Annotated in this window: 220 protein-coding genes, 2 tRNA genes and 1 pseudogene (2 of these 223 only partly in view); 147 read left to right on the forward strand and 76 right to left on the reverse strand. The window is 62.2% G+C overall.

What is annotated here, in order from left to right; translation table 11 throughout:
* Positions 1–768, reverse strand: partial view of a glycosyltransferase gene (locus GWQ44_RS00490; protein ID WP_047302032.1) — the 5' portion only. 1824 nt of this gene lie to the left of the window's left edge; 768 of the gene's 2592 nt are visible here — the first part of the coding sequence; its start codon is at positions 766–768; the stop codon falls past the left edge of the window.
* Positions 769–979: 211 nt separating this feature from the next.
* Between GWQ44_RS00490 and tcdA the strand changes: the two genes are divergently transcribed.
* Positions 980–1798: a tRNA cyclic N6-threonylcarbamoyladenosine(37) synthase TcdA gene (gene tcdA / locus GWQ44_RS00495; protein ID WP_253127303.1), complete on the forward strand. Its 819-nt coding sequence runs from the start codon at positions 980–982 to the stop codon at positions 1796–1798.
* A 130-nt stretch (positions 1799–1928) separates the two neighbouring features.
* Here tcdA and GWQ44_RS00500 read toward each other — a convergent pair whose 3' ends face one another.
* The 4 genes from GWQ44_RS00500 to GWQ44_RS00515 all read right to left on the reverse strand — a co-directional run bounded on the left by GWQ44_RS00500 (position 1929) and on the right by GWQ44_RS00515 (position 5206).
* Positions 1929–2333 carry a SufE family protein gene (locus GWQ44_RS00500; RefSeq protein ID WP_047302034.1) on the reverse strand — a complete coding sequence of 135 codons (405 nt, stop codon included), beginning with the start codon at positions 2331–2333 and terminating at the stop codon, positions 1929–1931.
* On the reverse strand, positions 2330–3535 hold the full coding sequence (locus GWQ44_RS00505) for an aminotransferase class V-fold PLP-dependent enzyme (protein ID WP_275926426.1): 1206 nt from the start codon (positions 3533–3535) through the stop codon (positions 2330–2332). The genes GWQ44_RS00500 and GWQ44_RS00505 overlap by 4 nt, the downstream gene beginning before the upstream one ends.
* Before the next feature lie 240 nt (positions 3536–3775).
* On the reverse strand, positions 3776–4810 hold the full coding sequence (dapD, locus tag GWQ44_RS00510; RefSeq protein WP_015634328.1) for a 2,3,4,5-tetrahydropyridine-2,6-dicarboxylate N-succinyltransferase: 1035 nt from the start codon (positions 4808–4810) through the stop codon (positions 3776–3778).
* Positions 4811–4843: 33 nt separating this feature from the next.
* Positions 4844–5206, reverse strand: a complete 363-nt coding sequence (locus tag GWQ44_RS00515) for an ArsC family reductase (RefSeq protein WP_011059519.1) — start codon at positions 5204–5206, stop codon at positions 4844–4846.
* A gap of 237 nt (positions 5207–5443) precedes the next feature.
* Between GWQ44_RS00515 and GWQ44_RS00520 the strand changes: the two genes are divergently transcribed.
* Positions 5444–7090, forward strand: a complete 1647-nt coding sequence (locus GWQ44_RS00520; protein WP_275926427.1) for a Na+/H+ antiporter — start codon at positions 5444–5446, stop codon at positions 7088–7090.
* A gap of 72 nt (positions 7091–7162) precedes the next feature.
* On the opposite strand, the gene dapC is transcribed toward GWQ44_RS00520, so the two are convergent.
* From dapC to map, 3 genes are read right to left on the reverse strand one after another with little or no spacing between them, the layout of a single operon-like run.
* The gene (gene dapC / locus GWQ44_RS00525) at positions 7163–8362 is read right to left on the reverse strand and encodes a succinyldiaminopimelate transaminase (protein ID WP_047302037.1); all 1200 of its coding nucleotides are present in this window, start codon (positions 8360–8362) and stop codon (positions 7163–7165) included.
* A gap of 38 nt (positions 8363–8400) precedes the next feature.
* A complete protein-coding gene (locus tag GWQ44_RS00530) occupies positions 8401–11103 on the reverse strand; it encodes a [protein-PII] uridylyltransferase (RefSeq protein WP_016962577.1) in 2703 nt (900 codons plus the stop codon).
* Between the two features lie 48 nt (positions 11104–11151).
* Complete coding sequence (gene map / locus GWQ44_RS00535; RefSeq protein WP_016962578.1) at positions 11152–11934, reverse strand: type I methionyl aminopeptidase; 783 nt, start codon at positions 11932–11934, stop codon at positions 11152–11154.
* Positions 11935–12341: 407 nt separating this feature from the next.
* Here map and rpsB point away from each other — a divergent pair, with 407 nt between their 5' ends.
* The 23 genes from rpsB to ispD all read left to right on the forward strand — a co-directional run bounded on the left by rpsB (position 12342) and on the right by ispD (position 38477).
* Positions 12342–13079: a 30S ribosomal protein S2 gene (gene rpsB / locus GWQ44_RS00540; RefSeq protein WP_011059524.1), complete on the forward strand. Its 738-nt coding sequence runs from the start codon at positions 12342–12344 to the stop codon at positions 13077–13079.
* A gap of 203 nt (positions 13080–13282) precedes the next feature.
* On the forward strand, positions 13283–14149 hold the full coding sequence (gene tsf, locus GWQ44_RS00545; RefSeq protein ID WP_016962579.1) for a translation elongation factor Ts: 867 nt from the start codon (positions 13283–13285) through the stop codon (positions 14147–14149).
* A 207-nt stretch (positions 14150–14356) separates the two neighbouring features.
* On the forward strand, positions 14357–15100 hold the full coding sequence (gene pyrH / locus GWQ44_RS00550; protein ID WP_011059526.1) for a UMP kinase: 744 nt from the start codon (positions 14357–14359) through the stop codon (positions 15098–15100).
* Positions 15097–15654, forward strand: coding sequence for a ribosome recycling factor (gene frr / locus GWQ44_RS00555; protein WP_011059527.1), 558 nt, complete (start codon positions 15097–15099; stop codon positions 15652–15654). Before pyrH ends, frr begins: the two co-directional genes overlap by 4 nt.
* A 15-nt stretch (positions 15655–15669) precedes the next feature.
* Positions 15670–16425 (forward strand): polyprenyl diphosphate synthase, encoded by a 756-nt coding sequence (uppS, locus tag GWQ44_RS00560; protein ID WP_047302041.1) that lies wholly within the window; start codon positions 15670–15672, stop codon positions 16423–16425.
* A complete protein-coding gene (locus GWQ44_RS00565) occupies positions 16425–17231 on the forward strand; it encodes a phosphatidate cytidylyltransferase (RefSeq protein WP_047302043.1) in 807 nt (268 codons plus the stop codon). The genes uppS and GWQ44_RS00565 overlap by 1 nt, the downstream gene beginning before the upstream one ends.
* Positions 17228–18418: a 1-deoxy-D-xylulose-5-phosphate reductoisomerase gene (gene ispC, locus GWQ44_RS00570; protein WP_016962582.1), complete on the forward strand. Its 1191-nt coding sequence runs from the start codon at positions 17228–17230 to the stop codon at positions 18416–18418. The genes GWQ44_RS00565 and ispC overlap by 4 nt, the downstream gene beginning before the upstream one ends.
* A gap of 48 nt (positions 18419–18466) precedes the next feature.
* The gene (gene rseP, locus GWQ44_RS00575) at positions 18467–19819 is read left to right on the forward strand and encodes a sigma E protease regulator RseP (protein WP_275926428.1); all 1353 of its coding nucleotides are present in this window, start codon (positions 18467–18469) and stop codon (positions 19817–19819) included.
* 74 nt (positions 19820–19893) lie between these two features.
* Entirely contained in the window at positions 19894–22281 is a 2388-nt protein-coding gene (bamA, locus tag GWQ44_RS00580; protein WP_016964696.1) for an outer membrane protein assembly factor BamA, read from the forward strand.
* A 45-nt stretch (positions 22282–22326) separates the two neighbouring features.
* Complete coding sequence (locus GWQ44_RS00585; protein WP_016964695.1) at positions 22327–22830, forward strand: OmpH family outer membrane protein; 504 nt, start codon at positions 22327–22329, stop codon at positions 22828–22830.
* A 3-nt stretch (positions 22831–22833) separates the two neighbouring features.
* On the forward strand, positions 22834–23889 hold the full coding sequence (gene lpxD / locus GWQ44_RS00590; protein WP_275926429.1) for a UDP-3-O-(3-hydroxymyristoyl)glucosamine N-acyltransferase: 1056 nt from the start codon (positions 22834–22836) through the stop codon (positions 23887–23889).
* Positions 23890–23998: 109 nt separating this feature from the next.
* Complete coding sequence (gene fabZ / locus GWQ44_RS00595; protein ID WP_007924058.1) at positions 23999–24439, forward strand: 3-hydroxyacyl-ACP dehydratase FabZ; 441 nt, start codon at positions 23999–24001, stop codon at positions 24437–24439.
* Complete coding sequence (gene lpxA / locus GWQ44_RS00600; RefSeq protein ID WP_047302052.1) at positions 24436–25212, forward strand: acyl-ACP--UDP-N-acetylglucosamine O-acyltransferase; 777 nt, start codon at positions 24436–24438, stop codon at positions 25210–25212. Before fabZ ends, lpxA begins: the two co-directional genes overlap by 4 nt.
* Positions 25212–26345: a lipid-A-disaccharide synthase gene (gene lpxB / locus GWQ44_RS00605; RefSeq protein WP_253165187.1), complete on the forward strand. Its 1134-nt coding sequence runs from the start codon at positions 25212–25214 to the stop codon at positions 26343–26345. Before lpxA ends, lpxB begins: the two co-directional genes overlap by 1 nt.
* An 11-nt stretch (positions 26346–26356) precedes the next feature.
* Positions 26357–26989, forward strand: a complete 633-nt coding sequence (rnhB, locus tag GWQ44_RS00610) for a ribonuclease HII (RefSeq protein WP_016964691.1) — start codon at positions 26357–26359, stop codon at positions 26987–26989.
* Between the two features lie 69 nt (positions 26990–27058).
* Positions 27059–30580 (forward strand): DNA polymerase III subunit alpha, encoded by a 3522-nt coding sequence (gene dnaE / locus GWQ44_RS00615; protein ID WP_047302054.1) that lies wholly within the window; start codon positions 27059–27061, stop codon positions 30578–30580.
* A gap of 139 nt (positions 30581–30719) precedes the next feature.
* The gene (locus GWQ44_RS00620; RefSeq protein WP_016964689.1) at positions 30720–31667 is read left to right on the forward strand and encodes an acetyl-CoA carboxylase carboxyltransferase subunit alpha; all 948 of its coding nucleotides are present in this window, start codon (positions 30720–30722) and stop codon (positions 31665–31667) included.
* Between the two features lie 135 nt (positions 31668–31802).
* The gene (tilS, locus tag GWQ44_RS00625) at positions 31803–33119 is read left to right on the forward strand and encodes a tRNA lysidine(34) synthetase TilS (protein WP_275926430.1); all 1317 of its coding nucleotides are present in this window, start codon (positions 31803–31805) and stop codon (positions 33117–33119) included.
* Positions 33120–33393: 274 nt separating this feature from the next.
* Positions 33394–35025, forward strand: coding sequence for a CTP synthase (locus GWQ44_RS00630; protein ID WP_016964687.1), 1632 nt, complete (start codon positions 33394–33396; stop codon positions 35023–35025).
* Positions 35026–35030: 5 nt separating this feature from the next.
* Positions 35031–35876: a 3-deoxy-8-phosphooctulonate synthase gene (gene kdsA / locus GWQ44_RS00635; protein WP_042940934.1), complete on the forward strand. Its 846-nt coding sequence runs from the start codon at positions 35031–35033 to the stop codon at positions 35874–35876.
* A 156-nt stretch (positions 35877–36032) separates the two neighbouring features.
* Complete coding sequence (gene eno / locus GWQ44_RS00640; protein ID WP_060837772.1) at positions 36033–37322, forward strand: phosphopyruvate hydratase; 1290 nt, start codon at positions 36033–36035, stop codon at positions 37320–37322.
* A 172-nt stretch (positions 37323–37494) separates the two neighbouring features.
* Positions 37495–37773: a cell division protein FtsB gene (ftsB, locus tag GWQ44_RS00645; RefSeq protein ID WP_011059544.1), complete on the forward strand. Its 279-nt coding sequence runs from the start codon at positions 37495–37497 to the stop codon at positions 37771–37773.
* Entirely contained in the window at positions 37770–38477 is a 708-nt protein-coding gene (gene ispD / locus GWQ44_RS00650; RefSeq protein ID WP_275926431.1) for a 2-C-methyl-D-erythritol 4-phosphate cytidylyltransferase, read from the forward strand. The genes ftsB and ispD overlap by 4 nt, the downstream gene beginning before the upstream one ends.
* 13 nt (positions 38478–38490) lie before the next feature.
* Here the strand turns inward: ispD and GWQ44_RS00655 are convergent, their stop codons facing one another.
* The gene (locus GWQ44_RS00655) at positions 38491–39390 is read right to left on the reverse strand and encodes a LysR substrate-binding domain-containing protein (RefSeq protein ID WP_016964683.1); all 900 of its coding nucleotides are present in this window, start codon (positions 39388–39390) and stop codon (positions 38491–38493) included.
* Positions 39391–39494: 104 nt separating this feature from the next.
* Between GWQ44_RS00655 and GWQ44_RS00660 the strand changes: the two genes are divergently transcribed.
* The 8 genes from GWQ44_RS00660 (at position 39495) to rpoS (ending at position 46733) form a co-directional block, all read left to right on the forward strand.
* Positions 39495–40607, forward strand: a complete 1113-nt coding sequence (locus GWQ44_RS00660; RefSeq protein WP_011059547.1) for an S-(hydroxymethyl)glutathione dehydrogenase/class III alcohol dehydrogenase — start codon at positions 39495–39497, stop codon at positions 40605–40607.
* A gap of 87 nt (positions 40608–40694) precedes the next feature.
* Complete coding sequence (gene fghA / locus GWQ44_RS00665) at positions 40695–41540, forward strand: S-formylglutathione hydrolase (RefSeq protein WP_047302061.1); 846 nt, start codon at positions 40695–40697, stop codon at positions 41538–41540.
* A 52-nt stretch (positions 41541–41592) separates the two neighbouring features.
* Positions 41593–42066, forward strand: a complete 474-nt coding sequence (gene ispF, locus GWQ44_RS00670; RefSeq protein WP_103741064.1) for a 2-C-methyl-D-erythritol 2,4-cyclodiphosphate synthase — start codon at positions 41593–41595, stop codon at positions 42064–42066.
* Positions 42063–43121 (forward strand): tRNA pseudouridine(13) synthase TruD, encoded by a 1059-nt coding sequence (gene truD / locus GWQ44_RS00675; protein ID WP_016964679.1) that lies wholly within the window; start codon positions 42063–42065, stop codon positions 43119–43121. Before ispF ends, truD begins: the two co-directional genes overlap by 4 nt.
* Positions 43109–43858 (forward strand): 5'/3'-nucleotidase SurE, encoded by a 750-nt coding sequence (gene surE, locus GWQ44_RS00680; RefSeq protein WP_047302063.1) that lies wholly within the window; start codon positions 43109–43111, stop codon positions 43856–43858. Before truD ends, surE begins: the two co-directional genes overlap by 13 nt.
* 41 nt (positions 43859–43899) lie before the next feature.
* The gene (locus GWQ44_RS00685) at positions 43900–44535 is read left to right on the forward strand and encodes a protein-L-isoaspartate(D-aspartate) O-methyltransferase (RefSeq protein ID WP_173655928.1); all 636 of its coding nucleotides are present in this window, start codon (positions 43900–43902) and stop codon (positions 44533–44535) included.
* A gap of 211 nt (positions 44536–44746) precedes the next feature.
* On the forward strand, positions 44747–45619 hold the full coding sequence (locus tag GWQ44_RS00690; RefSeq protein WP_016964676.1) for a peptidoglycan DD-metalloendopeptidase family protein: 873 nt from the start codon (positions 44747–44749) through the stop codon (positions 45617–45619).
* Between the two features lie 106 nt (positions 45620–45725).
* Positions 45726–46733, forward strand: a complete 1008-nt coding sequence (rpoS, locus tag GWQ44_RS00695; protein WP_016964675.1) for an RNA polymerase sigma factor RpoS — start codon at positions 45726–45728, stop codon at positions 46731–46733.
* 515 nt (positions 46734–47248) lie between these two features.
* Here rpoS and fdxA read toward each other — a convergent pair.
* Together fdxA and mutS are read right to left on the reverse strand one after the other, a co-directional pair.
* Positions 47249–47572, reverse strand: coding sequence for a ferredoxin FdxA (gene fdxA, locus GWQ44_RS00700; RefSeq protein ID WP_016964674.1), 324 nt, complete (start codon positions 47570–47572; stop codon positions 47249–47251).
* 142 nt (positions 47573–47714) lie between these two features.
* Complete coding sequence (gene mutS / locus GWQ44_RS00705; protein WP_253127322.1) at positions 47715–50294, reverse strand: DNA mismatch repair protein MutS; 2580 nt, start codon at positions 50292–50294, stop codon at positions 47715–47717.
* A 23-nt stretch (positions 50295–50317) separates the two neighbouring features.
* On the opposite strand from mutS, the gene GWQ44_RS00710 reads away from it, so the two are divergent.
* The 32 genes from GWQ44_RS00710 to GWQ44_RS00865 all read left to right on the forward strand — a co-directional run bounded on the left by GWQ44_RS00710 (position 50318) and on the right by GWQ44_RS00865 (position 79249).
* A complete protein-coding gene (locus GWQ44_RS00710) occupies positions 50318–50467 on the forward strand; it encodes a hypothetical protein (protein ID WP_275926432.1) in 150 nt (49 codons plus the stop codon).
* 13 nt (positions 50468–50480) lie between these two features.
* A complete protein-coding gene (locus GWQ44_RS00715; protein ID WP_016964672.1) occupies positions 50481–51227 on the forward strand; it encodes an XRE family transcriptional regulator in 747 nt (248 codons plus the stop codon).
* A gap of 520 nt (positions 51228–51747) precedes the next feature.
* The gene (locus GWQ44_RS00720; RefSeq protein WP_016967167.1) at positions 51748–52098 is read left to right on the forward strand and encodes a phage holin family protein; all 351 of its coding nucleotides are present in this window, start codon (positions 51748–51750) and stop codon (positions 52096–52098) included.
* Between the two features lie 80 nt (positions 52099–52178).
* On the forward strand, positions 52179–52700 hold the full coding sequence (locus GWQ44_RS00725; RefSeq protein ID WP_179597885.1) for a hypothetical protein: 522 nt from the start codon (positions 52179–52181) through the stop codon (positions 52698–52700).
* Entirely contained in the window at positions 52697–53287 is a 591-nt protein-coding gene (locus GWQ44_RS00730) for a phage baseplate assembly protein V (RefSeq protein ID WP_253162841.1), read from the forward strand. Before GWQ44_RS00725 ends, GWQ44_RS00730 begins: the two co-directional genes overlap by 4 nt.
* 89 nt (positions 53288–53376) lie before the next feature.
* Complete coding sequence (locus tag GWQ44_RS00735; protein WP_016965341.1) at positions 53377–53580, forward strand: hypothetical protein; 204 nt, start codon at positions 53377–53379, stop codon at positions 53578–53580.
* 4 nt (positions 53581–53584) lie between these two features.
* Complete coding sequence (locus GWQ44_RS00740) at positions 53585–53911, forward strand: GPW/gp25 family protein (protein WP_275926433.1); 327 nt, start codon at positions 53585–53587, stop codon at positions 53909–53911.
* Entirely contained in the window at positions 53908–54789 is an 882-nt protein-coding gene (locus GWQ44_RS00745; RefSeq protein WP_275926434.1) for a baseplate J/gp47 family protein, read from the forward strand. Before GWQ44_RS00740 ends, GWQ44_RS00745 begins: the two co-directional genes overlap by 4 nt.
* A gap of 1 nt (position 54790) precedes the next feature.
* Positions 54791–55396 (forward strand): phage tail protein I, encoded by a 606-nt coding sequence (locus GWQ44_RS00750; RefSeq protein ID WP_275926435.1) that lies wholly within the window; start codon positions 54791–54793, stop codon positions 55394–55396.
* The gene (locus GWQ44_RS00755; RefSeq protein WP_275926436.1) at positions 55393–57354 is read left to right on the forward strand and encodes a phage tail protein; all 1962 of its coding nucleotides are present in this window, start codon (positions 55393–55395) and stop codon (positions 57352–57354) included. The genes GWQ44_RS00750 and GWQ44_RS00755 overlap by 4 nt, the downstream gene beginning before the upstream one ends.
* Positions 57355–57363: 9 nt before the next feature.
* Positions 57364–57798, forward strand: a complete 435-nt coding sequence (locus GWQ44_RS00760; RefSeq protein WP_275926437.1) for a phage tail protein — start codon at positions 57364–57366, stop codon at positions 57796–57798.
* A gap of 101 nt (positions 57799–57899) precedes the next feature.
* Positions 57900–59066: a phage tail sheath family protein gene (locus GWQ44_RS00765; protein WP_275926438.1), complete on the forward strand. Its 1167-nt coding sequence runs from the start codon at positions 57900–57902 to the stop codon at positions 59064–59066.
* A 12-nt stretch (positions 59067–59078) separates the two neighbouring features.
* Positions 59079–59588 (forward strand): phage major tail tube protein, encoded by a 510-nt coding sequence (locus GWQ44_RS00770; RefSeq protein ID WP_016965333.1) that lies wholly within the window; start codon positions 59079–59081, stop codon positions 59586–59588.
* A 12-nt stretch (positions 59589–59600) separates the two neighbouring features.
* Positions 59601–59906 (forward strand): phage tail assembly protein, encoded by a 306-nt coding sequence (locus GWQ44_RS00775; RefSeq protein ID WP_103741617.1) that lies wholly within the window; start codon positions 59601–59603, stop codon positions 59904–59906.
* A 141-nt stretch (positions 59907–60047) separates the two neighbouring features.
* A complete protein-coding gene (locus GWQ44_RS00780) occupies positions 60048–62603 on the forward strand; it encodes a phage tail tape measure protein (RefSeq protein ID WP_275926439.1) in 2556 nt (851 codons plus the stop codon).
* A 9-nt stretch (positions 62604–62612) separates the two neighbouring features.
* On the forward strand, positions 62613–63458 hold the full coding sequence (locus tag GWQ44_RS00785; RefSeq protein WP_103741615.1) for a phage tail protein: 846 nt from the start codon (positions 62613–62615) through the stop codon (positions 63456–63458).
* Positions 63433–63639, forward strand: coding sequence for a tail protein X (locus tag GWQ44_RS00790; RefSeq protein ID WP_275926440.1), 207 nt, complete (start codon positions 63433–63435; stop codon positions 63637–63639). Before GWQ44_RS00785 ends, GWQ44_RS00790 begins: the two co-directional genes overlap by 26 nt.
* 61 nt (positions 63640–63700) lie before the next feature.
* Positions 63701–64744, forward strand: a complete 1044-nt coding sequence (locus tag GWQ44_RS00795) for a contractile injection system protein, VgrG/Pvc8 family (RefSeq protein WP_047302089.1) — start codon at positions 63701–63703, stop codon at positions 64742–64744.
* A gap of 105 nt (positions 64745–64849) precedes the next feature.
* Positions 64850–66001 carry a glycosyl hydrolase family 18 protein gene (locus GWQ44_RS00800; RefSeq protein ID WP_275926441.1) on the forward strand — a complete coding sequence of 384 codons (1152 nt, stop codon included), beginning with the start codon at positions 64850–64852 and terminating at the stop codon, positions 65999–66001.
* A 66-nt stretch (positions 66002–66067) separates the two neighbouring features.
* Entirely contained in the window at positions 66068–66259 is a 192-nt protein-coding gene (locus tag GWQ44_RS00805) for a hypothetical protein (protein WP_019093183.1), read from the forward strand.
* Between the two features lie 90 nt (positions 66260–66349).
* Positions 66350–66841 carry a phage tail tube protein gene (locus GWQ44_RS00810; RefSeq protein ID WP_047302094.1) on the forward strand — a complete coding sequence of 164 codons (492 nt, stop codon included), beginning with the start codon at positions 66350–66352 and terminating at the stop codon, positions 66839–66841.
* 8 nt (positions 66842–66849) lie between these two features.
* Positions 66850–67200: a phage tail assembly chaperone family protein, TAC gene (locus GWQ44_RS00815; RefSeq protein WP_016964891.1), complete on the forward strand. Its 351-nt coding sequence runs from the start codon at positions 66850–66852 to the stop codon at positions 67198–67200.
* 29 nt (positions 67201–67229) lie between these two features.
* Positions 67230–67484 (forward strand): hypothetical protein, encoded by a 255-nt coding sequence (locus tag GWQ44_RS00820; protein WP_019093181.1) that lies wholly within the window; start codon positions 67230–67232, stop codon positions 67482–67484.
* 59 nt (positions 67485–67543) lie between these two features.
* Complete coding sequence (locus GWQ44_RS00825) at positions 67544–68959, forward strand: phage tail tape measure protein (protein ID WP_047302097.1); 1416 nt, start codon at positions 67544–67546, stop codon at positions 68957–68959.
* Between the two features lie 38 nt (positions 68960–68997).
* Positions 68998–69336, forward strand: coding sequence for a phage tail protein (locus GWQ44_RS00830; RefSeq protein ID WP_047302098.1), 339 nt, complete (start codon positions 68998–69000; stop codon positions 69334–69336).
* Positions 69333–72200, forward strand: a complete 2868-nt coding sequence (locus GWQ44_RS00835; protein WP_275926442.1) for a hypothetical protein — start codon at positions 69333–69335, stop codon at positions 72198–72200. The genes GWQ44_RS00830 and GWQ44_RS00835 overlap by 4 nt, the downstream gene beginning before the upstream one ends.
* Before the next feature lie 67 nt (positions 72201–72267).
* Positions 72268–72951, forward strand: a complete 684-nt coding sequence (locus GWQ44_RS00840; RefSeq protein WP_019093175.1) for a phage minor tail protein L — start codon at positions 72268–72270, stop codon at positions 72949–72951.
* Between the two features lie 2 nt (positions 72952–72953).
* Positions 72954–73730, forward strand: a complete 777-nt coding sequence (locus GWQ44_RS00845; protein WP_275926443.1) for a Mov34/MPN/PAD-1 family protein — start codon at positions 72954–72956, stop codon at positions 73728–73730.
* A gap of 55 nt (positions 73731–73785) precedes the next feature.
* Positions 73786–74418: a tail assembly protein gene (locus tag GWQ44_RS00850; protein WP_047302100.1), complete on the forward strand. Its 633-nt coding sequence runs from the start codon at positions 73786–73788 to the stop codon at positions 74416–74418.
* Between the two features lie 66 nt (positions 74419–74484).
* Positions 74485–75093 carry a tail assembly protein gene (locus tag GWQ44_RS00855; RefSeq protein WP_016965343.1) on the forward strand — a complete coding sequence of 203 codons (609 nt, stop codon included), beginning with the start codon at positions 74485–74487 and terminating at the stop codon, positions 75091–75093.
* Positions 75094–75153: 60 nt separating this feature from the next.
* Positions 75154–78237, forward strand: a complete 3084-nt coding sequence (locus tag GWQ44_RS00860; RefSeq protein ID WP_275926444.1) for a host specificity protein J — start codon at positions 75154–75156, stop codon at positions 78235–78237.
* A gap of 295 nt (positions 78238–78532) precedes the next feature.
* Positions 78533–79249 (forward strand): hypothetical protein, encoded by a 717-nt coding sequence (locus GWQ44_RS00865; RefSeq protein WP_275926445.1) that lies wholly within the window; start codon positions 78533–78535, stop codon positions 79247–79249.
* Here GWQ44_RS00865 and GWQ44_RS00870 read toward each other — a convergent pair.
* On the reverse strand, positions 79227–79805 hold the full coding sequence (locus GWQ44_RS00870) for an IS3 family transposase (protein WP_275926446.1): 579 nt from the start codon (positions 79803–79805) through the stop codon (positions 79227–79229). The two genes, GWQ44_RS00865 and GWQ44_RS00870, sit on opposite strands and share 23 nt — an antisense overlap.
* The gene (locus GWQ44_RS00875; RefSeq protein WP_092308884.1) at positions 79802–80098 is read right to left on the reverse strand and encodes a transposase; all 297 of its coding nucleotides are present in this window, start codon (positions 80096–80098) and stop codon (positions 79802–79804) included. The genes GWQ44_RS00870 and GWQ44_RS00875 overlap by 4 nt, the downstream gene beginning before the upstream one ends.
* Positions 80099–80222: 124 nt before the next feature.
* On the opposite strand from GWQ44_RS00875, the gene GWQ44_RS00880 reads away from it, so the two are divergent.
* The 23 genes from GWQ44_RS00880 to recX all read left to right on the forward strand — a co-directional run bounded on the left by GWQ44_RS00880 (position 80223) and on the right by recX (position 98032).
* Positions 80223–80807: a hypothetical protein gene (locus GWQ44_RS00880; RefSeq protein WP_275926447.1), complete on the forward strand. Its 585-nt coding sequence runs from the start codon at positions 80223–80225 to the stop codon at positions 80805–80807.
* A complete protein-coding gene (locus GWQ44_RS00885; RefSeq protein WP_275926448.1) occupies positions 80804–80986 on the forward strand; it encodes a DUF2635 domain-containing protein in 183 nt (60 codons plus the stop codon). Before GWQ44_RS00880 ends, GWQ44_RS00885 begins: the two co-directional genes overlap by 4 nt.
* Positions 80986–82482 carry a phage tail sheath subtilisin-like domain-containing protein gene (locus GWQ44_RS00890; RefSeq protein ID WP_275926449.1) on the forward strand — a complete coding sequence of 499 codons (1497 nt, stop codon included), beginning with the start codon at positions 80986–80988 and terminating at the stop codon, positions 82480–82482. Before GWQ44_RS00885 ends, GWQ44_RS00890 begins: the two co-directional genes overlap by 1 nt.
* A gap of 66 nt (positions 82483–82548) precedes the next feature.
* Positions 82549–82896 carry a phage tail tube protein gene (locus GWQ44_RS00895; RefSeq protein WP_011059564.1) on the forward strand — a complete coding sequence of 116 codons (348 nt, stop codon included), beginning with the start codon at positions 82549–82551 and terminating at the stop codon, positions 82894–82896.
* The gene (locus tag GWQ44_RS00900; protein ID WP_275926450.1) at positions 82893–83189 is read left to right on the forward strand and encodes a phage tail assembly protein; all 297 of its coding nucleotides are present in this window, start codon (positions 82893–82895) and stop codon (positions 83187–83189) included. Before GWQ44_RS00895 ends, GWQ44_RS00900 begins: the two co-directional genes overlap by 4 nt.
* 130 nt (positions 83190–83319) lie before the next feature.
* Positions 83320–84855, forward strand: coding sequence for a hypothetical protein (locus GWQ44_RS00905; RefSeq protein ID WP_275926451.1), 1536 nt, complete (start codon positions 83320–83322; stop codon positions 84853–84855).
* Complete coding sequence (locus GWQ44_RS00910) at positions 84845–86089, forward strand: DNA circularization N-terminal domain-containing protein (protein WP_199009600.1); 1245 nt, start codon at positions 84845–84847, stop codon at positions 86087–86089. The genes GWQ44_RS00905 and GWQ44_RS00910 overlap by 11 nt, the downstream gene beginning before the upstream one ends.
* A 3-nt stretch (positions 86090–86092) precedes the next feature.
* Positions 86093–87133 carry a phage baseplate assembly protein gene (locus GWQ44_RS00915; protein WP_275926452.1) on the forward strand — a complete coding sequence of 347 codons (1041 nt, stop codon included), beginning with the start codon at positions 86093–86095 and terminating at the stop codon, positions 87131–87133.
* Positions 87134–87241: 108 nt separating this feature from the next.
* Positions 87242–87748: a phage baseplate assembly protein gene (locus GWQ44_RS00920; RefSeq protein ID WP_047302115.1), complete on the forward strand. Its 507-nt coding sequence runs from the start codon at positions 87242–87244 to the stop codon at positions 87746–87748.
* A 2-nt stretch (positions 87749–87750) separates the two neighbouring features.
* Positions 87751–88149, forward strand: coding sequence for a phage GP46 family protein (locus tag GWQ44_RS00925; protein WP_275926453.1), 399 nt, complete (start codon positions 87751–87753; stop codon positions 88147–88149).
* On the forward strand, positions 88139–89179 hold the full coding sequence (locus GWQ44_RS00930; protein ID WP_179597850.1) for a baseplate J/gp47 family protein: 1041 nt from the start codon (positions 88139–88141) through the stop codon (positions 89177–89179). Before GWQ44_RS00925 ends, GWQ44_RS00930 begins: the two co-directional genes overlap by 11 nt.
* Positions 89167–89766, forward strand: coding sequence for a putative phage tail protein (locus GWQ44_RS00935; RefSeq protein ID WP_275926454.1), 600 nt, complete (start codon positions 89167–89169; stop codon positions 89764–89766). The genes GWQ44_RS00930 and GWQ44_RS00935 overlap by 13 nt, the downstream gene beginning before the upstream one ends.
* Positions 89767–89781: 15 nt before the next feature.
* Positions 89782–91587 carry a phage tail protein gene (locus tag GWQ44_RS00940; RefSeq protein ID WP_275926455.1) on the forward strand — a complete coding sequence of 602 codons (1806 nt, stop codon included), beginning with the start codon at positions 89782–89784 and terminating at the stop codon, positions 91585–91587.
* Positions 91584–91946 (forward strand): tail fiber assembly protein, encoded by a 363-nt coding sequence (locus GWQ44_RS00945; RefSeq protein WP_275926456.1) that lies wholly within the window; start codon positions 91584–91586, stop codon positions 91944–91946. Before GWQ44_RS00940 ends, GWQ44_RS00945 begins: the two co-directional genes overlap by 4 nt.
* Before the next feature lie 98 nt (positions 91947–92044).
* Positions 92045–93361 carry a tail fiber protein gene (locus tag GWQ44_RS00950; RefSeq protein WP_345894532.1) on the forward strand — a complete coding sequence of 439 codons (1317 nt, stop codon included), beginning with the start codon at positions 92045–92047 and terminating at the stop codon, positions 93359–93361.
* An 8-nt stretch (positions 93362–93369) separates the two neighbouring features.
* Positions 93370–93798 carry a phage tail assembly chaperone gene (locus GWQ44_RS00955; RefSeq protein WP_275926457.1) on the forward strand — a complete coding sequence of 143 codons (429 nt, stop codon included), beginning with the start codon at positions 93370–93372 and terminating at the stop codon, positions 93796–93798.
* 50 nt (positions 93799–93848) lie between these two features.
* Positions 93849–94412, forward strand: a complete 564-nt coding sequence (locus GWQ44_RS00960; RefSeq protein WP_016966077.1) for a glycoside hydrolase family 19 protein — start codon at positions 93849–93851, stop codon at positions 94410–94412.
* A gap of 156 nt (positions 94413–94568) precedes the next feature.
* Positions 94569–95075 carry a hypothetical protein gene (locus GWQ44_RS00965; protein ID WP_275926458.1) on the forward strand — a complete coding sequence of 169 codons (507 nt, stop codon included), beginning with the start codon at positions 94569–94571 and terminating at the stop codon, positions 95073–95075.
* Between the two features lie 71 nt (positions 95076–95146).
* Positions 95147–95335, forward strand: a complete 189-nt coding sequence (locus tag GWQ44_RS00970) for a Com family DNA-binding transcriptional regulator (RefSeq protein ID WP_085057493.1) — start codon at positions 95147–95149, stop codon at positions 95333–95335.
* A 5-nt stretch (positions 95336–95340) separates the two neighbouring features.
* A complete protein-coding gene (locus GWQ44_RS00975; RefSeq protein WP_020372545.1) occupies positions 95341–95673 on the forward strand; it encodes a hypothetical protein in 333 nt (110 codons plus the stop codon).
* Between the two features lie 246 nt (positions 95674–95919).
* Positions 95920–96420 carry a CinA family protein gene (locus GWQ44_RS00980; protein WP_016966073.1) on the forward strand — a complete coding sequence of 167 codons (501 nt, stop codon included), beginning with the start codon at positions 95920–95922 and terminating at the stop codon, positions 96418–96420.
* Between the two features lie 83 nt (positions 96421–96503).
* Positions 96504–97556: a recombinase RecA gene (recA, locus tag GWQ44_RS00985; protein WP_011059579.1), complete on the forward strand. Its 1053-nt coding sequence runs from the start codon at positions 96504–96506 to the stop codon at positions 97554–97556.
* A gap of 8 nt (positions 97557–97564) precedes the next feature.
* The gene (gene recX / locus GWQ44_RS00990; RefSeq protein WP_275926459.1) at positions 97565–98032 is read left to right on the forward strand and encodes a recombination regulator RecX; all 468 of its coding nucleotides are present in this window, start codon (positions 97565–97567) and stop codon (positions 98030–98032) included.
* Positions 98033–98072: 40 nt separating this feature from the next.
* On the opposite strand, the gene GWQ44_RS00995 is transcribed toward recX, so the two are convergent.
* Positions 98073–99191, reverse strand: coding sequence for a TIGR00730 family Rossman fold protein (locus GWQ44_RS00995; RefSeq protein WP_016966071.1), 1119 nt, complete (start codon positions 99189–99191; stop codon positions 98073–98075).
* A 441-nt stretch (positions 99192–99632) separates the two neighbouring features.
* On the opposite strand from GWQ44_RS00995, the gene GWQ44_RS01000 reads away from it, so the two are divergent.
* A complete protein-coding gene (locus GWQ44_RS01000; RefSeq protein WP_016966070.1) occupies positions 99633–99827 on the forward strand; it encodes a hypothetical protein in 195 nt (64 codons plus the stop codon).
* Here the strand turns inward: GWQ44_RS01000 and GWQ44_RS01005 are convergent, their stop codons facing one another.
* Positions 99828–100253: a quorum-sensing-regulated virulence factor family protein gene (locus GWQ44_RS01005; protein ID WP_016966069.1), complete on the reverse strand. Its 426-nt coding sequence runs from the start codon at positions 100251–100253 to the stop codon at positions 99828–99830. It abuts the gene before it with no gap.
* Between the two features lie 191 nt (positions 100254–100444).
* Here GWQ44_RS01005 and GWQ44_RS01010 point away from each other — a divergent pair, with 191 nt between their 5' ends.
* Positions 100445–101155 carry a tRNA-uridine aminocarboxypropyltransferase gene (locus GWQ44_RS01010; RefSeq protein ID WP_103741516.1) on the forward strand — a complete coding sequence of 237 codons (711 nt, stop codon included), beginning with the start codon at positions 100445–100447 and terminating at the stop codon, positions 101153–101155.
* Here the strand turns inward: GWQ44_RS01010 and GWQ44_RS01015 are convergent.
* Positions 101139–102047, reverse strand: coding sequence for a DMT family transporter (locus GWQ44_RS01015; RefSeq protein WP_275926460.1), 909 nt, complete (start codon positions 102045–102047; stop codon positions 101139–101141). The two genes, GWQ44_RS01010 and GWQ44_RS01015, sit on opposite strands and share 17 nt — an antisense overlap.
* A gap of 238 nt (positions 102048–102285) precedes the next feature.
* On the opposite strand from GWQ44_RS01015, the gene erdR reads away from it, so the two are divergent.
* On the forward strand, positions 102286–102936 hold the full coding sequence (erdR, locus tag GWQ44_RS01020) for a response regulator transcription factor ErdR (protein WP_016966065.1): 651 nt from the start codon (positions 102286–102288) through the stop codon (positions 102934–102936).
* A gap of 70 nt (positions 102937–103006) precedes the next feature.
* Positions 103007–103375, forward strand: coding sequence for a diacylglycerol kinase (locus GWQ44_RS01025; protein WP_177431284.1), 369 nt, complete (start codon positions 103007–103009; stop codon positions 103373–103375).
* Here GWQ44_RS01025 and GWQ44_RS01030 read toward each other — a convergent pair.
* On the reverse strand, positions 103372–104298 hold the full coding sequence (locus GWQ44_RS01030) for a LysR family transcriptional regulator (protein WP_016966063.1): 927 nt from the start codon (positions 104296–104298) through the stop codon (positions 103372–103374). The two genes, GWQ44_RS01025 and GWQ44_RS01030, sit on opposite strands and share 4 nt — an antisense overlap.
* A gap of 119 nt (positions 104299–104417) precedes the next feature.
* On the opposite strand from GWQ44_RS01030, the gene fpr reads away from it, so the two are divergent.
* Positions 104418–105197 carry a ferredoxin-NADP reductase gene (fpr, locus tag GWQ44_RS01035; protein ID WP_016966062.1) on the forward strand — a complete coding sequence of 260 codons (780 nt, stop codon included), beginning with the start codon at positions 104418–104420 and terminating at the stop codon, positions 105195–105197.
* A gap of 122 nt (positions 105198–105319) precedes the next feature.
* Here the strand turns inward: fpr and tsaA are convergent, their stop codons facing one another.
* The 5 genes from tsaA to rimO all read right to left on the reverse strand — a co-directional run bounded on the left by tsaA (position 105320) and on the right by rimO (position 109314).
* A complete protein-coding gene (tsaA, locus tag GWQ44_RS01040; protein WP_047302132.1) occupies positions 105320–106015 on the reverse strand; it encodes a tRNA (N6-threonylcarbamoyladenosine(37)-N6)-methyltransferase TrmO in 696 nt (231 codons plus the stop codon).
* A gap of 69 nt (positions 106016–106084) precedes the next feature.
* Positions 106085–106546 carry a DUF1456 family protein gene (locus GWQ44_RS01045; RefSeq protein WP_275926461.1) on the reverse strand — a complete coding sequence of 154 codons (462 nt, stop codon included), beginning with the start codon at positions 106544–106546 and terminating at the stop codon, positions 106085–106087.
* 66 nt (positions 106547–106612) lie between these two features.
* Positions 106613–107323, reverse strand: a complete 711-nt coding sequence (locus GWQ44_RS01050) for an rRNA pseudouridine synthase (RefSeq protein ID WP_275926462.1) — start codon at positions 107321–107323, stop codon at positions 106613–106615.
* An 82-nt stretch (positions 107324–107405) separates the two neighbouring features.
* Entirely contained in the window at positions 107406–107879 is a 474-nt protein-coding gene (locus GWQ44_RS01055; protein WP_047302135.1) for a GNAT family N-acetyltransferase, read from the reverse strand.
* 97 nt (positions 107880–107976) lie between these two features.
* On the reverse strand, positions 107977–109314 hold the full coding sequence (gene rimO, locus GWQ44_RS01060; RefSeq protein ID WP_275926463.1) for a 30S ribosomal protein S12 methylthiotransferase RimO: 1338 nt from the start codon (positions 109312–109314) through the stop codon (positions 107977–107979).
* Between the two features lie 320 nt (positions 109315–109634).
* Between rimO and GWQ44_RS01065 the strand changes: the two genes are divergently transcribed.
* On the forward strand, positions 109635–111536 hold the full coding sequence (locus GWQ44_RS01065; RefSeq protein ID WP_047302137.1) for a potassium transporter Kup: 1902 nt from the start codon (positions 109635–109637) through the stop codon (positions 111534–111536).
* 151 nt (positions 111537–111687) lie between these two features.
* Here GWQ44_RS01065 and GWQ44_RS01070 read toward each other — a convergent pair whose 3' ends face one another.
* The 5 genes from GWQ44_RS01070 to GWQ44_RS01090 all read right to left on the reverse strand — a co-directional run bounded on the left by GWQ44_RS01070 (position 111688) and on the right by GWQ44_RS01090 (position 116963).
* Positions 111688–111963, reverse strand: a complete 276-nt coding sequence (locus GWQ44_RS01070) for a DUF3077 domain-containing protein (protein ID WP_275926464.1) — start codon at positions 111961–111963, stop codon at positions 111688–111690.
* 425 nt (positions 111964–112388) lie between these two features.
* Complete coding sequence (locus tag GWQ44_RS01075) at positions 112389–113687, reverse strand: AcvB/VirJ family lysyl-phosphatidylglycerol hydrolase (RefSeq protein WP_103741509.1); 1299 nt, start codon at positions 113685–113687, stop codon at positions 112389–112391.
* On the reverse strand, positions 113687–116326 hold the full coding sequence (gene mprF, locus GWQ44_RS01080; RefSeq protein ID WP_235436945.1) for a bifunctional lysylphosphatidylglycerol flippase/synthetase MprF: 2640 nt from the start codon (positions 116324–116326) through the stop codon (positions 113687–113689). Before mprF ends, GWQ44_RS01075 begins: the two co-directional genes overlap by 1 nt.
* Positions 116327–116615: 289 nt before the next feature.
* Positions 116616–116692, reverse strand: a tRNA-Met gene (locus GWQ44_RS01085).
* 194 nt (positions 116693–116886) lie between these two features.
* Positions 116887–116963: transfer RNA gene (locus GWQ44_RS01090), tRNA-Met, on the reverse strand.
* Positions 116964–117259: 296 nt separating this feature from the next.
* Between GWQ44_RS01090 and dinB the strand changes: the two genes are divergently transcribed.
* Positions 117260–118327, forward strand: a complete 1068-nt coding sequence (gene dinB / locus GWQ44_RS01095) for a DNA polymerase IV (RefSeq protein WP_016965536.1) — start codon at positions 117260–117262, stop codon at positions 118325–118327.
* Positions 118328–118392: 65 nt separating this feature from the next.
* Here dinB and GWQ44_RS01100 read toward each other — a convergent pair whose 3' ends face one another.
* From GWQ44_RS01100 to GWQ44_RS01115, 4 genes are all read right to left on the reverse strand, one after another.
* Complete coding sequence (locus tag GWQ44_RS01100; RefSeq protein ID WP_275926465.1) at positions 118393–119346, reverse strand: hypothetical protein; 954 nt, start codon at positions 119344–119346, stop codon at positions 118393–118395.
* Between the two features lie 17 nt (positions 119347–119363).
* The gene (locus GWQ44_RS01105; protein ID WP_016965534.1) at positions 119364–121079 is read right to left on the reverse strand and encodes a proline--tRNA ligase; all 1716 of its coding nucleotides are present in this window, start codon (positions 121077–121079) and stop codon (positions 119364–119366) included.
* Between the two features lie 129 nt (positions 121080–121208).
* Positions 121209–122774: an AmpG family muropeptide MFS transporter gene (locus GWQ44_RS01110; RefSeq protein ID WP_016965533.1), complete on the reverse strand. Its 1566-nt coding sequence runs from the start codon at positions 122772–122774 to the stop codon at positions 121209–121211.
* A 42-nt stretch (positions 122775–122816) separates the two neighbouring features.
* Positions 122817–123170: an MGMT family protein gene (locus tag GWQ44_RS01115; RefSeq protein WP_016965532.1), complete on the reverse strand. Its 354-nt coding sequence runs from the start codon at positions 123168–123170 to the stop codon at positions 122817–122819.
* 159 nt (positions 123171–123329) lie between these two features.
* Between GWQ44_RS01115 and GWQ44_RS01120 the strand changes: the two genes are divergently transcribed.
* Positions 123330–124337: a DUF481 domain-containing protein gene (locus GWQ44_RS01120; protein WP_275926466.1), complete on the forward strand. Its 1008-nt coding sequence runs from the start codon at positions 123330–123332 to the stop codon at positions 124335–124337.
* A gap of 106 nt (positions 124338–124443) precedes the next feature.
* On the opposite strand, the gene GWQ44_RS01125 is transcribed toward GWQ44_RS01120, so the two are convergent.
* Positions 124444–124653: a cold-shock protein gene (locus GWQ44_RS01125; protein ID WP_002554837.1), complete on the reverse strand. Its 210-nt coding sequence runs from the start codon at positions 124651–124653 to the stop codon at positions 124444–124446.
* Between the two features lie 352 nt (positions 124654–125005).
* Between GWQ44_RS01125 and dcd the strand changes: the two genes are divergently transcribed.
* Together dcd and GWQ44_RS01135 are read left to right on the forward strand one after the other, a co-directional pair.
* A complete protein-coding gene (dcd, locus tag GWQ44_RS01130; RefSeq protein ID WP_016965530.1) occupies positions 125006–125572 on the forward strand; it encodes a dCTP deaminase in 567 nt (188 codons plus the stop codon).
* Between the two features lie 105 nt (positions 125573–125677).
* On the forward strand, positions 125678–125890 hold the full coding sequence (locus tag GWQ44_RS01135; RefSeq protein WP_103739560.1) for a hypothetical protein: 213 nt from the start codon (positions 125678–125680) through the stop codon (positions 125888–125890).
* Between the two features lie 69 nt (positions 125891–125959).
* Here the strand turns inward: GWQ44_RS01135 and GWQ44_RS01140 are convergent, their stop codons facing one another.
* From GWQ44_RS01140 to GWQ44_RS01165, 6 genes are all read right to left on the reverse strand, one after another.
* Complete coding sequence (locus tag GWQ44_RS01140) at positions 125960–126724, reverse strand: ATP-binding cassette domain-containing protein (protein ID WP_275926467.1); 765 nt, start codon at positions 126722–126724, stop codon at positions 125960–125962.
* Positions 126725–126738: 14 nt separating this feature from the next.
* Positions 126739–127857: a succinylglutamate desuccinylase/aspartoacylase family protein gene (locus GWQ44_RS01145; RefSeq protein WP_275926468.1), complete on the reverse strand. Its 1119-nt coding sequence runs from the start codon at positions 127855–127857 to the stop codon at positions 126739–126741.
* Between the two features lie 24 nt (positions 127858–127881).
* Positions 127882–128592, reverse strand: a complete 711-nt coding sequence (locus tag GWQ44_RS01150) for an ABC transporter permease (protein WP_016965526.1) — start codon at positions 128590–128592, stop codon at positions 127882–127884.
* The gene (locus tag GWQ44_RS01155; protein ID WP_016965525.1) at positions 128589–129317 is read right to left on the reverse strand and encodes an ABC transporter permease; all 729 of its coding nucleotides are present in this window, start codon (positions 129315–129317) and stop codon (positions 128589–128591) included. The genes GWQ44_RS01150 and GWQ44_RS01155 overlap by 4 nt, the downstream gene beginning before the upstream one ends.
* Positions 129318–129373: 56 nt before the next feature.
* Positions 129374–130156, reverse strand: a complete 783-nt coding sequence (locus GWQ44_RS01160) for a transporter substrate-binding domain-containing protein (RefSeq protein ID WP_016965524.1) — start codon at positions 130154–130156, stop codon at positions 129374–129376.
* A 331-nt stretch (positions 130157–130487) separates the two neighbouring features.
* On the reverse strand, positions 130488–132917 hold the full coding sequence (locus tag GWQ44_RS01165; protein WP_275926469.1) for a penicillin acylase family protein: 2430 nt from the start codon (positions 132915–132917) through the stop codon (positions 130488–130490).
* A 293-nt stretch (positions 132918–133210) separates the two neighbouring features.
* Between GWQ44_RS01165 and GWQ44_RS01170 the strand changes: the two are divergent.
* Positions 133211–133324 (forward strand): annotated as a pseudogene (locus tag GWQ44_RS01170) (cysteine hydrolase); the annotation flags it as partial.
* A 36-nt stretch (positions 133325–133360) separates the two neighbouring features.
* Here GWQ44_RS01170 and GWQ44_RS01175 read toward each other — a convergent pair.
* The 4 genes from GWQ44_RS01175 to GWQ44_RS01190 are packed head-to-tail and all read right to left on the reverse strand — an operon-like array spanning position 133361 to position 135088.
* Positions 133361–133561: an SEC-C metal-binding domain-containing protein gene (locus GWQ44_RS01175; protein ID WP_007923047.1), complete on the reverse strand. Its 201-nt coding sequence runs from the start codon at positions 133559–133561 to the stop codon at positions 133361–133363.
* A 6-nt stretch (positions 133562–133567) separates the two neighbouring features.
* Positions 133568–134053, reverse strand: a complete 486-nt coding sequence (locus GWQ44_RS01180) for an LEA type 2 family protein (protein ID WP_016965284.1) — start codon at positions 134051–134053, stop codon at positions 133568–133570.
* A 56-nt stretch (positions 134054–134109) separates the two neighbouring features.
* Positions 134110–134586 carry a YchJ family protein gene (locus GWQ44_RS01185; protein ID WP_047302164.1) on the reverse strand — a complete coding sequence of 159 codons (477 nt, stop codon included), beginning with the start codon at positions 134584–134586 and terminating at the stop codon, positions 134110–134112.
* 4 nt (positions 134587–134590) lie between these two features.
* Positions 134591–135088 carry a DUF6231 family protein gene (locus GWQ44_RS01190; RefSeq protein ID WP_275926470.1) on the reverse strand — a complete coding sequence of 166 codons (498 nt, stop codon included), beginning with the start codon at positions 135086–135088 and terminating at the stop codon, positions 134591–134593.
* A gap of 190 nt (positions 135089–135278) precedes the next feature.
* Here GWQ44_RS01190 and GWQ44_RS01195 point away from each other — a divergent pair, with 190 nt between their 5' ends.
* The 3 genes from GWQ44_RS01195 (at position 135279) to GWQ44_RS01205 (ending at position 137249) form a co-directional block, all read left to right on the forward strand.
* Complete coding sequence (locus GWQ44_RS01195) at positions 135279–135968, forward strand: OmpA family protein (RefSeq protein WP_016965281.1); 690 nt, start codon at positions 135279–135281, stop codon at positions 135966–135968.
* A 248-nt stretch (positions 135969–136216) separates the two neighbouring features.
* Positions 136217–136498, forward strand: a complete 282-nt coding sequence (locus GWQ44_RS01200) for a DUF1145 domain-containing protein (protein ID WP_016965280.1) — start codon at positions 136217–136219, stop codon at positions 136496–136498.
* The gene (locus GWQ44_RS01205; RefSeq protein ID WP_275926471.1) at positions 136491–137249 is read left to right on the forward strand and encodes a collagen-like protein; all 759 of its coding nucleotides are present in this window, start codon (positions 136491–136493) and stop codon (positions 137247–137249) included. Before GWQ44_RS01200 ends, GWQ44_RS01205 begins: the two co-directional genes overlap by 8 nt.
* 57 nt (positions 137250–137306) lie before the next feature.
* Here the strand turns inward: GWQ44_RS01205 and GWQ44_RS01210 are convergent, their stop codons facing one another.
* The gene (locus GWQ44_RS01210) at positions 137307–137771 is read right to left on the reverse strand and encodes a CopD family protein (protein ID WP_047302168.1); all 465 of its coding nucleotides are present in this window, start codon (positions 137769–137771) and stop codon (positions 137307–137309) included.
* Between the two features lie 99 nt (positions 137772–137870).
* Here GWQ44_RS01210 and dinG point away from each other — a divergent pair, with 99 nt between their 5' ends.
* The 5 genes from dinG to pdxH all read left to right on the forward strand — a co-directional run bounded on the left by dinG (position 137871) and on the right by pdxH (position 145810).
* Positions 137871–140015: an ATP-dependent DNA helicase DinG gene (gene dinG, locus GWQ44_RS01215; RefSeq protein ID WP_016965278.1), complete on the forward strand. Its 2145-nt coding sequence runs from the start codon at positions 137871–137873 to the stop codon at positions 140013–140015.
* Positions 140016–140108: 93 nt separating this feature from the next.
* Positions 140109–142505: a beta-galactosidase gene (locus tag GWQ44_RS01220; RefSeq protein WP_275926472.1), complete on the forward strand. Its 2397-nt coding sequence runs from the start codon at positions 140109–140111 to the stop codon at positions 142503–142505.
* 112 nt (positions 142506–142617) lie between these two features.
* Positions 142618–143763 (forward strand): serine hydrolase domain-containing protein, encoded by a 1146-nt coding sequence (locus tag GWQ44_RS01225; RefSeq protein WP_275926473.1) that lies wholly within the window; start codon positions 142618–142620, stop codon positions 143761–143763.
* A 140-nt stretch (positions 143764–143903) separates the two neighbouring features.
* Complete coding sequence (locus GWQ44_RS01230; RefSeq protein ID WP_199009583.1) at positions 143904–145139, forward strand: OmpA family protein; 1236 nt, start codon at positions 143904–143906, stop codon at positions 145137–145139.
* A gap of 23 nt (positions 145140–145162) precedes the next feature.
* Positions 145163–145810, forward strand: a complete 648-nt coding sequence (gene pdxH, locus GWQ44_RS01235; RefSeq protein WP_103739566.1) for a pyridoxamine 5'-phosphate oxidase — start codon at positions 145163–145165, stop codon at positions 145808–145810.
* Between the two features lie 10 nt (positions 145811–145820).
* Here pdxH and GWQ44_RS01240 read toward each other — a convergent pair whose 3' ends face one another.
* Positions 145821–146057 (reverse strand): hypothetical protein, encoded by a 237-nt coding sequence (locus tag GWQ44_RS01240; RefSeq protein WP_016965080.1) that lies wholly within the window; start codon positions 146055–146057, stop codon positions 145821–145823.
* A 174-nt stretch (positions 146058–146231) separates the two neighbouring features.
* On the opposite strand from GWQ44_RS01240, the gene GWQ44_RS01245 reads away from it, so the two are divergent.
* Positions 146232–146696: a glycine zipper 2TM domain-containing protein gene (locus GWQ44_RS01245; protein ID WP_016965081.1), complete on the forward strand. Its 465-nt coding sequence runs from the start codon at positions 146232–146234 to the stop codon at positions 146694–146696.
* Positions 146697–146774: 78 nt separating this feature from the next.
* Here the strand turns inward: GWQ44_RS01245 and nhaA are convergent, their stop codons facing one another.
* Entirely contained in the window at positions 146775–147962 is a 1188-nt protein-coding gene (gene nhaA / locus GWQ44_RS01250; RefSeq protein WP_103739567.1) for a Na+/H+ antiporter NhaA, read from the reverse strand.
* A gap of 323 nt (positions 147963–148285) precedes the next feature.
* On the opposite strand from nhaA, the gene GWQ44_RS01255 reads away from it, so the two are divergent.
* Positions 148286–149380 (forward strand): PLP-dependent cysteine synthase family protein, encoded by a 1095-nt coding sequence (locus GWQ44_RS01255; RefSeq protein ID WP_103739568.1) that lies wholly within the window; start codon positions 148286–148288, stop codon positions 149378–149380.
* 132 nt (positions 149381–149512) lie between these two features.
* On the opposite strand, the gene GWQ44_RS01260 is transcribed toward GWQ44_RS01255, so the two are convergent.
* From GWQ44_RS01260 to GWQ44_RS01270, 3 genes are all read right to left on the reverse strand, one after another.
* On the reverse strand, positions 149513–151126 hold the full coding sequence (locus GWQ44_RS01260; protein ID WP_275926474.1) for an NAD(P)/FAD-dependent oxidoreductase: 1614 nt from the start codon (positions 151124–151126) through the stop codon (positions 149513–149515).
* A 112-nt stretch (positions 151127–151238) separates the two neighbouring features.
* Complete coding sequence (locus tag GWQ44_RS01265; protein WP_253127375.1) at positions 151239–151916, reverse strand: hypothetical protein; 678 nt, start codon at positions 151914–151916, stop codon at positions 151239–151241.
* Positions 151917–152094: 178 nt separating this feature from the next.
* A complete protein-coding gene (locus GWQ44_RS01270) occupies positions 152095–152694 on the reverse strand; it encodes a short chain dehydrogenase (RefSeq protein ID WP_016965683.1) in 600 nt (199 codons plus the stop codon).
* A gap of 104 nt (positions 152695–152798) precedes the next feature.
* Between GWQ44_RS01270 and GWQ44_RS01275 the strand changes: the two genes are divergently transcribed.
* Positions 152799–153707 (forward strand): LysR family transcriptional regulator, encoded by a 909-nt coding sequence (locus tag GWQ44_RS01275; RefSeq protein WP_275926475.1) that lies wholly within the window; start codon positions 152799–152801, stop codon positions 153705–153707.
* A gap of 71 nt (positions 153708–153778) precedes the next feature.
* On the opposite strand, the gene GWQ44_RS01280 is transcribed toward GWQ44_RS01275, so the two are convergent.
* From GWQ44_RS01280 to GWQ44_RS01320, 9 genes are all read right to left on the reverse strand, one after another.
* Positions 153779–154288, reverse strand: coding sequence for a DoxX family protein (locus GWQ44_RS01280; RefSeq protein WP_016967593.1), 510 nt, complete (start codon positions 154286–154288; stop codon positions 153779–153781).
* Between the two features lie 2 nt (positions 154289–154290).
* Positions 154291–155061 (reverse strand): DNA-binding domain-containing protein, encoded by a 771-nt coding sequence (locus GWQ44_RS01285; RefSeq protein ID WP_016967592.1) that lies wholly within the window; start codon positions 155059–155061, stop codon positions 154291–154293.
* A complete protein-coding gene (locus GWQ44_RS01290; RefSeq protein WP_047302205.1) occupies positions 155058–155948 on the reverse strand; it encodes a DUF692 domain-containing protein in 891 nt (296 codons plus the stop codon). The genes GWQ44_RS01285 and GWQ44_RS01290 overlap by 4 nt, the downstream gene beginning before the upstream one ends.
* A gap of 25 nt (positions 155949–155973) precedes the next feature.
* Complete coding sequence (locus GWQ44_RS01295) at positions 155974–156276, reverse strand: DUF2282 domain-containing protein (protein WP_016967590.1); 303 nt, start codon at positions 156274–156276, stop codon at positions 155974–155976.
* A 155-nt stretch (positions 156277–156431) separates the two neighbouring features.
* A complete protein-coding gene (locus tag GWQ44_RS01300) occupies positions 156432–157133 on the reverse strand; it encodes an ABC transporter ATP-binding protein (protein ID WP_016967589.1) in 702 nt (233 codons plus the stop codon).
* Positions 157134–157901 carry a high-affinity branched-chain amino acid ABC transporter ATP-binding protein LivG gene (gene livG / locus GWQ44_RS01305; protein ID WP_016967588.1) on the reverse strand — a complete coding sequence of 256 codons (768 nt, stop codon included), beginning with the start codon at positions 157899–157901 and terminating at the stop codon, positions 157134–157136. It lies immediately after the preceding gene.
* Positions 157898–159154 carry a high-affinity branched-chain amino acid ABC transporter permease LivM gene (locus GWQ44_RS01310; RefSeq protein WP_016967587.1) on the reverse strand — a complete coding sequence of 419 codons (1257 nt, stop codon included), beginning with the start codon at positions 159152–159154 and terminating at the stop codon, positions 157898–157900. The genes livG and GWQ44_RS01310 overlap by 4 nt, the downstream gene beginning before the upstream one ends.
* Positions 159151–160074 (reverse strand): high-affinity branched-chain amino acid ABC transporter permease LivH, encoded by a 924-nt coding sequence (gene livH / locus GWQ44_RS01315; protein WP_011059641.1) that lies wholly within the window; start codon positions 160072–160074, stop codon positions 159151–159153. The genes GWQ44_RS01310 and livH overlap by 4 nt, the downstream gene beginning before the upstream one ends.
* Positions 160075–160304: 230 nt before the next feature.
* Positions 160305–161432 (reverse strand): branched-chain amino acid ABC transporter substrate-binding protein, encoded by a 1128-nt coding sequence (locus tag GWQ44_RS01320; protein ID WP_103739570.1) that lies wholly within the window; start codon positions 161430–161432, stop codon positions 160305–160307.
* 340 nt (positions 161433–161772) lie between these two features.
* Between GWQ44_RS01320 and GWQ44_RS01325 the strand changes: the two genes are divergently transcribed.
* Positions 161773–162078: a DUF2288 domain-containing protein gene (locus GWQ44_RS01325; protein ID WP_042941964.1), complete on the forward strand. Its 306-nt coding sequence runs from the start codon at positions 161773–161775 to the stop codon at positions 162076–162078.
* 252 nt (positions 162079–162330) lie between these two features.
* Here the strand turns inward: GWQ44_RS01325 and GWQ44_RS01330 are convergent, their stop codons facing one another.
* Positions 162331–164511, reverse strand: coding sequence for a hypothetical protein (locus tag GWQ44_RS01330; protein WP_047302211.1), 2181 nt, complete (start codon positions 164509–164511; stop codon positions 162331–162333).
* A 198-nt stretch (positions 164512–164709) separates the two neighbouring features.
* Here GWQ44_RS01330 and GWQ44_RS01335 point away from each other — a divergent pair, with 198 nt between their 5' ends.
* Entirely contained in the window at positions 164710–165606 is an 897-nt protein-coding gene (locus GWQ44_RS01335; RefSeq protein WP_275926476.1) for an NAD(P)-dependent oxidoreductase, read from the forward strand.
* Here the strand turns inward: GWQ44_RS01335 and GWQ44_RS01340 are convergent.
* Both GWQ44_RS01340 and GWQ44_RS01345 read right to left on the reverse strand, forming a co-directional pair.
* Positions 165497–167761, reverse strand: a complete 2265-nt coding sequence (locus GWQ44_RS01340; protein WP_275926477.1) for an EAL domain-containing protein — start codon at positions 167759–167761, stop codon at positions 165497–165499. The genes GWQ44_RS01335 and GWQ44_RS01340 overlap by 110 nt on opposite strands.
* A gap of 142 nt (positions 167762–167903) precedes the next feature.
* A complete protein-coding gene (locus GWQ44_RS01345) occupies positions 167904–168272 on the reverse strand; it encodes a YkgJ family cysteine cluster protein (RefSeq protein ID WP_047302217.1) in 369 nt (122 codons plus the stop codon).
* 325 nt (positions 168273–168597) lie between these two features.
* Here GWQ44_RS01345 and GWQ44_RS01350 point away from each other — a divergent pair, with 325 nt between their 5' ends.
* On the forward strand, positions 168598–169944 hold the full coding sequence (locus tag GWQ44_RS01350) for an MFS transporter (protein ID WP_275926478.1): 1347 nt from the start codon (positions 168598–168600) through the stop codon (positions 169942–169944).
* A gap of 175 nt (positions 169945–170119) precedes the next feature.
* On the opposite strand, the gene rapA is transcribed toward GWQ44_RS01350, so the two are convergent.
* A complete protein-coding gene (gene rapA, locus GWQ44_RS01355; RefSeq protein ID WP_103739576.1) occupies positions 170120–172969 on the reverse strand; it encodes an RNA polymerase-associated protein RapA in 2850 nt (949 codons plus the stop codon).
* 219 nt (positions 172970–173188) lie between these two features.
* Here rapA and GWQ44_RS01360 point away from each other — a divergent pair, with 219 nt between their 5' ends.
* A complete protein-coding gene (locus tag GWQ44_RS01360) occupies positions 173189–173530 on the forward strand; it encodes a hypothetical protein (RefSeq protein WP_016962557.1) in 342 nt (113 codons plus the stop codon).
* Here the strand turns inward: GWQ44_RS01360 and GWQ44_RS01365 are convergent.
* From GWQ44_RS01365 to GWQ44_RS01375, 3 genes are all read right to left on the reverse strand, one after another.
* On the reverse strand, positions 173527–174735 hold the full coding sequence (locus tag GWQ44_RS01365; RefSeq protein ID WP_275926479.1) for an aminotransferase class V-fold PLP-dependent enzyme: 1209 nt from the start codon (positions 174733–174735) through the stop codon (positions 173527–173529). The two genes, GWQ44_RS01360 and GWQ44_RS01365, sit on opposite strands and share 4 nt — an antisense overlap.
* Entirely contained in the window at positions 174732–175202 is a 471-nt protein-coding gene (locus GWQ44_RS01370; RefSeq protein ID WP_275926480.1) for a RidA family protein, read from the reverse strand. The genes GWQ44_RS01365 and GWQ44_RS01370 overlap by 4 nt, the downstream gene beginning before the upstream one ends.
* 88 nt (positions 175203–175290) lie before the next feature.
* Entirely contained in the window at positions 175291–176163 is an 873-nt protein-coding gene (locus GWQ44_RS01375) for a LysR substrate-binding domain-containing protein (protein WP_275926481.1), read from the reverse strand.
* A 198-nt stretch (positions 176164–176361) separates the two neighbouring features.
* Here GWQ44_RS01375 and GWQ44_RS01380 point away from each other — a divergent pair, with 198 nt between their 5' ends.
* On the forward strand, positions 176362–176523 hold the full coding sequence (locus GWQ44_RS01380; RefSeq protein WP_162884110.1) for a hypothetical protein: 162 nt from the start codon (positions 176362–176364) through the stop codon (positions 176521–176523).
* A 145-nt stretch (positions 176524–176668) separates the two neighbouring features.
* Positions 176669–176785 carry a cytochrome c oxidase subunit CcoM gene (gene ccoM / locus GWQ44_RS30815; RefSeq protein ID WP_015634423.1) on the forward strand — a complete coding sequence of 39 codons (117 nt, stop codon included), beginning with the start codon at positions 176669–176671 and terminating at the stop codon, positions 176783–176785.
* Between the two features lie 134 nt (positions 176786–176919).
* Here ccoM and GWQ44_RS01385 read toward each other — a convergent pair whose 3' ends face one another.
* Entirely contained in the window at positions 176920–178395 is a 1476-nt protein-coding gene (locus tag GWQ44_RS01385) for an inorganic phosphate transporter (RefSeq protein ID WP_047302230.1), read from the reverse strand.
* A gap of 375 nt (positions 178396–178770) precedes the next feature.
* Positions 178771–178971, reverse strand: coding sequence for a hypothetical protein (locus GWQ44_RS01390; protein WP_016962562.1), 201 nt, complete (start codon positions 178969–178971; stop codon positions 178771–178773).
* A 686-nt stretch (positions 178972–179657) separates the two neighbouring features.
* Here GWQ44_RS01390 and pcaR point away from each other — a divergent pair.
* The 11 genes from pcaR to pcaC all read left to right on the forward strand — a co-directional run bounded on the left by pcaR (position 179658) and on the right by pcaC (position 190780).
* On the forward strand, positions 179658–180500 hold the full coding sequence (pcaR, locus tag GWQ44_RS01395) for a pca regulon transcriptional regulator PcaR (protein WP_016962563.1): 843 nt from the start codon (positions 179658–179660) through the stop codon (positions 180498–180500).
* Positions 180501–180790: 290 nt separating this feature from the next.
* Positions 180791–182137 carry an MFS transporter gene (locus GWQ44_RS01400; RefSeq protein ID WP_103739581.1) on the forward strand — a complete coding sequence of 449 codons (1347 nt, stop codon included), beginning with the start codon at positions 180791–180793 and terminating at the stop codon, positions 182135–182137.
* A gap of 309 nt (positions 182138–182446) precedes the next feature.
* On the forward strand, positions 182447–183304 hold the full coding sequence (locus GWQ44_RS01405) for a CoA transferase subunit A (RefSeq protein ID WP_047284229.1): 858 nt from the start codon (positions 182447–182449) through the stop codon (positions 183302–183304).
* The gene (locus GWQ44_RS01410) at positions 183304–184083 is read left to right on the forward strand and encodes a CoA-transferase subunit beta (protein WP_275926482.1); all 780 of its coding nucleotides are present in this window, start codon (positions 183304–183306) and stop codon (positions 184081–184083) included. The genes GWQ44_RS01405 and GWQ44_RS01410 overlap by 1 nt, the downstream gene beginning before the upstream one ends.
* Positions 184080–185285 (forward strand): 3-oxoadipyl-CoA thiolase, encoded by a 1206-nt coding sequence (gene pcaF / locus GWQ44_RS01415; protein ID WP_177435106.1) that lies wholly within the window; start codon positions 184080–184082, stop codon positions 185283–185285. Before GWQ44_RS01410 ends, pcaF begins: the two co-directional genes overlap by 4 nt.
* 37 nt (positions 185286–185322) lie before the next feature.
* A complete protein-coding gene (gene pcaH, locus GWQ44_RS01420) occupies positions 185323–186027 on the forward strand; it encodes a protocatechuate 3,4-dioxygenase subunit beta (protein ID WP_016965117.1) in 705 nt (234 codons plus the stop codon).
* A 1-nt stretch (position 186028) separates the two neighbouring features.
* Entirely contained in the window at positions 186029–186595 is a 567-nt protein-coding gene (pcaG, locus tag GWQ44_RS01425) for a protocatechuate 3,4-dioxygenase subunit alpha (protein ID WP_275926483.1), read from the forward strand.
* A 261-nt stretch (positions 186596–186856) separates the two neighbouring features.
* On the forward strand, positions 186857–188152 hold the full coding sequence (locus tag GWQ44_RS01430) for an MFS family transporter (RefSeq protein WP_016965119.1): 1296 nt from the start codon (positions 186857–186859) through the stop codon (positions 188150–188152).
* Positions 188153–188200: 48 nt separating this feature from the next.
* Positions 188201–189565, forward strand: a complete 1365-nt coding sequence (locus GWQ44_RS01435; RefSeq protein ID WP_179597798.1) for a 3-carboxy-cis,cis-muconate cycloisomerase — start codon at positions 188201–188203, stop codon at positions 189563–189565.
* Positions 189566–189576: 11 nt separating this feature from the next.
* On the forward strand, positions 189577–190365 hold the full coding sequence (pcaD, locus tag GWQ44_RS01440; protein ID WP_016965121.1) for a 3-oxoadipate enol-lactonase: 789 nt from the start codon (positions 189577–189579) through the stop codon (positions 190363–190365).
* 22 nt (positions 190366–190387) lie between these two features.
* A complete protein-coding gene (gene pcaC, locus GWQ44_RS01445) occupies positions 190388–190780 on the forward strand; it encodes a 4-carboxymuconolactone decarboxylase (RefSeq protein WP_016965122.1) in 393 nt (130 codons plus the stop codon).
* 68 nt (positions 190781–190848) lie between these two features.
* Here pcaC and GWQ44_RS01450 read toward each other — a convergent pair whose 3' ends face one another.
* Positions 190849–192111, reverse strand: coding sequence for an OprD family porin (locus GWQ44_RS01450; protein ID WP_047302252.1), 1263 nt, complete (start codon positions 192109–192111; stop codon positions 190849–190851).
* 609 nt (positions 192112–192720) lie between these two features.
* Between GWQ44_RS01450 and GWQ44_RS01455 the strand changes: the two genes are divergently transcribed.
* The 4 genes from GWQ44_RS01455 to GWQ44_RS01470 all read left to right on the forward strand — a co-directional run bounded on the left by GWQ44_RS01455 (position 192721) and on the right by GWQ44_RS01470 (position 196691).
* The gene (locus GWQ44_RS01455) at positions 192721–192978 is read left to right on the forward strand and encodes an Os1348 family RiPP precursor (protein WP_016965124.1); all 258 of its coding nucleotides are present in this window, start codon (positions 192721–192723) and stop codon (positions 192976–192978) included.
* Between the two features lie 93 nt (positions 192979–193071).
* Positions 193072–193542 (forward strand): GNAT family N-acetyltransferase, encoded by a 471-nt coding sequence (locus tag GWQ44_RS01460; RefSeq protein WP_016965125.1) that lies wholly within the window; start codon positions 193072–193074, stop codon positions 193540–193542.
* Positions 193543–193562: 20 nt separating this feature from the next.
* Positions 193563–194723, forward strand: a complete 1161-nt coding sequence (locus GWQ44_RS01465; RefSeq protein ID WP_275926484.1) for an HEXXH motif-containing putative peptide modification protein — start codon at positions 193563–193565, stop codon at positions 194721–194723.
* A 15-nt stretch (positions 194724–194738) separates the two neighbouring features.
* Complete coding sequence (locus GWQ44_RS01470; protein WP_275926485.1) at positions 194739–196691, forward strand: DUF692 family multinuclear iron-containing protein; 1953 nt, start codon at positions 194739–194741, stop codon at positions 196689–196691.
* A 60-nt stretch (positions 196692–196751) separates the two neighbouring features.
* On the opposite strand, the gene adeC is transcribed toward GWQ44_RS01470, so the two are convergent.
* The 3 genes from adeC to emhA are packed head-to-tail and all read right to left on the reverse strand — an operon-like array spanning position 196752 to position 202516.
* The gene (gene adeC / locus GWQ44_RS01475) at positions 196752–198212 is read right to left on the reverse strand and encodes an AdeC/AdeK/OprM family multidrug efflux complex outer membrane factor (RefSeq protein ID WP_047302256.1); all 1461 of its coding nucleotides are present in this window, start codon (positions 198210–198212) and stop codon (positions 196752–196754) included.
* Positions 198209–201355 (reverse strand): efflux RND transporter permease subunit, encoded by a 3147-nt coding sequence (locus GWQ44_RS01480; protein WP_275926486.1) that lies wholly within the window; start codon positions 201353–201355, stop codon positions 198209–198211. The genes adeC and GWQ44_RS01480 overlap by 4 nt, the downstream gene beginning before the upstream one ends.
* A gap of 3 nt (positions 201356–201358) precedes the next feature.
* Positions 201359–202516 (reverse strand): efflux RND transporter periplasmic adaptor subunit EmhA, encoded by a 1158-nt coding sequence (emhA, locus tag GWQ44_RS01485; RefSeq protein WP_016965055.1) that lies wholly within the window; start codon positions 202514–202516, stop codon positions 201359–201361.
* 265 nt (positions 202517–202781) lie between these two features.
* On the opposite strand from emhA, the gene emhR reads away from it, so the two are divergent.
* Positions 202782–203414, forward strand: coding sequence for an efflux system transcriptional repressor EmhR (gene emhR, locus GWQ44_RS01490; protein ID WP_016965054.1), 633 nt, complete (start codon positions 202782–202784; stop codon positions 203412–203414).
* 160 nt (positions 203415–203574) lie between these two features.
* On the forward strand, positions 203575–204459 hold the full coding sequence (locus GWQ44_RS01495; RefSeq protein ID WP_016965053.1) for a DMT family transporter: 885 nt from the start codon (positions 203575–203577) through the stop codon (positions 204457–204459).
* Positions 204460–204524: 65 nt separating this feature from the next.
* On the opposite strand, the gene GWQ44_RS01500 is transcribed toward GWQ44_RS01495, so the two are convergent.
* Genes GWQ44_RS01500 through GWQ44_RS01510 form a run of 3 tightly spaced genes read right to left on the reverse strand, consistent with a single transcriptional unit; the run spans position 204525 to position 207094 of the window.
* Complete coding sequence (locus GWQ44_RS01500) at positions 204525–205574, reverse strand: alkene reductase (RefSeq protein ID WP_275926487.1); 1050 nt, start codon at positions 205572–205574, stop codon at positions 204525–204527.
* A 32-nt stretch (positions 205575–205606) separates the two neighbouring features.
* Entirely contained in the window at positions 205607–206773 is a 1167-nt protein-coding gene (locus tag GWQ44_RS01505; RefSeq protein WP_275926488.1) for an MFS transporter, read from the reverse strand.
* Between the two features lie 18 nt (positions 206774–206791).
* A complete protein-coding gene (locus GWQ44_RS01510; RefSeq protein WP_016965050.1) occupies positions 206792–207094 on the reverse strand; it encodes a metalloregulator ArsR/SmtB family transcription factor in 303 nt (100 codons plus the stop codon).
* Between the two features lie 153 nt (positions 207095–207247).
* Here GWQ44_RS01510 and GWQ44_RS01515 point away from each other — a divergent pair, with 153 nt between their 5' ends.
* The gene (locus GWQ44_RS01515; protein WP_016965049.1) at positions 207248–207829 is read left to right on the forward strand and encodes an ACP phosphodiesterase; all 582 of its coding nucleotides are present in this window, start codon (positions 207248–207250) and stop codon (positions 207827–207829) included.
* Positions 207830–207912: 83 nt separating this feature from the next.
* Here the strand turns inward: GWQ44_RS01515 and GWQ44_RS01520 are convergent, their stop codons facing one another.
* A complete protein-coding gene (locus GWQ44_RS01520; protein WP_016965048.1) occupies positions 207913–208707 on the reverse strand; it encodes a lysophospholipid acyltransferase family protein in 795 nt (264 codons plus the stop codon).
* Positions 208707–209462, reverse strand: a complete 756-nt coding sequence (gene olsB, locus GWQ44_RS01525) for an L-ornithine N(alpha)-acyltransferase (RefSeq protein WP_016965047.1) — start codon at positions 209460–209462, stop codon at positions 208707–208709. Before olsB ends, GWQ44_RS01520 begins: the two co-directional genes overlap by 1 nt.
* Positions 209463–209602: 140 nt before the next feature.
* On the opposite strand from olsB, the gene GWQ44_RS01530 reads away from it, so the two are divergent.
* The 9 genes from GWQ44_RS01530 to GWQ44_RS01570 all read left to right on the forward strand — a co-directional run bounded on the left by GWQ44_RS01530 (position 209603) and on the right by GWQ44_RS01570 (position 219016).
* Complete coding sequence (locus GWQ44_RS01530; protein ID WP_275926489.1) at positions 209603–210484, forward strand: acyl-CoA dehydrogenase; 882 nt, start codon at positions 209603–209605, stop codon at positions 210482–210484.
* A gap of 154 nt (positions 210485–210638) precedes the next feature.
* Positions 210639–211736, forward strand: a complete 1098-nt coding sequence (locus GWQ44_RS01535; RefSeq protein ID WP_275926490.1) for a serine hydrolase — start codon at positions 210639–210641, stop codon at positions 211734–211736.
* Positions 211733–212062 carry a hypothetical protein gene (locus tag GWQ44_RS01540; protein WP_016965046.1) on the forward strand — a complete coding sequence of 110 codons (330 nt, stop codon included), beginning with the start codon at positions 211733–211735 and terminating at the stop codon, positions 212060–212062. Before GWQ44_RS01535 ends, GWQ44_RS01540 begins: the two co-directional genes overlap by 4 nt.
* Before the next feature lie 171 nt (positions 212063–212233).
* On the forward strand, positions 212234–213409 hold the full coding sequence (locus tag GWQ44_RS01545) for a M20 aminoacylase family protein (RefSeq protein WP_275926491.1): 1176 nt from the start codon (positions 212234–212236) through the stop codon (positions 213407–213409).
* A gap of 99 nt (positions 213410–213508) precedes the next feature.
* Positions 213509–214819, forward strand: a complete 1311-nt coding sequence (locus tag GWQ44_RS01550; RefSeq protein WP_275926492.1) for an MFS transporter — start codon at positions 213509–213511, stop codon at positions 214817–214819.
* Positions 214816–216279 (forward strand): amidase, encoded by a 1464-nt coding sequence (locus tag GWQ44_RS01555; RefSeq protein ID WP_275926493.1) that lies wholly within the window; start codon positions 214816–214818, stop codon positions 216277–216279. The genes GWQ44_RS01550 and GWQ44_RS01555 overlap by 4 nt, the downstream gene beginning before the upstream one ends.
* An 86-nt stretch (positions 216280–216365) precedes the next feature.
* Complete coding sequence (locus GWQ44_RS01560; protein WP_047302277.1) at positions 216366–217136, forward strand: IclR family transcriptional regulator; 771 nt, start codon at positions 216366–216368, stop codon at positions 217134–217136.
* 139 nt (positions 217137–217275) lie between these two features.
* Positions 217276–217857, forward strand: coding sequence for a YceI family protein (locus GWQ44_RS01565; RefSeq protein ID WP_275926494.1), 582 nt, complete (start codon positions 217276–217278; stop codon positions 217855–217857).
* Between the two features lies 1 nt (position 217858).
* A complete protein-coding gene (locus GWQ44_RS01570; RefSeq protein WP_016965468.1) occupies positions 217859–219016 on the forward strand; it encodes a phosphatidylserine/phosphatidylglycerophosphate/cardiolipin synthase family protein in 1158 nt (385 codons plus the stop codon).
* Positions 219017–219223: 207 nt separating this feature from the next.
* On the opposite strand, the gene bglX is transcribed toward GWQ44_RS01570, so the two are convergent.
* Complete coding sequence (gene bglX / locus GWQ44_RS01575; protein ID WP_047302283.1) at positions 219224–221515, reverse strand: beta-glucosidase BglX; 2292 nt, start codon at positions 221513–221515, stop codon at positions 219224–219226.
* Between the two features lie 239 nt (positions 221516–221754).
* Between bglX and GWQ44_RS01580 the strand changes: the two genes are divergently transcribed.
* The 4 genes in view from GWQ44_RS01580 to GWQ44_RS01595 are tightly spaced (at most 33 nt apart) and all read left to right on the forward strand, a layout consistent with a single transcriptional unit that may run on beyond the window.
* Complete coding sequence (locus tag GWQ44_RS01580) at positions 221755–222363, forward strand: LemA family protein (RefSeq protein ID WP_179597776.1); 609 nt, start codon at positions 221755–221757, stop codon at positions 222361–222363.
* The gene (locus GWQ44_RS01585) at positions 222363–223283 is read left to right on the forward strand and encodes a TPM domain-containing protein (protein WP_275926495.1); all 921 of its coding nucleotides are present in this window, start codon (positions 222363–222365) and stop codon (positions 223281–223283) included. Before GWQ44_RS01580 ends, GWQ44_RS01585 begins: the two co-directional genes overlap by 1 nt.
* A 33-nt stretch (positions 223284–223316) precedes the next feature.
* Positions 223317–224081, forward strand: coding sequence for a TPM domain-containing protein (locus GWQ44_RS01590; RefSeq protein ID WP_275926496.1), 765 nt, complete (start codon positions 223317–223319; stop codon positions 224079–224081).
* A 29-nt stretch (positions 224082–224110) separates the two neighbouring features.
* On the forward strand, positions 224111–224514 hold the 5' portion of the coding sequence (locus tag GWQ44_RS01595; protein ID WP_016965472.1) for a TPM domain-containing protein. It continues 214 nt past the right edge of the window; only the first 404 of its 618 coding nucleotides appear in the window; the start codon lies at positions 224111–224113; the stop codon falls past the right edge of the window.

The following is a 224514-nucleotide window of genomic DNA, read 5'->3' on the forward strand; positions in this document are numbered from 1 at the left end:
CAGGGTCCGCAGGTAGATCGCCTGGTCCGCCGGACTGGCGTCGGCGCCACCGCGCATACGGCCGTTGCTCGGCCAGCCCACTTCGGACAGCAGCAGCGGTTTTTTCGGGAACATCTTCTTCAGGTCCCGGGCGCGGTCGAGGACGAACTGCCCGGCCTTGTCCATCGGGATGAACTCCCAGTAGGGCAGGATGTGCGCGGCGATCAGGTCGACGTGCTTGGCCAGCTCCGGGTGCTCTTCCCAGACGTGCCACTGTTCCGAGGTGGTGACCGGGACTTTCACCGCGGCGCGGACCCGGTCGAGAAGCACCGACAACTGGTCGGCGGTGATTTCCTTGCGGAAGATCGCTTCGTTACCCACCACCACCCGCACCACGCTGCGCGAGCTGTTGGCCAGTTCGATGGCGCGCATGATTTCCCGCTCGTTGCGCTCCAGGTCCGGGCTGATCCAGATGCCCAGGGTCACGCGCAGGCCGAACTCTTCCGCCAGCTTGGGAATATCCTGCAGGCTGCCGTCCACCGAATAGGTACGGATGTTGTCCGTCAGTTTGCTCATGATCTCCAGGTCGCGACGCATTTCATCGTCGGACGGGTACTGGTCCTTCTGCGGGAACTGGCCCTGCTGGAAAGGCGAGTAGGAAAAACCGGAGATCTGTTCCGGCCAGTCGGGGGCCGAGACCGGGCGATTGATCAACGCCCAGAAGCCGGTAAAGAGCGCGGCAATGGCCAGCACTATCACCAGGTTGAGTCCAAATTTACGCGATGACATAGCTATTTCGGGTTCCAAAAGGTGTGGAACGAGGGAAGGGTTGGCAGGCGCCAAACGGCGGGCATCCTACACCGGCCCTCAACTGAGCGTACAGCGCACAGAGGAAAGCCAGACCTTGGGCACTGGAATTGCGTTTAAGTTCTTTACTTGTAGCTGGCGGCTTAAAACTTGTCGCTTCCGCACCCTATAATGCGCGCCGGTTTTTTAGGTGATGGTCATGAGTACAGAAGATCCACGGTTTGCCGGCGTCGCCCGTTTGTATGGCATTGAAGGCCTGGAGCGGTTGCGGGCGGCCCATGTGGCGATCGTCGGTGTCGGCGGGGTCGGCTCCTGGGCGGCGGAAGCCATCGCCCGTTGCGGGGTAGGCGAGATCTCGCTGTTCGACCTCGACGATGTCTGCGTCAGCAACAGCAACCGTCAGTTGCACGCCCTGGACAGCACCGTGGGCAAGCCCAAGGTCGAGGTCATGGCCGAGCGCTTGCGCGGCATCAACCCGGATTGCCGCGTGCACGCGGTGGCGGACTTCGTCACCCGCGAAACCATGGCTGAATACATCACCCCGAACATCGACTGTGTGATCGACTGCATCGACAGCGTCAATGCCAAGGCGGCGCTGATCGCCTGGTGCAAGCGGCGCAAGATCCAGATCATCACCACCGGCGGCGCCGGCGGGCAGATCGATCCGACGCTGATCCAGGTCTGCGACCTGAACCGCACCTTCAATGACCCGCTGGCCTCCAAGGTGCGTTCCACGTTGCGCCGCGATTATGGCTTCTCGCGCACCGTGACCCGGCATTACAGCGTGCCCTGCGTGTTTTCCACCGAGCAGCTGCGCTACCCGAAGCCGGACGGCAGCATCTGCCTGCAGAAGAGCTTTGTCGGCGATGGTGTCAAGCTCGACTGCGCCGGCGGTTTTGGCGCGGTGATGATGGTCACCGCGACCTTTGGCATGGTGGCGGCGACCAAGGCGGTGGACAAGATTGTTGCCGGCGTGCGCCGCCCGTCCGAACGCAGCAAGCCCAGCGCATAAGGCCGGCTTGCACGGACGCTGGCTGTTGTAGGAGCTGGCTTGCCAGCGAAAGGGACCCAGAGGGCGATGCTCGGCTTGAGGCCCTGTTCGCCGGCAAGCCGGCTCCTACGGTAGGGCGCAGAGGGTGCTCCTATAGAGCCAGTTCGCCCATGCGCTGCAGCACCGCGTTCAGGCCATTGCTGCGCGACGGCGAAAGCTGGCGCGACAGGCCCAACTGGTTGAACCAGTCCGCCAGGTCCACTTCCCGCAACTGCTGCGCCGTCAGGCCGTTGACCCGGGCCAGCAGCAAGGCCACCAGGCCGCGAATCAGCCGTGCGTCGCTGGCGGCGGCAAACTGCCAATGACCATTTTCCAGGGCCGCCACCAGCCAGACCTGGCTTTCACAGCCATGGACTCGATTGGCGTCGACCTTGTCGTCCTCGCTCAGGGCCGGCAGGCGCTCGCCCCATTGCATCAGCAGGCGCGCCCGCTGTTCCCAGCCGGCAGCGCCCTGGAACACTTCCAGGGCGGCGACAGCATCCGCCGGCAGGCTCATCGCAGCAACTCCAGGGCCTGATCCAGGGCCTCGAAGAAGCGCTCCAGATCCTCGGAGTCGTTGTACAGCGCCAGGGACACGCGGATCGCTCCGGCCAGCCCCAGGCTCTGCATCAGCGGCATGGCGCAGTGATGCCCGGCGCGCACGGCAATGCCTTGTTCGGTCAGCAGGTGGGCCAGATCGGCGTTGTGCACGCCGTCGACGACGAAGCTGGCCAGGGCCACTTGCGGCGCGCCCAACAGGCGGATGCCCTTGCGCGCTTGCAGGCCGTGCAGCAGGTAGGCGTGCAGCGCCGCTTCATGGGCGCTCACGGCCTGTTGATCCAGGCCGGCGAGGTAATCCAGGGTCGCGCCCAGGCCGATGACCCCGGCAATCGGCGGGGTGCCGGCCTCGAAGCCCAGGGGGGCGGGGCGGAAGCTGGCGTGATGGTAGTCGGCGTTCTGGACCATTTCGCCGCCGAACTGCCAGTGGCGCAGCCCCTTGAGTGCCTCGTGGCGGCCAAATAGCACGCCGACCCCGTCCGGGCCGTAGAGCTTGTGGCTGGAGAACACATAGAAGTCGCAGCCCAGGGCCTGCACGTCATGACGGCCATGGACCACACCCTGGGCGCCGTCGATCACGGTCGGTGCACCCTGGGCCTTGGCCATGGCCAGCAGTGGGCTCAAGGGCTGCCAGGCACCGAGCACGTTGGACAGCTGGCTCAGCGCCAGCAGCCGGGTTCTCGGGCCGATCAGCTGGCTGGCCGCTTCGATATCGAGCAAGCCGTCGGCATCCAGCGGCAGGACGATCAGCTTGAGTTGACGCCGGGCGGCCAGTTGCTGCCAGGGCAGCAGGTTGGCGTGGTGCTCCAGGGCGCTGATGACGATTTCATCGCCCGGGGAAAATTGGTGCTCCAGGCCATAGGCCAGGAGATTCAGCGCGGAGGTCGCGCCGTGGGTGAAGACGATCTGCCCGCTGTCACCGGCATTCAGCCACTGGCCGACCTTGCTGCGGCTGTCCTCGAAGGCCTGGGTGGCGTGGGCGCCGGGCAGGTGTTGCGCGCGATGCACATTGGCCGCGCCATTGGCGTAGTAGTGGGCCAGGGCGTCCAGCAGGGCTTGGGGCTTTTGCGTGGTGGCGGCGTTGTCCAGGTAGGTCTGGTCCTGGCGTTGCAGGGCGGCGATGGCCGGGAAGTCGGCGCGCCAGGGGGAGGGTACAAGCATGGTGGCAGAACTCGTTTGAACAGGCCGGGCGCCGATGATAAGCGCCCGGCCTGTTCCAGTGAAACCGAATCGCTGCTTCGGCTCTGCAGGAAAACTGCCTGCGCTTCGACCATGCGGCGCGCTGGGCGCCTTCGGCGTTACGCAGAAGCAGGCTCGGAATGCTCATGTAGGTCCCTACACTGCGCTTCCTCGCCTGCTTTTGCCTTGCCTGATCTTTGCTCGGCGAGTTTTCCTACAGGCCTAGTTGTGAGCGTGTAGCGCTTCGTTGAGCTCGATGGCCGACTTGTGGGTCTTGCACTCCACGGCGCCGGTTTCCGAGTTGCGACGGAACAGCAGGTCCGGCTGGCCGGCCAGTTCACGGGCCTTGAGCACCTTGACCAGCTGGTTGTTCTCGTCCAGCAGCGCCACCTTGGTGCCGGCGGTCACGTACAGGCCCGATTCCACGGTGTTGCGGTCACCCAATGGGATACCGATACCGGCGTTGGCGCCGATCAGGCAGCCTTCGCCGACCTTGATTACGATGTTGCCGCCACCCGACAGGGTGCCCATGGTGGAGCAGCCGCCGCCCAGGTCCGAACCCTTGCCGACGAACACGCCCGCCGATACACGGCCTTCGATCATGCCCGGGCCTTCGGTGCCAGCGTTGAAGTTGACGAAACCTTCGTGCATCACGGTGGTGCCTTCGCCGATGTAGGCGCCCAGGCGGATCCGCGCGCTGTCGGCGATACGCACGCCGCTCGGCACCACGTAGTCGGTCATCTTCGGGAACTTGTCCACCGAGAACACTTCCAGCAGTTCGCCGCGCAGGCGGGCTTCCAGTTGACGCTCGGCCAGCTCGCCCAGATCGATCGCGCCCTGGCTGGTCCAGGCCACGTTCGGCAGCAGCGGGAACACCCCGGCCAGGCTCAGGCCGTGCGGCTTGACCAGGCGGTGGGACAGCAGGTGCAGCTTGAGGTAGGCCTCAGGCGTGGAGGTCAGTTGAGCGTCTTCGGCCAGCAGGGTGGCGACCAGCGGCTTGTGGCTTTCGGCCAGGCGGGTCAGCAGGGCGGCCTGGGTGGCGTCGATGCTCTTCAGTGCGTCGGCCATTTGCGCGGCCTGGGCGGTGGTGAAGGTGATGGCCTGGTTGCCTTCGCTGTAGCCGAGGATCGGTGCGACAGCGGCAACGATTTCGGCGGCAGGATTGAGCAATGGCGATGCGTAGAACACTTCCAGCCAGGCGCCTTGACGATTTTGGGTGCCGACACCGAATGCCAGGCTGAACAGGGTAGTGGACATGCAGTTACCTCTTGCGAAATAGAGTGAGCAGGCTTACTTGAGCGCCGCTGCGTAAAGGTCTGGCTTGAAGCCAATCAGGGTCTTGTCTCCGAGATCGAGCACCGGGCGCTTGATCATCGAGGGTTGCGCGAGCATCAGTTCAACGGCTTTCGCCTGGTCGAGATCGGCTTTGCTTTCGTCATCGAGTTTGCGAAAGGTCGTGCCTGCGCGGTTCAACACCACCTGCCAACCGTGCTCGTCGCACCATTGGTTCAGGTGCTCACGGTCAATGCCGGAGGTTTTGTAATCGTGGAAGTCATAGCTGACAGCGTGTTCATCGAGCCAGGTGCGCGCCTTTTTCATGGTGTCACAGGCTTTGATGCCGAAAAGGTGCAAGGTTTTGCTTGAAGCGGTCAAGGAATTGCCCCCTTTGGATATGCTGGAGATCAAAGGTCACGGATTATGCCACGACCGCAGCGCTTCGGCGTCGGCCTGAAATCGGCTTTGTCGCAGGTTGTTGCGTGGCAGGGCGTGGGGCTTGCGACTTATGTGCAGCGGTCAGCAGCAAGTTTAAGCGGCTAATATGGCACTTCGTCGGCGATTCTCGGCAGAGGTCGGTACGATTTTTCTTGTTGAGTCATGGATTTTCGCTTTATGCAGACTGCCTATACCGTCCTCATCCTGCTGATGCTGGTGAGCCTGTCGCGGCTGGTGGGCCGGGTGATTCCATTGCCCTTGCCCCTGGTACAGATTATCGCCGGGGCCTTGCTGGCCTGGCCGACCCTGGGTTTGCACGTGGCCCTGGACCCTGAGCTGTTCCTCTTCCTGTTCCTGCCACCGCTGCTGTTTTCCGATGGCTGGCGCATGCCCAAGCGTGAATTCTGGCGTTTGCGGGGGCCGATCCTGACCCTGGCGGTGGGTTTGGTGCTGTTTACCGTGGTCGGGGCCGGGTACTTCATTCACTGGCTGCTGCCGACCATTCCTCTGCCGGTGGCTTTTGCCCTGGCCGCGGTGCTGTCGCCCACCGACGCCGTGGCGGTGTCGGCGATTTCCCAGAACCGTCTGCCGACCCCGCTGATGCACATGCTCCAGGGCGAGGCCTTGATGAACGACGCCTCGGGCCTGGTGACCTTCAAGTTCGCCCTGGTGGCGGCCGTGACCGGGGTGTTTTCCCTGGCCAATGCCAGCCTGACCTTTGTCCTGGTGGCGGTGGGTGGGCTGGCAGTCGGCGTGGCCCTGAGCTGGTTGGTCGGGCGCCTGCGGGCCTGGATGATCGCCCGCGGCTGGGACGACCCGGCGACCCATGTGGTGTTAATGCTGCTGTTGCCGTTCGCCGCTTATGTGCTGGCCGAGCGCCTGGGGGCCTCGGGCATCCTTTCCGCCGTGGCGGCGGGGATGATGCAGAGCTGGCTCGACCTGCTGCCGCGCCAGACCAGCACCCGACTGCTCAATCGCAGTGTCTGGTCGCTGCTGGAGTTTGCCTTCAACGGGTTGATTTTCCTGCTCTTGGGACTGCAACTGCCGGACATCATCAAGGCCGTGGTCAGTCATGAAACCTCACTCTGGCCGACCCTGTTCTATCGCTGCCTGGATGTGCTGGCGATTTTCCTGGTGCTGTTGGTATTGCGCTTTATCTGGGTGCAGAGCATCTGGCGCCTGTCCGGGCTGCTGCGGCGCTGGCGTGGCAAGGGCGAACTGACCCTGGTGCCCACCGCGCGTTCCTGCTGGCTGCTTACCGTGGGCGGGGTGCGCGGGGCGGTGACCCTGGCGGGCGTGATGTCGGTGCCGCTATTGCTCGGTGCTGGCGAAGCCTTTCCCGAGCGCGACCTGCTGATCTTCATTGCCGCCGGGGTGATCCTGCTGTCCCTGGTGGCGGCCTGCATCGCCTTGCCGCTGCTGTTGCGCGGCATTGTCAAAAGCCCTGACGACAAACGCCGCGGCGAAGTTCGCGATGCCTGGCGCAAGACCGCCGAGGCGGCCATCCATGCCCTGGAAGCCGAGGAAGTGGCCGAAACCAGTGAGGTTCCGGATGCGGCCCAAGCGGCGCTGGCCACCGAGCTCAAGGGGCGCTTGATGGCCGAGTACCGGCATCAGTTGGAGGTCTACAACGACTCCGCCGAGGCCCAGGCCCTGGCGTTGCAGATGGACTTGCTGGAGCGCCGCCTGCGGCTCAAGGCCCTGCGCGCGCAACGCCTGGAGCTGTACCGCCTGAGTCGGCATCACCAGATTGGTGACGACGTACTGCGTGAGGTGTTGGCGGACCTGGATTTGAGCGAGGCGAATCTGGGGGTGGTGAAGTGAACGAATGAAGCTTTCGTCGGCAAGCCGACTCCTACAGAGAGGGTGTAGGAGCCGGCTTGCCGACGAAGGGCCTCACGCGCGACGCAACACGAAATCGCGAATCCGTTCCGCGGCTTCCACACACTCCGCCAGCGGCGCGACCAGCGCCATGCGCACACGTCCGGCACCGGGGTTGGTGCCGTCCACATCCCGCGACAGATAAGAGCCCGGAACCACGGTCACGTGCTCCTGCTCGAACAGGTCGCGGCAGAAGGCGGCGTCATCCCCGGCCACGTTGGGCCACAGGTAGAAGCTGCCATCCGGGCGCTGCACGTCCATTACCGGCGCGAGGATCGCCAGCACCGCGTCGAACTTCTCGCGGTACAGGGCGCGGTTGGCGCGCACGTGCACTTCGTCGTTCCAGGCGGCGACGCTGGCCAGTTGGGTCTGCACCGGCATGGCGCAGCCGTGGTAGGTGCGGTACAGCAGGAAGCCCTTGAGGATCTCGGCGTCGCCGGCCACGAAGCCGGAGCGCAGGCCCGGCAGGTTGGAGCGCTTGGACAGGCTGTGGAACACCACGCAACGCTTGAAGTCCTTGCGGCCCAGTTCGACGCAGGCGCTGAGCAGGCCCGGCGGCGGGGTCTGTTCGTCGAAGTACAGCTCGCTGTAGCACTCGTCGGCGGCGATCACGAAGTCGTGTTCGTCGGCCAGGGCGATCAGCTTTTTCAGGGTGTCCAGCGGAATCAGTGCGCCGGTGGGGTTGCCCGGGGAGCACAGGAAGAGGATCTGGCAGCGCTGCCAGATCTCGGCCGGTACGGCGTCGAAATCCGGGTTGAAGCCGTTTTCGTCCAGGCACGGCAGGTAGTGCGGCTTGGCTCCGGCGAGGAAGGCTGCGCCTTCGTAGATCTGATAGAACGGGTTGGGGCTGACCACCAGGGCGTCGTCGCCGCGGTTGACCACGGTCTGGGTGAAGGCGAACAGGGCTTCGCGGGTGCCGTTGACCGGCAACACGTTGCGCGCCGGGTCGATCCAGCCGCTTGGCACGCCAAAGCGTCGCTCGCACCAGCCGCCGATGGCTTCACGCAGGGCCGGGATGCCCAGGGTCGTGGGGTAGACCGCCATCTGATCGAGGTTGCTGGCCAGGGCTTCGGCGACAAAACTCGGCGAGCGGTGCTTGGGCTCGCCGATGGACAGGGCGATGGGGCGCTTGTCCGGGTTGGGCGTCACGGTGCCGAGCAGGGCCCGCAGCTTTTCGAACGGGTAGGGCTGCAACTGGTTCAGAGCGTTGTTCATCGGTGCGTTTTCTCACTCAAAGCGGCGGTTCGGACCCTTCAGATGCTCAAGCGGGTCGTTTCGAGAGTCGGTTCGTGGCTGACACTCAACTGTTCGACGATCGCATCCTGCAAGCGGCTGCACAGCTGGGGGTCGGAAAGGGGCTGGTTGTGCGCATCGGTAATGAAGAACACGTCTTCCACGCGCTCGCCCAGGGTGGCGATCTTGGCATTCTGCAGCGACAGGTCGAACTCCAGGAAGATCTTGCCGATCCGCGCCAGCAGGCCCGGACGATCCGGGGCACTGAGCTCGAGCACGGTCACCGGGCGCTGGGCGTCGTTGTGGATGGTCACCTCGGGCTCGAAGGCAAAGTGCTTGAGCTGTCGCGGCACCCGGCGCTGGATGATGGTCGGGTAGTCGTCGGGGTTGCGCAGGGCGTCGGTCAGGCCTTTGCGGATCTGCTCGACCCGTTGCGGGTTGTTGCCGATGGACTCGCCGTCGTTGTCCAGGACGATGTAGGTGTCGAGGGTGAACTGGCTGCTGGAGGTGATGATGCGCGCGTCATGGATGTTCAGGTTGAGCTGGTCCATGGCGGCCACGGTCACCGCGAAGAAGTCATGCTGGTCCGGGGCGTAGATGAAGATCTGGGTGCCGCCTTCGAACTCGCGCTGGGTGATTTCCTTGATCAGCACCAGTGGCCCGCCGTCGGCCGGCTGCTGGAGGATTGCATCGCTGTGCCAGGCCACATCGCCGGCGGTGTGGCGCAGGAAGTAGTCGTCTCCCAGTTGCGACCAGAGTTGCTCGACTTCGTCCGGGTCGGTGCCGTTGCGCACCAGGATGTCCAGGGCGGCGCTCTGGGTCTGGCGGATCTGCTCTTCGCGGTCCACCGGGTTTTCCAGGCCGCGGCGCAGGGCACGCTTGGTTTCGGTGTAGAGCTGGCGCAACAGGCTGGCGCGCCAGGAGTTCCACAGGGTCGGGTTGGTGGCGTAGATGTCGGCGACCGTCAGCACGTAGAGGTAGTCGAGGCGGGTTTGGTCGACCACGGTCTGGGCGAAGTCGTGGATCACCTGCGGGTCGGACAGGTCCTTGCGCTGGGCGGTGGTGGACATCACCAGGTGGTTCTGCACCAGCCAGACGATCAGCCGGGTGTCCCACAGAGGCAGTTGATGGCGCACGCAGAAGGCCTCGGCATCCACCGCGCCGATCTCCGAGTGGTCGCCGTGGCGGCCCTTGCCGATGTCGTGGTAGAGGCCGGCCAGGTAGATCAGCTCGGGCTTGGGCAGCTTGCCCATGAGCTTGCTGGCCAGGGGGAATTTCTCGGAGATCGGCGTGTACTGCATTTTGCGCAGGTGCTTGATCAGATTCAGCGTGTGAGCGTCTACGGTATAGATGTGGAACAGGTCGTGCTGCATCTGTCCGACGATGAAGCCGAACTCCGGCAGGTAGCGCCCGAGGATGCCGTAGCGGTTCATCCGCCGCAGGTTCCTATGAATCCCGATCTCGCACTTGAACAGCTCGATAAACAGGCTGGTGTTGCGGATGTCGTGACGGAAGTCGTCGTCGATCAGGTGCCGGTGCTCACGCAGCAGACGGATGGTGTCGGCGCGCACGCCCTTGATCTCCGGGTGCTGGGCCATCAGCACGAAGATTTCCAGCATGGCGAACGGCGTGCGTTTGAACACGTTGTCGTTGATCGCCTCGATGTAGCCGTCGTGCAGTTGGAAGCGCGCGTTGATCGGCTGTGGCGGGGCTTCGTCCTCGGGGGCGAGGATCACCTCTTCGAAGTGCTGGATGATCAGGTCGCTCAACTGGGCGATGCTCATCACCACCCGGTAGTACTGCTGCATGAAGCTTTCAATCGACTGCTTGACGTCTTCACCGCTGAAACCCAGCAGCTCGGCGATGGAGCGTTGGTGATCCAGCAGCAGACGGTCTTCGGCGCGACCGGCGAGCATGTGCAGGGCGTAGCGGACCTTCCACAGGAACTCCTGGGAGGAGGCCAGCAGGGCGTTTTCGCTTTCCACCAGGAAGCCTTCGCCGGCCAGGGCTCGCAGGTTCAGGGTGCCGTACTGGCGGCGGGCGACCCAGAGAATGGTCTGGATATCCCGCAGGCCGCCGGGGGAGCCTTTGACGTTGGGCTCCAGGTTGTATTCGGTGTCGTTGTACTTGTGGTGGCGGGCCTTCTGTTCGGCGCGCTTGGCCAGGAAGAAGTCCTTGCTCGGCCACATGTGCGCGGTGCTGGTGACGTCCAGCATGCGCTGGCGCAGGTGCTCGGGGCCAGCGATGGTGCGGCTTTCCATTAGGTTGGTGATCACCGTCAGGTCGGCCCGGGCCTCCTCGGCGCACTCGTCCACCGAACGCACGCTTTGCCCGACTTCCAGGCCGATGTCCCAGAGCAGGGTGAGGAAACGTTCGATGGAGTCGCGAAAGATCTCGTGATCGGCGCTGTCCAGGAGGATCAGCAGATCAATGTCGGAATAGGGGTGAAGCTCGCCGCGGCCGTAGCCGCCGACCGCCACCAGGGCGATGTCGGCCTCTTTACTCCAGGTGAACTGGTCCCAGGCCTTTTGCAGGATGTTATCGATGAACCAGGCGCGATCCTCGATCAGCCGGCGGATTTCCCGTCCGCTGCGAAAGCGGTTGTCGAGCACTTCCCGTGCCTGGCGGATGGCTTTCTTGAAGGCGGCGATGGGGCTGGCCTTCAGTGCCAGTTCCGCCTGGAACTGGCCACGGTCGAAGAGTTCGGGATCCACCTGCGGCATCGATTGGCTTTCCTTTCTATCTATTAGGTCGGGACGCGGCGTTGTGGGTCAGGCAGATACCCGGGGGATGGTGTCATCGCTGCGCAGGGTGAAGATCTCGTAGCCGGTCTCGGTGACCAGCAGGGTGTGTTCCCACTGTGCCGAGAGCTTGCGGTCCTTGGTGATGGCGGTCCAGCCATCGCCCAGTACCTTGGTGTCGGCCTTGCCCTGGTTGATCATCGGCTCGATGGTGAAGGTCATGCCGGCCTTGAGTTCCATGCCGGTGCCGGCGCGGCCGTAGTGCAGGATCTGCGGCTCTTCGTGGAACACCTTGCCGATGCCGTGGCCGCAGAATTCGCGGACGACCGAGAAGCCGTTCTTTTCCGCGTGCTTCTGGATCACTTCGCCGATGTCGCCCAGGCGGCAGCCCGGCTTCACCAGTTCGATGGCCTTGTACATGCACTCCTGGGTCACCTGCGACAGGCGCTCGGCCCAGACCGGCACGTTGCCGACGTGGAACATGCGGCTGGTGTCGCCGTGGTAGCCGTCCTTGATGACGGTGACGTCGATGTTCAGGGTGTCGCCATCCTTCAGCGGCTTCTCATTGGGGATGCCGTGGCACACCACGTGGTTGATCGAGGTGCAGATCGACTTGGGGAAGCCCTTGTAGTTCAGCGGTGCCGGGATGGCGCCCTGCACATTGACGATGTAGTCGTGGCAGATGCGATCCAGTTCTTCGGTGGTGACACCGGGTTTGACATGCTCGGCAATCATTTCCAGCACTTCGGCGGCCAGTTTGCCGGCGACACGCATTTTTGCGATGTCCTCGGGGGTTTTGAGGGTGACGGTCATACAGGCTCTCTTGGCGCTCAGTGGCGCGATATACACGGAATGGCTTGAAAACCTGCCCCGGCAAGGCTGGCGCCGGGATGGAATCAGTGAGGTTTTCGGAAGCCGCAAAGGTGCGATTCTAACAGACGCTCAGTGTAAATCTGAGGTTCTGCTGGCGCTTGTCTGCATACAATGGCGCATTCTGGGCTGATTCCAACAACTGGGCAAAAACTCCAGGGATCGGCGGATGTGAATCCGGGTTCCGTTTTGGCCCTTGCTGTGGTATAAAATGCGCCGCTTTCCGGGGATGCCCCGAAAAGCCCAAACCCACACACGTGTCGACACGATGACCTGGGTGCCCTCAGCACATGCTGTTGGTTGGTCATTGGGATACGTGGAGGCCTAACCCGACTTATTAAGGAACTATCATGTCCCAAGTCAACATGCGCGATATGCTGAAGGCCGGTGTGCACTTCGGTCACCAAACTCGTTACTGGAACCCGAAAATGGGTAAGTACATTTTCGGTGCGCGCAACAAGATTCACATCATCAACCTTGAAAAAACCCTGCCAATGTTCAACGAAGCTCTGACTTTCGTAGAGCGTCTGGCCCAGGGCAAAAACAAGATTCTGTTCGTCGGCACCAAGCGTTCCGCTGGCAAGATCGTTGCTGAAGAAGCAGCACGTTGCGGTTCGCCGTACGTCGATCACCGCTGGTTGGGCGGCATGCTGACCAACTACAAAACCATCCGTGCTTCCATCAAGCGTCTGCGTGACCTTGAAGTGCAGGCAGAAGACGGCACTTTCGCCAAGCTGACCAAGAAAGAGGCGCTGATGCGCACTCGCGATCTGGAAAAGCTGGATCGTTCCCTGGGTGGTATCAAGGACATGGGCGGCCTGCCTGACGCACTGTTCGTGATCGACGTTGATCACGAGCGCATCGCGATCACCGAAGCCAACAAGCTGGGCATCCCGGTCATCGGCGTTGTCGATACCAACAGCAGCCCGGAAGGCGTTGACTACATCATCCCAGGCAACGATGACGCCATTCGCGCCATCCAGCTGTACATGGGTTCGATGGCTGACGCTGTGATCCGTGGTCGCAACAACGTTGCTGGCGGCACCGAAGTGTTCGAAGAAGCTGCAGCACCGGCGGCTGAAGCCTGAGTAACTGACGCTTAGCGTTTACTCAGCACGCAAAAAGGGGGCTTGGCCCCCTTTTTGCCAACTCGAAAATCATTTCGTCGTCGCGCCCCGACAGATTCTGTCATCCGGGGCTGTTATGAAATGAATTCGGGGCAGCGCCCAAGAATTGAACGCCCGTTCGATCGGGTGGAATGGTTGAAAACCTATCCAAGAGGATTTTGAAAATGGCAGAGATTACTGCAGCGTTGGTCAAAGAACTGCGCGAGCGTACCGGCGAAGGCATGATGGATTGCAAAAAGGCCTTGACCAAGGCCGGCGGCGACATCGAGAAAGCCATTGATGACATGCGTGCTTCCGGCGCCATCAAGGCTGCCAAGAAAGCAGGCAACGTGGCTGCTGAAGGCGCAATCGCCATCAAGGACGACGGTAAAGCCGCCGTCCTGCTGGAAGTGAACTCGCAGACCGACTTCCTGGCTCTGCAGGACGACTTCAAGGCATTCGTTGCTGCCAGCGTTGAAAAAGCGTTCGCTGACAAGCTGACCGACGCCGCTCCGCTGATCGAAGCTCAAGAAGCTGATCGTCTGATCCTGGTCGGCAAGACCGGCGAGAACGTCAACATCCGTCGTCTGGCTCGCGTTGAAGGTGACGTGGTCGGTACTTACCTGCACGGTAACAAGATCGGTGTTGCGGTCGTTCTGAAGGGCGGCTCCGTTGAGCTGGCCAAAGACATCGCCATGCACGTAGCGGCAAGCAACCCTGAGTTCCTGCTGCCTTCGCAGGTTTCTGCCGAAGCCATCGAGCGCGAAAAAGCTGTGTTCCTGCAGCTGAACGAAGACAAGATGAAAGGCAAGCCAGCCGAAATCGTCGAGAAAATGATCGCTGGCCGTATCAGCAAGTTCCTGGCTGAAGCCAGCCTGGTTGAGCAAGCGTTCGTCAAGGATCCAGAAGTCACCGTAGGTGCTCTGGCCAAGAAAGGCGGCGCTGAAATCGTTTCCTTCACTCGTTTCGCCGTAGGTGAAGGCATCGAGAAGAAAGAAGACAACTTCGCTGAAGAAGTCGCTGCACAGCTGGCTGCTGCCAAGCAACAGTAAGACGGTTTTTCAACTGTCGCCCAGAAGAGGCTGCCCGCTCACGCGCGCAGCCTCTTTTCAAATGGGCAGGGCAATTTTGTTGTTTTACCTCGGAACCGGTTTACAAAGTCGTGTTCTGATGGCGCTGTGACAGCGTCACGCTAGAGTGAACGCAGGCTGAAAACAGCCCGCAAAGAATTTTTAAATACGCCGCAGGAGAGATTCGCAATGGCTCAGCAGGGCAGTGGTTATCAAGCTCGCTATAAACGCATTCTACTCAAGCTTAGCGGCGAGGCCCTGATGGGCTCGGAAGAGTTCGGGATCGACCCCAAGGTGCTCGATCGCATGGCGCTGGAAGTCGGCCAACTGGTTGGCATCGGTGTCCAGGTAGGTTTGGTGATCGGTGGTGGCAACCTGTTCCGTGGCGCCGCATTGAGCGCAGCCGGGATGGATCGGGTCACGGGCGACCACATGGGCATGCTGGCCACTGTGATGAACGCCCTGGCCATGCGCGATGCGCTGGAACGTGCGAATATCTCGGCCATCGTGATGTCCGCTATTTCGATGGTGGGTGTGACCGATCACTATGACCGTCGCAAGGCCATGCGCCACCTGAACTCCAAAGAAGTGGTGATTTTCGCGGCCGGTACCGGTAACCCGTTCTTCACTACCGACTCCGCAGCCTGCCTGCGCGCCATCGAGATCGATGCCGATGTCGTGCTCAAGGCAACCAAGGTCGACGGTGTTTACACTGCAGACCCGTTCAAGGACCCGCATGCCGAGAAGTTCGATCATCTGACTTACGATGAAGTGCTGGATCGCAAGCTGGGAGTGATGGACCTGACGGCTATCTGCCTGTGCCGCGACCACAAGATGCCGCTGCGGGTATTCAACATGAACAAGCCCGGCGCCCTGCTGAATATCGTGCACGGTGGCGCTGAAGGAACCCTGATCGAGGAAGGCGAACAATGATCAACGAAATCAAGAAAGACGCCCAGGAACGCATGAAGAAGTCCCTGGAATCGCTGGCCCATGCATTCGGCCAGATCCGCACCGGCAAGGCGCACCCCAGTATCCTGGGCAGTGTGATGGTGCCTTACTACGGTACCGACACGCCGTTGAGCGGTGTTGCCAACGTGACCGTGAAAGACTCCCAGACCCTGCAGGTCGTGCCGTTCGAGCGCAACATGCTCGGTGCTATCGACAAGGCCATTGGCAGTGCCGGTCTTAACCTCAACCCGACCAACCTGGGCGAGCTGCTGCTGATCAAGATGGCGCCGCTGACCGAGGAAACCCGCAAGGGCTTCACCAAGCAGGCGCGTGCCGCCGCCGAGGATGCACGGGTTGCTGTGCGCAACATTCGTCGCGATGCCCTGGGCGAGTTGAAGAAGCTGACCAAGGACAAGGAAATCAGCGAAGACGAAGAGCGCCGTGGCAGCGCCGAAATCGACAAGCTGATCAAGGACTTTGAAGCTCAGATCGCCAAGGCGACTGAGGAAAAAGAAAAGGACTTGATGGCCGTTTAAGGGTCAGGCGTTTTCATGGAAAAGACCAAGCAGTCCGTGTTGTCCTCGGTGCCGCGCCATGTCGCGATCATCATGGACGGAAATAACCGCTGGGCCAAAAAACGCTTCATGCCGGGTGTTGCCGGGCATAAGGCGGGTGTCGATGCGGTACGTGCAGTGATCGAAGTGTGCGCTGAGGCCAAGGTCGAGGTGCTGACCCTGTTTGCCTTTTCCAGTGAAAACTGGCAGCGCCCGGCTGATGAAGTCAGCGCCTTGATGGACCTGTTCTTCAAGGCGTTGCGTCGTGAGGCCAAGCGCCTCAACGAGAACAACATCAGCTTGCGGATCATTGGCGATCGTTCGCGCTTTCATCCCGAACTGCAGGCGGCGATGCGCGAGGCGGAAGCCATTACCGCCGGTCCTGATCGTTTCATCCTGCAGATTGCCGCCAACTATGGCGGGCAGTGGGATATCGCCCAGGCAGCCCAGCGCCTGGCGCGCGAGGTCCAGGCCGGTCATCTGCGGCCCGAGGACATCACTCCGGGCCTGTTGCAGACCTGCCTGGCAACCGGCGATCTGCCATTGCCGGACTTGTGCATCCGTACCGGTGGCGAACATCGCATCAGTAACTTCCTGCTGTGGCAACTGGCCTATGCCGAGTTGTATTTCTCCGACCTGTTCTGGCCGGACTTCAAACACGAAGCCATGCGCAATGCGCTGGCCGATTACGCATCTCGCCAGCGGCGCTTCGGTAAGACGAGCGAGCAGGTCGAGGCTGGAGCCCGGGTTTAATGCTTAAACAACGAATCATTACGGCACTGATCCTGCTGCCGATCGCTCTGTGCGGGTTTTTCCTGCTGGAAGGGTCGGGGTTTGCCTTGTTCATCGGTCTGGTGGTGAGCCTGGGAGCCTGGGAGTGGGCGCGCCTGGCCGGTTTCGAAGCGCAGCCGGCTCGGGTCGCCTTTGCCCTGGTGGTGGCGGCGATGCTGTTGGTGATGCACCTGGCTCCGGGCGTTGCGCCTTGGGTGCTGGGCGCCGCGGTGCTGTGGTGGGCGGTGGCGACGTTCCTGGTGCTGACTTATCCGCGCACCAGCGAGCACTGGTCGGGAGTCGCGCCCAAGCTGGTGATTGGTCTGTTGATCCTGTTGCCGGCCTGGCAGGGCCTGGTGTTCATCAAGCAGCTGCCACTGGGTAACTGGTTGATCATGTCGGTCATGGTGCTGGTGTGGGGCGCGGACATTGGTGCCTATTTTTCCGGCAAGGCTTTCGGCAAGCGCAAGCTGGCGCCCCAGGTCAGTCCTGGCAAGAGCTGGGAAGGCGTCTACGGCGGCCTGGCCTTGAGCCTGGTGATCACTGCCGTGGTCGGGTTGGTGCGTGACTGGAGTGTCGGGCAGATCCTGCTGGGGCTGCTGGGAGCAGCCATCGTGGTGTTTATTTCCGTGGTCGGTGATCTGACCGAGAGCATGTTCAAGCGTCAGTCGGGCATCAAGGACAGCAGTAACCTGTTGCCGGGTCATGGTGGCGTGCTCGATCGGATCGACAGCCTGACGGCGGCTATCCCGGTGTTTGCGGTGCTGCTGTGGATGGCCGGACTGTGAGTGCTGTCCAGCAGGTAACGGTTCTGGGGGCTACGGGTTCCATAGGTCTGAGCACCTTGGACGTGATTGCCCGTCATCCGGAGCGCTATCAGGTGTTTGCCCTCACCGGGTTCAGTCGTCTGGCGGAGTTGCTGGCATTGTGCATTCGCCACGTGCCGCGCTTTGCGGTGGTGCCGGAGGTGGCCGCCGCCAGCCGCTTGCAGGAAGAGCTGCGGGCTGCCGGTCTGTCGACCCAGGTTCTGGTGGGTGAGCAAGGTTTGTGTGACGTCGCGTCGGCGCCTGAGGTCGATGCGGTGATGGCGGCGATTGTCGGGGCGGCGGGTTTGCGTCCGACCCTGGCCGCTGTCGAGGCTGGCAAGAAGATTCTGCTGGCCAACAAGGAAGCATTGGTGATGTCCGGCGCGCTGTTCATGCAGGCGGTGGGCAAGAGTGGTTCGGTGCTGCTGCCCATCGACAGCGAGCACAATGCGATCTTCCAGTGCATGCCCGCCGACTTCTCTCGGGGATTGGGGGCAATCGGGGTGCGACGGATTCTGCTGACGGCCTCGGGCGGTCCATTCCGTCAGACGCCGCTGGCCGAGCTTGAGCGTGTCTCGCCCGAGCAGGCGTGTGCCCATCCGAACTGGTCCATGGGGCGCAAGATTTCCGTGGATTCGGCGAGCATGATGAACAAGGGCCTGGAGCTGATCGAGGCCTGCTGGTTGTTCGATGCCAGGCCTTCACAGGTTGAAGTGGTGGTGCATCCCCAGAGCGTGATTCACTCCCTGGTGGATTATGTCGACGGTTCGGTGCTGGCGCAGTTGGGTAATCCTGATATGCGCACGCCGATCGCCAATGCCCTGGCCTGGCCGGAGCGTATTGACTCCGGTGTTGCGCCGCTGGATCTGTTTGCGATTGCCCGTCTGGACTTCGAAGCGCCCGACGAGCAGCGGTTTCCTTGCCTGCGGCTGGCGCGTCAGGCTGCCGAGGCGGGAGGTAGTGCACCGGCGATGCTCAATGCGGCCAACGAAGTGGCGGTTTCGGCGTTTCTCGAACGGCGCATCCGTTATCCGGAAATCGCGAGTATCATCGACGAAGTTTTGGTCCGTGAGCCTGTAGTCGCAGTCAATGAACTCGATGCGGTGTTTGCGGCGGACGCCAAGGCCCGGAGCCTGGCGGAACAATGGTTGCAGCGTAACGGGCGATAGGATGCGCGACCGCGCGAGTGGCGGCGAACCGGATTGCGGAGAAAGTAGATGAGCGCGCTCTATATGATTGTCGGCACCCTGGTAGCCCTGGGCGTGCTGGTCACCTTCCACGAATTCGGCCACTTCTGGGTCGCCCGCCGCTGTGGCGTCAAGGTGCTGCGCTTCTCCGTGGGCTTCGGCATGCCGCTGCTGCGCTGGCACGATCGTCGTGGCACTGAGTTCGTGATCGCCGCCATTCCGCTGGGCGGTTACGTGAAAATGCTCGATGAGCGTGAAGGCGATGTGGCGGTCGAGGAGCTGGATCAATCCTTCAATCGCAAATCGGTTCGCCAGCGTATCGCCATTGTCGCCGCAGGTCCGATTGCCAATTTCCTCCTGGCGCTGGTGTTCTTCTGGGGCCTGGCGATGCTGGGCAGCCAGCAGGTGCGGCCGGTTATCGGTGATGTCGAGGCGGGCAGTATCGCCGCGCAGGCCGGTCTTGCCGCCGGTCAGGAAATCATCGCCATCGATGGTGAGCCGACCTCCGGCTGGGCTGCGGTCAATCTGCAGTTGGTGCGTCGTTTGGGTGAAAGTGGCGCTCTGCAGGTGTTGGTGCGCGAGCAGGGCGCGACTGCGGAGTCGCCCCGTCAGCTGGTGTTGGACAAGTGGCTCAAGGGGGCTGATGAGCCGGACCCTATCCGTTCCCTGGGGATTCGCCCATGGCGGCCGGCGTTGCCGCCGGTGCTGGCTGAGCTGGACCCGAAAGGCCCGGCCCAGGCCGCGGGCCTGAAAAGTGGTGATCGTCTGCTGGCCCTTGATGGGCAGTCGCTCAATGACTGGCAGCAAGTGGTCGATTGGGTGCGGACGCATCCTGGCAGCAAGATTGTGCTGCAAGTGGAGCGTGATGGTGCTCAGGTCGAGATCCCGGTAACTTTGGCCAGTCGCGGCGAAAGCAAGGCGCCCAGCGGTTACCTTGGGGCCGGGGTGAAGGCGGTAGACTGGCCGCCGGAGATGCTCCGCGAGGTCAGTTACGGTCCGCTTGAGGCCATTGGCGAAGGGGCCCGGCGGACCTGGATCATGAGCGTCCTGACCCTGGAATCACTGAAGAAAATGTTGTTCGGCGAGCTCTCGGTAAAAAACTTGAGTGGACCGATAACCATTGCTAAAGTGGCGGGCGCTTCTGCCCAGTCGGGCATTGCTGATTTCTTGAATTTCCTTGCTTATCTGAGTATTAGCCTGGGTGTTCTGAATTTGTTGCCCATCCCGGTACTGGATGGGGGGCATTTGTTGTTTTATCTGATCGAGTGGGCGCGTGGTCGTCCCTTGTCGGATCGGGTGCAAGGTTGGGGGATACAGATCGGTATCAGCTTGGTGGTCGGAGTCATGCTGCTTGCTCTGGTCAACGATCTGGGTCGTCTGTAACGCTTCGCTGAATTGCGAATCTGCCGCATTTTGCGGCAGTTTGTTTATTGCCAGTTGGAATAAGAAAGGACTTCATGAAACGTCTGCTGCTAACTGCGGTTCTCACCGTATTGATGATCGCCGAAGTTCACGCCGAGTCCTTCACTATCTCCGATATCCGCGTCAACGGCCTTCAGCGCGTTTCCGCGGGTAGCGTCTTTGGTGCCTTGCCGTTGAACGTCGGCGAGCAGGCGGACGACCGTCGCCTGGTGGAATCCACTCGTGCGCTGTTCAAAACCGGTTTCTTTCAAGACATCCAGCTGGGCCGCGATGGCAACGTCCTGGTCATCACGGTAGTCGAACGGCCGTCGGTTGCCAGTATCGAGATCGAAGGCAACAAGGCGATCTCTACCGAAGACCTGATGAAGGGCCTGAAGCAGTCCGGCCTGGCCGAAGGCGAGATCTTCCAGCGTGCGACTCTCGAAGGCGTGCGTAACGAACTGCAGCGTCAATATGTCGCCCAGGGTCGTTACTCGGCTACCGTTGAAACCGAAGTGGTGCCGCAACCACGCAACCGGGTTGGCCTGAAGGTCAAGATCAACGAAGGTACGGTCGCCGCCATCCAGCACATCAACGTGGTGGGCAACACGGTTTTCCCTGACGAAGACCTGATCGGCCTGTTCGAGCTCAAGACCACCAACTGGCTGTCGTTCTTCAAGAACGACGACAAATACGCCCGTGAAAAACTGTCCGGTGACCTGGAGCGTCTGCGTTCCTATTACCTCGATCGCGGCTATATCAACATGGATATCGCTTCGACCCAGGTGTCCATCACCCCGGACAAGAAGCACGTCTACATCACTGTCAACGTCAACGAAGGCGAGAAGTACAGCGTTCGCGACGTCAAGCTCAGCGGCGACCTGAAAGTCCCTGAAGACCAGGTCAAGGCCCTGTTGCTGGTGGAGAAGGGGCAAGTCTTCTCGCGCAAGCTGATGACCACCACTTCCGAACTGATCACTCGTCGTCTCGGTAACGAGGGCTACACCTTCGCCAACGTCAACGGCGTGCCGCAGCCCCACGATGAAGATCACACAGTGGACATCACCTTCGTGGTGGATCCGGGCAAGCGTGCCTACGTCAACCGTATCAACTTCCGTGGCAACACCAAGTCCGAGGATGAAGTGCTGCGTCGTGAAATGCGTCAGATGGAAGGTGGCTGGGCTTCGACCTACCTGATCGACCAGTCCAAGACTCGTCTGGAGCGCCTGGGCTTCTTCAAGGAGGTCAACGTCGAGACTCCGGCCGTCCCGGGTGTCGATGACCAGGTTGACGTGAACTACGCGGTAGAAGAGCAAGCCTCCGGTTCGATCACCGCCAGCGTCGGTTTCGCCCAGAGTGCCGGTCTGATCCTCGGTGGTTCGATCACTCAGAACAACTTCCTGGGTACCGGTAACAAGGTCAGCATCGGCCTGACCCGCAGCGAGTACCAGAGCCGCTACAACTTCGGCTACGTTGACCCCTACTGGACTGCCGACGGCGTGAGCCTGGGCTACAACGCCTTCTATCGCACCACTGACTACAAAGACCTCGACGTCAACGTGGCCAGCTATGCGGTGGACAGCCTGGGTGCCGGTGTCAGCGTGGGTTACCCGATCAGTGAGACTTCGCGTCTGACCTTCGGCCTGACTGCGCAGCAAGACAAGATCAAGACTGGTCAATACACCGTCGACGAGATTTTCGACTTCGTGAATCAACAGGGCAGCAACTACCTGAACTTCAAGGCGTCCGCCGGCTGGTCCGAATCGACCTTGAATAAAGGTGTGCTGGCCACCCGAGGCCACTCTCAGAGTTTGGTCTTGGAAGCCACTACCCCGGGTAGCGATCTTTCGTTCTTCAAGCTTGATTACCGTGGCCAGATGTTCCAGCCGCTGACTGAAAACTACACCATGCGCTTCCATACCGAGCTTGGCTACGGTGATGGTTATGGTTCAACCAATGGTTTGCCGTTCTACGAGAACTACTATGCTGGTGGTTTCAACTCGGTGCGCGGTTTCAAGGACAGCACTTTGGGTCCGCGTAGTACCCCAAGTCGTGGTGCTGCTGTAACTGGTAATGCTGGAACGATTTATGACACTGATCAGGACCCGCTGCCGTTCGGTGGTAACGTCTTGATCCAAGGTGGTGCCGAGCTGTTGTTCCCACTGCCATTCGTCAAGGATCAGCGTTCCCTGCGGACGTCGGTGTTCTGGGATGTGGGTAACGTGTTCGATTCCAAATGTTCGAACGTGAAAAATACCAACGGCGTTTCCTCCAACACGCAGTGCAATGACATCAGCCTCAGCAATCTGGCCAGCTCCGTGGGCGTCGGTGTGACTTGGGTTACGGCCTTGGGTCCACTGAGCTTCGCCCTGGCAATGCCAGTGAAGAAACCGAATAACGCTGAGACCCAGGTGTTCCAATTCTCCCTCGGTCAGACTTTCTAATAGCCTGACCCAAGATAACGACAATGGATTTTGTAGGAGTGCATCGTGCGTAAGTTGACTCAATTGGTTCTCCTGGCCTCCGTTCTGGTCGCGAGCCCGGCGTTTGCCGAAATGAAAATCGCCGTTCTGAACTATCAGATGGCACTGCTGGAATCCGATGCGGCGAAGAAGTACGCAGTGGACGCCGAGAAAAAGTTCGGTCCGCAACTGACCAAGCTGAAAACCCTGGAAAGCAGCGCCAAGGGCATCCAGGATCGTCTGGTGGCCGGTGGCGACAAGATGCAGCAGGGCGAACGTGAACGTCTGGAGCTTGAGTTCAAGCAAAAGGCACGTGACTTCCAGTTCCAGTCCAAGGAACTGAACGAAGCCAAGGCTGTTGCTGACCGCGAGATGCTCAAGCAACTGAAGCCGAAGCTGGACAGCGCAGTTGAAGAAGTCATCAAGAAAGGCGGTTTCGATCTGGTCTTCGAGCGTGGCGCAGTGATCGATGTCAAACCTCAGTACGACATCACTCGCCAAGTCATCGAGCGCATGAATCAGCTGAAGTAAGCCATGACCGCGATTATAAAGCTCGGCCAGCTGGCCGAGTTCCTCGGCGCCACCTTGCGTGGCGACGCGGAGAAGGAAATCACTGGGCTAGCCACCTTGCAGGAGGCTGGCCCAGCTCAGTTGAGCTTTTTGGCAAACCCGCAATATCGCAAGTACCTGGTGGACTGCCAGGCCGGCGCGGTGTTGTTGAAAGCCGCTGATGCCGAAGCCTATGCCGGCGACGCCTTGGTGGTGGCCGATCCTTACCTGTCCTACGCCCGTATTTCCCATCTGTTCGACCCCAAGCCCAAAGCAGCGACCGGTATTCACCCGTCTGCGGTGATTGCCGCTGATGCTCAGGTGGATCCAACAGCCAGCATCGGCCCGTTTGCGGTGATCGAAGGTGGTGCCCGCATCGGCGCCGGAGTGACCATCGGCGCTCATTGCTTTATCGGCGCCCGCTGCGAGATCGGCGAGGGCGGGTGGCTGGCTCCAAGGGTCACCCTGTACCACGACGTGCGCATCGGTGAACGAGTGGTTATCCAGTCGGGCGCGGTGCTGGGGGGCGAAGGTTTTGGTTTTGCCAACGAGAAAGGCGTCTGGCAGAAGATCGCGCAGATTGGCGGCGTGACCATCGGTGACGATGTCGAGATCGGCGTCAACACCGCCATCGACCGTGGTGCCCTGGCCGACACCGTCATCGGCAATGGCGTGAAACTCGATAACCAGATTCAGATCGCCCACAACGTTCAGGTCGGTGATCACACCGCCATGGCCGCTTGTGTGGGGATTTCCGGCAGCACCAAGATCGGCAAGCACTGTATGCTCGCCGGCGGTGTGGGCCTGGTCGGGCACATCGATATTTGTGACAACGTATTCCTCACTGGAATGACCATGGTGACTCACTCGATTACCGAGCCGGGTGCCTACTCTTCCGGTACAGCCATGCAACCTGCTGCCGAGTGGCGCAAGAGCGCTGCACGCATCCGTCAGCTCGATGATCTTGCGCGACGCCTGCGTCAGTTGGAAAAGCGCGTTGGGGGCGTGACCCCTGACGGCAATGCTTCATCAGATGGCTGATACCATTTCCATATCAAGTGTGCACAGCCGCTAGACGGCCTCCTTGATTTGCTAGAGGGGCGTGCGCTAGTCGCGCGCTCCCACTCTTTACTACAGGCTTCCCCCCGAAATGATGGACATCAACGAGATTCGCGAATACCTGCCTCACCGTTACCCTTTCCTGTTGGTGGATCGGGTAGTGGACCTGGATGTTGAGGGCAAGTGCATTCGTGCCTACAAGAATGTCAGCATCAACGAACCGTTCTTCAATGGTCACTTTCCTGCGCATCCGATCATGCCGGGCGTACTGATCATCGAAGCCATGGCTCAGGCTGCGGGCATTCTCGGTTTCAAGATGCTCGACGTGAAGCCAGCCGATGGCACCCTGTATTACTTCGTCGGCTCCGACAAGCTGCGCTTCCGCCAGCCAGTGCTGCCGGGCGACCAGCTGATTCTTGAAGCCAAGTTCATCAGCTGCAAGCGCCAGATCTGGAAGTTCGAGTGCCAGGCCTCGGTCGACGGCAAGCCGGTGTGCTCTGCTGAAATCATCTGTGCGGAACGCAAACTATGAGTTTGATTGACCCTCGCGCAATCATCGATCCGACGGCCGTCCTGGCCGACGACGTTGAGGTTGGCCCGTGGTCGATCATCGGCGCTGGTGTGGAAATCGGCGAGGGTACAGTGATCGGGCCCCATGTCATTCTCAAGGGCCCCACCCGGATCGGTAAGCACAACCGCATCTACCAGTTTTCTTCGGTAGGTGAGGACACCCCTGATCTGAAGTACAAAGGCGAGGAAACCCGCCTGGTCATCGGTGACCACAACGTGATCCGCGAAGGCGTGACCATTCACCGTGGCACCGTCCAGGACCGTTCCGAAACCACCCTGGGCGATCACAACCTGATCATGGCCTACGCCCACATCGGTCATGACAGCGTCATTGGCAACCACTGCATCCTGGTCAACAACACAGCGCTGGCCGGCCATGTACATGTCGACGACTGGGCGATTCTTTCCGGTTTTACCCTGGTGCATCAGTACTGCCATATCGGCGCCCACAGCTTCTCTGGCATGGGCACCGCCATTGGCAAGGATGTACCGGCGTTCGTCACGGTGTTCGGCAACCCGGCCGAAGCCCGCAGCATGAATTTCGAAGGCATGCGCCGTCGCGGCTTCAGCGAGGACGCGATCCACGCACTGCGGCGTGCCTACAAGGTGGTTTACCGCCAGGGGCTGACCGTGGATCAAGCCTTGGCCGAACTGGCCGAAGCGGCTGTGGAGTTCCCGGAAGTCGCGGTGTTTCGTGACTCGATCCAGTCTTCGACTCGCGGCATCACCCGTTAATCATGAACACTCTGCGTATTGCGCTGGTGGCTGGCGAAGCCTCCGGCGACATTCTCGGCGCCGGTCTGATGCGAGCCCTCAAGGCTCAGCACCCGGCTGTCGAATTCATTGGTGTCGGCGGTCCGTTGATGCAGGCCGAAGGTCTGACCTCGTACTTCCCCATGGAGCGCCTGGCGGTCATGGGGTTGGTCGAGGTGCTTGGGCGACTGCGCGAGCTGCTGGCGCGACGCAAGAAGCTGATCCAGACCCTGATTGCCGAAAAGCCGGATGTATTCATCGGTATCGATGCGCCGGATTTCACCCTGAATATCGAACTCAAGCTGCGTCAGGCCGGAATCAAGACCGTGCACTACGTCAGCCCGTCGGTCTGGGCCTGGCGCCAGAAGCGGGTGCTGAAGATTCGCGAAGGCTGCGACCTGATGCTCACGCTGTTTCCCTTCGAGGCTAGGTTCTACGAAGAGAAAGGCGTACCGGTGAAGTTCGTCGGCCACTCTCTGGCCGATGCCATTCCGCTGCAGGCGGACCGGGCGGCGGCGCGTGCCGAATTGGCCCTGCCGGACGGGCCTTTGGTGGCGCTGATGCCCGGCAGTCGTGGCGGTGAAGTGGGGCGCCTGGGTGCGTTGTTCCTGGATGCCGCACAGCGCTTGCGTGCCCTGCGCCCCGGTGTGCGCTTCATCATGCCGTGCGCCAGCCCGGAGCGTCGGGTCCAGCTTGAAGAGCTGCTGGCCAGTCGCGACCTGCCGCTGACCTTGCTCGATGGCCAGTCCCACAAGGCCCTGGCCGCCTGCGACGCTGTGCTGATCGCTTCGGGCACCGCGACCCTCGAAGCCTTGCTCTACAAGCGTCCAATGGTGGTGGCCTACCGTTTGGCGCCGCTGACCTTCTGGATTCTCAAGCGCATGGTCAAGAGCCCCTACATTTCCCTGCCGAATCTGCTGGCCCAGCGCCTGCTCGTGCCGGAGCTGCTGCAGGATGACGCCACCGCCGAAGCCCTCGCGCAAACCTTGTCGCCGCTGATCGAAGGCGGGCAAGAGCAGACCCGCGGTTTTGACGAGATCCACCGAACCTTGCGCCGCGATGCGTCCAACCAGGCCGCGCAAGCGGTGCTTGAGCTGATCGGCAAATCACAATGAGTAACGCGAAGATGCAGATGGGCCTGGACTTCACCCTGGTGGCGGATGCCGAGGATCTGGTGGCCGGTGTCGATGAAGTCGGCCGTGGCCCCTTGTGCGGAGCCGTTGTCACCGCCGCGGTGATTCTCGACCCGAAACGGCCGATTCTTGGTCTCAATGATTCGAAGAAGCTCACCGAGGCCCGTCGCGAGAAGCTGTTCGACGAAATCTGCGAAAAAGCCCTGAGCTGGTGCATTGCCCGGGCTGAAGTCGAGGAAATCGACGAATTGAATATCCTCCACGCCACCATGTTGGCCATGCAGCGGGCGGTGGAGGGGCTGAGCGTGACCCCGAAGCTGGCGATGATCGACGGCAACCGCTGCCCTAAGCTGGCCATGCCGGCCGAGGCGGTGGTCAAGGGCGATAGCAAGGTTCCAGCGATTGCCGCGGCATCGATTCTGGCCAAGGTCAGCCGCGATCGGGAAATGGCCGCATTCGAACTGATCTACCCGGGCTACGGTATCGGTGGCCACAAGGGCTATCCGACGCCGGTGCACCTGGAAGCCCTGGCCCGCCTGGGGCCGACGCCGATTCACCGGCGTTCCTTCGCCCCGGTGCGACAAGCCTATGAGGCCCTTGAGGCACGGAGCGAGATGCCGTCCTGAGGCTGATGTTTTAGTCGAGGCCCGGTACAATCCGGGCCTTGTTGTTTTCGCGCTTATTACAGGATCACTATGCCGGCTTCATTCGTTCACCTGCGCCTGCACACTGAGTACTCCCTGGTCGACGGCCTGGTGCGGATCAAACCGCTGGTCAAAGCCCTGACCGGCATGGGCATGCCTGCGGTAGCGGTTACCGACCAGAACAACATGTGTTCCCTGGTCAAGTTCTACAAGGCCAGCATGGGCGCCGGGATCAAGCCGATCTGTGGTGCCGACCTGTGGCTGTCGAACAAGGATCCGGACAACGCCCTGAGCCGAATCAGCCTGTTGGTGATGAACGCCGTGGGCTATCGCAATCTGACCGAGCTGATTTCCCGGGGCTTTATCGATGGCCAGCGCAACGGCCAGATCATCATCGAGCGCGAATGGGTCGCGGAGGCCGCGGAAGGCCTGATCATGCTCTCGGCGGCCAAGGAGGGGGAGATCGGCATGGCGCTGATCGCCGGTGACCTGGAAGTCGCCGAGACCCTGGCCCGGGAGTGGATGGCGGTGTTCCCGGACCGTTTCTACTTGGAGGTGCAGCGCACCAACCGACCCAATGACGAAGAGCAACTGCACGCCGCTGTAGCCCTGGCCGACAAGATCGGCGCGCCGCTGGTGGCCACCAACGATGTGCGCTTCATCAAGCAGGAAGACTTCGAAGCCCACGAAACCCGGGTGTGCATCGGTGAAGGCCGGGCCCTGGACGATCCGCGCCGTTCGAAGAACTACAGCGACCAGCAGTACCTGAAAAGCGCCGAGGAGATGGCCGAGCTGTTCAGCGACCTGCCCGAGGCCTTGGAAAACACTGTCGAGATCGCCAAGCGTTGCAATATCGAGGTCAAGCTGGGCAAGCACTTCTTGCCCGACTACCCGATTCCCGATGGCATGACCATCGATGAGTACTTCCGCAAGGTTTCCTTCGACGGCCTGGAAGAGCGCCTCAGCGTGCTGCTGCCCAGGGACACCACCGAGGACTACGAGGCCAAGCGCCAGGTCTATGTCGATCGGCTGAATTTCGAGCTGGATATCATCATCCAGATGGGCTTCCCCGGTTACTTCCTGATCGTGATGGACTTTATCCAGTGGGCCAAGAGCAACGGTGTGCCGGTAGGTCCGGGCCGGGGGTCGGGTGCCGGTTCCCTGGTGGCCTATGTGCAGAAGATCACCGACCTCGACCCGCTGGAATATGACCTGCTGTTCGAACGTTTCCTTAACCCGGAACGGGTCTCCATGCCCGACTTCGACGTCGACTTCTGCATGGACGGTCGTGACCGGGTGATCGACTACGTGGCCGAGAAGTACGGCCGCAACGCGGTGAGCCAGATCATCACCTTCGGTTCCATGGCAGCCAAGGCGGTGGTGCGTGACGTGGCGCGGGTCCAGGGCAAATCCTACGGCCTGGCCGACCGTCTGTCGAAGATGATCCCCTTCGAAGTCGGCATGACCCTGGAAAAAGCCTACGAGCAGGAAGAGATCCTGCGGGACTTCATCAAGGTCGATGAAGAGGCGGCGGAAATCTGGGAGATGGCGCGCAAGCTCGAGGGCGTGGTGCGTAACGTCGGTAAACACGCCGGGGGCGTGGTGATCGCGCCGACCAAGCTCACTGACTTCTCGCCGATCTACTGCGACGAAGAAGGCGGCGGCCTGGTGACCCAGTTCGACAAGGATGACGTCGAGGCAGCCGGTCTGGTGAAGTTCGACTTCCTCGGTCTGCGGACCCTGACCATCATCGACTGGGCACTGAAAACCATTAACCGCGACCGCGCCAAGGTCGGCGAGGAACCGCTGGATATCGCCTTTATCCCGCTGGACGACAAGCCGACCTACAGCCTGTTGCAGAAAGCTGAAACCACCGCGGTGTTCCAGCTTGAATCCCGGGGCATGAAGGAGCTGATCAAGAAGCTCAAGCCCGACTGCCTGGAAGACCTGATCGCACTGGTGGCCCTGTTCCGTCCGGGGCCGCTGCAATCGGGCATGGTGGATGACTTCATCAACCGTAAGCACGGGCGCGCCGAACTGGCCTACCCGCACCCCGATTATCAGTACGATGGCCTGCGCCCGGTACTGGCGCCGACCTACGGCATCATCCTGTATCAGGAACAGGTGATGCAGATCGCTCAGGTCATGGCCGGTTACACCCTCGGTGGTGCAGACATGCTGCGTCGGGCCATGGGTAAGAAAAAGCCCGAGGAAATGGCCAAGCAGCGTGGCGGTTTCATTGAGGGTTGCGCCAGCAACAACATCGACGCGGACCTCGCGGGCAACATCTTCGACCTGGTGGAAAAGTTCGCCGGTTACGGCTTCAACAAATCCCACTCCGCCGCCTACGGCCTGGTGTCCTACCAGACTGCCTGGCTCAAGGCGCACTACCCGGCGCCGTTCATGGCGGCGGTACTGTCTGCGGATATGCACAACACCGACAAGGTCGTGACCTTGATCGAGGAAGTGCGGACCATGAAGCTGCGCCTCGACGCACCGGATGTGAACACCTCCGAGTTCAAGTTCACGGTGAACGACGAAGGTCGCATCGTCTACGGCCTGGGGGCGATCAAGGGCGTCGGCGAGGGGCCGGTGGAAGCCATCACCGAGGCCCGTGAGGCAGGCCCTTTCAAGGATCTGTTCGATTTCTGCGCCAGGGTCGACCTCAAACGCATCAACAAGCGGACCCTGGACGGCCTGATTCGCAGTGGCGCCCTGGACCGTCTCGGCCCGCACTTCTTTGACGAGCCCAAGGCCTACCAGGCCAACATCGACCAGAACCGCGCGGTGTTGCTGGCGGCCATGGAAGAGGCGATCAAGGCGGCAGAACAGACCGCCCGGACCCACGACAGTGGTCACGCCGACCTGTTCGGCGGAGTGTTTGTCGAGGAAGACGCGGACGTCTATGCCAACCACCGCAAGGCCAAGGAACTGACCCTCAAGGAGCGCCTGAAGGGCGAGAAAGATACCCTCGGGCTGTACCTGACCGGGCACCCGATCGATGAGTATGAAGGCGAGATCCGTCGCTTCGCCCGTCAGCGCATCATCGATCTGAAGCCGGCCCGGGATACCCAGACGGTGGCGGGCATGATCATTGCCCTGCGGGTGATGAAGAACAAGAAGGGCGACAAGATGGGCTTCATCACCCTCGATGACCGCTCAGGAAGGATCGAAGCCTCGCTGTTCGCCGATGCCTTCCACTCGGCGCAGTCGCTGTTGCAGACCGACGCCATGGTGGTGGTGGAAGGCGAGGTCAGCAACGACGACTTCTCCGGCGGCCTGCGCTTGCGGGTCAAGCGGGTGATGAGCATGGAAGATGCGCGGACCAACCTGGCGGAAAGCCTGCGCCTGAAAGTCCATAGCGATGCACTCAAGGGTGATCAGCTACGCTGGCTGGGCGAGCTGTTCAAGCGCCATCGCGGCGCGTGCCCGATCACCATGGAGTACAGCCGTCATGACGCCAAGGCCTTGCTGCAGTTTGGCGAGAACTGGCGGATCGACCCGGCGGACAGCTTGATTCAAGCCCTGCGTGACCAGTTCGGGCGAGACAACGTCTTCCTCCAATACCGTTGACGGTAAGGCGCCAGCATTGCGCCTTGTCGCCACTTGAATTTTTAATCTCGACCTCAACGCGCCCGTCCCTTAAGGTAGGGCGCGAATAGACAACCGGCCGGCCCAAGCCCCCTTGGACGTCGAGCCCAGACGGACGCCTATGAACCCGAATTTTCTTGATTTCGAACAGCCGATCGCCGACCTGCAAGCCAAGATCGAAGAGTTGCGCTTGGTCGGTAATGACAATTCGCTGAATATCGGCGATGAGATTTCCCGCCTGCAGGACAAGAGCAACACCCTGACCGAGGACATCTTCGGCAAGCTCACCAGCTGGCAGATCGCACGTCTGGCACGGCACCCGCGTCGTCCATACACCCTGGACTACATCCAGCACATCTTCACCGAGTTCGACGAGCTGCATGGCGATCGCCACTTCTCCGACGACGCAGCGATTGTCGGTGGGGTTGCCCGCCTGGACGAGCAGCCGGTGATGATCATCGGTCATCAGAAGGGCCGTGAAGTACGCGAGAAGGTCCGCCGCAACTTCGGCATGCCGCGTCCGGAAGGCTACCGCAAGGCCTGCCGCCTGATGGAAATGGCCGAGCGCTTCAAGATGCCGATCCTGACCTTCATCGACACCCCGGGCGCCTATCCGGGCATCGACGCTGAAGAGCGCAACCAGAGCGAGGCCATTGCCTGGAACCTGCGGGTCATGGCACGCCTGAAAACCCCGATCATCGCCACCGTGATCGGTGAGGGCGGTTCCGGCGGCGCATTGGCCATCGGCGTCTGCGACCAGTTGAACATGCTGCAATATTCCACTTATGCGGTGATCTCGCCGGAAGGCTGCGCCTCGATTCTGTGGAAAACCTCGGAAAAGGCTGCCGATGCGGCCGAGGCCATGGGCATCACCGCCGAGCGTCTCAAAGGCCTGGGCATTGTCGACAAAGTCATCAGCGAGCCGTTGGGTGGCGCCCATCGTGATCCGGCGGCGGCTGCCGCTTCGATCCGCGCCGAGCTCAGCTCGCAGTTGGCGATGCTCAAGGAAATGGATAACGACACCTTGCTGGCCCGTCGTTATGACCGCCTCATGAGCTACGGTCTCTGATCGAGCAGCGCTTTCCCCGGTAGGGGCACGCTCGTTCGCGACCCAGGCGCCGCCATCGATTCGATGGCGGCGTCGTTGCTTATAGCGGGCAAGTGACTGCGCCACCCGGCCGCGCCTACAGGTCTTGATCGCTTCATGAACGCTCTCAGCGCCAAATTGCTGCACAGTCTGAGGCCCTGGCTCGATGCCAAGGTCTGGCGTGTCGCCTTCTCCGGTGGTCTTGATTCCACTGTCCTGCTGCACTTGCTTGCCCATCTGGCGCAACAGCAACCCTTGCCGAAACTGATGGCGGTGCATGTCCACCATGGGCTGCAAGAAGCGGCGGATGCCTGGCCGGATCATTGCCAGGCGATCTGTGATGCTCTGGGTGTGCCCCTGCAAGTGATCCGGCTGCAGGTACGGGCCGGTCCCAGTCTTGAACAGGCTGCCCGCGAGGCTCGATACGGCGCATTTGCCGCGCTCACCGCGGCCCATGAACTGCTGCTGACGGCGCAGCATCGTGAGGATCAGGCCGAAACCCTGCTGTTTCGTCTGTTGCGCGGAGCTGGGGTCCGTGGCTTGTCGGCAATGCCGGCGTGCCGGCCTCTGGGGGGCGGGCAGTTATTGCGGCCTTTGCTTGGCGTGTCGCGCCAGGCGCTTGAGCGCTATGCCGCCGAGCAGGGCCTGAGTTGGGTCGAGGACCCTTCGAATGCCGATCGCCAGTATTCGCGCAACTACCTGCGGCATCAGGTCATGCCCTTGTTGCAGGCGCGCTGGCCTCAGGCGGCGACCAGCATGAGTCGCAGCGCCGAGCACCTGAGGGAAGCCCAGGGCCTGCTCGACGAGCTGGCAGTGCAGGACCTGGCGGCGGCCGAGGGCGGCGACTGTTTTCCCTGGCTTGGCCTGCCGTCGCTGGCCCTTGCGCCGTTGCAGGCCTTGTCCCCGGCTCGTCAGCGCAACGCCCTGAGTCATTGGCTGGGTGGGTTTGGCCGCTTGCCCGATACCGATCATTGGCACGGGTGGGAGAACCTGCGCGATGCCGGCGCCGATGGGCGACCATTGTGGCGCCTGGCCGATGGTGAGCTGCATCGTGCGTGTGGGCGAATCTGGTGGCTGTCCGGTGCCTGGCTGCAGCCGGTGCAGGGGCCGGTTGAATGGCTGGATCCGACGCGCCCATTGCGCTTGCCGGGCAATGGCGAGGTGTTTTTCGGCGCAAGGGCACCCCTGGGGCCGTTGCACATAGGCTACCGACAGGGAGGGGAGATCATGCAGGTGGCAGGACGCGGCCATCGTGACCTCAAGCGTCTGCTCAACGAAGCCGGGCTCCCGGGGTTTGTCCGTGGCAGATTGCCGCTGTTGTATCAGGGGCAGCGGCTGCTGGCGCTGGCGAACCTGCCTGGGCCCGGCGCGGAACCTCCGACAGGCTGGCAATTGCATTGGCGACCACTGACCAGCGATCAAGGTTTGAGCTGAAAGGGGCTTTCCGGTAGACTACGCTCCCTTCTTGATACAACTTCTGTGGATTCGCCTGAATTGCAGGAGTTGCCGATTACCAAGCAGTCTTTGCTGGGCGATTCCAAAAAATGTGTAGCGAGCAACCTACCGGTGTTTTTGCATCCGGTCTGTCACCACGCGGCGGTTTTTTTGAAAGGTGCACTGTGATTAATGCAGGTGATCGGGGGCTTCGGCCTTCCTTCGCTTTCCCCGGCGGCACTGACCGCTTTAACGCAGACTTCTAGGGTTTTTCATGACGCGCTACATATTCGTCACGGGCGGTGTTGTTTCTTCATTGGGGAAAGGCATTGCCTCGGCTTCATTGGCGGCCATCCTGGAGGCGCGGGGGCTTAAGGTCACCATGCTCAAGCTGGACCCGTACATCAACGTCGACCCGGGCACCATGAGCCCGTTCCAGCACGGTGAAGTGTTCGTCACCCACGACGGCGCCGAGACTGACCTGGACCTGGGCCACTACGAGCGGTTCATCCGCACGACCATGACCCAGAACAACAACTTCACCACCGGCCGCGTGTACGAGCACGTACTGCGCAAGGAGCGCCGTGGTGATTACCTAGGCGCCACCATCCAGGTGATTCCGCACATCACCGACGAGATCAAGCGTCGCATCATCAAGGGCGCCGGCGATGCCGACGTGGCCCTGGTGGAAATCGGCGGTACCGTGGGCGACATCGAGTCGCAACCGTTCCTCGAAGCCATCCGCCAGCTGCGGGTCGAAGTCGGCTCCAAGCGCGCAATGCTGATGCACCTGACCCTGGTTCCGTACATCGCCACCGCTGGCGAAACCAAGACCAAGCCGACCCAGCACTCGGTAAAAGAGCTGCGTTCGATCGGCTTGCAGCCTGACGTGCTGATCTGCCGCTCCGACCATCCGGTGGATGTGTCCTCGCGTCGCAAGATCGCCCTGTTCACCAACGTTGAAGAGCGTGCGGTGATCTCCCTGGAAGACGTCGACACCATCTACAAGATCCCGGCCGTGCTGCACGCCCAGGGCCTGGACGATTTCGTCGTCGAGCGTTTCGGCCTGCAATGCAACGGCGCCGACTTGTCCGAGTGGGAAAAGGTGGTGGACGCCAAGCTCAACCCTGAGCACGAAGTCACCATCGCCATGGTCGGCAAATACATGGAGCTGCTGGACGCCTACAAGTCGCTGATCGAAGCGATGAGTCACGCCGGCATCACCAACCGCACCAAGGTCAACCTGCGCTACATCGATTCCGAAGACATCGAAAACCAAGGCACCGCGCTGCTGGAAGGCGTTGACGCGATCCTGGTTCCAGGCGGTTTCGGCCTGCGTGGCGTGGAAGGCAAGATCACCGCGGTGCAATACGCTCGCGAGAACAAGGTGCCGTACCTGGGTATCTGCCTGGGCATGCAAGTGGCGGTCATCGAGTTCGCCCGTAACGTCATGGGCTGGAAAGATGCCAACTCCACCGAGTTCGATCGCGCCAGCGGCCACCCGGTCGTCGGCCTGATCACCGAGTGGGAAGACGCGACCGGCGCTGTCGAAGTGCGTAACGAAGCGTCCGACCTGGGCGGCACCATGCGCCTGGGCGCTCAGGAATGCTTGCTGGAAGCGGGCTCCAAGGTCCACGACTGCTACGCCAAGGACGTGATCGTCGAGCGTCACCGTCACCGTTACGAAGTGAACAACAAGCTGCTGCCACAGCTGATCGAGGCCGGTCTGAAGATCTCCGGTCGCTCGGGCGACGGCGCGCTGGTCGAAGTGGTCGAGGCTGCGGATCATCCATGGTTCGTCGCTTGCCAGTTCCACCCGGAGTTCACCTCGACGCCACGTGACGGTCACCCACTGTTCAGCGGTTTCGTCAAAGCAGCATTGGCTCAACACCAGAAGAAGGCGTGAACCTGATGGCGCAGAAGATCATCCGCGTAGGCAACATCGAGATCGCCAACGACAAGCCGATGGTGCTGTTCGGCGGCATGAACGTGCTGGAAAGCCGCGACATGGCGATGCAGGTCTGTGAAGAGTACGTGCGGGTCACCGAGAAGCTCGGTATCCCCTACGTGTTCAAGGCCAGCTTCGACAAGGCCAATCGTTCGTCGGTAACCTCCTACCGTGGCCCGGGCCTGGAAGAGGGCATGCGGATTTTCGAAGACGTGAAGCAGGCCTTCGGCGTGCCGATCATCACCGACGTCCACGAGCCGGCCCAGGCCGCCGTGGTCGCCGAAGTCTGCGACATCATCCAGCTGCCGGCGTTTCTCTCGCGGCAGACCGACCTGGTGGTGGCCATGGCCAAGACCGGCGCGGTGATCAACATCAAGAAGGCCCAGTTCCTCGCGCCCCAGGAAATGAAACACATCCTGAGCAAGTGCGAAGAGGCGGGCAACGATCAGTTGATCCTCTGCGAACGCGGTTCCAGCTTCGGCTACAACAACCTGGTAGTGGACATGCTCGGCTTCGGCATCATGAAACAGTTCGAATACCCGGTGTTCTTCGACGTGACCCATGCCCTGCAGATGCCGGGCGGCCGCGCCGACTCCGCTGGTGGTCGCCGGGCCCAGGTCACCGACCTGGCCAAGGCTGGCATGAGCCAGTCCCTGGCCGGGCTGTTCCTGGAAGCCCATCCGGATCCCGACCACGCCAAGTGCGACGGCCCTTGCGCCCTGCGTCTGGACAAGCTTGAGCCGTTCCTGGCTCAGCTCAAGGCTCTGGACGAACTGGTCAAGAGTTTTCCGACGGTAGAAACCGCGTAAAACCGATTTCTCCGGTAAAGTACCGCACGATTATTGCTCAGGCCCCCGGGCCTGAGCCTTATCGTCTGCAAGACTGCCCGCTTCCCCCCGCCTTGCCGACGGTAAAAGATTTCCTACAGCTGCGTCGTTTTCGTCAACTTTGGAGTGTTTACAACAATGGCAAAAATCGTCGACATCAAAGGTCGTGAAGTTCTCGACTCCCGTGGCAACCCCACTGTCGAAGCGGACGTGCTTCTCGACAACGGCATCATCGGCAGTGCTTGCGCGCCGTCCGGTGCCTCCACCGGCTCGCGCGAAGCGCTGGAGCTGCGTGATGGCGACAAGAGCCGTTACCTGGGCAAGGGCGTGCTCAAGGCGGTAGCCAACATCAACGGTCCGATCCGCGACCTGTTGCTGGGTAAAGACCCGATCGACCAGAAAGCGCTGGATCACGCGATGATCGCCCTGGACGGTACCGAGAACAAAGCGTCCCTGGGCGCCAACGCCATCCTCGCCGTGTCCCTGGCCGCGGCCAAGGCTGCCGCCCAGGACCAGGACCTGCCGCTGTACGCCCACATCGCCAACCTCAACGGCACCCCAGGCGTCTACTCGATGCCGGTGCCGATGATGAACATCATCAACGGTGGCGAGCACGCTGATAACAACGTCGATATCCAGGAATTCATGGTGCAGCCGGTTGGCGCCAAGTCCTTCTCGGAAGGTCTGCGCATGGGCACCGAGATTTTCCATCACCTCAAAGCCGTGCTGAAGGCCCGTGGCCTGAACACTGCTGTGGGCGACGAAGGCGGTTTCGCACCGAACCTGGCTTCCAACGAAGACGCGCTGAAAGTCATCTCCGAAGCGGTGGCCAACGCCGGTTACACCCTGGGCACCGACGTGACCCTGGCTCTGGACTGCGCTGCCAGTGAATTCTACGAAGACGGTAAGTACAATCTGTCCGGCGAAGGCCAGGTGTTCACCGCCGAAGGTTTCGCCGAGTACCTCAAAGGCCTGACTCAGCGCTACCCGATCATCTCCATCGAAGACGGCCTGGACGAGTCCGACTGGGCGGGCTGGAAGATCCTCACCGACAAGATCGGCGACAAGGTGCAACTGGTGGGTGACGACCTGTTCGTGACCAATACCAAGATCCTGAAAGAAGGCATCGACAAGAAGATCGCCAACTCGATCCTGATCAAGTTCAACCAGATCGGCACCCTGACCGAAACCCTGGAAGCCATTCAGATGGCCAAGGCTGCCGGTTACACCGCGGTGATTTCGCACCGTTCCGGCGAAACCGAAGATTCGACCATCGCCGACCTGGCCGTGGGTACCTCGGCTGGCCAGATCAAGACCGGCTCCCTGTGCCGTTCCGATCGCGTATCCAAGTACAACCAATTGCTGCGTATCGAAGAGCAATTGAACGGCAAGGCCAAGTACAACGGTCGCGGCGAGTTTCGCGGCTAAGCCGTAGATGGTAAAAAGACACCGGATTGTGTCGGGAAAATCGCTACAGCGAGTTTTTTGCCACTAATCTGATGCCTTAAGAGCACAAGCCTGGTTCTTCCAGGCTTCGTGCTATCAGTAGGTCCGAAGTTGTTGGCATGGCTGTCTTTTTTCACTGGATACCCGATATTCGATGCGCAGTCCCAATTGGTTGTTCCTGGTCTTGCTCTTGCTGCTGGCCGGCTTGCAGTACCGCCTGTGGGTGGGGAACGGCAGCTTGGCCCAGGTAGCTGACCTGACTCAGCAGATTGCCGACCAGCACGCTGAAAACGAGCGTTTGCTGGAGCGAAATCGCGTACTCGATGCGGAAGTCATGGAGTTGAAGAAGGGCATGGAGACCGTTGAAGAGCGGGCTCGCCATGAGCTGGGCATGGTCAAGGAGGGTGAAACCCTCTACCAGTTGGCCCAATGAGCATTAGGCTGCCGGCCTTCTGGGCCGTGATTCCTGCCGCGGGCGTCGGTGCCCGCATGGCCGCGGACCGTCCCAAGCAGTACCTGCAACTGGGCGGACGCACAATTCTCGAACACAGCCTCGGCTGTTTTCTCGACCATCCAGGCCTCAAGGGGCTGGTGGTCAGTCTGGCGCTGGCCGATCCTTACTGGCCGACCCTGGCCTGCGCCCATGATTCGCGAATTCAGCGGGTCGAAGGTGGCGCCGAGCGCTCCGGTTCGGTGCTCAATGCCCTGCTTCATCTGCATGCCCAAGGCGCGGCCGATGAGGACTGGGTGTTGGTTCACGATGCCGCGCGCCCCAATCTTTCCCGAGATGACCTGGACAAGCTGCTGAGTGAATTGGCACACGACCCGGTGGGCGGGCTGCTGGCGGTGCCGGCCCGGGACACCCTGAAGCGGATCGACAAGCACGGAAGGGTTCTGGAAACCGTGGATCGCAGCCTGATCTGGCAGGCCTACACGCCGCAGATGTTCCGGCTTGGCGCGCTGCATCGCGCCCTGGCCGACAGTCTGGTGGCTGATGTGGCAATCACCGATGAGGCTTCGGCAATGGAATGGGCCGGGCAGGCGCCACGCCTGATCGAAGGCCGTTCCGACAACCTCAAGGTCACTCGTCCCGAGGATCTTGAGTGGCTGCGCCAGCGTTGGTCCAACCGGCGCTGATCGCGGGTAGCGGCTACATATCGCGGTATTCCGGGCGTTCGGCCAAGCCGTGCTTGAGATAATCCACCAGCTTGCGCACTTTCGGCGACAGATGCCGTTGCTGGGGATAGAGCGCCCAGACTGCGGTGTTGGGCGGCTGGTGAGCTTCCAGCAAGGAAACCAGCGTACCGTCCTGCAGGTGCTCCAGAACGTAGTAGTCCGGCAGTTGGCAGAGTCCGACGCCTTGTAACGCCGCGTCCAGCACTGCCTGTCCGCTATTGCAGCGCCAGTTGCCCTGCACCCTTTGCGAAAATTCGCGCCCATCGACTTCCAGCTGCCAGATATCCGAGCTGCCGATCAGGCAATTGTGCCGGCTCAATTCCGACAGGCTGTGAGGGCGGCCATAGCGTTCCAGATAGGACGGCGAAGCGCACAGGTACATGCGCCGTGGCGCCAGGCGAGTGGCAACCAGGCGTGAGTCCTGCAGGCGCCCCAGGCGAATGGCCAGGTCGAGCCCCTCGTGCACCAGGTCCAGGGGACGGTTGCTCAGTTCGATGTCCACCCGCAACTGCGGGTAGAGGCCCATGAAACGCGTGACCAGTGGCACGATAAAACGCTCGCCATAGGCCACTGCGCAAGTCATGCGCAGCATGCCCTTGGGCTCGCTGGTCAGGTCCCCCACGGCCCGCAGCGCTTCCTCGCGCCCGTCCTGCAAGCGTTGGCAATGCTGGAGAAAGGTCTGCCCGGCCTCGGTCAGGGTCACCCGTCGGGTACTGCGATACAGCAGGCGGGTCTGCAAGCGCTCTTCGAGGCGCACCACCTGGCGGCTGATATGAGAAGAGGACACCCCCAGGCGTTCGGCAGCGGCAGTGAACTGGCTGCATTCGGCGACCGCGACGAATTCGTCGATGCCTTCCCAACGGTTTTCGCTCATTGATTATCCCTGTATGGCAATAATGTTTTGCTTTTGCCTGGATTATTCATCGCCTTGCGCTGTTTTACACTCACGGCCTCGTTTTTATTCGCTGGAGAGTCAGGATGATCAAGTCACGTGCTGCCGTAGCCTTCGAGGCCAAGAAGCCCCTGGAAATCGTCGAAGTGGATGTCGCCATGCCCAAGGCCGGCGAAGTACTGCTGCGGGTTGTCGCTTCCGGCGTCTGCCACACCGACGCCTACACCCTGTCCGGCGCCGACCCGGAAGGCATCTTTCCGGCGATCCTCGGCCACGAAGGTGGTGCAGTTGTAGAAGCAGTGGGCGAGGGCGTGACCTCTGTAGCGGTGGGTGATCATGTGATCCCGCTGTACACCCCGGAATGCGGCAAGTGCAAATTCTGCTTGTCGGGCAAGACCAACCTCTGTCAGGCCATTCGCGCAACCCAGGGCAAAGGCTTGATGCCGGATGGCACCACGCGCTTTTCCTACAAGGGCCAGCCCATTTTCCACTACATGGGCACCTCGACATTCTCCGAGTACACCGTGCTGCCGGAAATCTCCGTGGCCAAGATCCCCAAGGAGGCGCCTCTGGAGAAGGTCTGCCTGCTGGGTTGCGGTGTGACCACGGGCATTGGCGCGGTGATCAACACCGCCAAGGTCAAGGCCGGTGACACCGTGGCCATCTTCGGCCTGGGCGGTATTGGCCTGTCGGCGGTAATCGGTGCGGTCAAGGCCAAGGCCGGGCGCATCATCGCCATTGATATCAACCCGGCCAAGTTCGAGATCGCCAAGCAACTGGGCGCCACCGATTGCGTCAACCCCAAGGATTTCGATCGTCCGATCCAGGAGGTCATTGTCGACATGACCGACGGCGGCGTGGATTTCTCCTTCGAATGCATCGGCAACGTGCAACTGATGCGCGCCGCGCTGGAGTGCTGCCACAAGGGCTGGGGCGAGTCGGTGATCATCGGTGTGGCCGGTGCCGGCCAGGAAATTTCGACCCGTCCCTTCCAGTTGGTGACTGGCCGGGTATGGCGTGGTTCGGCTTTCGGTGGCGTGCGCGGCCGCAGCGAACTGCCAAGCTACGTGGAAATGTCCCAGACCGGCGAAATCCCGCTGGATACCTTCATTACCCACACCATGGGCCTGGAAGACATCAACAAGGCATTCGACCTGATGCACGAAGGCAAGAGCATTCGTTCGGTCATTCATTTCTAAGAGCAGCGGCAAGCGGCAAGTTGCCAGCTCCAAGGGGGAATGCCCACTTGCGGCGGGTAGCTTGCGGCTTGTGGCTGGAGGTCTGCCATGAGTCTGGAAAACCTTTCCTGCCAGAAAAGCTTCGGCGGCTGGCATAAACGCTACAAACATCATTCCCAGGTGTTGGGCTGCGACATGGTGTTCGCGGTGTATTTGCCGCCCCAGGCGGAACAGGGCGGCAAGTTGCCGGTGCTTTACTGGTTGTCCGGCCTGACCTGCACCGACGAGAACTTCATGCAAAAGGCTGGCGCCCAACGCCTGGCGGCGGAGCTGGGCCTGATCATCGTCGCTCCGGATACCAGCCCTCGCGGCGCAGGCGTGCCCGGTGATCCGGAGGGCGCCTGGGACTTTGGCCTGGGCGCGGGGTTCTATCTGAACGCGACACAGGAGCCCTGGGCCCAGCATTATCGGATGCATGACTATGTGGTGAACGAGCTGCCGGAGCTGGTGGAGGCGCACTTTCCCGCGTCGGACAAGCGTGGGATCAGCGGGCATTCCATGGGCGGGCACGGGGCATTGGTCTGCGCGTTGCGTAATCCCGGTCGCTATCAGTCGGTTTCGGCGTTCGCGCCTATCAGTAATCCCATGGATTGTCCTTGGGGGCAGAAGGCATTTTCCCGGTATCTGGGGGAAGAGCGCTCACGCTGGCGCGAGTGGGATGCCAGCGTATTGATCGCCGAGGCCACCGAGAAGCTGCCGTTGCTGGTGGATCAGGGCGATCGTGACGATTTCCTCGCCGGCCAGCTCAAGCCTGAAGTGCTGCAGCAAGCGGCAAAGAATGCCGGGCATGAGCTGACGTTGCGCATGCAGCCCGGCTATGACCACAGCTACTTCTTTATCGCCAGCTTTATAGACGATCACTTGCGGCACCACGCACGTGCTCTTAACGCCTAATACCTGCCAAAGCAGGTAGAATCACGCCCTGACTTTTTCGGGGCGTTTTTTTATGCGTATTGGCCACGGCTACGATGTGCACCGTTTCGCTGAGGGCGACTTCATTACTTTGGGCGGTGTGCGCATTGCCCATCATTCTGGGTTGCTCGCCCACTCCGACGGGGACGTGTTGTTGCACGCGCTCAGTGATGCCCTGCTGGGCGCCGCGGCGCTGGGGGATATCGGCAAGCATTTTCCGGACACCGATCCGCAGTTCAAAGGTGCCGACAGCCGCGTCCTGCTGCGTCATGTTGTCGCGCTGATCCACGCCCAAGGCTGGAAGGTCGGCAACGTCGACAACACCATCGTCGCCCAGGCCCCGAAAATGGCGCCTCATATTGAAACCATGCGGGCCTTGATCGCCGAGGACCTGCAAGTCGAACTGGATCACGTGAACGTGAAGGCCACCACCACCGAAAAGCTCGGTTTCGTCGGTCGCGAGGAAGGTATCGCGGTGCACTCCGTGGCCTTGTTGCTACGCTCATGAATGAATCGCAACTGCTGGGCCCGCGGGCCTATGGCGATGCCCTGGGCCGTGCGGTGCTCAAGGCCACAGCCGAAGATTTCCAAGTCGATGAAGTGCTCGATATCCCGCTGAGCGGTGAAGGCGAGCACCTGTGGCTGTGGGTGGAAAAGCGTGGCCTGAATACCGAAGAGGCGGCGCGGCGGATTGCCAAGGCCGCCGGAGTGTCGTTGCGCACCGTGAGCTACGCCGGGCTCAAGGATCGCCAGGCGCTGACTCGCCAGTGGTTCAGCGTGCAACTGCCGGGCAAGGCTGATCCGGACCTTGGCGCGGCGGAAAACCACACCCTGAAAATCCTCAAGGCCACCCGCCACAAGCGCAAGCTACAGCGTGGAGCCCATGCGGCCAACGGTTTTACCCTGCGTCTGACAGAGCTTACGGCGGATCATGCGGCCATCGATGAGCGTTTGCGGCAGATCGCCCAGCAGGGGATTCCCAACTATTTCGGCGCCCAGCGTTTTGGTCACGACGGCGGCAACTTGGTGGACGCCCGCGGCTGGGCCGAGCGCCAGGCTCTGCCAGAGCAGCGCAATGTGCGTTCGCGCCTGCTTTCCACGGCTCGCAGCTATCTGTTCAATCAGGTGCTGGCGGCCCGGGTGGCGGACGGCAGCTGGCAGCAGGCGCAGGTAGGTGACCTGTTGGCGTTTACCGACAGTCGCAGCTTTTTCATGGCCGGGCCCGACGAGTGCTCGGATCCGCGCCTGGCGATTCTCGACCTGCATCCCACCGGTCCGTTGTGGGGCGAGGGCGCCTCTCCGGCGGGCGGTGTGTCCCACGAGCTTGAGCAACAGATTGCCGGCCGTGAGGCGGCACTGTGTGATTGGTTGATAAAAGCCGGCATGAGCCACGAACGACGCATCCTGCGGCTGCCCATTGGCGGTTTGACGTGGCATTATCCCGAGCCTGACATTCTGCAACTGGAATTCGTCCTGCCGGCCGGGTGTTTCGCCACCGCATTGGTGCGTGAACTCGTCGATCTGGTGCCGGTGGGGCAGACGGACAGCTCATGCGTATTCTGATTTCTAACGATGATGGGGTAACCGCACCCGGTATCGCCGCGCTGCATGCTGCGCTGGCGGATTACGCCGACTGTGTGGTGATCGCACCGGACCAGGACAAAAGCGGCGCCAGCAGCTCGCTGACGCTCGACCGTCCGTTGCACCCGCATACCCTCGGCAATGGCTTCATCAGCATCAACGGCACGCCGACCGACTGTGTTCATCTGGGGCTCAACGGCCTGCTGGAACACGAGCCGGACATGGTGGTGTCGGGGATCAACCTGGGGGCCAACCTCGGGGATGACGTGCTGTACTCCGGAACGGTCGCTGCGGCCCTGGAAGGGCGCTTCCTGCAGCGTCCGGCGATTGCCTTTTCGCTGGTGTCGCGGCAGGTGGAAAACCTTGCCACGGCGGCCCATTTCGCGCGCAAGCTGGTGCAAGCCCAGGGCTTGCTGGATTTGCCACCACGGACGGTGTTGAACGTGAATATTCCCAACCTGCCACTGGATCATATTCGTGGCATACAGCTGACCCGCCTGGGTCACCGCGCGCGGGCGGCGGCGCCGATGAAGGTCGTCGATCCCCGTGGCAAGTCGGGTTACTGGATTGCCGCCGCCGGGGATGCCGAAGATGGCGGTCCGGGCACCGATTTTCATGCGGTGATGCAAGGTTACGTCTCCATCACCCCGTTGCAGCTGGATCGCACGTTCAATGACGCGTTCCGGAGCCTGGATGGCTGGTTGGAGGGGCTGCGCTGATGGCTCGTGAGCAAGACGATTTGCTGCGACGGGGAATCGGCATGACTTCCCAGCGTACCCGCGAACGCCTGATTCAACGGCTCTACGATGAAGGGCTGTCCAATCCCCAGGTGTTGGAGGTCATTCGTCGCACGCCGCGGCACCTGTTCGTAGATGAAGCGCTGGCCCATCGGGCCTACGAAGACACCGCCCTGCCGATCGGCCATAACCAGACCATCTCCCAGCCTTATATGGTGGCGCGCATGAGCGAGCTGCTGCTGGAGGCCGGTCCCCTGGACAAGGTCTTGGAGATAGGCACTGGATCCGGTTATCAGACGGCGGTGCTGTCGCAGTTGGTGGAGCGGGTGTTTTCGGTGGAGCGGATCAAGGTCCTGCAGGACCGGGCCAAGGAGCGGTTGCAGGAGTTGAACCTGCGCAATGTGGTGTTTCGCTGGGGTGACGGTTGGGAAGGCTGGCCGGCCTTGGCGCCTTACAACGGCATCATCGTTACCGCTGTGGCCACTGATGTTCCCCAAGCGCTGCTCGACCAGCTGGCCCCGGGCGGACGCCTGGTGATTCCGGTGGGAGCAGGCGAAGTGCAGCAGTTGATGCTGATCATTCGAGAAGAACATGGTTTTGCCCGACATGTCCTGGGAGCGGTGCGCTTTGTGCCTCTGCTCAATGGGCCGCTGGCCTGAGTATTTGTTGGGGCTGGGTGAATTCTGTTTGATGGGCTGTGTCTTAGTGCCGTGTCGATCGTCAATGAGTCGGGTGGCCACCAATGGTCATTGCTGGCGACTGTGTAGTGCGCTGTGCCAGCGGTAAAGCGCGGTCGTCCAGTTATACTTGCGTCATTTCATGCCTGAGCAAGGCAATCTATATCGTCAACCACCATAAAGGGAGCGGCGGGTGAGTCTCACAGTCATTGCGCAGCGAATAGGTATATCAAGCTTTCAGCGACTGATGATTGGCCTTGTCTTGAGTTCCTTGTTGGTCGGTTGTTCCAGCACCAAGTCCAGCAGCGTGGGGGTGGTTGAGCGCAGCAATACCGCCGCGCCTCAACGCCCGACAGTCACTACCGGGCAATATGTGGTGCGTCGTGGCGATACCTTGTTCTCCATTGCCTTCCGCTATGGCTGGGACTACAAGGCATTGGCCGCTCGTAACAATATTGCCGAGCCCTATACCATCCATCCTGGGCAAACCATTCGCTTCGATGGCCGCACTGGCGCAGCGCCGGCAACGGTGGTCACCAGTACCCAGTCCGGTGCTTCGTCGTCGAGCAAGACCACGGTTATTCGTCGTCCTGTTGGTACTGCAACGGCCCCCGCCACGGCTCCAGCATCGGGCACCGCAGCCCCCTCTGCCAGCAAGCCAACGCCTGCCCCGGTTACGCCTGCGGGCCCCGCACCGACAGGCTGGGGCTGGCCTTCAAACGGCGTTCTGATTGGAAAGTTTTCTTCAAACGGTAGTTTGAATAAAGGCATTGATATCGCCGGGGATTTGGGACAGCCTGTTTTAGCTGCGTCTGATGGGACGGTGGTTTACGCCGGGAGTGGCTTAAGGGGCTACGGCGAATTAGTCATCATCAAACACAACGAAACCTACGTCAGTGCTTACGGCCACAACCGCAAGCTATTGGTTCGGGAGGGACAGCAGGTCAAAGTCGGACAGACAATTGCCGAGATGGGATCAACTGGTACAGACCGGGTGAAACTGCACTTTGAGATTCGCCGACAAGGTAAACCTGTAGATCCGCTGCAATTCCTGCCACGACGTTGATCGGTTACCAGCCTGTTCCACTCACGTAGAGGGAACAGGCTCCAGCGTTGCCAAGGATTAAGGCGTCGCTTGAGCCTGAGGTCGAACTCACCAAAGGACTATAACAATGGCTCTCAGTAAAGAAGTGCCGGAGTTTGACATCGACGATGAGGTTCTCCTTATGGAGAGCAGCATCGATATGGATTCGATGTCGAATAATGAGGGGGCAACTCCACCTTCCGTTCGCGCCAAATCCAAAAGCTCCGCATCACTTAAGCAACACAAGTACATTGATTACACACGCGCCCTTGATGCGACGCAGTTGTATCTCAATGAAATCGGTTTTTCTCCGTTGCTCTCTCCCGAAGAGGAAGTGCACTTTGCGCGTTTGTCGCAGAGTGGTGACCCGGCCGGGCGCAAACGCATGATTGAAAGTAACTTGCGACTGGTGGTGAAAATCGCCCGGCGCTATGTCAATCGTGGCTTGTCGCTGCTGGATCTGATCGAAGAGGGCAACCTCGGCCTGATCCGGGCAGTGGAGAAGTTCGACCCGGAACGCGGCTTCCGCTTTTCGACCTACGCCACCTGGTGGATTCGTCAGACCATCGAACGGGCGATCATGAATCAGACCCGCACCATTCGGCTGCCGATTCATGTGGTCAAAGAGCTCAACGTCTACCTGCGCGCCGCCCGTGAGTTGACGCAAAAACTCGATCATGAACCCTCTCCCGAAGAAATCGCCAACCTGCTGGAGAAGCCGGTGGCCGAAGTCAAACGCATGCTTGGTCTGAATGAGCGGGTTTCTTCGGTTGACGTCTCGCTGGGACCGGATTCGGATAAAACCCTGCTGGACACCCTGACGGATGACCGTCCGACGGATCCTTGTGAGCTGTTGCAGGACGACGATCTGTCACAAAGCATCGATCAATGGCTTTCCGAGCTGACTGAAAAGCAGCGTGAAGTGGTGGTTCGCCGCTTTGGCCTGCGAGGTCACGAGAGCAGCACGCTCGAAGACGTAGGCCTGGAGATCGGCCTGACCCGTGAGCGGGTTCGGCAGATTCAGGTCGAAGGGCTCAAGCGTCTGCGGGAGATCCTTGAGAAGAATGGCCTGTCCAGTGAGTCGCTGTTCCAGTAGCTTCCGGAGTTGATCCACAAGAGCCCCGATTCGTTCGGGGCTTTTTATTGGCTGAGTGTTTTGGCCCTGAGTTCTCGGATTCTGATCAAGGATGGGATTACTCTTAACTCGCGTGTAAGCAATAGATTACTTTTTCGTAGGTGTTCGGTTCTCTAGTGCTTCAGGCTTGCCTAAAATGCTTTAGGCTATTTTTTATCTATTTGATTTATAAAGATATTTTTTAATTCCTCTACTGTCATTCGACACTATTTCCCGGGACAGGTGCGATTGCTCTTATCTGGGAACTCTCTAATATCAGCCCTGTGTCGACGGATAGACACAGCCATCAAGGACGATGGTCAGGACATCGCAGGAAGTGATTCATCAGGACGATGAAAAGGAACACAGGGACTAGGGAAAAATGTGGGCGGGTCATACCGCCCCTTTTTTTGCCTGGCGAAAAGTCCAACTGCAAGAACGCCGTTCCCAGAAACGCAAAAAGGCCCGCAAGGGGCCTTTTCAGGAACGCGAGGCAATTAGCGCTCGAGGTCTTTGATCTTGCCTTTGACGCCATCCCACTCTTCGGCATCCGGCAACGGTTCTTTCTTTTCAGTGATGTTCGGCCAGATCTCTGCCAGCTCGACGTTCAGCTGAATGAATTCCTGCATTTCTTCCGGGACTTCATCCTCGGAGAAAATAGCTACAGCGGGGCACTCAGGCTCGCACAGCGCGCAGTCAATGCACTCATCCGGGTGAATCACCAGGAAGTTCGGGCCTTCGTAAAAGCAGTCCACCGGACAGACTTCTACGCAGTCGGTGTACTTGCACTTGATGCAGTTGTCGGTGACGACGAAGGTCATTTCTAATTCTCTCCTCAGGCGGCGGCAGCGGAGCCCCAACATGACGGGGTCGCCAGGTTTGGGAGCGATAGTCTGCGAACCAGGCTAATAGTCCGCAGCATCCCAAACCGCGCGAGATTCTAACAGCTTGAAGGCGTTCGCGTTAGATGCGCGTCTTCAATGTATAGAGCATTTCCAGGGCCCGGCGTGGCGTCAGATCATCCAGATCCAGTTTGGCCAGTTCGTCCAGCACCGGATGCGGCAGGCTGGCGAACATGTCGCTTTGTTGGGGAACCGAGGTTTTACCCGGTGCTGGAGGCGCCACTTCATGGGGCAAACTGGTGGTTTCCAGACGGCTCAAGTGCTCCCTGGCGCGGCTGATGACAGCGCTGGGAACCCCGGCCAGCTGGGCTACCGCCAGGCCATAGCTCTGGCTGGCAGGCCCCGGCAGCACATGGTGCAGGAAGACGATGCGCTCGTTGTGCTCTGTGGCATTGAGGTGCACGTTGGCCACCAGCGGCTCGCTTTCCGGCAGCACCGTCAGCTCGAAGTAGTGGGTGGCGAACAGGGTGTAGGCCCTTAGCTGGGCGAGACGTTCTGCCGCAGCCCAGGCCAGGGAAAGTCCGTCGAAAGTACTGGTGCCGCGGCCCACTTCGTCCATCAGCACCAGGCTGCGCTCAGTGGCGTTGTGCAGGATGTTCGCCGTTTCGCTCATTTCCACCATGAAGGTCGAACGGCCACCGGCCAGGTCGTCGCTGGAGCCGATCCGGGTGAAGATCCGGTCCACCAGGGACAGCTCGCAGCTGGCCGCCGGGACGAAGCTGCCGATATGGGCCAGCAGCACGATCAGCGCGGTCTGGCGCATATAGGTGGATTTACCGCCCATGTTCGGACCGGTGATCACCAGCATCCGCGTGTTGTCGTCCAGATTCAGGTCGTTGGCCACAAAAGGTGTGGTCAAGACTTGTTCCACCACCGGGTGACGACCCTGGGTGATACGCATGCACGGCTCGCTGACAAAGCGCGGGCAGTTGAGATCCAGGTTCAAGGCGCGCTCGGCCAGGTTGCTCAGCACATCCAGCTCCGCCAGCGCGCCAGCAGTGTCCTGCAGCGGTGGCAGATGGCTGATCAGGGTTTCCAGCAGCGCGTCGTAGAGCATCTTTTCCCGGGCCAGGGCACGGCTCTTGGCCGACAGCGCCTTGTCTTCAAACTCCTTGAGTTCCGGTGTGATGAAGCGCTCGGCGCCTTTGAGGGTCTGTCGGCGAATGTAGTCCGCCGGAGCCTGCTCGGCCTGCTTGCTGGGCAGCTCGATGAAATAGCCATGAATGCGGTTGTAGCCGACCTTGAGATTGGCCAGGCCGGTACGGGCTTTCTCGCGGGCTTCCAGGTCGATCAGGAACTGCCCGGCGTTCTCGCTCAAGGATTGCAGCTCGTCGAGCTCGGCGTCGTAGCCGGTCTTGAGCACGCCGCCGTCACGGATCACCGCCGGCGGGTTGTCGATGATCGCCTTGGCCAGCAGCGCTGCCAGCTCCGGATAGGTGCTGGTGGTGATCGCCAGTTGCTTGAGGTGGTCGGCTTCCAGCTCGCTCATCGCTTGTTGCAGTTCCGGCAACGCCGCCAGGGCGTCGCGCAGACGGGCCAGGTCCCGCGGACGGGCATTACGCAAGCCGATGCGCGCGAGAATCCGCTCGATATCGCCGATTTCCTTCAACTGCGGTTGCAGCCGTTCGAAGCGGTAACCGTCCAGCAAACAGGTAATGGAGGACTGACGCGCCTGCAGGACCTTGAGGTCGCGCAGCGGACGGTTCAGCCAGCGGGTCAGCAGGCGGCTGCCCATGGCGGTCTGGCAGCGATCGACCACCGATTGCAGGGTGTTGTCGCGTCCACCGGCCAGATTGGTGTCCAGCTCCAGGTTGCGGCGGCTGGCGCCGTCCAGCACCACGGTATCGTCCAGGCGTTCATGCCGCAGGCTGCGCAGGTGGGGCAGGGCGGTACGCTGGGTTTCCTTGGCGTAGCTGAGCAGGCAACCCGCGGCGCCGATGGCCAGGGTCAGGGTTTCGCAACCAAAGCCCTTGAGGTCCTGGGTGGAGAACTGCTGGCAGAGGCTCTTGTGAGCCGAATCGCGCTCGAAATCCCAGGGCGCACGGCGCCGTACACCGCGGCGTTTTTCCGCTGGCAGGCCCTGCGGCCAGTCATCGGGGATCAGCAGTTCGACCGGATTGATCCGCTCCAGCTCGGCCAGCAGGTTTTCCCAGCCCTTGATTTCCAGGACGCTGAAGTTGCCGCTGGTGATGTCCAGCACCGCCAGGCCGAACAGGCGCTCATCGCCCAGAACGGCGGCGATCAGGTTGTCGCGGCGCTCGTCCAGCAGGGCTTCGTCGCTGACGGTGCCCGGGGTGATGATGCGCACCACCTGGCGCTCCACCGGGCCTTTGCTGGTCGCGGGGTCGCCGACCTGCTCGCAGATCACCACCGACTCGCCGAGCTTCACCAGTTTGGCCAGGTAGCCTTCAACCGAGTGGTAGGGAATGCCGCACATGGGAATCGCTTGGCCCGCCGACTGTCCGCGCGCCGTCAGGGTGATGTCCAGCAGCTTGGCGGCCTTCTTCGCGTCTTCATAGAAGATCTCGTAGAAGTCGCCCATGCGGTAGAACATCAACTGATCAGGGTGCTGGTTCTTGAGGCGCCAGTACTGCTGCATCATCGGCGTGTGGGAAGACAGATCGGAGGTATTTTTACTCATTGGTATTTAGGCGGATTCGTTGAATGGGTGAAGCAAAGGAGCGCTGGGCCCGGCTTTTTGCAGATGGCGGCAAGGTTACCATGGGCGCCCTGGGCTCGCAGGCACCAAGGCGCGACCAGGTTTGTCCGGCAAATGCCTTGCAAATATGCAAAACAGCATTTGTCATTGCTTAAAAGATCGAGCAATATGCGTTTTATGCAAATACGCAATGTTTCTACCGTCTTAAGAGAGCTGCTGGATCGTGATGGAATCTCCCCCACGGAGCTTCATCGCCGTACCGGTGTGCCTCAATCCACCCTCTCGCGGATTCTCAGCGGGAAGATCGTCGATCCCTCGGATAAGCACATCTCGCGGATTGCCGAATACTTCCAGGTGAGCACCGACCAGTTGCGCGGGCGCGTGGATATCGCGCCTGGCCGGACTGCGGCCCCCCGTGACGAGATTCATTCGGAACTCAAGGACATAAGCCTGTGGGACGACGACACTCCCGTCGATGACGACGAGGTGTCGGTTCCCTTTTTGCGTGAGGTTGAATTGGCTGCTGGATCAGGAAGATTCGTCATCGAGGAAAGCGAGCGCGCCAGCCTGCGCTTCGGCAAGCGCAGCCTGCGGCACAACGGCGTGCAGTTCGATCAGGCCAAGTGCGTCACGGTGCGGGGCAACAGCATGTTGCCGGTGCTGCGCGATGGGGCCACGGTCGGGGTCAATGCCGGCAAATGCGCGATCGGCGACATCGTCGATGGCGACCTCTACGCCATCAACCACAACGGCCAGCTGCGAGTGAAGCAGCTGTATCGCCTGCCCACCGGGATTCGCCTGCGCAGCTTCAACCGCGATGAGCACCCGGACGAGGACTACAGCTTCCAGGAGATCCAGGAGGAGCAGATCAGCATCCTCGGTCACGTCTTCTGGTGGGGCATGTACGCCCGCTAAGCCCTCTCTGTCAGACCAAGCCCGCCACTGAGCGGGCTTTTTTTCGCCCTCGAGAAATCCTCCCCCACCCTGCATTTATGCGGCCTCCATGCGTCCGTGCAATTCTTTTGCATAAATAAATGCATTTACGCATTGACTGCATATGCATGAATGCATAACATCCATCTCAAGCCGTTCAACAACGGCTGCAACGACGCTCTTTAGTGGCAAAGCAAAGGCAGCGATGAACCGGCCTCGACGGTTCAGAGGGTTGGCAACTGACCCGGGTGTGCAGCGTAAAGCACCAGAAGCAGTTATCCGGCGGACAGGGTCGCGGTCGGAGGAACAATTTGAATGGGTCCGTACCGCACCAGTAGTGCCGAAAGACCAAGGTTTGCATTACTGAAAAGCCCGGGCGACCGGGCTTTTTGGAATGCCTGCCTAACGTGGGCCGCCAACAGACAGGGACCCCTTGAACCACCCTTTTCAGCTTTCTATCAACTGGCCATCTCGCTGGCCTCAATCCGCACGGGAGACGTGAATGACAAACGAGCAGCAAGCGTTGCTGGACATGCCGATCTGGCTGGTCATCGTCCTGGCGCTGGTCGGTGGCGTTTCCGGCGAAATGTGGCGCGCCGACAAGGAGGGCGCTCGTGGCTGGTCGCTGTTGCGGCGCCTGGCGCTGCGCTCTGGAGCCTGCGTGGTCTGCGGGGTCTCGGCAATCATGCTGCTGTATGCCGCCGGCGTCTCGATCTGGACCGCCTGCGCCTTCGGTTGCCTGACCGCCATGGCCGGCGCCGACGTCGCCATAGGCCTTTATGAGCGCTGGGCGGCCAAGCGCATCGGGGTATGCGAACCGCCCTCACGGGACTCGAACCCGGATCAGCGCTGATCCCGCACCGGCTCCGGCCTTCAACAAGGCTCATCGGCCCCGGCGGCTGGGCGCCTCGACCTGTTTCAGGAACAACACACATGAACGAACTGACCCAGCTAAAAGACGCCATCACGTCCACGATCAAGCAGGCGATGCCGCAACTGCATAGGGTTGAGGCCTTCCCCAAGATGCTCGAAGGCGTCACTGAACCTGCGCTCTACTTCGTGGTGACCGGCCTGGATCAGGCCGCCGACCCCGGTGATGGCCGCAGTTGCATGCGGGCCACCTTCGAGGCGCGGATACGGGTCGACCCCGAACTGGCGCAGGCGCCCATGCAGGCGGCCATTCTCGCGGCGCAGCTGCTTGAGCTGTTGCGTTGCCAGCAGTGGAACCTGGACTTTGTCGAGGGGGCAACGGCGGTGTGGGCCAAGCCTGCCGGTACGGTGGCCGATCCGACTTATCGCGCCGAGTGGATCGTGCAGTGGCAGCAGCTTATCTACCTGGGGCAGGAACAATGGCCCTGGGCCGATCAACCGCCGGGCACGCTGGTGCTGGGCTTCAGCCCCGATACCGGGCCCGGTCACGAGGGCGACTACCAGTCGCCGGAGCACATGGCGTGAGTTACGTCTCTGCAAGCCACGACCGCATGATTGCCGGCCTGATCCTGCCTTGCTGCGTGGTCGGCGTGGATCTGGCGGCCGGCCTGGTGCGGGTGTCCGATGGCGCCGGCTGGACCAGCGCCTGGGTGCGCTGGCACAGCCAGGCCGCCGGCAAGGCCCGTCACTGGCGGGCGCCGAGCCTGGGGGAGCAGGGCGTGTTGATCAGCCCCAGCGGCGAGCCGGCCCAGGGCACTTTCGTTCCCGGCCTGTATGGCAACGCCGGTCCCCAGCCGGACAACCGCGACCACGTCGAAGTCTGGCGCTTCGAGGATGGCGGCTCGCTGGTCTATGACTGGCAGGCCAAGAGCTACAGCATCAGCCTGCCCAGCGGCACGGTGAGCATTCAGGTTGGCGCCAGCTCGGCGCAGGTCACCGACAGCAGCATTACCGGCAACGCCGCCAGCATCACCCTGACCGGTGCGATCACCTTGAATGGCGACGTGCAGATCAACGGTGGCAGCTTGACGCACAACGGGGTCAACGTCGGCTCGACCCATACCCACCTTGGGGTGATGCCAGGCCCCGGGGCAACGGCCCCGCCGCAGTGACCCTTGGCCCTTATCGCCCTCACCACCCACTTGCTACCTATCACCCAAGCAACCCGCCCAGAGCGGTTTTTTTCTACCCGGAGAATGCAATGGCCACCCCCAAGAAAACCCCCGGTCGCCCAGCGGGCACCGGCGCTGTGGTGTTTCGCGACCGTCTTTACACCTCGCGTCATCTGATCCTGCCGGACGGCCGCCAATTGCCGGTGGTCCAGGGACAGGTGTCGGCCAAGGCCGGCGACCGCGTTGCCCTGGACTACCTCGCCAGCCACCCGGATCTGCAGGCACAGGAGTAAGGCCATGATCGGAATGGATCGCCGTACCGGCCTGTCGCTGTCCGGCATCGAGCATGTGCGGCAGTCCATCGAGGACATCCTGACCACGCCCCTGGGCAGCCGGCGGATGCGCCCCGAATACGGCAGCAACCTGCGCCGCTATGTCGACCTGCCGGTGACCGGCGGCTGGAAAAGCGCGGTGCAGGCCGAAGTGGCCCGGGCGCTGTTGCGCTGGGAGCCGCGGCTGAAGCTGGAACGGGTCAGCGTGGTCGCGGTGGTCGGAGGCCAGATCAGCTTTCAACTGACTGGCCAGTACCTGGGTAACAGCACGCTTTTGGAGGTGACGGCATGAGTACGTTGGACCTGTCGGCGCTGCCGGCCCCCCAGGTGCTTGAAGCCCTGGATTTCGAGGCCTTGTACCAAGGCAAGCTGGCCACCTTTCGCCGGCACATGGGCGAGAACTGGACGGCCAACCTGGAAAGTGACCCGGTGAGCAAACTGCTGGAAGTCTCGGCTTACGCTGACATGCTGCTGCGGGCCCGGGTCAACGACGCCGCCAAGGCATTGCTGCTGGCCCATGCCCAAGGCGCGGACCTGGATCACCTGGCGGCCAACGTCAAATTGCAGCGCCTGGTGATCCAGGCCGGCGATCCGTCGGCCGTGCCGGCGCTGGAGGAGATCAGGGAGTCGGACGACGCCCTGCGCGAGCGCATCCAGTTGGCCTATGAAGGGCTGACCACCGCCGGACCGCGTAACAGCTACATCCTGCATGCGCGCAATGCTTCGGCCCTGGTGGCCGATGCCGAGGCCGAAAGCCCGGCGCCGGCCCGGGTGACGGTCACGGTGCTGAGCCTGGAAGGCAACGGCACGGCCGCTCCCGAGCTGCTGGCGACAGTCGCTGCCGCCCTCAACGATGAGGACGTGCGGCCCCTGGGGGATCGGGTCACGGTGCAGAGTGCGCAAGTGTTGCCCTATCGCATCGACGCCGTGCTGCACATGAAGGGGCCAGGGCCGGAAAGTGATGCGGCCCTGGCCGAGGCCGAGCGCAGGCTGGCGGCCTGGATCAACCCACGTCGGCGCCTGGGCATCGAGGTGGCCCGTTCGGCCATCGATGCACAGTTGCATGTGGCCGGCGTGGCCCGGGTCGACCTTGTCGATTGGCAGGACATCACCCCGAGCAAAGCCCAGGCGGCGTACTGCATCGGCTACAGCGTCAAGTTGGGGAGCTGAGATGAGCAGCCTACTGCCGATCAACAGCACCCCGCTGGAGCGCGCCTTGGCGGCGGCCGGTAGCGGTGACAGCGCCATCATGCTGCGCACCCTGTACGACCCGGCGACCTGCCCGGTGCACCTGCTGCCGCAACTGGCCTGGGCTTGGTCGGTGGATCGCTGGGACCCGCGCTGGCCCGAAACGGTCAAGCGCAACGCCATTCGCGCCTCCTACTTCATTCATGCCCGCAAGGGCACCATCGGTGCGCTACGGCGGGTGGTCGAGCCCCTTGGGTACCTGATTGAGATCATCGAGTGGTTCAACACGGTTCCCCAGGGCGTGCCCGGTACATTCACGCTGAAGGTCGGCGTTCTCGACACTGGTATCACCGAGGAGATGTATCAGGAACTGGAACGCTTGATCGACGACGCCAAGCCTGTCACGCGGCACCTGACTGGGTTGGCTATCAGTCTCGAAACTCAAGGTGCTTTAAACATTGGCGTTTCCCTATACGACGGCGACGAAATCGACGTTTACCCCCCAGTACAGCGGGATATCGAAGTCAGCGGCTTTATCCGTCAGGGTGGCCGTGAACACAATATCGACACCATGGACATCTACCCATGACAGACCAGAACAGCCAGTTTTTCGCGATCCTCACTGCCGTCGGTAAGGCCAAACAGGCCAATGCCGATGCCTTGGGCGTGCCCTGGACATTCGCCCAGATGGGCGTGGGTGACGCTAACAACACCGAGCCAATGCCCAGCGAACAGCAAACCAAATTGATCAACGAGCGTCGGCGCGCACCGCTGAATCAGCTGAAGGTTGACCCAAACAACCCCAACATCATCATCGCCGAGCAGGTTATTCCTGAAAGCGTCGGCGGCTGGTGGATTCGCGAGATTGGCCTGTATGACACCGCCGGCGACCTGGTGGCCGTTGCCAACTGCGCGCCCAGCTTCAAGCCCCTGCTGTCACAGGGCTCCGGCCGCACCCAGGTCGTGCGCATGAACCTGATCGTCAGCAACACGGCCAACGTCGAGCTCAAGATCGATCCGAGCATCGTCTTGGCGACCCGATCCTACGTTGACGCGAAGGTATTGGAGGAGATCTACAAGCTCGACAGCAAGCAATCGGTTCGGGTGGCCACCACTGGCAACATCGCACTGACAGGCTTGCAGTCCATTGATGGCGTAGTCCTGGTGGTAGGTGATCGGGTGCTGGTGAAGAACCAGACCCTTGCCAAGGATAACGGCTTGTACACTGCCGCAACGGGTGCTTGGGTACGTACCGAAGATACAGATTCCAGTGCCAAAGTAACCTCGGCCTTGCTTGTGTCCGTTGAACAAGGTTTGGCGCTCGCCGATACCCGCTGGCAACTGGTGACGGACGGTGTGATTGTTCTGGGTTCAACAGCACTGACGTTCCAAGATGTAACTGCGAGCTTTGCGCGTTTGCTTTCGCCTCGTTTTATGGGCAATCCAACAGCGCCTACACCTGGTCAGTTCGATAACAGCAAAGCTATTGCAACGACTGAGTTTGTACGCGGTGCTTCGGGAAGTTATCGCGGCTTTACCGATCTTGCGGCGCCGAGCACGCTGACTGCGGCGGCAATCGGGACGCTTGTCACTACAGTTGGGACGTATACGGTTACGCTGCCGCCGGCCGATGTTGGTCCTGCCGGCAGCGCGATTCACTTTCGCAATCCCAGCACCGGAGTTGTGTCGATCGTTTGTGCGGGATCAGATCAGATCTGTTTTTCGGGCGGGCATCGTCGAAGCATTGATCTTTTGCCTGACTCCACGCTTGAACTTGTCAGCAACGGAGATGCCGGCTGGTGGCCATCGGGTTCGGCACAGTTTCAATATTCCAACGTGCTTTGCAGTACTCCTCCACAGTTCGATAGTACAAAGACGCTAGCTACGACGGAGTTTGTGCGTCGAGCCTTGGGCAGCCGCAGCGGGTATATCGACTATCAAGCGGCGAGCGGGATAATCCCGGTCGCTGACGCGGGTAAGTACATTGGGTTTAACAGGGGGGCTGCACAGAGCTATGCATTACCAGATGCCAATACTCTTCCCCTAGGTACAAGCTTTTATCTTGAGGCTGTCGGAGGAGATGTCTCACTGAGTGCACCGAACTCAAAATTTGCTGGTCCGGCCGCACAGGTAGTGTCTCCTTTGTATGTTCTGAGGAACGGCACAGCCTGCGAGTTTATTGTGATATCTAACATTGCACAGAGTGATCCGAGCTTTTCTTATCGAGTTGTGGGTGGAGTTGGCAAGGCACTGGTTGCACGTAACGGCTATGAGCGCATGCCAAACGGGTTAATCCGGATGTGGGGCAGTGGCATTGCTGGTGGCCATCCAGATCAATGTGCGTTTGGCCGGGGAGTAGTGCGAAGTGTCTATAATGCCTTCCCGGTAGCTTTTCCGAATGAGTTGTTCGGTATTGTTTGCACTCACTATAGCGCTGGGGTTGTAGCTGTTTCTGTTGTGACAACGGGTGAAACACTCAATGGGTTTAACGCGGCAGCAACATTGTCAAATGACTGGCAGATTCATTGGCAGGCCATTGGTCGCTAAGGAGTGAGTATGAGATTTAGCCCAAGTAACAGTCAGTTCTACCCTGATGATTTCGGGTATCAAAAAGATGCTATTCCTGAGGATGTTATTGAAGTACCGCAGGAGGATTTCGTCGCGGCACTAGAGCGTCGACCCGATCAATTGCTCGCGTTTAAAAAAGGGCGCGTTATTGTTGTGCCAGCGCCAGAGGTTGATCTTGTTGAGCGTGCAGAAGCGTTTGAGCGCTTTTGGCGCTTGCAACAGCTTGGGTTGACGGATGTCCTGGTAACCCGTCACCGTGACGAGCTGGAGGAGGGTTTAAAAGTTACTACGTTGTCGTTGGAACAATACACAGCGCTTCAGGCGTACCGACGTGCTCTTCGATGCTGGCCAGAAGCTGATCAGTTCCCTTTAGTCGAGCATCGGCCAACACCTCCGGAATGGCTAAAGAGCCTGGCCCAATAAACGCCCCGCACCAGCGGGGCGTTTTGTTTCCCGCTTCCCACTAATCAATCATCCCTACGAGCCCCCTTCACCCGGGGCTTTTTCATGTCTGGAGTTTATTCATGAGTGGTTTTTTCCACGGCGTTACCGTCACTAACGTCGACACCGGCACGCGCACCATTTCGCTGCCGTCGTCTTCGATCATCGGTCTGGTGGACACCTTCACCGAAGGCCCGACCGCCGCTGCCAAGGCCAACGAGCTGCTGCTGATCACCAACGAGCGTGAGGCCATCGCGGCCTGGGGCCCGGATGCGGCCATCACCAAGGCCTGCCAGGCCATCTACCAGCGGGCCAAGGTGGTGATCGTCGCCTGTGGCGTGGCCAAGATGACCGACGCGGCCGAGCAGACTTCGGCGATCATCGGCGGGGTGCTGGCCGACGGTAAGCGTACCGGGCTGCAGGCGCTGCTGGACGGCAAGAGCCGTTTCAACGCCCAGCCACGTCTGCTGGTCACCCCCAAACACAGTTCGACCCTGGCCATCGGCACCGCCCTGGTGGCCCTGGCCGACAAACTGCGTGGCCTGGCCATTCTCGATGGTCCAAACACCACCGACGAGGCGGCCATGGCCTACGCCAAGAACTTCGGTGCCAAGCGCGCCTATATGGTCGATCCGGGTGTTCAGCACTGGGACAACGGCGCCAATGCCACCGTCGATGCGCCGGCCTCGGCCTGGGTTGTCGGTCTGTTTGCCTGGACCGACAACGAGTACGGCTTCTGGGCCTCGCCGTCGAACAAGGAATTCGTCGGCATCACCGGCACCACGCGGCCGATCGAGTTCCTCGACGGCGATGAAACCTGCCGCGCCAACCTGCTGAACAACGCCAACATCACCACCATCATTCGGGATGCGGGCTTCCGCCTGTGGGGCAACCGCACGCTGTCCAGCGATCCGAAATGGGCCTTCGTCACCCGGGTGCGGACCATGGACATCGTCATGGACGCCATCCTCTTCGGCCACAAATGGGCCGTGGACCGCTCGATCACCGCCACCTACGTCAAGGACGTCACCGAGGGCCTGCAAGCGTTCATGCGTGATCTGAAGAACCAGGGCGCGATCATCAATTTCGAGGTCTACGCCGACACCGAGCTCAACACCGCCAGCCAGCTGGAGCAGGGCAAGGTGTACTGGAACATCCGCTTCACCGACGTACCGCCCGCCGAAAACCCCCACTTCCGGGTCGAGGTCACCAACCAGTGGTTGACCGAAGTCCTCGACCAAGCCGCTTAAGGAGCCGCAGCAATGGCAATGATTCCCGAAACCCTGGCGAACATGAACCTGTTCGTCGATGGCATCAGCTTTCAAGGCGACGTGCCGAGCCTGACCCTGCCCAAGTTGACCCTCAAGACCGAGGAACACCGCGTCGGTGGCATGGATGTGCCGGTGGAACTGGACATGGGCATGGAGAAACAAGAGGCCGGCTTCACCACCACCGGCGTGCGCCGCGAGTCGCTGAAGATGTTCGGCCTGGCCGATGGCAGCGGTTTCAACGGTGTGTTCCGTGGCGCCTTCAAGGGCCTCAAGGGCAAGGTCACCCCGGTGATCGTGACCCTGCGCGGCCTGCTCAAAGAGGTCGACATGGGCGACTGGAAGTCCGGCGACAAGGCCGAGATCAAGCACAACGTGGCCCTGACCTACTACAAGCTGGAAGTCGACGGTCGCCTGATCTACGAGATCGATGCCCTGGGCATGAAGCGCGTGATCAACGGCGTCGACCAGCTCGCCGCGCAACGTTCAGCCCTGGGCCTGTAAGGAAGACACCTCATGTCTCAAACGATCGACAAGACCCCGGCCTGGATGACCCTGAGCAGCGACAGCGTGATGGTGGCGTTGAGCAAGCCGGTGGAGATGAACGGCGTGGTCTGCGACCGGCTCACCCTGCGCGCGCCGACGGTGCGTGATGTGCGCGCCGCCAGTGCCGCCGGCGTGGGTGACGATGAACAGCGCGAACTGATGCTGTTTGCCAGCCTCGCGCAGATCAGCACCAAGGACCTGGAGAGCATGGCGCTCAAGGATTATCAGCGCCTGCAGGCCGGCTATTTTCGCCTGGTGCAAGAAGACGAGCTTTGATCCGGCGGTGATGAAGGTGGCGGCGAAACGGCTCGCTCGCGAGCTGCATTTTTCCGCCGAGGAAATCATGACCATGAGGTTTTCCGACATGGTCTGGTGGCTCACGGATTGAGCCCATCACCCAAGGAGCAGGAGACGCAGATGGCGAACAAGCTGGTATCGGAGCTGGTGGTGATAGGTACGGCCCTCAGTTCGACCTGGGACGCCGCCTTCAAGACGATGGAAGGCCGGATCAAGCAGCTGGAGCAACAAGGCAGCAAGGCCAGGGTGCTGGAAAAGACCATCGGCCAGACCCTGCGCCTGCAGGATGAATGGAAAAAGGCCCATGACACCGGCGCCGCTTCTGCGGCCGGCCTGTTGCGCCGGTTGGAAGGGAGCCGCAATGGACTGCGCCAGCAGGGTATTGAGGTGCACAAGCTGCGCCAGGAATATCAAGCGCTGGGCAAGGTGGCCCGGGGTTCTGAGCTTCAGGCACGAGGACTGCAGCAGGTTGCCCAGGGCAAGGCCGACTTCAAGGCGGCTTATGACTGGGCAAAGTTCGGCGTCGATAAACTGCGTGCCCCGGTCAAGATCAGTGCCGATTATCAAGCGCTGATCCGCGATATGGCGATCAAGGCCGGTGTGGCCAACCAGCCACAGGAAGCGCAGCTGAGCCGCACGGTGATTCAGACCTCCCGTGACACGGGCATGGCCCGTAACGATGTGGCGGCGCTGGTGAGCCAGATGATGGCCAGCGGCATGTCGCTGGACAAGGCACAAGGCTACGCAGGGCTGGCCGCCAAGTTTGCAGTGGGGCAGGGCGCGAGTGTCGACGACACCGCGAAGCTGATGCGGGCCCTGGAGCTCAAGGCCGGGATCAGCGATCCCAAGGTCATGGAAAGGGCTCTTGAGGCCATCGCTCTGCAGGGGCAGGCCGGCAATTTCGAAGCTACCGACATGGCGCGCTTGCTCCCGGCATTGCTCAAGAGCGCCAGCGCGGAAGGGCTCACCGGCATGGAGGCGGTGAGTCAACTGGGGTCCATGCTGCAAGTGCAGATGAACACCGCCGCAAGTCCTGATGAGGCCGCAGGCCAACTGCAGAACTGGATCGAAAAAATCGGTTCCAGCGACGCGGTCAAGGCTTATGAAGACGCTGGCATTGATTATCAGGCGTCGCTGAACACCGGTATCCAGAAGGGCATGTCGAGCCTGGAAGCGAGCTTTGCCCTGGCCATGCGCTACGTCAGGGCCATCGACCCGGCCAAGGCGGCGAAGATGGCCGAGGCTCAGGCGCAGATCAGCCAGGAAACCGACCCGGCGAAGGCCAAGGCCATGCTTGAGGCTCTGGAAGAGTCCCTGCGCACCGGCGACCTGTTCACCGATATGCAGATCAAGGCGGCCTTGCTGGCCCAGACCCAGGGCCGGCAGCAGTACGAGCAGGTGAAGAAGGACTCGTTGAGCGCCTCGGCTGTTCTCGACAAGAACCTGGCCGAGCGTCGACAAGCCTCCGCGCAATTGTGGAAGGAGAGCGAGCAGGCGGTCGACGATGGCATGCGTGCGGTGGGAGAGGCCCTGCAACCGGCGACGGATCTGGTGGCCAAAAACATCACGGTTGTGGTTGGCAAGCTGACCGAACTGGCAGAGCAGAACCCATCGTTGGTGCAGGGTGTGGTTGCCCTGGGCGCTGCTTATGTCGCGGTGAAAAAGCTCATGGCCGTCTACACCACGGGCAAGGGCCTGATCAATGTCTTGCGTGGTGGGTTGAAGGTTGACCCCAAGGCGGCAAAGCGAGCGCCTGGCCGCAGTGCGGGAGGCATTGACTGCTGCGAGCCCATGATCGACTGCGGCTTGGACAAGCAACGCCGTCGGGGCCGTGGTGGGCGTAAGGCTGACAGGCGCAGGCCACCTGCGAGGGGGGCGGGCATTCAAGGTGGCAAGAGCCCGATGACGCCCAGTGGTCTGGAAAAAATGCCCAGAGGGGCGGTCAGGTCTGGCGTGGCCGGTGCCGCACTGAAAGGCGCTGGCTCTGTGGCCAAAGGGTTCGCACCTTTGCTCAAGGGCGGCGCGATCCTATCGGTGCTCGGTGCCGGTTTCCAGGTTGCGGACACCTATCTGAATGCCAAGACCCAGGATGAAAAAGCCGAAGGCTATGGCGAGGCGGCAGGCAATCTTGCAGGCGCCGCTGCCGGAGCAGCAGCAGGGGCCGCCATTGGTTCCGTGGTGCCGGTCATCGGTACTGTTATTGGTGGGCTGGTGGGCGGTGCACTGGGCGCCTGGGGCGGTTCTGCCGCCGGTGGGGCCTTGGGCAAAAAACTGTTCGGCTCCGACGACTCGCTCAAGCAAATGCCCGCCGCCGGTCCGCTGATGATGCGTAACGCCGGGCAGAACATCCCGCCGGTGATGGGCGATATCGCCAAGTCCTTCCAGCCGGGGCAGACACCTCCGCTGATGGGGCAGGCCGCGCGTTCGCTGGCCAGCCCGGCACCGTCGGCGTCGACCTCTTCGCTGCTCAAACCGGCGGAGCCGTTCACATCGGCGACGCCCCCGGCGATCGAACAGCAGTTCAGCTTCGCCCCTTACCTGGCGATCTCGGTACAGGGCGATGTCAGAGATCCGGCGCAACTGGCCCGGGAGCTGGAACCCTATCTGCGCTTTCAGTTCGACGAATACAGCCGGCAGGCGGCGGGTCGTCAGTTGTTCGACGCGGCACACGTTTAAGGAGGCGGCATGGCCTATATGGAACAGCTGCAATCGGGGCTCACGTCCCTGGTGGCGGCAGCGGAGGCGGGGCGACGCAGCGCCGATGAAATGCTGGGGCCCATGAACGGCGCCATCAGCGACATCACCGGCGCCGCCTCGGAGCTGGAGAATCTACCCTGGGTCGGCCCGGTGCTGGGCGCCAAGCTGCAACGCACCATGCGCAGCATTGGCGCGGCGCAGTCGGCGGTGGGTGAAGTCGCGGCCAAGTACAGCCAGGCCGTGACCGTGGCCGGGCAGATGCAGCAGCGTCTTGGCGCCTTGCAGGAGCAGGTGGCCAAGGCCGGCGCGGCGATCAACCGCATCGGCGGGCAGATCAGCCCGGCCCTGGGCAATATCTTTCCTTCCGGCGCGCTGGCGCCTCAGGACACCCCGGCGGCGGAGGCGGTGAAACCCTTCCCGCACCTGCTGATCCTGCAACCCCTGGGGGCCGCGGCCGAGCCGTTCTACTTCAACCTCGACACCGCGGCCTTCGATGAGTTGCGCCGGCAAACCGGCTTTCGCTGGGCGGCCCAGGAGCGCCTGAGCCGCAGCATCGCGCAGCAGGCGGTGGGGCAGGGCGACGACAAGATCTCCCTCAAGGGCGCGATCTTTCCCGGCTTCAAGGGTGGGTTGGGGCAGTTGCAGGCGTTGCGCAGCATTGGCCGACGCTTGCAGCCCCTGAGCCTGACCACGGGTTATGGCGAAGTGCTGGGCACCTGGTGCCTCACCAGCATCGACGAGGAACAGAGCCACCTGCTGGCGGGCGGCATTCCCCGCAAACAAGGGTTTTCACTGGAGTTTGTGAGCTATGGCAACGACCTGCAGAACCTCTGACGGTGATCTGCTCGACACCCTGTGTCATCAGTATTACGGACACCTAAATGGCAGCGTCGAGGCGGTGCTGGACGCCAACCAGGGGCTGGCCGACGAGCCACAACCCTTGCGCACCGGGGTACTGATCCTGCTACCGGAGCTGCCGATTCGCACAGAGGCGATGGTTCAGCTATGGGACTGACCTTGCCTCCACTCAACAGACCCCGCTGCGTGCGGGGTCTTCATTTTCTGGAGCACAGGCCATGACCCCGGTCTTTCGCATCCTCGCCGATGGCCGCGACATCACCGCGCAGATCAATGACCGGCTGCTGACCCTGCGCACCCTGGACAAGCCGGGAATGGAAGCGGACGAGTTCGAACTGCGCATCGACGACCGTGACGGCGCGGTCGCCTTGCCCGGCCGTGGCGCCGCCATCGAAGTGTTCCTCGGCTATGCCGGGCAGGCATTGACCCGCCTGGGGCGCTACACGGTGGACGAAGTGGTGGTCAACGGGCCACCGGATTCCATCGAGATCCGCGGCAAGGCCAGCGACATGCGCGGCAGTGGCAAGACCACCCGCAGCGGCAGCTGGGAGAACGTGGCGCTGGCGCAGATAGTCCGCGATCTGGCGGCCCGCAACGGCTGGCAGCCGGTCTGTCCGGTGGCGACCAAGGTGCCGCGGATCGACCAGCTCAACGAGTCCGACTTCAACTTCATCACCCGTCTGGCCCGCCAGTACGACTGCACCGCCAAGGTGGCCGAAGGCCGGTTGCTGGTGCTGCCCCGGCAGTCCGGATTGAGTGCCAGCGGCAAGGCCCTGGGCGTTGTCAGCCTCAGCCGCCGCGACGTCAGCCGCTATCAGTTCCGCCTCAGTGACAGCAGCACCCACAAGGCGGTGCAGACCAGGCATCAGGACCCGAAGAGCGGCACGCTCAAGGTCATCGACCTGGGCAACAGCGACTCACCGGCCAGCGTGCCGGCGGTGCACACCGATCGGCACCTGTACCCCAACAAGTCCGCCGCCGAGCAAGCGGCCAAGGCCCGCTTGGCAGCCTTCAACCGCAGCAGCGCCAGCCTGCGCCTGGAAATGCCCGGGCGCACCGACCTGTTTGCCGAGCGCCTGATCAATGCCCAGGGCTTCAAGGCCGGCCTGGACGGCGAGTACCTGGTGGACTCGGTGGAGCAACTGTTCAACCCCTCCGGGTGGAGCACCACGGTCGAATGCAACGGCGGCAAACAAGGCAAGGCCAAAGCCAAGGCCAAGAAAACCCCCGCCAAAAAGCCACTCAGGGTGGTGCAGCTTTAACCCTTCATTGGTGCCGCGAGCATCCTCGCGAGCGGCTCATTCGGATCGCCCCCGATCTAGCTTTCACGTCCTTTCAATCCACGCGGAAAGTCCGCAGGAGTATTCATGAATCCAGGCTTCAGCAACCCGGCCTCGAAGCGAGGCATCCGGCATTTTTTTCAGGCATTGATCGCTGGCTGCACTCTGTTGCTGGCAAGCGCAGCCCATGCCGGGCCCTTTGTCCTGGCCTACACCGATGGCCAGGTCGAAGCGTCCTACAGCAACCTGCAAGCGTTCCACCGTAACCTTTCTGCTGTCGGTCTGGGCAGCACCTACGGGCTGACCGTCACCGGTCAGTTGCACCAGGACGGGATGAACCCAACCAGCGAAAACATCATTCGCTTCGCCCAGTCCAAATCGCTGCCGCTGTACCCCACCGTCTCCGACTACAACGAAGGCATTGCTGATTTCGACCCGGCGATTTCCCACTCCATCGTCAACGACAAGACCTTGAGCGCCGGCAGCATCAAGCAACTGGTGAGGCTGGCCAAGGAGGGCGGTTTTGCCGGCATCAACCTGGACTTCGAAAAGGTCGAACCGAGGAACGCCAAGGCGTTTTCCGCCTATGTCAAAGCCCTGGGCAACGCCCTGCATGCCAGCGGCAAGAAACTGATCATCAGCGTCCCGCCCAAGTCCAGCGACCGCGAGCCCGAGTACCTGCAAGGCTACGACTACAAGGCCCTGGGCGCGGTGGTGGATTACTTCCAGGTCATGACCTACGACCAGGTCGGCCCCGGCTGGAGCAGCGGCGGTTTCCACGACGAAGTCTGGCCCGGTCCCGGGTCCGGCGCCGACTGGCAGCAGGCGCTGCTCAGCTACGCCGTGTCGCAAGTTGCGCCGAGCAAGGTCCTGGCCGGGCTGCCGGCCTACGGTCAGGACTACAGCATTGGCAACCGAGTGCACTGGTCGGCCTATCAGGAAGTGATGGCCGAGCACCGCGCCGTCACCCACCGGGACGCCGCCTCCGCCACGCCTTACGCCACCTGGGGGCCAGTGAAGAGCTTCGCCGATGGCGTGGAATGGACCCCGGAGCGCGCACAACCGGTGCTCTGGTACGACGACGCCGCGAGCATCAAGACCAAGACCTCACTGGTGACCAAGCTGGGCCTGGGTGGCACCAGCGTCTGGGCCATGGGCTATGAAAATGCCGAGTTCTGGACGGCGCTGCAGGCGGGGCTCAAGGCCGGTACTGAGCTGTTGCCGGCGGGGCGCGAGTGAGCCAGGCCAGTACCAGAGTTCCGGGGCTGCCCCGGGTAACGTTCGACGGATAGAGAGTACTGCCCCATGAATGACGAAGACCTTGCGGCGATCAATCGACTGATCGCTGCGCTCCAGGCCCAGACCGATGGACAGGCCGCCTTGAACAGCGCGATCCGCCTGCTGGCGCAGAGCAATCAGGCACTGGTGGACTTGATCAAGAGTCGCGAGCCAGACCCCAACGCTCCCCCTTATCTGGATGGCTCGCCGGCCCCCTGAACCCAGGGTTCCAGCGTCTCGAGCTTCCTCCCCGAGTAACACTCACAGCCCGCCGTCGCGGGTTTTTTATTGTTTGATGGAGAACACCTGATGTCGATTCTTACCCAAGGTACGCAAATCTTTGCCCTGGTTCCGCCTGTCTCCGGCAGCGGCCCCTACACCGTGCTGGAAATCGAGCACGCCACTTCCTTCGACCCGGGCGGTGCACCCGCCGAGCAGATCGAAGACACCAGCCTCAACGCTGACGAACGCAGCTACAAGAAGGGCCTGCGCACTCCAGGCACTGCCAGCCTCGGGCTGAACGCCGATCCGGCCAACGCCAGCCATATCCGCCTGCACCAACTGTCCGAAGCCAATGGCGATACCAGCGTCAAATGGGTCGTGGGCTGGTCCGATGGCAAGGGTGTAGTCCCTACCCTCAATACCAAGGGGGACAACTTCGAACTGCCCACCACCCGTACCTGGTTCGCCTTCGACGGCTACGTCTCGGACTTCCCGTTCAACTTCGCCCTGAACGCTGTAGTGACCACCACCGTCACCATTCAGCGCACCGGCGGTTCCACCTGGATCAAGAAGGCCTGAGCCACGTCATGAACCTCAAGCAGCTGAAAGCCAAGGGCGGCATCGTCGATGCCCTGCCCGTGAAGAAACAGGTGAGCTGGACTCACCTTGACAGCAAGACTGGCAAGGAAGTGACCGACACCTTGACCCTGCATGTTCGCCGGCAGTCTTTCGGGGTTATCGAGCGCCTGTTTGCCGAGAGTGACAGCGAGCTGAGCCGTAATGCCCGCTACATCGCTGCGTCGGTTGCCTTGGGCGCTGATGGCTCGGAAGCCCTCAGCTACGACGATGCCTACGGGCTGGAGCCGTCCCTGGGGTTCCTGATTCTCAATGCGGTGAATGAGGTCAATGGCACCGGTGGCGCCGCGGCAAAAAACTGACCGCCGCCGATGAGTTCTGGCACGAGTTGGTGCTGAACGGAGTCGGCGGCCGGACCATTGCCGAAGCCAAGGAACGCATGACCTACCAGGAAGCCCTGGCATGGGGGCGCTATATCGACCGATATGGTTCCTTGCATACCGGTAGGCGGCTGGAGGCGGGCAGCGCCCTGGTGGCGCTGCAGACCCACCGGCTGGGCGGAGGCATGGCGGAGTTGCTGGACTTCATGCCTCACGAACAACGTTTGGGGTTGTCACTCGAACGTGCAATGAACGAGTGGCGCTGACATCAGGCCACTTTCCCCAAACCCGTTTCGACGGGTTTTTTCATGACCCGGAGAAACCTATGGCAACTGCTTCCCAAGGGAACATGCAGCTGGACCTTGGCAGCCTGGAGCGGGCCCTGGACAAGGCCCAGCGTATTACCGACCAAGGCATGCGCAGCATGCAGCGGCGTGTCGAGGAGGCCAGCAAGAAAATTGCCGAGGCGCTGGCGACTTCGTCTGCTTCCGCGTTGGGCGCGACCTCCAATGCCGTTGATGGCCTGCGCAAGGCCTATGACCCGGCTGCCAGAGCGGCCGATGATTTTGTAAAGAGTCAAAGTTCCTTGAGCGCACTGCTCCAGCAGAACAAAAGTGCTGGAACCGAGTACGCGCAATCCCTGGAAGTATCTGGAAAAAAACTGGGGGCGTACTCCGACGAGATGGAGAAACTGCGTAATTCAGGTGCTCTAGCGGTCTCTCAGTTAGGCAGGGGGAGTCGTCAACAGGCGCTGGCCGCCCAACTTAGCGCGAACGATGAAGAATATGCGTTGGCGCGCAAGGCTCTGGATAAGCAATTTCCTCAAGGCGCGGTTCAGTCGCCAGCGACCTATGCCGACAAGTCGGGGATCAAGTTCCCGGCGGGAGATGCCTATGGCCGTGGGGCCGAACAGGGCGACGACTATGCCACCAAGCTTGATGAGTTGAAGACCAAGCACAGTGACATGGCCCTGCAGATTCAAAGCAACTATGTACAGATGAGCGAAGCACTCGGGGACTGGAAAAATGGTGCCTCGTCGGCTTTGGATGACTACATGAATAACGCCGGTAACGTCGCCGCTCAGTCGAAGGCGGTGTTCACCAGTGCGTTTGAGCAGATGGATGCCGCGATCCTCCAGTTCGCTACCACGGGCAAGTTCTCCTTTTCCGATTTCGCCAAGTCGGTGCTCAAGGACATGGCGATGTTGGCGGCGAAGACGGCGGCGTCCAAAGCGTTGAGTTCGTTGTTTGGAATGGTCGGCTCGGCAGTGATGAGTTTTTGGCCCAGCGCTACCCCGACTTCAAGCGCGTTCACGGTTGATGGCGCCACGACTGTATTCACGCCGCAGGTCGATGCGTCCAGCCTGTCCCCTCCTGTATTTCCTCATGCCAAGGGCGGTGCCTTCACCAACACGGTGGCCACCGCTCCAACGTTGGCTCCAATGGCCCTATTCGGTGAGTCCGGCCCAGAAGCAATCATGCCCCTGAGTCGTGGTTCAGATGGCTCGTTGGGGGTCGTTGCGCTGGGCGGGGGACAATCCGGCACCACCAGCAACCAGCAGGTGGTCATCCAGCAAACCATCAACGTACCCGACGGACAGGCCGGTGCCGCGGGAGCAGGCACGAACTCCCAGAGCCTGGCCAATGCCTACGCCAGCGCGGCGAAGCAGGGCGCGGCCGAACAGATTGCCCGAGACCTGAAACCGGGCGGCCAGATCTGGTCCGTCATCAACGGCCGCTGATTTCCAGCGGCCGCAACGGCTCACGCCCGGAGAAAGACATGACTATCGAAACATTCACTTGGGTACCCAAGATCGAGCCCGTGGGCAGCGTCGAGTTTCGCCTCAAGTCGGCGCGCTTTGGTGATGGCTATCAGCAGGTTGTCCAGGACGGGATCAACAACAAGACCCAGTCCTGGCCGCTGACCTTTGTCGGCGACGACAAGAAGATCAAGCCGATCATCAACTTCATCGACGCCCATCAAGGCGCCAGGCCTTTCTATTGGACCCCGCCGTTGGGCGAGCAGGGGCTGTACCGCTGCAAGACCTACCAGCCCTCGCCGTTGGGCGCAGGGATTTACTCGCTCAGCGCAACTTTTGAACAGGCATTTCATCCATGACTATCGATCCGATCCACCTTGGCAGTGCTCCCAACGATGGCGCCGGGCAGAACCTGCGTTCGGGGGGGCAGACCATCAATGACAACTTTGCTGAGCTGGACACTCGTACAGCGACAGCACAGGCCACAGCCGAGCAGGGTGTTGCACAGGCGCTAGCCGCCAAGGCCAAGGCCGATGCGGCGATTCCGGCATCAGCTCTAGGAGCCACCGTGGCTCAATTGGTCAATGGAACAGTACCGCAGTCGCAGTTGCCCAGTGACGTGCTGGAGTTCGCGACGCTGGCCGGTTTTCCAGCGACGGGTGAGAGCGGGAAGATCTATATCGCGGTCAACGATGGTGACAGCCTCGGCAACCCCAGCAAGCAATATCGCTGGAATGGCTTGTCCTTCGTGTTGATCCCTTCCTCCCCAGGGTCAACGGATCAGGTGGCTGAAGGGGCGACTAACCAGTACTTCACAGCGGCGCGTGTGCGTTCGACGACGCTGACGGGCCTGGGAGCGTCGGTCAACGCTGCTGTCGTCGCCAGCGATACGCTGTTGCAAGGCATTGCCAAGTTGCAGGGGCAGGTCGACGCCAAACTCGGCAAGAGCGAGAAGGCTATCGATTCGGACAAGCTGGCAGGCCAGCCAGCGGCTTACTACCGTGCCCCCATGGGTGGAGCGACCGCCACCGCCTCCGGTACTCAGGGTCTGGTGCCTGCGCCGCCTCAGCTGGAAACGGATAAAGACCGCTTCCTATGTAGCGATGGGACCTTCAAGGAAGTCAGCAGCGGTACTGGTTTGCCGGTGGGGGCGACGATTCCCTGGACTTTGCCGGTAGAGACTATTCCTGCCGGGTTCGTCGAACGCTCCGGGCAACTCCTGTCGCGCGCTGTATGGCCGGGGCTGTGGGCTAAGGTCCAGGCAGTGGCAGTGTCGGATGATCAGTGGAGGTCCAACATTGCATTTCGTGGCTGCTATTCCAGTGGCGATGGTTCTACAACGTTCCGGATGCCGGATGACAACGGCAAGTATGACCAGCTTGGAGTGGGCGGAGTTACTTACCGAGGTTATGGTTTGAACTCTATGGGTATGGTCGGGATGCACCAGTCCGATCAAGTTCAAAGCATGAAACACAGGACTTCCGTGAATGGCGGTGGAGCCAACTCCACAGGCCTAAACCCTGTATTTGGAGGCGACTCTGTTCAGAGCAGTCTGGTTGGCAACGTAGTTGCGGCGACAGGGTGGGCTACTTATACCGGAGGTGCTGTATCCGATGGCTCCAACGGTACCCCACGAGTCGGTTCGGAGACGCGTATGGCCAACGCCACCGTAATCTGGATCACAATGGCGGCAGCGGCTGCCTCTGCCCCAGGTGAAGTGAATGTTCCCGCTTTGGCGACTCAGGTGGACAACAACACCCAGCGAGTCACGAAGCTGGAAGATGTAATCAATCCGATTAAGCCGTCTTGGATAAGCAACTGCTTGATTAATAGCGTTTACGCTATCGTCAATGGCGTGTTGTGGTCCGCATGTGGCGCCGCTTCTGTATACGGTAACTTCCAGGCCGGTCGTGGTCCTAATGCATCGACATCTTTCTACGGCCTGAATAACTTCAGCCGCGTGAATATTCCCAGCACCTCCCCGGTTATCAAGGCAGGAACGGTGGGCTATAACGGTTATGCACTTCTCGGTAACGGAGAGCTGTGGGCATGGGGCTATAACAACAATGGACAGTTGGGGCTCGGGAGCGTGGCGGTGGCTCCATTGCCGACGCTTTCCACGAGTGGTGTGCTCGACATCTACTTCCATGAGACTAACTCCGGTCACAGCGTCGACGGAGGCAAGGCCTTGATTCGCAAGGCTGATGGTTTGTACGCAGCCGGCTACAACGGATACGGTCAGCTCGGCAGTGGCGATACCACGCTTAGAAATAGCTGGACGAAAGTATGGGATGTGGCGACTCGGGGTGAGATCAAATCGGTGTGGAACCTCGGCAGTCACTATGGGCGTACTTGGGTGCAGACCTCTGATAATCGTTTGTTCTTTGCTGGTTATAACGGGCAAGGGCAGGCAGGCATTGCTACTCCAGCCAATGTTGTTTCTTTCACCGATGTGACCACCGCGTGGGGTGGGCCTGAAGAAATCGCCAAACTCCTGCATATCAAGGGGGGAAGCGGCTGGGCTGACAGTGCTGCGAACGCCAGTGGGTTCACTGTGATGTGGTTCACTGACTCATTGCGTACGTGCGGCTTCAATACTTATGGGCAACTGGGCAGTGGCAACACCACGTCCCTGACGACGCCCTTCAAAATCTCACAGGCTTTTTCTCAACTGAGCGTGTGCGGCGGTGGTGTTGGCAGTTGCTACGGTGTGGATTCAGATGGTGCACTTTGGGTCTGGGGTTATAACGCAACCTCACAACTGGGGACTGGCAATGCGACCAATCTTTTGGTGCCGACCAAGCACCCGACGTTTGATGGAACGACTTCGGACCGAAAGGTCGGCAAGATCATGACTCATGATTACGACCGTCCCTACTATGGTTACTGTTTCCCGATGTACATCCGAACTGCCGCGGGCAACATCTATCACATGGGTGTCAATGGTTACGGTGAAGGTGGGCGAGGCGTCGTCGGAACCATTTCTACTCCTGTTTTGGTGGCGCTGCCAAAACTGGGCAATAGTGGCAAGCCGGTTTCCATTGAAACCATTGGGTTCCTGGGCACGGGTCACGCAGGTGCTGGTGCCACGGTTACCTATGCTATGGACAGCGAAGGCATGATCTATGGCTGGGGGCACCAGGGCCAATACGGTGTTTACCTCTCGAGCTCTGCAGTTGATTGCCTGGTTCCTTTGCAAATGAAACCTAACTGGATGCTCTAACCGCTAAACCACTGTGAGTTACCCCGTGCCCGCCCTGTGCGGGCTTATTTTTCCCCGAGGAATCATCATGCCGATCACGGCCGATATCCAGACCCTGGAGCCAGGCGCGTGGGTGGAGCTTTTTGAGCTCGACGCCACCAGCCTCGGCGCCGAGCTTTATCGCTTTCACGGTTACCCCCAGCAGTCGTCGATCTTCTGGCAGGGGCTTGAGTACTCACCCTGGCCGATTCAGGCCGAGGGTTTTGAAATGACCGGCAAGGGCGCGCAGCCGACTCCGACGCTGTCGGTCGGCAACGTCGGCGGTTTCATCACTGCCCTGGTGCTGTATTTCGAGGACCTGGTAGGGGCCCGGTTGATTCGTCACCGGACCCTTGGCAAGTACCTGGATGGCCAGCCTGAAGCCGACCCCGAAGAAGAGTTGCCGCCAGACATCTGGTATGTCGAGCGCAAGTCTAGCGAAGACAACGAAGTGGTGAAGTTCGAACTGGCCAGCGCCCTGGACTTCAACGGTGTGCAACTGCCACGACGGCAAATCGTTGCCAACGTCTGCTGGTGGCTCAGTTGTGGAGGCTATCGCGGGCCTTATTGCGGCTACAACGGTGGCCCGGTGGCGGATCTCAACGATGTGATCGTCACCGATGCGGCCAAGGATAAATGCGGTGGTCGTTTGAGCAGCTGCAAGCTGCGTTTCGGTGAAAACAACCCGCTGCCTTTCGGTTCCTTTCCAGCGGCAGGGCTGCTACGGAGCTGAGCATGAACAAGGCAAATCTGGTCGCCATCGAGCGCCACGCGCTGGCCGAGTACCCCAAGGAATGTTGTGGACTGCTGATCCGCGAGGGGCGCAAGCGGGTCTATGTGCCCTGTCGCAACACCGCTGTGACGCCCAGCGAACATTTTCGCCTGGCGCCCGAGGATTACGCGGCGGCGGAAGAGCGCGGCGAGGTGCTGGCGGTGATCCACAGCCACCCGGATTATCCACCGGCTCCCAGCGAGGCGGATCGGGTGGCCTGCGAGGCATCGGGCTTGCCCTGGCACATCCTGGAAGTGCGCAAGGACGATGACGGCACCTTGCGCAAGGGCGACTGGGCGAGTCTGCTGCCCACGGGGTATCAAGCGCCGTTGATCGGCCGAGCCTTTGCCCACGGTATCCACGATTGCCTGAGCATCATCCTCGACTACTACCGTCGTGAACTGGGTATCGAGTTGGGTAGCTACCAGCGTGAAGACGGTTGGTGGGACAAGGGCGGCAACCTCTATCTGGAGCACTTACCCGAGGCCGGGTTCGAGCGAGTCAATGACCTGCGCCAAGGCGACGTAGTGCTGATGCAGATCCGCTCGCCGGTGCCCAATCATGCGGCGATCTATCTGGCCGACGGCGTGCTCAAGAGTGAGCCGGAGCACTTCCCCGCGCCAGGCTCGATCCTGCATCACCTCTATGGCCGCGACAGCAAGCGGGATACCTATGGCGGTTACTGGGATGAGGTAACGGTCAGCATCTGGCGACATCGCCAGCTCGTGGCGATGGATTGAAGTGCATCGTCTTTCCTTGAATTCAACCAGGGATCCTGTTCCTGGGAGTGATGTGATGAATCAGCAAAAAATCCGCGTCATCCGTCTCTACGGCACTCTGGGCGCACGTTTTGGCCGAGTGCACAGGCTGGCGGTCAGCAATGCCTCAGAAGCGGTAAGAGCCTTGTGCATCCTTATTCCGGGGTTCGAGGCTTTCCTGATGGAGTCCAAGGACCGCGGACTGACCTACTCGCTGTTTCTTGGCCGCGACAACATCGGTCACGACCGCTTGAATGCCCCCTGTGGTGCCAGTGATATCCGAATCGCTCCGGTATTGATCGGTAGCAAGCGTTCAGGTGGATTGCAAACCATCATCGGGGTCGCATTGGTGGTGGCCGCGTCTTACTTCTCCGGAGGCATGTTTGCTGCTGGGGGGAGTTCGACATTGATAGGCACCACCGGCACCACGGGCTGGACCATGGCCGCGCAGATGGGTATCTCCCTCGCCATGGGCGGGGTCATGCAGATGATGTCCCCGCAGCTCAAGGGGCTGGGGGCCATGGACCGTCCCGACAACCGCGCCAGCTACAGTTTCAATGGTGCGGTCAATACCAGTGCCCAGGGCAATCCGGTGGGGTTGCTGTACGGTCAGTTGACCGTTGGCAGTTCGGTGATCAGCGCCGGGATCTATGCCCAGGACCAGCTCTGAACCCGGCTGGATCCACCCTTTACTTGAAGCCCGCCTTGGCGGGTTTTTTATTGCCAGGAGAACCCCATGGGCTTGGCCGTAGAACGACAAAAGATGCAAACCGTGCTGCTGTCCGGCTCCCTGGCAAGGATGTTCGGACGTGAGCATCGAGTGGCCATTACGGGGGGCTTCAAGGAGGTGATGGGGTACTTCCGTCAGTTCCCCGGCTTCGAGCGCTACATGCTGCAGAGCGCGGACCAAGGCTTGCGATTCGCGGTATTCAATGGACGGCGCAATTTGTCCGAGACTGATATTCATCAGCCTTTGGGCAAAGAAGTGATTCGCATCGCCCCGGTCCTCAGCGGTTCGAAGCGTGCTGGTGGATTGCAGACCATTCTGGGCGCGGTGTTGATGGCCGTGGCTTATTACAACCCCTTTGGCTTCCTGACCGGGCCTGCTGCGTCGTTCCTGATGATGACGGGAGTCAGCATGGCCATGGGCGGTGTTATGCAAATGCTGGCTCCCTTGCCCAAGGGGCTTGCCGCCCAGGACAGCCCGGAAAGCCGCGCCAGCTATAGCTTCAACGGGCCAGTCAACACCAGCGCCCAGGGCAACCCGGTTGGCCTGCTCTACGGTCAGTTGACCATTGGCAGCGCCGTGATCAGTTCCGGCATCTACGCCGAAGATCAACTTTAACTCCTCCTGTCTTCAACCTGCCTGCCGTTGCGCGGGCCTTATTTCGCCTGAAGGAAAGCCATGACTGACCTTACTCTCGCTGGCAGCAAAGGCGGCGGCTCCAAGCCCCGTCCCTCCGTGGAGGCGCCAGACAGCCTGCAAAGCACGGCTTATGCTCGGATCCTCGATCTCGTCAGCGAGGGCGAGATCGTGGGCTTGAAGAATGGCAAGCGCTCGGTGTTTCTTAATGAGACGCCCCTGGCCAACGCCGATGGCAGCCTGAACTTCTCGGGGGTTACCCTCGAGACTCGCAATGGCAGCCAGGACCAGACCTACATCCCGGGATTCCCGGCGGTGGAAAACGAATCTTCGGTGGCGGTGGAGTTGCGCAGTGACCAGCCCTGGAGCAAGGCCATCACCAACCTGCAACTGTCGGCCGTGCGCATTCGCCTGGCGGTCTCGCGGCTGGCACAGACCAACACCAGCAATGGCGACACCAACGGTTATACGGTGCGCTATGTCATCGACCTTTCCACCGATGGCGGTGCCTTCGTGGAAGTGCTGCAAGCAGCCTTCAGTGGCAAGACCTCGAGCAAGTACGAGCGCTCCCATCGCGTCGATCTGCCTGTCGCTACTTCTGGCTGGACGGTTCGTGTACGGCGCCTGACACCGAACTCCACCAGCGGAGCGATCGCCGATACCACCAGTGTCGAGTCCATCACCGATGTGATCGACGCCAAGTTGCGCTACCCCGGGTCGGCGATCATCGGCCTGCAATTCGATGCCTCGCAGTTCCAGTCGATCCCCACACGTTCCTTCGAACTGCAGGGGCGGATCATCCGCGTACCCAGCAACTATGACCCGCTGACCCGGATATACAGCGGCGTCTGGGATGGCACCTTCAAGTCGGCCTGGACCGACAACCCCGCCTGGATCTACTACGACCTGCTGCTGCACCAGCGCTATGGCCTGGGGCATCTGCTCAATGCCGCTCAAGTGGACAAGTGGGAGCTGTACCGTATCGGCCAGTACTGCGACCAGCCGGTTTCCGACGGCAAGGGCGGCACCGAACCACGCTTCACTTGCAACCTCTACCTGTCCGTTCGCGCCGACGCCTTGAAAGTGTTGCAGGACCTGGCGACCACCTTCCGCGGCATGGCCTATTGGGGCGCCGGTTCGGTGATGGCCGTGGCCGATATGCCGGAAGACCCGGTGTACACCTACAGCAATGCCAACGTGGTCGACGGAAAGTTTGTCTACGGTGGCTCGGCGAAAAAGACCCGCTACAGCGTAGCGTTGGTCAGCTGGAACGATCCGGCGGATTTTTACCGGCAGAAGGTCCAGTACGTCGATGACCCGGAAGGCATTGCCCGCTACGGCGTGCAGCAGACCGAAATCACCGCTACCGGCTGCACCTCCCAGGCCCAGGCCCAGCGCATTGGTAAATGGGCGCTGCTGACCAACCGCCTGGAAACCGAAAGCGTGAGTTTCGCCGTGGGCCTGGATGGCACCCTCGCACGCCCTGGGCAGATCATCCGGGTGGCGGACAACGACAGGGCAGGGCGCCGGATTGGCGGCCGACTGCGTTCCGCGACTCTGGATACCCTGGTGCTCGACGCCGATGTGAAAGCCTATCCGGGGGACACCGTCACCCTGATCATGCCCACCGGCAAGGCCATCTCGCGGGTGATCAAGTCGGTGGGCTATCCACTGACCTGGGACAGCGCGGGGATTACCTGGGACAACGGTGACATCACCCTTGATACCACTGGGTTCCCAGCTGAAGTTCAGCGTGTGGTATTGGACGCGGATCTGGATGAGCTGCCGCCAGTGCATTCGATGTGGGCGATCGACTCCTCGACCTTGGCCGTTCAGCAGTTTCGGGTGCTGTCGGTGGCTGAAGACTTCAGCGATGACGCCATCAAATACAGCATCAGCGCGGTCAAGCATGTACCCAGCAAGTTTGACGCGATTGATAACGGCGCGCGGATTGAACGGCCGCCGGTGACAGTGATACCGCCGAGTGTGCAACGGCCGCCGAGCAACGTTCGGGTGAGCAACGATCACTTTGTCGATCAGGGCAGTGCGGTCAGCGTCATGACCATCGAATGGGATCGCCCCGAAAGCGCGATTGCTTATGAGGTGTACTGGCGCAAGAACGATGGCGAGTGGGTGTTCGCCGGGCGCACCGGTGCGACTTCGATCGAAGTGAGCGGGATCTATGCCGGTCGTTATGTGGCCAAGGTGAGAGCGATCAACTCGCTGGATATTGGCTCGGTGTTCGCGACTTCTACCGAGACGATACTGAATGGCAAGACCACGCCACCACCGGTGGTGGCGTCGTTCACCGCCGAGTCGATCGTGTTTGGCATCAAGTTGAAGTGGGGCATTCCGGCGGGTGTTGTCACTGCGGATCTGCAGCGAACCGAGATCTGGTACAGCCAGACCAATGACGTCGGAACGGCTATCAAGTTTGGTGATTACGCTTATCCGCAGACGGATCTGACGATCATGGGGTTGGCCGCTGGAGTACGGTTTTTCTTTTGGGCCCGGTTGGTGGATCGCATTGGCAATATCGGTGCGTTCTATGGACCTGTAACTGGCCAATCTTCGGCTGATGCCGGCCCGATTCTGGATTACCTGAATAACCAGATTACGGAAACCCAGTTGAGTCAGCATCTTATGGAAAAGATCGATTCAGGTGGAGATGCTCAGGTTGAAGTTGAGGCTGTAAAGAAAGAGCTAGCGGCGATGTACTCAATCAAGACCCAACTGACGGTAGACAACAAACCGTACCTGGCAGGCATCGGCATCGGCGTCGAGAACGACGAAGGAATGATCACCAGCCAAGTGCTTATCGCGGCCAGTCGTTTTGCAATCATCGATCCAAATACCAACGATGTTTTCCATCCGTTTGTAGTTCAGAACAATACTGCTTATATAAAGTCGACATTTATTCAGGATGGCTCAATCAGCAATGCGAAAATTGGCGACTATATCCAGTCAGATGATTACTTTGAGGGGAGTCGCGGGTGGCGCCTAAGCAAGGTTGGAAATTTTGAGATGAACGGTACCGGACAAGGAGGCAAGCGAGTAGTGACAAATACGTCTGATAAGTATTACGACAAGAACGGAATTCTGCGAATAAAAATTGAGGTTACATGACAGTTAAGTTTGAACTATACAATGCCGATGGAACTCTCCAGCTCGACATTAACACCAGAATTTCGAAGGTGTTGGGGTCTGGTGAGATACAGGTCGCAGGGGGGCGTCTAACGGATCCCGGATTCAATAGTGGCGCAATATGGTTCTACTTCATCCAGCCAATATCCGCATTGACTGATACATCGGGATCAAGCCCGCCCTTCGAGATTAAAAACCACTGGGAGCCTGGAGGGCCATTGGTAACGTTCTCATCACTGACACCGGCCATTATGAAAATTGTGTGGGGGATATACTGATGTCGGCATCAATTGAGATATTCAATGATGAATTAACCGTGATGATCAACGACCAATTCAGGTGTCACAGTCTAGCGGCCAAGGGGGGCGGGAGAACGGTTCAGGTAAGCGCGGGAACTGGTGGGGAGGCCACCGTAAGCTACAGTACGAGCAGCTCTACAGCTCCAGTGATCGCGGTGTACTGTAACGCGCTCGTTGTGGTTGAACCGAGGGCTGTAGGCCCCAACAATTACAGCTGGCGTATCCGATCGATGATGCAGACCCCGTCCGTGGGTTTTGAATGGTTTGTATTTGACTTGCCGGATGTAGGCATTGATGCGGGCGGAATGATTCAGCTGTTCAACAAGAGTGGGGATATTGTCTTTGATAGTAACTTGAAATACATGCGCGTTATAAAGATGCTATCTGCCGGTCGAAACACCCATTTCGAAAAGTCATACACCAACGTCCCTACTGGAAGAAAGTATGCTTACAGTGCTGGCAATGCTTCATATACATATCAGAGGGCCAGGGGGTCATTTCTTGCTAACAATGTTTGGGAGCACACCATCGACTACATGTATTACAGTTCAGCCGGTCAGTTAGGTCAGCAGTTTGTGCATGGTGGAAGGGAGCGTTACTTAGGGACATCTGTTACCGGTCCGGCAAACTTCGGATTTTTCAGGCGCCAATCAGAGAATAGTACGGGTATGATTATTGATGTAACCGATTTTTAATAATTAACACATCAAGTAATGAACCAGGTCGACGTATGCCAACAGCCAGCCGCAACGTCTTGAGCGACAGCTCGGCATCGGCGGTCCTGGAAAAGGCCCAGCCGACGATCCGACGTGAAAACAGATCCATCACGATTGCCAGGTACAGCCAGCTTCCACCGACGCGAATGTAAGTGATGTCTCCGGCCCAAAACGTATTGGGTGATGCAGGATTAAAGCGACGATCAAGGACATTGGCTGCGGTATTGCTGGGCTTTCCGGTCCGGCGATAGTGAGCGTAACGGGCTCGTCGCCTGACCAGCCCAAGGTTTTTCATCAGACGGCCCATACGATGGCGCCCAATCACGACGCCCTGCTTTTTGAGCTCCCTGGCAAATCCCCGGGCGCCCAGGGCACCTCGATGCTCCCGGTGCAACTGCCGAATGGTCTTTTCCAGTTGCCGCTCGACCCGAGGTTCAGACCGGGCCACGGACTTGGCGTAATAGCTGCTGCGAGGCACGCCCAGAAGTCGGCAGCAGTGCCGAATGGAGAGCTGTCCTTTCAAACCCTCGATCATTTGATTCGGCTGAACAGCACCTTCAGATGAGAGGGCAATTGCTTTTTTAGGACGCTATTCTCGGCTTCCAGCAGGGCGAGCCTGGCCTGCAGTGAGTCAATCAGTTCCTGGTCCTGAGGGCGTGTGGGCAGCAAAGCTCCTTCATGCTCCTTGCGCCATCTGGCGACCCAGCGTCGCAGGGCTGTAGGCCCAACCCCGGTTTGCTCACATGCCTTAGGCACCGAGTAATTCATTTCCACGACCAAGCGAATGGCTTCAGCCTTTTCTTCAGCGCTAACAACCCGAAATCCCATGATGCTTCCTTAGGTTGAAACTCCTACAGAGTGGTCCAGGAATATTGAGCCACAACACTGATGGGAAACGGGGCAAAAATTCGATGACCTGCGACCAGATTTCCACGATTTCTTGGAGCAAACCATGAAAATCATCCCTCTCTATACTCAGATACGCACTTATTGTCCCTGCCTCGCCAACCGTGTAGGGATTGCTATTGATTTGCCTTCGCTGGACGCAGTGAGTGCTCTACAAACACCTGCTGTTTATGTCGTGCCTTTGGCCGACCTTACAAGTCCTGGCACCACTCAAAATGCCACTTCTTCAACCATCCGCGACCGATTCGAAGTCGCCTTGCTCCTCGACGCCAGCAACCCACAACAAGCCCTCGACCAACTCCATGACCTGCGCGCCGAACTCTGGCGCGCCCTGGTCGGTTTCAAGCCCGGCGCCGAGTACAACCCGATCCAATACGACGGCGGCGAGCTGGTGTCGCTCGACGCCACCCGCTTGCTCTACCGCCTGCGCTTCTTCGCCGAGTTCCAGCTGGGGCGCAATCTGCCCGGGCAGCCGGCGGAAACCTGGCATGAGCGTGAACTCGACGGCTTGCCGTCCTTGACCGGGGTCACGGTGCGGGTCGATGCCATCGATCCGGCGGACCCCAATTTGAAGAAACCGGGCCCCGATGGGCGCCTGGAGCTGACTTTTTCAGGAGAGCTGAAGCAATGAGCAAACGCATCACCGTGCTGCCGGTCGCTGGCCGCGCCGTACCGGACCCGGAAGCAGGCGATCTGCTGCCCGCCACCGGCCGTGAAGTGCCGGACAACGCCTGGTGGCGCCGGCGTCTGGCCGATGGCGATATCACTAGCAAAGCCGTGAAAGCGGCGAAATCTCAAGGAGCCAAATAATGGCGATCGGTTTCAGCAATATCCCGGCGGACATCCGTGTTCCGCTGTTCTACGCCGAGATGGACAACTCGGCGGCCAATAGCGCGTCTTCGGCCATGCGCCGTCTGATCGTCGCCCAAGTCAATGACAACCAGAGCGGCGATGACCTCGGCAAGCTGGTGCTGGTGTCCAGCGTGGCCCTGGCCAAGAGCATCGGCGGGCAAGGTTCGATGCTCGCCTCGATGTATGAAACCTGGCGCAAGACCGACCCGGTGGGCGAGATCTGGTGCCTGCCGCTGCACAGCACTGAAGGCAGCGTGGCCAAGGCCGAGTTGAAGCTCACCGGTAGCGCCAGCGCCGCTGGCCTGCTCAATCTGTACGTCGGTGGGGTGCGGGTGCAGGCCTCGATCGTCAGCGGCGCCACTGCCGCTCAGGCGGCCAGCGCCCTGGCGCTGAAGGTCAATGCGGCAGTGGATCTGCCGGTGACCGCAGCAGCGGTCGACGGCACGGTGACCCTGAGTGCCAAGTGGACCGGCGACAGCGGCAACGACATCAGCCTACAACTCAATCGCCTGGGCAAGAGCAATGGCGAAGAAACCCCGGCCGGCCTGACCCTGGTGCTGGGCAAGATGACCGGCGGCACCGGCGTGCCGGATCAGGTCGCGGCCCTGGCGGCCTTGGGCGACGAGCCGTTCGAGTTCATCTGCATGCCCTGGACCGATACCGCCAGCCTCAATGCGTGGCAAGCGGTGATGGACGACAACACCGGCCGCTGGTCCTGGGCCAAGCAGCTGTTCGGCCATGTCTACAGCGCCAAGCGCGGCACCGTCGGCACCCTGGTGGCGGCCGGCCAGGCGCGCAACGATCAGCACATCACCATCCAGGCCCTGGAAACCGGCGTGCCGCAACCGGTGTGGGTCCAGGCGGCAGCGCTGGCGGCGCGGACCTCGGTGTTCATCTCCGCCGACGCCAGCCGTCCGACCCAGAGCGGTAGCCTGCCGGGGATCGATCCGGCCCCGGCCAGCGAGCGCTTTACCCTGACCGAGCGCCAGTCGCTGCTCAGCTACGGCATCGCCACCGCCTACTACGAAGGCGGCTACATGCGCATTCAGCGGGCGATCACCACCTACCAGAAGAACGCCTACGGTCAGGCCGACAACTCCTACCTGGACAGCGAAACCATGCACCAGTCGGCGTTCATCGTGCGTCGCCTGCAAAGCGTGATCACCAGCAAGTACGGGCGCCACAAGCTGGCCTCTGACGGCACCCGCTTCGGCGCCGGCCAGCCGATCGTCACCCCGAGCACCATTCGCGGTGAGCTGATCGCCCAGTACGCCAAGCTGGAGTTGGAAGGCCATGTGGAGAACGCCGAGCTGTTCGCCGAGCACCTGATCGTCGAGCGCGACGTGCAGGACCCGAGCCGGGTCAACGTGCTGTTCCCGCCGGACTACATCAACGGCCTGCGGGTGTTCGCGCTGCTCAACCAATACCGTCTGCAGTACGACGCCGCGGCCTGAGCCGGACCTGCATCACTGCGCTTTTTCAGCCCGCCTTGAGCGGGCTTATTTTTTGGGAGAAACATCATGGGTCAACTGATTGCGGGCACCTGCTACGTCAAAGTGGACGGCGCTCAACTGACCATCAGCGGCGGCTGCGAAGCACCGCTGATGGCCGTCAAGCGGGAAACCGTGGTTCCGGGTTTCTACAAGGAAACCGACCTCACCCCGTCGTTCAAAGTCACCGCGCTGCACACCCCGGACTTTCCGCTCAAGCAGCTGATCGAAGGTGTCGACATGACCGTCACCTGTGAGTTCGCCAACGGCAAGGTCTACGTGCTGGCCGGCGCCTACCTGGTGGACGAGCCTATTGCCAAGGGTGACGACGCCAGCATCGAGCTGAACTTCGAAGGGCAGAAGGGGACCTGGCAATGAGCAACACGGTGAAGCTGCAGGTACCGATCGAGGCCCACGGCGAGCCCCTGGCCGAACTCAGCCTGCGTCGCCCGACGGTGCAGGAAGTGCGGGCGATCAAGGCGCTGCCGTACAAGATCGACAAGAGCGAAGAAGTCAGCCTCGACATGGACGTCGCGGCCAAATACATCGCGGTCTGCGCCTGCATTCCACCGTCCTCGGTGAACCAGCTGGACCTGGTGGACCTCAACGCGCTGAGCTGGGCGGTGGCGAGTTTTTTCATGAGTGCGGCATCGCAGCCATCGCCGACCTGATCGCTGTCGCCTATGACCTGGCCTGGTTCTGGAGGGTCGACCCCGAACAGATGATGGCCAGGCCACTGGATGTGCTCCGGGAATCCCTGGAGCACGCGCAACGGATCAATGCGATGCAGCAGGTGCAGTGATGGCGTATCGAAAAAGAAACAAGACCAAGGGCCGGCGGCCCAAGCAGACAAGACAGGCCAAACCGGCAGCACCTGTGCAGCAGGTCAAAGCCGAAACTGAGGTGGTCAAGCCTGCTGTGGCCGAGAGCGCAAGCAAGGCCGTCGACCCGGAGCTCACCGGCATTCGCCAAGTGGTGGGCAAGTTCAGGAAAAGCCTGGAAGAAAGTGGCCTAGGAGATCTCGATCTTTCAGGATTGTTCTCTGGGCAAGGCCTATTGACCCCCTTTGTTGCGGGCATGCAGTCGGCGATCAAGGCGCAGAACATCCAGGCTGTCACGGCTGCCGCGGTCAGGGGGGAGGCAAGTCCGGAGAATGAGCTGGGCAATACCGCGAAAAACCTCAAGCACTTCGATGAGGCAGTGGAAAGAATCACCCTCAATGTGGGGGTTGCACTGTTGCCGGCCATCAACAGCATTGTCACGGGACTTCAGCCCGCACTGACATCGGTCGGTCAATTTGTCGCTGATAACCCCGGGTTGGTGGAGGGACTTGCGGCCGCCGCAATCGCCTTTACGGTGGCAGCTTCGGCGGCCACGGTTTTTGCCGCACTGTCCTCGCCTATAGGTTTGGCGATGCTGGCGATTGCTGCGGTAGCCGGTGTAGTGGTGGCCAATTGGAAGCCGGTTTCGCGGTTTTTCATCCAGCTGTGGGGGAAGATTTCACCCACGATCATGTCCATGGTCGGTCTTTTCAAGGAGGTGTTCGCCTGGACGCCCATTGGGCAATTGATTGCCAACTGGGAGCCGGTTAGCGCTTATCTGAGCGCCCTCTGGCAAGACTTCAGCGCCGGTACCGGGCGGGTGTACCAGGCGTTGAATCTGCTCTTCAACATGAGCGGGTTTGGGTTGTTGATCAGAAACCTGGAGCCGATCAGAGAGGCTGTCCAGGTGATTTTTCGCAGCCTGCGAGAGGTTTTCGAGTGGAGCCCGCTTGGCTTGATAAGCAGTAACTGGCAACCCGTGGTAGGCCTGTTTGCAGCGATCTGGGATCTGATCTGGGCGTTGTCGATCACGGCAAAGAACAACGTTGCCAGCCTGTTCAGTTGGTCACCGGGTGAGGGGATGAGAAAGGACCTCGACGGTTTGATCCAGTGGTTCTCTTCGTTTCGTGAGCGGCTGGAAAAGGTCCTGGAGCCAATTCGCGAAAAGCTCAGAGCGACCTTTGGCAATTTGCTTGTCAGTGTCACCGGGAGCATCAATTCGCTGACCGAGAGTGTGGTGGAGCACAACAACTCGGCAAACCGGGGTGAGGACTCGCTGACCGATACACCTTCTCCGCTGCTGACCCCGGGCAATTTGCCGCAAAGCTCCAGTTCGCTGCTGCAACAGGCGGCGGCCAACAATCGCACTCGGCTTGAAGGCGGGCTGCTGCTGCGCTTTGAGAACGCCCCGGCAGGCCTGCGCGCCGAACAGGCCAAGACCAATCAACCCGGCCTGAACGTGGCTTCGACCCTGGGCTATCGCTCACTTTCCCTAGGAGGTTCCCATGGCGGATAACTGGCGTGATCGTTTGTTGCCCGCATCCTTTCGCGGCGTGCCGTTCTGGGTCGATCAGGCGAAAACCCCGGTGGGCCAGAAAGGCCAGTTGCACGAGTACCCACAGCGCGACCAGCCGTTTTTCGAGGGCCTTGGCCAGCAGGCGAAGATCCATGACCTGACGGCCTTTATCGTCGGTGCCGATTGCCTGGAGCAGCGCGACAGGCTGCTCAAGGCCCTGGAGGAGGGCAGCGGCGAGCTGGTGCACCCTTGGCTCGGGCGGATGCAGGTCAAGGTCGGCGAATGCGAGATGACCCAGAGTCGCCAGGACGGCGGCCTGGTGACTTTCAGCCTGAAGTTCTATCCGGACCAGCCGTTGCGCTTTCCCTCGGCGGTGGTCAACACCCAGCAGCAGGTGCTGGTGGCCAGCGATACCTTGCTGGGCTCGGCGGTGCTGCGCTTCGAGTTCGCCACCAACCTGATCAAGCAGGCGCGGATCGGCGTGGATGCGCTGCGCAAGGGGCTGACCGAGGTGTATGCGGTCATCGAGCACGAGTTCAAGCCGTTGATCGAGTTCTATGGCGACCTCAACACCCTGGTCAAGGCGGTCAAGGAAATACCCAAGGAGTTGAGCACGGAGTTCAAGGGGTTGCTGGAGGATGTACGCGGGCTCAAGGACTTTGCCCGTACCGGCTATCGGCAGATGCTCGCCGATATTTCCCAGCAGGTGGAGGCGGCCCGGCGCATCGATGCGCCGAAGCTGACCACCGGCAAGGACACCACGGCGGCGGCCGAGGCGGTGGCCAACCTGGTGCAGGATGCGCTGCTGGTGCAGATCGCCCGGCTGGTGTCGGCGTTGCCGGTGGCCACGCCCGTGGTGAAGCTCAAGAACACGCCGCCCCTGGCACAGCAGGCCAGCCGGCCGGTGCAGCGCCTGGAGGTGCCGGTGGCCGACGATGTGCTGGCCCTGCGCGACCAGCTCAATGAGCTGATCTGGCAGGCCGCGCTCAAGGCCGATCCGATGCATTACCAGGCGCTCAACAGCCTGCGCCAGCAACTGCAGGGGCACCTCAATGCCGTGGCCTCTTCGGGGGTGCGACTGGTCAGCCTCAGCCCCAAAAGCAGTATGCCGGCACTGGTGTTGGCCTATCAGCGGTTCGCCGATGCGACGCGGGTAGGCGAAGTGGTGCAGCGCAACCGGGTGGCCCATCCGGGCTTCCTGCCGCCGGCCGACCTGCAAATCGCTCGGGAGTGACCCATGGACGAACTGGCAAATATCGTCACCCTGACGGTGGACGGGCTGGATTACAGCGGCTGGAAAAGCGTGGAGATCAGTGCGGACCTGGAGCGGCAGTTCCGCACCTTCAGCCTCAACATCACCTGGCAATGGCCGGGGCAGGACGCGCAGGTGCGGATCCGTCCGGGCGCTCGCTGTCAGGTGCGCATCGGTTGCGACCTGGTGCTCACCGGGCATGTCTACAAGGCGCCGATCAGTTACGACGGCAAGCAGATCAGCCTGAGCATCCAGGGCGGTTCGCTGACCCAGGACCTGGTGGATTGCGCGGCCATCAACCGGCCGAGCCAATGGCGCCAGCAGGACGTGCTGAGCATCGTTCGCGCCCTGGCTGCATCCTACGGGGTCGGGGTGCGCAGCGAGATCGCCCCGACCGGCAAGTTGCACACCCACAGCATCGTGCCGGGGGAGACGGTGTTCGCCTCCATCGACCGTTTGCTGACCCTGTACCGGGTGTTCTCCACCGATGATGCCGACGGTTACCTGCTGCTGGCGGCACCGGGCAGCGGCGGGCGCGCCAGCGATGCCCTGGAGCTGGGCAAGAACATTCTCTCGGCCAATGCAGCGATGGATTTTTCCGCGGTGTTTTCCGAGTACCGGGTGATCGGCCAGCACAAGGGCAGCGACCAGAGCAGCGGGGCGGCGGTTAGCGAGGTGTCGGGTCAGGCCAACGACGCCAGGGTGTCCCGCAAGCGCGTGACCGTGATCAACGAAGCCGCGCAACTGAGCGCCGAACTGGCTCAGCAGCGCGCTGACTGGGAGTGCGGCACCCGCACCGGCAAGGCACTGACCACCACCTATCAGGTGCAGGGCTGGCGCCAGAGCAATGGCGACCTGTGGAAGCACAACACCCTGGTGCGAGTGATCGATCCGGTGCTGGGGTTTGATCAGGACATGCTGATCTCCAAGGTCACCTGGTCGCTGTCCGAGCAGGGCTCGATCACCACCTTGCAGGTGGCGCCGCCGCAGACCTTCGACGCCAACCCGACACCCGGCAACACCTGAAACCCGCGCCCATCCGCAGGCGCCGGCTGGCCGGCGAAGGCATCCGGCACGAAGCCGCGCAATTCCTGTTCGCCGGCAAGCCGGCTCATACCCTCCAAGGAACTCAGCATGAGCTTACTGACACGCCTGTTGGCGCGGGGCACCGTGGTGCTCGCCAACTCGGCCAACAAACTGCAATCGCTGCAAATGCGCCTTACCGCCGGCGAGGTCAACGACGACATGGAGCATTTCGAGCCTTACGGTTTCACCAGCAATCCCCTGGCCGGCGCCGAGGGCATCGCCACCTTTCTGGGGGGCGACCGTTCCCACGCGGTGGTGCTGGTGGTGGCCGACCGGCGCTATCGCCTCAAGGCCCTGGCCGCCGGTGAAGTGGCGATCTACACCGACGAGGGCGACAAGATCCACTTCAAGCGCGGGCGGGTCATCGACATCGACACCGCGACCCTGAATATCCGCGCCAGCAGCGGCGTCAACATCGACAGTCCGACCCTGAGCATGAGCGGCAAGATCGTCTCCCAGGGCGATCAGGTCGCCGCCGGCATCAGCCAGATCAACCACGTCCATAGCGGCGTGCAACCCGGTCCGGGCCAGACCGGCGTACCCGTGGGAGGTTAAGCATGTTCGCCACCTATGACCTGAAGAACGCCCTGACCCGGGCCGTGGAAATCAGCCTGTTCACCTGGCGTCGCGCCGCCGATGACGACGCCCTGGACGACGACCAGCGCTACGGCTGGTGGGGCGACAGCTTTCCCAGCGTGGCCGACGACCGCATCGGCTCGCGCCTGTGGCTGCTGCGCCGGGTCAAGTTGACCCGGCAGACCCAGCTCGACGCCGAGTTCTATGTCCGCGAGGCCCTGCAATGGCTGATCGACGATGGCCACTGCAACGCCGTGGAGATCATCACCGAGCGTCTCGACGCCCAGCGCCTGAACCTGCGCACGGTGCTGATCCTGGCCGACGGCGAACGCCTGGACCTCAACCCCATTCACAGTTGGCAGGTGACCTATGCCGTTTGAAACCCCTTCGCTGCCGGTGCTGATTCAGCGCACCCAAAGCGACCTGGCCAGCGATTCGCTGCGCCAGTCCGATGCCCAAGTGCTGGCCCGCACCCTGAGCGGTGCCGCCTTTGGCCTGTACGGCTACCTGGATTGGATCGCCGAGCAGATCCTTCCGGACAAGGCCGATGAGTCGACCCTGGAGCGCATCGCCGCGCTGCGTCTGAACCAGCCGCGCAAGGCCGCCCAGGCGGCCCGTGGCAGCGTCAGCTTCATGGCCGCGGCCGGCGCCGTGCTGGATGTCGATACTCTGCTGCAGAGCAGCGACGGTCGCAGCTACAAGGTGACCGCCGCGCGCACCACCAGCGCCGGGCTCAACAGCACCACGATCCAGGCGGTCGATGGCGGGACCCTGGGCAATGCCGATGCGGGCCTGGAATTGACCGCGGTGCAGCCGGTGCAAGGCATCGGCAACGCGTTCACCGTCCTGGCCCCGGGCCTGAGCGGTGGCGTGGCTCGGGAAAGCCTCGAATCCCTGCGCTCCCGGGTGATCCGCTCCTATCGGATCATTCCCCACGGTGGCTCGGCGGACGACTACGAAACTTGGGCCCTGGAGTGCCCAGGGATCACCCGCGCCTGGTGCCGACGCAACTACCTGGGGCCAGGCACGGTGGGCCTGTTCGTCATGCGTGACGACGACCCGCTGCCGATCCCCAACGCCGAGCAACTGGCGCAGGTCCAGGCCTATATCGAGCCGCTGCGCCCGGTCACCGCCGAGGTGCAGGTGCTGGCCCCGGTGATGCTGCCGGTGACCTACACCTTGCGCCTGACTCCCGACACCAGCGCGGTGCGCGCCGCCGTCGAGAGCCAGCTGCGCGACCTGCACAACCGCGAGGCGGGCCTAGGCCAGACTCTGTTGCTCAGCCATATCCGCGAAGCCATCAGCAGCGCCACCGGCGAGCAGGATCACCAACTGTTGGCGCCCTTGGCCGATGTGCCGGCGGCGAATAATCAGTTGCTGGTATTTGGAGGTTGCCAATGGCAGCAATAAGAAGCGCTGCTCAGTACCAGGATCAGCTGCGCAGCCTGCTGCCCAGCGGCCCGGCCTGGGACCCGGAGCGGGTGCCGGAGCTTGAGCGAGTGTTGCAGGGCATCTCCCAGGAGCTGGCGCGCATCGACGCCCGGGCCGTGGACCTGCAAAACGAAATGGACCCGGCCAGCGTCAGCGAACTGGTGACCGATTGGGAAAAGGTCATGAACCTGCCCGATCTCTGCCTGGGCCTGACCCCGCTGTTCGAAGACCGGCGCCTGGCCGTGCGCCGCCGCCTGTTGGCGGTGGGCAGCCAGCGCGCCGCCTACTTCGTCGAAATCGCCCGCAGCCAGGGCTACCCCAATGCCAGCGTCACCGAACTGAGCACCCCACGCATGGGCCGCTCACGTTTTGGCCACGCCCATTTCGGCACCTGGCGGGCGAATTTCATGTGGACCCTCAATACCGGCGGCCGCCTGCAACTGGGCCGGCGCTTCGGCGCGAGCTATTGGGGCGAACGTTTTGGCATGAACCCGGGCAGCGCCCTGGAATGCCTGATCCATCGCAGTACACCGGCGCATACCCAGGTGTACATCAACTATGACTAGAGAAGACAAGAACCAGTGGATTATCCGAAAAGTGTTCCCAGCGTAGGGCTGGTGAACGGCAAGTTTGTCGACGAGAACCCGGTCACGGGGCAAGTCGGCTCACTGATTTCCTCGCAATGGGGAAACGCGGTTACCGACGAATTGCTCAACGTGATTCGTGCGGGTGGCAAGGTGCCGGCCGAGGCCGAGCATGACCAGTTGCTGGCGGCGATCAAGGCGATCGTCCGTGATTCGATACCGCCAGAGAAGATTCGCACCACCTTGGCCGAGTACGGCATCACCGACGCCTACACCAAGTCGGTGACCTACACCAAGGCCGAGATCGAGGCACTGCTGAAGAACATGTCGGCCTTGCCGGTGGGGGCCATGGTGCCGTTTCCCAAGGGCACGGTGCCGCCGGGGTTCCTGGAGGTGGATGGCAGCGTGCAGAGCGCTGCGACTTATCCGGATCTGGCGGCTTATTTGGGCACGACCTTCAACACCGGGGGCGAGGGCGCGGGGAACTTCCGGTTGCCGGAGTCGCGGGGGGAGTTTCTGCGGGGTTGGGATCATGGGCGGGGGGTGGATGCTGGGCGCTCTCCTGGCAGCTGGCAGGCGGATGCGTTTCAGGGGCACTACCACGCTAGTGCTGCCGATACAGCTAAACCGTATTCGACTGGCGGAACTATTGGTGACTACCTCGCCCACTTCGGGACGGGGAATCCAACAACAAACGGAGTACGAGACGCAATCAATAACGGCGTCGATGGTACGCCGCGAACAGCTTCAGAGACTCGGCCACGCAACCTGGCAGTCATGTGGTGCATCAAAGCCTGGAACGCACCAATCAATCAGGGAAACATCGATGTCGCTGCTCTAGCTGCCGAAGTTCAGAAGCTCAAAGCTCTATCGGGTAGCAGCTATCGGGGACTCTATGTTTCTGCTTCGGGAACCAATGCATTGGTCTCGGTGAAAGCGCGTAGCCTGATTGTCGGCAAAGGTAGTGCAGCGCAGGCATTGAGTGCAGTGGACCTGAGCATCAACCTGCAAACCACAGGTCTGAACGGCCTTGATAGCGGGGTGGTTGCAGCTTCCAGCTGGTACAGCGCCTGGGTTGTATCCAATGGCACTCAAGTCGCCGGTATTGCTGCGTTGATGCCTGCTATTCAATGCACGACTACCGCAGGTTCCGCCGTGATTACCGGTATTGCCAGTACTGCTGCGATGCGACCCGGAATGGCGTTTGGAGGTGTGGGGTTCCCTCCTGGTGCGTTTATCAAGGCTATCGATTCGTCGAGTCAGATCACTGCAAGCGTTCCTGCAACCAATACGTCCGCCAACACCATTCTGCGTTTTGTCTATGAACCGGTGTTGCCGGTGGGCTACGTTGCCGCACGGGTGAGTGCATTCGTCACCGATGCAACGACGAAGTTTCCATTGTCGTTTGCGCAATGTGGCAGCCGGGTTCAGTACCGACTGGCGGCGAGTTCGAATTTGACGGCGTATCCACGGATGTCCGAGCGAACAGTGGGCGTCCCTACTACCTGGACAGCTGTTGGAACTGACGCGTTCATTCCTCCTACTGCGTCTTCCATTGCTGGATTTGCTACCTCTATCGGGACTTCCAATAGCGCGAACATTTCGGTGGCCCCCAGTAACCTTACTCCTTCAGGTGCTGTGGCTAGCTACGCCAATCCGATGCCTATGAGCATTACGGCCAACACTTTGAGTGGGTCGTTTCAGTTCGACTTCCTGCTTGAAGGTTTCAACATTTATTGGTGCGGTGGTGCCGGTACCAACTCCAACGTATTGGCCTGCCAGGGCTGGGAGGACAGTCTATGAGCGGTTATGCAGTACAGAGCGATGGTTACGGCTGGAGGGCCGTGGGAAGCGTGGACGATGTTGGCGTGGATGAGTGGTATTGCATCGGTCTGCCACCTGCGCCAGCTCCTTTTACGCTGACCGAAGAGCAACTGGGTGAACAGGCAAAAGTGCAGCGCGATGTGCTTCTGAGTATCGCCGCAAATCGAATGGGGCCACTGCAGGACGCAGTGGATATCGACAGCGCCCACGCTGATGAGGTCGAGTTGTTGAAGCACTGGAAGCTCTATCGGATTGCCCTGAATCGGATACAGCTGCAACCAGGCTTTCCAACGGATATTGATTGGCCGCTATCGCCAGATGAACTTGTAACTCAATAAACGCCCCGCCTCGCCGGGGCGTTTTCTTTTCCAGTTTTCTAACTATGTCCACGCCGAGCTGTGTCGGTGTGGATGAATGACAACGAGAGGACAGACGAGTGGATTATCCAAAGAGTGTGCCAAGTGTTGGGTTGGTTAATGGGAAGTTTGTTGACGAGAACCCGGTCACGGGGCAAGTCGGCTCACTGATTTCTTCCGACTGGGGAAATGCGGTGACCGATGAATTGCTCAACGTGATTCGTGCGGGTGGGAAGGAGCCGGCCGAGGCCGAGCATGATCAGTTGTTGGCGGCGATCAAGGCGATCGTCCGTGATTCGATTCCGCCGGAGAAGATCCGCACGACCTTGGCCGAGTACGGGATCACCGATGCGTATACCAAGTCGGTGACCTACACCAAGGCGGAGATCGAGGCGTTGTTGAAGAACATGTCGGCCCTGCCGGTGGGGGCCATGGTGCCGTTTCCCAAGGGCATGGTACCGACGGGATTCCTGGAGGTGGACGGCAGTGTGCAGAGCGCTGCGACTTATCCGGATCTGGCGGCCTATTTGGGCACGACCTTCAACACCGGGGGCGAGGGCGCGGGGAACTTCCGGTTGCCGGAGTCGCGAGGGGAGTTTTTGCGGGGTTGGGATCATGGGCGGGGGGTGGATGTTGGGCGGACGCTTGGCAGTGGCCAGATGGATGCGTTGCAGAACATCACGGGTGAGTCATCAACGTTTCCTACAGGGAACACCGCGCCGCTAAACAGTTCGGGAGTGTTCAAAACGAATGCTCGCTCTGGTGTGCCTACTGGTATTGCTGGAGGTGGGGCCTGGAGTTCCGCATCCATTGATTTTGATGCAAGCCGAGTGGCCAGAGCGGCTGAGGAAACCCGCCCTCGCAACCTGGCGGTTATGTGGTGCATCAAGGCCTGGAACGCTCCCATCAACCAGGGGAATATCGATGTTGCTGCGTTGGCTGCGTTAGCTGTTCAGGCGACAGAGATGAATCAGGGTACAGCGAGGGTAGCGACGTTAGCGCAGACGTTTACAGGGACAGACGACTCCGTGATTGTCACTCCGAATAAGCTGCGATGGGGGTTCTCAATCAGTCTTTCACCTAACGGATATATTGCTTTACCCAGTTGGCTAGGAGGATTCATTCTCCAGTGGGGGGTGGTCTCTGCAACTGGAGGTTCTGCCCCGTTTGGTACATTAAACTTTCCTATGGCATTTCCAGGCGCTACACGTGTAGTGCTGGGCGCACCTGGTGCCACTAATATCAATGTAGGCCTCAATACTTCTGGATCAGGCGGTATCCCTATTGTTGCGTTTGATTTAATAACACTCACGGGCGCGAGATGGAGGCTTGATAGTAATAATGGAACTGCTATGAGTGCCGGAATTCCTATCCGTTGGATTGCAATTGGAAGTTGAGAGCTGAGATGAAAAGACTTTATAGCCAGACAACACAGACGACATATCTCATGGGGATTCATGCTCGTATCCCAAAGGATGCTATCCAGATATCGGAGGCGCTTTATCAATCTGTGATTGGAAATCCTTTGCCTGGTCAGATTCGCGCGCATGATGAGCAAGGGCTGCCATGCTTAATTGATCCGCCTATAGTGGTCCAGGATTTTTCAAGCCAAGAGCGAGCGTGGCGCGATGATAATCTGATGTCCGTCATGTGGTTGCGTGAGCGGCACCGTGATCAATTGGAAATAAAAGCGCCGACAAGTCTTGATGTTGAACAGTTCAATACTCTGCTTGTGTATATCCAGGCTTTACGCGATTGGCCGCAATCTGCCAACTTTCCCGATAGTCAATATCGCCCTGTTGCACCATCGTGGATAACTGAACAGACCCAATAAACGCCCCGCACCGCTGGGGCGTTTTCTTATCCGACTTACAAACACAGAACATGCTTATTACCGAACAACAACTGCAACAAATCATGCCTAACGCCCGCCGCCAAGCGGGCGTTTTTGTTTCTCCACTCAACACCGCCATGGCCCATCGGCAGATTGATACGCCGAAGCGTCAGGCGGCTTTTCTGGCCCAGATCGGTCACGAGTCCGGGCAACTGCAATACGTGCGCGAGCTGGGCAGTGATCAATACCTGAGCAAGTACGACACCGGCACGCTCGCCGCACGCCTGGGCAACACCCCAGAAGCCGACGGCGATGGCCAGCGGTATCGCGGGCGTGGGCTGATCCAGATCACCGGGCGCAGCAACTATCGCCAGTGCAGCCTCGGGCTGTTTGGCGATGAGCGCCTGCTGGAGTTGCCGGAACTGCTGGAGCAGCCGCAATGGGCCGCCGAGTCGGCGGCCTGGTTCTGGGAGCGCGGCGGGCTCAATGCCCTGGCCGATCGCGATGAGTTCAACAGCATCACCCGCCGTATCAATGGTGGTTTGAACGGCTTGCAGGATCGTCTGCAACTTTGGGCCAGGGCGCGGGCGGTGTTGTGCCTGCCCGTGGTCTGAGTTCATGCAGAGGCGGGCAGCTTTTTTAGCCGCTGCCGTCGGCTGCGATTGGACCTGGAGGGAAGGTCCTGCGGACCTTCTCGCAGCCTGCGGCAGCGGCTACGGGGATTTTTGCAGGTCGCTTGATGCATTTCATATCGGTCAAGGGAGGGCGTGATGAATATCCGCAGTTGGCTGGCCATCGCGGTCGTGGCTGGGTTGCTCTATGCGCTTGGCTTCGTCAGCGGTGCCGGTAGCGAACGCAGTAAGCAGCAGCGCCTGGACGAGGCACGACTGCAGCAATCCTTCGAGCAGGGCCAGGCGTTGGGCCGGGTCAAGGAGAAGGTGGTGGTCGAGTATGTCGATCGTGTCGTCAAGGTCTATCAGGCGGGCGCCACTATCACCAAGGAGGTTCCGATCCATGTTTCGAAAGCGGCTGATAACGCCTGCGTTGTACCTGCTGGTTTTGTCCGGGTGCACGACGCCGGCGCCGCCAATCTGCCCGTGGCCGCAGGCCCCAGCGTCGCTGATGACGCCGCCTCGGGCCTTGCACTCTCTACCGTCGCCGCCAGCGTCGTCGACAACTACAGCCAATGCCACGCCAACGCCGAGCAATTGAGGGCGTTGCAGCAGTGGGTGCGGGAGTCTCAGGTGTTGTTGCAAGGTGCTCCGGCAATCCGCTGAGGGCCTTGAGGCTCACGTGAAAGTGGATCGTTGCCGGGGTTGCGGGCGGTTGAAATCAAATGGACTTGTCGATGTTAAAAGAATGCAGATGCGGGCAGTGCAAACGACTTCTCGCCCGTGTGGGCGAGTTTACCGAGCTCCAGATCAAATGTTCCCGCTGTGGAACCTTGAATCATGTGAAGGCCTCGAGCCTTGGGCCATCGCCTTTGAGCGACATGAAAACGGCACTTTCAGTGACCGACCATTCCATTCAAAGGTGAACAATATGAACGCAGTAACCATGGGCAAGCACTTCATTACCGTATTCCCAAAAGGGATTGTGGAGATCGTTTCGGCCGCTCAAAACACCGGTGGCCTGATCATCCAGACGGGGTTGATCAAGACCTCGACCGGTGTCGTCGATCTGTATGTGGGGCCGACCGGCTCTTCCATCTCCAATGCGGCAATCATCTTCTCTGGCAATGGCTCTAGCATTTCCGGCAGTGACTCCGAGATCGTCATGCCGTATCCGATCCGTATTCCCGCAGGCCAGGCATTGTGGGCATACGCATCCACTCCGGGTGGCGCGATAGCTTTGACGTGGGACTTGCTGGCCTGACCTGTCTGTGCAGGGAAGGTGGATGAACAGGGGCCGGTGCTTTTGCCCATTTCGGCAGGCTTTGGCCGCTGGACTAGCCGCGTCAGCTCGGTGGCTGGCGCTGTTCCTGGCGCAGGGCGGGACTGTTCGCGGCCACTTCCTCTGAAGCCTTGTTCCAGAGCCGTTGGTTTTCCTGACGGCTTGTCACTTGCAAGCCTTCTTTCCTGGTGTACGGTAAGCACACGCCAGCCCCATCAGGAGAGGACTGTGAAAGAAATTACCCAGCTTGCCGCTGAACTCGGTCGGCGTCTGCAGGTTCTGAATGCCCATGTCACCACCGCTGAGTCCTGCACCGGCGGCGGGATTGCCGAGGCGATCACGCGGATTCCGGGCAGTTCTGCCTGGTTCGAGGCCGGTTATGTGACCTATTCCAACCGCCAGAAGACCCTGCAATTGAATGTACCGGCCGGGTTGTTTGACTCGGTTGGTGCGGTCAGTCGTGAAGTAGTCGAGGCGATGGTTCGCGGGGCGCAGGCCAAGAGCCATGCGCGTTTCGCCGTGGCGGTCAGTGGTATCGCCGGGCCGGATGGCGGTTCTGCACAGAAGCCTGTGGGGACCGTGTGGCTGGCCTGGGGCGCGGGAGAGACGCTGACCTGCGAGTGCCGGCACTTTCCCGGGAATCGCGATGAGGTCCGCCGACAAACGGTGAAGGCCGCGCTAGAGGGGCTGCTGCAACACGCCGCAGCAGAAATCGCAAATCAGGGGTAGGCGATCCTTGAGCGCTGTGGAATAATACTGGCTACTTATACAGGTGTTGGCCGTCAGGCCTTATTGATTACGTGAGGACTTTAATGGACGACAACAAGAAGAAAGCCTTGGCTGCGGCCCTGGGTCAGATCGAACGTCAATTCGGCAAGGGTGCCGTAATGCGTATGGGCGATCACGACCGTCAGGCGATCCCGGCCATTTCCACCGGCTCTCTGGGTCTGGACATCGCTCTGGGCATTGGCGGTCTGCCAAAAGGCCGTATCGTAGAAATCTACGGTCCTGAGTCGTCCGGTAAGACCACCCTGACCCTGTCGGTCATCGCCCAGGCGCAGAAGGCCGGTGCCACTTGTGCCTTCGTCGATGCCGAGCACGCGCTGGATCCGGAATACGCCGGCAAGCTGGGTGTAAACGTTGATGACCTGTTGGTTTCCCAGCCGGATACCGGTGAGCAGGCCCTGGAAATCACCGACATGCTGGTGCGTTCCAACGCGGTTGACGTGATCATCGTCGACTCCGTGGCCGCCCTGGTGCCCAAGGCTGAAATCGAAGGCGAAATGGGCGACATGCACGTGGGCCTGCAAGCCCGCCTGATGTCCCAGGCACTGCGTAAAATCACCGGTAACATCAAGAACGCCAACTGCCTGGTGATCTTCATCAACCAGATCCGCATGAAGATCGGTGTGATGTTCGGCAGCCCGGAAACCACCACCGGTGGTAACGCACTGAAGTTCTACGCTTCGGTCCGTCTGGACATCCGCCGTACCGGCGCGGTGAAGGAAGGCGACGAAGTGGTGGGCAGCGAAACCCGAGTCAAGATCGTCAAGAACAAGGTGGCTCCGCCATTCCGTCAGGCCGAGTTCCAGATTCTTTACGGCAAGGGCATCTACCTCAACGGCGAGATCATCGATCTGGGCGTGCTGCACGGTTTCCTGGAGAAGTCCGGTGCCTGGTACAGCTACCAGGGCAACAAGATCGGTCAGGGCAAGGCCAACTCGGCCAAGTTCCTGCAGGACAACCCGGAAATCGGCAACGCGCTGGAGAAGCAGATTCGCGAGAAGCTGCTGACGGCCTCGCCAGACGTCAAAGCCAATCCGGTCAAAGAGACCGAAGACGATATGGCCGACGCTGATATCTGATTGATCCAATGACCGCCGTACTCGATACCCTCGTCGCGGTGCGGCGAACTGCAATGGACCTGCTCGCGCGACGCGAGCACGGTCGAGTCGAGCTGACGCGTAAACTGCGTCAGCGCGGCGCTCCTCCTGAAATGATCGAAGCTGCCCTTGACCGTCTGACGGAAGAGGGGCTGCTGTCCGAATCCCGTTATCTCGAAAGCTTTGTTGCCTACCGTGCCCGTTCGGGTTACGGGCCGATGCGTATTCGCGAAGAGCTCAGTCAGCGCGGCTTGCAGCGAGGTGATATCGATCTTGCATTGCGTGAGTGCGGCATCGATTGGCAAGCGCAATTGCGTGACGTCTGGCAGCGCAAGTTTGCCGGGCAGTTTCCTGCGGATGCTCGGGAACGGGCCAAGCAAGGGCGCTTTCTGAGTTATCGCGGCTACTCCATGGACATGATCGGCCGCCTGTTGAGCGGCCGCGGGCAGGATGACTGAGGCTGCACCCGCTGCGTGATGCCGCGGGCGCTGCTGCTGATCAGTCGGCGTTGCTGGTTTCTCTTGCGTTTTGGTGGGCCTTGGGCGGCTGTCTGGCCCAGTGCTGCGGCAGGTTGATGAAGTCGATCAGTTCCCGCAGGCGGCCGTTATCGCGAGCGTTGAAAGTGAACGACAGCCGTGTCAGATGGCTGAACTGCGCTTCGTCGTGCTCCTCTCCACGGTAGGCATGTTGCTGAAACCCGCCACTGAGGCACAGGTCGGAGAATTCCGTCTGCATCTGGGCCAGTGCCTGTTCATTGAGGTTGTGGTGCATGCGAATGACGAATTCCTGCTTCAGCCAGCGGCTGGAGTGGAAGTTGGCGTAGAACTGCTGGATTTCCTTAACGGCGTCTTCGGTGCTGTGCACCAGACGCACCAGCTTCAGGTCGCTGGGCAGGATGTAGCGATTGGCTTCCAGCTGGTTGCGGATGAAGTCCAGGGCGCCTTGCCAGAATTGCCCGCCAGGTACGTCCAAGAGCACCACCGGCACCAAGGGGCTTTTGCCGGTCTGGATCAGGGTCAGGACTTCCAGTGCTTCATCCAGGGTGCCGAATCCACCGGGGCAGAGCACCAGGGCATCGGCTTCTTTGACGAAGAACAGCTTGCGAGTGAAGAAGAAGTGGAATGACAGCAGGTTCTCCGTACCGCCGACAGTCGGGTTGGCATGTTGTTCGAAGGGCAGGGTGATGTTGAATCCCAGGCTGTGCTCCAGACCCGCGCCGTCATGGGCGGCGGCCATGATGCCGCCTCCGGCGCCGGTGATGACCATCAGGTCCGAGCGGGCCAGGGCAGCGCCCAGTTCCTTGGCCATGGCGTACAGCGGATGTTCGCTGGGGGTTCGCGCCGAGCCGAAGACTGTCACCTTGCGCCGGCCCTTGAACTGTTCCAGGACTCTGAAGGCATGTTCCAGTTCACGCAGGGCTTGCAGGGTGATCTTGGCATTCCAGCGATTGAGGTCGTCCTCGGCCATGCGCAGGACAGTGAGAACCATGTCGCGATAAAGAGGGATGTTCGGGCTGTTGGGGGCAATCTGGTTGAGTTGCGCTTCGACCTGGCTCGTGAGGTCGGCGCCCTTGCTTTGAAAATGACGGGTTAACAGGTCATTCGATTGGTAAGGCATTCAGCTTCTCCTTCTGCACAGAACCTTGCGCACGCTCGAGGTATTCGAATGTGCCACGACACTGCCTGTGTCGCTGCCTGCTCAGCCCAGCGTGCGAGCAACGCTCCTGACCCGATGGCTGCTGACCGTCGCTGGGAGGCAATCGAAATATCCACAGAGGTTCTGCTTTCCTTTATTGAGAAAACAATGGCACTGCAAGACGCACCGGGACGGCCTCCTGAACCGTCCTCAAAGCATTGATGGAAACCTTCGGACATGACTTGATCATGTGCCCATAAAGTCTTGGCTGGCAATCGCTTCTTGATGGACTGACCGGCTTGTGCACCATTGGTCGGGCGCGGCGGCAGGGGGCTGTGTCCCTGATTTACTAAGTTACAGCGCTGGGGCCAGGAAGGGGCCGCGGGCGTTCATTCGTGCCAGCCAAGGGCAAGGAGGCAAGGGGTGACCACTGTTGTGCTGGAAATCGATCCGCGGTTGTACCAGCGGTTGCAAGCTGCTGCGGCGGCCCATGATGTGAGCCTTGAGGAAGAGTGCCGGCGGCGCCTGGCAGGTGAGGAGCCGCACTCGCGATACCTGCAGGCCCTGGTGGCGGAGTTGCGCGCCGATGATTTGCAGCGACGCGCGGCCCGCTCCTGATTACTTCTTCTTGGGAGTGTTCTGGGAGGGGCAGTCCGATTCCTGGAAGCGTGCCGAGGCCACCGGGCGATTGGTGCGGTTCTCGGTAAATTCGTAGCGCATGATTGCGCCTTTGGCCATCAGCTTGCGGTAGTTGGGGTTGCGGCAGACGCTGGCACCCAGTTGCAGGTAGACCGCCTTGGGATTGGCGCGCATCTGGGCGGCGTGGCCGGCCTGGACGCTGAGGTGGTTGATCAGCTCTTTGCCTTCAACGGTATAACCCTGATCGAGGATGTTTTCGTTGATTTCCCGGGGAGTGCCGACGTTGCTTTCCGCAGCGACCTTCTCCAGCATTTTGCTCAGTTCGAACTCTTGCAAAGACGCAGCCTGGACTCCTAGAGGCAAGGCCAGCAGAAGGGCGACGGTAGGAATGGTAAAGCGCAACATGAAACTCTCCTGGTGCAATGACTGAAGCTTCGACCAGTCACTCGACTGTGCGTTCAGTGGCGACGAATTATAGGGGGAGAGCCAGGAAGGCGGTACAGGTTTGAACAGATAGCTCTGATAAACTTGTCCGACTTTTTTCCGCTTTGAGTTTTTTACGTGTTGATTCCTGCCCTCTTCCTGTGTGGCCCGCAATGAGCCATGCGGTATCTCGCCTACGTGATCTACGTATGGCCCGTGCGGTCAAACCCTTTTTCGCCCGAGGCTCACGAGCCGAGCGCTGCCCGCGCTGCCGCGTGATTCCCAGTCATTGCCTATGCGCCTGGCGGCCAACGGTCAGCGCCCAATCGGCCATGTGCTTGGTGATGCACGATGTGGAACCGCTCAAGCCGAGCAATACCGGGTGGTTGATCGCCGATGTGATTGCCGACACCTGGGCGTTTCACTGGTCCCGCACCGAGGTGGATCCACAATTGCTGGCCTTGCTGGCGGATCCGCAGTGGCAGCCGTATATCGTGTTCCCCGGCGAGTTCGTGGCCCCCGAGCGGGTGGTCAGTGAGGTCCGGCGGCAAGAAGGCAAGCGCCCGCTGTTCATTCTGTTGGATGCCACCTGGAGCGAAGCGCGCAAGATGTTTCGCAAGAGCCCGTATCTTGAGCACTTGCCGGTTTTGAGCCTGTCGTCGGAGAAGCTCTCGCGCTACAAACTGCGCCGCTCCAAGCGCGACGACCACTTCTGTACCGCCGAGGTTGCCGCGTTGTGCCTGGAGCTGGCGGGGGACGAACAGGTCAGTCAGGTGCTGGATGCCTACCTTGATGTGTTCAGCACCCATTACCTGTCGGCGAAGTTCCAGAAGGCCATCGATCCCCTGGATGAAGTGCACTCCCGGCTCAAGCCCTTTGTGTAGTAGCCGTGCTGGCCTGGGTTTTTTGCGACCATAGCTGGGCGACCAGCATGCCGCCGAGCATCAGGGCGCAGCCGAAATAGCCACGCATCTGCAGCGACTCATCCAGCAGCCAGGCCCCGGCGATGGCGGCGAACACGGCTTCGAGGGAGAGGATGATCGCGGCGTGGGAGGCAATCGCATCCTTTTGAGCGATCACCTGCAGGGTGTAACCGACGCCTACCGCAATCACACCGCCATAAAGAATGGCTGGACCGGCAGCGACAATCGCGCTCCAGTGAATCGGCTCCAGGCACAGCGCCAGGATCAGGCTCACCACTGAACAGGTGGCAAATTGCAGGAAGGCCAGGCGAATCGGGTCGTGGCGGCTGGCGAATACACCCACCAGAATCACGTGCCCACCCCAGACAAAGGCACCGATCAATTGCAGCCAGTCGCCGGCGGCCACCTGAAAGCCCTCACCGACGCTCAACAGGAACATCCCCACCACGGCCAGCACCGCGCCGAGCCAGGTTCCCAGGCCGGTCTTGTGGCCAATCAGCAATCCCAGCAGCGGAACTACAATGACGTAGAGCCCAGTGATGAACCCCGCATTGGTGACACTGGTAAACATCAGACCGACCTGCTGCAGGTTGATCCCCAGGGCAAGGGCCAGTCCCATGAGCATGCCGCCCAGCAACAGGCCGCGATTGAGCAGCGGTTCGGCAGGGCGATCGGTGGCCGTCCTGCGCAGGACCAGCGGTAGCAGGCAGAGTGAACCCAGAGCGAAGCGCAGTCCGGAATAAAGGAAGGGACCGATATGATCCATGCCGGAGGTTTGGGCGACAAACGCCGATCCCCAGATGACGGCGGTGATCAGCATCAGGACATCGGCACGCAAGGCTTGGCTTCGCATGAGGGCTCTCTTATTAGTTAGCCGGCTAAGATGCCGCAAAGCTTCACGCTTGACCACCCCGGCTGCGCTGGGCATGCTTGGCGCCGATTAGGGCGCCAGCGCTGTTTGAACCACCGTTTTGCTCAGGCTTTTCGCGGTGTTCGTGCTCTTTGGGTGTCGCACTCTGGCGAGCACTCGTGTTGCCTGGATGAGGGCTGAATGCATCAGTCCTGCCATGAAAAACAGGATCATTTGAAAAATGGCCACATACGAAATCCTGATTGCCGATGACCACCCGCTGTTTCGCAGTGCGCTGCATCAAGCCGTCACCCTGGGCCTGGGGCCTGATGTGCGTCTGGTGGAAGTGGCGAGCATCGCCGAACTGGAAACCCGCCTTACCGAAAAAGCCGACTGGGACCTGGTCTTGCTGGATCTGAACATGCCCGGCGCCTACGGCTTTTCCGGCCTGGTGCTGTTGCGCGGGCAATACCCGCAGATTCCGGTGGTGATGGTCTCGGCCCAGGAAGAAGCCTCCGTCATGGTCCGTTCCCGCGAGTTTGGGGCCAGCGGTTTCATTCCCAAGTCCAGTTCCCTGGAAGTCATTCAAGAGGCGGTGCGCAGTGTGCTGGACGGTGATGTCTGGTGGCCGCCGCAAGCGTTTGAAGAAGTCAGTGTTTCCGCGGAAGCCAAGGCCGCCAGCGAAGGCCTGGCCAGCCTGACGCCCCAGCAGTTCAGGGTCTTGACCATGGTCTGTGAAGGTTTGCTGAACAAGCAGATCGCCTATGAACTGAGTGTGTCGGAAGCGACGATCAAGGCCCACGTGACGGCAATTTTCCGCAAACTCGGGGTTCGCACCCGCACCCAGGCGGCTTTGCTCTTGCAACAACTTGAGTCAATTTCCAGCCATTGAGCCGCGGGCTGTTCACGCTTTTTTGACTTTGGTTGAACTAGTTTCCCCCACTCCTTTTTCTTCAGTTGCCCTGCTTATGTCGCCTTTCAAAGGTCAAACCGGTCTTAAACGCATCCTTAACGCCGCCGGCTATTCGTTCGATGGCTTGCGCGCCGCCTTCACCGGCGAGGCAGCCTTTCGTCAATTGGTGCTGCTCAACGTGATCCTGATTCCCTTGAGCTTTTTGCTCCATGTCAGCCGGGTCGAGCGCGCGCTGCTGATTGCCGTGTGCCTGCTGGCGCTGATTGTCGAGCTGCTCAATTCGGCTGTTGAGGCGGCGATCGATCGCATTTCCCTGGATCGTCACCCACTGTCCAAGAACGCCAAGGACATGGGCAGTGCCGCGCAGTTTGTCGCCCTGAGCATGATCACTATCGTCTGGGCGGTGATCCTGATCTAAGGAATGCTCGGCAGGACGATTTCGTCGCTGCGCTGTACCCCGGCGGTAAAGGCACGGCACAGTTCGAGAAATTCGCGCATGGCCGAGGTCTGGTACTTCTGCTTGTGCCAGATGAAGTAGAACTGCCGGGCCAGATCCAGGCCCGGCGTTTCCACCGGCACCAGGCTGCCGCGGCGAAAGGCATCGCGCAGCGCCAGGCGGGAGATGCAGCCAATTCCCAATCCCGACTCCACCGCGCGCTTGATAGCCTCGGTGTGCTCCAGTTCCAGGCGGATGTTCAGCGCGCTGCGATGATGACGCATGGCCTGGTCGAAGGTCAGGCGGGTGCCTGAGCCCTGTTCGCGGAGAATCCAGGCTTCGTGGGTCAACTCCTCCATGCTGGCGTGACCGCGTTTGGCCAGTGGATGCTGGGGCGCGCAGAACACCACCAGCTCATCCTCGACCCAGGTCTGCACCTCGATATCTGGGTGGCTGCAGTCGCCTTCGATTAGACCCAGATCAATTTCGTAGTGGGCCACCTGTTGCACGATATGCGCAGTGTTCTGCACATGGAGCTTCACCTGGCTCTCCGGGTGTACCTGCATGAAGCTGCCGATCAGCAGGGTGGCCAGGTAGTTGCCAATGGTCAGGGTTGCGCCCACCGACAGCGAGCCGAAGCCGGACTTGCCGTTGAGCAGGTCCTCGATTTCCTTGGCCTGGTCCAGCAGCGCCACCGCTTGTGGCAAGAGCTGTTTGCCCAGGGCGTTGAGGCTCAGGCGCTTGCCGGCACGGTCGAACAGCTGGCAACTGGATTGGCGCTCAAGCTCGGTGATCGAGGTACTGGCGGCCGATTGCGATAGGGAGAGCAGCCCCGCAGCACGAGAAACACTCTCTTGCTGGGCGACGGCGACGAAGACTTGCAGTTGACGGAGAGTAAATCGCATATCGATATAACCGATAACCCTTATCTTAATAATCCAGTTAACAGATATTGTCGCCGCCATTAGAATGCTGTGCAATTGCGCTCATGGTCAGCGCAGGCAATTTCTAGGAGCCCCCGTACATGAGCAACATGAACCACGAGCGTGTCCTCAGTGTTCATCACTGGAATGACACTCTGTTCAGCTTCAAGTGCACCCGCGACCCGGGTCTGCGCTTCGAGAACGGTCAGTTCGTGATGATCGGCCTGCAACAGCCCAATGGCCGTCCGCTTATGCGTGCCTACTCCATTGCCAGCCCGAACTGGGAAGAGCATCTCGAATTCTTCAGCATCAAGGTTCCAGACGGTCCGTTGACTTCCCAGTTGCAGCATCTGAAGGAAGGCGACGAGATCATCATCAGCAAGAAGCCTACCGGCACCCTGGTGCTGGATGACTTGAAGCCGGGCAAACACCTGTACCTGCTCAGCACCGGCACCGGTCTGGCGCCGTTCATGAGCGTGATCCAGGATCCGGAAACCTACGAGCGTTTCGAAAAAGTGATCCTGTGCCACGGCGTTCGCTACGTCAACGAAGTCGCCTACCGCGAGTTCATCACCGAGCATCTGCCACAGAACGAGTTCTTCGGCGAAGCACTGCGTGAGAAGTTGATCTACTACCCCACCGTGACCCGCGAGCCGTTCGAGAACGAAGGCCGCCTGACCGACCTGATGCGCAGCGGCAAGCTGTTCCGCGACATCGGTCTGCCACCGATCAACCCGCAGGACGACCGCGCCATGCTGTGCGGCAGCCCGAGCATGCTGGAAGAAACCAGCGAAGTGCTCAACAGCTTCGGCCTGACCGTTTCGCCGCGCATGCGCGAACCGGGCGACTACCTGATCGAACGCGCCTTCGTCGAAAAGTAGCAGCGAGCTTGCTCGCGAAGATCGCCCAAGCAGCGCATTGGTGCTGATTGGGCGCGATCTCCCGAATACAGAAAAGCCCGCGTTGCCTGGAAAGGCAACGCGGGCTTTTTCGTTTCCGCGGTTCAGCCCGCCGGGACCACTTCCAGCACCCGGATCAGCCCCGGCTCGGGGTAATGCCAGCGCACATCAAGGTCCCAGAACTGCGCGCCGTATTCCCGCTCGGCAGTAGGCACCTGATAGGCCGGACGCGGGTCCTGGGCCAGGCACTGTTCGATCAGCTCCACCAAGGGCTCTTGCAGGCGCTGAGCGTGGATCTGAGCCTGTTGCCGGGCATTGTCCTGCCACTGCACCGGAATAATCTGCGGCGCGGCGCTGGCGATCTCATTGCTCGCTGCGGGAATGATGTCGGCGTAAGGCACGTAGGGCTTGATATCGAGGATCGGCGTACCGTCCAGCAGGTCGATGCCGGAGATCCACAGGCGATTGGCCTCGACCTTGTCCAGCTTCACCACCGACTGGCCGATGCCATTGGGGCGGTGGGTGGCGCGGGTGGCGAAGACCCCCATGGACTTGTTGCCCCCCAGGCGCGGCGGGCGCACCTTGAGCCGCGGCTTGTCTTCCAGGGCCTGGTGAAACAGGAACAGCAGCCAGACATGGCTGACCTGCTCCAGCCCTTGCACCGCATCGCCCTGATCGAAGGGCGCCACCAGCTCAAGCACCCCGCGCGCGGCCGGCGCCAGTTGCGGCTGGCGCGGGATGGCGAACTTCTCCTTGAAGCAGGAGCGCACGAAGCCGATGGGGGAAACGCTGTAGGTCATTTGGCAAGCCTCAAGCTTTGAGCTACAAGCCGCAAGCTTTGAACTTGCAGCTTGAAGCTTGCAGCTGTTTTAAGCTCTAACCCGCAGGGTCAGGCCCTTGAGGAAGTTGCGCAGCAACTGGTCGCCGCAGGGGCGGTAGTTGGTGTGGCCGAACTTGCGAAACAGCGCGCTCAGCTCGGGCTTGGACACCGGGAAGTCGGCGGCCTTGAGCACCGCGTGCATGTCGTCTTCCTTGAGTTCGAAGGCCACCCGCAGCTTCTTCAGGATGATGTTGTTGGTCACCGGCAGTTCGATCGGCAGTGGCGGACGGCTTTCGTCCTTGCCGCGCTTGAAGATCACTAGGCCATCGAGGAAGTGCGCCATGACTTCGTCCGGGCAGTGCACGAAGCCTTCTTCCTCGTCCTTCTTCAGGTAGCTGACGATGTCGTTCAGGCTGACCTTGAAACCGGTCAGCTTGATGATGTCCACGACCTTCTTGTCGCTGATGTCGAGCATGTAGCGCACGCTGCGCAGTACATCGTTATGAATCATGGTTACAGTCCTGATCAATGCGCGTGGAGCGCCGTGCTAGGGCACGGCGTCTGAATGGGGGCGGCTTTAGAACTTCTCTTTGGCCGACAGGTAGCGCCACTGGCCCAGCGGCACCTTGCCGATGGACACGCCGCCGATCCGGATGCGGCGAATGGCGACGACCTTGAGGCCGACGGCTTGGCAAAACAGCGCGATCACGCCCGGCTGCGGATTCTTCATGGCGAAACGCAGGCGGTTCTCGTTCTGCCAGCTGGCTTTGACCGGCGGCAGCTCGCGACCCTTGTAGGTCAGGCCATGGTTCAGGCGGTTGAGGCCGTGGTCGATCATCTCGCCTTCGACCTCGACCACGTATTCCTGCTCGATCTTGGCCGCATCGGCCGTCAGCTTACGCAGCACCTTCCAGTCCTGGGTGAACACCAGCAGGCCGCTGGCGTTGGGCTGCAGGTCTTCACTGGCGGTCAGGCGCAGGAAGTGCCCGCGCAGCGGACGTTTGCCGTAGCGGTGCTCGTCCGACAGGCTGTCGGCGCTGATGGACTGCAGGGCGCTGTCCAGGTCCTGGCCAGCGGGCACGTTGAGCAGGATGGTCACCGGCTCCGGTGCGGTGGCCCTGGCCTCGGGGTCGAGGACGACGGTTTGCGCGCCGACCTTGAACTGCGGTTCGTCGATGACTTCGCCGTCTACGGTGACCCAGCCGCCCTCGATGAACAGCTCAGCCTCCCGGCGGGAGCAGCCGACCAGTTCGATGAGGCGTTTGGAGAGACGAATCGGGTCAGTCATGTCAGGGGCCGTATCAAAAGAGGGCGGCTATTGTACCTGCCTGGCGCCGGTTAATCGCGGGTCCATTTGCCGGCTGTGGCTTTTAGCCGCGCAAGGCCTGTCGCTGCGGCTGTTTCAGGCGCATGTGCAGCAGCGGGTAGGGCTGGCCCAGGCCGTCCTGTTCCGAGCGGCCGACCACTTCGAACCCCTGCTTGAAGTAGAAACCCAAGGCCTGGGGATTCTGTTCGTTGACGTCCAACTGATAGGCGTTCAAGTGCTCCACCGCGTAGTGCAGCAATTGTCGGCCCAGGCCCTGGCCACGATGGGCCGGGTCGATGAACAGCATCTCGATCTTGCCCGCCGCCACGCCAGCGAAACCGGTGATGCGCTGGCGCTGATCCCGGGTACAGATCAACATCACCGCGTCCAGGTAGCGGGTCAGCACCAGGTTTCTCAGCTGCTCTATATAGCTGTCCGGAAGAAAGTCGTGGGTGGCGCGCACCGAGGCTTCCCAGACGCGCACCAGTTCCGGGTAGTCGCTGAGTTTGGGCGTTTGGATGACCGGGTGGTGGCGCATGCGGTGTGCCCCTGAGGTGATTGGCAACGGCTAACGATAGACCGAAAAAAGCCCCGCATCTCGTGACGAGAGCGGGGCTTGGCAGTTTTTTTACGCCTTACAGGGTTTCGGCCCAGAGGTCGTATTCGTTGGCGTCGGTGACCCGGCACCAAACCTTGTCGCCCGGCTTCAGGTCGCCCGCGCCGTCGATGAACACATTGCCGTCGATCTCCGGGGCATCGAAGAAGCAGCGGCCTACGGCGCCATTCTCATCCACTTCGTCGATCAGCACTTCGATCTCTTTGCCGATGCGCTGTTGCAGGCGCGCCGAGCTGATTTCCTGCTGGTGCGCCATGAAGCGCTCCCAACGGTCCTGCTTGACCTCGTCCGGGACCACTTCCAGGTCCAGGTCGTTGGCCGGAGCGCCTTCCACCGGCGAGTACTGGAAGCAACCAACACGGTCCAGCTGGGCTTCAGTCAGCCAGTTGAGCAGGTACTGGAAGTCTTCCTCGGTTTCGCCGGGGAAGCCGACGATAAAGGTCGAACGGATGATCAGCTCCGGGCAGATCTCGCGCCAGGCCTTGATCCGCGCCAGGGTCTTGTCTTCGAAGGCCGGACGCTTCATGGCCTTGAGCACTTTCGGGCTGGCGTGCTGGAACGGGATATCCAGGTACGGCAGGATCTTGCCGGCGGCCATCAGCGGAATCAGTTCGTCCACGTGCGGGTACGGGTACACGTAGTGCAGACGTACCCACACGCCCAGGGTGCTCAGGGCTTCGCAGAGCTCGGTCATGCGGGTCTTCACCGGAGCGCCGTTCCAGAAGCCGGTGCGGTACTTGACGTCGACGCCGTAGGCGCTGGTGTCCTGGGAGATCACCAGCAGTTCCTTGACCCCGGACTTGACCAGGCGCTGGGCCTCGTCGAGCACATCGCCCACCGGGCGGCTGACCAGCTTGCCGCGCATCGACGGGATGATGCAGAAGCTGCAGCTGTGGTTGCAGCCTTCGGAAATCTTCAGGTAGGCGTAGTGTCGCGGGGTCAGCTTGATGCCTTGCGGCGGCACCAGGTCGATCAGCGGGTTGTGGTCCTGTTTTGGCGGCACCACTTCGTGCACGGCATTGACCACCTGCTCGTACTGCTGCGGACCGGTCACGGCCAGCACGCTGGGGTGCACGTCACGGATATTGCCTTCTTCCACGCCCATGCAGCCGGTGACGATGACCTTGCCGTTTTCCTTGATGGCTTCGCCGATCACTTCCAGGGATTCGGCCTTGGCCGAGTCGATGAAACCGCAGGTGTTGACCACCACGACATCGGCGTCCTGGTAGGTGGACACCACGTCATAGCCTTCCATGCGCAGTTGAGTGAGGATGCGCTCGGAGTCGACCAGAGCTTTTGGGCAACCCAGGGATACGAAGCCGACTTTCGGGTTGGCCGGCGCGGAGGGGGTGGACATGTCTAACCTCGGTATTGGGTGTCGAGCCACTTGGGGGGCAAGTGCGACAGTTGGGCGCTGGCTGCGCCTCTGATCAAAAAGTGCGCAATTCTAGCGATGGTCGACGCGCTTGACCAGCTTTATGCAGGGGAAATACGACGAGCGCTGGACTATGCTTCCTCGCGTTATGCCCGGTGGTTTTCATGCGGCGTAAGTTAGGCACTCAGTGGTAATAAAAACCTGCAAGTGACCTGTAAAACTGCACAAGTTTAGAGAATAGGCCTTGTATAACCTTACGCTTTCTATATAAGAAGCCCCGGTCTTGGTAGTAGGAGTCATTGATGGGTCAGGCAAATGGTCAGGCGGTGAGTGGCGAGCACTCCGGGGCTAAGCCTCTGGGGATGCTGGTGGCGGCGGTCGGGGTGGTGTACGGCGATATCGGCACCAGCCCGCTCTATACCCTCAAAGAGGTGTTTTCCGGCAGTTATGGCGTCCAGGTCAACCACGATGGGGTGTTTGGCATCCTGGCGCTGATTTTCTGGTCGTTGGTCTGGGTCGTTTCGATCAAGTACGTGCTGTTCATCCTGCGCGCCGACAACCAGGGCGAGGGCGGCATCATGGCCCTGACGGCACTGGCCCGGCGTGCGGCCGGCTCCTATCCACGCCTGCGTTCGGTGCTGGTGATCCTCGGCTTGATCGGCGCCGCCTTGTTCTACGGCGACAGCATGATCACCCCGGCGATCTCGGTATTGTCGGCGGTGGAAGGGCTGGAACTGGCGTTCAGCGGCCTGGAGCACTGGGTGGTGCCCATGGCGCTGGTGGTGCTGGTGGCGCTGTTTCTGATCCAGAAACACGGCACCGACCGCATCGGCAAGCTGTTTGGCCCGGTGATGGTGGCCTGGTTCCTGGTGCTGGGCGGCTTGGGGGTCAACGGCATTCTCCAGCATCCGGAGGTGCTGCAGGCACTGAACCCGGTGTGGGGCGTGCGCTTCTTCATCGTCCATCCCGGCATGGGCGTGGCCATTCTCGGCGCCGTGGTGCTGGCGCTGACCGGCGCCGAGGCCCTGTACGCCGACATGGGCCACTTTGGTCGCAAGCCGATTGCCCGGGCCTGGTTCGCCCTGGTGCTGCCGGCCCTGGTGCTGAACTACTTCGGCCAGGGCGCGCTGCTGCTGGAGAACCCCGACGCGGCGCGCAACCCGTTCTACCTGCTGGCGCCGGGCTGGGCCCTGATTCCGCTGGTGGTGCTGGCGACCCTGGCCACGGTGATCGCCTCCCAGGCGGTGATTTCCGGGGCCTTCTCCCTGACCCGTCAGGCGATCCAGCTGGGCTACATCCCGCGCATGTACATTCAGCACACCTCCAGTGCCGAGCAGGGGCAGATCTACATCGGCGCGGTCAACTGGTCGCTGATGGTGGGCGTGATCCTGCTGGTGCTGGGCTTCGAGTCCTCCGGCGCCCTGGCCTCGGCCTACGGCGTGGCGGTGACCGGGACCATGCTGATCACCAGCATCCTGGTGTCGGCGGTGATGCTGCTGCTGTGGAAATGGCCGCCGGTGCTGACCGTGCCGATTTTGGTGGGCTTCCTGCTGGTGGACGGGCTGTTCTTCGCCGCCAACGTGCCGAAGATCGTCCAGGGCGGTGCCTTCCCGGTACTGGCGGGGATTGTGCTGTTCATCCTCATGACCACCTGGAAACGCGGCAAGGAGCTGCTGGTGGACCGTCTGGACGAAGGCGGGCTGCCGCTGCCGATCTTCATCGGCAGCATCCGCGTGCAGCCGCCGCATCGGGTCCAGGGCACCGCGGTGTTCCTCACCGCGCGCCCGGACGCCGTGCCCCACGCCTTGCTGCACAACCTGCTGCACAACCAGGTGCTGCATGAGCAAGTGGTGCTGTTGACCGTGGTCTACGAGGACATTCCCCGGGTGCCCGCCCAGCGGCGTTTCGAGGTGGATGCCTACGGCGAAGGCTTCTTCCGGGTGATCCTGCATTTTGGTTTCACCGACGAGCCGGACGTACCGGAAGCGCTGAAGCTGTGCCACTTGGATGAACTGGACTTCAGCCCGATGCGCACCACCTACTTCCTCAGCCGCGAGACGGTGATCGCCTCCAAGCTCGAAGGCATGGCCCGCTGGCGCGAGGCGCTGTTTGCCTTCATGTTGAAGAACGCCAACGGCAACCTGCGCTTCTTCAAGCTGCCGGTGAACCGGGTGATCGAACTGGGCACCCAGGTCGAGATATAAACCCGAGCCCCTAAAAGCCCCCGTTGCCTGCCGGCAGCGGGGGCTTTTTCGTTTCACGGACCCTGTAGGAGCGAGCTTGCTCGCGATAACGGCCCGACAGCCAACATCAATGCCGATAACAGAACGCCTTCGCGAGATCGCCCCTTGCGCGTTACGCGGCGAGCGCCTGCACCACATCGTCCACCACCGCCTTGCCCATGGCGGTCAGGTAGTGCGCGGCCCAGGCGTGACGGTCGCTGTCCTTGCTGTAGGCGGCGTCCTCGGCGAAGGCCTTGGCCAGGGACAGCAGATCGGAGGCTTGGGCCAGGGCGTCGCCGATGGGCAGGCCGCGGCAGACCTGGAACAGCGGCAGGTCGGAACGGTAGATGAAAGGGGTGAGGCCGACTGTTTTCAGTTCACGAGGTGCAGGCGTACTTGTTTGGCTCATGGTCATACTCCTTAACTCAAAGAAGTTGCCACGTTCGTTTCCAAGCGAATGGGTGGCAGCTATGCGCAGGTTGGAAAACCGGGAGTTAAGAACCGGCACGCCCAAAGGCATCCCACGCACAGCCGCCATAACACAGGACTGCAGCGCTAAGCCGCTGCAGTTGTGATGGGGTGCTGTTGCTCTTAACTCTTCGGGTTTCCAAGCCCGGTCACTGAATGCTCAGCGACTCCCGGAGCCTAGCCCGTCGAAGCCAAGGCCAACAAGGCAGCAAAGTGCCCAAAACGCACCCCTTACGCAACTCTCGGAGTTTGCCTACAAGCTGCGCGGTAGTCATCCGCAATTAAGCCGTCTTCAACGGGGCAGCTGATGTAAAAAAGCCCCCGCAGCTTCAAGGCTGCGGGGGCTTTTATGGAGCGAGGCTCAGCTCATTCTTGAGCGGTAGCCTGATCCTTGACCTGACGCTTCTCGATGGCATCCACCAGGCGCTTGGCCAGTGCCGGGTAGTTCTCATCGAAGTGATGGCCCCCTGGCAGCTTCATGGCTTCACCCACGGCGGTCTTGTCGGTGCAACCGCTTTCGTCGACCTCTTCCACGCCATAGATGCACACCACCTTGGCCGCTGGCAGCTTGGCCATTTCCGGGCCGGTGGCGGCTTCCTTGCCGGCGTTGCCCAGCCAGCCTTCGACTTCGATCTCGAAGCTGCCGGTGCGGGCGAAGGCCAGCAGGATAATGGCGTCGATGCGCTGTTGCTCGGCTTCCGGCAGGCGGTTGTAGATGGCCGGCAGCACATCGGCGCCGAAGGAGTAGCCGGTCAGCACGAAGCGCTTGGTGCCCCACTTCTGCCGGTAGTGCTGCATCAGCTCGGTGAGGTCGATGGCGCTCTGTTCCGGGGTCTTGTGCTGCCAGTAGTAGCGCAGGGTGTCGATGCCCACCACCGGGTAGCCGATCTTGGCCATTTCGCCGGCCACGTCGCGGTCCAAGTCGCGCCAGCCGCCGTCGCCGGAGAGGAACAGGGTCACGGTGTCCTTGGCCTGGCCGGCCGGGACTTCCACCACGGGGATGCTCAGGCCGCCGTTTTCCGAACCCACCAGCAGTTTGCGCAGCTCGTTGTTCAGCACCTGGGGCAGGTGGATGTCGTAGTCGCTGATGCTGGTGGTGGCGTTGGGGGTGTCACGCACGAAGCCGGCGCTTTCGTCATCCGGGTTGTCGTTCCAGGCCACCAGCCAGTGGCCGTGGGCCAGGGTCTTGGGCAGTGGATCGGTGCAGCCGGGCGCCGGGTTGATGGTGAAGCCCACCGACACGGCCTGGGCCTTGTCGTCGTTCTGGGTCGCGATCCAGCGCCAGGCCAGGGCCGCGCCCGGGCCGATGCCGCTGACCAGGGTGGCCGGGCCACTGAGCTGGGGCAGGGCGTCTTGCAGGGCTTGTTCCTGCAGCTTGCAGTCGTCCTTGGGCAGGACCACCTGGACGATCTGCGCCGCGCCGCTGCGGCTCAGGGCCAGCAGTTGCTTGTCGGTCAGGGTGGCGTCAGGCAGCACCGCCACCACCACCCGGGCCTTGGCCTTGGTGCCCGGGGTCACACGGGTCAGGGTCGAACCGTCGGCCTGGGTCAGTTGTTCCAGGGTCGGTTCAGGGGCGGGGCGGTTCCACCACCAGTAGCCGCCACCCGCCATCACAGCCAGCACCACCAGTGTGGCCAGCAGATACCGCCAAGAGCGTTGAATCATCAGCGTTTCACCAATCCAGTCAGGCCGCCTGCGATCAGGGCGGCGGTGTCGGCCAGTGCCACCAGCGGGTCAAGCCCGGCCGGCACAGCCATGTAACGGGGTTCCCAGTCGGGCTGGAACTTGTCTTTGAAGCGGCGCAAACCTTGGAAGTTATACAGTTGCTCGCCACGGCGGAAGACCATCGAGCCCAGACGCTGGGTCAACGGCGCGCCACGCCGGGGTTGCAGGCCGGACAGCGGCACCATGCCCAGGCTGAAACGGGCGTATCCATGATTTTTATAGTGCTGGATCAGGCCGACCATCATGAATTCCATGGTCAGCTTCGGCGCGTCCGGGTGCGCGCGCATCAGGTCGAGGCTGGCCAGGTCGTGGCTGTAGGTTTCGAGCAGGTTGGCAAAGGCCACCGGACGTCCTTCGAAACGAATGATGGCGATGCGGAAGTACTTGAGGTAGTCGTCGCTGAAGCGGCCCAGGGAGAAGCCTTTCTCGCGGACGTTCTTGCCGGTCAGCCAGGCGTCGGAGATGACCTTCAGCTCGTCCATCGGCGCTTGCCCGGGTTCGTGGATCTCCAGCGACAGGCCGTCGCGGGTGCCGCGGTTCCAGGTGTAGCGCAGGTCCTTCATCTCCTTGCCCTTGGCTTCGAGATCAAAGCGCTTGAGATCGACCCGGGCTTCTTCACCGAGCTTGATCGCGGTCAGGCCGATGTCCATGTAGTAGGGCAGGTTTTCCGCCCGGACCTGGTAGAACACCGGGCGCGCATGGTGCACGTCGCACAGGTCGCGGAACTGCCAGATCATTTCCGCGCGCTGCTGGGTCGGGCCGATGGGGTCGTACAGCGCCACCAGGCTGCGACCGCGACGGGCGTACATCAGGAAGGCGTCGTCGTTGGGGTGAAACAGCAGCGCCTTGTCGCCGGTCAGGGCCAGGCCACCGTCGGGCTGGGACGAGGCCATGAGGATTTGCGCTGCCTTGTCCAGCTCCTCGCGGGTGGGCAGGTGGATCACCGGGCGCGCGGTGCGCAGCAGCCAGGTCAGGGACACCACCAGCAGCAGCACCGCGGCGCCCAGCAGCGAGCGTAGGCCACGAGGGGCGTCGGCGTCGAGGGTGAACTGCCACCACAGTTGATGGCTATAAGGAACGTCCTGATAGGCGAACAGCAGCAGCCAGATGGAGGCGCCGAGCACGCAGACACTGGCCACCAGGTACAGCGGCGAGAAGGGCAGTTCAGTCAGGCGGCTGGGGCGATAGAACGAGCGCCGAAATACGGCCAGCAAGCTGGCGGTGAGGGTCATCAGGCAAGCTTCTTCCCAGTCGAACCCCTTGAGCAACGAAAGTACTGCGCCCACCAGCAACAGAATGGTGGTGAGCATCCAGGCCGCCGACAGGCGCCGACGCAGGCCCTGGGCCAGCAGCAGGCAGAGCACGCCGATCAGGCTGGCGCCGAAGTGCGAGGCGTCCACCAGGCGATGGGGAATGAGAAAGCCGATGTGTTGCAGGCGGGTATCGATTTCCGGGGTGGCGCCGGAAAACAGCAGGACCACGCCGGAAAGGAACACCAGCACCGCGAGGATTGGCGCCGCCAGGCCGGACGCTACCCGCAGCGATTGCCGGGTCTGGAACAGGCGCTGGGCTTCGTTGATCAGCAGCAGGATGCAGGCCGCCAGCATCGGCAGCACCACGTAGATCAGGCGGTACAGCAGCAGCGCGGCGGCCAGCGGCGCGGCACCGAGCTTGTCGGCGAAGGCCGCCAGCAGGATCGCTTCGAACACCCCGACGCCACCCGGCACGTGGCTGAGCACGCCTGCGGCCAGGGCCAGCAGGTAGACCAGCAGGAAGGCGCCGAAGGGCGGTGCTTCCGGCAGCAGCAGGTAGAGCACGGTGGCGGCGGCGGCGACGTCCAGGGCGGTGATGATCAGTTGCAGGAAGGTCAGGCGGCGTCCTGGCAGGCGCAGGGTGCGGCGTCCGACCCGGACCAGCAGGTTATCGCGCAGTGGCTGCTCCGGCAGGCGTCGGCGATAGATGCCGACAGCCAGTACCGCGCCCAGCAGCAGGATGGCCAGGGCGATACCGGCCAACAGGCTCTCGGGCAGGCGCAGGGCTGCCGACGCGGCCGGCAGGTTGCTCAGGGTGGCCAGGGCCGCCAGCGGTGGCAAGGCGCAGCCCAGGGAGAGGCTGGCGAACAGGGTCATGTGGGCGACGTCGGAGGCCCCCAGCCCGTGGCGCGCGTACAGGCGATAACGCACCGAGCCGCCGGACAGCAGCGACAGGCCGATGGCGTTGCCGATGGCGAAGGCGGTGAAGCCGCCCAGGGCCAGGGTGCGACCAGGCAGGCTGACGCCTGCGTAGCGGCTGGCGGACCACTCGTAGCCCAGCAGAATGATAAAGCCGACGATGGTCGCGCCCAGGGCGCCGAGCAGGGCTGGCTTGGGCACCTCGAGGATCGAGTCGTGCAGCGCGTAAAAGTCCAGTTCGCTGAGCAGATGACGGCAAGCGATCAGGGCAATGGCGAACAGCAACAGGGTAACGGCCAGACCCAGGGGCTGGCGGTATTTGCTCAACAGGTCCAGCCAGCGCAAGCGAGTGGCTGTCACAGGTTGAGTGGCGGTAGCGGTGGTATCGCTGTCTTGTGAATCAGACATGTTGGCGCGCATCAATCACCTCGTGGATTGTGCGCGACAGGATGGGGGTATCCAGCCAAGTTACCAATCCCTGTAGGAAAAATAGTTTCAGATATTAACGCGTCTCACCGTGGCCCGGCGACCCTGGGCGCTTGCCGCCGGGTGGTTGCTCGAGACAGAGCATAGCTCGCATCTTGAAGGGTCGAAGCACCGCTTACGGTTCGCAACACTTTCTCAGGCCATTGTTGCGAAAGGACTTTTTCAACAGATACAAAAAAGGCCACTCTTTCGAGCAGCCTTTTTTGATGTTTGGTTGCGGGAGCCGGATTTGAACCGACGACCTTCGGGTTATGAGCCCGACGAGCTACCAGACTGCTCCATCCCGCGTCTGTGTGGCGGCATTCTACAGACGAACGAGTGAGTGTCAACCGTTAATGGTCCAAGAGGTCAAATTAACGTCGAAATACCCGTTGGCCGGCTTAAGTCATGGACAGGCAAGGAGTTTTGCGGGGTGGGAGGGTCGAGCAGAAAACTCACGCGCACAAAAAAGGCCACTTTTTCAAGTGGCCTTCTTCGATGTTTGGTTGCGGGAGCCGGATTTGAACCGACGACCTTCGGGTTATGAGCCCGACGAGCTACCAGGCTGCTCCATCCCGCGTCTGATAGGGCCGAATTCTACAGAACGGTCAGATTCTGTCAATCATTAAATTTTGAAAACTGCTTCCGGTTCAATCGCTTAGCGTCCTGAAGCGGGCTTTTAAGGTGGCTTGGGGCTAGATAGAACGGGGCTTGCAGCTCTATTGGAGGTTTTGCGGCCATTGCGCAAATAAATTGCCCCGGGGGCTGTGTGAAGGAGTGCGAAGATGCAAGGTACTGGTGCTATATACAGGTGTCGGTAGATACTTGCGTCCTGCCTTCATTGCGACGTTCGCCTTCCATGATCTCTGCCTTTATATGATGCAGCGCAAAATCATCCACATTGACTGTGATTGCTTCTACGCCGCCATCGAGATGCGCGATGACCCGCAGCTGGCCGGCAAGCCGCTGGCCGTGGGCGGCTCCGCGGATCGACGGGGGGTGATTGCCACCTGCAACTATGAGGCGCGGGCCTATGGCGTGCGCTCGGCCATGTCGTCGCGGCACGCGTTGACCCTGTGCCCGGACCTGGTGATCGTCAAGCCGCGCATGGATGCCTATCGCGAGGCGTCGAAAGAGATTCATACGATCTTTCGTGATTACACCGACCTGATCGAGCCCTTGTCCCTGGACGAGGCCTACTTGGACGTTTCCGACAGCCCGAACTTCGCCGGCAGTGCCACGCGCATCGCCCAGGACATTCGTCGGCGGGTTTCCAATCAGCTGCATATCACGGTGTCGGCCGGGGTCGCGCCCAACAAGTTTCTGGCCAAGATTGCCAGCGACTGGAAAAAGCCCAACGGCCTGTTCGTGATCACTCCGGATCGGGTGGAGGATTTTGTCTCCGAATTGCCGGTGAGCAAGTTGCATGGGGTGGGCAAGGTCACGGCGGACAAACTGGGTCGCCTGGGGATTGTCGACTGCCTGCAGTTGCGCGACTGGAGCAAGCTGGCGCTGGTGCGCGAGTTCGGCAGTTTCGGCGAGCGCCTGTGGAGTCTGGCCAGGGGGATCGATGAGCGGCCGGTGCAGAATGACAGTCGGCGCCAGTCCATCAGCGTGGAAAACACCTATGACGTGGATCTGCCGGATCTGGACAGTTGCCTGCAGAAGCTACCGGAGCTGATGGAGACGCTGGCCGGGCGCATGACCCGGATCGACGCCAGCTACCGCCCGGGCAAGCCGTTCGTCAAAGTGAAGTTCCATGACTTTACCCAGACCACCCTGGAACAGGCGGGAGCGGGGCGGGATCTGGAGAGTTATCGGCAGTTGCTGACCCAGGCCTTCAAGCGCGGTGGCAAGCCGGTGCGTTTGCTGGGCATTGGGGTGCGTTTGCAGGATCTGCGTGGCGCTCATGAGCAGCTGGAGCTGTTCCGAGGCCTGTTGTAGGGGCCGGCGGTTGCGATCCATCTGCTGCATCGCTTTCGCCGGCAAGCCGGTTCCTACAGGGTGGGTCAGTGGTTGCCGGGGTCGGCGACCAGGCGGCCGGCGTTCTTGGTCAGGGACTTGAGAAACTCGCTCTGCAGTTCCGGATCGTTGCGGGTCAGCTCGATCAGGCTTTGTTCCAGTTCGCTGGCTTCTTCTTCCAGGCCCAGTTCCGATAGGCGCTTGACTCGGTGCACCCATTGGCTCACTTCGTCATCTTCCAGGTCGTCGTAGATCAGTGCATGAGCTTCCACCAGCTTGCCGCGCAGGCCGCTGCTCAGGCTCAGGGAGGAGTCGGAATGCACTTCGTCCTGGGCGTCTTCGACACTGATCTGCAATTTGCCGATGTGGTTCAGGTCCTGTTCGGAGAACGGCGCGTCCAGCAGGTTCAAGCGCAGCACGCCATTGCGATCGGTGCTCATGTCGTAGGTCTGCTTGCCGGCCTTGACCTGCACCGGGCGTTCGCTCCAGGGCAGGCTCGAATACTCCAGGCGCTTGTCACGCTGGACTTCATCGATGGCTGCCAGGTTCTGCTGGGCGCGGCCATGGGACGGCATGTTCATGAACGGGTTGAGCCCGGACACGCCGTAGCTGACCCAGTCCTTGGTGACACTGTCCGGCAGGTTGCCCAGAGCGAACACGTTGACCACATTGGCACCGACGCCGGCCACCAGGGCTACCGCGCCCAGCGGGATCTCGTAGATTTCCCGCCAGGGTTGATAGGGCGTATAGCGATCGTAGCGGCGAGTGACCTCGAATTCGGTGACTTCGAAGGTCTTCTGCTCGTGGATGCGTACCCGGCGTTGCGGCAGCTCAAGCACCTTTGGCTCACCGACATCGATCTGCAGGCTGTGGTCGAGCAATTTGCGCTCGATCCGTTCCTCGTGCTCGCTGCGTTGCGACATCTGATTGGCGCAGCCGCTGACCAGCAGGGCGCCGCACAAGGCGGCGCCCCCGAGGCTTAAGGTGTTTCGCTTGAACATGACTTCTCTATCTGGTTTCAGCGACGGATACGGGCTTGGAGGAAGGACAATACGTCGGCCACGGGCAGCGCTTGCGCCTGGGCTTCGGTACGGCTCTTGTATTCCAGGTTGCCTTCGGCGAGGCCGCGGTCGCTGACCACGATCCGGTGAGGAATGCCGATCAGCTCCATGTCCGCGAACTTGATGCCCGGGCTGGTTTTCTTGTCGCGGTCGTCCAGCAGCACTTCAAAACCGGCGGCAGTCAGTTCTGCGTAGAGTTTGTCGGTGGCTTCGCGAACCTGCTCGGTTTCGTAGCGCAGCGGTACCAGGGCGATCTGGAACGGCGCCAGGGTGTCGCTCCAGATGATGCCGTTTTCATCGTTGTTCTGTTCGATGGCGGCGGCCACCACGCGGGATACGCCAATGCCGTAGCAGCCCATTTCCAGGGTCACCGGCTTGCCATTCTCGCCCAGCACTTCGCACTTCATCGCCTTGCTGTACTTGTTGCCCAGCTGGAAGATGTGCCCGACTTCGATGCCGCGCTTGATTTCCAGGGTGCCCTTGCCGTCCGGGCTCGGGTCGCCGGCCACCACGTTGCGCAGGTCGGCAACAGTCGGAACCGGCAGGTCGCGCTCCCAGTTGACGCCGAAGTAGTGCTTGTCGTCGATGTTGGCACCGACGCCGAAGTCGCTCATCAGCGCCACCGAACGGTCGATGATGATCGGCAGTGGCAGGTTCACCGGGCCCAAGGAACCGGCGCCAGCGCCAATGGCAGCACGCAGTTCGGCTTCGGAGGCCATGACCAGCGGACTGGCGACGCCAGGCTGGTTTGCGGCCTTGATTTCGTTCAGTTCGTGGTCGCCACGGATGATCAGGGCGATCAGCTTGCCGGCTTCCTCGGCGTGCACCACCAGGGTCTTGACGGTCTTCTCGATCGGCAGGTTGTAGCCTTCCACCAGCTGGGCGATGGTTTTCGCGTCTGGGGTGTCGACCAGGCGCATCTCTTCGGTCGGCGCCGGGCGCGAGGTTTCGCGCGGCACGGCTTCGGCCTTCTCGATGTTCGCGGCGTAGTCGGAGCCGTTGCTGAAGACGATATCGTCTTCGCCGGACTCGGCCAGTACGTGGAATTCGTGGGAGCCGGCACCGCCGATGGAACCGTTGTCTGCTTCAACCGGGCGGAACTTCAGGCCCAGGCGGGTGAAGACGTTGCAATAAGCCTGGTGCATGCGGTCGTAGGTGACCTGCAGGGACGCCTGGTCGGCGTGGAAGGAGTAGGCGTCCTTCATGATGAACTCGCGGCCGCGCATCAAGCCGAAGCGTGGGCGGATTTCATCGCGGAATTTGGTCTGGATCTGGTACAGGTTCAGCGGCAGCTGCTTGTAGCTGCTCAGCTCGTTGCGCGCCAGATCGGTGATCACTTCTTCGTGGGTCGGGCCAGCGCAGAAATCGCGACCGTGACGGTCTTTGAAGCGCAGCAGCTCCGGGCCGTACTCTTCCCAGCGACCGGATTCCTGCCACAGCTCAGCCGGCTGAGTGCTCGGCATCAACACTTCCAGCGCGCCCGCGGCGTTCATTTCTTCGCGAACGATGGCTTCAACCTTGCGCATCACCCGCAAGCCCATCGGCAGCCAGGTGTACAGGCCGGAAGCCAGTTTACGGATCATGCCGGCGCGCAGCATCAGCTGATGGCTGATCACGACCGCGTCGGAAGGCGTTTCTTTCTGTGTGGCGAGCAAATATTGACTGGTACGCATGGTAGGCCGTTGTCGGTTGCTGAAGACTGGAAGTGACGGAGCATTGTACGGGCGAGTTCCGCTGGCGTACAGGATTGCGCTTGGAAGGGGCGGGAGCGACAGAGAAAGGCTCGTAACTCCCGGGATTTTCTACGATTCTTCGCCGACGGCGGTGCTGTTGGCGGGGCTTTCCGGCTCGGGTTTGGGCCCGGCACGGCGGCTCTCCTGGAACCAGTGAATGGCGATCAGGATCAGCGTCGGCACCCCGAGTATCGCGGTGATAAGGAAGAAGTCGTGGTAACCGAACTTTTCCACCATGACCCCGGAATAGCCGCCGATCAGGCGCGGCAGCAACAGCATGATCGAGCTGAGCAGGGCGTACTGGGTGGCGGAGAACTTGAGGTTGGTCAGGCTCGACAGGTAGGCGACGAAGGCTGAAGTGGCCATGCCTGAACTGAAGTTGTCCAGGGAAATGGTGACAACCAGCATTTCCAGGTTCGGGCCCATGCCGGCGAGCATGAGGAACAGCAGGTTGGTGGCGGCGGAGGCGGCGCCGCCAATAAACAGGATCGGCAGGATGCCGAAGCGCACGATCAGCAGGCCGCCCATGCCGGCCCCGAGCAGGGTCATGATCAGGCCGAAGATCTTGCTGACCCCGGCAATCTGGTCCTTGGTGAAGCCCTGGTCGATGTAGAACACGTTGGCCATGACACCCATCACTGTGTCCGACATGCGATAGGTGGCAATCAGTCCCAGCAGCAGGAAGGCTTGCCAGCGATAGCGCAGGATGAAGTCGTTGACCGGTGTCAGCACTGGCGCCAGGCCGCGGCGGCCCATGGCCGACAGGCACAGGGTGGTGAGGGTGATATAGAGGATTGCCCGCAGGAACGCGCGGTCTTCCAGCAGCAGGTCCAGCAGGCTCATGCCATCGAAGATCACGCTGGCGAAGTCGGTGTTGTAGAGCTGGGTGAAGGTGGCGGGCACCGACACCAGCAGCACGATCAGGACGAATACCGAGATCAACTGGTGAGCGAAGCTGTAGCGTCCCGCGGAGAGTTGGGTGCGCAGTGGCACGGCAGGCTCACGCATCAGCAGGGTGGTGATCAGCGCGGGGATCATCAGCACGCCGAACAGCACGTAGGTGCCGGTCCAGGCTGAATGCTTGTAGCTGAAGCCGGTGGAGCCGAAGCCTTCGGCGAAGAACAGCGCGCCGGCAGTGGCCAGCAGCACCGCCACCCGATAACCGGACATGTAGCTGGCGGCCAGGGCGGCTTGTCGACTGTCGTCGGCGATTTCCAGGCGGTAGGCGTCGATGGCGATGTCCTGGGTCGCCGAGGCAAAGGCCACGATCACGGCAATGGCGATCAGCCAGGACAGGTGCTTTTGCGGGTCACAGAAGCCCATGCCGATCAGGCCGAGAATCACCAGGGTCTGGGCCAGTACCAGCCAGGAGCGGCGCCGGCCGAGCTTGCCCAATATTGGCAGGCGCCATTGGTCAAGCAGCGGGGACCATACCCATTTAAAGGCATAGGCCAAACCGATCAGGCTGGCATAACCGATGGTTTCGCGGGCCACACCGGCCTCGCGCAACCACACCGAAAGAGTCGAGAACACCAGCATGTAAGGCATGCCGGCAGCGAAACCAAGCAGCAACAGCACGAGCGTCGAGGGGCTGGCATAGGCGGCAAGTGCGGCGCGCCAGGTTTTACGGGGCATGGGCTGAAGTCTGCCTCAGGTTACGGAAACAAAGCGCGCACTCTAACCGCTGTGCTCTACCGGGCGCCAGCCATGGCGCTGAATATCCACGCGATTATTCCGGATAGTGACGCCTTCATCGCGCAGTCTGGCGCGCTGCTCGTCGCCTGATGGGCTGCCGACCGGCAGGCTGATGCGGCCGCCGGCGCCCAATACCCGGTGCCACGGCAGGCGGGTGTCGGCCGGCAACTGGCTGAGGGTGCGGCCAACCCAGCGCGCGGCGCGGCCCAGGCCGGCCATTTCTGCCAGTTGGCCGTAGCTCACCACTTTGCCTGCGGGAACCTGGGCCAGGGTCAGGTACAGCGCCGTGCGTCGGATTTGCGCAGGATCCTGCGGGGCTTCGCCGTGTTCGGTCACATTCGCGGTTCCAGATTAATGAAGGGCCGTGGATCGGTTCAGAGGATAAGGGCTGACTGCATATTGAACTCATTCTCAATACCCGGGTCAGTCCTGACTAAGGCGTGTTCAGCAGGAATAATGCCGTTTTTTTTCGCAAGATCGAGCCCTGTATTACCTATGTTGCCTAGAACGTTGTTGTGTTTCGCGGTGCTCAGCGCCTCCATGCCTGTCCTGGCTGATACCGTCTGGTTGAAGAACGGTGACCGCCTGAGCGGCAAGATCAAGGTTTTCGATGGCGGCAAGCTATTGCTCCAGACCGACTATGGCGGCGCCATTTCCATCGACTGGAAACAGGTCAAGACCCTGGAAAGCGATCAGGAACTGCTGGTCAAGCAGGATGCCTACACCGGTGAGAAGGCCAAGTCGCTGCAGGCGGCGGAGGAGGGCAAGGTCATTCTCGCCAATGGTGAAGCGCCCAAGACTGTGGAGTTGGCGAGTATCCAGCAGATCATGAAGCCCAGGCCGCTGGTCGAGGACATGGTGTGGAAGGGCAATATCGACGTGGCGATGGACTACAAACGCGCCGAGAAGGATACCGATGACTACGACATCGACTTCAAGACGTCGGCGCGCCATGGGGCTTGGCGCCACAATGCGCAGGGTGAGTACAACCGTGAGTTCCAGAATCACGTGGTGACCACCGACAACTGGAGTGCCGAATATGCCCTGGACCGTTTCATCACTGAAAAATGGTTCTGGGAAGGACGCTTGACCTACAAGCGTGACAAGGTCGAGGAGCTGGCACGACAGCGGGTGGTGGGTACCGGCCCCGGCTACCAGTTCTGGGATGATGAATTGGGGGCGTTCTCCCTGGGCTCGCTGCTTAACCGTACAGATTACGAATACGCCGATGGCGGCAAGGACAACTTCTATTCCCTGGCGATGAAGTGGGATTACAACCGCTATCTGATCGGCAAGCGGGTGGAATTCTTCACCAATGGCGAAATCGGGCGACCGCTTTCCGGGGTGGCCGACTATGCGTTGGATGCCGAGATGGGGTTGCGCTACAAGGTTACCGACTGGGCGTCGTTGAACCTGAAGGCGGAAAAGGACCTGATTCGCGGCACCGAAGACAGCGATCTGGACAAGACCCGCTATACCGTGGGCTTTGGCGTGACCTGGTAATCCTGGGTGGCCCGGGCGCCTTTCTCTTGAGGGCGCCGACAAAAAAACACCGGGCACAAAAAAGCCCCGCTGTTGAGGGCGGGGCTTTTTACTGGATCAGTACAAGTTAGATAACTTGAACTTCTTCAGCTTGCATGCCTTTCTGACCGCGGGTAGCGATGAAAGAAACCTGTTGGCCTTCTTTCAGGCTTTTGAAGCCGTCGGATTGGATAGCTTTGAAGTGTACGAACAGGTCGTCACCGGATTGTGGAGTGATGAAGCCGAAGCCTTTTTCATCGTTGAACCACTTAACGGTACCGGTTTGGCGATTAGACATGGTGTATCTCCTTGGACAAAGTTAACTGCGACTCAGGAAAAGCCCTGGCCGAGACTGAGTGCAAAGAGCAGGAAAAATTCTTGGAGATGGTTGGATCGAAATTCAACATCGTGTAGAGATTCTCAGTGACACAAGCAGCACAGTGGCGCCACCTTAACCCTTTTTCCTGAACGTGCCAATGGCTAGGGCCAAGGTTTCTCGGTTTTCGTGACTGACGGCCCGTCGTTCGTCGCCGAACCCTTGAAAAACCTGGTGTCAGGCGAGAAAAACGCCCCGGACTTTGAACCCGACCCCGTGCCCCGGTAAGATGCCTGACCGTTTTTTTTCACCTCGCTATTTCAGGACACCCGCCATGAGCATCAAATCGGACAAGTGGATTCGCCGCATGGCGCAAGAGCACGGCATGATCGAGCCCTTCGTAGAGCGCCAGATGCGTGGCGAAGGCCCGGATCGGCTGATCTCCTTCGGGGTGTCGAGCTACGGCTACGACGTGCGTTGCGCCGATGAATTCAAGGTGTTCACCAACATCAATTCGGCCACCGTCGATCCGAAGAACTTCGATGAAAAGAGCTTCGTCGACATCAAGAGCGACGTCTGCATCATCCCGCCGAACTCCTTTGCCCTGGCCCGCACCGTCGAGTACTTCCGCATTCCGCGCAACGTACTGACCATCTGCCTGGGCAAGAGCACCTATGCCCGTTGCGGCATCATCGTCAACGTGACCCCGCTGGAACCCGAGTGGGAAGGCCACGTGACCCTGGAGTTCTCCAACACCACCACCTTGCCGGCGAAGATCTACGCCAACGAGGGCGTGGCGCAGATGCTGTTCCTGGAGTCGGACGAAGAGTGCGAAGTGTCCTACAAGGACCGCGGCGGCAAATACCAGGGCCAGCGTGGCGTGACCCTGCCGCGCACCTGAGTGCGTCCGTCTGACAAATAGCGGGAATTCCTGAGCGGACCCACACTCTATTGGGTGTATTTCCGGTATGCGCGAGGCATGCCGGGCCCAGCTCAGGAGTGCCCCATGAAGATAGATCCGCGAATCAGCGCCACCTTGGCCAAGCTGGAACCCAATCAGGTCGGGCTCCTGGCCTGGACCCTGCTGGCCCATCCCAGCGTCGAGATGGCTGGTGGCATTCCCGGTCAGCCCGACCCGGATACCCCGCAACCCCTCGAACCCCAGGAACCAGGCGAGCCGACCTTGCCCGACGAGCCGCCACCTGCGCCCGTGGCCTGAACCTTCCCGTCGCCGCTCGACGCCCCGCCCGCGGCATATCGGTGCGGACGGGGGCGTTGTCGGTGTTCGCTACTTCAGGTTGCCGCTGAGAAACTGCTGCAGGCGCTCGCTTTTCGGGTGACCCAGCACCTCCTCCGGGGCGCCTTCCTCTTCCACCAGGCCCTTGTGCAGAAACAGCACCTGGCTCGACACCTTGCGTGCAAAGCTCATCTCGTGGGTGACCATGATCATGGTCCGGCCCTCTTCGGCCAGGCCCTGGATCACCTTGAGCACTTCACCCACCAGTTCCGGGTCCAGGGCCGAGGTCGGTTCGTCGAACAGCATGACCTCCGGTTCCATGGCCAATGCCCGGGCGATGGCCACCCGCTGTTGCTGGCCTCCGGACAGGAAGGCCGGGTACTGCCCGGCGACCCGGGCCGGCAGGCCGACCTTGTCCAGATAGCGCCGGGCGCGCTCCTCGGCGTCCTTGGTACTGACCCCCAGCACCCGGCGCGGGGCCATGGTGATGTTTTCCAGCACGGTCATGTGGCTCCACAGGTTGAAATGCTGGAACACCATCGCCAGGCGCGTGCGGATCCGCTGCAGCTCGGCCGGGTCGGCCACGTGTATGCCGTGACGATCGCTGACCATGCGGATCGGCTGGCCATCCAGGCTCATGGCGCCGTCGTCCGGGGTTTCGAGAAAGTTGATGCAGCGCAGGAAGGTGCTTTTACCCGAGCCGCTGGCGCCGATCAGGCTGATCACGTCGCCGGTCTTGGCCTTCAGAGACACACCTTTGAGCACTTCATTGTCGCCATAGCATTTGTGCAGGCCTTCAACGGTCAATTTGTACATGGTGGCTTGCATCCTCAAGGCGAAAGTAGATAGCCGCTGCGATAGGCTTCGCGGCCGGCGATGTGGGCGATCACCATGCCGGCGGTGGCCATGCGCCGCAGCGAGCGGGCGTACAGGAGCCCGGCGTTGTTGCAATGGATAGGGGTGACCCGGTCGTGGATCGGGTCGATGATTTCAGCCACCTGCTGTCCGGCTTGCAGGTATTGCCCCGGCAGTGCGGTGAACACCAGCAGCCCGCCCACCGGCGTTGCTAGCGGTTCCACTCCCGCCAGCGGCGTGGCCGGGAAGGGCAGCTCAGGCAAGGGCGGCGCCTCGGCGGCGATGGCGCCGACATGGGTCAGGTAATCCAGCATGGCCTGGCAGTCGAGACGGGCCAGGTCATGATTGACGTCGCCCTGGCCACGCAGTTCGACGGTGACCGCAAAGCTGCCCGTGGGAATGGCAAAGCGTTCGCCGAAGCGCTGTTGCAGTTGCCACCACAGCAGACTGAAGCATTCATCGAACGACCAGGCCGCCGAGTCGGTGGCCAGCAGGCAGGCTTGGGCGCCGATGTAGCGGGCCAGGGGCTCGACCTGTGGCCAGGCTTCGGGGGTGGTGTACAGGTGCGCCACGGCTTCGAAGTCGCAGTGCAGGTCCAGCACCATGTCGGCGTCGCAGGCCAGCCGTTGCAGGGTCAAGCGCAGGGATTGCAGTTGCGTCTCGGGGCGTTGCCGGGCCAGGGCGTCGGCCAGGTGCCGGCGCACCAGACCGAGGTTGTGCTGGGGATCGTGATTGAGCAGTCCTTCGACGGCGTTGCCCACCTCTTCGCTGAGATCGACGAAGCCGCGATTGAAGTTCTGCCCGCTCTCCAACTGATAGCGACCCAGGGGCACGTCCATCAGTATCTGTTCCAGGCCTACCGGGTTGGCCACCGGCACCAGAACGATTGCATGCCGCAGGCGACCTTCGGCTTCCAGTTCCGTCAGGCGCTGCTTGAGGTGCCAGGCCACCAGCATGCCGGGCAGTTCGTCGGCATGCAGGGAGGACTGGATGTAGATCTTGCCCGGGGCCTGGGCGGGGCCGAAATGAAAGCTGTGGACCTGGCGCGCGGTGCCCGGCAGGGGGGCGATCAGGTCGTGGATCTCGTGGCGCATTGACAGTTTTTCCTGCTGCAAGTCCTAGTGGGTCGGTCCGAGAAAGGCCAGCCAGCGGCGCTCGGCGAGACGGAACAGACCCACCAGGGTGAAGGTCACGCACAGGTAGATGAGGGCGGCAATACCGAACGACTGAAAGGTCAGGAAGGTCGCCGAGTTGGCGTCCCGGGCGATTTTCAGAATGTCGGGAATGGTCGCGGTGAAGGCCACCGTGGTGGAGTGCAGCATCAGGATCACTTCGTTGCTGTAGTAGGGCAGCGAGCGGCGCAGGGCCGAGGGCATGATCACGTAGGCATACAGCTTCCAGCCGCTCAGGCCGTAGGCCTTGGCCGCTTCGACTTCGCCGTGGGCCATGCTGCGGATCGCCCCGGCGAAAATTTCCGTGGTGTAGGCACAGGTGTTCAGGGCGAAGGCGAGGATGGTGCAGTTCATCGCGTCGCGAAAGAACGCATCCAGCAGCGGTTGCGCGCGGATCGCGGCGATGCTGTAGATCCCGGTGTAGCAGATCAGCAACTGGATATAGAGCGGCGTGCCGCGAAACAGGTAGGTGTAGAACTGCACCGGCCAGCGGATGTAGCGCTTGGGTGAAACCCGGGCGATGGACAGCGGGATCGACACCAGAAAGCCAATGCAGATCGACGCTGTGAGCAGCCACATGGTCATGGCCAGCCCGGTCATGTGGTAACCGTCGCTGTAAAGGAAGGGACGCCAGTATTCCTGCAGGAGTTCGATCATCGCACGGCCTCCCGGGCGCCGGCGGCGTAACGCCGTTCAAGCTTGCGCAGGACAACGTTGGAGGCGCTGGTGATCAGCAGGTAGATCAGCGCCGCCAGGACCAGAAAGTAGAACAGTTGATAGGTGCTCTTGCCGGCGTCCTGGGCGGCCTTGACCAGGTCGGCCAGGCCGATGATCGACACCAGGGCCGTGGCCTTGAGCATCACCATCCAGTTGTTGCCGATGCCCGGCAGGGCGAAGCGCATCATCTGCGGGAAGACCACGAAGCGAAAGCGCTGGCCGCGTTTGAGGCCATAGGCGGTGGCCGCTTCGACCTGGCCCCGGGGCACCGCCAGGATCGCCCCGCGAAAGGTTTCGGTGAAGTAGGCGCCATAGATGAAGCCCAGGGTGATCACCCCGGCGCTGAAGGGGTTGATCTCGATGTATTCCCACTCCATGAAATCGGTGAAGGAGGTCAGCCAGGTCTGCAGGCTGTAGAAAATCAGCAGCATCAGCACCAGGTCCGGCACGCCGCGGATCAGGGTGGTGTAGAGCTGGGCCGGAACCCGCAGCAAGGCCAGGCTGGAGAGTTTGGCGCTGGCGCCGATCAGGCCGAGCAGGACGCTGACCAGAAGCGACAACACCGACAATTTGATGGTCATCCAGGTGCCTTCCAGCAGCAGGGGGCCGAAACCCTTAAGGCTGAAGGCGGAAAGCCCCAGGTTTTTTAGAAGTTCTTCGAGCATCGATCAGTGACCCGTCGCGATAAAAAAGGCGCCCATCGAAGATGGGCGCCGACCGGTTATTTACCGCTGTAGAGGTTCAGGTCACCGAAGTGTTTTTTCTGGATGGTGGCGTAGGTGCCATCATCGTGTAACGCTTTGATACCTTTATCCAGGAGCGCTTTCAGCTCTTTGTTACCTTTCGAGATACCGACCGCGGTCTTGGCCGGCAGCAGGGGGTCTTCCACCGGCTTGCTGACTTCGTAGTCCGCGCCCTGTGGCGATTTGAGGAAGCCCAGCTCGGCTTGCAGCATGTCCTGGATCGAGGCGTCGAGGCGCCCGGAAGTCAGGTCGGCGTAGACCTGGTCCTGGTTCTGATAGGCCTGGGTCTTGACCCCGGCCTTGTCCAGCACGGCCTTGGCATAGGCTTCCTGAATGGTGCCCTGCTCATAGCCCACGGTCTTGCCCTTGAGCGAGGCGGTGTCTGCGCTCAGGCCCGAGCCCTTCTTGAACACGAACGAGGTGGGACCGGAGAACAGCTCGCTGGAGAAATCGATGACTTTTTCGCGGGCCGGGGTCACGGTCATGGAAGAGATCACGCCGTCGAACTTGTTGGCTTTGAGGCCGGGAATCATGCCGTCGAAGTCACTTTCGACCCATTTGCACTTGACCTTCAGCTCAGCGCAGATGGCATTGCCCAGGTCGATGTCGAAGCCCACCAGGCTGCCGTCGGCGGCCTTGGATTCGAAGGGGGCATAGGACGGGTCGACGCCAAAGCGCAGTTCCTTGTATTCCTTGGCCAGCGCGGAGCCGGCGGCCATGCAGAGAGCCAGTGCGGAAAGGGTCAGCAATGCTTTTTTCATTATTCAATCCCTAAGAACCAATATGAGCGCTTGTGGCGCATGAGTACTGTTACTGGAACGCATAAGACATATTGAAAGTAGCAATTTCCGAACCAGAGTCCCGAACAAGTGTTTTAAAACCCTTGGGGTGCAGGCGTCAGGGCTGGCGCGCGCTGAAATGGGGCGTGTTTTGGCGCGGGCGCCAATAGGGTGCAAGGTGCACAGTCGATCGCCGGAGGCGCTGGCTTGGGGATCACGCTGGGGCGTAGCGCCGGCGGCGGGGGCGGGTTGTTCGTTTTGGGGCAGGCCCGCTTGCACCGGATGGGCAAGCGGGTGGCAGAGTGCCAGGCGCTTACTTGCCCGGAACCAGGGTCAGGCGGGTCTTGCCGTAGCTGCGCTCGAAGTTCTGCGGCTGCATCGGCAGGCTCAGGTACTGGGCCTTGAGCCAGCCGTCGATGCCATTGGCGTAGTTCGGGCTTGCCGGGTTGCCGGACTGGCCGCTGCTGTTGAGGCCCATCAAGGGTTCGCTGAGGCCGAAATCCACGATCAAGCGCAGGGCTGGAGTGTCGCGGATGACGAAGTCCTGCCCCCAGTGGTAAGCGGCGCTGTTGAGGGTGTTGTGATCGCCTCCGGCCTGCATCGGGGCGCGGATCTGCCGGCCACTGCTGCTGGTCCATGAGTAGCTGTGCAGCTTGCCCCATTGCCAGGCCTTGCGGTCGGCTCCCAACAGTTGCTCGCCGGCATTGATGGCTGCCACCAGGCTGCGGGCGAGGATCGCCGGTTTGTCTTCCTTTTGCGCGCTGCGCGAATCGTCCCAGAACGGGCTGTCTTCCTGACCCAGCAGGTGGTCGGCCTGGGCCGAGTAGGACAGGTTGCCGTTGGCGACGAAGGCCTGCCAGGCGCTGCCGGATTCCGGGCCCAGTTTGTCGAGGAAGATCTGCTTGGCGCTTTCCTGCAGGAACAATTCGTACAGCGCCGCGTCGGCTGAGCCGGCAGTGACCTTGCCATCGAACGCCAGCAGGCGGCTGTAGGCCTCCCGGGCCTTGGCGCGGTCGGCATCGGGCAGCGCATCGATGGCCTTCTTCAGTGGTTGAGCCATGCCCGGGGCTTCGAACATCTTCTTCAGCTTGGCGGCGAACAGGGTGCTCTGGTCGTACTGCAGGGCGATCAGGCTGCGGTTGTCCTGCTTGCCGCTGGAGGCCAGTTCGGCCATGCGCTCGGCCCGTTCCGGGGCCTGCCAGGAGTTGGACAGTTGCATGCCGTAGCCGCGGGAGATCACCCGCTGGTTGGCGGTGGCGATCCAGCCCTGGGGCGGGTCCTGGTCATAGGGGTGGAGCATCGGGTCGGCGTAGCCGTCCCAGTCGTAGCGGCCGTCCCAGCCCGGGGAAGGCAGCAGGCCTTCGCCTTCGCGACGGTTGGGGAAGCGCCCGGTGACCTGCCAGCCGATGTTGCTGGCATCGGCGAACACCATGTTCAGGGCGATGGCGCGGATTTCCCGGCTGGCGTCCGAGGCTTTCTCGACGTTCTGCGCCCGGGACAGGTCGAAGAAGGCGTCCAGGGTCTTGTCGTCCTTGAGCTCCGGCGTTTGCAGGGCCAGGCCGAAACCGCTGCCCGAAGCCGCGCCCAGGGCGCTGTTGAGCAACGGGCCGTGGCGGGTTTCATACACCGCTTCGCGAATCGGCCGCTGGCCTTTGACGAAATAGGTTTCGTTGCGCACGGCCACCGGCTGCCATTTACCGTTGTTCTGGTAGTACAGGGCGTTGCCCTGGCGTTTGAGTTTCTCCAGGAACAGGTCCTGGTTGTCGCCTTCCACCGAACTCAGGCTCCAGGCCACCTTGCCGTTGAAGCCCTGGAGAATTGCTGGCAAACCGGCGATGGAGGCTCCGGCGGCCTGGTACTTCGGTGCGCGGATCTGCGCGTAGTACCAGGCGGGCAGATGGCTGTCGACGGCCAGCAGGCTGCGGCCGGTGCGGCTGCGCTGCGGGGCGATGGCCAGGTTGCTGCCGCCGCGCACGCCCAGGCTGTTGAGCTGGCCCATGCGGTTGGCGGCACGGCTGACTTCGTTCAGCCCGGGAATGGTGAGATTCAGCCCCTTGAGTTTGTCGGCCTCGGCCAGCGGCAAGGGTTCATCGGGATAGCTCGGCGTCAGCCACGGCAGCTTGTCGCTGCCGACCTTTTGCGCCAGGACCAGGGCGTTGATCTCTTCCAGCAGGTTGGCGGACTGGCCGAAATTCAGCAGGCAGAAGATCAGCGCCGAGTCCTCGGCCTTCCAGTACTCGGGGGTATAGCCGGTCGCCGCCAGATCCGGCGGCAGCTTGTCGCGATAGCGGAACAGGTAGGCGTTGACCCCCCGGGCGTAGACCTCGAAGAAGCGCTTGATCCGTGGCGACGAGGCCTTGTACAGCTCGTCGGCGCTTTTCTTCAGGTTCACCGCGCGCATCAGGCGGTCGACATCCAGCACCTCGGCGCCGGACATCTCGGCCAGGCGGCCCTGGGCCAGCAGGCGCAGGGTGACCATTTCGCCGATGCGGTCGCTGGCGTGTACGTAGCCCAGGGTGAACAGCGCGTCATGGAAGCTGCTGCTTTCGATCAGCGGCACGCCCACCGCGTTGCGGCGCACCGAGACGTTCTGCGCAAGGCCCTTGAGAGGCTGCACGCCAGACGTCGGGGGCAGGCTGCTCTGTGAGTTCCAGGACTGGCAACCGGCCAGGCTCAAGGCACCGGCCACAGCCGCGGCAACGCCGAGCCGGGGAAGAAAATGTGAAAGGGCTGGCGAGGCCATGGTCAAGCTCCTGCGGGGGGGTAACGTCGATAAAGGCGCTACGTTAGTGAGCGGGCGAGTGCCGCGCAAGCGGGGGCAGGAGGTATTTCTTGATGGTGCTGCAAATAGCCAGCGCCGGTACGTCGACAGTGGCCAGAGCGCGTAGGAGCCGGCTTGCCGGCGAACAGGTTTTATCGGCTTGCACCGCCTTCGCGGACGCCTTCGTTGGCAAGCCAGCTCCTTCAAGGAATGCTCAGACGGCGGGATTGACCTGCTCGACCAGGGTACAGACCCGTTCTGTGGCCGGTCGGGCCCGTACTGCCGAGGAGGTGCATGCCATGTCGCTGGCCAATCTGCAGGGCGAGTACGCCACCGTCCTGAGCCAGGAGCAGCTCCTGGCCGCAGAGATCGGGCCGGGCTGCCGCTGACGGCGTAGCGCCCTGGCAGCCCGGCCCGGGCTCAGATCAAGCACCGTGGCACTTCTTGAACTTCTTGCTGCTGCCGCAAGGGCAAGGATCGTTGCGGCCAACGTCTTTCAGTGCGTTGCGTACCGGCTCCTGGTGCGCGTGGTTGCAGTGCGGGCCGTGAACATGGCCATGGTCGTGATCGTGGTGGTCATGATCGTGGTTGCAGTCAGGGCCATGGACATGAGGTTGCTGGGTCATTGCGGGTTACTCCGGAATAAAATCGCCGGGAATTATCACGCCATTGCGCTTCAGGTGCACGTCCTTGCCGATGAATAATCCGATTTCCAGTTCGCCCTCCAGGCGATAGGGAATGGGGCGTTCGGGCTTGCGCAGCAGTTTCACCACGTCGCGGATCTGCGGCCACAGGTTGGTGCGTACCGGCACCTTGAAGAAGCGGCTGCTGTGGGGCGTGACGGTGAACCAGTGCTCGTGCTCGCCCTCGCTGAGCAGGAAGCGCTCCAGGTAGACCCGGTAAGTCAGGCGGCGCACGGTCAGGTCGCTGTCGTTGGGGTTGTCCACCCGCAGGTGCAGGGTGAAGCGCTGTTCCAGCAGGTTGGCTTTCACCACCTCGACTTTCACCAGATGCACCGCGGGGTCCTGTTCCTCAGCGGTGAACCAGGACACGCACCCCGACAGGCTCAACAGTCCGAGCAGGCAGAGGCTTCGAAGGATGCGCAGTTCAACGATCATGGCAGGACTCCCTTTGAATTCCCCGGGCCCGTCCTGGGCCTCTGGGCATTCCTGGTTCAGCGGGTGAAGTAGCTGGCGCAGCACTTCTTGAATTTTTGCCCGCTGCCACAAGGGCAGGCGTCGTTGCGTCCGGCCTTGAGAGGCACCGTTGGATCGATGAAGTACCAGCGTCCCTGGTTCTGCACGAAGGACGAGCGCTCACGGTGGCTGTGCTCGCCCTGGCTGTCGTGCCAGCGAGCGGTGAAGGTGACGAAGGCGTGCTCCGGCTGGCCACCGAAGACCTCCGAGCTTTCCACTTGCAGTCCCAGCCAGGTGCTTTGCGCGCTCCAGTCGCTGATGGACTGGCGATCCAGCCCGGCCTGCTGCGCCGGCAGGGTAGTGGCCAGCAGGTAATCCACCTGGCCCAGCACGTAGGCGCTGTAGCGCGAACGCATCAGGGCCTCGGCGCAGGGCGCGGGATGGCCGGCATGGTAGTGACCGCAGCAGGCATCCAGCAGGTTGCCGCTGCCGCAGGGACAAATCGAGGCGCTCATCGTCTTACCACCAATACTTTCCAAAGTTTTCCGGGTTCGCCCAGAAGCGTGAATTGAGCCAGTCGGGCACCTGTTTGTATTCAAGCAGATCATAGGTAAACAGGGTCAGTACCTGCTGTTCCCGCTGGAAGCGTTCGCTGGCCTGCAGGGCCAGGGAGAAAAAGTCGGTTTCCTGCCAGCCGCAGGCGGACAGGTCGGCCAGTACCGCGATCCGGCTGGCATTGAGGTTACGGATGCCCCCCAGCAGGTTCAGGCCGTCGCGCTTGGGCAAATGCTCCAGGCAGTCCACCGCCAGGGCCAGGTCGAAACGCCGGGCCGCCAGTTCCGCGGGCAGGGGGCCAGGCGCCGCCTGAGCGACCTGAGTACCGGGGTGTGCGTCCTTGAAGGCCGTCAGGGCCGGGAAGTCGCTGGCGCCGATCAGCAGCAGCTGTTGCGGTGCATAGCGATCCAGCAGGGCCGCCACGGCCTGCTGGGGTGTGCGAGTAGAAATACCGGCGCTCATCTTAGCTCCTCGATCAGAACGCCCAAGACTAGCGTGCCGCCACCCTCGGGCCTAGAGCGGTTCACCACTTATTACGCGACGCCCCCGTGTTTACGGGGTGAAACCGGCGATGGCCCGTTGCTGGCGCAGATCATTGCCGGGGTCTTTACTCCGTGAATCGGCCTTGAGCCGATCCCTCAGGAGAAATCAGATGAGCATCATTCGGACGGCAGTACCCTTGGTTCTGTTAACCAGTGTGTTGACTGGTTGTGCAGGTTTGCAGAAAACCGACTGGCCGATCTGTGCCGCGGTGGGCGGTGTCACGGGCGCGGCGCTGGGCGCCACCGAAAGCTCCTCGTGGGCGGGCGGTGGCGCGTTGCTGGTCGGTGGCCTGGCCGGCGCCTATTGCTGGGTAAAAGGTGACGGCGACGAGGACGGCGATGGTGTGCCGGACAGCCGTGACAAGTGCCCGCATACCCCAAGGGGCGTGAAGGTCGATGCCAACGGCTGCCCACCACCGCCACCGGTGGTGGAAGAGGTGGTCGTGGTCAAGGAAGAAACAATCGTCATTCGCGACGTGTACTTCCATTTCGACTCGGCCAAGCTGACCGACGCCGACAAGTCCAAGCTCAATACCATCGTCACCCGCCTGAAACAGGAGGCGCCGAGCGCGCAACTGCGAGTGACCGGCCACACCGACAGCGTCGGCAGCGACGCCTACAACCAGAAACTCTCGGAAAAACGGGCCCACTCTGTGGTGGAGTACCTGATCAGCAACGGCATTCCACGCAACAGCTTCGTCTCGGTGACCGGCGCTGGTGAAAGCAAGCCGGTGGCGGACAACAAGACCGCCGAAGGCCGAGCCATGAACCGTCGCACGGAGATTCAGATCAACCGCTGAAACCCATGACCTGCGCGGCGCCACTGCCGCGCAGGGTCGTTTCGGCTCTCGGCGCCGGGCATGGGTGTCCAGGCCGGCGCCTGTCTTCCCGAAGTTCTTCATCTCTCCGCCGAGTTCGGCCGTGGCGAGTGATCCTCGTCGATCAAGCGGCTAAACAGAGGCTTGGGCAAGAATTTTCATCCTCCTCTGGCGTCCCCCCGGGATAAATCGTTACTGTGCGCGCAAAGAATAATTCACGAGGGGAGCGTATGAAGTTCTTGTGGGGGATGGGTAAATGTCTGACCTTGGTTTTTTGGCTGGTGGTGCTGATCAATCTGGCCAAGCCATTGATCAATCCATTGCACCTGCTGGTCAATCTGGCGGGCAGTCTGTTGCTGTTGACCCATCTGCTGGAACTGCTGCTGTTCAATGGCAGCCTCAAGGACCGTCCGCATCCCTGGCGTGATCGTTGGCAAATCCTGCTGGTGGGCATCTTCCACCTGCAAACCCTTCCCGCTGCTGCTCCTGCTGTCGAGACCGATCATGCGTAAGCTCTGCCTGCTGGCCCTGTTCTGCAGTCCCCTGGCCGTGGCCCAGGTGGTGCAGGTCGAAAGCAACTCCTTCATGCGCCTGCCCAATACCGCCAGCACCCTGCAGTTGGAGCGCCTCGACGTGGCCGACTACGGCACCTTGCTGATTCCGGCCAATGTCACCGAGCTCAAGGTCGATGAGCTGCACCTGGGGCGTGAGGCGCGGATCGCCATCGTGCCCACCGGGCCAAGCCTGCAATTGATTGTCCGGCGTGCAGAGCTGGACAGCGGCAGCCAGATCAGCTCCCGCGGCGCGCCGGGCACCTATGAAAAGGCGCCCAAGCCGGGGCGCAATCTGAACCTGCGGTTCGAATCCCTGAAGGCCGAGACCTTGTCGGTGGACGCTCGAGGCGGTGCCGGTGTTCCCGGCTATGTCGGCCTCGACGGCGCCAATGGCGAGGAGCCGGGGTGCACCTGGGGCCAGGCCGGTCGCGGCGCCGATGGTGACAACGGCGGCAACGGACGACCAGGGGCGGCGGGCGCCCAGGTCCGGCTTGAGTTGCCCCGCGACTTCCCCGGCGAGCAGATCAAGGTGCTGGTCGATGGCGGTGCCGGTGGCCTGGCCGGTGCCGGCGGCAAGCCGGGGGTCGGGGGCAAGTCCAAGGGCTGCCTGGTGTATCGCACCGACGGCGGCAAGAGTGGACGTCCCGGCGCTCAAGGCCAGCCAGGGCCCGCGGGAGAAACGGGCTCGTTGACGGTCCAGCGTTTGTAACAGGCGGCTTGAGGCCGCGGTTTACCAGGCGCCCGCTCATGTAGCGGGCGCTTGCATTCAGAAGGTCGGTCGGGCCGCGGCCAGGGCCACCAGCACCAGGCCAATGATCAGGTTGCTGCCCACCAGCCGGCGGATCTTGCCCAGCGCCGCGGCGCCGGCCGGCCAGTCCTGCGCCGCCACGGCCTTGCGCAGTTCCGGCAGTTGCAGGGACTGGATGCGGATGAACAGGGCGGTCATCACCAGATACAGCCCCATCATGATCTGCACATACTTGGGCGCGGTTTCAAAGCCGCTGAAGCGCAAATGCAGCAGGCCGATACCGCTGATCGGCAACAGCACCACCGCCGCCCAGACCCAGACGAAAAAACGCGGAAACACTTGCGTCCAGAGCTGCAGTCGCGCCGGTCCCTCAAGGGCCGCCACGGCCGCCGGGCGTAGGACCATCCAGGCGAAAAACATGCCGCCGACCCAAACCAGGGCGGCCAGCACATGCAGGGTGTAGGCAAGGGCGAAAGCGGTCATTCGGGTACTCCGTTCTGCGCGACATGAATTAGCGGGGTATGATAGCGGCCGATTCGAACCACTGAAAATTTATCCAGCGTTTTGTGCGCCCGAAAAACCATGATCAGCAACGAACTCAAAACCACGATCCAGGGCGCCTATTCGCGTTTTCTCGAAGCCAAGAGCCTCAAGCCGCGTTATGGCCAGCGCCTGATGATCGCCGAAGTGGCCAAGGTCCTGGGTGATATCGACACCGACGACGAAGGCCGGCGCAGTGGCGACCCGGCGGTGGTCGCGGTGGAAGCCGGCACCGGCACCGGCAAGACCGTGGCCTACAGCCTGGCGGCGATTCCCACGGCCAAGGCCGCCGGCAAGCGCCTGGTGATCGCCACCGCCACCGTCGCCCTGCAGGAACAGATCGTCTACAAGGACCTGCCCGACCTGATGCGCAACAGCGGGCTGAACTTCAGCTTCTCCCTGGCCAAGGGCCGGGGGCGCTACATGTGCCTGTCCAAGCTCGACATGCTGCTTCAGGAAGGCCACGCGCAGACCGCCACGGCCCAGCTGTTCGAGGAAGAAGGCTTCAAGATCGAAGTGGATGAGGCCAGCCAGAAGCTGTTCACCAGCATGATCGAGAAGCTCGCCGGGAATAAATGGGACGGTGACCGCGACAGCTGGCCCACGGCCCTGGAAGACGCCGACTGGGCGCGCCTGACCACCGATCACAGCCAGTGCACCAACCGCCATTGCCCGAACTTTGGCCAGTGCGCCTTCTACAAGGCCCGCGAAGGCATGGGCAAGGTCGACGTGATTGTCACCAACCACGACATGGTCCTGGCCGACCTGGCCCTGGGCGGCGGCGCCGTGCTGCCGGACCCGCGCGACACCCTCTATGTGTTCGACGAAGGCCACCACCTGCCGGACAAGGCCATCGGCCACTTTGCCCATTACACCCGGCTGCGCTCCACCGCCGACTGGCTGGAGCAGACCGCCAAGAACCTCACCAAGCTGCTGGCCCAGCACCCGCTGCCGGGCGACCTGGGGCGCCTGATCGAGCAAGTGCCGGAGCTGGCGCGGGAGATCAAGACCCAGCAGCAGTTCATGTTCAGCGCCTGCGAGCAGATCGCCGACTTCAAGACCGGCGAAGACATGGAAGGCCGCGAACGGCCGCGTCATCGCTTCGTCGGCGGGCTGATCCCCGAGCACATGCGCGAGATGGGCATCGAGCTGAAAAAGGGCTTCTCCCGTCTCACCGACCTGTTCACCCGCCTCACCGAGCTGCTCAAGGAAGGCATGGATGGCGAGGTCAATATCGGCATCGCCAGCAACCAGGCCGAAGAGTGGTACCCGCTGTTTGGCAGCCTGCTGGCCCGGGCCTCGGGCAACTGGGAGCTGTGGACCGCGTTCACCGTCGAGGACCCGGAAGACAACCCGCCCATGGCTCGCTGGCTGACCCTGGCCGAGAGCGGCTCGCTGTTCGACATCGAGGTCAACGCCAGCCCGATCCTCGCGGCGGAGATGCTCCGGCGCAATCTGTGGAACGTGGCCTACGGTGCCCTGGTGACGTCGGCGACCCTGACCGCCCTGGGCACCTTCGACCGTTTCCGCATGCGCGCCGGGCTGCCGAAGAAAGCCGTGACCGCCGTGGTGCCCAGCCCGTTCCACCACGCCGATGCCGGGGTGTTGCGGGTGCCCGACCTGCGGGCCGACCCACGGGATGCGCCGGCGCATACCGCGGCGATCATCCGCGATTTGCCGGAGCTGGTGGAAGGCTCCCGTGGCACCCTGGTGCTGTTCTCCTCGCGCAAGCAGATGCAGGACGTGTTCGACGGCCTGGATCGCGATTGGCGCAAGCAGGTGTTCATCCAGGGCAACCTGTCCAAGCAGGAAACCCTCAACAAGCACAAGGCCCGGGTTGACGGTGGTGACTCCAGCGTCTTGTTCGGTCTGGCGAGCTTTGCCGAAGGGGTGGACCTGCCCGGTGCCTACTGTGAGCACGTGGTGATCGCCAAGATCCCGTTCTCGGTGCCGGACGATCCAGTGGAAGCGGCGCTGGCGGAATGGATCGAGGCCCGGGGCGGCAATCCGTTCATGGAGATCTCGGTGCCGGACGCCTCTCTCAAGCTGGTCCAGGCCTGCGGTCGCCTGCTGCGCACCGAACAGGACCGCGGCACCATCACCCTGCTGGACCGCCGCCTGGTCACCCAGCGCTATGGCAAGGCTATCCTCAATGCCTTGCCGCCATTTCGCCGAGAAATATCCTGAGCACGGCGCGCACCTTTGCGCGCCGTGCTGTCTATTTCACGTCACCGCTTCAGCACCAGCCGTTCATCGGCCTTTAGGGAGAGCCAGGTTCATATGATTCGCCGTTCGTTGCCCACTGTATTTGCCCTGTTGTTTGCCGCGCCGGTACTGGCGGCCCCAGCCGGACAACAGACGCTGTTCAACTTTGTCCGACCTGCCGCCGTGGTGCAGGTGGCGACACAAGATGCCAGCCTGCCGCAGTCCAATGCGGAGCAGACGGCCGAGGGCGAAGTGCTGCGGCGGATCACCTTCAACCCCACCGCCAAGCCGAGCCTGAGCCTGACGCCGCAGAGCGGCGCCTGGGACTGGTCGCAGTCGGGGATGATGAGCCTACGCATCCAGAGTGCGATGAACTGGGCCCTGACCCTCTACGTGACCATCCAGAGCAACGACGGCAAGACCCTGGTCAGCCGCGTCGACCTGCCGGCCGGTCCGGCGCAGACCCTGCTGGTGCCCCTGGAGGCCAGCGGTCCCCTGAGCCAGGGCATGAAGGCCGCGCCGCCGATGCCGATGACCGTGGACGGCCAGCGCATTCTGCTGGCCAGTAGCGAAGGGCAACTGGACCGCAGTCAGGTGGTGTCGGTCACCCTGTCCCTGGATAACCCCAAGGCGACCCAGAGCATCCTTCTCGAGCGCTTCGGCGTGCTGGATGGTGAGGGCGTGGTCAAGGCGGTCTACGGCTCGCTGGTGGATGGCTACGGTCAGTCGACCCGGGCCCGTTGGCCGGAAAAAGTCAGCAGCGACGATCAGCTCAAGGCGGCCGAAGCCAAGGAGCAGCAACAGCTCAAGGGCTGGCTCGGCGAACGGGAGAAGGCCCCGCTGGACAAGTTCGGTGGTTGGAACCAGGGGCTGAGCTTCAAGGCCAGCGGCTTCTTCCGCACCGAAAAGCGCGATGGCCGCTGGTTCCTGGTGACTCCGCAGGGGCATCCGTTCTACTCCCTGGGGGTCAACACCGTGGCCCCGGACAACAGCCAGACCTATGTCGCCGGGCGCGAGTGGATGTTCAGCGCCTTGCCCAAGGACGGCGAGCCCCTGGCCGCCTATTACGGCGAGGGCGACAACCGCGGTGGCAACGGTGCCGACCAGGGGCGTGGCTATAACGCCGGCCGTTGGTACGACTTCTACCGGGCCAACCTGCAGCGCACGTATGGCAAGCCCTGCTCCCACGACGACCCGGCGGCGGACGGGGCGTCCGCTAACCAAGCCCAGCCTGCGGCTTCGGAGGCGGTCGTTCCGTGCGCGCCGCCGGCGTTTGACGAGAAGCGCTGGGTTGAGCACACCCTGGATCGTCTGCAGGCCTGGGGGTTCAACACCATCGGCAACTGGAGCGCGCCGGCCCTGGGGCTGGCTGACCGTGTCCCCTACACCCTGCCGCTGTCCATCGTCGGCGACTACGCCAGCATCAGCACCGGCAGCGACTGGTGGGGCGGCATGCCCGATCCTTTCGACCCGCGCTTTGCCATGGCCACCGAGCGCGCGGTGGCCATTGCCGCCCGCGATCATCGCGACGATCCCTGGCTGATCGGCTACTTTGCCGACAACGAACTGGCCTGGGCCGGTCCGGGGGACGATCCGAAAGCCCGCTATGCCCTGGCCTACGGCACGTTGCGCCTGACCACCGACGTTCCGGCCAAGCGCGCCTTCCTCAAGCAACTGCGGGACAAGTACCGCAATCAGGCGGGCCTGTCGAAAGCCTGGGGCATCGATCTGCCAGCCTGGGAACTGATGGAAGACCCAGGCTTCGTGCCGCCGTTGCCGAGCCCCGAACACCCGGAAATCGAGGCTGACTTCAAGTATTTCCAGAAGGTGTTTGCCGAGACGTATTTCAAGACCATCGCCGACTCGCTGAAGTGGCATGCCCCCAATCACCTGCTGCTGGGCGGTCGTTTTGCCGTCAGCAACCCCGAAGCGGTGGCGGCCTGCGCCCAGTATTGCGATGTGCTGAGTTTCAACCTCTACACCCTCAAGCCCCAGGACGGTCAGGACTTCGCCTATCTGCGCAGCCTGGACAAGCCGGTACTGGTGACCGAATTCAACTTCGGCTCGCGGGATCGCGGTCCGTTCTGGGGCGGTGTCACCGAACTGGCCCGGGAAGAGGACCGTGGCCCGGCCTACGCCAGCTTCCTCAAGCAGGCGCTGAGCGAGTCGTCGATTGTCGGTGTGCATTGGTTCCAGTACCTCGACCAGCCCGTGACCGGGCGCTTGCTGGACGGTGAGAACGGGCATTTCGGCCTGGTGGGCATTACCGATGTGCCGTTCCAGGGCTTTGTCGACACTGTGCGCAAGAGCAACCTGCAGGCGCTTGAGCAACTGGCCAGGGACGCACAGAAGGCCCAGGTTCAGGCGCAACAGGCCGGCGCCGCCGCCCATGACGCTGCTGATGGCGGCAAGGGGCACGACGCCAAGGACACCGGCGGGCATGCCGGAGGGCACTCCGCTAACGGTCACTGATCGGCCGGGGGCCCTGGCGTCATGAGCGCAGCCCCGTCGGCTGTTCCCAAATCCGTTACGGGCTGGAACAATGCGCGCCTCGTTGTCGAGCAAATGTGCTGGGGGAGTCAGGGTGCAGATTCAGGGTCATTACGAACTTAAATTCGAGGCGGTACGCGAGGCCTTCGCGGCATTGTTCGAAGATCCCCAGGAGCGCGGCGCGGCGCTGTGCATCCAGATCGGTGGGGAAACCGTCATCGACCTCTGGGCCGGCACCGCCGACAAGGATGGCGCCGAGGCCTGGCACAGCGACACCATCGCCAACCTGTTTTCCTGCACCAAGACCTTCACCGCAGTCACCGCGCTGCAGTTGGTGGCCGAAGGCAAACTCAAGCTGGATGCGCCAGTGGCCGATTACTGGCCGGCGTTCGCCGCCTCGGGCAAGGCCGCGATTACCCTGCGTCAGTTGCTCTGCCACCAGGCCGGGCTGCCGGCCCTGCGTGAGTTGCTGCCCCCCGAAGCCCTGTACGACTGGCAAACCATGGTGGATGCCCTGGCGGCGGAGCAGCCCTGGTGGACGCCGGGTGACGGGCACGGTTACGCCGCCATCACCTATGGCTGGTTGGTGGGGGAACTGATCCGGCGGGCCGACGGCCGTGGCCCGGGGGAGTCGATTGTGGCCCGGGTGGCCAAGCCTTTGGGGCTGGATTTCCATGTGGGGCTGGCTGACAAGGAGTTTCATCGGGTCGCGCATATCGCCCGTGGCAAGGGCAATGTCGGCGATGCCGCGGCCCAGCGTCTGTTGCAAGTGACCATGCGCGAGCCCACAGCGATGACCACCCGGGCCTTTACCAATCCGCCGTCTATCATGACCAGCACCAATAAACCCGAGTGGCGGCGCATGCAGCAGCCGGCTGCCAATGGCCATGGCAATGCCCGCAGTCTTGCCGGTTTCTACAGCGGCTTGCTGGACGGCAGTTTGCTGGAGGCCGACATGCTCGAGGAGCTGACCCGTGAGCACAGCCTGGGCATGGACAAGACCTTGCTGACCCAGACCCGGTTCGGCCTGGGATGCATGCTCGACCAGCCCCAGGTCGCCAATGCCACTTTCGGCCTGGGCGCCCGGGCATTCGGGCATCCGGGGGCTGGCGGCTCCATCGGATTTGCTGACCCGGAGCATGACGTGGCCTTCGGTTTTGTGACAAACACCCTGGGGCCTTATGTCTTGATGGATCCACGGGCGCAGAAGCTGGTGCGGGTTTTGTCGGATTGTCTGTAAAAAGGTTGCTGTTAAGAACTTTTTTGCTTAAACATGCTGGAAAAGCTGCAGGCATCAACCCTGTGGCTTTTATAATTTCCAAGCGTCTGTTTGTAGCGGTTATTTAGACCGAATTTTTTATCTCATTTTGTGGATATCCCATGTCGTCAAACAAGTCTCTAGCCTTGGCCATCTGCCTGACCGTCACCGGTTGTGCACAAACCCCACAAAATGAAGCGGATGGCGGCCATTGGTGGTCGTTCGGGTCCGACAAGAGCAGCAGCAATCAAGCCCCGCAAGCGGCCGAGAAACCGGCCGCAGCCGAAGCGGCGCCTGCCGCTCCTGCGGGCAAACCGGCGGTAGCGGCCAAAGCCGCTGCGCCGGCGCCTGCCGCCAAAGCCACCGCTTCTGCCAAACCTGCAGCGCCAGCCGGCAAAGCTGCGGCGGCCGCCAAGCCCGCCGTTGCGGCTGCCGAACCGGCGCCCGCGCCCGCTCCTGTGGCCGCAGCCCCAGCCGCGCCCGCCGCGAAGGCCGAGAGCAGCAGCTGGTGGTGGCCGTTCTCCTCCAAGGACTCCGCCGACAAGCCGGTCGCCGAAGCCAAGAAAGCCGAGCCGGCTCCCGCTCCGGCAGTGGCCAAGGCCGCGGATTCCGAGACTCACTGGTGGTGGCCGTTTGCCAAGAGCGAGCCCAAGCCTCTGAGCAAAGTGAATGTGGCGGACGTGCCGATGCCCGATCCGAAAATCACCCAGGCCTGGCTGGACGACTACGAGCCACGCCTGCGTGAAGCGGTGAAGGACAGCAAGCTGCAAGTGGAACGTCGTGAAAACGTGCTGGTGGTCACGGCACTAGTCGACGCCTCCTTCAACCCGGATCGTCCGGCCATGCTGCTGCCTGTGACCCTGGGCCCGTTCACCCGCGTAGCCAAGGCGGTTGAAGGCGATCCCAAGACGGCCGTGCTGATCCTCGGCCATGCCGATGCCACCGGTCCGACCCTGGCCAACCAGAAACTGAGCCGCGATCGGGCACAGTCCGTTGCCGCCATCTTCAGCCTCAGCGGCTTGAAGCAGGACCGCCTGATGCTGCGTGGCATGGGCGCCGTGATGCCGCGCGCCGCCAACGACAGCCCCCAGGGCCGTTCGCTGAACCGTCGCGTGGAAATCATGCTGACCCAGCGCAGCACACTGTTGGGCCTGCTGAGCAAGTACAACCAGCCGACGCCATCCGAGACTGAAATGGTCGCCGTGCAGGACGCCAAGCCGCCTGTGCCTGCGGCAACCGGCAAAAAGGCCGCAGCGCCAGCGAAGAAGTCCACCGTCGCCAAAAAGCCCGCCGCCAAGAAGGCTCCGGCGAAAAAGGCGGCAGCTCCGGCCAAGAAGGTCGCGCAAGCTAACAACTGATTCTCAAGGAAAAGGAAGCAGGCATGACTCAGTCCCTGGCTGATATGCGCCGCGATTACACCCGCGATGGTTTGTCCGAGGCCCAGGCCCCGGACGAACCCTTTGCGCTGTTCCACCAGTGGTTTGCCGAAGCGGTGAAAACCGAGCAGCCCCCGGTAGAGGCCAATGCCATGACCCTGGCTACCGTTGATACCGAGGGTCGCCCCCATTGCCGCATCCTGTTGCTCAAGGGGTTGGATGAACAAGGTTTTACCTTCTTCACCAACTACGAGAGCGCCAAGGGGCAGCAACTGGCTGCGCGGCCCTTTGCCGCCATGACCTTCTTCTGGCCAACCCTGGAGCGTCAGGTGCGGATTGAGGGGCGGGTGGCCAAGGTCACGCCCGAGGAGTCCGATGCCTATTACCAGGTTCGTCCTCTGGGTAGCCGCCTGGGGGCCTGGGCGTCACCGCAAAGCCGGGTGATCGCCGATCGCGACGAGTTGCAGGAGCTGCTCAAGGCCACCGAGGCGCGCTTCAGCGACAGCCAGCCCGATTGCCCGGAACACTGGGGTGGTTATCGTTTGCTGCCCGAACGCATCGAATTCTGGCAGGGGCGTCCCAGTCGCCTGCATGATCGTTTGAACTATCGCCTGCAGGGCGAGCAGTGGGTCCGCGAACGTCTGGCTCCCTGAGGACTGTGGGTTACTCGCCGGGATAACCGGCCGCAGCGGCTTCGAGCCATTGCGGCAGGTCCCGGCGTTTTACTTTCTGGCGTTGGGCCTCAGCCAGTTGTTGCAGCATGAATTGCTTCTTCTGTTCATCGCTTCCGGCCATGGACAGTGCCAGGTCACGGTCTGTCCAGCGCTTGATGCGTACATACAGCCACCAGTGGAAGTACAGACCGGCGACGGTGGTTACGATGATGATGAAGTAATCCATGGAAAATCCTTTGTTCGGTGGCGTTCTGCGGGAAACTGGCGTCACCGTATTGAGAAGGTTTAGCGTTCATACAGTCTGTACTTCGGCTGAATGAAACCAATTTTATCCGGGCTGCGCCGTGACAGGCGTCAAGCTGCGGAGTCTAATGACCATCTGTCCTTTGGAGTTGATCCTATGCGTAAGTCTGTTTTGCTGGTTGCGTCTTTCACCGCGATGGCAACGTTGCTCGGCGGTTGTGCCTCTAACCTGACCGGTGATTCCTACTCCCGTGACGAAGCACGTCGTGTGCAAACCGTGCGTATGGGCACCATCGAATCCCTGCGTCCGGTGAAAATCGAAGGCACCAAGACCCCGATCGGCGGCGCTGCTGGCGCTGTGATCGGCGGTGTGGGTGGCAGCGCTATCGGCGGCGGTCGTGGCAGCATCGTCACCGCGGTGATCGGTGCGGTAGCCGGCGGTCTGCTGGGCTCGGCCACTGAAGAAGGCCTGACCCGTACCCAGGGCGTTGAAATCACCGTGCGTGAAGACGACGGCAGCATGCGTGCCTATGTGCAGCAGGTGCAGGAAAACGAAGTGTTCCGGGTTGGCGATCGCGTGCGCATCATGACCGTCAACGGTACCAGCCGCGTTACCCGCTGATACCTGTGCTGCAAAACAAAACCCCGGCCAGGCAACTGGTCGGGGTTTTGTGTTTTCAGGCGGCTGGATCCTGTTTGATCAGGAGCTCAGCGCCGTGTTCTTGCGACTGGCAGCCGCGGTGACGGCGTAACCGATCAGTGCCGCCAGCAGCGAGCCGGTGAGAATTCCCATGCGATCCATGCCCGCGTAGTCGCTGCTGCCGGGCTCAAAGGCCAGGGAGCCGACGAACAGGCTCATGGTGAAGCCGATACCGCAGAGAATCGCCACCCCGAGGATCTGCCCCCAGTTGGCGCCGGCCGGCAAGGCCGTAAGTCCGGCTTTGACCGCGAGCCAGCTGAGGCCGAACACGCCGATGGTCTTGCCCAGCAACAGGCCGATGGCGATGCCCATGGGGACATGGTGGGTGAAGCTCTCCAGGGTTACGCCGCTCAGCGACAGACCAGCGTTGGCGAAGGCGAACAGTGGCAGGATGCCGAACGCCACCCAGGGGTGCAGCGCATGTTCCAGGGCCTGTGAGGGCGAGGGCTCGGCATTGCGGGTGCGCAGGGGAATGCAGAAGGCCAGGGTCACGCCGGCCAGGGTGGCATGGACGCCACTCTTGAGTACGCAAACCCAGAGAATCAGACCGATGATCATGTATGGCCCGAGTTTCACCACCCCCATGCGGTTCATTGCCACCAGAGCGGCGATGCAGGCGGCCGCCAGCAGCAGCGACAGGGTCGACAGCGCGCCGGAGTAGAAGATCGCGATGATCACGATGGCCCCCAGGTCATCGATGATCGCCAGGGTCATGAGGAACAGCTTCAGCGAGGTTGGCACCCGCTTGCCCAGCAGGGCCAGGACCCCCAGGGCGAAGGCGATGTCGGTGGCGGTGGGAATCGCCCAGCCATTGAGCGCTGCCGGATTGTCGCGGTTGAGAAACCAGTAGATCAGCGCCGGGACCAGCATCCCGCCAATGGCCGCCATGCCCGGCAGGACGATCTGCGAAGGCTTGGACAGTTGGCCTTCCAGGACCTCGCGCTTGACCTCAAGGCCGATCAGCAGGAAGAACAGCGCCATCAGGCCATCGTTGATCCACAGCAACAGCGGTTTGGCGATCTTCAAGGCGCCGATCTGGACCACCACCGGGGTTTCCAGCAAGCCGTTGTACAGCCAGGACAGCGGTGAGTTGTTGATGATGAGAGCCAGGATGGCAGCGGCGATCAATAACAGACCGCTGGCAGCTTCCATGGCAAAGAAGCGAGTGAAAGTGCTACGCAGAGGCAAGGTCGCTCTCCATCTAAATCTAAAAATAGGTGGCACACCCTAACCCGTGCAGTTAGTTGTTAAAACAAAAATTATATTCTTTTTTGTTATATGCAGAGGCTAAAGGGCCTGCTTAAAAATGCTCGTTTGCAGTTGTGTTTCCAATTGCTTCCCAGCTGTACCTGTAAGCCCTGAAAGTTATTTCATAACATGTCTGATTCGGGGCGTTGCGGGCCGTTTTTCCTGGGAAAAGCGCCTGTCAGCCCCGACTTCCCGGATTATCCAGGCCGGGTGCATTTCATCTTCTTGCGCCGGTACGGCGTTCGATCTGACGAGAATAGAACATGAGCGACAATCGCCAGTGGGCCCGTGAGGCCATCCGCATCATCGAAGCCGACTTCCAGCGCAGCGCCGACACCCACCTGATCCCATTGCCGCTGCCGGGGCAGCCGGGCATCGAGCTGTATTTCAAGGATGAATCCAGCCATCCCACCGGCAGTCTCAAGCATCGCCTGGCTCGCTCGCTGTTTCTCTATGCCCTGTGCAACGGCTGGCTCAAACCCGGTGCACCGGTGATCGAAGCGTCCAGCGGCTCGACGGCGATTTCCGAAGCCTATTTCGCCCGTCTCCTGGGCCTGCCGTTCATTGCCGTGATGCCCGCCAGCACGTCCCAGGAAAAGATCGCCCAGATCGCTTTCTACGGCGGCAAGAGCCATTTGGTACAGGACCCGACGCAGATCTATGCCGAGTCCGAACGCCTGGCCCGGGAAAGTGGCGGCCACTTCATGGATCAGTTCACCTACGCCGAGCGCGCCACCGACTGGCGAGCCAACAACAACATTGCCGAGTCGATCTTCCAGCAGCTGCGTTTCGAGCGGTATCCGGAGCCCAGCTGGCTGATCTCCAGCCCGGGCACCGGTGGCACCACCGCGACCCTGGGCCGCTACGTGCGTTATCGCCAGCACAGCACCCGGGTGCTGTGTGCCGATGCCGAGCGTTCGGTGTTCTTCGACTACTACCAGAGCGGCGATGCCAGCCTGCGCCTGGATTGCGGTTCGCGGATCGAAGGCATCGGCCGGCCGCGGGTCGAAGCTTCGTTCCTGCCCAAGGTGATCGACGCCATGGTCAAGGTGCCGGATGCCCTGTCCCTGGCCGCCATGCACTACTTGGCCCAGCGCCTGGGTCGGCGGGTCGGCGGCTCCAGCGGCACCAACCTGATCGGTGCCCTGATGGCCGCCCAGCAGATGGCCGCCGCAGGCGAGACGGGTTCGATCGTGGCGATTCTCTGTGACGGTGGCGAGCGTTATGCGACCACCTACTACGATGAGCAGTGGCTGGCGGAGCAGGGGTATGAACTGACGGCGTTGATCGATGCGGTAGCGGCCAGCGTCGAGCGTGGCGAGGCACTTCCGGCCAGCGTATTGCGCGCCGGCATTTGAACTTGTCGTAGGAGCCGGCTTGCCGGCGAAGAGGCCCTTGAGCCTTGCGTGGTTCTGGACGACGCCTTCGCTGGCAGGCCAGCTCCTACGGTAGGCGGTAGGAGCCGGCTTGCCGGCGAAAGGGCCGTTGCGTCAGGCCTGAATACCGAGGATGTCGCGGGCCACCGCTTCGGCAATGCGAATCCCGTCGACCCCGGCGGAGAGAATCCCCCCGGCATAACCGGCGCCTTCACCGGCCGGGTACAGCCCCTTCACATTCAAGCTCTGCATCGAGGCGTCGCGAGTAATGCGCAGCGGCGATGAGGTGCGGGTCTCGATACCGGTCAGCACCGCGTCGTGCAGCGAGTAGCCCTTGATCTGCCGTTCAAAAGCCGGCAGCGCCTCACGAATCGCCTCGATGGCGAAGTCCGGCAAGGCCAGGGCCAGGTCACCCAGGCTCACCCCCGGCTTGTAGGACGGCTCGACGCTGCCCAGGCCGGTAGTCGGCTTGCCGGCAATGAAATCGCCCACCAACTGCGCCGGGGCCTGGTAGTTGCTGCCGCCCAGGACGAAGGCGTGGGACTCCAGGCGCTCCTGCAGCTCGATACCCGCCAGCGGGCCGCCTGGGTAATCCACTTCCGGGGTGATGCCCACGACGATGCCGGAGTTGGCGTTGCGCTCGTTGCGCGAGTACTGGCTCATGCCGTTGGTTACCACCCGGTTCGGCTCGGAGGTGGCGGCGACCACGGTGCCGCCCGGGCACATGCAGAAGCTGTAGACCGAACGGCCGTTCTTGGCGTGGTGCACCAGTTTGTAGTCGGCGGCGCCGAGTTTCGGGTGGCCGGCGTACTTGCCCAGGCGCGCGCTGTCGATCAGCGATTGCGGGTGCTCGATGCGGAAACCCACCGAGAACGGCTTGGCTTCCATGTACACGCCACGGCTGTGGAGCATGCGGAAGGTGTCGCGGGCACTGTGGCCCAGGGCCAGGATTACATGCTTGGAATGCAGCTGTTCGCCGCTGGCCAGTTCTACGCCTTGCAGTTGGTCGTCTTCGATCAGCACATCGGTAACCCGCTGCTCGAAGCGCACTTCACCGCCCAGGGCGATGATCTGCTGGCGCATGTTTTCCACCACGCCGGTCAGGCGGAAGGTGCCGATGTGCGGCTTGCTGACGTAGAGAATCTCGTCCGGCGCGCCGGCCTTGACGAACTCGTGGAGCACCTTGCGACCGTGGTGCTGCGGGTCCTTGATCTGGCTGTAGAGCTTGCCGTCGGAGAAGGTTCCGGCACCGCCCTCGCCGAACTGCACGTTGGACTCGGGGTTGAGCACGCTCTTGCGCCACAGGCCCCAGGTGTCCTTGGTGCGCTGGCGTACTTCTTTGCCGCGCTCGAGGATGATCGGCTTGAAGCCCATCTGCGCCAGCAACAGGCCGGCAAAGATCCCGCAAGGGCCGAAACCCACCACGATCGGCCGCTCATTCAGCTCTGCCGGGGCCTGGCCCACCACCTTGTAGCTGACATCCGGCGCCGGGTTGACGTTACGGTCGTCGGCGAACTTGAGCAGCAACGGCGCTTCGTCGCGCACATTGAGGTCGATGGTGTAGATGAAGCACAGCTCGGAAGACTTCTTGCGCGCATCGTAGCTGCGTTTGAACAAGGTGAAATCGAGCAGGTCATCGCTGGCGATCCCCAGGCGCTGCACGATGGCGGCGCGCAGGTCTTCATCGGGATGGTCGATCGGCAACTTGAGTTCGGTGATTCGTAACATGACAGGGTCCGGGTAGGCGGTGCGCAACAGTGCGCCGGCTTGCTTTGCACAAACCGGCGATTATAAGCCGCAATCTTCCCTGGCCGTGAGGCTAAAACCGCTGCTCGTCGAATCAGTCGTTGCGCGAGCCGCCGAAATAGCCGCAACCGCGCTGCACCTGACCGTCCACCCGCAACTCGGCACTGAGGTGCTGGACGCTGCCGGTCACCGGGTCGACGCAGCGCTGCGGCGCCACCCAGAGCTCCACGCGCTGGTGATTGGCTTCGCTGGTGAGGTTGAAACGGCCGTCGCCCAGCTGTTCTTCCAGATAGGGCAGGGCCAGGGTCGGCTGGCCGGCGCGTTCGATCATCATGCCCTTGGCGCTGACATCGACGTTCCAGGCCGGGTTCTTGCTGCCGGCCCGCAGGATCAGACGCTGGAAGTTCGGGTCGCCGCAGGCACTGGCGGAGCGCTCGACGCGGTACAGCTGGCGCAGGTCCAGCTGGCCGTCGCTGCTGCCACTGGCGGAGAACTTGCCCCGCAGGTCGGCGAACAGCTTGCCCTGTTTCTCCGCCAGGGTGGCGGCCTCCTGCAGCACGCTGGTGCCGCCGCCGTCACTGACCACATAGCGGCGATCTTCAGTGCAGGGCTTGAACAGCAACTTGCCGTCCGCCGCACTGAGTTCACCCTGCATCCGGGTCAGCCCGGCCATGGACGGCGCCTGGGGCTGTGGGTTGAACATCGGCAGCATCTGGCAGCCGGCAAACAGCGGCAACAGGGCGAAACAAAGCAGTGAACGGGCAGTGCGCATCATCGGGCCTCCAAGCGGAAGCCGACACGTTACGCAGCCCGCCCGATCACCACAACCCCGGACTGAACGCAGCAGCGCCATCAACCGTAGGAGCCGGCTTGCCGGCGAAGAGGCCCTGGAGTCTGGTGTGGTTCGGGAGGACGCCTTCGCTGGCAAGCCAGCTCCTACACAAGCCGAATCAGCCGACGCGGTAGGTCTGGCCGGTCTGCAGGCCTTCCACGCTCTTGGCGTAGGCCAGGGCCACGTCGGCCGCCGGCACCGGTTTGAAGCCACGAAAGTACGGGGCGTAGCTGTCCATGGCTTCCACCAGCACGTTGGGGCTGATCGAGTTGACCCGCAGGCCCCGCGGCAGTTCGATGGCGGCGGCGCGAACGAAGCTGTCGAGGGCGCCATTGACCAGCGCCGCCGAGGCCCCGCTGCGGATCGGGTCGTGGCTCAAGATGCCTGTGGTGAAGGTGAAGGAGGCGCCGTCGTTGGCGTACTCGCGGCCGATCAGCAGCAGGTTGACCTGGCCCATCAGCTTATCCTTGAGGCCCAGGCTGAAGTGCTCGGCGGTCATGTCCGCCAGGGGCGCGAAGGTCACGTTGCCGGCGGCGCAGACCAGCGCATCGAAGCGCCCGGTCTTCTCGAACAGGGCGCGAATCGACTGGGCATCACTGATGTCCACCTGAAAGTCGCCGCTGCTACGGCCAATCCGGATCACCTCGTGACGCTGGGACAGTTCCCGGTCAACCGCCGAACCAATGGTGCCGTTGGCACCGATCAAGAGAATCTTCATGGGCTGTTCCTCGAAAAGGGGGGAAGAGATTGCAGTCTAGAGTGGTTTTTTTCATGGATTAACGCGCTAATAGGCAACCTTTGGTTTTCAAATGGAAACAATCCATGAGCGAGATGGATGACCTGGCGGCGTTTGCCGTGCTGGTTGAGGCGGGCAGCTTTACCCTGGCGGCCCAGCGTCTGGGGTGCAGCAAGGGCCAGTTGTCCAAGCGCCTCAGCGCCCTGGAGGCGCGCTACGCCGTGGTGCTGTTGCAACGCACCACCCGGCGCCTGGACCTGACCGCCGCCGGCGCGGCCTTGCTGCCCCAGGCCCAGGCGCTGGTGGCTCAAGTCGAACGCGCGCATCAGGCCCTGGCGCGGCTCAAGGACGACATGGCCGGGCCGGTGCGCCTGACGGTGCCGGTGTCCCTGGGCGAAACCTTTTTCGACGGCCTGCTGCTGGAGTTCTCCCGGCACTACCCCCAGGTGCAGATCGAGCTGGACCTGAACAACAGCTACCGCGACCTGAACCGGGAAGGGTTTGACCTGGCCGTGCGTTCCGAGGTGGCCAGTGACCAGCGCCTGGTGGCCCGGCCGCTGCTGGCGTGGCATGAAATGACCTGCGCCAGCCCGGCCTATCTGGAGCAATACGGTGAGCCGCAGACCCCTGCGGAGCTGGCCGAGCATCGCTGCCTGCTCAACAGCCACTACAGCGGGCGCGAGGAATGGCTCTATCACCAGCGCCATGAGCTGCTGCGGGTGCGGGTTTCCGGGCCTTTTGCCAGCAATCACTACAACCTGCTGAAGAAGGCCGCCCTGGTAGGGGCGGGAGTCGCCCGGCTGCCGTCCTACGTGCTGCACAGCGAGTTGGCCGATGGCCGCTTGCGCTGGCTGTTGCGGGACTACCAGACCCGCAGCATGCCGATGTACCTGGTGCATCCCTATCAGGGCGGCCTGCCCAGGCGTACCCAGGTGCTGGCCAATTACCTGATGGACTGGTTCCGCCGCAGCGGCGAGGCGCTGGATCGTCTGTAGTCGCGGCCAATGGGTTGCGAACTTGAATCGGTTAAAGGGCCCACGGCCCTGTTCGCAGCCTGCGGCAGCGGCTACAGAGGGCGGTGTTGAAAATGCCGGGCCAGCAGGTGGTCGAGGGAAAACACGCCCGGGCCACGGGCCATCAACAGCAGCAGGATCGCCGCCCAGGTGCCGTGGGTCGGGTAGGCGTCGGGGTAGACGAAGAGCTGGATGGTCAGGGTCATCCCCAGCAGCGCCAGGGCGGAAAAGCGCGTGGCCAGTCCCAGCAGGATCAGTACCGGGAAAAAGTGTTCGGCGAAGGCCGCCAGGTGCGCCGCCACTTCCGGGCTCAGCAGGGGCACGTGGTACTCGCTCTGGAACAGGGGAATGGTGGAGTCCGCCAGGCGCGGCCAGCCCAGTTGGAAGGTGCCGCCGAACAGGTCGATGGCCAGCCCCTCGACTTTGGTCTGGCCGGATTTCCAGAACACCGCGGCGATGGAAAAACGCGCAATAAAGGCGATCAGGCTGTAGGGAATGCGCTCGAACCCTTGAATGATTTGAGTCAGCAATCCGCTAATGGGCGTTTTTGTCTGGGTGTTCATGGTCAAGCCTTCTGGTGAGGTTGCAGATCGATAAGGGCACCGTGGGCCAGCAGCAGGCCCAGGCACTGGCCCAGGTCGAAGCTGGCCTGGGCATCCAGGGCATAGGCCGCCGCGACTTCCAGCGGCCAGTGATTGCGCAGAGCGTCGATAAAGGTCATGGCGCCCAGGTCCACGGCAATCACCTCGACGTCCAAAGCGTTGCGCAGCACCAGGGCGTGCTGGCCCTGGTGCAGGTCGAACGCTGGCCAGGCGGCGTCGCTCTGGTGAGCGGCCCACAGGCTGACGACGGCGAACGCCGAGTGCAGGGTGCGCAGTGACGGATGCAGCCGCAGGCACAGCTGGCCGAGGCGATCGGGCTGGTTCATTGCCGCCAGCAACCGGGCCGGTGGCAGAGGTTCGGCGTCGGCGGCGTGATAAGCCTCGACCCGCAGCCGTTCCAGGCGCGCCATATCGGCCAGATAAGGCAGGGCCGCTGCCGGAGCGAAGCCCTGGATGAAGTCCGCCAGGTCCTGGCCGTAGTCGTTGAGCAACGGGCTGTGCGGGGGGAAATCCTGCACGTACAGACGGGCCATGGCGTTGAAGAATGTCTGTCCCACCAGTTGCGCCACCACCGGATAGGCCTCGGCGAGGGCGTTGATCAGCGAGCCTTGCACGTTGTTGCGATAGACCGCGAAGCGGCTGGCCGGATCGGCGCCGTTACTGCTGCAAAGCCCCGCCGGGCAGGTGGATTCGGCGCTCAGTAGCGCCTGGGCAAAACAGGCGTGGTTGCTCATGGCTGCACCTGCGCCTGGTGCAACAGCGCCTGTGCCTGAGCGGCCTCCCCCAGCAGGGTGGTCAGGCTCGGCACCTGATTGTCCCGTTCGATCAGGGTGGCCATGGGGCCGATCCGCTCCAGCACCTGCTGGTACAGGGCCCAGACTTCCCGGTCCACCGGGGCGCCGTGATCGTCGATCAACAGACGGTCGCCGAGGCTGTCCTGGTCTTCGGCGAACCCGGCCAGGTGAATCTCGCCCACCGCGTGCAGCGGCAGTGCCTGCAGATAGGCCTGGGGATCGCGCTGGTGGTTGATGCAGGAAACGTAGAGGTTGTTGACGTCCAGCAGCAGGCCGCAGCCGCTGCGCTGGATCACCTCGCGGATGAAGTCCGTCTCGTCCAGGGTCGAGCGTTGGAACTGCAGGTAGGTAGCGGGGTTTTCCAGCAGCATGGTGCGCCCCAGGTGATTCTGCAGTTGGTCGATGTGGTCGCAGACCCGCTGCAGGGTCGGTACATCGTAGGCCAGGGGCAGCAGGTCGTTGAGAAACACCGGGCCATGGCTTGACCAGGCCAGGTGTTCGGAAAAGGACTGGGGTTGATAGCGCTCGATCAAGACCGCCAGGCGCCGCAGGTGCTCGCTGTCCAGGGGGCCTTCGCCACCGATGGACAGGCCGACGCCGTGCAGCGACAGCGAATAGTCTGCGCGGATCAACCCCAGGTAATGATGGAAGGGCCCGCCCGCCACCATGTAGTTCTCGGCATGCACCTCGAAAAAGCCGATATCGGGCCGCTGTTCGAGGACGTCCTTGAAGTGTTCGCTCTTGAGCCCCAGGCCTGCGCGGGGCGGCAGGCTCGGGGCGCACGCCTGAATGTCGTGGCGGGTGTTGTGGATCAGGGCGCTGTTCATCTTCGACACTCAGGCTAATGCGGGATCAGGACTTGGCTTTGAAGGCTTCGAGCTGGCCGAAGCCGGTGGGCGAGGTGCTGCTGGCGGTTTTTTCGCAAGTGCCCTTGGGCACCAGTTTCCAGGCATTGGCCTGATCGTTGACCTTGGAGGTCCCGGCGCAGGTGGTGCCGGCGCCCGCGGCGCAATCGTTCTTGCCTTTCATGGCCACGCCGAAGCACTTCTCCATGTCGTCGGCGGCATGGGCAGTGGTGGACACCGCAGCGATGCTCAGGGCGGAGCCCAGGGCCAGGACCAGGGCGGTGGCGGACAGGGTGCGAGTGGTGCTCATGGTGTTTCTCCGGATCGGGGTGGGTTTAAGAAAGCGTGTGTGCTTGCTTATCCCTGTAGAGAAGGCACCTGGGGATTTGTTACAGCCCGGGGCGGAGTTTTTTATTGCGCCATGAAAAAACGGCCCCGAAGGGCCGTTTTCATTGACGCGAGTGCTTAGCCGCCCAGATAGGCTTCGCGCACCTTCGGATCGGTCAGCAGTGCCTCGCCGGTGCCTTGCATCACCACCCGGCCGTTTTCCAGCACGTAGGCGCGGTCGGCGATCTTCAGCGCCTGGTTGGCGTTCTGCTCCACCAGGAACACCGTCACGCCGTCGCGGCGCAGCTGTTCGATGATGTCGAAGATCTGCTGGATGATGATCGGCGCCAGGCCCAGGGACGGCTCGTCGAGCAGCAACAGCTTGGGCTTACTCATCAGCGCCCGACCGATGGCGAGCATCTGCTGTTCGCCGCCGGACATGGTGCCGCCGCGCTGGGTGAAGCGTTCCTTGAGCCGTGGGAACAACCCCAGGACCTTGTCCATCTGCTCCTGGTAATCGCCCTTGTCGGTGAAGAAACCGCCCATGGCGAGGTTTTCTTCCACGGTCAGGCGGGCGAATACCCGGCGGCCTTCGGGGACCACGGCAATGCTCTTGCGCATGATCTGCGCCGAGCTTTGCCCCACCAGCTCTTCACCCAGGTAGCGGATGCTGCCGCTGTGGGCCTGGGGCGAGCCGCAGAGGGTCATCAGCAGGGTGGATTTGCCGGCACCGTTGGCGCCGATCAGGGTGACGATTTCGCCCTGGCGGATCTCGACGTTGACGCTGTGCAACGCCTGGATCTTGCCGTAGAAGGTGGAAACGTTTTCGAACTGCAGCATTTACGCTTCCCCCAGGTAGGCTTTGATCACTTCGGGATTGTCGCGGATCTGTTCCGGCGTGCCGTCGGCCAGGGGCGTGCCCTGGTTGATCACCACGATATGGTCGGAAATGCTCATGACCAGCTTCATGTCGTGCTCGATCAGCAGCACGGTGACGTTGTGCTCCTCGCGCAGCACGCTGATCAGCGCTTTGAGGTCCTCGGTTTCCTTGGGGTTGAGGCCGGCGGCCGGCTCGTCGAGCATGAGGATCCGCGGACGGGTCATCATGCAGCGGGCGATTTCCAGGCGCCGTTGCTGACCGTAGGCCAGGGTCCCGGCGGGGCGGTTGGCGAACTCCCGAAGGTTGACCTTGTCCAGCCAGTAGCCGGCGTATTCCATGGCCTCGCGCTCGCTCTTGCGAAACGCCGGGGTCTTGAACAGACCGGCCAGGAAGTTGGTGTTCAGGTGCCGATGCTGGGCGATCAACAGGTTCTCGACCGCGGTCATGTCCTTGAACAGGCGCACGTTCTGGAAGGTCCGCACCACGCCCTTGCGAGCGATCTGATGGCCCGGCAGGCCTTCGATCGGCTCGCCGTCCAGGAGGATGCTGCCGGCGCTGGGCTGGTAGAAACCGGTGAGGCAGTTGAACACCGTGGTCTTGCCGGCGCCGTTCGGGCCGATCAGCGCCACCACTTGTTTTTCCTTGACGGTCAGGGCCACGCCATTGACCGCCAGCAGGCCGCCGAAACGCATCGACAGGCCGGTTACTTTGAGGATCTCGCGGCTCATTTGCGCAGCTCCATGTGAGGACGTTGCATGGGCAGCAGACCTTGAGGACGCCAGATCATCATCAGCACCATCATGGCGCCGAACATCAACATCCGGTATTCGCTGAATTCACGCATCAGTTCAGGCAAGAGGATCATCACGATCGCCGCCAGGATCACCCCCAGTTGCGAGCCCATGCCACCGAGCACGACGATGGCGAGAATGATCGCCGACTCGATGAAGGTGAAGGACTCCGGGGTCACCAGGCCTTGGCGCGCGGCGAAGAAGCTGCCGGCAAAACCGGCGAACGCGGCGCCCAGGGTGAAGGCCGAGAGCTTGATCACGGTGGGGTTCAGGCCCAGGGCGCGGCAGGCGATCTCGTCTTCACGCAAGGCTTCCCAGGCACGGCCAATCGGCATGCGCAGCAGGCGGTTGATGACGAACAGCGCGCCCAGCGCCAGCAGCAGGGCCACCAGGTAGAGGAAGATCACCTTGTTGATCGAGTTGTATTCCAGACCGAAGAACTCGTGGAAGGTCTGCAGGCCTTCCGCCGCCTTGCGTTCGAAGGTCAGGCCGAAGAAGGTCGGCTTCTCGATGTTGCTGATGCCGTTCGGGCCGCCGGTGAGATCGGTCATGTTGCGCAGCAACAGACGGATGATCTCGCCAAAGCCCAGGGTCACGATGGCCAGGTAGTCGCCGCGCAGGCGCAGCACCGGGAACCCCAGCAGGAAGCCGAAGGTGGCCGCCATCATCCCGGCGATCGGCAGGCAGATCCAGAAGCTCAGGCCGAAGTAGTGCGACAGCAGCGCGTAGCTGTAGGCGCCGACGGCGTAGAAGCCCACGTAGCCCAGGTCCAGCAGGCCGGCCAGACCCACCACGATGTTCAGGCCCAGGCCCAGCATCACGTAGATCAGGATCAGCGTGGCAATGTCCACCGCGCCGCGGGAGCCGAAGAACGGCCAGATCAGGGCGCCGAGGATCAACGCCAGGATGATCCAGCGCTGAGTGCTGGGCAGGGTCAGGAAGTTGCTGGCCTTGGCCGGGATCAGCGGCAGGCTGGGAGAAGACCTCCAGGCGGCGCTGATCTGGCTGTGGAACAGCACCCGCAGGAACATCAGCACCGAGCACACCGCGATGGTGGCGAGAATCGCCGGGCTGGTGTCGTGGACTTCCAGGTTGATGCCGACGATGGTCAGTTTCAGGCCCAGCACCGGGTAGGCGACGGCCCAGACCAACAGGGCGCTGAACAGCGCCGATTTAAGATTCCTAGTCATACTTTCTCAACCTCCGGACGGCCCAGAATGCCGGTCGGACGGAACAACAGCACCAGAACCAACAGGCCGAACGCCACGACGTCCTTGTACTGGTCGCCGAACACGTCGGCACCAAAGGCTTCGGCCACCCCCAGCACCAGCCCGCCGAGCATCGCGCCCGGAATGCTGCCGATGCCGCCCAAGACCGCTGCGGTGAAGGCCTTGAGGCCCACCAGGAAACCGGCGTTGGGGTTGATCACACCGTATTGCATGCTCAGCAGCACGGCGGCGATGGCGGCCAGTGCGGCGCCGATCACGAAGGTCAGGGCGATGATGTTGTTGGTATTGATCCCCAGGAGGTTGGCCATCTTGATGTCCTCGGCGCAGGCGCGGCAGGCGCGTCCCAGGCGAGAACGGGAGATGAACAGCGTCAGGCCGAGCATGGCGATGAGGGTCACCACGAATACCACGATCTGCATGTAGGAAATCAGCACTTCATGTGCGCCGCCTGGCCCGATGGAGAAGTTGCCCGGGATCAGGTTGGGAATGGATTTGTCCTTGGAGTCCTGCGCCAACAGAACGGTGTTCTGCAGGAAGATCGACATGCCGATGGCCGAAATCAGCGGAATCAAACGGTTGCTGCCACGCAAGGGGCGGTAGGCGATCCGTTCGATGCTGTAGCCGTAGGCACTGGTAACGACGATGCTCGCGATGAAGGCCGCGGTCATCAACAGCGGGACACTGTCGAGTCCCATCATGGCCAGCCCGGCGATGGCGATGAACGCCACGTAGGAGCCGATCATGTACACCTCGCCGTGGGCGAAGTTGATCATTCCAATGATGCCGTAGACCATCGTATAGCCGATGGCGATCAGGGCATACGTGCTGCCAACGGTCAGACCGTTAACCAGCTGTTGGAAAAAGTGATAGATGTCAGGCATTACAACGCTCCTAAAAACCTGATACGCATTTCACTGGTGGAGTCATTTTCCCGCCCAGGCCCCGTGGATCTGCACCCACTTCGGGCTGGGTTTTGCCAGCGAACCGCTGATGACGGTTTTGAGATTTTCAGGTGGGCGGGATTCCGGATCACGGAACACAGGCCCATACATTCGTAAAACAAAGCCCACGGCGAGCCGTGGGCTTTATTGGCAGTCAGTCAGGGCGCGCCTTACTGAGGAGAAACTTCGGTTTTAGGCTTGCCGAAGTGCCACTCGTAGACCACGAATTTGAAGTCTTTCAAGTCGCCCTTGGCGTCGAAGCTCAGGTCGCCAGTGGGGGTCTTGAAGGTGCCGGCGTGGATGGCTTCAGCCACCTTGGCCGAGTCTTCGCTCTTGGCGTTGGTGATGGCGCCAGCGATGACTTCAACGGCGGAGTAGGAAGGGAATACGAAAGGACCGCTCGGGTCTTCTTTCTTGGCCTTGAACGCGTCAGCCAGGGCGACGTTGGCCGGGTCCTGGTCGAAGGATTTCGGCAGGGTCACCAGCAGGCCTTCGGATGCGTCCTTGGCGATCTGCGAAATGGAGTCGTTACCCACGCCTTCCGGACCCATGAACTTGGCCTTCAGGCCCTTTTCCTGGGATTGACGCAGGATCAGGCCCAGCTCCGGGTGGTAGCCGCCGTAGTAGACGAAGTCGACGTTGGCTTGCTTGAGCTTGGCGATCAGCGAAGAGAAGTCCTTGTCGCCGGCGTTGATGCCTTCGAACACGGCAACCTTGGTGCCTTTCTTCTCCAGGGTCTGCTTCACGGCGGTGGCGATGCCTTCACCGTACTGCTGTTTGTCGTGGAGTACGGCGACGATCTTCGGCTTCACGTGGTCGGCGATGTAGTTGCCCGCGGCCGGGCCCTGGGCGCTGTCCAGGCCGATGGTGCGGAACACCATCTTGTAACCACGGGCGGTGATGTCCGGGCTGGTGGCGGCGGGGGTGATCATCACCACGCCTTCGTCTTCGTAGATGTCGGAAGCGGGTTGAGTGGAGCTGGAGCAGAGGTGGCCGACCACGAACTTGACGCCATCGTTGACCACTTTGTTGGCCACCGCCACGGCTTGTTTTGGATCACAGGCGTCGTCGTATTCAACGGCTTCGAGCTTCTTGCCGTTGACGCCGCCCTTGGCGTTGATCTGTTCGATGGCCATTTTGGCGCCACTGAACTGCATGTCGCCGTACTGGGCTACCGGGCCGGTCTTGGGGCCGGCGATACCGATCTTGATGGTGTCAGCTGCGAACGAATGGCTGGCAACACCGGCCAGGACCATAGCGGCAAACAGTTTGGAAATCTGCTTAGTAGCCTTATTCATAGTGCTCCACTCTTACTGTTGTAATTTTTATAGTTCCGGCGGCCTTGGGTCGCAGAACCGAATCAGATATATCGCGAATATCCGTCGGAAATGCCCCTGGCAACTGTACCGGTACAGTGTAGAGCGCCGGTTGTTCGCTTGAAAAGCTGGCGGCTGGGGGCAAAAACGCGGAGTGTCGCTTAATTGAAAGAAAAAGACAGATTTGCGGCGTGGCTTGCGCCCGGTTCGGCGTCAGTCCCTGGCGCTTCTGAGCTTCTCGATCGGTGACGCGTTTGCTTCTGGGTTTTTCTGCCAGAGCACCGACGTTATGATTGCGCCGATTTCATTTCTGGACAGTCCCATGACTCAAGAACCTAGCACCCTCTATGCCAAGCTGCTTGGTGAGACCGCATCTATCAGCTGGAAGGAACTGGAGCCGTTCTTTGCCAAGGGTGCCCTATTGTGGGTCGACGCCGACCTGGATCTGATCGAGGCGGCCCAGGCGGTGGCGCAGAACGAGGCGCAAAAAGTCGCGGCCTGGCTGGCCGAGGGGAAGGTTGAAAAGCTGTCTGCGACGCGGGCGTCCGATCTGTTGGAACGTGATCCGCAGCTGTGGGCGGTGGTGGTTTCGCCCTGGATTCTGACCCAGGAAAGAGCAGCGCGCTAACGGCGTGCGCCGATTTGGTGCGGCACTTTGTCGGACAAAAGTGTGTAGCCGAGTAACCGTGAATTCAGTGATGGCACCTTGCCGTGGAGAAAGGCCCCACAAGGTTTCCAGCCAGGGTGACGTTCACGGAAGGGGCACAGTTTCAAGCCCATCCGACGAGCTGTTTAATTGTTTCGCGGTGTGAGCCAATAACCCATTCGCCGGCAAGCTGGCCCTACGCCCTGTAGGAGCCGGCTTGCCGCGCAGGCCTTCTTAATAGGCGGTCTTGCCGGTGTGGCTGTTGAGGGAGATGACCCGGGTCTTGCCGATGCGGTGGCGGTAGATCTCGCGCAGGTACTTGATGGCCTTCTTCACGCAATCCCGGGACAGGCGGATGTCGTTGATCGAGACGAACTTGTCCTTGTCGTTGATCAGCTCGCGGTATTTCTTCTCGTACATCGGCTTGATCGCGTACCAGTTGGTGTCGAGGATCTTCGCCGGGTTCTCGAATTCGTTGAGCAGATCGTCGATGCGGTCTTCGTCGAAGTGCTCGCTGACGATGAAATCCAGAACCGAATTGTCCAGGGTGTCGTCGAAGCGGTACGGATTACGCGCAAAGCAACGCTTGATAAAGGCCACGATCAGGGTCAGGAAGTCGTCCGACAGGCACGGGCTCTTGGCGATCAGGGTGGTCAGCGAGAGGTTGGCCGAGGCACCGATCACCAGCGCGTAGCGCTTGAGGGTGGTGTTGGGGAACAGGCTGTTGAGGTGGGTCTTGAGCCGGTTCAGGTCCATGTACGACAGCTTGTAGTCCTTGGGCAGGGAGACGATCGACACCACCGACGAGCAGTTCTTGAAGAAGTGCAGGTCGTGCAGCGCCGCCGCGTCATAACCCGAGGCCTTGTACTGCTCCAGGGCCGCGCGATAGCGCTTGGACTCGATCGGCAGCAGGCTGATGCCCTCGATGGCCTGGGTCACCTTGTTGAAGTGCGGCAGGTCGATGGAGCGGAAGAACAGGTCGTCGATGTTCAGGCGCTGCGGCTCTTTCTCGAACACCTTGAACTTGTCGCCGGTGGGCACCGGCTGCTCCGGTACCACGGATTCGGCGTAGGCGATCGCCACCGGGCCGGCCAGGCTCATGAACAGGTCGTTGGCGTCCAGGCGGATGGTCTCGCCGATGTCGATGCCGGCACGCCGGAAGTAGTTCTGGTCGTAGTCGGTGGTCACCGCCTGGGCGGTGAGGATGTTGAAGATCTGCTGGGAGATGTACTGGTTGGCGTGCTTCTCCATGGCGTTGACGTCGATGTTCTGGATGTTGCCGTCATCGCTTTCTTCGGCGTAACGCATGATGTCGTTGGAGATCAGCATCATCGCGTTCCACGGACGGATCCGCCCCATGACGCTGGCTTCGCTGCTGTCTTCATTGTCGAAGTTGTAGGAGAAGTCCCACTCTTCCGAAAGGTATTTGCACAGCAGGCGGCCGGCGTTGATGTGTAGCGCCTCGGACATTTCGCTGCGATGGTCCGAGATGTTCGGCAGTACGCAGATGCCGCTGGTGAAGATCGGCTCGAAGACGAAGGAGTGCCCGCTCTTGCTGTCGTGCTCGTCCATCGGCTTGGTGTCGAAGGTCTTGTTCATGTACGAGTACTGCTGGGCCAGGCCAAACTCCGAGGCCATGCCCGAACCGGTACCGCCGCCGGCGCTGAAGATCGAGAAGTACAGGCGCGACTGGTTGGCCTTGATCCCGCAGGAATCGATCAGGTACGAGTGGATCATTTTCCAGTCAGGGCTGGAGAAACGCTGGGTGTCCTTGTTGAGGATGATCTTGGCCAGGTACTGGCCGAGGATCGGTGCGTTACCGGCGCCACCGGCGTGGACTTCCGAGAGGTCCATGATCTTCATCTTGCTGTAGTCGCGGATGAAGCCGCTCTTCTCGCCCTTGCGCGAGAAGCGGATGCGCCCGGCGATGTCCTTGTCCAGGTCGCCGAGCATCACCAGCGGTTCCACCAGGAACACCGGCTTGCTGGCCTTGCTCTGGCCCAGGCGCAGGTTCTGGCGGATCCACTGCGCGGGGCTGTAGCCGCCTTCGTAGGCCTTGTCTTCGTTATTGAATTCGTTGAGGTAGAACTTGCGGGCGTTGTACACCAGCTCCGCCACGTCCAGGGCGATGTTGGAGCCGCAGCGGCCCAGGCCGATCAGGCACACCGAGGGGAATTCCTGGTCGCGGCGGTTTTCCTGCTCATCTTCCAGGTGCGGTGGGCGCGGGAACACCGAATCGCGCAGGCCGTCGAGGTTGTCGAGGATGCGATCGGTATTGGTTTCGGTGAAATACAGGTACTGCTGGGTCGACAGGGGGCGTGAACTGGACAATGGCTTCGTATCTGAGGGGCTTGATGTGGGGGAGGTCAGCGTCATCTCGGAGACTGCGTTGGCAGGATTGTTTTTAGAAGTCATTGTGCGCCATATGCCTGGTCTGGTTGGCTCGGGGACGAGGTGTCAGCGAGCCATCACGGAATGGGACCTCGTCGCTGCGTGGAGCGCGAATTTTGCCCAAGGCGTCAGGGTATTTACTGAGCGTCGCTCGGGGGAATCCTTTCCTGAATCATGATGAATCGGCCAGTATTCGACGATCTTTAATCAAATGGGGGCAATATGATGTCAGCGTTACCTTCACTCGGGTTTGCCGGGATCGGCCTGATGGGGCTGCCCATGTGCCGCCGCCTGCTGGCGGCGGGCTATCCGCTGACGGTATGGAACCGCAATCCGCAGAAATGCGCGCCCCTGGTGGCCGCCGGGGCGCGACAAGTGGCCACACCCGCGCAACTGTGCGAACACGCCGATCTGGTGCTGTTGTGCCTGGCCAATACCGAGGTGGTGCGCGAGGTGGTGTTTGGCGTCGATGGCGTCGCCCAGGGCGCCCGGGCCGGGCAACTGCTGCTGGACCTGTCCAGCCTGGAGCCCAGCGCCACCCGGGACATGGCCGCGGCCCTGGCTCGCGACACCGGCATGGCCTGGGTCGACGCCCCGGTTTCCGGCGGTACCCCGGGCGCCGAGTCCGGCAGCCTGGCGATCATGGTCGGCGGCGCGCCGGCAGATGTTGAGCGGGTACGCCCGGTGTTGCTGGCATTGGGGCAGCGGGTTACGCACATGGGCGCGGTGGGCGCCGGTCAGGTGACCAAGGCCTGCAACCAGATGATCGTCGCCTGCAACGCCCTGGTGATCGCCGAAGTGGTGGCCCTGGCCGAGCGTTCGGGCGTGGATGCCAGACTCATCGCGGAGGCCCTGGTCGGTGGCTTTGCCGACTCGAAACCCTTGCAGATTCTCGCTCCGCAAATGGCCGAGAGCCGTTTTGAGCCGGTGAAGTGGCATGTGCGGACCTTGCTCAAGGACCTGGATGGCGCGGTGAAGTTGTCCCGGGAACAGGGTTCGGCGACCCCCATCAGCGGATTAGCTGCACAGTTGATGCGCCTGCATGGAGCACAGGGCTACCTGGAGCAGGATCCGGCGACCCTGATCCGCCTGTACCGGGATCCGGCAGCGGTGGATTGAGCCGGTCCAGTTCATCCAGCACCCGGTGCAGATCCGCCAGCGGCACCGGGCGGCTGAGCAGATAGCCCTGCAGGTAGTCGCAGCCGTAGCATTCCAGGAAACGCTGTTGCTCCAGGGTCTCGACCCCCTCGGTGACCACCTGCAGGTGCAGGGTGTGGGCCATCACGATGATCGCCTGCACGATCTCCATGTCTTGGGTTGAATGGGGGATGTCCTGAATGAACGAGCGATCGATCTTCAGGGTGTTGAGCGGCAGGCGCTTGAGGTAGGCCAGGGACGAATAGCCCGTGCCGAAGTCGTCGATCGACAGCGATACACCCAGGTCGCGGATCTGCTGGAGCAGCGCCAGGGTGCTGGCGATGTTGCCCATCAGGGCGTTTTCCGTGACCTCCAGCTCCAGGCGCTGCGGCGCCACCCGGGCATCGCGCAGGGCGCTTTCGATTTCCGTGGCCAGGGCCTCGCGCGTCAGGTTCAGGGCCGAGCAGTTGACCGCGATCTTCAGCTCGCCGCGCCCCTGTTGCGAGAGCTGGCTCAGGTCCTGGCAGGCCTTGCGCAGCACCCAGTTGTCCAGTTCGGCGATCATGCCGTTGGCTTCGGCGATGTTGATGAAGCGATCCGGGGTCAGCAGCCCGTGCTCCGGGTGTTGCCAGCGGATCAGGGCTTCGAGCTTGGTGACCCTGGCGCGCTTGAGGTCGTAGATCGGCTGGTAGTACAGCTGCAGCCCTTGATCATCGCGCAGGGCGTTGCGCAGTTCCTCTTCCAGCTGCAGCTCCAGGGTGGCCCGGGTCTTGAGGCTGGTGTTGAAGAAGTGCAGGGTATTGCGCCCGGAGTCTTTGGATTGATAGAGCGCCAGGTCGGCGTTTTTCAGCAGCTCCTCGCAGGTCTTGCCGTCATCGGGGAAGACGCTGATGCCGATGCTGGTGGTCATGACCATGCGCCGGCCGCCGAGCTCGATCGGCTCCTTCATCTTGTGCATGATGCGCTGGGCCATGTGCCGCGCCTCATCGCGCTCATTCAGACTGATGAGAATGCAGAACTCGTCGCCGCCGAGGCGGGCTACCACGTCTTCATGGCTGCGGGTGGAACTCTTGATATGCCCGGCGATGACCTTGAGCAACTCGTCGCCGGCGTCGTGGCCCAGGCTGTCGTTGATGCGCTTGAAATGGTCGATGTCGAGGAACATCACCGCCAGCATGCCGCCGTATCGGGTCTTCTCCATGAGTCTTTCCGCAAACAGCTGGTTGAAGCCGCGGCGGTTGATCAGGTTGGTCAGGGCGTCGTAGTGGGCCACCTGCTGCAGGGACATCCGCGCCTGGTCCAGTTGCGAGAGCAAGGCGTTGACCCGGCGCAGGTCGCGTTCCTTGTGCTGCAGTTTCTTGTCCGCCAGGGCCGCGCTGATGCCGCTGCCGATGATCAGCAGGATGATCACGCTGAGGGTCAGGCCCAGTTGCAGGTGCTCGTTGGGAGTCGCCGTGACCACCGGGCTGCCGGCGGGCAACACCAGGGTCATGGACCACATGCCGGTGAAGTGCATCAGCACGATGCCGCCGCCCAGCAACAGGCTGCTGGCGTACTTGAGCAGTTGATGGAACATCCCGCTGCCCTCGCGCAGGTGCCGGGACAGCAGCAGCGCCGCCAGGCTGCAGGCGATCGCCAGCAGCAGCGACAGGCCCATGAGCAGCGGCTGGTAATACAGGCTGGCGCTGGAGCGCATGGCCGAGACGCCGACGTAGTGCATGCCGCTGATGCCCAGGCCGATCCAGATCGCGGCAATGGCGCAGCGCCACAATGGCAACTGCTTATGGCTCAAGGTGTTTATCGCCAGCCAGGCGGCAATCAGGGCGATGAGCAGGGACAGCAGGGTCGCTGGCAGGGCGTAGTGAATCTTCAGCGGCGCTTCGAACGCCAGCATGCCGATGAAGTGCATGCTCCAGATACCGCCGGCCAGGCAGCAGGCGCCGACCCAGCGCCACAGGCGTTGACTGGAAGGTTGCTCGACGTGACTGACGCGTTCGGCCATGTCCAGGGTCGCGAAGCTGGCGGCGCAGGCCACCAGGTAGGCCAATAGCACCAGGACCGGGTTATGAGTGCAGTGCAGGATCACCTGCCCACTGTCTGGAAGCTCGCTGATGAAATGCAGACCCAGCCAGTCCATAGCATGCCCATCTCGGAGTCATAGGATGTCGGCGGACCCGCGCGCCAACGAGTGCTTGGAGTATAGAAGGCACCCGGTGGCTGCAATGGGAGGTGGCATGTGGGTGCCAATGATTTGCTTATGGTCGCTATCGCCAATGGTGCTAAGCGCTTTTCTCGAACCAGGGTTCGTGATCGATGGGGTCCAGTGGCGCGAGGCCGAAGGCCGCGCGAGCAGCGTCGCAATCACTGTTGTGCTGGCCGTCGGCCCAGGACGCTTCGAACTCCCGGCACGGGCTGGAGCGCTGTTCATAAATTGAACAGCTCACACGCTGGCCGACCTCGCCTTCAAGGGCGATGCAGCGCGGCGACTTGCAGTCGGTGCCGAGCATGGCCACCCGCGTGGGATTGATGCTCTGCACCAGATCATCGGGGACCGTGCCACCGGATGAGGCGCATTCGCCCCAGAAAAAAGACACACGAAAGTATGAACAGCAGGCACCGCAATTCAGACACGGACTGGCTTCGGACATGGGCGTATTCAAAGGGAAAGGGAAGGGTAAGGGGGGCAGGCAGGCGGCTATTCTAGGCTTCCCAACGGCCATGGGAAGGGGGGGCACGAGGTATTTTTTCAGCCTCGGCCAAACCCTTGAAAAGACTGGGAAACGCCCGGGTAACGGGGGCTGTGGCGGATTTGCCGATGCCGGGGGCGGCGCCTTGGGGCCGGGCCCGGACGCCTGGCTGCGATGGGTCCATATCAGGCTGGCGAATGATCACAGACAGTTGCACCGGGCCTGACTAGATTGCAGCTTCCAGGCTCGCTTGTGTCTGGCCGAATAACAATAAAGAGATCGACTCATGGATAACTCGACTCAAGCGGCAAATGCCTGGCGCATTCTGTTCCTGTTGTTTTTGGCAAACCTGTTCAACTTCTTCGATCGCACCATTCCCGCCATCATCATCGAGCCGATCCGCATGGAATGGCACTTGAGCGATTTTCAGCTGGGGATCATCGGCACCGCCTTCACCCTCGTCTACGCCATCGCCGGCTTGCCCCTGGGGCGCCTGGCCGACACCGGCTCGCGCAGCAAACTGATGGGCTGGGGGCTGGCGGTGTGGAGCGGACTCACCGCAGTGAACGGCATGGTCGGCAGTTTCTGGAGCTTCCTGCTGGTGCGCATGGGGGTCGGCATCGGCGAAGCCAGCTATGCGCCGGCGGCCAACTCGCTGATTGGCGATCTGTTTCCGGCCCATCGCCGGGCTCGGGCCATGGGGATCTTCATGCTCGGCCTGCCCCTGGGGCTGGTGCTGGCGTTCTTCACCATCGGAGCCATGGTCAAGGCCTTCGACAGCTGGCGAGCGCCGTTCTTCATTGCCGCGGTGCCGGGGCTGGTGCTGGCGGTGTTCATGTTCTTCATCAAGGAGCCCAAGCGCGGCGCCGCGGAAACGGTGAAGGTGGCGCAAGTACCCATCGACCGACCGATCCGCCGGGTGCTGGCGATTCCGACCTTTCTCTGGCTGACCCTGGCCGGGCTGACCTTCAACTTCGCCACCTACGCCTGCAACTCGTTCCTGGTGCCGATGCTCCAGCGTTACTTCCTCATGCCCTTGCAGGAGGCGGCGATGGCCACTGGGCTGATTGTCGGGGTCACTGGGCTGGTGGGGCTGACCCTGGGCGGCTGGTTCGCCGACAAGATCCATCAGCGGGTTGCCAATGGCCGCCTGCTGTTCGCCGCCTGCAGCCTGATCATCTCGACCCTGGCCACCGCCTGGGCGCTGCATGCCGGGCGCGTCGAGATCGGGGTGTTTGTCGCGGTGTTCAGTATCGGCTGGCTGTTTGCCTACAACTTCTACACCTGCGTCTACACCGCCCTGCAGGATGTGGTCGAACCGCGCTTGCGGGCCACCGCCATGGCCCTGTTCTTCGCCGGCCTGTACTTGCTGGGCGGCGGCCTGGGACCGGTGGTGGTCGGCGCGCTATCGGACCATTTCGCCCACTCGGCGATGTACGCCGCAGGCGCGCAACTGATGACCGAGGAGTTCAAGGCCATCGGCCTGCACGACGCCATGTACCTGATTCCGGTGGCGCTGTTCCTGACCCTGCTGTTTCTGTTTCAGGCCGCCCGTTGCTTTGTCGATGACTCCCAGCGCATGAAAGACGGTTTGGCCCTGGCTGCGCCAGGGGCGGGTGCGCTGGCGGTCTGAGCGGGCGTGGCGCGCCGTCCGTAGGAGCCGGCTTGCCGGCGAAGCGGGCGAAAGAGTTGGAGGTTGGGGTGTTGCTGCGAGGGCGCTTTCGCGGGCAAGCCCGCTCCTACAGGTGGCCGGTCACAAAAAGGCCCGCACGATGCGGGCCTTTTGTCGAGCGAGTGGAGCCGGGCAATCAGCCCGCCACCAGCACCCGGATCGCTTCCAGACGCAGGGCGGCTTTATCCAGCATCGCCAGACCCTGTTCCCGTTGCTTGCGCAAGGCCACCAGCTCGCTGTCACGCACGGTCGGGTTGACCGCTTGCAAGGCGGTCAGGCGCGCCAGTTCTTCATCGGTATCGGCGGCCAGGCGACGTTTCGCTTCAGCCACACGCTCGGCGTGGCGTGGCGCAACCTTGGCTTCACCGGCGTTGATCTTCGGCGCCAGCTGGTCGCGCTGGGCCTGGATGAACTTGTTGGCGCTGGCCTTGGGCACGCTTTCTAGCTGGTCGTTGAGGGTTTCGAAGGCCACCCGTGGCGACAGGTCGTTGCCGTTGGCATCCAGCAGGCAGCGCAGGGCGGCCGGCGGCAGGTAGCGACCCAGTTGCAACGAGCGTGGAGCGACCACCTCGCTGACGTACAGCAGCTCAAGCAGCACGGTGCCGGGTTTGAGCGCCTTGTTCTTGATCAGCGCCACGGCGGTGTTGCCCATGGAGCCGGACAGCACCAGGTCCATGCCGCCCTGGACCATCGGGTGCTCCCAGGTGATGAACTGCATGTCCTCGCGGGACAGCGCCTGGTTGCGGTCGTAGGTGATGGTCACGCCTTCGTCGTCGCCCAGGGGGAAGCTGGCATCGAGCATCTTCTCGCTGGGCTTGAGGATCAGGGCGTTTTCCGAGTGGTCTTCGCTGTCGATGCCGAAGGCGTCGAACAGGGTTTCCATGTAGATCGGCAGGGCGAACTGGTCGTCCTGCTCAAGGATCGCTTCCACCAGCGCGTCGCCTTCGCCGGCGCCGCCGGAGTTGAGTTCCAGCAGGCGGTCGCGGCCGGTGTGCAGCTCGGCTTCCAGGCGTTCACGCTCGCCACGGGCTTCGTCGATCAGCGCTTGCCATTCGCCGTCGTCGGCGTTTTCCAGCAGCGGCAGCAGGCGCGGGCCAAACTGGTGCTGCAAGGCGTTGCCGGTCGGGCAGGTGTTGAGGAAGGCGTTCAGGGCTTCGTGGTACCACTGGAACAGGCGCTCTTGCGGGCTGGTTTCCAGGTACGGCACGTGCAGTTCGATCACGTGTTTCTGGCCGATCCGGTCGAGACGGCCGATCCGCTGCTCCAGCAGGTCCGGGTGCGACGGCAGATCGAACAGCACCAGGTGGTGGGCGAACTGGAAGTTGCGGCCTTCACTGCCGATTTCCGAGCAGATCAGCACCTGGGCGCCGAATTCTTCGTCGGCGAAGTAGGCGGCGGCGCGGTCGCGTTCGAGGATGTTCATGCCCTCATGGAACACCGTGGCCGGGATCCCGGAACGCACGCGCAGGGCGTCTTCCAGGTCCATGGCGGTTTCCGCGTGAGCGCAGATCACCAGGACCTTGGTGCGCTTGAGCATCTTCAACTGGTCGATCAGCCACTCGACCCGTGGGTCGAACTTCCACCAGCGCTGTTCTTCGTCGCTGGCCTCAGGCTGGGCCTGGAAGCTGACTTCCGGGTACAGCTCGGCGTGTTCGCCCAGGGGCAGTTCCAGGTATTCGTCCGGGCACGGCAACGGGTAGGCGTGCAGCTTGCGCTCCGGGAAGCCCTGCACCGCGGCGCGGGTGTTGCGGAACAGCACGCGGCCGGTGCCGTGGCGGTCCAGCAGCTCGCGCACCAGGCGTGCGCTGGCTTCGCTGTCGCCGTCGTTGACCGCGGCCAGCAGGGCTTCGCCTTCATTGCCGAGGAAGCCGTGGATGGTCTGGTGCGCTTCGGCGGACAGGCGGCCTTTATCCAGCAGCTCCTGCACGGCTTCGGCCACCGGGCGGTAGTTTTCGCTCTCGGCGCGGAAGGCCGCGAGGTCGTGGAAACGGTTCGGGTCCAGCAGGCGCAAGCGGGCGAAGTGGCTGTCCTGGCCCAGTTGTTCCGGGGTCGCGGTCAGCAGCAGCACGCCAGGGATGGTTTCGGCCAGCTGTTCCACCAGGGCGTATTCCGGGCTGACCTGATCTTCGTGCCACACCAGGTGGTGGGCTTCGTCGACGACCATCAGGTCCCAACCGGCGGCGAACAGCGCGTCCTGGGCCTTTTCGTCGTCCACCAGCCATTCCAGGGCCACCAGGGCCAGCTGGGTGTCTTCGAACGGGTTGCTGGCATCGCTTTCGATAAAGCGCTCTTCGTCGAACAGTGCCACTTGCAGGTTGAAGCGCCGGCGCATTTCCACCAGCCACTGGTGCTGGAGGTTTTCCGGAACCAGGATCAGCACCCGGCTGGCACGGCCCGAGAGCAGTTGGCGATGGATCACCAGGCCGGCTTCGATGGTCTTGCCCAGGCCCACTTCGTCCGCCAGCAGAACCCGCGGCGCGATGCGGTCGGCGACTTCACGGGCAATGTGCAACTGGTGGGCGATGGGTTGGGCGCGCACGCCACCCAGGCCCCAGAGCGAGGATTGCAGCTGGCGGCTGGTGTGTTCCAGGGTGTGGTAGCGCAGGGAGAACCAGGCCAGCGGGTCGATCTGCCCGGCGAACAGACGGTCGCTGGCCAGACGGAACTGAATGAAGTTCGACAGTTGGGTTTCCGGCAGGGTGACGGCTTCGTTCTGCCCGTTGAGGCCGTGGTAGACCAGCAGGCCATCGACGTCGTCGACTTCCTGAACGGTCATTTTCCAGCCTTCGAAGTGGGTGATGCTGTCCCCTGGAGAGAACCTCACGCGAGTGAGGGGCGCATTCCGTAGCGCATACTGGCGGGTGTCGCCAGTGGCCGGATAGAGCACGGTCAGCAAGCGACCGTCCTGTGCCAGAACGGTGCCTAAACCCAGCTCGGCTTCGCTGTCACTAATCCAGCGTTGCCCCGGTTGATACTGCTGCGCCATGCTGCCTGACTCCCGCTTTGAAAAAGCCGACTATCTTAACGGAACGACGCTTCCAGTCCAAAGAACTCTGATAAAAACCCCTGGATTAAAAGGTAGCGTACAGCGTGCGTTCGTCGGGGCGCCGGGCACTATTGGCTGACGACTGGGTCACAGTTTTGCGACCGATGGCTCAAGTCGCCCATGCCGCAGCCGACAGCCTGCCGACAGGAGACCAATAACATGCTGCCACCGATGCTCCCCTTGAGTGCCGTGCCCATCACCTCCCAGCAGGATCCGGTCCGGCAGCGTCCGGACATTCCGCCGGTGGTGCCGGTGCAGGAAAGCTCCAATGAAAGCACCATCGACCTGCAAAAGCGCGACGCCGAGCAGTCGGCCCTGCTCTTGCGCGAAGAGCAGCAGCGCCAGCAGGAAAAACAGCGGCGCAAGCGTGAGGCCGATGATGATCCCGAGCAGCACCTGGCCGTGCCGGGGGACGAGTTGAACGCCGACAACACCGTGCCGGTGGCACCGCTGATCGAAGATGCCCCGCGCCAGGGCTTGTGGGTGGACGTGCAGGTCTAGCCTGTAGGGCCGCGTCCGGCCAGTTCCGTCAGCGCCTCCAGCAGGCGCTGGATTTCCGCTTCGGTATTCAAGTGGCTCAAGGCGATCCGGGCAATCTGGGTTAGGGCCCGGGCCTGCATGTCCAGCGGGGTGTAGGCCACACCGTTGGCGCCGATAGTGATGCCCCTGCGAGCCAACGCTTCCTTTAACGCAAAACAGTCCCAGCCCTTGAGGGTGAAGGCAATCAGGCCTGACTGCTGCCCGGCGACGCCTAGGTCATGGCGCTGCAGGCCGGGCAGGCGGTCGAGCTCCCGGCGCAGCCTGTCGCTCAGGGTCCGGATTCGCTGGTGAATGGCTTCGATGCCGATGCCGTTGAGTTCCTCCAGGGCATTGGCCAGCCCCGCCAACAGCACCAGCGAAACTTCGCTGGTTTCAAAGCGCCGCGCATCGTCTCGCAAGCTGAAGCCCTGGCCGTTCCAGGGGGCTGACAAGACATCCCGCGGCAACGGCTGCAACTGTTTCAGGAAACCCGGCCTGACGTAGAGCAGGGCCGTGCCTCGTGGCCCGCGCAGGTATTTGCGTCCTGCGCCTTTGAGCACGTCGCAGCCCAGCGCCTGTACATCGCAGGGCAGTTGCCCCAGGGCCTGGCCGGCGTCGATGAAATAGGGAATGCGCCAATTTCGCGCCAGTTGGCCGACGGCGGCGGCCGGATTGATCAAGCCGCCGTTGGCCGGCAGCCAGGTCAGGGCGATCAGGCGCACGCGGGAGTCGAGCATGGATTCCAGGGCCTGCACCGAAACCGCGCCATGGCGGTCGCAGGGGATGACTTCCAGCTGGGCGCCAGCGCTTGCGGCCTGGGCCAGGCAGGCCAGGTTGCCACCCCATTCGTGGCGTCCCAGCAGAATCCGGTCGCCCGCTTGCCACGACGGCAGGGCGCTGAAGGCCATGCCCCAGGCTGCCGAGCCGCTGCTGGCAAAGGCGATTGCGGCGGGACTGGTATTGAGCAGCCGGGCCGCGGCCTCACGGGCCTGTTCCTGCAACTGTGCGCCAGTGATGGCGGCCTCCATCGGCCCTTGGTTGGCTTCCCGTTGCAGTTGCCCGAGCATGGCGTCCAGGGTGCCCTGGCTGGGCAATGAAGCCCCCGCGTGGTTGAAGTGACAGACCTGGGCGCAGCCGGGTGTGGCAAGGCGCAGACGGGCGAGGTGCGCTGGGTCCAGGGGGCTCATGGCTTGAGTTCGAAGATCGCGTCGACCTCCACGGCGACCCCGGCGGGCAGGCTGGCCACCCCCACCGCGGTGCGTGCATGCCGGCCTTTCTCGCCCAGGGCGTTGACCAGCAGGTTGGAGGCGCCATTGGCCACGATGCCATGGCTCTGGAAATCGGCGCTGGCGGCAATGAATACCCCGAGCCGGCTGATGCGCTGCAGCCGCGACAGGTCGTCGTCCAGGGCCGCGCTCAACTGGGCCAGCAAGGCCAGGGCCGCGAGCTCGGCGGCCTGGGTGCCTTGCTCCACCGTCAGGCTCTCGCCGAGACGGCCCTGCAGGGTCGGTTGGCCCTGGAGCAAGGGAATCTGTCCGGAGATGAACAGCAGGTTCTGGCTGCGTACATGGTTGACGTAGTTGGCGATCGGCTGGCTGGGGGCGGGCAGTTCAAGCCCCAGTTGCTGTACGCGGTGTTTCAGGGAGTCGCTCATGGGAAGTCCTCGGATGCAAGGCCTGCAGCATCAGCGTTCAGTCCAGGAGCGACAAACGGATAGATCTAATCCGACGTATCTGAATTTCTCATGGGTCGAGCCCTTGCTCCAGCAGCCACTGAACAAAGCAGTCCAGTGCCGGATTCGACTGTCCTTCAGCGGTCACCAGCCAGTAGCCGATCTGGCTGCACAAGGGCGGCAGGTCGAAGGCATCCACCAGGCTGCCCTGGGCCAGGTGACGTTGGATCAACTGACGGCGCCCCATGGCGATGCCCTGGCCGGCCACGGCGGCCTCCACCACGATGTTGTAGTCGTGCAGCATCACGCTGGGGCGGGAGGACAGGTCCATAGCCTGTTGCCCGCTCCAGTCATCCCATTCGAAGGGTTGATGGGAGCGAGCCATCAGCAAGGGGCCGTTGGCCAGGGCAGTGGCTTTGAAGCCAGGGCTGCAGACTGGTGATAACTGCTCGGCGAGAAAACGCCTGGCTCGGACCTTCGGCCAGTTGCCCTTGCCGTAGCGAATGGCCAGGTCGACCTCGGCGCCGGCGACATCCGCCAGGTCGATGGCCGGTTGCAATTCCAACTGGATCTGCGGATGGCGGCGGCTGAAGTCCGCCAGGCGAGGCGCCAGCCACAAGGTGGCGAAGGACGCCAGCAGACCGATGCGCAGCACTGGCTGCCGAGGTGGGGCAAGCAGCGCCTGGGTGGCTTGGGCGATCTGCTCCAGGGCCGGGCGAATCTGTCGGTAGTAGCTGTCGCCGGTGGCGGTCAGGTCGATGGCGCGGGTCCGACGTATGAACAGGCGCTGGCCCAGGTGCTGTTCGAGTTTCTGCACTTGATGGCTGACCGCGCTCTGGCTCACGCACAGTTCCCGAGCCGCCTTGATAAAGCTCAGGTGGCGGGCCACGGCCTCGAATGCGCGCAGGGCCAATAGCGGCGGCAGGTGCTTGGGCATTTCCACATCAGGCTCCGTGGGGCGGTTCGCAAAGGGCCATTGTGCGGATAAAAACTCTTCGCGGCAGCGACTTTATTGCCTCTGTGCCGGTCTGATCACTGGTCAGGTGCGGCGTCACGCCGCATTATTGGCACATCCGCCAGGGCCGCTCTGCATCCTGTCGCAGTGCGGTTGATATTGACCTCCAGTGATGCCAGCCAAACCATGAATCAAGACGACAAGCTGATCGACCTGAATGCCGAACGCGCCAAGCGCGTGCATGATCTGAATGAGAAGCGCCTGAACGAAGTGCGCCAGGCATTCGAACAGGCCATGCCGCTGGGCAAAGCCAAGAAAAAACCGAAAAACAAACCGAAAAAGCGCTGAAAAGGGCGCTTTTTTGTTGATACAGGTCAGTTATTCCCCCTTCCTTGCGCCTACTCATGGGCGACATTGACCCCGGTCAATTTTCCCCGCCGCCTGTTTGGTTAACTTAGCCCCATCGCAACAGGGCAAGAGCAGGAGGCCAGTCATGTTTTTCGACAATGTGGTGATCGCCGGAGTGCTGACTGTCGGCCTCATGGTTCTGTTTTTCGCAGGGTTTGGATTCTTTATCTGGAAAGACGCGAATAAGCGTAAAAAACCTTAAGTCTCTCCAGAGCAACGAGCACGCAAGGCATTTTGGGCAACTTCGGTTGCCCTTTTTTTTGCCTGTCGAAAAGTTTGCGGCATAAAAAAAGGTGCGTCCCGGGGGCGCACCTTTTTTGTTGTCGAGCGGCTGGATCAGCTGCCGAGGACCTTCGAGGCCGCCCAGAACAGGCCGGCCGACAAGGCCACCGTGGCCGGCAGGGTGAGTACCCAGGCCAGGAGGATGGTCTTCACCGTACCGCCTTGCAGGCCGCTCTTGTTGGCGACCATGGTCCCGGCCACGCCGGAGGAGAGCACGTGGGTGGTGGACACCGGCAGGCTGAAGATATTCGCCAGGCCGATCAGGCCCGCGGCGGTGATCTGCGCCGACATGCCCTGGGCGTAGGTCATGCCCTGCTTGCCGATCTTCTCGCCAATGGTCAGTACCACGCGCTTCCAGCCGATCATGGTGCCCAGGCCCAGTGCCAGGGCCACCGCCAGGATCACCCAGAACGGTGCGTACTCGGTGGTGGCGGTCAGGTCCTTGCGCAGCTTGTCCAGGTCAGCCTTTTCACGGGCCGCCAGGTCTGGCAGTTTGCCCACCTTCTTCGCCGTGTCATCCAGGCACAGCAGGTAGCGACGCACTTCGATGCGGCTTTCCGGCGACAGCGAGTGGTAATCGGCGACACCCTTGAGGCTGCTCAGCAGGGCGGCAATGGTCGGCTCGGTTTGTTGCGGATTGCAGCGGAACTTGCCCGGCAGGTCGTCTTTCACGCTCTTGCCCAGGGCCAGGAATTCGCCCAGGGAGTCGTGGTTGCGCTCGTAGAACTGGCTCAGGTGCAGGGTCGCGTCACGGGTCCGCTCGATCTGGTAGGTGGTGCTGTTGAGGTCCAGCACGAACTGCGCGGGGACGATACCGATCAGCACCAGCATGATCAGGCCAATACCTTTCTGACCGTCGTTGGAACCGTGGACGAAGCTCACGGCCATGGCCGAGATCACCAGTACCAGACGGTTCCAGAACGGTGGGTGCTTCTTGTCATCGACCTTGCGCCGCTGTTCCGGGGTCTTGTGCATCTTGGAGATCGGCCGCCACCATTTCAGGCCGATCAGCACCAGCGCGGCAATCAGGAAGCCGGCCATTGGCGAGAACACCAGGGAAGCGCCGATATCGATCGCTTTCTGCCAGTTCACGCCGTCGCCCAGGGGAATGTCGTTGAGCAGGGCGTTGGCCAGGCCGACACCGAGGATCGAGCCGATCAGGGTGTGAGAACTGGAGGCCGGGATGCCGAAATACCAGGTGCCCAGGTTCCAGGCGATGGCCGCCGCCAGCAGCGAGAAGACCATGGCCAGACCGTGGCCGGTGTTGACATTGATCAGCAGTTCCACCGGCAGCAGGTGGACGATGGCATAGGCCACGCCGACGCCGCCCAGCAGTACACCGAGAAAATTGAATACACCGGAAAAGAATACGGCCAGATGCGGCGGCATGGCTTTGGTGTAGATAACAGTGGCAACCGCATTAGCGGTGTCATGAAAGCCGTTGATGAACTCGTAGGCGAGGACAAAAGCCAGGGCGAGCAAGAGGCTCACAAGCACCCAAGCATCCAGTCCGCTGAATAAATCGATCATGAAGGTTTTCTGACCCGGTCATAAGGGGGCGCGATTATGCCAGAAAACCCTGGTAATCAATGCACAAGGTGCTCACCGGTAACATTCTTCAACGAAAAAACTGACCCAGGACAGAGTTTTTGTCGATTCTCGTCGGGCCTGGCAAACCATTGAATTTATTGGGCTTGAGCACGATGAGCGCGGGCTCGACCGGCGTGACGCAAAGGTTCAAACGGTCGTAAGAAATTTCAGCGAAAGGGCCTGCCGGGGCCAATTCTGGTCCTGATGGGACAAGGTGGCGCAGGGCTCGGGGTGGCGAGCGTCAATGGTCTGCCAGGCCGCCGAGATCATCGTGCGGACCAGCGAGCAAGCCCTATGAGAGTCAGGCCGTCAGCATCATGGCTGTTCGGCCTTGAGCTCTTTTTCCATCTTTTGCAGTTCTTGAGTGAACGCCTGATCGCGAATAGTTGCGCGTTTGCGCCAAGGTTTGCGTTCCGGTTCTGGCTGGGCGGCATAGCGGGTGATCTCGCCGCCGTAAACTTCCTTGTAACGTTGTTCCTGGCGCTCAAGTTCCGCGCGCAGTTCGTCTTTCGTCACAGTGTTACCTAATTGAGTAAAGGTCCATTCCGGTGCAACGCATTGCCTGTGGGCGACTGTAAGAATCGGAATCGAGCCTGTAGGACTGCCGATTCCTGATCCGTTCTAGCGTGCCTTTTGTTGCATGCGGCCACGTCACCGGATGAGAACAACTGTCGTAGCAACAGTGTTGTTTGTTGCAAGCGGATTGGCCGAATCCGGTTTGAGGTCAAGCGCTTGCGGCAGGTGATCGATTACCGCCTGGAGTCACCTGGGCGAAGTGGGAGCGGGACGCACTCCGTGTTCCTCGCTCGTGGAGTATAGCCGTGGCGAAGAATAACTCTATGGGTGGCAAGTTTAAAATAGCCAACTTCATTGTGAGTATTTTGTGACACGGAAGTTCTAAACACTTCCTACACGACGCTTCCTATTTTCGCACTCCACCAATGGAACTCTAGATGGGGCGCCGCCGCTCTTTATACAAGTGGCGAATGCAAAAAGCATTGCACAAGGCAACCTTCGGCTCGCGATTATTACTATGAGTTTTTGCAATAAAAGAGTGGCGATGGAGGATGGCGCCTGTAAGCGCGGCAGATTGCGATTATCGGTCGCCGGTTCGATAATCGCCCAATGTTGCTGGTGGCAGCTTGTGCTGTCTCTCCAATACGGCTTGTAATACGGCCGAATTTTGTCGCAGGGAACCTGAAATGAACGATCAGATGCGTAATTCCTTTACCTCAGTGGCGCCGCCGATCGTGGCTTCGGCGGCGAAGAGGATTCAGGCATTGACCGGTGACCCGGATTTCATGACTTCTCTGGCCCGCGGCCTGGCAGTGGTGCAGGCCTTCCAGGAGCGCAAGCGCCACCTGACCATCGCCCAGATCAGCCACCGCACGGAAATTCCCAGGGCCGCCGTGCGTCGTTGCCTGCACACCCTGATCAAGCTGGGCTATGCCACCACGGATGGGCGCACCTATTCGCTGCTGCCCAAGGTGCTGACCCTGGGCCATGCCTACCTGTCGTCGACGCCCCTGGCGGTTTCCGCGCAACCCTACCTGGACCGCATGAGCGAGCAGCTCCACGAAGCCTGCAACATGGCCACTCTGGAAGGTGACGACATTCTCTATATCGCCCGTTCCGCCACCACCCAGCGCCTGATTTCCGTGGACCTGTCGGTAGGAGGGCGCTTGCCGGCCTATTGCACGTCCATGGGGCGCATCCTGCTGGCGGCCCTGGACGACTCTTCGCTGCATGAGTACCTGGAGCACGCCGACCTGCAGGCCAAGACCAGCCGTACCCTGCATACCCCCGAAGCCTTGCTGGAATGCTTGCAACAAGTGCGTCAGCAAGGCTGGTGCATCGTCGACCAGGAGCTGGAGCAGGGGCTGCGTTCCATCGCGGTGCCGGTGTACGACGCCTCGGGCCAGGTGCTGGCAGCATTGAACGTCAGCACCCACGCCGGCCGGGTCAGCCGCGCTGAGTTGGAACAGCGCTTTCTGCCCGGCCTGCTGAGCGCCAGCCGCGATCTGAGCGCCCAGCTTTTTGCCTAAGCTGTTCGATAAACGCACAGATCCGCCTTTGACGAATTGACGCTGTTTCCCCTGGCTCATTAATGTCGCGGCAGCGTCATCGGCGGCCAGCCGGCATTGCCGGCCTGCGGCCGATGACCCGTCCAATAATAATGAAGAGGCCAACTCATGAGCATGCTCTCCCTGCGTCGTTGCCGTGACCGTTCCTGCCGTCCCGCCCGAATCGCCTGATTGACTCCACCCTTTCTACGTGACCTGTTCAGCCTTTGGCGGCCTTTGTTCGCCTGCGTTTTAGTGTGGAAATAACAACAATGAATCAACCTCAATCCGCTGTAGGGAACTGCCTCGATGTGCAGTCCTTCATCAATGCCCAGCCCTTGTCCCGTTACCAGTGGCGCGTGGTGATCCTGTGTTTCCTGATTGTCTTCCTCGATGGCCTGGACACCGCCGCCATGGGCTTCATCGCCCCGGCGCTGTCCCAGGACTGGGGCATCGACCGCGCCAGCCTCGGCCCGGTGATGAGCGCCGCGTTGATCGGCATGGTTTTCGGCGCCCTGGGTTCGGGGCCCCTGGCCGACCGTTTCGGGCGCAAGGTGGTGCTGGTAGGGGCGGTGCTGTTGTTCGGCGCCTTCAGCCTGGCATCGGCCTATAGCAGCAATGTCGATCAGTTGCTGGTCCTGCGCTTTCTCACCGGCCTGGGCCTGGGGGCGGGCATGCCCAACGCCACCACGCTGCTGTCGGAATACACCCCAGAGCGCCACAAGTCGCTGCTGGTGACCAGCATGTTCTGCGGTTTCAACCTGGGCATGGCCGGCGGCGGCTTCATTTCCGCCAAGCTGATCCCGGCCTTCGGCTGGCACAGCCTGCTGCTGATTGGTGGAATCCTGCCGTTGATCCTGGCCCTGGTGCTGGTGGTCTGGTTGCCGGAGTCGGCGCGTTACCTGGTGGTGCGCAATCGCGGCACCGACAGGGTGCGCAAGACGCTGATGCCGATAGCCCCGGCCATCGTCGGCGAGGCCGGCAGTTTCAGCGTGCCCGAGCAGAAGACGGTGAAGGCGCGCAACGTGTTCGCGGTGATCTTCTCCGGCACTTACAGCGTGGGCACCTTGCTGCTGTGGCTGACCTATTTCATGGGCCTGGTGATCGTCTACCTGCTGACCAGCTGGCTGCCGACCCTGATGCGCGACAGCGGCGCCAGCATGGAGCAGGCAGCCTTTATCGGCGCCCTGTTCCAGTTTGGCGGGGTGCTCAGCGCGGTAGCCGTGGGCTGGGCCATGGACCGCTTCAATCCGCACAAGGTGATCGGCTGTTTCTACCTGCTGGCCGGGGTCTTTGCCTACGCGGTGGGTCAGAGCCTGGGCAATATCACCTTGCTCGCCACCCTGGTGCTGATCGCCGGCATGTGCGTCAACGGCGCGCAATCGGCGATGCCTTCCCTGGCGGCGCGTTTCTACCCGACCCAGGGGCGGGCCACCGGGGTGTCCTGGATGCTCGGCATCGGCCGTTTCGGTGCCATCCTCGGCGCCTGGATGGGGGCGACCCTGCTGGGCCTGGGCTGGAACTTCGAGCAGGTGCTGACCGCCCTGGTGATTCCGGCGGCCCTGGCCACCACCGCCGTGGTGATCAAGGGCATGGTCAGCCACGCGGACGCGACCTGACGGCGTCTCGCCCTGTAGACGCTGCCGCAGGCTGCGACCGGGCCCGTAGGGCCCGCTGCTCCTGAAGGCCCATCGCAAGGTGCTTTGAAGCGCATTGCAGCTTGCGGTGGCGGCCACAGCCGGCCCGCAAGGCTGTTTCGGGGCGCAGGAGCGGTAATCGATAGCCAAGCAACAATGCGTTCGATAATCGAACACTCAGTCGATTATCGGATTGTTTGGGGTCTGCCTCCCGCTTAATCTTCAGTCACTGCGGCGCGCCCAGAGCGCCTTTTTCTCCAGTCGCTGAATAACAATCGGGAGACCCCATCCATGGCTGAAATCCTTTCGCTGCACGACGCGGTGAAGCAATTCGTCAACGACGGTGACACCGTCGCGCTCGAAGGCTTCACCCACCTGATTCCTACGGCCGCAGGTCATGAAATCATCCGCCAAGGCAAGAAAGACCTGACCCTGGTGCGCATGACCCCTGACTTGATCTACGACCAGTTGATCGGTGCCGGTTGCGCTCGCAAGCTGATTTTTTCCTGGGGCGGCAACCCGGGCGTGGGCTCCCTGCATCGCCTGCGCGATGCTGTGGAAAAACAGTGGCCACAGCCGCTGGAAATCGAAGAGCACAGCCACGCCGACCTGGCCAACGCCTATGTGGCCGGTGCTTCGGGCCTGCCATTCGCGGTGCTGCGAGCCTACGCCGGCTCCGACCTGCCCAAGGTCAACCCGCTGATCAAGACCGTGACCTGCCCCTTCACCGGTGAAGTGCTGGCGGCGGTGCCTTCGGTACGCCCCGATGTCACGGTGATCCACGCGCAGAAAGCCGACCGCAAGGGCAACGTGCTGTTGTGGGGGATCCTGGGTGTGCAGAAGGAAGCCGCCCTGGCCGCCAAGCGCTGCATCGTCACCGTCGAGGAAATCGTCGACGACCTGAACGCCCCGATGAACGCCTGCGTACTGCCGACCTGGGCCCTGAGCGCGGTCTGCCATGTGCCGGGCGGTGCCCATCCGTCCTATGCCCACGGTTACTCCGAGCGCGACAACCGCTTCTACCAGGCCTGGGATCCGATCGCCCGCGACCGTGAGACCTTCACCGCCTGGATCAACGAATACATCCGCGGCAGTGCCGACTTCAGCGAATTCCAGGCCAAGCTGGCCGCAGCTTCGGAGGCCCAGTAATGAACTACTCCACCAATGAAATGATGACCGTGGCCGCGGCCCGTCGCCTGCAGAACGGCTCGGTGTGCTTCGTCGGCATCGGCCTGCCGTCCAAGGCCGCTAACCTCGCGCGCCTGACTTCTTCGCCGGATGTGGTGCTGATCTACGAGTCCGGCCCGATCGGCGCCAAGCCCAGCGTACTGCCACTGTCCATCGGTGACGGCGAGCTGGCGGAAACCGCCGACACCGTGGTGCCGACCGGCGAGATTTTCCGCTACTGGCTGCAGGGCGGGCGCATCGACGTGGGTTTCCTCGGTGCGGCCCAGGTCGACCGTTTCGGCAACATCAACACCACCGTGGTCGGTGATTACCACCGGCCCAAGGTACGCCTGCCGGGCGCCGGCGGTGCTCCGGAAATCGCCGGCTCGGCGAAAAGCGTGCTGATCATCCTCAAGCAGTCCTCGCGCTCCTTCGTCGACAAGCTGGACTTCATCACCTCCGTCGGTCACGGCGAGGGCGGCGATTCGCGCAAGCGCCTGGGCCTGCCAGGCGCCGGTCCGGTGGGGATCATCACCGACCTGTGCATCATGGAGCCGGAAGCCGGCACCCACGAATTCATCGTCACCTCGCTGCACCCGGGCGTGACCCGCGAGCAGGTGGTGGCCGCCACCGGTTGGCCGATCCGTTTCGCCGAGCAGGTGGCCGAGACCGCCGCCCCCACCGAAGTCGAACTGACCGCCCTGCGTGACCTGGAAGCGCGCACCGCCGCGGCCCACGGCCAAGCACCTGGAGAAGCCTGATGCGCGACGTCTTTATCTGTGATGCCATTCGTACCCCCATCGGCCGTTTCGGCGGCGGCCTCTCGGCCGTGCGTGCCGACGACCTGGCGGCGGTGCCGATCAAGGCCTTGATGGAACGCAACCCGAGCGTGGACTGGAACGCCGTGGACGAGGTGTTCCTCGGCTGCGCCAACCAGGCCGGCGAGGACAACCGCAACGTGGCGCGCATGGCGCTGCTGCTGGCGGGCCTGCCGGACAGCGTGCCCGGCGTTACCCTCAACCGTCTCTGCGCCTCGGGCATGGACGCCATTGGCACCGCGTTCCGCGCCATTGCCAGCGGCGAGATGGAACTGGCGATTGCCGGTGGCGTCGAGTCCATGTCCCGCGCGCCCTTTGTCATGGGCAAGGCCGATGCTGCCTTCTCGCGCAACATGAAGCTGGAAGACACCACCATCGGCTGGCGTTTCATCAACCCGCTGATGAAAGCCCAGTACGGCGTGGACGCCATGCCGCAGACCGCGGACAACGTGGCGGACGACTATCAAGTGTCCCGCGCCGACCAGGACGCCTTTGCCCTGCGCAGCCAGCAGCGCACCGCCGCGGCCCAGGCCGCCGGGTTCTTCGCCGAGGAAATCGTCCCGGTACGCATTGCCCACAAGAAGGGCGAGACAGTGGTGGAGCAGGACGAACATCCGCGCGCCGACACCACCCTGGAAGCCCTGGGCAAACTCAAGCCGGTCAACGGGCCGGACAAGACCGTCACCGCCGGCAACGCCTCCGGGGTCAACGACGGCGCCGCGGCGCTGATCCTGGCATCGGCCGAAGCGGTCAAGAAGCATGGCCTGACCCCGCGCGCTCGGGTGCTGGGCATGGCCAGCGCCGGAGTGGCGCCACGGGTGATGGGCATTGGCCCGGTGCCGGCGGTGCGCAAGTTGATCGAGCGCCTGGGCGTGGCGGTCAGTGATTTCGATGTGATCGAACTCAACGAAGCCTTCGCCAGCCAGGGCCTGGCGGTGCTGCGCGAACTGGGCCTGGCCGACGACGCGCCACAGGTCAACCCCAATGGCGGCGCCATTGCCCTGGGCCATCCACTGGGCATGAGTGGTGCGCGCCTGGTGCTGACGGCCCTGCATCAATTGGAAAAGAGCGGCGGTAAAAAAGGCCTGGCGACCATGTGCGTGGGTGTCGGCCAAGGGCTGGCGCTGGCCATCGAGCGCGTCTGACTGCCTGCCTTATATAAGAAGAGAACGAGGAACCACCATGAGTGACAAGCCCGGTTACCGGCGCCCGCAAGCGGGCACTCAGCCTGATTATCTGCACCCGGCCTACCAGTCGACCAACACCCGCTCGCCGTCCAAGCCGCTGGTGTTCCTGCCCCATTCGCTGTCGGAAATCACCGGCCCGAGCATCGGCGCCGAGTCGATCCAGGAGCGTGACAACGACCTGACAGCCCAGCACCAAGGCCAGCCCCAGGGCGAGCGGATCATCATCCACGGCCGGGTACTGGACGAAAACGGCCTGCCGGTGCCGGGCATCCTGGTGGAGATCTGGCAGGCCAACGCCGCCGGTCGCTATAACCACGACCGCGACCTGCACGATGCGCCGCTGGACCCGAATTTCACCGGCACCGGGCGTACCGTGACCGATGCCGACGGCTGGTATCAGTTCCAGACCATCAAGCCCGGCGCCTACCCCTGGGGCAACCACCACAATGCCTGGCGTCCGGCGCATATCCATTTCTCGCTGTTCGGCCCGAGCATCCTCACCCGTCTGGTGACCCAGATGTATTTCCCCGGCGACCCGCTGCTGGAATATGACCCGATCTACAACTGCGTGCCTGACACCCGCGCCAAGGAACGCCTGATCGCCAGCTTCGACCTGGAGAAAACCATCCCTTCCTATGCCCTCGGTTACCGCTGGGACATCGTCCTGCGCGGCCGCGATGCCACGCCGATGGAGAAATGACATGACCCTGACCGCGACTACCTCCCATACCGTCGGCCCCTACTACCACATCGGCCTGACCTGGCTGAACCGCGAGGACCTGACCGAAGCAGGCACCCTGGGCGAGCGAGTGGCAATCACCGGCCAGGTGGTGGACGGCAACGGCCACTTCGTCAACGACGCGATGCTGGAAGTCTGGCAAGCCAACGCCGCGGGCAAGTACCGCCACAGCGAGGATGAGCAGGACAAACCCCTGGACCCGCACTTCCAGGGTTTTGGCCGGGTGCCAGTGGACGCCGAAGGGCGCTTTCGCTTCACCACCATCAAGCCGGGCACCGTGCCGGGCCTCAAGGGCACAACCCAGGCGCCACACCTGGTGGTGCTGGTGTTCGCCCGTGGCCTGGTCAAGCACCTGCTGACCCGCATCTACTTCGACGGCGAGCCGGCCAACGCCGGCGACCCACTGTTGGCCTGCGTACCCGAGGAACGCCGCGGCACCTTGCTGGCCAAGGCCGATGCCGAGGGCCGCTATCAGTGGAACGTGATCCTCCAGGGCACCGACGCCGAAACCGTGTTCTTCGACTACTGAGCCCGAGCACGGTGTAGCCGCTGCCGCAGGCTGCGAACGGCCCGAAGGGTTCTGAGGTAGCAGCGAGCTTGGCGAGAGAGGGCCAAGCAAGGCCCTTCGGGCCTTTTCGCAGCCTCGCCGTGGCTCGGCAGCGGCTACAGCCGCTATAGGTTGACAGGGTCGATTGACCCCTGCCCGGGAGCGGGCAGGGCGCTATCCACGGGGAACGGGAATGTTGCCAAGTGTGTCTAGACTCACACTGTCCCCCACGAGTGAAAAACCATGACTACAACGACAAGTCACTACACCGCCGAGGAGCGCAGCAAAAGGATCTTTGCCATTGTCGGCGCCTCCTCCGGCAACCTGGTGGAATGGTTCGACTTCTACGTCTATGCCTTTTGCGCCATCTACTTCGCCCCGGCCTTTTTTCCTTCCGACGATCCCACGGTGCAGTTGCTCAACACCGCCGGGGTGTTCGCCGCCGGCTTTTTGATGCGACCCATCGGCGGCTGGCTGTTCGGCCGGGTCGCCGATCGCCACGGGCGCAAGAACTCGATGATGATCTCGGTGCTGATGATGTGCGCCGGTTCCCTGGTCATCGCCTTTCTGCCGACCTACGCCAGCATCGGTGCCTGGGCGCCGTTCCTGCTGCTGGTGGCGCGGCTGTTCCAGGGCCTGTCGGTGGGTGGGGAATACGGCACCACCGCCACCTACATGAGCGAGGTGGCGCTCAAGGGCCAGCGCGGTTTCTTCGCGTCCTTCCAATACGTGACCCTGATCGGCGGGCAACTGCTGGCGGTGTCGGTGGTGGTGATCCTCCAGCAGTTCCTCGACGAGAGCGAACTCAAGGCCTGGGGCTGGCGCGTTCCGTTCGTGATCGGCGCCATCGCGGCGGTCATCTCGTTGCTGCTGCGGCGTTCGCTGAAGGAAACCACCAGCAAGGAAATGCGCGAGAACAAGGACGCCGGCAGCATCGCCGCGTTGTTCAAGAACCACTCAGCGGCCTTTATCACCGTGCTGGGCTACACCGCTGGCGGCTCGCTGATTTTCTACACCTTCACCACCTACATGCAGAAGTACCTGGTGAACACCGCCGGCATGCACGCCAAGACCGCCAGCTACATCATGACCGGCGCGCTGTTCCTCTACATGTGCATGCAGCCGCTGTTCGGCATGCTCGCGGACAAGATCGGCCGGCGTAACTCCATGCTCTGGTTCGGCGCCCTGGGCACCCTGTTCACCGTGCCGATCCTGCTGACCCTGAAGACCGTCACCAGTCCGTTCCTGGCCTTTGTGCTGATCACCCTGGCCCTGGCCATCGTCAGTTTCTACACCTCCATCAGCGGCCTGGTGAAGGCCGAGATGTTCCCGCCGCAAGTGCGCGCGCTGGGGGTGGGCTTGGCTTATGCGGTGGCCAATGCGATCTTCGGTGGCTCGGCGGAATGGGTGGCCCTGAACTTCAAGAACATGGGCATGGAAAACACCTTCTACTGGTACGTCACGGCGATGATGGCGATTGCCTTCCTGTTCAGCCTGCGCCTGCCGAAACAGGCGGCCTACCTGCACCACGATCTTTGACCTGTGTGCCTGCGCCCGGCTCGGGCGCAGGCTTGCTAAGGACTGTTTATGACCCTGACTGCGAGCAACCAGTTGTTCGATGCCTACTTCACTGCCCGGGAAATGCGCGGCGTGTTCTGCGACCAGGGGCGGGTCCAGGCCATGCTCGACTTCGAGGCGGCCCTGGCGCGGGCCGAGGCGCGGATCGGGCTGATCCCGCAGCGCGCCGTGGCTCCCATCGAGGCGGCCTGCCAGGCGCAATTCTATGATTTCCAGGCCCTGGGCGAGGCGATTGCCACGGCCGGCAACTCGGCGATTCCCCTGGTCAAAGCCCTGGGCAAGCAGATCGCCCAGGGCGATGCCGAGGCCGAACGCTATGTGCACCTGGGCGCCACCAGCCAGGACGTGATGGACAGCGGGCTGGTGCTGCAACTGCGCCGCGCCATGCAGTTGCTGGAGCAGGATCTGCATCGCCTGGGGGACCTGTTGGCGGCCCAGGCCCAGCGCTATGCCGACACGCCCCTGGCCGGCCGGACCTGGCTGCAACATGCCACGCCGGTGACCCTGGGGATGAAGATCGCCGGTTGGCTGGGGGCCGTGACCCGCAGCCGCGAACGCCTGCAACAACTCAAGCCGCGCCTGCTGGTGCTGCAGTTTGGCGGAGCTTCCGGAACCCTCGCGGCCCTGGGCGAGCAGGCCCTGCCGATTGCCCGGGCCCTGGCCGAGGAGCTGCAGCTCCGCCTGCCGGAGCAGCCCTGGCACACCCAGCGCGACCGCCTGGTGGAGTTCGCTTCGGTGCTGGGCCTGCTGGCCGGCAGCCTGGGCAAGCTGGGGCGCGATATCAGCCTGCTGATGCAGACCGAGGCGGCGGAAGTCTTCGAGCCTTCGGCGCCGGGCAAGGGCGGTTCGTCCACCATGCCGCACAAGCGCAACCCGGTGGGCGCGGCGGTACTGATCAGCGCCGCGACCCGGGTTCCGGGCCTCTTGGCGACGATGTTCGCCGCCATGCCTCAGGAGCACGAGCGCAGCCTCGGCCTGTGGCACGCCGAATGGGAAACCCTGCCGGAGATCTGCTGCCTGGTGTCCGGGGCGCTGCAACAAGCCTTGCTGGTGGCCGAAGGGCTGCAGGTCGACAGCGCCCGCATGGCGCGCAACCTCGACCTGACCCAGGGCCTGGTCCTGGCGGAAGCGGTGAGCATTGAATTGGCCCAGCGCCTGGGCCGGGAAACCGCCCATCACCTGTTGGAACAATGCTGCAAGCGCGCGGTGGCCGAACAACGCCATCTGCGCGAGGTATTGGCGGACGATGCCCGGGTCAGCGCCGAGCTGTCGGCGCCAGAGCTGGATCGTCTGATGGACCCGGCGCATTACCTCGGTCAGGCCCAGGCCTGGGTCGAGCGCGCCGTGGCTGAACATTTTGCCTTGAAGGCCTGAAGGAGACTGCTGTGGGATTCGTGAAACTCGCCGAGGGCGATCTGCACTATCAACTCGAAGGACCAGAGGGCGCGCCGGTACTGGTGCTGTCCAACTCCCTGGGCACCGATCTGCACATGTGGGACAAGCAGATGGCGGCCTTTACCCGGCACTTCCGGGTGCTGCGCATGGACACCCGCGGCCATGGCCGTTCGCTGGTGAGCGAGGGCCCCTACAGCATCGAGCAACTGGGCCGGGATGTACTGGCGTTGCTCGATGCCCTGGATATCCAGCGTGCGCATTTCTGCGGCCTGTCCATGGGCGGCCTGATCGGCCAGTGGCTGGGGATCAATGCCGGCGAGCGTTTGCACAAACTGGTGGTGTGCAATACCGCCGCCAAGATTGGTGACCTCTCGGTGTGGAACCCGCGGATCGAAACCGTGCTGCGGGACGGTCCGGCGGCCATGGTGGCACTGCGTGATGCCTCCATCGCCCGCTGGTTCACCGCCGACTTTGCCGAGGCCCATCCCGACCAGGCCAAGCTGATCACCGACATGCTCGCCGCCACGTCGCCGCAAGGCTATGCCGCCAACTGCGCGGCGGTGCGCGATGCGGATTTCCGCGAGCAGCTGGGCGCGATCAAGGTGCCGACCCTGGTGATTGCCGGCAGTGACGACGCCGTGACACCGCCTTCCGGCAGTCACTTCATCCAGCAGCATGTGGCCGGCGCCGAGTACGCCGAGTTCTATGCCGCGCACCTGTCCAACGTCCAGGCCGGCGACGCGTTCAGCGCCCGGGTCGTGGAATTCCTGCTGGCCTGAGCCTCGATTCAAGGAGCCCTTTATGGACGAGAAACAACGTTATGACGAAGGCATGCAGGTGCGCCGCGCGGTGTTGGGCGATGCCCATGTCGACCGCAGCCTGAATGCCCTGAACGAGTTCAACTCGGAATTCCAGGAAATGATCACCCGCCATGCCTGGGGTGATATCTGGACCCGTCCGGGCCTGCCGCGGCACACCCGCAGCCTGATCACCATCGCCATGCTGATCGGCATGAACCGCAACGAAGAACTCAAGCTGCACCTGCGGGCCGCCGCCAACAACGGCGTGAGCCGTGGCGAGATCAAGGAAGTGATCATGCAGAGCGCGATCTACTGCGGCATTCCGGCGGCCAATGCGACCTTCCACCTGGCCGAATCGGTGTGGGACGAACTGGGCACCGAGTCGCGCCTGTAACCCTTTACGGCCCAACAAAAAGGCCAGCCCGATCACCGGGCTGGCCTTTTTTGTTGGCCGTTGCGTCGTTACAGCAGGCTCAACGGATAGCTGACGATCAGGCGGTTTTCGTCGAACTCGTTGTTGCTGAAATCCCGGCGCATGGTGGAGTTGCGCCATTTCAGGTTGAGGTTCTTCAGCGTGCCGCTCTGCACCGTGTAGCCCAGCTCGCTTTCCCGGCCCCATTCCTTGCCGTCGCTGACCGTGGCGGTGTGCACGTTGCTGCCGCTGATGTAGCGGTTCATCAGGGTCAATCCAGGCACACCGAGGGCGGCGAAGTTGTAGTCATGGCGCAGTTGCCAGGATTTTTCCTGGGCGTTGTCGTAGCTGGCGTTGAAGCTGTCGTTGGCCAGGGTGCCGCCGCTGGTGCCGTTGACCCGCATCCAGGCGCTGGGGCCGGTGAGTTTCTGCAGGCCGACATAGAAGGTGTTGCCGCCGTACTTGGCCGAGAACAGGCCGGACCAGGTGCGGTTTTCCAGATCGCCGGCACGGGCGCTGCCGTCTTCCTGGCCGTAGAAGAAGCCCAGGTTGGCGCCCAGGGTCCAGTCGCCCAGCGGCTGGGTATGGATCAGGTTGACGAACTGCTGGCGGTAGATGTCCTTGAGCTGGGCGTTCCACAGCGCGACCTGGGTGCGCTTGTCGTTGAAGGCGTACTCGGCGCCCTGGAAGTTGAAGCGGTCGGAGGTGAAGGCCGCTTTGCCGAACATCGTCATGTCGCTCATGCTGCTGTCGTCGCGCGGGCTGTTGCCACGGAACTGGCCGCCGTAGAGGGTCAGGCCGGCGATTTCCTTCGAGGTGATCTGGCCACCGCGGAAGGTTTGCGGCAGCGAGCGACCGTCATCGGAGCGCAGGATCGGCAGCACCGGCATCCACTCGCCGACCTTGACCTCGGTCTGCGACAACCGGGCCTTGAAGGCCACTCCCAGGCGCCCGAAGTTGTCCGCCGGGCGGCCGTCGTGGTCCAGGGGCAGCAACTGGGTGCCACCGGTGCCCTTGCCACCGTCGAGCTTCACCGAGTACAGGCCCAAGACGTCCATGCCAAAGCCCACGGTGCCCTGGGTAAAGCCGGACTTGGCATCGAGGATGAAGCTCTGGGTCCACTCTTCGGCCTTGCCCTGGGCCTTGGTCGGGTTGGTGAAGTTGCGGTTGATGTAGAAGTTGCGCAGGTTGAGGTTGGCCTGGGCGTCTTCGAAAAAGCCCGATTCTTCGGCCATTGCCGGCAGGGCGAGGCTGGTCAACGCCAGGGCCAGAAGGCTGGGCACAAGGTGTTGTGGCGGGGTGATTGGCTTCATGTGTCGGTCTCTCTAATTGTTAGGGGTGCAGCAACGCACTGCCGGCAAGAATCTGCGGACAGCGTGCAATACCTTGAGGGTGCAGCGGGTGGGATCAGCCGGAGCGTGCAGGGCGTGGGGGCATGACATCGAACCTGTTGTTATTGGTGTGTTCGGTTGCCGGGAATGGTGCGTTGCCCCCCAGGGGCGATCAATTGGCGAATGGCGGTTTTGGGCGATTAACGAACACTTATCGAGTCCGGTTCGGGGGCTCGGACAACCCCAGGATTCCTGTTGAATCCTGGGGTTGTCCGCGCTGTTCAATCAGGCGTGGTCCTTGTGCTGTATCCCTGGCGCGCCGCAGATTCACTACAAGTGTTTATTGCTTTGGTTGTAAGCCATTGTCCTCAAGTGGCGTACTTATATAAAAGATATAGGAGTAATCGCCAGTTAAACTTTAAATTCGGTGTTATCTATTATCGTAAAAAGGTTTAAGCGAAAACTTTGCGTGTGCTGGAAATGCAGACTCGTCTTGCTATATTGAAAACCCTCAGGGCGGATAGGGATAAGTTGTAAGTTTCGTCAGGAGGAAAGTTGTTGTCGTGCTTTCAATATATAAGGAGAGATACCATGAGTACGAAAGTCAATCAGGAGCGCCTTGCATCAGTAGTCGGCCGTGCACTTCTGGATAAGGACTTTGCGGCACAGTTGCATCAGGATCCTGAAGCGGCCGCCAAAGGCATCGGCGTGCACCTGAGCGCCACCGAAGTGGGCGCCGTGAAAAGTATCGATACGGCAAAACTGACCAGTGCCGGGTCGGCCATTCGCGACAAGATCGGTGTCGCGGCGATCTTTGACACTCAACAGCAACAGGCGCGAATGGACTGAGTGGGGCGTGTGCAGTCCGGTGTGTCGCCCTTCGCTCCGTATGAAGGCGGCACACCGGAATCGGGATTCAAGTTCACAGTGGAGTGCCCGTCCGTGTCCATCAGCCTGGTGTCGATGCAGGAAGCCGACTTCGAGCGTTTCGCCCGGCGAGCCCTGCAGGAGTATGCCGCCGGCATGGTGGCCGCCGGTGAATGGCCGCCGGAGCAGGCATCGTTCCAGGCGGCGGAGGTGTTCCGCCAGTTGCTACCGCAGGGCCGCCTGAGTCCGCACAACCACCTGTGGCGGGCGCTGTATGCAGGGCGGGCAGTGGGTGAGCTGTGGATCGCCGAACGTCAGGCCGGGTCCCGACGGATTGCCTTCATCCTCGATCTCTACATCGAACCGATCGAACGTCGCCGGGGTTACGCCAGGCAGACGCTGCTGGCCGGTGAGTCGCTGGCGCGCGAATGGGGCTGTGATGAAATGCGTTTGCATGTCTTCGGTCGCAACCTTGGGGCGCGTCGTCTTTATGAACTGCTGGGCTATGAAGTCGCCAGCCTGACGATGAGCAAGCCTTTGCCGTGAACTTTAGGGAAGGTTGAACCATGGACAGCGAAAACAGCAAACAAGCGGAACTTTCCATCGACGAGCTGTTTAAGGGCACTACTTTTCTTCCGGACAGCGAACCGCAACGCTTTCTCCTGTTGCAGGAAAAAGTCGCGAAGAATCGCTATACGATGTTCGTCGCGTTATATGCGGAACTGTCAAAGTTGTTTGTTGCGGATTCTGCGTTGCGACTGTTTTTCAAACAGGCGCTGGATATTATTCTGTCGCCGGAAAGTGTCCGCAATCCACTTGTCGCGCATCCGGTATTTCAGATCTGGAGTGTGCTGACGTTTCGTGATGTTAACTATCTGTTGACTGGAAAGACCCTGGATGACGGTGACGTTAAAGCCAGGCTGCTGGAGTTTCCCCAAGTGCTGCAACGGATTGAAACTGCGCAGCAGGCACGGCCCGATGCACAGTGCCCGCCGGTGTATCGCTTCGATGTCGATCCGCTGATCACTCAGGTCACGCCCCCCAGTTATGACTACCCGCCAGACGACACGACCCGGCGTCAGCTGGAGCGCGCGGGTTATTCCAAAGAGTTTTTTCGGGATGTCCTGCAACTGGCCCTGCAGCGGATCAAACACACCTGGCCGACCTGTCATGAACAGTGGCAGGTGCTGGTCAAGGCCGTGTGCTACTTGCCCGACGGCAGTTTTCGCAGTTGCTCCGCGTCCCGCTATACCGGGGTGATCCTGCTGTCGAGCCGGGACAACTCGATACTCGATCTGGAGGAGTCGCTGGTGCATGAGGCGACCCACCAGTTGCTGTACAACGTGGTCGAAGTTGCCGCGGTGGTTGAGCCCCAGGCTTCGCGGGAGGCCCAGTACACCCTGCCCTGGTCGGGGCAGCAACGGGACTTGTACGGCTATTTCCATGCTTTTTACGTCTATATCGCCCTGGTCAAGTACCTGGAACGGGTCCGCGACCGTCCAGCGCAGGAGATGCGCCGGGCCGAGCAGCGCCTGCTGTTCATCCTGCGGGGCTTGAGCAAGGCGCAGGCGGATTTCGCCAGCGCCCCGGGTTTTACCGCGCAGGGGCGGGAACTGCTGGGCAATCTGCTACAGGAGGTGCATCGCCTGGAGCGTCGCCATGCCGGATCGCTGAGCCGGGGCGAGGGCGCCAGCGCCGTTGCCTTGGCCCGGCACGTGACGGCCTGAGCCGGGGAGGCGGATATGCAAGACTTCGATGCTTCGCGTTTCCCCGACGCCGGGGTGGGCCTGGAATACCATTTGCCGCCTGGCGCCGGGAGCGGCGCGGTCGGGCTCGATCCCAGCCTCGAGCGGATTCAGGCCGAAGGGCTGCCGTACTTCGATTACCTGGAGTTTCAACCGACCCACTGCATCCTGCAGCCGCGCTTGAACGAGCTGGGCGGGCAGGTGCCGGTGCTGCTGCACTCGTCGAGCCTGTCCCTGGGCAGCGTCGGCATCGAGATGGACCGGGAATTTCTGCACATGACCCGTCGCCTGTGCCAGCGGACCGCCTCGCCGTGGCTGGCGGAGCACATTTCCTGGTCACGCTTTCAGGGCGGCGATACCCAGCATTTCATCCTGCCAAGCCTGGCCCGGGAGGTGGCCGATACGGTGGTGGCCAATGCCCTCGAGCTGCAGGCCTTCACCGGCACCCCGCTGGTGCTGGAGAACGCGCCCCGGCTGTTTGTCATGGACATCGGCCAGGAGCTGTCCGAAGGCGGATTCATTTGCAGCGTGGTTGAGCGCAGCCACAGCGGCTTTCTCCTGGATCTGGACAGCGCCATCTGCACCGCCCGGGCCTTGGGCTACGACTTGCGCGAGTACCTGCGATCGCTGCCGCTCAAGCGCCTGATCGAGGTGCATGTCGGCGATCCGCGCCGGGACTGGGACATCCTGCGGCAGTTGTTCGGCCATGCGCCGCTCAAGGCGGTCACCATCGAGTGGGACATCGCCGATCGCGCCGGCGATCCTGAGCTGGCGGCGCTGATTCGGGAGATCAGGGCGCTGCGGCCCGAGCCGCTGTTCTGGCAGGCAGGCACTCTGGCCGAGCCTCCGGCAACGGCGGCAAGCCCGCTGGATGGCCAGACCCTGTTGCAATTGCGCGCGGGCACCTGGCTGGGGATCGACCGGGAGTGTTTTACCCTGCGCGATCGACAGCGGGCCCTGGACCTGGAGTTGGCGATGCAGTTTCTGCCGCTGGTCCGGCATTTTCTCTGTCCGCGGACCCTGGACAGCGCGCTGCTGCTTCCCGGCGCACTGGAAAACCCCAGCCTGGCGCTGCTCCAGGACCTGATCGACCGGGGGCTGTTGCAGCCCGTGGACGGGCAGGGTCCGGGTCCCTCCGAGCCCGAGGCGGCTGGTGATATCTGGAATCACTGGCAGGTCGCGCTGGATTTCTACCTGGGGACGCGCACGCAAACCGCCACGTCCTACATCAGCGTGGCGCAGATGGAGGAGCAACTGGCCGGCAAGGCGCTGCAGCAGCGCCAGCCGTCGGCGTTCAAGGACTACTTTTCCCATCCGTTCCAGGCCCTGGACAATCCCTTGCTGGCACCGCCCTCGCTGTTTGAGCAGCCACAACTGCTGGAGGTTCTGGCCCGTCGCCAGACCTGCCGGAGCTTCGACGGGGGCCCCATTAGCGCCCTGCAGCTATCGGCGCTGCTGTATTACACCTGGGGAGCGAGTCAGATGCGGCGTAACCCCATGGGGGATTTCTTCCTGAAGAAAACCTCGGCGTCCGGGGGCTCCCTGCATGCCATCGAGGTTTATCCGATCCTGCTCAACGTGCAGGGCTTGGAGGCCGGCCTGTATCACTATTCGGTGCGGCGGCACGGGCTTGAACTGCTGTCGCGCGAGGACCCCAGGTCCTGGATCGGTGCGGCGTGCGGCGATCAGCGCTGGATCGAACAGGCCTCGGTGCTGTTCCTGTCCACTGCGTGTCTGCAGCGCCTGGCCTGGAAGTATCCGGGCAGCCGGGCCTTGCGGGTGGCCTTGATGGACTGCGGTCATCTGAGCCAGAGCTTTGCCCTGGTGGCGACGGCCCTGGGGCTCAGGAGTTGCACCACGGCAGCCCTGCGCGACGAGACTTTCGAAACCCGCCTGGGCCTGGACTATCTGCGTGAGCCGGTGTTCTTGCTCAACGGGGTGGGGGGCTGAGGGGCGGTGACATAAAAAAACCCACCATGAGGTGGGTTTTTCTTACAGCTGGCTCCTCTTTCAGAACAGGTGCAGGGCCGGGGCTTTTTCAGCCAGGGGCTGGTTCTTCCCGGTCTGTTCGCTCCAGCCGCCACCGAGGGCCTTGTACAGGTTGACCTCGCTGGTCAGTTGCGCCAGGCGATCGCTGATCAGCGCCTGCTGGGCACTGAACAGTGAGCGCTGGGCGTCGAGGAAGGTCAGGTTGCTGTCGACCCCGATGCGATAGCGGCGTTCGGCCAGACGGTAGTAGTCCTGGTTGGCGTTGACGAAATCACGCTGGGCCTGCAACTGCTGGTTGTAGGTCTGGCGTGCGGCCAAGCCATCGGAGACTTCCTGGAAGGCGGTCTGGATGGATTTTTCGTACTGGGCCACGCTGATGTCTTTCTGGATCTTCGAGTAGTCCAGGCTGGCGCGCAGGCTGCCGGCGTTGAAGATCGGCAGATTGATCTGCGGCTGGAACAGCCAGGTCCCCGAGCCGCCCTTGAACAGACCCGAGAGGTCCGGGCTCAGGGTGCCGGCGTTGGCGGTCAGGCTGATGCTCGGGAAGAACGCCGCCCGCGCCGCGCCGATATTGGCGTTCGCCGCTTTCAGCTTGTACTCGGCTTCGAGGATGTCCGGACGCCGTTGCAGCAGTTCCGACGGCAGGCCGGCCGGCAGCTCGCTCAACAGATTGGCCGACAGCGGCTGGGCCGCCGGCAGATTGCTCGGAATCGCCGTGCCCAGCAGCAGGGTCAGGCTGTTTTCATCCTGGGCCACCTGGCGGGTGTAGCGGGCCAGTTGGACCCGGGCGTTTTCCACCGAGGTCCGCGCCTGACTCAGGTCCAGGGCCGAGGCCACGCCCACTTCGTTGCTGCGCGAGGTCAGGCGGTAGCTTTCCTCGTAGGCAGCCAGGGTTTCCTGGGTCAGCTTGAGCAGCTCCTTGTCGGCCTGCCAGGTCATGTAGGCATTGGCCACGCTGGCCACCAGGCTGATTTGCGTGCTGCGCCGGGCCTCTTCGCTGGAGAAGTAGGTTTGCAGGGCTTGCTCGCTCAGGCTGCGAACCCGGCCGAACAGGTCCAGTTCATAAGCGCTGACCCCCACGGTGGCGGAGTACTGGCTGGTGATCCCGGCTTCGCCGGTCTGCGACATGCGTGCCGGCGTGCGCTGGCGGCTGCCGCTGCCGTTGGCCGAAACCGCGGGGAACAGGTCCGCACGCTGGATCTGGTACTGCGCGGCATAGGCGTCGATGTTCAGCGCCGCGACCTTGAGGTCGCGGTTGTTTTCCAGAGCGGTCTGGATCAGCTGTTGCAGCGCCGGGTCGTGGAAGAACTGCCGCCAGCCCTGTTCGGCGGCCGCCACGTTGGCGGCCTCCTTGGGCGAGTAGGCGGGGCCTTGGGGGAATTGCGCCGCCACCGGCGCTTCCGGGCGCTGATAATCGGGTATCAGCGAGCAACCACTTAGCGCGATGGCGGTGATTGCCAGGGAGAGTAGCGACTTGCTCATTGGCCAGCCTCATTAGCAGTTGCAGTGGTTTCTGACAGGTCCGCTTTGCGACGACCCATGGACGATACGGTGACGAAGAACAGCGGCACCCAGAAGATCGCCAGGATCGTCGCGGTGAGCATACCGCCGATCACCCCGGTCCCGATCGCATGCTGGCTGCCGGAGCCGGCGCCGGTGGAGATGGCCAGCGGCACCACCCCGAGGACGAAGGCCAGGGAGGTCATGATGATCGGCCGCAGACGCATGCGGCAGGCTTCCACCGCGGCGTCCACCAGGGAGCGTCCCTGTTCGTGCAGTTCCTTGGCGAATTCGACGATCAGAATGGCGTTTTTCGCCGCCAGGCCGATGGTCACCAACAGCCCCACCTGGAAGTACACGTCGTTGGACAGGCCGCGCAGGCTGGTGGCCATCAGCGCACCGATGATCCCCAGCGGCACCACCAGCATGACCGCGATCGGAATCGACCAGCTTTCATACAGTGCTGCCAGACACAGGAAGACCATCAGCAGGGACAAGGCGTACAGCGCAGGTGCCTGGGAGCCCGACAGACGTTCCTCGTAGGACAGGCCGGTCCAGGAGATGCCCACACCCGGCGGCAGCTTGGCGGCTATGGCTTCGACTTCGGCCATGGCTTCACCGGTACTGTAGCCAGGGGCCGGGGCACCCAGGACTTCCATGGCTTCCACGCCGTTGTAACGGGCCAGTTTCGGTGAACCGTAGATCCACTCGCCCTTGGCGAAGGAGGAGAACGGCACCATGGTCCCGGCGCTGTTGCGCACGTACCACTTCTTCAGGTCTTCGGGGCTCATGCGTGCACCGGCCTGACCCTGGATGTAGACCTTCTTCACCCGACCGCGGTCGATGAAGTCGTTGACGTAGCTACTGCCCAGGGCAATCGACAGGGTGTTGTTGATGTCGGTGAGGGTCACGCCCAGGGCACTGGCGCGTTCGTCATCGATGCTCAACTGGTACTGCGGCTCATCGTTCAGGCCGTTCGGACGCACCTGGGACAGCACCTTGCTCTGGGCCGCCATGCCGAGGAACTGGTTGCGTGCCGCCATCAGTTTCTCGTGGCCGATACCGGCGCGGTCCTGGAGGAACACGTCGAAACCGGTGGCGTTACCCAACTCCAGTACCGCCGGAGGGGCGAAGGCGAACACCATCGCGTCACGGAAGCTGAAGAAGTGCTGCTGGGCGCGGGCCGCCAGGTTGAACACGCTGTTTTCCGCAGAACGCTCGCCCCACGGCTTGAGCATGATGAAGGCCATGCCCGAGCTCTGGCCGCGACCGGCGAAGTTGAAGCCGTTCACGGTGAACACCGAGGCCACGGTGTCCTTTTCCTGGTCCAGCAGGTAGGCGCGCATTTCATCGACCACCACCTGGGTCCGCTCGGCACTGGAGCCGGCCGGGGTCTGCACCTGGGCGAACAGTACGCCCTGGTCTTCTTCGGGCAGGAACGCGGTCGGGATGCGGGTGAACAGCCAGATCATGCCCACGACGATCAAGACGTAGGCCAGCAGGTATGGAGCCTTGTTGCGCAGGATGTTGCCGACCCCGCGCTCGTAGCTTTTTACGCTGCGGTCGAAGGTGCGGTTGAACCAGCCGAAGAAGCCGCGCTTCTCGACCGCGTGCTCGCCCTTGGGGACGGCCTTGAGCATGGTGGCGCACAGCGCCGGGGTGAAGATCAGGGCCACCAGCACCGACAGGGCCATGGCCGACACCACGGTGATCGAGAACTGCTTGTAGATCACCCCCGTGGAGCCGCTGAAGAACGCCATCGGCAGCAGTACCGCGGACAGCACCAGGGCTATACCCACCAGGGCGCCCTGGATCTGGCCCATGGATTTCTTCGTCGCTTCCTTGGGTGACAGGCCTTCCTCGTGCATCACCCGTTCGACGTTTTCCACCACGACGATGGCGTCGTCCACCAGCAAGCCGATGGCCAGCACCATGCCGAACATGGTCAGGGTGTTGATGCTGAAACCGGCCGCCGCGAGGATGCCGAAGGTCCCCAGCAGCACCACCGGCACCGTCATGGTGGTGATCACCGTGGCGCGGAAGTTCTGCAGGAACAGGAACATCACCAGGAACACCAGGACGATCGCTTCCACCAGGGTTTCAACCACGCCCTTGATGGATTCGGTGACCACTGGCGTGGTGTCGTAGGGGAATACCACCTTCATGCCTTGCGGGAAGAAGGGTTCCAGGTCGCTGATGGTCTTGCGCAGCGCCTTGGCGGTGTCCAGGGCGTTGGCGCCGTTGGCCAGTTTGACCGCCAGACCGGAAGCCGGCTTGCCGTTGAACTGGGCGCTGACGGCGTAGTTCTCGCCGCCAAGCGCAACGTCGGCAACGTCACCCAGACGCACTTGCGAACCGTCCTTGTTGACCTTCAGCAGGATTGCCTTGAACTGCTCGGCGGTCTGCAGGCGGGTCTTGCCGATGATGGTGGCGTTCAGCTGCTGGCCGGGCAGGGCGGGCAGGCCGCCGAGCTGGCCGGACGACACCTGGACGTTCTGCGCGGCAACCGCGGTCTTCACGTCCACCGGGGTCAGGTTGAAGTTGTTCAGCTTGGCCGGGTCGAGCCAGATCCGCATCGCGTACTGGGCACCGAACACCTGGAAGTCACCGACGCCCGCGGTCCGCGAGATCGGGTCCTGCATGTTCGACACGATGTAGTTCGACAGGTCGTCCTTGGACATGCTGCCGTCCTCGGACACCACGCCAATCACCAGCAGGAAGTTCTTCACCGCCTTGGTCACGCGGATACCCTGCTGCTGCACTTCTTGCGGCAGCAGCGGGGTGGCCAGGTTGAGCTTGTTCTGTACCTGGACCTGCGCGGTGTCCGAGTTGGTGCCCTGCTCGAAGGTGGCGGTGATGGTCATGCTGCCGTCGGAGTTACTTTCCGAGGACACGTAACGCAGGTTGTCGATACCGTTGAGCTGCTGCTCGATCACCTGGACCACGGTGTCCTGCACGGTCTGTGCAGAAGCGCCTGGGTAGGTCACGGAGATCGCAATCGCCGGAGGGGCGATGCTCGGGTACTGGTTGATCGGTAATTTGAGGATCGATAGAGCCCCGACCAACATGATCACCAGGGCGATTACCCAGGCGAAGATCGGACGGTCGATAAAAAATTTCGACATGGTTTACTCCCCTTTGCCGCCTGCAGCTTTGTCAGTTGCCTGTGCAGGGGCCGGGTTTTTCGCGGCTACGTTGGTGGCTTCGCTGGCCTTGACCTCAATGCCCGGCTTGACGAACTGCAGGCCTTCGGTGATCAGCCGGTCGCCGGCTTTCAGGCCGTCTTCCACCAGCCACTGGCTGCCGACGGTGCGGCTGGCCTTGAGCTGGCGCAGCTCGACCTTGTTGTCCGGGCCAACCACCAGGGCGGTCGGGGTGCCTTTCAAGTCACGGGTCACGCCTTGTTGTGGGGCCAGGATCGCCGCACTGTTGACCCCGGCTTGCAGCTGGGCGTGAACGAACATGCCCGGCAGCAGGGTGTGCTGAGGGTTGGGGAACACGGCGCGCAGGGTCACCGAGCCGGTGGTTTCGTCCACCGAGACTTCGGAGAATTCCAGTTTGCCGTCGAGCTTGTACTGGCTGCCGTCTTCCAGGGTCAGTTTGACCTTGGCGGCGTTGTCGCCGACTTTCTGCAGGCGTCCGCTTTCCAGCTCCCGGCGCAGTTCCAGCAGTTCAACCGAAGACTGGGTGACGTCGACGTAGATCGGGTCCAGTTGCTGGATCACCGCCATGGCATCGGCCTGGCCATTGCTCACCAGGGCGCCCTCGGTCACCGAGGAGCGGCCGATGCGACCGGTCAGCGGCGCCAGCACCTTGGTGAATCGCAGATTGATCTGAGCGCTTTGCAGGGCAGCTTCCGACTGCAGGCGGTTGGCCACGGCGGTGTCGTATTCCTGGCGGCTCACGGCCTGTTCGTTGACCAATTGCTTGTAGCGATCGGAAATCGACTTGGTCGATTGCAGATTGGCCTCGGCACTCTTCAGCGTTGCCTCATAGACCGATGGATCGATCTGATAAAGCTGCTGACCTTCCTTAACATCCCCGCCTTCTTTGAACAGGCGCTTCAGAATGATCCCATTCACCTGCGGGCGAACTTCGGCGATGCGGAACGCTGTGGTCCGGCCCGGTAGTTCCGACGTCAGGGTAAAGGCTTGTGGTTGCAGGGTGACGACGCCGACCTGAGGGGCTTGAGGGGCGGGTGCCGCCTCTTCCTTTTTACATCCGCTGAGCAGCGATGCCAGGGCGACGGCAGTGACCAGAGCGGTAACAGCTGGCTTGAGTTGCATGAAGATCCTCGGGTCAGGCACGCAAGATGCGCACAAGAAAAGTGGAAGGTTAAAAAGAGTTGGCTGAGTGGATTAGTAGCTTGCTAAGGAATATACTTACGTTCACGGTTGTTTGTAAATACCCTGGCGGCGTACCCATCCGGTTACACAAGCCCCTGTAGGTGTTGAATTGTAGGCTGGGCAAACGGCACCCGAGATGCCGTTGCATATTTATTCAGAAGGTCTTCACGCATCGCTGAAAGATCCTGATCGAGGTTTTACTGCCATGGTCCGTCGTACCAAAGAGGAAGCTCAAGAAACTCGCAGCCAGATACTCGAGGCCGCCGAAAAGGCCTTTTACGAGCGTGGCGTGGCGCGTACTACCCTGGCCGATATTGCGGCGCTGGCGGGGGTGACGCGGGGTGCCATCTATTGGCATTTCAGCAATAAGGCCGATCTGGTGCAGGCCATGCTCGACAGCCTGCGTGAACCTTTGGATGAGATGGCTGCCGCCAGTGAGAATGTAGATGAAGTGGATCCGTTGGGCTGGATGCGCAAGTTGCTGATTCATTTGTTTCATCAAGTTGCCCTGGACCCGAAAACCCGACGCATTAATGAAATTCTGTTTCATAAGTGCGAATTCACCGATGAAATGTGCGACTTGCGGCGCCAGCGTCGCACCGCCAGCCTGGAGTGCAACGTGCGTATCGAGCTGGCGCTGACCAATGCAGTCAATCGCGGGCAATTGCCCGAAAATCTTGATACGCAACGGGCGGCTATCAGCATGCGCGCTTTTATCGATGGCATCCTTTACCAATGGCTGCTGGCCCCTGAGAGCTTCGCCCTGCACACCGAGGCAGAACGCTGGATTGACATCGGGCTGGATATGTTGCGCCTGAGCCCGAACTTGCGTCATTAAGACAACATGCGTAATTGAATCCAGTTGTGTCAAGATTTACCGCGACGGATATCCATTCCCGCACTCGCCACCGCGATGGGGTGCTTTTATATGCGGGCTGGCCGCATCTTGATAGATAGCCAGCTACGTATTTTGTAGGGATTTTGTTGTGGGTGTGTGAATGAGTGTGAACCCTTCACCGTTCAAAGGCGCAGAACAGCCGATCAAGGGGATTGCCCTGATCTGTCTGGCGGTTCTGCTCTTTGCCAGCCATGACACGCTGTCCAAATACCTCTCGGCTTTTTATCCCATCGTCATGGTGGTCTGGGCCCGTTACGTGGTTCACACCCTGCTGATGCTGGTGGTGTTCGTTCCTCGTAGCGGTTTTTCCGCAGTCGTGCGTACCAAACGCCCCGGCCTGCAATTGCTGCGGGCCCTGTGCCTGATCGGCACCAGCCTGCTGTTCACCACCGGCCTGCGTTACATCCCCCTGGCGGAAGCCACGGCGGTCAACTTCCTCGCGCCCTTGCTGGTCACCGCCTTGTCGGTGCCGTTTCTGGGCGAGCGGGTCAGTCGGGCGCAATGGCTGGCGGTGCTCGCCGGGTTCGTCGGGGTGCTGATCGTGGTGCGGCCCGGCGGCGCGCTGTTTACCCCGGCGATCCTGCTGCCCCTGGGTTCGGCGCTGTGTTTCGGCTTCTATCAGTTGCTGACTCGCAAGCTCAGCGGTATCGACAGCCCGACCACCAGTAACTTTCTGACGGGGATCCTCAACAGCCTGATCATGAGCGCGCTGCTGCCGTTTTTCTGGAGCACGCCGACATTTGTCCATGGTTTGTTCATGATCGGCCTCGGCACCTGCGGCATGCTCGGCCATATGCTGCTGACCCAGGCGTTCCGTCATGCCGCACCGGCGATGCTGGCGCCGTTCAGCTACGGGCAGATTCTGTTCGCCGGTCTGTACGGCTACCTGATCTTCGGGCATGCCCCGGACAGCTACGGCCTGATCGGCATCACGGTGATCTGTCTCAGTGGTCTGGCGGTGGCCTGGACCCAACGCAGGCGCTGATCCCGGCGCGCATAAAAAAGCCCCGGCTCGCGAGAGTCGGGGCTTTTGGGTTGACCGGGTTCGGCTTACAGCGTCGGGTAGTCGATGTAGCCCACCGGACCTTTGCCGTAGAAGGTTTCCGGATGCGCCTCGTTCAACGGCGCGTCGGCCTTCAAGCGCGCCGGCAGATCCGGGTTGGCGATGAAGGGCACGCCGAAGGCCACGGCGTCAGCCTTGCCGGCGGCCAGCCAGTCGTTGGCGCTGTCCTTGGTGAAGCGTTCGTTGGCGATGTACGGGCCGCCGAAGGCTTCCTTGAGTTGCGGGCCCAGGCTGTCGGCGCCTTCTTTCTCACGGGAGCAGATAAAGGCGATGCCACGTTTGCCCAGCTCGCGAGCGACGTAGGTGAAGGTTTCCGCCAGGTTGGCGTCGCCCATGTCATGGGAGTCGGCGCGAGGCGCCAGGTGCACGCCCACACGACCCGCGCCCCAGACCTCGATGGCCGCGTCGGTGACTTCCAGCAGCAGGCGGGCACGGTTCTCCAGTGAGCCGCCGTACTGGTCGGTGCGCTGGTTGGTGCTGCTTTGCAGGAACTGATCCAGCAGGTAACCGTTGGCGCCGTGGATTTCCACGCCATCGAAACCGGCGGCCTTGGCGTTTTCCGCGCCGACCCGGTAAGCCTCGACGATGTCGGCGATCTCAGCGGTTTCCAGGGCCCGCGGGGTCGGGTAGTCGGCCAGAGGACGCACCAGGCTGACATGGCCCTTGGGCTGGATGGCGCTCGGGGCCACCGGAGTCTCGCCGTCCAGGTAGGACGGGTGGGAAATCCGCCCCACGTGCCACAGTTGCAGGAAGATCTTGCCGCCGGCGCCATGCACCGCCTTGGTCACGTTGGCCCAGCCACGCACCTGATCGTTGGACCAGATGCCGGGGGTGTCCGGGTAGCCCACGCCCATTGGGGTGACCGAGGTGGCTTCGCTGAGGATCAGGCCCGCGGAAGCCCGTTGCACGTAGTACTCGGCCATCAGCGCGTTGGGCACGCGGCCGGCGTCGGCGCGGCAGCGGGTCAGCGGCGCCATGATGATGCGGTTGGACAGCTCAAGGTCGCCGATCTTGATCGGATCAAAGATAGTCGTCATGGAATGCAGCCTTCTATATAGGAAACAAGGGTTCAGTGGGTTGCAGCAGCCAGTTCGGCGTTGCCGCCCTGGCGGAAGGTAATCAGCGTCACCAGCAGGGCCAGGATCGCCAGGAGCGCGGCCGCCAGCGGCACGCTGGTGAGGCCGAAACCGTGGGCGATGACGCTGCCGCCGACCCAGGCGCCCAGGGCGTTGCCGATGTTGAAAGCGCCGATGTTCAGGGTCGAAACCAGGTTGGGTGCGGCTTTGCCGAAGGTCACCACATTGACCTGCAAGGCTGGCACCGCAGCAAACGAAGCGGTGGCCCAGAGGAACAGAGTGATCTCGGTGGGAATCAACGCCACGCTGGTCCAGGTCAGCACGGTGGAAACCACCGCCATGGCCGCGAACACGCCGATCAGGGTGGCGCCCAGGCGCTTGTCCGCCAGCTTGCCGCCGATGATGTTGCCCAGGGTCAGGCCCAGGCCGATCAGCAGCAGGGTCCAGGTCACGCCCCGGGGCGAGACGCCAGTGACATCGCCGAGCAGCGGCGCAACGTAGGTGAAGAGGGTGAACATCGACGCGGCAAACAGTGCGGTCATGCTCAGGGATAGCCAGATCCCCGCGCCCTTGAGGGCTGCCAGTTCCGAACGCATGTCGAGTTTTTCCTCATCGCGCCTGGCCGGCAAAAAGCGCAGCAGGCCGATCAGCGCGATCACGCCGATCACCGTCACCGCCCAGAAGGTCGAGCGCCAGCCGGCCGACTGGCCCAAGGCGGTGCCCAGCGGGACGCCAAGGACGTTGGCCAGGGTCAGGCCGGTGAACATCAGGGCCACGGCCGAGGCGCGCTTGTTGGCGGGCACCAGGCCGGCGGCCACCACTGAACCGATACCGAAGAAGGCACCGTGGCACAGCGCCGTGATCACCCGGGCGAACATCAGCACGTTGTAATCACTGGCCAGTGCGCACAGCAGGTTGCCGACAATGAAGATGCCCATCAGCGCCACCAGGGCTGCCTTGCGCGGCAGGCGCGCGGTGGCCAGGGCCATGAACGGCGCACCGATGGCCACGCCCAGGGCGTAGCCGGTGACCAGCCAGCCAGCGCCGGGAATCGACACCCCGAGGTCCGCCGCCACATCGGGCAAAAGCCCCATGATGACGAACTCGGTGGTGCCGATGGCGAAGGCACTCAAGGCCAGGATGATGAGTGAAAGGGGCATTGTCGGGTCCTTGTCAGATCAGAGCTGTTGGCTCATTTGCGTGAGGAACTGCTGGATGACTTCCTCATTGCGTTTGAAAAAATGCCATTGGCCGACTTTCCGGCTGCTGATCAGGCCTGCGCGCTGCAGGGTGGCGAGGTGGGCGGACACGGTCGACTGCGACAGGCCGCAGCGTTGATCGATCTGTCCGGCACAGACGCCGTGCTCATTGCTGTGAGCCTGATCGGGGAATTCGACTGTCGGGTCTTTCAGCCAGTGCAGGATTTCCCTGCGAACCGGATGTGCCAGGGCTTTTATTATTTCGTCGAGGTCGAGGGACATGGCGGTGCTCGTTTTCCATAAAACGTTGTATCGCGATGAGGCGAAATTTAAATCGTTATTTCGCGATATACCAATATGATTTTGATCTTAAATCATCGTTTATCGGTATATCGGGTTATAACGATACGTTGAGCGCGGTGCTAAGCTGCGCGAATGAATTATCTCGCACATCTACACCTTGGCGGCCAGCGCCCGGGTCAATTACTCGGCAGCCTGTATGGCGATTTCGTCAAAGGTCGCCTGCAAGGGCAGTTTGCCCCCGAGGTCGAGGCCGCGATCCAGCTGCATCGGCGCATCGACACCTACACCGACAGCCACCCGCGGGTGAGTGCGGCGCTGTCGCGTTTCTCCCTGACCCGGCGGCGCTATGCCGGCATCGTCATCGACGTGTTCTTCGACCACTGCCTGGCCCGGGACTGGGCCCAGTACGCCGATCGTCCCTTGCAGCAGTTCACCGCCGACGTGTATCGGGTGCTGGCGGCCGAGCCGCAGTTGCCCGGGCGCCTGGCGCAGATCGCGCCCTACATGGCGGCGGATGACTGGTTGGGTTCCTACCGGGATTTCCAGGTGCTGGAGCAGGTATTGCGCGGGATTGCCCGGCGCTTGTCGCAACCGGAGGAGCTGACGGCGGCGATGGGGGAGCTGGAGCGGCTGTATCAGCCGTTGAGCGAGGATTTCCGCGATTTTTATCCGCAATTGCAGGCGTTCGCCGTGCAGCACATCCAGTTACCCTGACGAACGTCCCCTCGGTAGGAGCCGGCTTGCCAGCGAAAGCGCCTTTAGCATCTTCGCCGGCAAGCCGGCTCCTACGGAGTGGTTCAGGCGGCGACCAGTTCGCCGCTGCGGCGTGGTTCGGCGGGTTGGGCAACGTCGCCAAATAGCGCTTTTTGCACCGCTTGCTGGGCCTGAAAGGCCAGTGCCGCACGTTCCTGGCCCTGACAGGCAATCGGCTTGAGCAGATGAATCTCCACCTGGCCCCGGTCGTTGGCGAACAGCCGCATCAAGTGCGAGAGCAGGTCGTCGTCGCCAATGAAGGGCGCCAGGCTGTCGATCTGGCCATCGCGCAAGTAGCGGATCGCCACCGGTTGCAGCGCCACGCCGGCGTCGATGGCACTGGCCAGCAGGCGTCCGTGGAAGGTCCGCAGGCCATGGCCGTCGGTGGTGGTGCCCTCGGGGAACAGCAGCAATGGATGCTGCTCCTGCAGGTGACGGGTCATCTGCTTGCGGATCAGTTGGCTGTCGCCGGCCCCGCGGCGGATGAACAGGCTGCCGGCCTTGGCCGCCAGCCAGCCGGCCACCGGCCAGGTACGCACTTCGGCCTTGGACAGGAAGGACAGCGGCGTGAGCATGCCCAGCAGCGGAATGTCGGTCCAGGACACGTGGTTGCTGACCCAGAGCATCGGCTGCCTGGGCAACTGGCCATGCACCGAGACCTGGAAGGGCAAGGCATTGCTCAAGCGCGCCATGAAGAAGCGCGACCAGCGCTGGCGCCGGACCATGGAATTGGCCACGCCCAGGCGCTCCAGCAGACCAAAGACACTGGCCATGCTCAGTCCCAGCGCCACCACCAGCAGCACCCGGGCGATGCGCCCGTAGACCCGCAACCGGCGCATCAGACCGCCGCCTTGAAGTGCCGGGCGTAGCGCGGGCACAACTCGTCACGCTTGAGCAGGATAAATACGTCGGCGACCTGGAAGTCTTCGTCCCAGCACGGCTCGCCGCAGATTTTCGCGCCCAGGCGCATGTAGGCCTTGAGCAGCGGTGGCATCTCGGCAATCACATTGGACGGAATGTCCAGGCTGGGCAGCGGGTTCTTCGGCTCGGCTCGCAGGTGTTCGGTGCTCAGGTAGCGCTCCCGCAACCGTTGCATGATCGCCTGGGCCTGGATGCCGCCGTCCTGCATGGGGATGCTGGCGCAGCCCATCAGGTAGCTGTAGCCGCCCTGGTTGAGGACTTCCGCCAGCTCGCCCCAGAGCACGGCGATGGTGCCGCCGTTGCGGTAGGCCGGGTCGACGCAGGTGCGACCGATTTCGAGAATCGGGCCCTTGAGCTGCGTCAGACCGTGCAGGCTGAATTCCTCTTCGCTGTAGAAACGCCCCAGGCTGCTGGCGGCCTGGTGGTCCAGCAGACGAGTGGTGGCCACCAGGCGACCGGTGTTCAGGTCGCGCACACCGATGTGGCTGCAGTGAACGTCATAGTCATCCATGTCCAGACCCCATTCCGCGCCTTTGAGCTTGGCGTTGAACTCGCCGCTGAAGACGTTGAAGCGCAAGGCCTGGGCTTCCTGCAGGGCTTGGGCGCCGATCAGGCGTTCGGCCTGCAGGCGGCGTTCAATGCCGGTGTCGCTGATGCGGGCGATCTGAGTCATCGTGAATCTCCGTGCGGGCCACTGACCCGTCTTGGGTTGCAGCCAATCGACTTTGTTGTGCAAAGTCAGGCTATGTAGCCCCGGTGTCATCACCATGAAGCTTTGGTGATGCTTGTATGACAGCCCCTGAGGACCTTCGAATGCCCTGGCAAGCCCTGCTCGAGAGCCATGAACGACTGCCCGCCAACCCTGATCTGGCCGAGGGTTACGGGGCTTTGCTGACCCATCTGGGCGCGGTCACGCCCTTTGAGCTGGCGGTGCGCGGCGGGCGTCTGATGAGCGCCCCCGGGCTGGCCTTTCTGGTGGGTTACCAGGCGGCATTGCGCATGTTGTGGCCCAGCGCGCCGCTCAGCCTGGGGGCTTTGTGCGCGACCGAAGGTCACAGCCTGCGCCCGGCCGACATGCAGACCCGGCTTGAGGATTTGCGTCTGTGCGGACGCAAGGATTTTGTCACCGCCGGCGATGCGGCGGATTGGCTGCTGGTGGCGGCCCGCAGCGAGGCGCCGGGGGAGCGGGCAGCCTTGCGCCTGACCGTGGTCTACGCCGGGGAGCCTGGGGTCAAGGTCCAGACCCTGCCGGCCATCGGCCTGATGCCGGAGATCAGCCATGGCTGCCTGCTGCTGGACAACGCCGCTTGCGAACTGCTCGCCGGCGACGGCTGGGATGCCTATGTCAAACCCTTCCGCACCCTTGAGGACATCTATGTCCTGAGTGCCATGCTCGCCTGGCTGTATGGCGTGGGGCAGGACAGCGGCTGGCCGCAGCCTTTGCAACTGCAGCTCCTGGCGCTGCTGGCGGGGTGTGCCGAAGCCAGTCGGCAAAACCCTTGCTTGAGCAGCGGGCACATTCTGTTGGGTGGTGTGTTCGCCCAGTTCCAGGCATTGCGGCCTGAGATCGACGCCGCATTCGCCAATGGCCCCGAGGGTTGGCGCAGCCAATGGTCCCGGGACCAGGCGCTGTTGGACCTGGCCGCCGGCGCCCGGGCACAACGCCTGGCCAAAGCCCTGGCCTCGTTTCAGTAACGACGCCCCCTTGCGTAGGAGCCGGCTCGCCGGCGAAAGGGCCCAAGAGTGTTGCACAGGGCTCGAAGCCAGCTTGAACAAACGAAGGCGCATGCAGTGAAACTGTCATCCGCCTGGACTAGGCTCGGCCACTGACGTCATTCGAGTGTCATCCATGGGCAAAGGTCCGATCCTGCTGGCGTTGCTGATATGCCTGAACTGGCCGGCCCGGGCCGAGGAGTGGCCGGGGGCGCAATGGAGCCGGGGCCCGAGCGTCCCAGGTCCGGCGCTCCAGGCGCTGGAGGACTACGCTTTCGAGCCCAGGGACGACTCGTCCCGACAAGGTATTCGCACCGACGCCTTGCTGGTGATCCGCGATGGCCAGCTGCTTTACGAGCGCTATGCCGGCGCCAGCGGACCGCAGACGCCCCATCTCATCTGGTCTGCCAGCAAGAGTCTGCTGGCGGTGGTGTTGGGCGTCGCCTTCGGTGAAGGTCGCTTTCAGCTGCAGGACCCTGCCGCGCAGTATTACCCGGCGCTGCAGCGGCATCCGCGCATCACCCTGGCCGACTTGCTGCACTGGGGCTCGGGCCTGGATTGGCAGGAAGACTACGAATACGCACCGCTCCACTCCTCGGTGGTGGCCATGCTCTACACCCGGGGCCATCGGGACATGGCCGCATTCGCCGCGCAGCAGGCGGCCGCCGCGCCGGCGGGGCAGGTGTTTCGCTACTCCAGTGGCGACAGCAACCTGCTGGCGGCCAGTCTGCGGGGGATGGTGGGGGCCGAGCAGTATGTGGACTACCCCTGGCACGCGCTGTTCGACCCCCTGGGAATCACCCAGGCGGTGTGGGAGCGCGACGCGGCCGGCACCTTCGTCGCTTCGTCCTACCTGTACCTGACCGCTCGGGATCTGGCGCGGGTCGGCCTGTTGATGCAGCGCGATGGCCGCTGGCGTGACCGGCAATTGCTGCCCCGGGCCTGGGTCGAGTTCTGCCGCACTCCCTTTGCCGGTTACCGGGCCAACCAGGACGTGGCCGTGGCGGGCGGGCACTGGTGGCTCAACCGCGCGGTGGATGGTGCGCCCCGGCCCTGGCCGGATGCACCGGCGGACACGTATGCGGCGCTGGGACACTGGGGCCAGGCGCTGTACATCCTGCCCGCCGAGCGCCTGGTGATCGTGCGCTATGGCGACGATCGCGATGGCAGCTATCGGCACAACGAGCTGCTCAAGCGGGTCCTGGCGGCTTTTCCCGAGTCGAGTCCGCCATGAAGCGCCAGACCTGGATGCGACGTCATCCGCTGCTCAGCCTGTTGCTGCTGGCGCTGCTCCTGCTGCTGGGCTGGGGCTGGCAGCAGCGGGTGGCCTTGCAGGCCTTTCCCGACATCCTCGGGGCCTACACCGCCAAGGAATACTGCTCCTGCCGTTACGTGATGCAACAACCTGCCGAAGACTGCCGCGCCTACGTGCGCCAGTACCTGCCCATCAGCGGCTTCAACGATGAGCCCCAGGCCCGGCGAGTCACCGCCAGCGCCCTGGGGCGGACCCACAGCGCTTCCTGGCTGGGGCCCCGCGAAGGCTGCCGCCTCGATCCCTGATCCTCGATCAAGCCGCACCGCAGATGATGTGTTCCATGCAGTGGAACCACATTTGATTGTCCTGTGCTGCGCCGCGCGGTTATCTGACGCAGCGCTTCGAGCAGGTCCGGCCCCTCGTGCAGCGCTCCGACAACAAGAACGGGAAGCCACCCGGCCCAGAGGAGATACGCCATGACCCGACACCAGCACATCCTTGCCTGGCTCAACGACATTGCCAGCGACCTGCGGGCCATCCGCCATGACATTCATGCCCACCCGGAACTGGGTTTCGAAGAACAGCGCACCTCGGCGCTGGTGGCGCGCTGCTTGGAAGAGTGGGGCTATGAAGTGCATACCGGTGTTGGCCGAACCGGTGTCGTGGGCGTCCTGCGCAACGGCACGGGCACGCGCACCCTGGGCCTGCGGGCGGACATGGACGCCTTGCCGATCATCGAGAACACCGGGGTTCCCTACAGCAGTCGCCATGGCGGTTGCATGCACGCCTGCGGGCATGACGGCCACACCACCATCCTGCTGGGGGCGGCGCGCTACCTGGCGGCGACCCGAGCGTTCGACGGCACCCTGAACCTGATCTTCCAACCCGCCGAAGAGGGCCAGGGCGGCGCCGAGGCGATGCTCGCCGATGGCCTGCTGGAGCGCTTCCCCTGCGATGCGCTGTTTGGCCTGCACAACATGCCGGGACTGCCGGCCGGGCACCTGGGCTTTCGCGAAGGACCGATGATGGCCTCCCAGGATCTGCTCGAGGTGATAGTCGAAGGCGTCGGCGGCCATGGCTCCATGCCGCACCTGGCGGTGGACCCGCTGGTGGCGGCGGCGAGCATCGTGATGGCCTTGCAGACGGTGGTGGCGCGCAATATCGACACCCAGGAAGCCGCGGTGGTGACCGTCGGTGCCCTGCAGGCCGGCGAGGCGGCCAACGTGATTCCTCAGCAGGCGCTGTTGCGCCTGAGCCTGCGGGCCCTCAACGCACCGGTGCGCGAGCAGATGCTGGAGCGGGTCAAGGCGATCATCCGCACCCAGGCCGAAAGCTTTGGCTGCCGCGCCAGCATCGAGCATCGCCCGGCCTATCCGGTGCTGGTCAACAGCCCGGAAGAAACCGAGTTCGCCCGGCGGGTCGGGGTCGAGCTGGTGGGGGCCGATGCGGTCGACGGCAACACCCCCAAGCTGATGGGCAGCGAGGACTTCGGCTGGATGCTGCAACGTTGTCCCGGCAGCTACCTGTTCATCGGCAACGGCGTGGCGCAACCGATGGTGCATAACCCGGGTTACGACTTCAACGACGACATCCTGCTCACCGGCGCGGCCTATTGGGGCGCCCTGGCGGAAAGCTGGCTCAAGCCCTCCTGAGCCTGGCTGCTCCTGTGTTTCCGAGCGCCGCGGGCGTCGCAGACGCCCGGCACTTTCCCGAGCCCGGCCCAAGGCTCAAAAGTATCCAAGGAACGTCCCATGAGCACTTCGAGCCCCGCTGCTTCCAAGACCCGGCAGGTGGTTGCCGCCGTCGTCGGCAACGCCCTGGAATGGTACGACTTCATCGTCTATGGCTTTCTCGCCAGCTTCATCGCCCGCCAGTTCTTTCCGGCGCAGGATGAGTACACCTCGCTGCTGATGGCCCTGGCCACCTTCGGCGTGGGCTTTTTCATGCGTCCGGTGGGCGGTGTGCTGCTGGGGATCTATTCCGATCGCAAGGGCCGCAAGGCCGCCATGATGGTGATCATCCAACTGATGACCCTGGCCATCGCGATGATCGTGTTTGCTCCCCACTACGCCGCCATCGGGCTGGGGGCACCCTTGCTGATCGTGGTGGCGCGCATGCTCCAGGGCTTCGCCACCGGTGGCGAGTACGCCAGCGCCACGGCCTATCTGGTGGAGAGCGCGCCGGTCCACAAGAAGGGCCTGTACGGTTCCTGGCAACTGGTCGGCCAGTGTCTGGCGGTGTTCAGTGGGGCGGCGATGGTGGCGGCGGTGACCCATTTCTTTTCGCCCCAGACCCTGGATCTCTGGGGCTGGCGCCTGCCGTTCGTGATCGGCCTGCTGATCGGTCCGGTGGGGCTGTGGATCCGCAAGTACATGGAGGAGCCGCAAGCCTTCGTCGAGGCACGCAAGCAGGTGCGGGGCGATGGACCGGGGCTGTGGCAGGTGGTGTCGAGCCAGCGCCGGGCAATTCTGGTGTCCATGGGCCTGTGCAGCGGCAGCACCGTGTCCTTCTACGTGGTGCTGGTGAACATGCCGACCTTTGCCCACACCAACCTCGGCCTGCCCCTGGATCAGGTGCTGCTGGTGCAGATGTTCGCCGTGGCCCTGATGACCCTGGTGATCCCCTTTGCCGGGGCGCTGTCGGACCGGGTCGGCCGGCGCCCGGTGCTGATGGCGTTCACCCTGGCGTTTTTCGTCATGGTCTATCCCTTGTATGTGTGGGTCGCCGCCGCACCGTCCATCGAGCGCCTGCTGGTGATGCAGATACTGCTGTGTGGCGCCATTGGCGGCTTCTTCGGTCCTGGCCCCACCGCCCTGGCCGAGCAGTTCCCCATCGAGGTGCGTTCCACCGGCGTCTCCGTGGCGTATAACGTGGCGGTGATGCTGTTCGGCGGTTTTGCTCCGTTGATCGTGACCTGGCTGAGCCGGGTTATGGCCACGCCGGTGGCGCCGTCCTTCTATGTCCTGGCAACTTCGATCCTCAGTCTGCTGGGCATCTATTGCATGTACGACGCGGTCCGGGACACCAAGCCCGATACCCTGACCCTGGGAGGCGAGTCTTGATTCAGCACAAAGAAGCGGTGGCCTGCGAGCCCATCGTCGAACTGGATGCCCTGGCGCTGTCCCGGGCGATCCACGCCCGTCAGTTGTCCTGCCGCGAGGTGATGCAGGCCTACCTGCAACAGATCGAGCGCTACAACCCGCAATTCAATGCCCTGGTGTCCCTGGGCGATCCGGGCGAGTTGCTGGCCCAGGCCGATGAGCGCGACCGGCAACTGGACCGGGGGCAGTCCATGGGCTGGATGCATGGCATGCCCCAGGCGATCAAGGACCTGGCATCCACCGCGGGGCTGACCACCAGCCTGGGTTCGCCGCTGTTCGCCGAACAGGTGCCCCAGGTGGACGCCATCAGCGTGGCCCGGGTGGGGGCCAGTGGCGCGATCATCGTCGGCAAGAGCAACGTGCCGGAGTTCGGCCTGGGCTCCCACACCTACAACCAGCTGTTCGGCACCACCGGCAATGCCTACGACAGCCGCCTGAGCGCCGGCGGCAGCAGCGGCGGGGCGGCAGTGGCCCTGGCCCTGCGCATGCTGCCGGTGGCCGATGGCAGCGACATGATGGGGTCGTTGCGCAATCCGGCGGCCTTCAACAACCTGTTCGGCATGCGTCCTTCCCAGGGGCGGGTGCCCTTCGGCCCGACCCCGGAACTGTTCGTGCAGCAACTGGCCACCGAAGGGCCGATGGGGCGCACGGTGGCCGATGTGGCGCGGCTGTTGAGCACCCAGGCCGGTTACGATCCGCGGGTGCCCTTGTCCCTCAAGGAGGATCCGGCGCTGTTGCAGGCGCCTCTGCAACGGGACGTGCGGGGCCTGCGCCTGGGCTGGTTGGGGGACTACAACGGCTACCTGGCCATGGAGCAGGGAGTGCTGAGCCTGTGCGAAAAGGCGTTGGCCGACTTCACCCATCTGGGCTGCGAAGTGGAAAGCTGCCAGCCGGATTTTTCCATGGCGCAGTTGTGGGACTGCTGGCTGGTGCACCGGCACTGGCTGGTCCAGGGGTCTTTGGGGATGTTGCACGGCGACCCGGACAAACGCCGCTGGCTCAAGCCCGAGGCCCGCTGGGAAGTGGAGGGAGCGGCCAACCTGAGTGCTGCGGATGTGTACCGCGCGTCCCAGAGTCGCAGCGATTGGTACCGCGCCTTGCAGCGATTGTTCGAGCGTTACGATTTCCTGCTGTTGCCCACGGCCCAGGTGTTCCCTTTCGATGCACGGCAGGCCTGGCCAAGGCAGATCGATGGGCAGGAAATGGACACCTATCATCGCTGGATGGAAGTGGTGATCGGTCCGACCCTGGCCGGCCTGCCCAGCATCAGCATTCCGGTGGGATTCAACCTGGCGGGCCTGCCCATGGGCATGCAGATCGTCGGTCCGGCCCAGGCCGATCACGCCGTGCTGCAGTTGGCTTACGCCCATGAACAACTGACGCAATGGGTGCGCCAGCGCCCCCCGGGTCATTTGCTGTAACCAGACAAGCGTCGCTGATAGGCTCCTGAGGCCCGCATCTTGCTGGGTAACGGCTTTACCCATTCTCAAGTCAGGGAGTTCGGACCATGGCCAGCAAGGTCGAAAGCGGCAGTGTGCGTTCCGTTGAGCGGGCCCTGGCCATTGTCGAGTTACTCGGTCAGCACCAGGCCCTGGGACTGGAGGAGTTGCACTACCTGACCGGGCTGCCCAAGGCGACAGTGTCGCGCATGTTGCTGACCTTGCAGGAGCAGGGCTGGATCTACCGGGGCTTGAGTGATCGGCGCTATCGCTTGAGCGCGCGCAGCCTGTTTGGCGACAGCCGACAACGGTTCAAGCGCCGCCTGGTGGAGCAGGCGGCGCCCTGGCTGCTGGAATTGAGTGCACGCACCGGGCTGGTCAGCGACTTGTCGAGTTTCGACGGCGAGCACCTGGAAGTCCTGGAAAGCGCAGTGCCCCAGGTGCTGCGCAAGCGCTACCCGAGCAACAGCCGGATTGTCGGCCAGCATGCCAGCCTGTTTCATTCGGCCATGGGCAAGGCCTGCCTCGGGGCCTTGGCCAGCGCTGAAGTCCAGCGGCTGGCCGAGCGAGAGCGAGTGCCGGCCGAAGACCAGCAACAGGCCTGTGCCCAGTCCCAGCACCTGGGGTTTGGCCAGCGCACCGAAGGCCACTGGGAATACCCGGTGCGCCTGCCTTTTCTGATCCGCGCCGTGGCCTTGCCGTTGCAGGCCGAAGGCCGGGTGATCGGCAGCATCGCCCTGCATTGGCCGATGGACCTGGCCTGTGTCGAGCAGGTGCGCAGTCGTCATTTGCGATTGCTGGCCGAAACCGTCGAACAGCTGCAGAAAACCCTCGTCTGAGCCACTCCCGAGCGCCGCAGGTTTGTTCCTGAACTAAAGCCGCGGCTTGCCACTCTATCGCAGGGCGCCGCCCGAGCACGGCGTTTGCCAGCCTTACGGCAGCCGGTTAAGGTGGCGCCTTCTGTTCAAGGGAGCTTGCATGCGTACGCCGATCCGCCTAATTCTCAGCCTGCTCGGGGTACTGGCGCTGCCGGTCCAGGCCAACTGGTACCTGGACAACGAGTCATCCCGGGTGTCCTTCGTCACCACCAAGAACGCCAATATTTCCGAAGTCCAGCGCTTCCTGGTGCTGCACGGCAAGGTCGATGGCAAGGGCCAGGCGCAGGTGCAGATCGAGCTGGACTCGGTCAGCAGCGGCATTCCGCTGCGCGATGAACGCATGCGCCAGGAACTGTTCCAGGTGCAGCAGTTCCCCGAGGCGCAGATCACTGCGCAAATCAATCTGCGTCCGATCAACGACCTGGCTCCCGGTGCGCAGATCGAGCTGTTGCTGCCGGTCACCGTGAACCTGCACGGCCAGCAACACACCTACAACGCCGAACTGCTGGCCACCCGCCTGGATGACCGGCGCTTTCAGGTGGTGACCCTGGAACCCCTGGTGCTCAACGCCGAAGACTTCAACCTGGCCCCGGGCCTGGACAGCCTGCGCAAGCTCGCGGGGCTTTCGGCCATCAGTTTCTCGGTGCCGGTGGGTGCGGTACTGATCTTCACGGCGCGCTGAAATGCGTGGAGCGGTGTTCCCCTGGCGCGAAGGCAACCGCTTCGAGTTGCTGATCGATGGTCCCGAGTTCTTTCCGCGCATGCTGCTGGCCATCGCCCGCGCCCAAGAGCAGGTGGCGCTGGAGCTGTACCTGGTGGAGGCCGGTGCCTGCGCCGAGGCCATGGTCCAGGCCCTGGTGCAGGCCGCCGAGCGCGGCGTGCAGGTGCGTTGCCTGTTCGACGACTACGGCAGCCTGGCCTTCACCCAGCCCCTGCGCTTGCGTCTGACGAACGCCGGTGTCGAGCTGCGCTTCTACAACCGCCTGAAATGGCGCCAGGGCCTGCTCAACCTGTACCGCGACCATCGCAAACTGCTGTTGGTGGACCAGTCCCTGGCGATGGTGGGCGGCACCGGGGTCACCGATGACTTCTGGCAGCCCAGGGACAACAGCTGCGACTGGCATGAAGTGATGGTGGAGATCGCCGGCCCTGCCGTGCGTGACTGGCAGAGTCTGTTTGACCGGCAATGGAGCGCCAACCTGCACCGCGGCGCCTGGAAGCCCAGTGTCGATTTCGGCCTGCCCCATCTGCCCCGCGTACCTGACTCGGGGGAGGGCATGGGCCGGGTGGCCTATGCCGACTCTCGCCAGCATCGCGACATCCTGCATTCGCTGATCCGCGCCCTGCACAGCGGCCAGCGGCGCATCTGGCTGGCGACGCCGTACTTCTTGCCCACCTGGTCGGTGCGGCGCTCGTTGCGCAAGGCCGCGGCCCGGGGGATCGACGTGCGCCTGCTGCTGACCGGGCCGAACACCGACCACCCGGCGGTGCGCTATGCCGGGCACCGTTACTACCCGCGCCTGCTCAAGGCCGGCGTGCGCATCTTCGAATACCAGCCGCGCTTTCTGCACTTGAAGATGGCCCTGGTGGACGACTGGGTCAGTGTGGGCTCGTGCAACTTCGATCACTGGAACCTGCGCTTCAACCTGGAAGCCAACCTCGAAGCCCTGGATCCGTCACTGACCCGCGCGGTGGCGGCGAGTTTCGAGGCGGATTTCGCCCAGAGCGAAGAGATCAACCTGGCGCAGTGGCGCAACCGGCCGTTGTGGCGGCGGATCAAGCAGCGGATCTGGGGCTGGGTCGACCGTCTGGTGGTCAACCTGCTGGACCGGCGCGGCTGACCGTCACGGCCGACATGGCTGGCTGTAGCCGCTGCCGCAGGCTGCGAACGAGCGCGAAGCGGTCGCGGCGGTCGTGAGTCCGATGGAGGTTTGGCGGGAGATCGTCGCAGCCTCGCAGGCTCGGCAGCGGCTACAGATATTGCAGCGATTGTGGGGATTGCAGAAGGAGGCGGCCGGCGCAGTTCCTGCGCCGGCCGCTGACAGGCATCAGAGCAGTTCGAAGCTCTGTTGCTTGACGTCCTGGGAGTCCAGGCCGATCTGCACATTGAAGTCGCCCGGTTCGGCGGCGTACTTGAGCTGAGTGTTGTAGAACTTCAGGTCGTCCTCGGTGATGGTGAAGTGGATGGACTTCTCTTCACCGGCCTTGAGCATGACTTTCTGGAAGTTCTTCAACTCCTTGATCGGGCGGATCATCGAGCCGGCCACGTCCTGGATATACAGCTGCACCACGGTTTCACCGTCACGCTTGCCGGTGTTCTTCACGGTCACGCTGGCGTCGAGCTTGCCGCTCTTGTTCAGGGTGGTGGAAGACAGGGCCATGTCCGACAGGCTGAACGTGGTGTAGCTCAGGCCATAGCCGAACGGAAACAGTGGGCCGGTGGTGTCGTCGAAGTACTGCGAGGTGTAGTTGCCCGGCTTGCCCGGGGTGAACGGCCGGCCAATGGTCAGGTGGTTGTAGTAGGTGGGGATCTGCCCCACGGTGCGGGGGAAGGTGATCGGCAACTTGCCCGACGGGTTGTAGTCGCCGAACAGGACGTCGGCGATGGCGTTGCCGCCTTCGGTGCCGCTGAACCAGGTTTCCAGGATCGCGTCGGCCTGCTGGTTTTCCTCCAGCAGCGACAGTGGCCGGCCATTCATCAGCACCAGTACCAGCGGCTTGCCGGTGGCCTTGAGAGCCTTGATCAGCTCGCGTTGGCTGGCAGGAATCAGCAGGTCGGTGCGGCTCGAGGATTCGTGGGACATGCCCCGGGACTCGCCCACGGCCGCGACGATCACGTCCGCCTGTTTGGCCGCCTGGACCGCTTCGTCGATCATCTGCTGCGCCGGACGCGGGTCGTCCACCACTTCCGGGGCGTCGAAGTTGAGGAAGTTCAGGTAGTCCACCACCTTCTTGTCGGCAGTGATGTTCGAGCCCCGGGCGTACACCAGTTGGGCCTTGTCGCCCAGCACATTGCGCATGCCGTCGTAGAGCGTCACCGACTGCGCCGGCACGCCGGCGGCGGCCCAGCTGCCCATCATGTCGATGGGGGCCTTGGCCAGCGGGCCGACCAGGGCGATCTTCGCGGTTTTCTTCAGCGGCAGGGTGTCGTTGTGGTTCTTCAGCAGCACCAGGCTGCGCCGCGCGATGTCCCGGGCGTCGCTGCGGTGCAGGCGGCTTTCGGCGTTGGTGTCGGCCGGGTCGTCCTCGGCCTTGCCGATGCGCACGTAAGGGTCCTTGAACAGGCCCATGTCGTACTTGGCCGCCAGCACTTCACGCACGGCGTTGTCGATGTCCTTCTGCTCGATCTCGCCGGACTTGAGCAGCCCTGGCAGCTCCTTGCCGTACAGCGAGTCGTTCATGCTCATGTCGATGCCGGCCTTGATCGCCAGCTTGGCCGCTTCGCGACCGTCCTTGGCCACGCCGTGGCGGATCAGCTCGATGATCGCGCCGTGGTCGCTCACCGCCAGGCCCTTGAAGCCCCATTCCTTGCGCAACAGGTCGTTCATCAGCCAGGTGTTGGAGGTGGCCGGCACGCCGTTGATCGAGTTCAGGGCCACCATCACCCCGCCGGCACCGGCGTCGATGGCTGCGCGGTAGGGCGGCAGGTAGTCCTGGTACATCTTCACCGGGCTCATGTCGACGATGTTGTAGTCGCGACCGCCTTCCACCGCGCCATACAGGGCGAAGTGCTTGACGCTGGCCATGATGCTGTCCGGCAGGGCCGGGCTCTGGCCCTGGTAGGCCTTGACCATGACCTTGGCGATGCGCGAGACCAGGTAGGTGTCTTCGCCAAAGCCTTCGGAGGTGCGGCCCCAGCGCGGATCGCGGGAGATATCCACCATCGGCGCAAAGGTGATGTCCAGGCTGTCGGCGCTGGCTTCCTTGGCGGCGATGCGTCCGGAGCGGCCAATGGCGTCCATGTCCCAGCTGGAGGCCAGGGCCAGGCTGATGGGGAAGATGGTCCGGTGGCCGTGGATCACGTCATAGGCGAAGAACATCGGGATCTTCAGCCGGCTGCGCATGGCCGCGTCCTGCATCGGCCGGTTTTCCGGGCGGGTGATGGAGTTGAAAGTGCCGCCGATATTGCCCGCGGCGATTTCCTTGCGGATCAGCTCGCGAGGCATTTCCGGGCCGATGCTGATCAGGCGCAGCTGGCCGATCTTCTCTTCCAGGGTCATGCGCTTGAGCAGATCGTTGATAAAGGCTTCTTTGTTTTCCAGAGGGACCGGGGCCACGTCGGCCAACACCGGGTGACTGGCCAGGCTGACCAGCAGCCCCAGCAAACACAGCTTATTCATGAATATTGTTCTCAAGGGCTCGAGACCGACGCATGAGTGACGCGTCGAACAGCCAAAATTTAGGGAGCGACTGTTGTTGTTCAGATAATTCCCGCACACTTCTGAACTCTTTTTCGCGCTGGGCATCTTTTAGCCCATCAGCCCGATGCATTCCAGTGGCGCAGGCAGATTTTGCCCACAGGATGTGTGAAACCGGGCAAAAGCTTCATTTCAATCAGGTTGTGCAAGGAGCCCCACCCATGAACATCACTCAAAGCCTGCGTTCGAGCTGGCCCGTCGCTGCCTTGTTGCTGCTTGCCAGCCTGCTCAGCGGCTGTGGCATCAACAACATTCCGACCCTGGACGAGCAGGTCAAGGCCGACTGGGGCCAGGTGCAGAACCAGTACCAGCGCCGCGCCGACCTGATCCCCAACCTGGTGGAAACCGTCAAGGGCTACGCCAAGCACGAGGAAGAAACCCTGACCGCGGTGATCGAGGCGCGGGCCAAGGCCACCTCGATTCAGGTGGATGCCAAGACCCTGGACAACCCGGAAAAACTCAAGCAGTTCCAGCAGGCCCAGGACCAGTTGAGCGGTGCCCTGAGCCGTCTGATGGTGGTGTCCGAGCGCTACCCGGACCTGAAGGCCAACCAGAACTTCCTGGCCCTGCAATCCCAGCTTGAAGGCACCGAGAACCGCATCGCCGTGGCCCGTCGCGACTTCATCCTGGCGGTGCAGAAGTACAACACCGAGATCCGCACCTTCCCCGGCCGCCTGTGGCACAGCCTGATGTACAGCGACCTGCCGGTGCGTGAATCCTTCGAGGCCACCAGCCCCGACGCCGACAAAGCCCCGCAAGTGAAATTCTGATGAGCCACGGGCGGCGCGTGCTGCGAGGCGCGCTGCTGTGGCTATGGCTGGTGAGTGGCGCCGTGTTGGCGCAACAACCCGGGCCCGCACCCACGGATGGGGTGCCGTTGCGTTCGTCGCAACCCGCTGTCCAGGTCGAGCCCGCACCGACCAATGCGACAGCGGCACCGATCGAACGGCTGTTTCCCAAGCTGACCGGGCGGGTGGTGGACACCGCGCAGTTGCTCACGCCGTCGGCGCAGGTCTACCTGGCGCAGATGCTGGAACGGCTCGAGCAGACCACCACCGACCAGGTGGTGGTGGCCACGGTGCCGAGCCTGGGTGGCCATAGCATCGAGGAGTTCGGCTTGCAGCTGGGCCGGCACTGGGGGATTGGCCAGAAGGACAAGAACAACGGCGTCCTGCTGCTGGTGGCCAAGGACGATCGCAAGGTGCGGATCGAGGTCGGCTACGGCCTGGAGGGGCGGCTCACCGACATAGTGGCCCACTTCATCATCGATGGTTCGATCATTCCGTACTTCAAGGACGACCTGTATTCCTCGGGGATCATCGCCGGGGCCACGTCCATCGTGAACGTGCTGTCGTCCACCGACCCGCCGAGGCTGGTGTACCGCTCGGTGGAGAAAAGCTGGTACCAGGACATCGAGTGGATGTGGTGGTTCGAGAGGTTGTTCTACCTGGTGTTCGTCGGTGTACCGTTGTTCGGGTTCCTGACCCAATGGCGCAGCGGCAATGATTCGCCGGTTGTTGCCAGCGACGATTCGGCCAGGCGCGAAACCAGGGCCGAGCGCGACGCAGGTTCGAGCAGCAGTTCGTTCGACTGGTTCGATTCCAGCAGCTCCAGCTCCAGTTCAAGCTCGGACAGCTTCAGCGGGGGTGGCGGCAGTTTTGGCGGTGGCGGGGCGTCCGGCAGTTGGTAGCACAGGCGGACAAACATTAAGGATGAGGTGCTGATGCGACTTTATAAAATCGGCCTGGTGCTGTTGCTCTGGGTCTTTGCGGTCACGGCCCAGGCCGAGCTGAGGTTTCCGGCCCTGAGCGGGCGGGTGGTGGACGACGCGCAGATGATCGAACCGACCATCAGCGCCCTGCTGACTCGGCAACTGCAAGCCCACGAACAGGCCACCGGCGAACAGTTGGTGGTGGTGACCCTGCCCAACCTGCAAGGCGTCAGCATCGAGGAGTTCGGCTACCAGTTGGGGCGCCACTGGGGCATCGGCCAGAAGGACAAGAACAACGGCGCGCTGCTGATCGTCGCCCGGGACGAGCGCAAGCTGCGCATCGAAGTGGGCTACGGCCTGGAGGAGCGCCTGACCGACGCCCAGGCCTCGGTGATCATCAACCAGGTGATCACCCCGGCGTTCAAGACCGGGCAGTTCAGCAAGGGCATCAGCGACGGGGTTTCGGCCATGCTCCTGGTGCTCGGTGGCACGCCGCTGGACCAACCGGACCCGGTGTATGACAGCGTCGAGAGCAGCGACCAGGACGATTTTGTCCAGCGTCACCCGTGGCTATTCATCTTCATGGTGCTGCTGTTCATCCTGGTGGTGATAGTGGCGCAGGCGCTCGGGTTCATCACCACCACCAGCGGGCGCGGCGGTGACGGAGGCGGTGGCTTCGGTGGTTTTGGTGGTTTTGGTGGTGGGTCCGGCGGCGGTGGCGGCTTCAGCGGTGGCGGTGGCAGCTTTGGCGGCGGCGGTTCCTCCGGCGGCTGGTAACTCAAAATAAGAAGCGGAAATCCAACGACATGGCATTACTCAGTGAATACGAACAACGGCAAGTGGCCGAAGCCATTGCCCGGGTGGAACAGCAGACCGACGCCGAACTGGTGACGGTGCTGGCGGCCCGGGCCGACGACTACGCCTATATCCCGCTGCTCTGGGCCAGCCTGCTGGCGCTGGTGGTGCCGGGGCTGGTGCACTACGCCACCGGCTGGCTGAACATGCACCTGTTGCTGCTGGCGCAATGGACGACCTTTATCGTCTTGTGCCTGGTGTTCCGCCTGCCGCGGATCACCACCCGGCTGATCCCGCGCTCGGTGCGCCATTGGCGCGCCTCCAACCTGGCCCGGCGCCAGTTCCTCGAACAGAACCTGCACCACACCGTGGGCGGCACCGGGGTGCTGATCTTTGTCAGCGAAGCCGAGCGCTA

Source organism: Pseudomonas sp. 3MA1 (genome assembly GCF_029237275.1).
Classification (GTDB): Bacteria; Pseudomonadota; Gammaproteobacteria; order Pseudomonadales; family Pseudomonadaceae; genus Aquipseudomonas; species Aquipseudomonas fluorescens_AP.

Excerpts from the sequence above, each read along its gene's own strand:
- tcdA (WP_253127303.1), top strand. The coding sequence starts at position 980 with ATGGTCATGAGTACAGAAGATCCACGGTTTGCCGGCGTCGCCCGTTTG.
- GWQ44_RS00500 (WP_047302034.1), bottom strand. The coding sequence starts at position 2,333 with ATGAGCCTGCCGGCGGATGCTGTCGCCGCCCTGGAAGTGTTCCAGGGC.
- GWQ44_RS00505 (WP_275926426.1), bottom strand. The coding sequence starts at position 3,535 with ATGCTTGTACCCTCCCCCTGGCGCGCCGACTTCCCGGCCATCGCCGCC.
- dapD (WP_015634328.1), bottom strand. The coding sequence starts at position 4,810 with ATGTCCACTACCCTGTTCAGCCTGGCATTCGGTGTCGGCACCCAAAAT.
- GWQ44_RS00520 (WP_275926427.1), top strand. The coding sequence starts at position 5,444 with ATGCAGACTGCCTATACCGTCCTCATCCTGCTGATGCTGGTGAGCCTG.
- dapC (WP_047302037.1), bottom strand. The coding sequence starts at position 8,362 with ATGAACAACGCTCTGAACCAGTTGCAGCCCTACCCGTTCGAAAAGCTG.
- GWQ44_RS00530 (WP_016962577.1), bottom strand. The coding sequence starts at position 11,103 with ATGCCGCAGGTGGATCCCGAACTCTTCGACCGTGGCCAGTTCCAGGCG.
- map (WP_016962578.1), bottom strand. The coding sequence starts at position 11,934 with ATGACCGTCACCCTCAAAACCCCCGAGGACATCGCAAAAATGCGTGTC.
- rpsB (WP_011059524.1), top strand. The coding sequence starts at position 12,342 with ATGTCCCAAGTCAACATGCGCGATATGCTGAAGGCCGGTGTGCACTTC.
- tsf (WP_016962579.1), top strand. The coding sequence starts at position 13,283 with ATGGCAGAGATTACTGCAGCGTTGGTCAAAGAACTGCGCGAGCGTACC.
- pyrH (WP_011059526.1), top strand. The coding sequence starts at position 14,357 with ATGGCTCAGCAGGGCAGTGGTTATCAAGCTCGCTATAAACGCATTCTA.
- frr (WP_011059527.1), top strand. The coding sequence starts at position 15,097 with ATGATCAACGAAATCAAGAAAGACGCCCAGGAACGCATGAAGAAGTCC.
- uppS (WP_047302041.1), top strand. The coding sequence starts at position 15,670 with ATGGAAAAGACCAAGCAGTCCGTGTTGTCCTCGGTGCCGCGCCATGTC.
- GWQ44_RS00565 (WP_047302043.1), top strand. The coding sequence starts at position 16,425 with ATGCTTAAACAACGAATCATTACGGCACTGATCCTGCTGCCGATCGCT.
- rseP (WP_275926428.1), top strand. The coding sequence starts at position 18,467 with ATGAGCGCGCTCTATATGATTGTCGGCACCCTGGTAGCCCTGGGCGTG.
- bamA (WP_016964696.1), top strand. The coding sequence starts at position 19,894 with ATGAAACGTCTGCTGCTAACTGCGGTTCTCACCGTATTGATGATCGCC.
- lpxD (WP_275926429.1), top strand. The coding sequence starts at position 22,834 with ATGACCGCGATTATAAAGCTCGGCCAGCTGGCCGAGTTCCTCGGCGCC.
- fabZ (WP_007924058.1), top strand. The coding sequence starts at position 23,999 with ATGATGGACATCAACGAGATTCGCGAATACCTGCCTCACCGTTACCCT.
- lpxA (WP_047302052.1), top strand. The coding sequence starts at position 24,436 with ATGAGTTTGATTGACCCTCGCGCAATCATCGATCCGACGGCCGTCCTG.
- rnhB (WP_016964691.1), top strand. The coding sequence starts at position 26,357 with ATGCAGATGGGCCTGGACTTCACCCTGGTGGCGGATGCCGAGGATCTG.
- dnaE (WP_047302054.1), top strand. The coding sequence starts at position 27,059 with ATGCCGGCTTCATTCGTTCACCTGCGCCTGCACACTGAGTACTCCCTG.
- GWQ44_RS00620 (WP_016964689.1), top strand. The coding sequence starts at position 30,720 with ATGAACCCGAATTTTCTTGATTTCGAACAGCCGATCGCCGACCTGCAA.
- tilS (WP_275926430.1), top strand. The coding sequence starts at position 31,803 with ATGAACGCTCTCAGCGCCAAATTGCTGCACAGTCTGAGGCCCTGGCTC.
- GWQ44_RS00630 (WP_016964687.1), top strand. The coding sequence starts at position 33,394 with ATGACGCGCTACATATTCGTCACGGGCGGTGTTGTTTCTTCATTGGGG.
- kdsA (WP_042940934.1), top strand. The coding sequence starts at position 35,031 with ATGGCGCAGAAGATCATCCGCGTAGGCAACATCGAGATCGCCAACGAC.
- eno (WP_060837772.1), top strand. The coding sequence starts at position 36,033 with ATGGCAAAAATCGTCGACATCAAAGGTCGTGAAGTTCTCGACTCCCGT.
- ftsB (WP_011059544.1), top strand. The coding sequence starts at position 37,495 with ATGCGCAGTCCCAATTGGTTGTTCCTGGTCTTGCTCTTGCTGCTGGCC.
- ispD (WP_275926431.1), top strand. The coding sequence starts at position 37,770 with ATGAGCATTAGGCTGCCGGCCTTCTGGGCCGTGATTCCTGCCGCGGGC.
- GWQ44_RS00655 (WP_016964683.1), bottom strand. The coding sequence starts at position 39,390 with ATGAGCGAAAACCGTTGGGAAGGCATCGACGAATTCGTCGCGGTCGCC.
- GWQ44_RS00660 (WP_011059547.1), top strand. The coding sequence starts at position 39,495 with ATGATCAAGTCACGTGCTGCCGTAGCCTTCGAGGCCAAGAAGCCCCTG.
- fghA (WP_047302061.1), top strand. The coding sequence starts at position 40,695 with ATGAGTCTGGAAAACCTTTCCTGCCAGAAAAGCTTCGGCGGCTGGCAT.
- ispF (WP_103741064.1), top strand. The coding sequence starts at position 41,593 with ATGCGTATTGGCCACGGCTACGATGTGCACCGTTTCGCTGAGGGCGAC.
- truD (WP_016964679.1), top strand. The coding sequence starts at position 42,063 with ATGAATGAATCGCAACTGCTGGGCCCGCGGGCCTATGGCGATGCCCTG.
- surE (WP_047302063.1), top strand. The coding sequence starts at position 43,109 with ATGCGTATTCTGATTTCTAACGATGATGGGGTAACCGCACCCGGTATC.
- GWQ44_RS00685 (WP_173655928.1), top strand. The coding sequence starts at position 43,900 with ATGACTTCCCAGCGTACCCGCGAACGCCTGATTCAACGGCTCTACGAT.
- rpoS (WP_016964675.1), top strand. The coding sequence starts at position 45,726 with ATGGCTCTCAGTAAAGAAGTGCCGGAGTTTGACATCGACGATGAGGTT.
- fdxA (WP_016964674.1), bottom strand. The coding sequence starts at position 47,572 with ATGACCTTCGTCGTCACCGACAACTGCATCAAGTGCAAGTACACCGAC.
- mutS (WP_253127322.1), bottom strand. The coding sequence starts at position 50,294 with ATGAGTAAAAATACCTCCGATCTGTCTTCCCACACGCCGATGATGCAG.
- GWQ44_RS00710 (WP_275926432.1), top strand. The coding sequence starts at position 50,318 with ATGGGTGAAGCAAAGGAGCGCTGGGCCCGGCTTTTTGCAGATGGCGGC.
- GWQ44_RS00715 (WP_016964672.1), top strand. The coding sequence starts at position 50,481 with ATGCGTTTTATGCAAATACGCAATGTTTCTACCGTCTTAAGAGAGCTG.
- GWQ44_RS00720 (WP_016967167.1), top strand. The coding sequence starts at position 51,748 with ATGACAAACGAGCAGCAAGCGTTGCTGGACATGCCGATCTGGCTGGTC.
- GWQ44_RS00725 (WP_179597885.1), top strand. The coding sequence starts at position 52,179 with ATGAACGAACTGACCCAGCTAAAAGACGCCATCACGTCCACGATCAAG.
- GWQ44_RS00735 (WP_016965341.1), top strand. The coding sequence starts at position 53,377 with ATGGCCACCCCCAAGAAAACCCCCGGTCGCCCAGCGGGCACCGGCGCT.
- GWQ44_RS00740 (WP_275926433.1), top strand. The coding sequence starts at position 53,585 with ATGATCGGAATGGATCGCCGTACCGGCCTGTCGCTGTCCGGCATCGAG.
- GWQ44_RS00745 (WP_275926434.1), top strand. The coding sequence starts at position 53,908 with ATGAGTACGTTGGACCTGTCGGCGCTGCCGGCCCCCCAGGTGCTTGAA.
- GWQ44_RS00750 (WP_275926435.1), top strand. The coding sequence starts at position 54,791 with ATGAGCAGCCTACTGCCGATCAACAGCACCCCGCTGGAGCGCGCCTTG.
- GWQ44_RS00755 (WP_275926436.1), top strand. The coding sequence starts at position 55,393 with ATGACAGACCAGAACAGCCAGTTTTTCGCGATCCTCACTGCCGTCGGT.
- GWQ44_RS00760 (WP_275926437.1), top strand. The coding sequence starts at position 57,364 with ATGAGATTTAGCCCAAGTAACAGTCAGTTCTACCCTGATGATTTCGGG.
- GWQ44_RS00765 (WP_275926438.1), top strand. The coding sequence starts at position 57,900 with ATGAGTGGTTTTTTCCACGGCGTTACCGTCACTAACGTCGACACCGGC.
- GWQ44_RS00770 (WP_016965333.1), top strand. The coding sequence starts at position 59,079 with ATGGCAATGATTCCCGAAACCCTGGCGAACATGAACCTGTTCGTCGAT.
- GWQ44_RS00775 (WP_103741617.1), top strand. The coding sequence starts at position 59,601 with ATGTCTCAAACGATCGACAAGACCCCGGCCTGGATGACCCTGAGCAGC.
- GWQ44_RS00780 (WP_275926439.1), top strand. The coding sequence starts at position 60,048 with ATGGCGAACAAGCTGGTATCGGAGCTGGTGGTGATAGGTACGGCCCTC.
- GWQ44_RS00785 (WP_103741615.1), top strand. The coding sequence starts at position 62,613 with ATGGCCTATATGGAACAGCTGCAATCGGGGCTCACGTCCCTGGTGGCG.
- GWQ44_RS00790 (WP_275926440.1), top strand. The coding sequence starts at position 63,433 with ATGGCAACGACCTGCAGAACCTCTGACGGTGATCTGCTCGACACCCTG.
- GWQ44_RS00795 (WP_047302089.1), top strand. The coding sequence starts at position 63,701 with ATGACCCCGGTCTTTCGCATCCTCGCCGATGGCCGCGACATCACCGCG.
- GWQ44_RS00800 (WP_275926441.1), top strand. The coding sequence starts at position 64,850 with ATGAATCCAGGCTTCAGCAACCCGGCCTCGAAGCGAGGCATCCGGCAT.
- GWQ44_RS00805 (WP_019093183.1), top strand. The coding sequence starts at position 66,068 with ATGAATGACGAAGACCTTGCGGCGATCAATCGACTGATCGCTGCGCTC.
- GWQ44_RS00810 (WP_047302094.1), top strand. The coding sequence starts at position 66,350 with ATGTCGATTCTTACCCAAGGTACGCAAATCTTTGCCCTGGTTCCGCCT.
- GWQ44_RS00815 (WP_016964891.1), top strand. The coding sequence starts at position 66,850 with ATGAACCTCAAGCAGCTGAAAGCCAAGGGCGGCATCGTCGATGCCCTG.
- GWQ44_RS00825 (WP_047302097.1), top strand. The coding sequence starts at position 67,544 with ATGGCAACTGCTTCCCAAGGGAACATGCAGCTGGACCTTGGCAGCCTG.
- GWQ44_RS00830 (WP_047302098.1), top strand. The coding sequence starts at position 68,998 with ATGACTATCGAAACATTCACTTGGGTACCCAAGATCGAGCCCGTGGGC.
- GWQ44_RS00835 (WP_275926442.1), top strand. The coding sequence starts at position 69,333 with ATGACTATCGATCCGATCCACCTTGGCAGTGCTCCCAACGATGGCGCC.
- GWQ44_RS00840 (WP_019093175.1), top strand. The coding sequence starts at position 72,268 with ATGCCGATCACGGCCGATATCCAGACCCTGGAGCCAGGCGCGTGGGTG.
- GWQ44_RS00845 (WP_275926443.1), top strand. The coding sequence starts at position 72,954 with ATGAACAAGGCAAATCTGGTCGCCATCGAGCGCCACGCGCTGGCCGAG.
- GWQ44_RS00850 (WP_047302100.1), top strand. The coding sequence starts at position 73,786 with ATGAATCAGCAAAAAATCCGCGTCATCCGTCTCTACGGCACTCTGGGC.
- GWQ44_RS00855 (WP_016965343.1), top strand. The coding sequence starts at position 74,485 with ATGGGCTTGGCCGTAGAACGACAAAAGATGCAAACCGTGCTGCTGTCC.
- GWQ44_RS00860 (WP_275926444.1), top strand. The coding sequence starts at position 75,154 with ATGACTGACCTTACTCTCGCTGGCAGCAAAGGCGGCGGCTCCAAGCCC.
- GWQ44_RS00865 (WP_275926445.1), top strand. The coding sequence starts at position 78,533 with ATGTCGGCATCAATTGAGATATTCAATGATGAATTAACCGTGATGATC.
- GWQ44_RS00870 (WP_275926446.1), bottom strand. The coding sequence starts at position 79,805 with ATGATCGAGGGTTTGAAAGGACAGCTCTCCATTCGGCACTGCTGCCGA.
- GWQ44_RS00875 (WP_092308884.1), bottom strand. The coding sequence starts at position 80,098 with ATGGGATTTCGGGTTGTTAGCGCTGAAGAAAAGGCTGAAGCCATTCGC.
- GWQ44_RS00880 (WP_275926447.1), top strand. The coding sequence starts at position 80,223 with ATGAAAATCATCCCTCTCTATACTCAGATACGCACTTATTGTCCCTGC.
- GWQ44_RS00885 (WP_275926448.1), top strand. The coding sequence starts at position 80,804 with ATGAGCAAACGCATCACCGTGCTGCCGGTCGCTGGCCGCGCCGTACCG.
- GWQ44_RS00890 (WP_275926449.1), top strand. The coding sequence starts at position 80,986 with ATGGCGATCGGTTTCAGCAATATCCCGGCGGACATCCGTGTTCCGCTG.
- GWQ44_RS00895 (WP_011059564.1), top strand. The coding sequence starts at position 82,549 with ATGGGTCAACTGATTGCGGGCACCTGCTACGTCAAAGTGGACGGCGCT.
- GWQ44_RS00900 (WP_275926450.1), top strand. The coding sequence starts at position 82,893 with ATGAGCAACACGGTGAAGCTGCAGGTACCGATCGAGGCCCACGGCGAG.
- GWQ44_RS00905 (WP_275926451.1), top strand. The coding sequence starts at position 83,320 with ATGGCGTATCGAAAAAGAAACAAGACCAAGGGCCGGCGGCCCAAGCAG.
- GWQ44_RS00910 (WP_199009600.1), top strand. The coding sequence starts at position 84,845 with ATGGCGGATAACTGGCGTGATCGTTTGTTGCCCGCATCCTTTCGCGGC.
- GWQ44_RS00915 (WP_275926452.1), top strand. The coding sequence starts at position 86,093 with ATGGACGAACTGGCAAATATCGTCACCCTGACGGTGGACGGGCTGGAT.
- GWQ44_RS00920 (WP_047302115.1), top strand. The coding sequence starts at position 87,242 with ATGAGCTTACTGACACGCCTGTTGGCGCGGGGCACCGTGGTGCTCGCC.
- GWQ44_RS00925 (WP_275926453.1), top strand. The coding sequence starts at position 87,751 with ATGTTCGCCACCTATGACCTGAAGAACGCCCTGACCCGGGCCGTGGAA.
- GWQ44_RS00930 (WP_179597850.1), top strand. The coding sequence starts at position 88,139 with ATGCCGTTTGAAACCCCTTCGCTGCCGGTGCTGATTCAGCGCACCCAA.
- GWQ44_RS00935 (WP_275926454.1), top strand. The coding sequence starts at position 89,167 with ATGGCAGCAATAAGAAGCGCTGCTCAGTACCAGGATCAGCTGCGCAGC.
- GWQ44_RS00945 (WP_275926456.1), top strand. The coding sequence starts at position 91,584 with ATGAGCGGTTATGCAGTACAGAGCGATGGTTACGGCTGGAGGGCCGTG.
- GWQ44_RS00955 (WP_275926457.1), top strand. The coding sequence starts at position 93,370 with ATGAAAAGACTTTATAGCCAGACAACACAGACGACATATCTCATGGGG.
- GWQ44_RS00960 (WP_016966077.1), top strand. The coding sequence starts at position 93,849 with ATGCTTATTACCGAACAACAACTGCAACAAATCATGCCTAACGCCCGC.
- GWQ44_RS00965 (WP_275926458.1), top strand. The coding sequence starts at position 94,569 with ATGAATATCCGCAGTTGGCTGGCCATCGCGGTCGTGGCTGGGTTGCTC.
- GWQ44_RS00970 (WP_085057493.1), top strand. The coding sequence starts at position 95,147 with ATGTTAAAAGAATGCAGATGCGGGCAGTGCAAACGACTTCTCGCCCGT.
- GWQ44_RS00975 (WP_020372545.1), top strand. The coding sequence starts at position 95,341 with ATGAACGCAGTAACCATGGGCAAGCACTTCATTACCGTATTCCCAAAA.
- recA (WP_011059579.1), top strand. The coding sequence starts at position 96,504 with ATGGACGACAACAAGAAGAAAGCCTTGGCTGCGGCCCTGGGTCAGATC.
- recX (WP_275926459.1), top strand. The coding sequence starts at position 97,565 with ATGACCGCCGTACTCGATACCCTCGTCGCGGTGCGGCGAACTGCAATG.
- GWQ44_RS00995 (WP_016966071.1), bottom strand. The coding sequence starts at position 99,191 with ATGCCTTACCAATCGAATGACCTGTTAACCCGTCATTTTCAAAGCAAG.
- GWQ44_RS01005 (WP_016966069.1), bottom strand. The coding sequence starts at position 100,253 with ATGTTGCGCTTTACCATTCCTACCGTCGCCCTTCTGCTGGCCTTGCCT.
- GWQ44_RS01010 (WP_103741516.1), top strand. The coding sequence starts at position 100,445 with ATGAGCCATGCGGTATCTCGCCTACGTGATCTACGTATGGCCCGTGCG.
- GWQ44_RS01015 (WP_275926460.1), bottom strand. The coding sequence starts at position 102,047 with ATGCGAAGCCAAGCCTTGCGTGCCGATGTCCTGATGCTGATCACCGCC.
- erdR (WP_016966065.1), top strand. The coding sequence starts at position 102,286 with ATGGCCACATACGAAATCCTGATTGCCGATGACCACCCGCTGTTTCGC.
- GWQ44_RS01030 (WP_016966063.1), bottom strand. The coding sequence starts at position 104,298 with ATGCGATTTACTCTCCGTCAACTGCAAGTCTTCGTCGCCGTCGCCCAG.
- fpr (WP_016966062.1), top strand. The coding sequence starts at position 104,418 with ATGAGCAACATGAACCACGAGCGTGTCCTCAGTGTTCATCACTGGAAT.
- tsaA (WP_047302132.1), bottom strand. The coding sequence starts at position 106,015 with ATGACCTACAGCGTTTCCCCCATCGGCTTCGTGCGCTCCTGCTTCAAG.
- GWQ44_RS01045 (WP_275926461.1), bottom strand. The coding sequence starts at position 106,546 with ATGATTCATAACGATGTACTGCGCAGCGTGCGCTACATGCTCGACATC.
- GWQ44_RS01050 (WP_275926462.1), bottom strand. The coding sequence starts at position 107,323 with ATGACTGACCCGATTCGTCTCTCCAAACGCCTCATCGAACTGGTCGGC.
- GWQ44_RS01055 (WP_047302135.1), bottom strand. The coding sequence starts at position 107,879 with ATGCGCCACCACCCGGTCATCCAAACGCCCAAACTCAGCGACTACCCG.
- rimO (WP_275926463.1), bottom strand. The coding sequence starts at position 109,314 with ATGTCCACCCCCTCCGCGCCGGCCAACCCGAAAGTCGGCTTCGTATCC.
- GWQ44_RS01065 (WP_047302137.1), top strand. The coding sequence starts at position 109,635 with ATGGGTCAGGCAAATGGTCAGGCGGTGAGTGGCGAGCACTCCGGGGCT.
- GWQ44_RS01070 (WP_275926464.1), bottom strand. The coding sequence starts at position 111,963 with ATGAGCCAAACAAGTACGCCTGCACCTCGTGAACTGAAAACAGTCGGC.
- GWQ44_RS01075 (WP_103741509.1), bottom strand. The coding sequence starts at position 113,687 with ATGATTCAACGCTCTTGGCGGTATCTGCTGGCCACACTGGTGGTGCTG.
- mprF (WP_235436945.1), bottom strand. The coding sequence starts at position 116,326 with ATGTCTGATTCACAAGACAGCGATACCACCGCTACCGCCACTCAACCT.
- dinB (WP_016965536.1), top strand. The coding sequence starts at position 117,260 with ATGATGCAGCGCAAAATCATCCACATTGACTGTGATTGCTTCTACGCC.
- GWQ44_RS01100 (WP_275926465.1), bottom strand. The coding sequence starts at position 119,346 with ATGTTCAAGCGAAACACCTTAAGCCTCGGGGGCGCCGCCTTGTGCGGC.
- GWQ44_RS01105 (WP_016965534.1), bottom strand. The coding sequence starts at position 121,079 with ATGCGTACCAGTCAATATTTGCTCGCCACACAGAAAGAAACGCCTTCC.
- GWQ44_RS01110 (WP_016965533.1), bottom strand. The coding sequence starts at position 122,774 with ATGCCCCGTAAAACCTGGCGCGCCGCACTTGCCGCCTATGCCAGCCCC.
- GWQ44_RS01120 (WP_275926466.1), top strand. The coding sequence starts at position 123,330 with ATGTTGCCTAGAACGTTGTTGTGTTTCGCGGTGCTCAGCGCCTCCATG.
- GWQ44_RS01125 (WP_002554837.1), bottom strand. The coding sequence starts at position 124,653 with ATGTCTAATCGCCAAACCGGTACCGTTAAGTGGTTCAACGATGAAAAA.
- dcd (WP_016965530.1), top strand. The coding sequence starts at position 125,006 with ATGAGCATCAAATCGGACAAGTGGATTCGCCGCATGGCGCAAGAGCAC.
- GWQ44_RS01135 (WP_103739560.1), top strand. The coding sequence starts at position 125,678 with ATGAAGATAGATCCGCGAATCAGCGCCACCTTGGCCAAGCTGGAACCC.
- GWQ44_RS01140 (WP_275926467.1), bottom strand. The coding sequence starts at position 126,724 with ATGTACAAATTGACCGTTGAAGGCCTGCACAAATGCTATGGCGACAAT.
- GWQ44_RS01145 (WP_275926468.1), bottom strand. The coding sequence starts at position 127,857 with ATGCGCCACGAGATCCACGACCTGATCGCCCCCCTGCCGGGCACCGCG.
- GWQ44_RS01150 (WP_016965526.1), bottom strand. The coding sequence starts at position 128,592 with ATGATCGAACTCCTGCAGGAATACTGGCGTCCCTTCCTTTACAGCGAC.
- GWQ44_RS01155 (WP_016965525.1), bottom strand. The coding sequence starts at position 129,317 with ATGCTCGAAGAACTTCTAAAAAACCTGGGGCTTTCCGCCTTCAGCCTT.
- GWQ44_RS01160 (WP_016965524.1), bottom strand. The coding sequence starts at position 130,156 with ATGAAAAAAGCATTGCTGACCCTTTCCGCACTGGCTCTCTGCATGGCC.
- GWQ44_RS01165 (WP_275926469.1), bottom strand. The coding sequence starts at position 132,917 with ATGGCCTCGCCAGCCCTTTCACATTTTCTTCCCCGGCTCGGCGTTGCC.
- GWQ44_RS01175 (WP_007923047.1), bottom strand. The coding sequence starts at position 133,561 with ATGACCCAGCAACCTCATGTCCATGGCCCTGACTGCAACCACGATCAT.
- GWQ44_RS01180 (WP_016965284.1), bottom strand. The coding sequence starts at position 134,053 with ATGATCGTTGAACTGCGCATCCTTCGAAGCCTCTGCCTGCTCGGACTG.
- GWQ44_RS01185 (WP_047302164.1), bottom strand. The coding sequence starts at position 134,586 with ATGAGCGCCTCGATTTGTCCCTGCGGCAGCGGCAACCTGCTGGATGCC.
- GWQ44_RS01190 (WP_275926470.1), bottom strand. The coding sequence starts at position 135,088 with ATGAGCGCCGGTATTTCTACTCGCACACCCCAGCAGGCCGTGGCGGCC.
- GWQ44_RS01195 (WP_016965281.1), top strand. The coding sequence starts at position 135,279 with ATGAGCATCATTCGGACGGCAGTACCCTTGGTTCTGTTAACCAGTGTG.
- GWQ44_RS01200 (WP_016965280.1), top strand. The coding sequence starts at position 136,217 with ATGAAGTTCTTGTGGGGGATGGGTAAATGTCTGACCTTGGTTTTTTGG.
- GWQ44_RS01205 (WP_275926471.1), top strand. The coding sequence starts at position 136,491 with ATGCGTAAGCTCTGCCTGCTGGCCCTGTTCTGCAGTCCCCTGGCCGTG.
- GWQ44_RS01210 (WP_047302168.1), bottom strand. The coding sequence starts at position 137,771 with ATGACCGCTTTCGCCCTTGCCTACACCCTGCATGTGCTGGCCGCCCTG.
- dinG (WP_016965278.1), top strand. The coding sequence starts at position 137,871 with ATGATCAGCAACGAACTCAAAACCACGATCCAGGGCGCCTATTCGCGT.
- GWQ44_RS01220 (WP_275926472.1), top strand. The coding sequence starts at position 140,109 with ATGATTCGCCGTTCGTTGCCCACTGTATTTGCCCTGTTGTTTGCCGCG.
- GWQ44_RS01230 (WP_199009583.1), top strand. The coding sequence starts at position 143,904 with ATGTCGTCAAACAAGTCTCTAGCCTTGGCCATCTGCCTGACCGTCACC.
- pdxH (WP_103739566.1), top strand. The coding sequence starts at position 145,163 with ATGACTCAGTCCCTGGCTGATATGCGCCGCGATTACACCCGCGATGGT.
- GWQ44_RS01240 (WP_016965080.1), bottom strand. The coding sequence starts at position 146,057 with ATGGATTACTTCATCATCATCGTAACCACCGTCGCCGGTCTGTACTTC.
- GWQ44_RS01245 (WP_016965081.1), top strand. The coding sequence starts at position 146,232 with ATGCGTAAGTCTGTTTTGCTGGTTGCGTCTTTCACCGCGATGGCAACG.
- GWQ44_RS01255 (WP_103739568.1), top strand. The coding sequence starts at position 148,286 with ATGAGCGACAATCGCCAGTGGGCCCGTGAGGCCATCCGCATCATCGAA.
- GWQ44_RS01260 (WP_275926474.1), bottom strand. The coding sequence starts at position 151,126 with ATGTTACGAATCACCGAACTCAAGTTGCCGATCGACCATCCCGATGAA.
- GWQ44_RS01265 (WP_253127375.1), bottom strand. The coding sequence starts at position 151,916 with ATGCGCACTGCCCGTTCACTGCTTTGTTTCGCCCTGTTGCCGCTGTTT.
- GWQ44_RS01270 (WP_016965683.1), bottom strand. The coding sequence starts at position 152,694 with ATGAAGATTCTCTTGATCGGTGCCAACGGCACCATTGGTTCGGCGGTT.
- GWQ44_RS01275 (WP_275926475.1), top strand. The coding sequence starts at position 152,799 with ATGAGCGAGATGGATGACCTGGCGGCGTTTGCCGTGCTGGTTGAGGCG.
- GWQ44_RS01280 (WP_016967593.1), bottom strand. The coding sequence starts at position 154,288 with ATGAACACCCAGACAAAAACGCCCATTAGCGGATTGCTGACTCAAATC.
- GWQ44_RS01285 (WP_016967592.1), bottom strand. The coding sequence starts at position 155,061 with ATGAGCAACCACGCCTGTTTTGCCCAGGCGCTACTGAGCGCCGAATCC.
- GWQ44_RS01290 (WP_047302205.1), bottom strand. The coding sequence starts at position 155,948 with ATGAACAGCGCCCTGATCCACAACACCCGCCACGACATTCAGGCGTGC.
- GWQ44_RS01295 (WP_016967590.1), bottom strand. The coding sequence starts at position 156,276 with ATGAGCACCACTCGCACCCTGTCCGCCACCGCCCTGGTCCTGGCCCTG.
- GWQ44_RS01300 (WP_016967589.1), bottom strand. The coding sequence starts at position 157,133 with ATGCTGCAGTTCGAAAACGTTTCCACCTTCTACGGCAAGATCCAGGCG.
- livG (WP_016967588.1), bottom strand. The coding sequence starts at position 157,901 with ATGAGCCGCGAGATCCTCAAAGTAACCGGCCTGTCGATGCGTTTCGGC.
- GWQ44_RS01310 (WP_016967587.1), bottom strand. The coding sequence starts at position 159,154 with ATGACTAGGAATCTTAAATCGGCGCTGTTCAGCGCCCTGTTGGTCTGG.
- livH (WP_011059641.1), bottom strand. The coding sequence starts at position 160,074 with ATGCCTGACATCTATCACTTTTTCCAACAGCTGGTTAACGGTCTGACC.
- GWQ44_RS01320 (WP_103739570.1), bottom strand. The coding sequence starts at position 161,432 with ATGAATAAGGCTACTAAGCAGATTTCCAAACTGTTTGCCGCTATGGTC.
- GWQ44_RS01325 (WP_042941964.1), top strand. The coding sequence starts at position 161,773 with ATGACTCAAGAACCTAGCACCCTCTATGCCAAGCTGCTTGGTGAGACC.
- GWQ44_RS01330 (WP_047302211.1), bottom strand. The coding sequence starts at position 164,511 with ATGACTTCTAAAAACAATCCTGCCAACGCAGTCTCCGAGATGACGCTG.
- GWQ44_RS01335 (WP_275926476.1), top strand. The coding sequence starts at position 164,710 with ATGATGTCAGCGTTACCTTCACTCGGGTTTGCCGGGATCGGCCTGATG.
- GWQ44_RS01340 (WP_275926477.1), bottom strand. The coding sequence starts at position 167,761 with ATGGACTGGCTGGGTCTGCATTTCATCAGCGAGCTTCCAGACAGTGGG.
- GWQ44_RS01345 (WP_047302217.1), bottom strand. The coding sequence starts at position 168,272 with ATGTCCGAAGCCAGTCCGTGTCTGAATTGCGGTGCCTGCTGTTCATAC.
- GWQ44_RS01350 (WP_275926478.1), top strand. The coding sequence starts at position 168,598 with ATGGATAACTCGACTCAAGCGGCAAATGCCTGGCGCATTCTGTTCCTG.
- rapA (WP_103739576.1), bottom strand. The coding sequence starts at position 172,969 with ATGGCGCAGCAGTATCAACCGGGGCAACGCTGGATTAGTGACAGCGAA.
- GWQ44_RS01360 (WP_016962557.1), top strand. The coding sequence starts at position 173,189 with ATGCTGCCACCGATGCTCCCCTTGAGTGCCGTGCCCATCACCTCCCAG.
- GWQ44_RS01365 (WP_275926479.1), bottom strand. The coding sequence starts at position 174,735 with ATGAGCCCCCTGGACCCAGCGCACCTCGCCCGTCTGCGCCTTGCCACA.
- GWQ44_RS01370 (WP_275926480.1), bottom strand. The coding sequence starts at position 175,202 with ATGAGCGACTCCCTGAAACACCGCGTACAGCAACTGGGGCTTGAACTG.
- GWQ44_RS01380 (WP_162884110.1), top strand. The coding sequence starts at position 176,362 with ATGAATCAAGACGACAAGCTGATCGACCTGAATGCCGAACGCGCCAAG.
- ccoM (WP_015634423.1), top strand. The coding sequence starts at position 176,669 with ATGTTTTTCGACAATGTGGTGATCGCCGGAGTGCTGACTGTCGGCCTC.
- GWQ44_RS01385 (WP_047302230.1), bottom strand. The coding sequence starts at position 178,395 with ATGATCGATTTATTCAGCGGACTGGATGCTTGGGTGCTTGTGAGCCTC.
- pcaR (WP_016962563.1), top strand. The coding sequence starts at position 179,658 with ATGAACGATCAGATGCGTAATTCCTTTACCTCAGTGGCGCCGCCGATC.
- GWQ44_RS01400 (WP_103739581.1), top strand. The coding sequence starts at position 180,791 with ATGAATCAACCTCAATCCGCTGTAGGGAACTGCCTCGATGTGCAGTCC.
- GWQ44_RS01405 (WP_047284229.1), top strand. The coding sequence starts at position 182,447 with ATGGCTGAAATCCTTTCGCTGCACGACGCGGTGAAGCAATTCGTCAAC.
- GWQ44_RS01410 (WP_275926482.1), top strand. The coding sequence starts at position 183,304 with ATGAACTACTCCACCAATGAAATGATGACCGTGGCCGCGGCCCGTCGC.
- pcaH (WP_016965117.1), top strand. The coding sequence starts at position 185,323 with ATGAGTGACAAGCCCGGTTACCGGCGCCCGCAAGCGGGCACTCAGCCT.
- pcaG (WP_275926483.1), top strand. The coding sequence starts at position 186,029 with ATGACCCTGACCGCGACTACCTCCCATACCGTCGGCCCCTACTACCAC.
- GWQ44_RS01430 (WP_016965119.1), top strand. The coding sequence starts at position 186,857 with ATGACTACAACGACAAGTCACTACACCGCCGAGGAGCGCAGCAAAAGG.
- GWQ44_RS01435 (WP_179597798.1), top strand. The coding sequence starts at position 188,201 with ATGACCCTGACTGCGAGCAACCAGTTGTTCGATGCCTACTTCACTGCC.
- pcaC (WP_016965122.1), top strand. The coding sequence starts at position 190,388 with ATGGACGAGAAACAACGTTATGACGAAGGCATGCAGGTGCGCCGCGCG.
- GWQ44_RS01450 (WP_047302252.1), bottom strand. The coding sequence starts at position 192,111 with ATGAAGCCAATCACCCCGCCACAACACCTTGTGCCCAGCCTTCTGGCC.
- GWQ44_RS01455 (WP_016965124.1), top strand. The coding sequence starts at position 192,721 with ATGAGTACGAAAGTCAATCAGGAGCGCCTTGCATCAGTAGTCGGCCGT.
- GWQ44_RS01465 (WP_275926484.1), top strand. The coding sequence starts at position 193,563 with ATGGACAGCGAAAACAGCAAACAAGCGGAACTTTCCATCGACGAGCTG.
- GWQ44_RS01470 (WP_275926485.1), top strand. The coding sequence starts at position 194,739 with ATGCAAGACTTCGATGCTTCGCGTTTCCCCGACGCCGGGGTGGGCCTG.
- adeC (WP_047302256.1), bottom strand. The coding sequence starts at position 198,212 with ATGAGCAAGTCGCTACTCTCCCTGGCAATCACCGCCATCGCGCTAAGT.
- GWQ44_RS01480 (WP_275926486.1), bottom strand. The coding sequence starts at position 201,355 with ATGTCGAAATTTTTTATCGACCGTCCGATCTTCGCCTGGGTAATCGCC.
- emhA (WP_016965055.1), bottom strand. The coding sequence starts at position 202,516 with ATGCAACTCAAGCCAGCTGTTACCGCTCTGGTCACTGCCGTCGCCCTG.
- emhR (WP_016965054.1), top strand. The coding sequence starts at position 202,782 with ATGGTCCGTCGTACCAAAGAGGAAGCTCAAGAAACTCGCAGCCAGATA.
- GWQ44_RS01495 (WP_016965053.1), top strand. The coding sequence starts at position 203,575 with ATGAGTGTGAACCCTTCACCGTTCAAAGGCGCAGAACAGCCGATCAAG.
- GWQ44_RS01500 (WP_275926487.1), bottom strand. The coding sequence starts at position 205,574 with ATGACGACTATCTTTGATCCGATCAAGATCGGCGACCTTGAGCTGTCC.
- GWQ44_RS01505 (WP_275926488.1), bottom strand. The coding sequence starts at position 206,773 with ATGCCCCTTTCACTCATCATCCTGGCCTTGAGTGCCTTCGCCATCGGC.
- GWQ44_RS01510 (WP_016965050.1), bottom strand. The coding sequence starts at position 207,094 with ATGTCCCTCGACCTCGACGAAATAATAAAAGCCCTGGCACATCCGGTT.
- GWQ44_RS01515 (WP_016965049.1), top strand. The coding sequence starts at position 207,248 with ATGAATTATCTCGCACATCTACACCTTGGCGGCCAGCGCCCGGGTCAA.
- GWQ44_RS01520 (WP_016965048.1), bottom strand. The coding sequence starts at position 208,707 with ATGCGCCGGTTGCGGGTCTACGGGCGCATCGCCCGGGTGCTGCTGGTG.
- olsB (WP_016965047.1), bottom strand. The coding sequence starts at position 209,462 with ATGACTCAGATCGCCCGCATCAGCGACACCGGCATTGAACGCCGCCTG.
- GWQ44_RS01530 (WP_275926489.1), top strand. The coding sequence starts at position 209,603 with ATGCCCTGGCAAGCCCTGCTCGAGAGCCATGAACGACTGCCCGCCAAC.
- GWQ44_RS01535 (WP_275926490.1), top strand. The coding sequence starts at position 210,639 with ATGGGCAAAGGTCCGATCCTGCTGGCGTTGCTGATATGCCTGAACTGG.
- GWQ44_RS01540 (WP_016965046.1), top strand. The coding sequence starts at position 211,733 with ATGAAGCGCCAGACCTGGATGCGACGTCATCCGCTGCTCAGCCTGTTG.
- GWQ44_RS01545 (WP_275926491.1), top strand. The coding sequence starts at position 212,234 with ATGACCCGACACCAGCACATCCTTGCCTGGCTCAACGACATTGCCAGC.
- GWQ44_RS01550 (WP_275926492.1), top strand. The coding sequence starts at position 213,509 with ATGAGCACTTCGAGCCCCGCTGCTTCCAAGACCCGGCAGGTGGTTGCC.
- GWQ44_RS01560 (WP_047302277.1), top strand. The coding sequence starts at position 216,366 with ATGGCCAGCAAGGTCGAAAGCGGCAGTGTGCGTTCCGTTGAGCGGGCC.
- GWQ44_RS01565 (WP_275926494.1), top strand. The coding sequence starts at position 217,276 with ATGCGTACGCCGATCCGCCTAATTCTCAGCCTGCTCGGGGTACTGGCG.
- GWQ44_RS01570 (WP_016965468.1), top strand. The coding sequence starts at position 217,859 with ATGCGTGGAGCGGTGTTCCCCTGGCGCGAAGGCAACCGCTTCGAGTTG.
- bglX (WP_047302283.1), bottom strand. The coding sequence starts at position 221,515 with ATGAATAAGCTGTGTTTGCTGGGGCTGCTGGTCAGCCTGGCCAGTCAC.
- GWQ44_RS01580 (WP_179597776.1), top strand. The coding sequence starts at position 221,755 with ATGAACATCACTCAAAGCCTGCGTTCGAGCTGGCCCGTCGCTGCCTTG.
- GWQ44_RS01585 (WP_275926495.1), top strand. The coding sequence starts at position 222,363 with ATGAGCCACGGGCGGCGCGTGCTGCGAGGCGCGCTGCTGTGGCTATGG.
- GWQ44_RS01590 (WP_275926496.1), top strand. The coding sequence starts at position 223,317 with ATGCGACTTTATAAAATCGGCCTGGTGCTGTTGCTCTGGGTCTTTGCG.